Genomic DNA, 217,045 nt, shown 5'->3' with positions numbered 1-217,045 from the left:
CTCTTCAATTAAAAGTTCGATTTGCTTCAACAAGTGAAGCGGTGCTCAGAGATTACTTCGTAATAATTCAACTAAATGAATTACTGCTTGGTCACTCTAAGACTTGATATTTTTTGCCACCGAGGTGGCTGATATCGTCTTGTGAGTGCCCACACAGATTGTCTGATAAATTGTTAAAGAGCATGCCGCGGTTCGCAAGGAATCTTATGCGGCGCGGGAGGCGTATATTACGTTTTCCCGCTGAAGAGTCAAGAGATTATTCATTCGAACATTCTTCTTTTTCTCTTCCCGTCCGGGCGACTTGTCAGTCGTTGTTCCCGGTCAGTGGAGGCGCATTATAGGGAGTTCTCAGAAGGCCGCAACCCCTAATTTCACTTTTTTTTACCAACTGTTCATTAATCCGTCAATTTCGTCCAAAATGGACAAATACCGGTCGTTTTTCGCTAAAAACACACCAGTTTCAAGCCAGAGGCTGGAGTAGACTCTCCGTCATAATTAAGAGAAAGACATTCAGGAATACCTTACATGCTACTTAATGCACATCAACAGGCGGCTCAACGTAACCTTTCTTACCTGCTGGCGGAGAAAATTGCACAACGCGTTTTGTCTGGGGAGTATCCGGAAGGGGCTATTCTTCCTGGCGAGAATGAGTTAGGAGAGATTTTTGGTGTCAGCCGGACGGCCGTACGTGAAGCAGTAAAAACGCTGGCGGCTAAGGGAATGCTTTTACCCCGTCCGCGTATTGGTACCCGGGTAATGCCACAATCAAGCTGGAACTTTCTCGATCAGGAATTACTGACCTGGTGGATGACCCGTGAAAACTTCGATCAGGTGATGGCGCATTTTATTGTTTTACGCAAAGCACTCGAACCTCAGGCTTGTGCGTTAGCCGCACTCGCTGCCAGTAAAGAGCAAAAGCATCAGCTCTCTCTATATATGTATGAAATGCGCCAGTTGCATAACAGCTTTGATCGGGAACACTGGATAACGGTAGATACGCAGTTTCACCAGCTAATCTATGAAGCGGGGAAAAATCCTTTTCTGACCTCTTTTGCGAATTTATTCAGTTCAGTGTATCAGAGCTATTTTCGGGCAATTACAGGCAATGAAGTGATTAAACTGGAACATCACCAGCGGCTGACGGATGCCATTCTGGCCGGTGATGCCAATGCCGCACTTCTGGAATGCCAGAGCCTGTTACTTGCTGATGAATGATCCCACAGACTGACGGACTACCAGCTCTGGGGTGAGCACTAAAATCTGAGGCTCTGAAGCCGGGTCTTGCAACCGATGCAGTAATGCATCAACCGCCAGTTCTCCCAGTGAGTCTTTAGGCTGATGGATTGTTGTCAGCGGCGGCATCATATATTGCGCCAGCTGGATATCATCGTACCCCATCACGGCTACATCATCGGGAACACGCAATCCACGCTGATAAAGTGCCTGATATACGCCAACAGCCATCGCATCGTTACTGGCGAAAACCGCATGCGGCGGTTCGGGCAGCGCCAGCAACTGCTGCATTGCGGCTAATCCGCCTTCAAATTCAAAATCACTACACACCTCATAACCAGGTAAAATCTTCAAACCGGCTTTTTCCATGGCCTGACGATATCCACTCAGCCGTTCCTGTGCGGTGTTTTTATCCAGCGGGCCGGTAATGCAGGCGATGCGATGATATCCCTGACGGATTAAAAACTCCGTCGCCATTTCGCCGCCCAGCAGTGCGTTATCCTGAATAATATCTATAGCGCCATCAAACGGTGACCAGTCCATCATCACAATCGGCAGTGACGGATAACGGCTGATAACGTCTTTCGAGGGTCGGTGGTTTTCGGTGCACATGATCAGCAGTCCGTCGACCCGCTTTTGCAACAGCGTTTCCAGGCTGCGATTCATACGTTCGGCGTCATTATCGGTATTACATAAAATGAGGCTGTAGCCGCGTTCATAACAACTACGCTCCACCCCACGCACCACTTCCGAATAGAAAGGGTTACTGCTGGCGGTCAGTAACATGCCGAGGGTGCGTGTCTGGTTCAGCTTAAGGCTGCGGGCCAAGGCGGAAGGCGCGTAATTGAGTTGTTCAACGGCAGCATTCACTTTCTCAGCGATGGATTCACTGACAAAACGATTCTTGTTGATCACATGGGAAACGGTAGAGGTTGAAACGCCCGCGAGGCGGGCGACATCTTTCATGGTGGCCAATCAGGCCTCCTGTTGTGCGAGGAAATCGTCTATTTCTTTGCGCCACGGGACGGAAGGTTGTGCGCCAGGACGCGTCACGGCAATCGCTGCGGCGGCGTGTGCGAATCGTACTGCGCTGTCCATCGGTTTGCCTTCCAGCAGGGCTGTGACTAACGCGCCGTTAAAGGTATCACCTGCTGCTATCGTATCGACGGCTTTTACACGGAACCCCGCCACTAACTTTCCTTCTCCGTTCTGGCTGAGCCAGACGCCTTTACTGCCCAGCGTAATGATGACAGTCGTGATGCCTTTGTCATGCAAAGCGTTTGCGGCGCGAGCGGCATCTTCATTACTGTCGACTTTAATTCCCGTCAGCTTTTCAGCTTCAGTTTCGTTCGGGGTGATTATATCCACCCGTGCCAGCAATTCATCGGGCAATTCACAGGCCGGAGCCGGATTAAGGATCACCTGCGTACCGTTGTCTTTAGCGATCTTCGATGCCGCGATCACCGTTTCAAGCGGAGATTCAAGTTGCATTAATAAAGCAGAAGCACCAATGACCTGCTGTTTATAGCGATCAAGATATTCAGGTGTAACAGCTTTATTTGCCCCCGCATCTATGCCAATAACATTCTCACCTTCCGCATTCACGAAAATCAGCGCTACGCCAGTGGTGGTGTCTTTAATGGCTTCGATGGGGTGCGTATCAATATGGTCACTGGCCAGCTGTTTGCGAACTCGCTCGCCAATATCGTCATCTCCCACACAGGCAATAAAAGAAATATCAGCGCCACTGCGACCGGCTGCAACAGCCTGATTCGCCCCTTTACCGCCAAAGGCTACGGTGTATTGCTTACCGATAACCGTTTCGCCCGGTTGCGGGAAGTGGTTGATATTCAGAATGTGGTCAGCGTTGATACTGCCGAGTACCACCAGTTTGCCGGTTTTCATGTGGAGATCCCTGAGTCAAATAGCGCCTCCATCAGGAGGCGCAGTTACAGCATCGATAAAAAGAGTATTACGGCTGAGCAACCAGTTTCAAATCAACAGGGATAACAGCCGGCACTTTCTCGCCTTTGAGTACTTTATCTGCAGTCTGAACGCCGATCACACCGATTTGTTCAGGACGCTGTGCCACAGTCGCGCCCATTTTGCCGCTGTTAACGGCTTTGATACCGTCGTCGGTGCCATCAAAGCCAACGACCAGCACATCCGTTTTACCGGCAGTCTGCAGGGCGCGCAATGCACCGAGCGCCATTTCGTCATTCTGAGCGAACACGGCCTGCACGTCCTGATGCGCAGTCAGCAGATTCTGCATGACGTTCAGGCCCTTGGTGCGGTCGAAGTCAGCAGGCTGGCTGGCGAGGATCTGGAAATGGTGTTTTTCAGCGGCCTGAGCGAAACCTTTACCGCGTTCACGGGCAACAGACGTCCCGGCGATACCTTCGAGTTCAATGACTTTAGCGTTTTCGCCCAGTTTTTTGGCGATGTAATCACCGGCCATTTTCCCCCCGAAGGCGTTATCAGACGCGACGTGGCTGGCGACAACACCCTTAGTAGCCTGACGGTCAAGGGTGATCACCGGAATTTTCGCCTGGTTTGCCATCGCAACGGCATTGCCTACCGCATCAGAATCCGTCGGGTTGATCAGCATCAGCTTGGTGCCACGAACCGTCAGGTCCTGTACGTTTGCCAGCTCTTTCGCCGGGTTGTTCTGAGAATCAAGAACCACCAGGTTATAACCCAGTTTGTCCGCTTCTTTTTGCGCGCCGTCTTTCATGGAGACGAAGAACGGATTGTTCAGCGTGGAAACGACCAGCGCAATGGTGTCTTTCGCCAGAACGTTAGCACTGAAAGAAGCGGTGATCGCTGCGGCGGAAACCCAGACAGCCAGTTTTTTCATATTCATGGTCATAAGTCCTGTAGGAGAGTTTATTTGTTGCTTTTGTTATCCACCAGAACCGCCAGCAGGATGACAACTGCTTTTACGATCATCTGGTAGTAGGAAGAAACACCTAATAAGTTCAAACCGTTATTCAGGAAGCCAAGGATCAATGCACCGATCAGCGTTCCAACAATGCGTCCTTTACCCCCGGACAGGCTGGTTCCCCCTAATACCACTGCGGCAATCGCATCCAGCTCATAACCCGTACCTGCGTTGGGCTGCGCAGAAGATAAGCGCGCCACTTCGATGATACTGGCCAGAGCGGCTAACAAACCACACAGGGAGTAGACGATAATTTTGACTTTATCGACGCTGATACCTGACAGACGCGTAGCGGATTCGTTACCGCCCAGCGCGTAGATATAACGCCCCAGCCGGGTGTGATGCAGCATGTACCATGCCGCAATAAACACCACAGCCATCAGCCAGACGGGTGTCGGGATACCCAGCGGGCGACCGATACCAAACCAGCCAAAAACATCAGCGACATCATTAAAGCCGGTACTGATCGGGCTGCCGTTGGTGTACACCATCGTAATACCACGCAGCAGCAACATCATGACCAGCGTAGCGATAAACGCCTGGACTTTCCCTTTGGCCACAATCATTCCGGTGACGCCACCCACAGCCGCACCTAACGCCAGCGCGGCGCCAACGGCAACAAACGCATTCACTTCCAGCCCGACAATCGAGGCGGCAACGGCGCCGGTCAGCGCCAGCAAAGAGCCGACGGATAAATCGATCCCGGACGTCAGGATCACCAGTGTCATGCCGACGGCCATAATGGCGTTAACGGACGTTTGCTGAAGGATGTTAAACAGGTTATTGACCGTAAAGAAATTCGGGCTCATGGAAGAGACCACGGCAATCAACACCAGCAGCGCAATCAGAGACTTTTGCTCCAACAACCACTCTTTACTGATCCAGCGCTTTTTGGCTGGCAATGTCTGAGAACTCATATCTGATTACTCCTGCGTCACGCCGTATTGCTTGCCGACAGCGGCAGCCATCAACACTTCCTGCGTAGCCTGTTCTATCGGGAATTCACCGCTTAAATGGCCTTCATGCATCACCAAAACCCGGTCACTCATACCGATCACTTCCGGCATTTCTGAGGAAACCAAAATGATACTCAGCCCTTCGCGCTTGAACTGGTTTATAAGCTGGTAAATCTCTTTCTTGGCACCAACGTCAACGCCGCGCGTCGGTTCATCGAGGATCAGGACTTTCGGCCGCGTCATTAATCCACGGGCAATTGCCACTTTTTGCTGATTACCGCCGGAAAGCAGGCCGATGGTCTGCATCATCGACGGCGTTTTGATATTGAAGAGGCGGATGAAATCGCCGACAGCCTGCTGTTCTTCCGCATGTTTAAGACGTCCGCCAGCGTGGCTGAAATAACGCAGCGCCGTCAGCGACATGTTTTCTTTCACTGACATGCCCAGAACTAAGCCATCGCGCTTGCGGTCTTCAGAGATATAAACAATGCCGTTTGCCAGCCCGTCCTGCGGTGAGTGTGTCACCACTTCGCGACCATCAAGCGCCACATAACCACTTTTACGCGGTAAGGCTCCGTAGAGAATTTTCATCAGTTCGGTACGGCCTGCGCCCATCAGACCGGAAATCCCCAGAATTTCGCCGCTGTACAGATCAAAGCTGACGTTATCCACGCCCGGCCCGCTGACATCGCGTACCTGCAAACGCAGCGCACCGCGTTCATGATTAATGCGCGGGTATTGCTCTTCGAGGCGACGGCCCACCATCATTTCAATCAGCGTGTCTTCTTCAAGCGAACTGACCGGCCGCTCTGCGATGAACTGCCCGTCACGGAACACCGTCACGTCGTCGCAGATTTCGAAAATTTCTTTCATGCGATGGGAGATATACACCACACCGCAACCGGCGGCTTTCAGTTCCCGGATCACGTTAAATAAAGAAGCGGTTTCGGTATCGGTCAGGGCATCCGTCGGTTCATCCATAATGATGACTTTGGATTCAAAGCTCAGCACTTTGGCAATTTCGACCATCTGCTGGTCGCCGATGGATAAATCGCCTACCAGCCGGTCACTTTTGTAACGCAGATTCAGGCGCGCCAGCAGTTTATCGGCCTCGGCATACATCTTTTTCCAGTTGATGCGGCCAAAACCGTTCACAAACTCACGGCCCAGGAAGATATTTTCAGCAATCGTCAGTTGGGGGATCAGGTTCAATTCCTGATGAATGATACCAATCCCGGCTTCCTGAGAGGCTTTAGGGCCACTGAAAACCGCTTCCTTGCCAAGAAAATGCACTGAGCCGGCATCTTTCTGATAGATGCCGGTCAGCACTTTCATCATGGTGGACTTGCCCGCGCCGTTTTCTCCCACCAGCGCCATTACACGTCCCGGATAAACGCTGAGCGCCGCGCCGGAAAGTGCTTTTACGCCGGGAAAGGCTTTATCAATGCCTGTCAGTTGCAGCAAAGGTTGCATAAAGGCCTCAGAAGGTTACGCCAGCACACAGAATAACGTTCGCATAAGGCGAACATTCCCCGCTGCGGATCACAGCCCGACTTTTTTCGCTTTGTGCTTTGAATGACTCATGACTGACGTAATCCAAAGCAATGGTGTTTCCCTGGTGTTGTTCGAGTTGTGTCAATTGGGCGAGCAACGCTTCATGGAGTTGAGGATTTTTAGTGAGGATTTCCTCGGCGAGGATAGCCCGCTCAACCTGCATCTCATGTGTCACTACCTCTAAGACTTGTAAAAAGGTGGGAACTCCCTGGGTCAGGGCCAGATCGATGCGTTGGCAAGCTGCTGGCACAGGAAGTCCGGCATCGCCAATAACCAGCTGATCGGTGTGACCTAACCGGGCAATAACATGTGAGATTTCGGCATTTAACAGCGGTGACTTCTTCATTGTGAACTCCTACAGCGAAACGTTTCGCTCACCGATGAGTTTATAAAGATCCCCGGCCATCGCAACGGAGTTATGATGGAATTGTGATCAGCGTCGAAACGTTTCGCTGAATAATTAAGAAACCGCAGGGAAATTTGAGTTAGTCGTTTCAGAAAGGAGAACGCGAAAATAAAACAGGGCACCCGAAGGTGCCCTGCGAGCAGTAGAAATGAGGATCAGATTTCTACCTGCGTACCGAGTTCGATTACGCGGTTCGGCGGAATTTCAAACTGATCTGGCGCGCGTAAGGCGTTGCGGCTGAGCGCCATAAAGAGTTTGCCACGGAAGTAGAGATACCAGGGGCGCTTGGTCAGGATCAGTGATTCGTGCGACATAAAGAATGACGTTTCCATCATCCGGCACGGCAATCCTTCCAGACCGCAACGGTGGAACACTTCCTCCACGTTCGGCGTTTCTTTAAATCCGTAGCTGGCGACCACACGCCAGAACGTCGGCGAAAGCTGTTCGATGGTGACGCGCCGGACGTTATGTACATAAGGCGCATCTTCGGTGCGTAACGTCAGCAGTACCACACGCTCATGCAACACTTTGTTGTGTTTGAGATTGTGCAGCAACGCAAACGGAATGACGTTGATGGCGCGCGACATATACACAGCCGTACCCGGAACACGCACCGGCGGGGATTTCTCCAGAGAGGCGATCATCGCTTCCAGGGAATTCCCATGCTCGTTCATGCGGCGCATAAGGCGGAAGCGCTCGCTTTTCCAGGTCGTCATAACGATAAACATGCCCAAACCCAGCGTCAGCGGCAACCAACCGCCGGAGAACAGTTTAGTAGCGTTCGCCGCGAACAGCGGGATATCCATAAACAGCAGACCGATCAGCAAAAGCCCGACCAGGAAAGGTTTCCAGTGCCAGTTTTTGAGTGCCACCGTACAGGAAAGAATACTGGTCAGCACCATCGTACCGGTCACTGCGATACCGTATGCCGCTGCCAGATTGCTCGAATGCTCGAAGCTGGCGATAACGATAACCACCGCAAAGTACAGCAACCAGTTAATGGCCGGGATGTAAATCTGGCCTGCTTCCATTTCTGAAGTGTGGATGATGCGCATTGGCGGTAGATAGCCTAAACGCACAGCCTGACGCGTCAGGGAAAACACGCCGGAAATCACCGCCTGAGAGGCAATAATGGTCGCGAGTGTTGCCAGAACCAGTAACGGGATCAATGCCCAGTCAGGCGCCAGCAGAAAGAACGGGTTTTTAATCGACTCCGGGTCTTTCAGCAGCAATGCGCCCTGACCGAAGTAGTTCAGCACCAGAGAAGGCAGCACCACGGTGAACCAGGCCAGACGGATCGGGAATTTCCCGAAGTGGCCCATATCCGCATACAGCGCTTCCACACCGGTAATCGACAGAACGACCGCGCCAAGTGCCAGGAAGGAAAACGACTTATGCTCGATAAAGAAGTTAACCGCCCACATCGGGTTCATGGCGCGAAGTACTTCAGGGTTCTGCATGATGCTGTTCACGCCGAGAACAGCCAGCGTCAGGAACCACAACAACATCACCGGCGCAAACAGTTTGCCCACGATGCCGGTGCCGTGTTTCTGAATAATGAAAAGCAGCGTCAGGACAGTAATAGATAAGGGGACGATATAAGGATCGAGTGAAGGTGCTGCGATTTCCAAACCTTCCATCGCGGAAAGAACAGAAATAGCCGGAGTGATCACCACTTCACCATAGAAGAAACTTCCGCCGATCAGGCCGAGAATGACCAAAACGGCAGTGGTGCGTGCCGAGGTGTTTCTGCCCGCCAGAGACATCAGCGTCAGAATACCGCCTTCGCCTGCGTTGTCCGCCCGCATCACGTAAGTGAGGTACTTGAGCGAAACAATGAGGATTAACATCCAGAAAATCAGAGAGAGAAAACCAAAAACGACGCTGGGTTCAACGTTGAAACCATAGTGACCAGAAAAACACTCTCTTAAGGTGTAGAGAGGACTGGTACCAATGTCGCCATAGACCACACCAATGGCGGCCAGGGTTACTGCTGGGAGTGACCGTTTATGTTCAGTGCTCATATTTCGTTTCTTTTTTGCTCGAACATCCGTAAGCGATGAGTGCGCTCGATCTTATGATGCCCACTAAAAGGCGCACAGTATGCACGAATAAATTGGATTGCCTACCCTTAAATGTGCAGCTAAACCGGCGTTCATATGAACGGGGTCACATTTCTGATAATAGAAAATTTTTAGTAATCAACAAGCTATAACGACAAAAATAAACGTGGCATATCGCTATTAGCCAGTACACTATTCAACAACTCAATGGAAACCGGAAGAGACAGTATGGCGCAATCTCCCCTTCTGGCAGAACGGATCGCCCGTCTTGCTAACGCATTAGAACATGGCCTGTACGAGCGGCAGGATGCCATAAGACTTTGCCTGCTGGCAGCCCTGTGCGGCGAAAGCGTTTTTCTGCTCGGCCCGCCGGGTATTGCAAAAAGCCTGATTGCCCGGCGTCTGAAATTTGCGTTCCGACATGCGCGCGCTTTTGAATATCTTATGACGCGCTTTTCCACGCCGGAAGAAGTCTTTGGTCCGCTCTCGATTCAGGCCCTGAAAGATGAAGGCCGCTATCTGCGTCTGACCGAAGGTTACTTGCCGGAAGCTGAAATTGTCTTCCTTGATGAAATCTGGAAAGCAGGCCCGGCCATCCTCAATACATTGCTCACCGCCATCAACGAACGCCGCTTCCGTAATGGCGAACGAGAAGAACCTATTCCGATGCGTCTGCTGGTCAGTGCGTCCAACGAATTACCCGAAGCCGATGGTGGCCTCGAAGCGCTGTACGACCGCATGCTGATCCGTCTGTGGTTGGATAAAGTGCAGGATAAGCAAAATTTTCGCTCACTGCTGACCAGCCGGAACAATGAAAACGCCAATCCGGTGGCAGAGTCCCTGAGTATCAGCGATGAAGAATACCAACAATGGCAGCCGGAGATCGACAAAGTCAATCTTTCAGACAGCTGCTTTGAACTGATCTTCCAGCTGCGCCAGCGCCTTGATGCCCTGGATACGGCACCTTATGTCTCTGACCGTCGCTGGAAAAAAGCCCTGCGCCTGTTGCAGGCCTGCGCATTTTTCAGTGGCAGAAAAGCGATCACGCAGGTGGATCTGATCCTGCTGAAAGACTGTTTATGGCATGACCTTAATACTTATAACCTGCTGCAAACCCAGATTGAGCAACTGATCACCGAACAGGCTTATCAGCAGCAGACACTGCTGATGAAAATTCAGCAGCTGAATCAGCAATGGATGCAACATCAGCAGCAACAGAGTTCGCGTCAGTCAATCAAACTGAGTAAGAAGGCCGGCATTTTCAGCCGCAAGCCACAGTACAGCCTGCCTGAATCACTTAACACCACCAACCTGACCCTGTTATTGCAAACGCCTTTACACCTGCATGAAATAAAAGTCACACACCTGTTATTCGAACGCATCATCCTGGAAGAGTGGCTAAATAAAGGAGGCGTACTGAAAGCCAAACTCAACGGGATTGGTTTTGTACAAACCGTGGATCTGGAAATCGATGACAAACAACAACTTCTGGTGCTGGATGTCAGCCGTCAGAGCACGCCGCTGACGCTGCCGGGCCATGAGCATATTGCCGTTCCCGACGAAATGAAAAATACGCTGAGTGACCTGACCGCAAAACTGGCGCAGCAGAGACATGAATTCAGCCAGCAGCAAAACTGTCTGTTTGTTCCGGCAGAATGGATGGCAAAAATAGAAGCCAGCCTGCTTCAGGTGGCTGAACAGTTGCGTCATCAGCAACAGACATTCAGTGGTCACTGATCATGTTCAGTCTCGAGTCACTGGATCTTCTGCTGGCCATCAGCGAAGCCGAACTGATTGAAGAACTGCTCGTCGGCTTGCTGGCTGCGCCAGCGCTGACGGTGTTCTTCGAGAAATTTCCCCGTCTCAAGCGTGCCCTGACCAAAGATCTCCCAGAATGGAAATTGCGCCTTCGCCAGAGGATCCACGAAACGCCGGTTCCCCAAGAGCTGGCGAAAGAATTCTATCTTTATCAGCATTGCCAGCAGATCGACGCCACGGCTTTTCAGTCCGGACTGCCTTCCCTCATCGATGAACTGGAGCAACTCAGCTCTCCCTTTGCCACTGAAGCCCGCACCTTACAGGAGAATAATGAAACCTCACGGACGGCGAAAACCGGCAACAGCTTTCATACCTTGTTCCTCCAGCGCTGGCGCCTGAACCTGACCTTCCAAACGGTGAACGTTCATCATCAGTTACTCGAACAAGAACAGGAGCAGTTGCAGGAAGAATTGCTGCAACGACTGCAGCTCAGCAGCGAGCTCTCTCCTTTATTAGCGGAGAACGATACGGCAGCAGGCCGGTTGTGGGATATGAGTAAAGGGAAGCGTCTGCGGGGTGATATTCAGTCGCTGGCGCGTTTCGGCGCTTTTCTTCAGCAGCAGCCTGAGCTGATGCATCTGGCAGAACAACTGGGCCGCAGCCAGACGGTCAAAACCAGTCCGCATGAAGATGCAAAAATGGAAACTCACCGGCTGATGGTGCGCGAACCTGCAACGGTGCCGGAAGAAGTGAATGGCATTCATCAGAGCGATGATATTTTGCGCCTGATGCCGACGGAGCTGGTGACGCTGGGGCTGCCTGAGCTGGAATACGAATTTTACCGCCGTTTGCTGGAAAAGCGTCTGATGACATATCGCCTGCAAGGGGACGTCTGGCGCGAGAAAGTGGTCAAACGGCCTGTGGTCTATCAGCAACAGGAACCGCAACCGCGTGGACCTTTTGTCGTCTGCGTCGATACATCCGGTTCGATGGGGGGATTTAACGAACAGTGCGCCAAAGCGTTCTGTCTGGCGTTACTGAAAATCGCACTGGCTGATAACCGCCGATGTTACATCATGTTGTTTGCCAGTGAAGTGATCCATTATGAACTGACCTCCAACGGCGGCCTGGATCAGGCGCTGCGCTTTCTGGGGCAGCATTTTCGTGGTGGTACCGATCTGGCCGCCTGTCTGAATGCCACACTGGATAAACTCGCTTCTCCGCAGTGGGAGGATGCTGATGCAGTGGTGATCTCGGACTTTATCGCCCAGCGGTTGCCAGATGAAGTACAAAAGAAGGTCAGGGCGTTGCAACGGGAAAAACATCACCGCTTTCATGCCCTGGCAATGTCGCACTATGGCAAGCCCGGCATCCTGCGCATTTTCGATCATATCTGGCGCTTCGATACCGGTATGAAAAGCCGCGTACAGCGACGCTGGCAGAGAAATTAAGCCTAAAGAGAAAGATAATCATGACTGAAATTTATCAGCTCGACGAGCTGGATCGCGGGATCCTGAACGCCCTGATGGATAATGCCCGTACACCATATGCTGAACTGGCAAAAGTGTTCACCGTCAGCCCGGGGACGATCCACGTCCGCGTAGAAAAAATGAAACAAGCGGGCATCATTACCGGCGCGCATATTACCGTCAATCCTAAACAGCTGGGTTACGACGTATGCTGTTTTATTGGCATCATTTTGAAAAGTGCCAAGGATTATCCGTCGGCACTGAAAAAGCTCGAAAGTATAGAAGAAGTGGTCGAAGCCTATTACACCACCGGGCATTACAGCATTTTCATTAAGATCATGTGCCGCTCGATTGATTCCCTTCAGCACGTACTTATCAACAAGATCCAGACAATTGACGAGATCCAGTCGACCGAGACGCTGATCTCCCTGCAGAACCCCATCACACGTACCATCCAGCCCTGAGCACTGATTTCTATACCCCTATTATCCACAGGTAGATCCCAGCTCATTCACAGCGTACAATAGCCTCCTTTTCCCGGGTGAGAGCATCATGTCTGACATTACCCTGATCAGTGGCAGTACGCTTGGCAGTGCCGAATATGTAGCAGAACACGTGGCTGAGAAACTGGAAGAAGCCGGTTTTTCCACTCAGATGTTCCATGGTCCGGAACTGTACGAAGTTCCGCAGGAAGGTATCTGGCTGATCGTGTGCTCGACACACGGTGCTGGTGAGCTGCCTGATAACCTGCAACCTTTTATGGAGCAGCTGGAAGATCAGCAACCCGATCTGTCAAAAGTACGCTTTGGCGCATTAGGTTTAGGCAGCAGTGAATATGACACCTTCTGTGGCGCGATCAGTTCTCTGGATCAAAAACTGACGTCATTAGGGGCAAAACGGATCGGTGATCGTCTTGAGATCGACGTGACTCAACACGAAATTCCTGAGGATCCGGCCGAGGTTTGGGTGATCAACTGGATTAATTTGATCAAATAAGTGTAAATTTCAGGCGATCAGATGTGGATAACTATGCTTAAAAGCAGGGTAAAACCCGTAGTTATCCCTCTAACAACTCCTGTACGCTTTTCATGCTGTGCATAACTCTCACTTCTGATCCCAGCTTATACTGTCCAGGATCACCGATCATTCACAGCATTCGATCCTTCTTAGCATACTGATCTTCATAAACAAAAAAGACTTATGCACAGAGGATCGCGATCCTAATAGAAGTATTAATAAGAGATCTTTAAATAAAAAAGATCTTCTTTTAATTAGTGAAGATCCCCGGGGACTTGTGGAAGCTCAAAACTTGAGTAGAATCCCTCCTCCCAACGCCATACAAAGAAAGTTCGCTTGAACGCCGAGGTGCAGTCGCATGTTTTATCCGGATCAATTTGACGTCATCATCATAGGTGGTGGTCATGCAGGTACTGAAGCCGCAATGGCTTCTGCACGCATGGGACGTCAGACCTTATTATTAACCCACAATATCGACACGCTGGGACAGATGTCGTGTAACCCGGCAATTGGCGGGATCGGGAAAGGACATCTGGTAAAAGAAGTCGACGCATTGGGCGGACTGATGGCTACGGCTATCGATCATGCGGGTATTCAGTTTAGGATACTAAACGCAAGCAAAGGCCCGGCAGTCAGGGCAACACGTGCTCAAGCTGACCGCGTTCTGTACCGTCAGGCCGTCCGTACCGCCCTGGAAAACCAGCCAAACCTGATGATCTTCCAGCAACCTGTTGAAGACCTGATCGTCGAAAACGATCGTGTGGTCGGTGCTGTGACCAAAATGGGGCTGAAATTCCGCGCTAAAGCGGTTGTACTGACTGTCGGCACCTTCCTGGACGGAAAGATCCACATAGGTCTGGAAAACTACAGCGGTGGCCGTGCAGGGGATCCTCCGGCGATCTCTTTGTCTCAACGTTTGCGTGAATTGCCTTTACGCGTTAACCGTCTTAAAACCGGTACACCTCCGCGTATTGATGCCCGGACCATTGATTTCAGTGTTCTGGCACAACAGCATGGTGATAATCCGGCACCGGTATTCTCGTTCATGGGCAATGTGTCGCAACATCCGCGCCAGATCCCGTGTTACATGACCTATACCAACGAAAAAACCCATGACGTGATCCGCAATAATCTGGATCGCAGCCCGATGTATGCCGGGATCATCGAAGGGATCGGCCCGCGTTACTGCCCGTCGATCGAAGATAAAGTCATGCGTTTTGCCGATCGCAATTCTCATCAGATCTTCCTTGAACCGGAAGGCCTGACCAGCAATGAAGTTTATCCAAACGGAATTTCCACCAGCCTGCCATTCGATGTGCAGATGCAGATCGTCCGGTCTATGCAGGGGATGGAAAATGCCGTTATTGTTCGTCCGGGTTATGCGATTGAATACGATTTCTTCGATCCGCGTGATTTGAAACCGACGCTGGAAAGTAAATTTATCGCCGGTCTGTTCTTTGCCGGACAAATCAACGGTACGACGGGTTACGAAGAAGCCGCTGCACAGGGCTTACTCGCTGGCATGAATGCTGCCCGTAGTGCCAGCGAAGAAGAGGGCTGGGCGCCACGTCGCGATCAAGCTTATCTCGGTGTGCTGGTTGATGACCTGTGTACGCTGGGCACCAAAGAACCGTACCGGATGTTTACATCACGCGCTGAATATCGACTGATGCTGCGCGAAGACAATGCCGATTTACGCCTGACAGAAAAAGGCCGTGAATTAGGTCTGGTTGACGATGCCCGCTGGGCGCGGTTCAACGAAAAACTGGAAATGATCGAACAGGAACGTCAGCGTCTGCGTGGTATCTGGGTGAACCCTCATCACGCGCAGGTTGAAGAGATTAATGCACATCTTTCTGCACCGCTTTCTAAAGAAGCCAGTGCAGAAGAACTGCTGCGTCGTCCTGAAATGACCTATGAGCTGATTACCCGTCTTTCTCCGTTCGCACCTTCTGTCCCGGATGTGCAGGCAGCAGAACAGGTTGAAATTCAGATCAAATATGAAGGCTATATCGCCCGTCAGCAGGAAGAGATCGAAAAACAGCAGCGTAACGAAAACACTGTGTTGCCTGTTGATCTTGATTACCGCCAGGTTAATGGTCTTTCCAATGAAGTGATCGCCAAGCTTAACGATCACAAGCCGACCTCCATTGGTCAGGCATCGCGGATCTCGGGTATTACGCCGGCAGCTATCTCGATCTTGCTGATCTGGCTTAAAAAACAAGGCTTACTGCGCCGTAGCGCATAACTCACCTCTCTTATGACCGCCCTTTGAAAACAAAGCGGCGGTCAGTTCTTACTTTTCCCATCTTTCTGAGTGTTTTATCATTTCTCAACCGGGCTGTTCCCGAATATCGACTCTTTCTGAGGATTCACTGTGCAAAAGAAACTGGACTCGCTGCTTGCTGCGGCAGGAATAGCGTTACCCGATCAGCAAAAACAGCAACTGATTGGCTATGTGGAACTGCTGCATAAGTGGAACAAAGCCTATAACCTGACGTCTGTCCGTGACCCGATGCAGATGCTGGTACGCCATATCATGGACAGCATCGTAGTAAATGAGCATCTGCAGGGCAGCCGTTTCATCGACGTAGGCACAGGCCCTGGTTTACCGGGAATTCCTCTTGCCATCGTTCGCCCTGATTCACACTTTACGCTGCTGGACAGCCTGGGTAAGCGCGTACGCTTCCTGCGTCAGGTTCAGCATGAACTGGGGCTGAAAAATATCGAACCGGTACAAAGTCGTGTGGAAGAGTTTGAGCCAGACCCGTTGTTTGATGGGGTGATCAGCCGTGCTTTTGCGTCCCTGCAGGATATGCTTTCCTGGTGCCATCACCTGCCACAAAAAGGGCAGGGGCGTTTTTACGCCTTAAAAGGGGTGAGCCCTGATGATGAAATGGCGCTATTGCCGGAAGGTATCACTTTGGAATCGGTCATAAAACTGCAGGTACCAGAACTTGACGGGGAACGGCATCTCGTCATTCTTAGCTCAAACTAAAGTTGCGTTTTATCAAAAAATATTTAAAAAGCGCATGTGTTATTGCAGTTAAAATGAGCAGGCTAATTATATAGCGGTGACAAACACTCAATCACCGCTTTTTTACAGACTGATAGCATTTCAGAGATGTTTTTATTTTAATCCGGACTGTAATAGTCACTTTTGAAATTGAACGGTCATCAACCGGCTGATATTGAACTTGTAATGAAAATGTTGTTATTTGTTGGGTTGTTGTGTCAATAAATCGTGGTTATTTTTAAAGAAGATTGTTTAACGAACAGTGTTTTATTAACAAATTGATTTATAAAGATTTTAAAAGGCCTGATTAGCTAAAGACATTCAAACAGTGCAGGGTATATAAAGTGTCATGAGTTAATTATGTGATCCAGTGCACGCTTCTTTGTCGGGTGATGAAATAACCGTATCAAACCAAAAAGGGCAAATTCAGCTATAGTTTGGTTGTCAAAATAGTCGTGAAGGGGAAAATTTAAATAATTGTTCACCTTTTCGCTACTTATCCATTGAATTCGTCCCTGTGCCCCGTATAATTTGCTCGGTTTTTGCTGCTTGACTCAAAACAGTAAAGGCAGTGATATACGGCATTCAGTCTACCTCCAGCTAGGTACTTGATACGGAGAGAACAAACGTCATGTCTGTATCCGGTATTTTACCCAGTACAAATAGTGTGAAGGTTGCCAGAAAGCTGTTGATACTGCAGTTATTGACCTTTGTTCTGCTCAGTGCAGTATTTGGTTTTAAAAGCCTGGAATGGACCACATCGGCTCTTATGGGTGGGTTGGCCGCCTGGGTGCCAAATGTACTGTTCATGCTGTTTGCATGGCGCCATCAGGCGCAAACAACGGTCTCTGGACGGGTTGCCTGGTCCTTTGCAATCGGAGAAGCGCTGAAGGTGCTGGTTACGGTGATCTTAATGGTTATCGCACTTGGCCTGTTTAAGGCGGCTTTTGCTCCGTTGGGGTTGGCCTATTTATCGGTGTTGATGACTCAGATTTTGGCACCGGCCGTCATTAACAGTTACCGTACTTAACTACTAAAGGGTAAGAGGCATCATGTCTGCATCAGGAGAAATCTCTACTCCACAAGAGTATATCGGTCACCATCTGACTCAGCTTCAGATTGGGACGGGATTCTGGTCGATTAACATCGATTCGATGTTTTTCTCCGTGTTCCTCGGAGTACTCTTTCTGGTTATTTTCCATCGCGTAGCCAAAAACGCCACCAGCGGTGTCCCGGGTAAACTGCAAACCGCAGTTGAACTGGTCGTTGGTTTCGTCGACAGCAGCGTACGTGACATGTATCACGGCAAAAGCAAAGTGATTGCACCTCTCGCGCTGACCGTCTTCGTCTGGGTGTTTATGATGAACCTGATGGATTTGCTGCCAATCGATTTGTTGCCGACTATCGGTGAAAAATTGCTTGGTCTGCCAGCGTTGCGTGTGGTTCCTACGGCTGACGTGAACATCACGTTGTCCATGGCACTCGGCGTATTCATTCTGATTCTTTTCTATAGCATTAAGATGAAAGGCTTTGGCGGTTTCATTAAAGAACTGACAATGCAGCCATTCAATCATCCGGTTTTCATTCCGATTAACCTGATTCTTGAAGGTGTCAGCCTGCTGTCTAAACCAGTTTCACTGGGTCTGCGACTGTTTGGCAATATGTATGCGGGTGAGTTGATCTTCATCCTTATTGCTGGCCTGTTGCCGTGGTGGTCACAGTGGATTCTAAATGTGCCTTGGGCCATTTTCCACATCCTGATCATTACGCTGCAAGCCTTTATTTTCATGGTTCTGACGATTGTCTATCTCTCGATGGCATCTGAAAAACACTGATTTTCTTTCAACACTACTGCGTTTTAACTGAAACAAACTGGAGACTGTCATGGAAAACCTGAGTATGGATCTGCTGTACATGGCTGCCGCTGTGATGATGGGCCTGGCGGCAATCGGTGCTGCAATCGGTATCGGCATCTTGGGTGGTAAATTCTTGGAAGGTGCTGCACGTCAGCCTGACCTGATCCCTCTGTTGCGTACACAGTTCTTTATCGTTATGGGTCTGGTCGATGCAATCCCAATGATTGCGGTTGGTCTGGGTCTGTACGTGATGTTTGCTGTCGCCTAACACTGAGCTTGCTCACTGTTAATCGAACTACATCAAATAATTCACTTTGAAAGAGGCATTGTGCTGTGAATCTTAACGCAACAATCCTCGGCCAGGCTATCGCGTTCGTCCTGTTTGTCTGGTTCTGCATGAAGTACGTATGGCCGCCAATTATGGCTGCCATCGAAAAACGTCAGAAAGAAATTTCTGAAGGTTTATCTTCCGCAGAACGTGCCAAAAAAGAGCTGGACTTAGCGCAAGCCGATGCGACCGACCAACTGAAGAAAGCCAAAGCTGAAGCTCAGGTAATCATCGATCAGGCGAACAAGCGTAAAGCTCAAATCGTCGACGAAGCAAAAGCTGAAGCCGAGCAGGAACGTAACAAGATCGTGTCGCAAGCCAAGGCAGAGATCGACGCCGAACGCCAACGCGCCCGTGAAGAGTTGCGTAAGCAAGTCGGAATTTTGGCCATTGCTGGCGCCGAGAAGATTATCGAACGTTCCGTGGATGAAGCTGCTAACAGCGACATCGTTGATAAACTGGTCGCTGAACTGTAAGGAGGGAGGGGCTGATGTCTGAATTTGTAACTGTAGCTCGCCCCTACGCCAAAGCAGCTTTTGACTTTGCCGTTGAGCACCAAAGCTTAGACCGCTGGCAGTCCATGTTAGCGTTCACGGCTGAAGTCACGCGCAATGAACAAATTGAAGAACTGCTTTCCGGTGCTAGCGCGCCTGAAACTTTGTCTAAAACGTTTATTGCCGTATGTGGTGACGAACTCGACGACGCAGGCCAAAACCTGATTAAGGTAATGGCTGAAAATGGACGTTTACGCGTTCTTCCGCAAGTGCTGGAGCAGTTTATTGAACTGCGCGCCTCTCTCGAGGCTGTTGCTGAAGTTGAAGTGACCTCAGCAAATCCGCTTTCGGAAGAACAGCAGGCAAAAATTGCTGCTGCGATGGAAAAACGTCTGTCTCGCAAAGTTAAGCTGAATTGCAAAATTGACAAGTCTGTTCTTGCCGGTGTCGTAATCCGTGCAGGTGATATGGTGATTGATGGCAGCGTTCGCAGTCGTCTAGAACGCCTGGCAGACGTCTTGCAGTCTTAAGGGGACTGGAGCATGCAACTGAATTCCACCGAAATCAGCGAACTGATCAAGCAGCGCATTGCTCAGTTCAATGTGGTGAGCGAAGCTCACAATGAAGGTACTATCGTTTCCGTCAGTGACGGGATCATCCGTGTGCACGGCTTAGCCGATGTCATGCAAGGCGAAATGATTGCGCTGCCGGGTAACCGCTACGCTATCGCCCTGAACCTGGAGCGTGACTCTGTAGGTGCCGTTGTAATGGGCCCTTACGCTGACCTCGCCGAAGGTATGAAAGTAAAATGTACTGGCCGTATCCTGGAAGTTCCAGTTGGCCGTGGCCTGCTGGGCCGCGTGGTTAACACCCTGGGTGCGCCAATTGATGGTAAAGGTCCGGTAGAGCACGACGGCTTCTCAGCTGTTGAAGCAATCGCACCTGGCGTTATCGAACGTCAGTCGGTAGATGAACCTGTGCAGACAGGTTATAAGTCCGTTGATGCCATGATCCCAATTGGTCGTGGTCAACGTGAACTGGTCATCGGCGACCGTCAAACCGGTAAAACAGCTCTGGCGATCGATGCGATCATCAACCAGCGCGATTCCGGCATCAAATGTATCTATGTGGCTATCGGCCAGAAAGCGTCCACCATTTCTAACGTGGTTCGTAAACTGGAAGAGCACGGCGCACTGGCAAACACCATCGTTGTTGTTGCAACTGCATCAGAATCTGCTGCACTGCAATACCTGGCACCGTATTCCGGTTGCGCAATGGGTGAATACTTCCGTGACCGCGGTGAAGACGCACTGATCGTTTATGATGACCTGTCTAAACAGGCTGTTGCTTACCGTCAGATTTCCCTGCTGCTTCGTCGTCCACCTGGTCGTGAAGCTTACCCAGGCGACGTTTTCTATCTTCACTCCCGTCTGCTGGAACGTGCTGCGCGTGTTAACGCCGAGTATGTTGAAGCATTCACCAAAGGTGAAGTGAAAGGCAAAACCGGTTCCCTGACTGCGCTTCCAATTATCGAAACGCAAGCGGGTGACGTTTCCGCGTTCGTTCCGACCAACGTAATCTCGATTACCGATGGTCAGATCTTCCTGGAATCTAACCTGTTCAACGCCGGTATTCGTCCTGCGGTTAACCCGGGTATTTCGGTATCCCGTGTTGGTGGTGCTGCTCAGACTAAGATCATGAAGAAACTGTCCGGTGGTATTCGTACCGCTCTGGCACAGTATCGTGAGCTGGCTGCGTTCTCGCAGTTCGCTTCTGATCTGGATGAGGCAACCCGTAAACAGCTGAACCACGGTCAGAAAGTGACTGAGCTGCTGAAACAGAAACAATACGCTCCGATGTCAATCGTTGCGCAGTCTCTGATCATCTTCGCAGCAGAACGTGGTTATCTGGAAGACGTTGAGTTGTCTAAAGTCGGTAGCTTCGAAGCTGCACTGTTGGCTTACGCTGACCGTGAGCACGGCGAGCTTCTGCAGCAAATCAACCAAACTGGTGCGTATAACGATGAGATCGAGGGTAAATTCAAAAATATCCTCGATACCTTCAAAGCAACCCAGTCCTGGTAACACCTCGCGGCCTTGCTGCCCTGCCTCTGGCAGATAAGCAGCAGGCCGTTTGGTAATGAGGAGAAGCAGAGATGGCCGGCGGAAAAGAGATACGTAGTAAGATCAGCAGCGTGCAAAACACGCAAAAGATCACTAAAGCGATGGAAATGGTCGCCGCCTCCAAAATGCGTAAAACGCAGGATCGCATGGCGGCCAGCCGTCCTTATGCAGAAACCATTCGTGAAGTGATTGGTCACCTTGCGCTTGGTAATCTGGAATACAAGCACCCGTATCTGGATGAGCGTGAAATTAAGCGTGTCGGGTATCTGGTGGTGTCTACCGACCGTGGTCTTTGTGGTGGTCTGAACATTAACCTGTTCAAAAAACTGCTGTCAGAGATGAAAGGCTGGTCCGAAAAAGGTGTTGAAGTTGATCTCGCACTGATCGGTTCCAAAGCAGCCTCTTTCTTCGGCTCCGTTGGGGGCAACGTTGTTGCTCAGGTGACTGGCATGGGGGATAACCCTTCCCTGTCAGAACTGATCGGGCCGGTGAAAGTGATGTTGCAGGCTTTCGACGAAGGTCGTTTAGACAAGTTATGCGTTGTTAGCAATAAATTCGTCAATACCATGTCTCAGGAACCACGTATCGTTCAGTTGTTGCCTCTGCCACCAGCAGAAGACGGCGAACTGGCGAAAAAATCCTGGGATTACCTGTATGAGCCGGACCCTAAAGCACTGTTGGATACTCTCCTGCGTCGCTATGTGGAGTCCCAGGTTTATCAGGGCGTCGTAGAAAACCTGGCCAGCGAACAGGCCGCGCGAATGGTAGCGATGAAAGCCGCAACCGATAACGGCGGCAGCCTGATCAAAGAGCTGCAGTTGGTATACAACAAAGCTCGTCAGGCCAGCATCACTCAGGAACTCACCGAGATCGTCGGGGGAGCCTCCGCGGTTTAAGCTAGGTTTACGAATTACGTAGAGGATTCAAGATGGCTACTGGAAAGATTATCCAGGTAATCGGCGCCGTGGTGGACGTCGAGTTCCCTCAGGATGCAGTACCGAACGTGTACAATGCTCTTGAGGTAGAAAACGGTACCTCCAAACTGGTGCTGGAAGTACAGCAACAGTTAGGCGGCGGCGTTGTTCGTTGTATCGCAATGGGTACCTCAGACGGCCTGCGTCGCGGTCTGAAAGTGAACAACCTGGAACACCCAATTGAAGTACCGGTGGGTAAAGCGACTCTGGGTCGTATCATGAACGTATTGGGTGAACCAATCGACATGAAAGGTGCGATCGGCGAAGAAGAACGTCGTGCGATCCACCGCGCTGCGCCTTCTTATGAAGAGCTGGCAAACTCCCAGGAACTGCTGGAAACCGGTATCAAAGTTATGGACCTGATGTGTCCGTTCGCTAAGGGCGGTAAAGTCGGTCTGTTCGGTGGTGCGGGTGTTGGTAAGACTGTAAACATGATGGAGCTGATCCGTAACATCGCGATCGAGCACTCCGGTTATTCTGTGTTTGCAGGTGTGGGTGAACGTACTCGTGAGGGTAACGACTTCTATCACGAAATGACCGACTCCAACGTTATCGACAAAGTTTCCCTGGTGTATGGTCAGATGAATGAGCCACCAGGTAACCGTCTGCGCGTTGCACTGACCGGTCTGACCATGGCGGAGAAATTCCGTGACGAAGGTCGTGACGTACTGCTGTTCGTTGACAACATTTACCGTTACACCCTGGCCGGTACCGAAGTGTCCGCACTTCTGGGCCGTATGCCATCAGCGGTAGGTTATCAGCCAACGCTGGCGGAAGAGATGGGCGCTCTGCAAGAACGTATCACCTCGACCAAAAGTGGTTCAATCACCTCCGTACAGGCCGTTTACGTTCCTGCGGATGACTTGACTGACCCATCTCCAGCTACCACCTTCGCTCACTTAGATGCGACCGTGGTTCTGAGCCGTCAGATCGCGTCACTGGGTATTTACCCGGCGGTTGACCCACTGGATTCCACCAGCCGTCAGCTGGATCCACTGGTTGTTGGTCAGGAGCACTACGATGTGGCTCGTGGCGTGCAGTCTATTCTGCAACGTTACCAGGAACTGAAAGACATCATCGCGATCCTGGGTATGGACGAGTTGTCAGAAGATGACAAACTGGTTGTATCCCGTGCGCGTAAAATTCAGCGCTTCCTGTCCCAGCCATTCTTCGTGGCCGAAGTCTTCACCGGTTCTCCGGGCAAGTTCGTATCGCTGAAAGATACCATTCGTGGTTTCAAAGGCATTATGGACGGCGACTACGATCACCTGCCGGAACAAGCGTTCTACATGGTTGGCACCATTGATGAAGCAGTGGAAAAAGCCAAGAAACTGTAACGCTAGCTTGTTGTGAGAGAGGATGACATGGCTGAAAAAGCTTACCATCTGGATGTTGTTAGTGCGGAAAAACGTATGTTTACCGGCATGGTACAAAAGATCCAGGTGACGGGTAGCGAAGGCGAACTGGGTATTTTCCCGGGGCATGCTCCGCTGCTCACCGCCATCAAGCCTGGCATGGTGCGCATTGTTAAAGAACACGGTGAAGAAGAGTATATCTATCTTTCCGGTGGCATCCTTGAGGTGCAACCGAATGCAACGACCGTGTTGGCTGATACTGCAATCCGTGGGCAAGACCTCGACGAAGCGCGCGCGCTTGAAGCTAAGCGCAAAGCGGAAGAACACATTAGTGGTTCTCACGGCGACGTTGATTACGCTCAGGCGTCAGCGGAACTGGCTAAGGCGATCGCGAAACTTCGCGTTATCGAACTGACCAGAAAAGCGATGTAACAACATCAGTTAGAAAAGCGACCTTCGGGTCGCTTTTTTTTTGCTTTTAATAAAGTGCATTTTCAGTGTTTTTCCCAAGGCTAATTTTCGCTTTTAATGGAATACTTGGGTGATTAACCGACACTTTACCCTCAGTTTTTTTGGTGTAGTCTATACAGCATACAACCCTTGCAGGCTGCGGCCTGCGGGCGGTTTTTGAAGCGAAATATGTAGTAATCCGCGCACTGAACGGGTTACTTTTGTCACTCAAATTGGATTTGTCAGGTTACCTATGTCGAACAGCGCACTGAGTGTGGTGATCCTTGCCGCGGGCAAGGGGACACGCATGTACTCCAACCTTCCGAAAGTTCTTCACCCATTGGCTGGCAAGCCAATGGTTCAGCACGTCATTGATGCGGCCACGCAAGTGGGTGCCCGGAACGTGCATCTGGTCTATGGCCACGGTGGCGATTTACTGAAGAAAAATCTGGCAGGCAGTGATCTGAACTGGGTATTGCAGGCAGAGCAACTGGGGACCGGTCATGCGATGCAGCAGGCGGCGCCGTTCTTTGCCGATGATGAAGATGTGCTGATGCTGTACGGCGATGTTCCGCTGATTTCCGTCGACACCCTGAACGAATTACTCAAAGCCAAGCCCGATGGCGGCATTGGTTTACTGACCGTCGTGCTGGATGACCCGACCGGTTATGGCCGTATCGTTCGTGAGAATGGCATTGTTACCGGCATTATTGAGCAGAAAGATGCCAGCGAAGAACAGCTGAAAATTCAGGAAATTAACACCGGTATCCTGGTCGCTAACGGCGCGTCATTCAAACGCTGGCTCGGTCAACTGAATAACAACAACGCGCAGGGTGAATACTACATCACCGATATTATTGCGATGGCGCATGCGGAAGGACATCTGATCGCCACCGTTCATCCGGCGCGAAACAGCGAAGTGGATGGTGTGAATAACCGCCTGCAACTTTCCCGTCTTGAGCGCGTATATCAGAGTGAACAGGCAGAGCGTCTGTTGCTCGAAGGCGTGATGCTGATGGACCCAGCGCGGTTTGATCTGCGCGGTGAACTGTCTCACGGCATCGATGTACTGATCGACACCAATGTCATTATCGAAGGTCACGTGAAACTGGGTGACCGCGTCAAAATCGGTGCGGGCTGCGTGCTGAAAAATTGCGTGATTGGCGATGACTGTGAAGTCAGTCCTTACAGCGTGTTCGAAGATGCGGTGCTGGAAAGCGGTTGTACGGTCGGGCCTTTCGCCCGTCTGCGCCCCGGCGCTGAACTGGCTGAAGGCGCGCATGTCGGCAATTTCGTCGAAATCAAAAAAGCGCGTCTCGGCAAAGGCTCTAAAGCTGGTCATCTCTCCTACCTTGGTGATGCTGATATTGGGGATAACGTTAACATCGGCGCGGGTACCATCACCTGCAACTACGACGGCGTAAACAAGCATAAGACCATCATCGGTAACGATGTCTTTGTGGGGTCAGATTCTCAGCTGGTAGCGCCAGTCACTGTGGGTAATAACGTGACGATCGCCGCCGGTACAACGGTCACGCGCGACGTGCCGGACAATGGTTTACTGTTAAGCCGGGTGCCGCAGGTGCATAAACCTGACTGGCAGAAACCGGTGAAGAAAAAATAAGCTGTTCATAATAATCCCCAACTCTCTACAAGGCTCGGGGAACCGCAAGTACACCGGAAAACGGGGCTTGCGGATAAATCAGGTCAGGCATCAAAAAAGGTCCCGAAAAGACCTTCAATAGGAATAAAACTGATGTGTGGAATTGTAGGCGCAGTAGCGCAACGCGATATTGCTGAAATTCTGTTGGAAGGTTTACGCCGTCTCGAATACCGCGGTTATGACTCAGCCGGTCTGGCTGTCATTGATGCTGACGGGAAAATGGGGCGCTTGCGTCGTCTGGGTAAAGTCCAGATGCTGGCTGATGCACTCGATGAACATCCTTTGCATGGTGGCACCGGTATTGCTCACACGCGATGGGCAACCCATGGCGAACCTTCTGAAGCGAATGCTCACCCGCATGTGTCTGATTACATTGCTGTGGTGCATAACGGCATTATCGAAAACCACGAACCTCTGCGTGAATTGTTGATTGAACGCGGCTACCGTTTTGATTCTGAAACAGATACCGAAGTGATCGCGCATCTGGTGCATTGGGAACAACTCCAGGGCGGTACGCTGCTCGAAGTGGTCCAGCGCGTTATCCCGCAACTGCGTGGTGCCTACGGCACGGTGGTGATGGATCGCCGCGATCCGTCTGTTCTGGTCGCCGCCCGTTCCGGCAGCCCGCTGGTGATTGGTCGTGGTGTGGGTGAAAACTTCATTGCCTCCGATCAGCTGGCGCTGTTACCTGTGACCCGCCGCTTCCTGTTCCTGGAAGAAGGCGATGTTGCTGAAGTTAAGCGCCGTTCCGTCAGCGTATATGACAAAAATGGTTATGCCGTTGAGCGTGAAGAAATCGAATCCAAAGTGCAGTACGACGCCGGTGATAAAGGCGTTTACCGCCACTACATGCAAAAAGAAATCTACGAACAGCCGCTGGCCATTAAAAACACCCTGGAAGGCCGTTTCAGCCACGGCGAAGTGAATCTGAGCGAGCTGGGCGAAAAAGCGGACGAAATTCTGTCCCGTGTTCAGCACGTGCAGATTATCGCCTGCGGTACGTCATATAACTCCGGGATGGTGGCGCGTTACTGGTTTGAGTCACTGGCTGGCATGCCTTGTGATGTCGAGATCGCTTCGGAATTCCGCTATCGCAAATCTGCTGTTCGTCCGGGCAGCCTGATCATCACGCTGTCTCAGTCGGGTGAAACGGCTGATACGCTGGCAGCGCTGCGTCTGTCGAAAGAGCTGGGTTATCTTGGTTCGCTGGCAGTATGCAACGTGGCTGGTTCTTCTCTGGTGCGTGAATCCGATCTGGCGCTGATGACCAAAGCGGGCACCGAAATCGGTGTGGCCTCAACCAAAGCTTTCACCACGCAGCTGACCGTTCTGCTGATGCTGGTGGCGCGTATGGGCCGCCTGAAAGGGATGAGTCCGCAAGTTGAGCACGACATTGTTCACGCGCTTCAGGCGTTGCCTGCGCGCATCGAACAAATGCTGTCGCTGGATAAGACTATCGAAACACTGGCTGAAGGTTTCTCTGATAAACATCACGCCCTGTTCCTTGGCCGTGGCGATCAATATCCGATCGCGATGGAAGGTGCGCTGAAGCTGAAAGAGATTTCGTATATCCACGCTGAAGCCTATGCGGCAGGCGAGCTGAAACATGGCCCGCTGGCGCTGATTGATGCGGATATGCCGGTGATTGTGGTTGCGCCCAATAACGAATTGCTGGAAAAACTGAAGTCGAATATCGAAGAAGTGCGTGCACGTGGCGGTTTACTGTATGTCTTCGCCGATCAGGACGCGGGTTTTGTCGACAGTGACGGTATGAAGATTATTCAGCTGCCTCACGTTGAAGAAATCGTCGCTCCGATTTTCTACACCGTACCGCTCCAGTTGCTGTCCTACTACGTTGCGCTGATTAAAGGCACCGATGTTGACCAGCCACGTAATCTGGCGAAGTCTGTGACTGTCGAATAAGACTGTCCGGTTTCAGCCATGTTATCTCTAAGCGCCTCCCGGGGCGCTTTTCTCTTTCCAGAATGTTGTTCTCCGGCTCTCTCTTTGTCAGCAGCCGGTCACGATTCTCTTCTCTCAGGCTTCGTAACCCGCCCCGGATAAGGTATAGTTCGCGTTTTTCTGAAGGTACCCCGCTGAATGCTGACCAACTCCTCCATTCGTCTCAACAAATACATTAGCGAGAGCGGCATCTGCTCGCGCCGCGATGCTGATCGTTACATCGAACAGGGAAATGTTTTTATCAACGGCAGGCGTGCTGCGGTGGGTGCTCAGGTGTTTGCCGGCGATGTGGTGAAAGTGAATGGTCAGATTATTGAGCCGCGTGATGAAGAAGATCTGGTGCTTATTGCGCTGAACAAGCCCGTAGGCATTATCACCACGATGGAAGAGGGGGAGCGGGACAACATCCGCGATTTCGTTAACCACAGCAAACGCGTCTTCCCGATTGGCCGTCTGGACAAAGATTCGCAGGGCCTGATTTTACTGACCAATCACGGTGATCTGGTCAATAAAATCCTGCGTGCCGGTAACGACCACGAAAAAGAATATATCGTGACTGTCAATAAACCGATCACGGACGAGTTTATTGCCGGTATGGGCGCGGGTGTGCCGATGCTCGGCACCGTGACCAAGAAATGCAAAGTGAAGAAAGAAGCACCGATGGTGTTTCGCATTACGCTGGTGCAGGGACTTAACCGACAGATCCGCCGCATGACTAAGCATTTTGGTTTCGACGTCACTAAGCTTGAACGTGTGCGGATTATGAACATCAATCTGAAAGGATTACCGCTGGGCGAATGGCGTGATCTGACCGATGATGAACTGATCGAATTGTTTAAGCTGATTGAAAACTCTTCGTCTGAAGACAAACCGGCGAAAAAAGTGCCATCAAAACCTGCTCAGGCTAAAAAACCGGCTGTCACTAAAACGAAAAACAGTGAAAAACCTGAAGTGAATTCCGCATCCCGCAAGCGTTTTGCCCAGCCTGGCCGTAAGAAGAAGGGGCGTTAATTTACCCGCTTTTCATTATCCGCCGGTGTAATAACCGGCTTTTTCTGCTTAAAACTCCCGCATTTTGCCCGTATGGTTCGAATTGTGACCAGTGTCATAAAACTGTCATATAACGTACATTTTACTGTCACTAAACTGTCCTATTTTCCTCCTGTGCCAAACACTTTAATTAACGTCGACATCAGTCGGGAAGTTTAAAACCACCAGGAGTGGAACATGAAATTGATGCGTAACACCGTCGCCGGTCTTGTAGCAGCGACTTTCTCCCTCACAGCAATGTCTGCTTTCGCTGCCGCTAACCTGACTGGCGCTGGCGGTACCTTCCCAGCCCCTGTCTATGCTAAGTGGGCTGATGCATACCAGAAAGCAACCGGTACTCAGGTTAACTATCAGGGCATCGGTTCTTCCGGCGGCGTGAAACAAATCATCGCTAAAACCGTTGATTTCGGGGCATCTGATGCACCGATGAAAGAAGAAGATCTGAATAAAAACGGTCTGTTCCAGTTTCCTACTGTAATCGGCGGCGTGGTACTGGCTGTTAACATCCCGGGCATCAAATCCGGTCAGTTGACACTGGATGGCGCAACGCTGGGTGATATTTACCTCGGTAAAATCAAAAAGTGGAACGATACGGCGATCACCAAGCTGAACCCGGGCGTGAAACTGCCAGACACTAACATCGCGGTGGTTCGCCGTGCTGACGGTTCCGGTACTTCCTTCGTATTCACCAGCTACCTGGCAAAAGTGAACAGCGAGTGGAAAGACAAAATCGGTGCAGGTTCTACTGTTAACTGGCCAACGGGTCTCGGCGGCAAGGGCAACGACGGCGTGGCCGCATTCGTACAGCGTCTGCCAGGTTCAATCGGTTACGTAGAATATGCTTACGCCAAGCAAAACAACCTGGCTTACACCAAGCTGGTAGATGCAGACGGCAAAGCCATCAGCCCGACAGAAGAATCCTTCAGTGCAGCCGCTAAAGGCGCAGACTGGAGCAAAACCTTCGCTCAGGACCTGACCAATCAGAAAGGTGATAATGCGTGGCCAATCAGCTCCACCACCTTCATCCTGATTTACAAAGACCAGCAAGATGCAGCGAAGGGTACCGAAGTGCTGAAGTTCTTCGACTGGGCTTACAAAAACGGTAACAAACTGACGACTGATTTGGATTACGCCGCACTGCCAGCTTCTGTTGTAGAACAGATCCGCGCAGCCTGGAAAACCAACATCAAAGACAGCAGCGGTAAAGCACTTTACTAGGATCTGACCTCGGGTCTGATATAGAGTACAAGTCTTCTGCTTCATTCCCTCTCCGGCCGGGGAGGGAATTAAATCTGAATTAAAAGAGAGTGGTATGGCTGAATACAAGCCGGCTATCAAGGCACCCAGCAAAAACGGTGACATCATCTTCGGCGCGCTGGTTAAACTGGCAGCGCTGATTGTGCTATTTATGTTGGGCGGCATTATCGTCTCGCTGTTTATTGCTTCCCTGCCGAGCATTGAAAAGTTCGGATTGTCCTTCCTGTGGACGAAAACCTGGGATGCACCGAACCAGCAATTTGGCGCACTGGTGCCGATTTACGGCACGGTCGTGACCTCCATTATTGCCCTGCTGATTGCTGTTCCCGTCAGCTTTGGTATCGCATTATTCCTTACCGAGCTGGCGCCGAACTGGATGAAACGCCCGCTGGGGATTGCTATTGAACTGCTGGCGGCGATCCCCAGTATTGTTTATGGCATGTGGGGGCTGTTCGTTTTCGCCCCGCTGTTTGCGCAGTATTTTCAGACGCCGTTGGGCGATGTACTTTCCGGTATCCCGATTGTTGGTGCCCTGTTCGCCGGTCCGGGTTTTGGTATCGGTATTCTGGCAGCAGGCGTCATCCTCGCCATTATGATCATCCCGTACATAGCTTCCGTCATGCGTGACGTGTTCGAGCAAACGCCGGTGATGATGAAAGAATCTGCTTACGGCATTGGTTGCACTACGTGGGAAGTGATCTGGCGCATCGTGCTGCCGTTCACCAAAAATGGTGTGATCGGCGGCGTGATGTTAGGTCTGGGGCGCGCACTTGGCGAAACCATGGCGGTGACCTTCATTATCGGTAACACCTACCAGCTCGATAGCGCATCGCTGTACGCGCCGGGCAACAGCATTACCTCTGCACTGGCGAACGAATTCGCCGAAGCAGAAGCCGGGCTGCATACGTCTGCACTGATGGAACTGGGTCTGATCCTGTTTGTCATCACCTTTATTGTTTTGGCGCTGTCGAAAATGATGATCCTGCGTCTGGCTAAGAAAGAGGGCCGTTAAGATGACGACACTCGAAATGCAAAGTAATACTGCATTACTGGAATCGCGTCGCAAACGTCAGGCGTGGCGCCGTCAGAAGAACCGTCTGGCGCTGATGGTCTCCATGCTGACCATGGCGTTTGGTCTGTTCTGGCTGGTGTGGATCTTGTTCACCACGATCGTTAAAGGTGTTGACGGGATGTCGCTGGCGCTGTTCACAGAAAATACCCCGCCTCCGAATACGGCAGGCGGCGGTCTGGCTAACGCCATTGCAGGCAGCGGATTATTGATTCTGTGGGCAACGGTCATCGGTACGCCATTGGGCGTGATGGCGGGGATTTATCTGGCCGAATATGGACGTAAATCCTGGCTGGCTGAATTCATTCGTTTCATTAACGACATTCTGCTTTCCGCACCATCCATCGTTGTGGGCTTGTTTGTGTACACCATTATGGTGGCAAAAATGGGACACTTCTCCGGCTGGGCGGGCGTGCTTGCACTGGCATTGTTACAGATCCCGATTGTTATCCGTACCACGGAAAACATGCTGAAACTGGTGCCGGACAGCCTGCGTGAAGCGGCTTACGCACTGGGTACGCCGAAGTGGAAAATGATTTCGGCCATCACACTGAAAGCCTCAGTTTCCGGCATTATCACCGGGATCCTGCTGGCGATTGCCCGTATTGCCGGTGAAACCGCGCCGCTGTTGTTTACGTCGCTCTCCAACCAGTTCTGGAGCACCGACATGATGCAGCCGATTGCTAACCTGCCGGTCACCATCTTTAAGTTTGCGATGAGTCCGTTTGGCGAATGGCAACAACTGGCGTGGGCGGGTGTACTGCTGATTACCGTGTGTGTGCTGCTGCTGAACATTCTGGCGCGTGTGATTTTCGCCCCGAAAAAGCAATAAGCGAATTTATTATCGATGGCAGGTGATAGCGGCTGCCATCACTGTTTACCCGGCGTCGCCATGCGGCGCGCGAATAAGAGAGATGTCTGAGAATGACTGACGCATCCAACAGCAAAATTCAGGTTCGCGATCTGAACTTTTATTACGGCAAATTCCACGCGCTGAAAAATATTTCCCTGGATATTGCTAAGAACGAAGTCACGGCATTCATCGGCCCGTCAGGCTGTGGTAAATCCACGCTGCTGCGTACGTTTAACAAAATGTACCAGCTGTATCCGGAACAGCACGCTGAGGGTGAAATCCTGCTTGATGGCGAAAACATTCTGGTTGATAAGCAGGACATCGCGCTGCTGCGCGCCAAAGTCGGCATGGTCTTCCAGAAACCGACGCCATTCCCGATGTCGATTTACGACAACATCGCGTTTGGTGTCCGTCTGTTTGAAAAGCTGTCCCGCACGGATATGGACGAGCGTGTGCAATGGGCGCTGACCAAAGCTGCATTGTGGAATGAATCTAAAGACAAGTTGCACCAGAGTGGTTACAGCCTGTCCGGCGGCCAGCAACAGCGTTTGTGTATTGCACGTGGTATTGCGATCCGTCCTGACGTTCTGCTGCTCGATGAACCTTGCTCGGCGCTCGATCCGATTTCTACCGGCCGTATCGAAGAGCTGATCACCGAGTTAAAATCTGATTACACCGTGGTGATCGTGACCCACAACATGCAGCAGGCTGCGCGTTGTTCAGATCGCACTGCGTTTATGTATCTGGGCGAACTGATCGAATACAGCGACACTGACTCGCTGTTCACTTCACCAGCGCGCAAACAGACTGAAGATTACATTACTGGCCGCTACGGTTGAGGTACAAAGAATGGACAACCTGAACTTAAACAAACACATTTCTGGCCAGTTCAATGCTGAGCTTGAACATATCCGTACGCAGGTTCTGGCGATGGGCGGCCTGGTTGAGCAACAACTGACTGACGCCATCACGGCGATGCACAATCAGGATGCCGAACTGGCGCAACGCGTCATCAAAGGTGATGACAAAGTTAACCTGATGGAAGTGGCGATCGACGAAGCTTGTGTGCGCATCATTGCCAAGCGCCAGCCAACCGCCAGCGATTTACGTTTGGTGATGGCGATTATCAAAACCATTTCTGAACTCGAGCGTATCGGTGACGTGGCAGATAAAATCTGCCGCACGGCGCTGGAAAAATTCTCACATTTGCATCAGCCGTTGCTGGTCAGCCTGGAATCGCTGGGCCGCCATACCGTAGAGATGCTGCATGATGTGCTGGATGCATTTGCGCGTATGGATCTTGACGAAGCGGTGCGTATTTACCGTGAAGATAAAAAAGTGGATCAGGAATATGAAGGCATTGTGCGCCAGCTGATGACCTACATGATGGAAGATCCACGCACGATTCCAAGCGTGCTGACCGCACTGTTCTGCGCCCGTTCTATCGAACGTATCGGTGACCGTTGCCAGAACATTTGCGAATTCATTTTCTACTTTGTGAAAGGTCAGGATTTCCGTCATGTGGGCGGCGATGCGCTGGATAAATTGCTGACAGACGGTAAAGATGTGCCGAAAGAATAAGGGTTTACTGACATCGCTCCACAAAAAAGGCCTCTGACGAGGCCTTTTTGCTTTCCGATCTTATACCCGCGTCCGGTCAGCGCAATTATTTCATCACATAGCGCAGCGCGACCTGTACGGCCAACTGCCGGTAATGGGCGGTCTGTAAATCCACCTCATCCGGATTTTCAAACAAAGCGCCGAACGTATATTGGTTGGCGACCTGGTGCACACACAGGCTGCTGATGAGGCGGTGAACGTCGCGCGCCTGCGCATCTTCCTTAAACAGATGGCTTTGTTTGCCGCGTTCAAGGATATCTTCCAGCAGCGTTAATGCCGTTTTGTTGATCTCACGGATGCTGGTGGACTGGCGGATAAAGCGGCCGCGCAGCATGTTTTCTGTCGATACAATACGGATAAATTCCGGGTGTGAGACATGGAAATCGAAGCTGGCTTCTACCAGTTTGACGATCGCTTCCGCAGGTGGCAACGAAGATAAGTCCAGCTCCAGCTCGTGCTGGCGAATACCGCGATAAACGTGTTCCAGAACCAACATGTACAGGGCTTCTTTGGTCTTATAGTGGTAGACCACCATACGTTTCGTGGTGCTGGCATTGGAGGCGATATTTTCCATGCGCGCGCCCATCAGACCGGATTCAGCGAATTCAGCCAGAGCGCTGTCGAAAATGCGCTGCCTGAGTCCTATCGGATCATTTTTACGTCCCGGCGCCGGGGAACTTTGGCTGCTCAGCGTCTTATCCTCTTCATTAACCACATTCTCGCCACAGAGATTAACCATTGCTTAGCCCAGTTACAATCTGTGCGTTCATACAACTTCGCCGCACTTGACGAATGTGGCGTGAGGGTCCACTACTGTAAGTATCGAAGCCTGACTAAAAGGACACTATTTTGCCTGCAACCACCCGGTTACATTCTATTGCGACAGTTTCAGTACCAGGAACCTTGCCTGAAAAACTTACCGCCATTGCGGCTGCAGGATTTGATGGTGTGGAAATATTCGAAGACGATTTGCTTAAAAGTCCTGTCAAACCGGCGGCTATCCGTAACCTCGCCGATTCTCTCGGCCTGCGCATTTTCCTGCTGCAACCTTTCCGTGATTTCGAAGGGGTTCCGGCAGAGAAGCGGGTTGAAAAACTCGCCAGTGCACGCCGCCAGTTCGACCTGATGAGCGAGCTTGGCTGCGATCATTTACTGGTGTGCAGCAACACCGATCCGGAAAGTTCACCGGAGCGGGAAGTGCAGATTGCCGATCTCGCTGCGCTGGCGGAAATGGCGGAGCTGTATGACATCCGTATCGGCTATGAAGCGCTGGCATGGGGTAAACACGTCAACCGTTACCGCCAGGCGTGGGATCGCGTACGCGAGGTGAACAGTCCGGCGCTGGGCATTGTGCTCGACAGCTTTCATATTCTCGCCGTGGGCGACAATCTTGACCGTCTGGATGAAGTGCCGCTGGAAAAAATCTGTTTCCTGCAACTGGCCGATGTACCGTTCAAAGACATGAACGTGCAGCAGTGGAGCCGTAGTTACCGCTGTTATCCGGGGCAGGGCGATTTACCGCTGGTGGATTTTGTCAGCACGCTGAACCGTAAAGGTTTCACCGGCCCCTGGTCACTGGAAATCTTCAATGATAAAACCCTGCCGCTGGCTGATGGCCTGCGATCTCTGACGGAGCTGGAAAAGCGGATGCAGGCTTACGAAAAATCACTCAGCGAGTGACCTGATACCCCATCTCCCGCCAGATCCCCGGCAGTTCGCGCATGTCGTGGAAAGTGGTCACCAGCGGGTGATCCAGCGGCGGGTTATGCGGATCGGCGCAGTAGTAAAACACCGGGATGCCTGCGGTGATCCCGGCCTGTGCGCCTGCCACGGAATCTTCTACCAGAATGCAGTTTTCCACCGGCACGTTCATGACGTCGGCTGCTTTGTACAAGACGGCAGGATCGGGTTTCCAGCGCTGTAAATCATAGCCGCTGAATAACTTATCCCCCATAAAAGGCAGCAATCCGGTCAGGCCGAGAGAGTGCTGCATTTTGGTGACCGGTCCGTTTGAGACGACACACATCGGCACGGTGATTTGTTCCAGTAACTCGCGTGCGCCGTCAATAGGTTCAAGTTTGCTGTCGAAAAGACGGGCAACATGCTGGCGAAACACGACTTCCATTTCTTCTTTCGGCACGTCGATACCGTGCTCTTTATTGACGATCGCGACGATTTCGTAAAGTTTGACGCCTTTGTATTTCTTATACATTTCGTCGAATGAAACCGTCACACCAAAATGCGCGAACATTTCGACATAGGCTTCGCAGCACAACAATTCACTGTCCACCAGCGTACCGTCGCAATCAAAAAAGACACATTCAACCTGTGACATACTTTCTCCCTGTGAGCGTTTCATCTATTGGCGTGCATTATGGCACTGTACCCGAACGATAGATTTAATCCCATACATCCAGTGCTGGCGCTTTCGGGCTAAAATCCTTAGGATACCCCCCGATTGTTTTTCCCCCATTTTGGAACTCACCAATGAGCACACCACAGAGCAATGCGACTGCGGGTAAAGGTCTGGCTGAACGTCTGTTTAAACTGACGCAGCACGGCACCACCGTACGCACCGAAACTATCGCCGGTTTAACTACCTTCCTGACCATGGTCTATATCGTTTTCGTGAACCCGCAGATCCTGGGTGTTGCGGGGATGGATAAACAGGCCGTGTTCGTGACTACCTGTCTGATTGCCGCGTTCGGCAGCATCCTGATGGGCGTGATCGCCAACCTGCCGGTCGCTCTGGCACCGGCGATGGGTCTGAATGCGTTCTTTGCGTTTGTGGTCGTGGGCGCGATGGGGGTTTCATGGCAGATCGGGATGGGCGCGATATTCTGGGGTGCTGTGGGTTTGCTGCTGCTGACTATTTTCCGCATCCGTTACTGGATGATTGCCAATATTCCGGTCAGTTTACGTGTGGGCATTACCGCCGGTATCGGGCTGTTTATCGGCATGATGGGGCTGAAAAACGCCGGCATTATTGTCCCGAACCCTGACACCATCGTGACCATCGGTAATCTGACCTCGCACAACGTGCTGCTCGGTGTGCTGGGGTTCTTCATTATTGCCGTGCTGGCGTCGCGCAATTTCCACGCCTCGGTGCTGGTGTCGATTATTGTCACGACAGTCATTGGCCTGATGATTGGTGATGTGCATTACACCGGTTTCTGGTCGATGCCGCCGAGCATCACCACGGTTGTCGGTCAGGTGGATTTGAAAGGCGCGCTGAATATCGGTCTGGCGGGCGTCATTTTCTCCTTCATGCTGGTGAACCTGTTTGACTCCTCCGGCACGCTGATTGGTGTGACCGACAAAGCCGGTCTGGCTGATGCGCAGGGCAAGTTCCCGCAGATGAAACAGGCGCTGTACGTTGACAGCGTGTCTTCCGTGGCGGGGGCATTTATCGGTACGTCTTCTGTGGGCGCTTATATTGAAAGCACCTCCGGCGTATCTGTCGGCGGCCGTACCGGTCTGACGGCGGTGGTGACCGGTTTACTGTTCCTGCTGGTGATCTTCATTTCCCCACTGGCGGGGATGGTGCCGGAATACGCGGCGGCCGGTGCGCTGATTTATGTCGGCGTGCTGATGACGTCCAGCCTCGCGCGCGTTTCATGGGATGACCTGACCGAAGCGGTTCCGGCGTTCGTGACCGCGGTAATGATGCCGTTCAGCTTCTCGATCACCGAAGGTATCGCGCTGGGCTTCATCTCTTACGTGGTGATGAAACTGGGCACCGGCCGCTGGAAAGAAATCAGCCCGTGTGTGGTGGTCGTAGCCCTGCTGTTTGTGCTGAAAATCGCGTTTGTCGACGGGCATTAATCCGCTGAAATCTGCTTAACGCCTGTAAAAAAACAGCCCGCATTGCGGGCTGTTTGCATTTCTGATGACCGGAATTATTGGCTGACGCGGCGCGTATAGTCGGCAAATGCCGTCAGCTGGCCGCGCAGGAAATCGAGCGTCCCCTGGTCGATGACTTCGCCGATTTGCTCATCCACTTTATTCTGGATCACACCCCCCATAAATTCGGGTTTATTCATCACCATCGCATCCAGGAACACCAGAATCTGACGCAGATGATACTGACAACGTGCCCCGCCGACCGGACCCATTGAACTGGTCTGGATCAGCACGGGCTTACCGGCCAGTGGCTGATTCGGCAGGCGGGAAATCCAGTCGATCGCATTTTTCAGGCCGCCCGGAACGGAGTAGTTATACTCCGGCGTGACGATAATGACGCCATCCGCCTGACGGATTTGTTCCGCAATCGCTTCAACATCCGCCGGAAAGCCTTCTTCCTGCTGAATATCTGCATCATAGAGCGGCAGTGTACCGATGGAAGGCAACGCCTCAATGCTGATGCCCTCTGGTGCCACTTTTGGCAATGTGCGGGCGACCATTCCGTTGTAAGACGCTTTACGAAGACTGCCTAACAGTGTGACAAACTTCAGTGGTTGAGCTGACATGGGTAACTCCTGTTATGGATGACTTTGCGAAAGGAACTGCCTGTAACCATAAACGAAAAACGGCACGACGGGCGTAAACAAAAGTGAAGTTTTATTTAGCGGGTGGCAGGCTGATGAATTTCATGAAGTGTGGTGATTCAGATTGCTGGTCTGTGGCCAGGGTTTGTGTGCGGGTGAAGCCGTTTTCAGGTTCGTAACGCCAGCACTGCAAACGGATAATCGAGGGTGACTGCGCACATGACCAGATAATGGAACCTTCAATGTCGCTCATCACCTGCGCCTCGGGCGTTACGGTAGACCGTAAACGACCAGAAGCGGGATTCAGGCTGAGCGTAAGCGGACTCTGATCGTTCAGGCCGGACATTTTCAGCATGCTCTGGCGGATACACCACAGTTGCAGAGAGGATTCCACCGGATCGGATTGCATAGCAATCCAGGTTTTCTCCACCGCAGAAAGCTGTAATTGCTGTTGCTGATTCACCAGCGCACTGCGGGCATGAATGATTTCGAGATCGAGGCCGACTTTCCCTTCGCTGCTGATTAAAACACCGACGGTACTTCCTGCATACGCCAGACTGAAATCAGGCAAATCAGGGGATTCAAAACTCGGACGACCGCTAGGTAACGTGATGACGCTGGGAAGTTCCGCGATTCCATAGAGATAGAAAATCATTTCTGCCAGCAGAACGCGGCCGTTTAAGAAACGCTTGCGCTGTTTTTCGGAAAGGTGTTTTGCAAATAATACGATCTCTTGCGGCAACCGGTGTGTATCCGGTTCTGCATCCGTCATTGCCCATCTTGCAAAATGGCACGCCATTGTTCACTCCATGATTAATGGTTCGACCGCAGTTTCTCAATTGTTCTAAAGAATAACATTAAGAGAAATCATTAAAAACCGCTTAAACCCCGCAGTGCCACACACATTCTTCCCTTTTCATACAGTTTTTCATAAACATAAAGTGAAAGTAATCACAGTCTTAATCTCTTATTGGGAAAGAATCTCACTGGAATGATGTTCTGGATTTTTACTCATAAGATTCTTACACCAGATATATCTACTACAGCCACATAAAGAAACGCCAGAAAATGCCGTTACTAATTAAGCAGCGATCTCGCTGCTTTGCCTGCGAGTACCCAAAAATGTTAAAAACGACGCAATCCCGCTTTATCGCATTGATCAGCTTGTTTTTTATTGTGCTGATCATCGTTACGCTTATCGTGATCCAGGTGTATATCGCTCCCCAGCTGAAACAGACAGAAAGTAATCTGGTTGCTAATCAGGTGGATGATGTCGCGGTGGCAATTAATGACCGCCTGAATAAAGTTGAGTCACAGGTTCGCACCATTACCCAGACTGTTGCACAAATGGACAGCGACAGTATCGATCGTTTACTTCCGGCACTGGTTGATCAGTACGGTGACTCTGCCGTGTTTGGCGGCGGGATCTGGCCTCTGCCGAACCAACGCGATCCGGCCAAAATCAAATTCAGCACCTTCTTTGCCCGTAATAATAATAATCAACTGACGGTCAATACTTTCTGGAACAGCGCCGAATCCCCAAACTATTTCGATCAGTCGTGGTATCTGGCGGCATCAAAAGGTGAAAAGGGTCAGTGTGTCTGGGCGCCTGCTTATTTCGATGACGCCAGCACCCAGCCGCGGACTAACTGTGCGATGCCGATTTACAAAGATGATAAGCAATGGGGCGTCGCCACCATTGACGTCACACTGGGGTTCTTTAACCAGCTGGTGACAGAGATGGAGAAAAAGGTTCACGCCAGGATTTATATCGTGGAAAAAGACGGCACCATCGTCGGTACCAGTCATTCCACGGATGAAAAACTGCCGAAACTGGCCTCACTGGGCGAAACTTCTCCGCTGGCGATGCAGATCCGCAAAAGTCTGGATCAGATCAACGGGCAGGCGAGTCTGGTGGCTGACTACGATAATGACGGCACGTCGCATACCATGTTTATGAGCAACATTCAGGGGCCGTGGTTTATCGCCACCGACATGCCGACCAGTCAGTTACTGGCGCGCAGCCACAGCATTCTGACGAGTCTCGGACTGGTTCAAATCCCGATGGTCTTGCTGTTGCTGATCGTTCTGATCGCCGCGATTAAAATTTTCATGCGCCAGCTGGCGGCACTGAATAAAAATATCGCCCAGCTTTCTGCGGGCGGTGCCGACTTAACCCGGCGCTTACCGGAAAGCCGCAGCCCTGAGTTCAATCAGATCAACCAGAACTTCAACGGTTTCCTGTCTTTCCTGCAATCCATTCTGCGTCAGGTTGGCGACAGCAGTCTGGCTATCACTTCGGCTTCGCGCCAGATTGCCAGCGGTAACCTGGACTTGTCAGCACGAACCGAAGAACAGGCCAGCTCGATTGTCGAAACGGCAGCCTCAATGGAACAGCTGACCAGCACCGTGAAACAGAACGCTGCCAATGCGGAAGGGGCTAACCAGTTGGCCCGTGATGCCTCGGCTGTTGCCGGGAGGGGCTCGGACGTGGTGAAACAGGTGGTTGAGACCATGGGCTCGATCACCCGCTCTTCACATAAAATCGTCGATATCATCAGCGTGATCGACGGCATCGCTTTCCAGACCAACATTCTGGCGCTGAATGCGGCGGTTGAAGCGGCGCGTGCCGGTGAACAGGGACGCGGTTTCGCCGTTGTGGCATCCGAAGTGCGCAGTCTGGCACAGCGCTCAGCCACTTCCGCGCGTGAAATCAAAAAGCTGATCGAGGATTCTGTGGCGGATATCGCCACCGGCAGCGAACTGGTGGCGACCGCCGGAACGACGATGGATGAAGTCATGGGTGGCGTGAACAACGTGGCGACGCTGATGAACGAAATCATGTCTTCCAGTCAGGAGCAAAGTCTGGGCATTGAGCAGGTAAATGTGGCTATCACGCAGCTGGATAACGCCACGCAGCAGAACGCCGCGCTGGTGGAACAGGTTTCTGCCGCTGCGCAGGCGATGCAGGATCAGACCGTTCAGCTGGAAACCGTGGTAGCAGGCTTTAAGCTCTGATTTCGTCTGATTAAAAGTGTTCAAAACTGAGCGGTAAGTGAGCGATCACTTACCGTTTTGTATTTTGCGTAAGGCTCAGTAAAAGGCGTGTTCAGTCATGAAGTTAATCAGGCTGGTCAGTTTGGCGCGCGGCCTGAAATCGGGCAGATAAACCAGATGCACTGCCCGGGGTTTCGGGATAAAAGACTCAAGTACCGGGATCAGTTTTCCGCTGGCGATATCTTCGGCCAGTAACACTTTGGGTTGCAGCAACAAACCGGCGCCTTCCAGTGCGGCAGCGCGCAGCGCATGACCGTCGTTGGATACATAGCGGCTGTTAACCGGCCACGCTGACGTGGTGCGCTCTGCATTCGCCAGATGCCAGCCTTCACTCTGATTCCAGACGGTATGCACCAGGCACGGGTGCGTTTTCAGATCTTCCGGCGTCGCGGGCGTGCCGAAACGCTGTAAATAATCTGCAGAAGCGCAGATCACCATTTCATAAGGGTTCAGCGGCTTGGCGACCAGCCGGTCATCGCCAATTTCGCCAATACGGATCGCCGCGTCAAAACCCTCTGCGATCAAATCTACCCTGGCGTTGCTCAGTATCAGTTCCACGTTTACTTTCGGGTGTTTTTGCAGATAACGGGCCAGCATCGGCGCCACCACGCTGGAGCCGAGTGATACGGGTGCGCTGATCCGCAGCAGTCCGGTCGGCACGCTTTGCAGGCTTTCCATCGCGCTTTCGGTGAATTTCATCTGCTCCAGCACCCGTTTTCCGTTCTCGTAAAACACTTCACCGGCATCCGTCAGGCTTTGCTTGCGTGTGGTGCGTTGCAACAGGCGGGCATTCAAATACTTTTCCAGCTGCTGAATATGCTTGCCGACCATCACTGCTGAAATCCCCAGCTTTTCCGCTGCTGTACTGAAATTCCCGGTTTCTACCACGCTGATAAAGACCTCGATATTCCGCAACTTATCCACATTACAAACCCTGAGTTAGAACAGAATGAATAATACGATTCTATATCTAACCCGTAGTTTGGTGAAAGATGGTCCTGCAAACAACGTTGAGGAATATCTGATGAAAATTTTAGTGATTGGCGGGACAGGTACATTGGGTAAAGCCGTGATTCAGGAGCTTAGCGCAGACCATGAAATTGTCACCGCAGGCAAAACCCGCGGCGATTTTCAGGTCGATATTACCGATGAAAACAGCGTAAAAGCGCTTTTCCAGAGTACGGGAAAAGTTGATGCGATTATTGCTACTACCGGCAGCCTGCACTTTGGCCCGCTGGTGGAGATGACCGCAGCACAGTTCAATATTGGTTTGCAGAATAAACTGCTTGGCCAGGTGCGCCTTGCGCTGATCGGTCAGTCATTCCTTAACGATGGCGGTTCCATCACGCTGACCAGCGGGATCATTGCTGATGAACCTATCCGTCAGGGGGCGAACGCCACCACGGTAAATGCCGCCGTCGAAGGCTTTGTCCGGGGCGCGGCGATTGAACTGTCACGGGGTATTCGCATCAATGTGGTCAGCCCGACCGTAGTAGAAGAGTCGCTGAAAGCTTATGGCCCGTTCTTCCCGGGCTTTGAGGCTGCACCGGCAGCGCGCGTGGCGAAAGCGTATCGTCGCAGCGTGGAAGGGGCGCAGACCGGACGCATTTATAAAGTCTGGTAAGGCGTAATCCTTTGAATAAAATAAAAAACCCACATTCTTCAATGTGGGTTTTGTTTGCTGCGAACAGCGGCTTATTTACCGATACAGAAACTCGAGAAGATACGCCCCAGTAAATCATCCGAGGTAAATTCACCGGTGATTTCGCTCAGCGATTGCTGGGCCAGACGCAATTCTTCCGCCAGCAGTTCACCCGCCCATGCGCCAAGCAGTTGATCTTTACCCTGAACCAGATGCTGTGCGGCCTGTTCCAGCGCCTGCAGGTGACGGCGACGGGCAAGGAATCCGCCTTCCATATTGTGATTGAAGCCCATCACCTGTTTCAGATGATCGCGCAGCAGATCAACGCCATCGCCGGTGCGGGCAGAAAGGCGAATAAGTGAGTGACCATTCACTTCCGTTTGTCCCAGCGCTTCCCCGGTGATATCCGCTTTGTTGCGTACAACGACAATAGGTAAACTCGCGGGCAGGCGGGCCATAAATTCGGGCCAGATGTCCGCAGGCTCGGTTGCTTCCGTTGTTGTACCGTCGACCATAAACAGCACTAAGTCCGCCTGTTCAATCTCATTCCATGCACGTTCGATACCAATGCGCTCAACTTCATCGCTGGCTTCACGTAACCCGGCGGTGTCAATGATGTGCAACGGCATGCCATCAAGGTGGATATGTTCGCGTAAAACGTCTCGCGTGGTGCCCGCGATATCGGTCACGATCGCCGCTTCACGACCGGCCAGCGCGTTCAGCAGGCTGGATTTACCGGCGTTCGGACGCCCGGCAATCACCACTTTCATCCCTTCACGCAGCAGGCTACCCTGACGTGCTTCGGCCCGCACGGCATCGAGATCACCCATCACCGTATTGAGTTTGGCTTCGATTTTACCGTCGGACAGGAAGTCGATTTCCTCATCGGGGAAGTCGATAGCCGCTTCGACAAAGATCCGCAGGTGAGTGAGTGCTTCCACCAGATGATGAATACGGTTCGAGAAAGCGCCCTGTAAGGAGTTAACCGCTGAACGTGCGGCCTGCTCGGAGCTGGCGTCGATAAGATCAGCAATCGCTTCAGCCTGCGCCAGGTCGAGTTTATCGTTGAGGAAAGCCCGTTCAGAGAATTCGCCCGGACGCGCAATTCGCACGTTTTCCAGCGCGATAATGCGTTTAAGCAGCAAATCCAGGATCACCGGCCCGCCGTGGCCTTGCAGCTCAAGCACGTCTTCGCCGGTAAAGGAATTCGGGCCGGGGAACCACAACGCGATGCCCTGATCCAGCGCGCTGCCATCAGCATCCTGAAACGGCAGATAATCGGCATAACGCGGCTTGGGCAGTTTACCTAAGACAGCCTGTGCCACATCACGCGCCGCACGGCCGGAAATGCGCAAAATGCCCACACCACCGCGGCCGGGTGGGGTTGCTTGGGCAATAATGGTATCTGAGGTGCTCATAGCAATGATCTCTGTTGGTCTTTTTACGGATATGCAAAAGGCGATCAAATGATCGCCTTTCTTTTTTATCATCAAGTTTAGCGGTCAGGACGAAAGCCGTCCTGACATTCACTTATGACTTTTTCTTGTCGCGGCTGTGCAGGCCACGTTTTTCCAGCCCGCGATAAATCAGCTGCTGCTGGAGAATGGTGACCAGGTTACTGACGATGTAGTACACCACCAGGCCAGACGGGAACCACAGGAAGAACACGGTGAAGATGACCGGCATGAAGGTCATGATCTTCTGCTGCATCGGGTCAGTGACGGTGGTCGGCGACATCTTCTGGATGAAGAACATCGTGATACCCATCAGAACCGGCAGAATGTAGTACGGGTCTTGTGCTGACAAGTCATGGATCCACAGGATGAATGGCGCGTGGCGCAGTTCAATGGAACCAGACAGCATGTAATACAGTGCCAGGAAGATTGGCATCTGAATAACCAGCGGCAGACAGCCACCCAGCGGGTTCACTTTCTCAGACTTATACAGCGCCATCATTTCCTGACTCATGCGCTGTTTGTCATCACCGATACGTTCACGCATGGCGGCCAGTTTCGGCTGCAACATACGCATTTTCGCCATCGACGTGTACTGTGCGCGGGTCAGTGGATACATGATACCGCGAACAATAAAGGTGATAACGATGATCGAGAAGCCCCAGTTACCGACAAACCCTTGAATGAATTTCAACAGTTTGAACAGTGGCTGAGAGATGAACCATAACCAACCGTAGTCAACCGTCAGGTCAAGGTGTGGCGCGATAGCGGCCATCTTGTCCTGAATTTCCGGACCAACCCACAGGATAGAAGCAACTTGTTGCTGTGCACCTGGTGCAACGGTAAACGGTGTGCCTTTAAAGCCAATCGTTGAAATACCGTTATTGGTGGTGGTGAAGAAGGTATTGGTGTCTTTCGCTGATGGGATCCACGCCGTTGCAAAGTACTGCTGCAACATCGCAACCCAACCACCCTGAGTCGTGACATTCAGTGCTTCGCTCTTATCGAACGCATACTTCTGATATTTGTCATCACTTGAGGAATATGCCGCGCCGCGGAACGTGTGCAGAGCAAAGTTATTGCTGCCGGTATCACGGTGCTTAGGTAATTCGGTGGTTTGTTTCAGCTGACCGAACATGGTCAGTTCAAGCGGGGTAGCCGTGGTGTTGTTGATGTTGTATTCAACGTTTACCGCGTAAGAGCCACGTTTGATCACGAAGGTTTTGGTGTAAATCGCACCGTTCGCCGCCGTGTAAGTCATCGGAATGCGCAGTTCAGACTGGCCTTCAGCCATTGTGAAGGTATCGGAGCTCGCCTTGAACAGAGGGCGTTCACCGTTAGCCGGATTGTCTGGACCGTTTTTACCTGTCAGACCACTTTGTGCCTGATAGAGGAAATTAGGAGTGGTTTCCAGTAACTGGAAAGGCTGGTCAGAGCCCAAAGTCGTTGGGTAAGCCTTCAGCAGAGCCTGCTCAATGTCGCCACCACGGGTGTTGATCGTTAATGACAGCACATCACTGTTAACTGTAATTAATTTGCCCTGTCCGCTATCAGGAACAGCCTGATTAGTAGCATCACCGTTTGCAGTGTTCGCAGTCTGTTGCGTGGTCTGGTTGGCCGGTTGCGGAGCGTGGTCCGTTTGCCATGCCTGCCAGATCATGAAAGACACGAACAGCAGAGCGATGAGGAAAAGATTGCGTTGCGAATCCATCGTTAGTGTTCTCTGTTATTGTCGGTTTTCGGCGGTACGGGGTCATCACCACCTGGGTTCAAAGGATGGCATTTTAATACGCGTTTCAAAGTCAACCAACTGCCTTTTAACATGCCAAAACGACCAATTGCTTCAATACTGTATTGAGAGCAGGTTGGTCGAAAGCGGCAATGCGGCCCGAGCAACGGACTGATGAATAGCTGATAACCACGTATCAGCTTTATCAGGATGCGGGAGCCTGTCGGCAATGTCGACGCCATAATTTCTCCAACGCTTCCGTCAGCGCGCGATTATCTAAATCGGCGACACCCTTTTTGGCTACTACCACAAAATCCATCGACGGCAGCGTATGCTGATTCAACCGGAAACTTTCGCGGGTAAGGCGTTTGATCCGATTGCGTTCATGTGCGCGTTTGACGTGTTTTTTTGCGACGGTGAGACCGATGCGGGGATGCCCCAGCTCGTTCAGGCGGCCGAGTATAGTGATTTGCGGCGTGCCAGCCCGTTGTGGCTGCTGGAAGACGAAAGTGAAATGACGGGGAGTTAACAAACGTAACTCCCTGGGAAAAGCGAGCTTAACCACTAAATAGGTTAGCTTTTATTACTTAGAAGCTGACAGACGGGTACGGCCTTTCGCACGACGGCGAGCCAGAACCTGACGACCATTTTTGGTGGCCATACGAGCACGGAAGCCGTGGCTACGGTTGCGCTTCAATACGGACGGTTGGAAAGTGCGTTTCATGGCGATTTCTACCTAAACTTAAATTATTACTGATCAGTAAACGCGAAGACATTTCGGCGAAAAAACGACCGGTGCCTTTGTCGCAACATATAAAGAAGCGGGATTGTAATAACTGTACAGTCCTGAGTCAATTTACATTGCCAGAAATGGTTCAAGTGTTTACCAGAATTGCCCGTGGTCACACCGCAATATCCATCTGGTTATGACCATCAGGAACACAGGCTTCACACGTAGGGCTGAAGATTATACGGACTCTGCCGCAAATCGCAAGGATCCTCACCTGATCCTTATCCACAGGCGTGCGATCTTTCTCGCAGTATGATGAAATTTAACTCAGCGGACTCCTATTTTTTCACCAGAGTGATGATTACATCGCCTAATTTTAAAAGGATCGGCTAAGCTTACCCACTTGCCGATTGCTGCCTGTGGATAAAAAGGATCTAATCTGTCAGGAAGGGGAGGATCTCTGGGCCGTATTGCGTTATGATCCGCCATTCCGATCGCGATCCCGGCTGGGATGCTGTCGACAAAAACCGCAAAAAGCGGTTCGCACGTGACTTTACGCCACTGACAGGGTGGTGAGAGAAATTTTCCCCCATTAACGGGCGGAACGTGTGCCAAAAATCATGATTTAAAAAATATCCTGATCCTTTTCTTTTTTGATACTTGTTCGAGTGGAGTCCGCCGTGTCACTTTCGCTTTGGCAGCAATGTCTTGCCCGTTTGCAGGATGAACTACCTGCCACAGAATTCAGTATGTGGATACGCCCCCTGCAGGCGGAACTCAACGACAATACGCTGGCGCTGTATGCCCCGAATCGTTTTGTTCTGGATTGGGTTCGTGACAAATACCTAAATAATATTAACGGCTTGCTTAACGATTTCTGTGGCACGGATGCACCGTTGCTGCGTTTTGAAGTCGGCAGCAAGCCGGTGATCCAACGCGTCAGCCAGCCTGTTGCGGCCAGCGTCAGTTCACAGGCTGCGCCTGCCATTCCGCGTCTGGCGCCTTCCCGTCCAAGCTGGGACAGCTCACCGGCTCAGCCTGAGCTGTCTTATCGCTCTAACGTCAACCCGAAACATACCTTTGATAACTTCGTAGAAGGTAAATCTAACCAACTGGCTCGCGCGGCGGCGCGTCAGGTGGCGGATAATCCGGGTGGCGCGTACAACCCGCTTTTCCTCTATGGTGGCACTGGCCTGGGTAAAACCCACTTATTGCACGCCGTCGGTAACGGCATCATGGCGCGTAAAGCCAATGCCAAAGTGGTGTACATGCACTCCGAGCGTTTTGTACAGGACATGGTCAAAGCCCTGCAAAACAACGCCATCGAAGAATTCAAACGTTACTACCGTTCTGTTGATGCGTTGCTCATCGATGACATTCAATTTTTTGCTAATAAAGAACGTTCGCAGGAAGAGTTCTTCCACACCTTTAATGCCCTGCTGGAAGGTAATCAGCAGATCATCCTGACCTCGGATCGTTATCCAAAAGAGATCAACGGTGTTGAAGATCGTCTGAAATCGCGTTTCGGCTGGGGTCTGACGGTGGCTATCGAGCCGCCTGAATTAGAAACCCGCGTGGCGATCCTGATGAAAAAGGCGGACGAAAACGATATTCGTCTGCCGGGCGAAGTTGCCTTCTTTATTGCTAAACGTCTGCGATCGAATGTGCGTGAGCTTGAAGGCGCACTGAACCGTGTGATTGCCAACGCCAACTTTACCGGCCGTGCGATCACTATCGACTTCGTTCGTGAAGCGTTGCGCGATTTGTTAGCGCTTCAGGAGAAGCTGGTCACTATCGATAATATTCAGAAAACAGTGGCCGAATATTATAAAATCAAGGTCGCTGACCTGCTTTCCAAACGGCGCTCCCGTTCGGTAGCCCGCCCACGCCAGATGGCGATGGCGCTGGCGAAAGAGCTGACCAACCACAGCCTGCCAGAAATCGGCGATGCGTTCGGTGGTCGGGACCATACCACGGTGTTGCACGCCTGCCGTAAAATCGAGCAGTTGCGTGAAGAAAGTCACGACATCAAAGAAGATTTCTCCAACTTAATCAGAACATTATCTTCCTAGCGCTATGAAATTTATTGTTGAACGTGAGCATTTGCTGAAACCACTGCAACAGGTCAGTAGTCCGCTGGGTGGACGACCAACGTTGCCTATTCTGGGTAACCTGTTATTACAGGTGACGGATGGCGCGCTGTCGCTGACCGGGACGGATTTGGAAATGGAGATGGTGGCGAAAGTCGCGCTGTCTCAGCCACATGAAGCGGGTGCCACCACGGTGCCGGCGCGTAAATTCTTTGATATCTGCCGTGGATTGCCGGAAGGCGCGGAAATTTCCGTCGCGCTCGACGGCGACCGCATGCTGGTAAAATCAGGCCGCAGCCGTTTCTCGCTGTCGACCTTACCGGCGACAGATTTCCCTAATCTCGACGACTGGCAAAGCGAAGTAGAATTCACCCTGCCGCAGGCCACGTTGAAACGTCTGATCGAAGCCACGCAGTTTTCTATGGCCCATCAGGACGTTCGTTATTATTTAAACGGTATGCTGTTCGAAACCGAAGGTGAAGAACTGCGTACTGTCGCGACCGACGGTCACCGTCTGGCCGTATGTTCTATGCCAATCGGCCAGTCTCTGCCGTCGCATTCGGTGATCGTGCCGCGTAAAGGCGTGATGGAACTGGTGCGTCTGCTTGATGGCGGTGACACCACATTGCAGCTGCAAATCGGCAGCAACAATATCCGTGCTCACGTCGGCGACTTCATCTTTACCTCTAAACTGGTTGACGGTCGTTTCCCTGACTATCGCCGCGTATTGCCGAAAAATCCGGACAAAACGCTGCAGGCAGGCTGCGATTTGCTCAAGCAGGCGTTTGCCCGTGCCGCGATCCTGTCCAATGAAAAATTCCGCGGCGTGCGTTTGTATGTCAGCCATAACCAGCTGAAAATCACCGCGAATAACCCGGAACAGGAAGAAGCAGAAGAAATTCTGGATGTCGGTTACGAAGGCACTGAAATGGAAATCGGTTTCAACGTCAGTTACGTACTGGATGTGCTCAATGCACTCAAGTGCGAAGACGTTAATCTGTTGCTGACGGACTCTGTTTCCAGCGTGCAGATCGAAGACGCAGCCAGTCAGTCGGCGGCGTATGTCGTTATGCCAATGCGGCTGTAATCGGGCTATCTGACTTGTCATTTTGCGAGCGGGCAGTGTTCGCAATGCCCACGCACCTGAGTATGCTCCGCTTACTGTAGCTGCACGCAAACTGACTGCGACGATGATGCCCTGGAATGGATAGTAGATGGCCTTAACGCGCTTACTGATAAAAGATTTCCGCAACATCGAGGCGGCAGATTTAGATCCGTCGCCCGGTTTTAACTTTCTGGTCGGTCCCAATGGCAGCGGTAAAACCAGTGTGCTCGAAGCGGTCTATACGCTGGGGCATGGCCGCGCTTTTCGCAGTTTGCAGGCCGGACGCGTGATTCGTCACGATCAGCCGGAGTTTGTTCTCCATGCGCGTGTGGATGACGGCGGTGAACGTGAATTGTCGATTGGTCTGAGCAAAAGCCGTCAGGGCGACAGTAAAGTACGCATTGATGGCAGTGATGGCCACAAAGTGTCTGAACTGGCACAGATGCTGCCGATGCAACTGATCACACCCGAAGGCTTCACCCTGCTCAACGGCGGGCCGAAGTACCGGCGGGCATTTATTGACTGGGGTTGTTTTCATCACGACCCCGGTTTTTTTATCGCCTGGAGCAACCTGCGACGGTTACTCAAGCAGCGCAACGCCGCGCTGCGACAGGTGAGTCGTTATGCGCAAATTCGTGCCTGGGATCAGGAACTGATCCCGTTAGCCGGGCGTATTAGCGAATGGCGGGCAGCTTACAGCGACGCGATCGCGGCTGATATCAGCGCGACCTGCGCGCAATTCCTGCCCGAATTCGCCCTCAGTTTTTCTTTCCAGCGTGGATGGGATAAGGAGACTGAGTACGGCGAGTTGCTGGAGCGTAATTTTGAACGCGACAGAGCCTTAACCTATACCGCATCAGGCCCGCATAAAGCGGATTTCCGCATTCGTGCCGACGGCACGCCGGTGGAAGATTTACTGTCCCGTGGGCAGTTGAAGTTACTGATGTGTGCGCTGAGACTGGCGCAGGGTGAGTTTCTCACCCGACAGAGCGGGCGGCGTTGCCTGTATCTTCTTGACGATTTTGCCTCTGAGCTGGACGCCGACCGACGTCGGTTGCTGGCTGATCGCCTGAAAGCCACCCAGGCACAGGTTTTTGTCAGTGCGATAAGCGCTGAGCAAGTGACCGATATGATGGGTGAAAAGGGCAAGATGTTCCGCGTGGAACAAGGTAAAATAGCCGTTCTATCACAGGACTAAAAATGAGCGAGAAACGTTGATGTCGAATTCTTATGACTCCTCAAGTATCAAGGTATTAAAAGGGCTGGACGCGGTGCGTAAGCGCCCCGGCATGTATATCGGCGATACCGATGACGGCACTGGTCTGCACCACATGGTATTCGAGGTTGTGGACAACGCTATCGACGAAGCCCTCGCGGGCCACTGTAAAGAGATTCAGGTCACGATCCATGCGGATAACTCTGTTTCCGTACAGGATGATGGCCGTGGTATTCCGACCGGCATTCATGAAGAAGAGGGCGTTTCTGCTGCTCAGGTCATTATGACCGTTCTTCATGCTGGTGGTAAATTCGACGATAACTCGTATAAAGTCTCCGGCGGTCTGCATGGCGTAGGTGTTTCCGTCGTTAATGCCTTGTCGGAAAAACTGGAACTGGTTATCCGCCGTGAAGGCAAAGTGCACACTCAGACTTACGTGCACGGCGAGCCGCAGGATCCGCTGAAAGTGATTGGCGATACTGACGTAACCGGTACCACGGTACGTTTCTGGCCGAGCTTCAACACCTTCACCAATCACACAGAATTCGAGTATGAGATTCTGGCGAAACGCCTGCGTGAACTGTCATTCCTGAACTCCGGCGTGGCAATCCGTCTTCTGGATAAACGTGATGGTAAGAATGATCACTTCCATTATGAAGGCGGTATCAAAGCCTTCGTGGAATACCTGAACAAAAACAAAACCCCAATCCATCCGACCGTATTCTATTTCTCTACGATGAAGGACGATATTGGCGTTGAGGTTGCGTTGCAGTGGAATGATGGTTTCCAGGAAAACATTTACTGCTTCACCAACAATATTCCACAGCGCGATGGCGGGACTCACTTAGCCGGTTTCCGTTCGGCAATGACCCGTACCCTGAACGCTTACATGGATAAAGAAGGTTACAGCAAGAAATCCAAAATCAGCGCCACCGGTGACGATGCCCGTGAAGGTCTGATTGCTGTCGTTTCTGTGAAGGTACCGGATCCTAAGTTCTCTTCACAAACCAAAGACAAACTGGTTTCTTCTGAAGTGAAAACGGCTGTTGAAACGCTGATGAACGAGAAGCTGGTGGATTACCTGATGGAAAATCCGTCAGACGCCAAAATCGTTGTGGGAAAAATCATCGACGCTGCGCGCGCCCGTGAAGCAGCCCGTAAAGCCCGTGAAATGACCCGCCGTAAAGGTGCGCTGGACCTGGCTGGCTTGCCAGGCAAACTGGCGGACTGTCAGGAACGTGACCCGGCGCATTCCGAACTGTACTTAGTGGAAGGGGACTCAGCGGGCGGCTCTGCAAAACAAGGCCGTAACCGTAAGAACCAGGCGATTCTGCCGTTGAAAGGTAAAATCCTCAACGTAGAAAAAGCGCGCTTCGACAAAATGCTTTCTTCTCAGGAAGTGGCAACACTGATTACTGCGCTCGGTTGCGGCATTGGCCGTGACGAGTACAACCCGGACAAACTGCGCTATCACAGCATCATCATCATGACCGATGCCGACGTCGATGGTTCACACATCCGTACCCTGTTGCTGACGTTCTTCTACCGTCAGATGCCTGAAATTGTCGAGCGTGGCCACGTGTTTATCGCACAGCCGCCGTTGTACAAAGTGAAAAAAGGTAAGCAGGAACAGTACATTAAAGATGATGAAGCGATGGATCAGTATCAGATTTCCATTGCGATGGACGGGGCAACGTTACACGCCAACGCCCATGCACCAGCCCTGGCGGGTGAACCGCTGGAGAAACTGGTGGCTGAACATCACAGCGTGCAGAAAATGATTGGCCGCATGGAGCGTCGTTATCCGCGTGCGCTGCTGAATAACCTGATCTATCAGCCGACCCTGCCGGGGTCAGATCTGACCGATCAGGCGAAAGTTCAGACCTGGATAGAATCGCTGGTTGCGCGTCTCAATGAGAAAGAGCAGCACGGCAGTTCTTACAGCGCGATCGTGCGTGAAAACCGTGAACATCAGCTTTTCGAACCGGTTCTGCGTATCCGTACACACGGTGTTGATACGGATTACGATCTCGATGCAGACTTCATTCAGGGTGGCGAATACCGCAAAATCTGTGCGCTGGGCGAACAGCTGCGCGGCCTGATCGAAGAAGATGCCTTCATCGAACGTGGCGAACGCCGTCAGCCAGTGACCAGCTTCGAGCAGGCGCTGGAATGGCTGGTGAAAGAGTCCCGTCGTGGTCTGTCGATTCAGCGATACAAAGGTCTGGGCGAAATGAACCCTGATCAGCTGTGGGAAACCACCATGGATCCTGAACAACGTCGCATGTTACGTGTGACCGTGAAAGATGCCATCGCTGCTGACCAGTTGTTCACTACGCTGATGGGCGATGCGGTTGAACCGCGTCGCGCCTTCATCGAAGAGAATGCCCTGAAAGCGGCCAATATCGATATCTGATAATGGCGTGAGCTGATAAAGAGTCCGAAACGGGAAACCGCTTCGGACTTTTTTTTTCGTCTGACGCGACCCGCATTGCGGCTGGCTTTACAGCGGGTAATCGCGTTAGCATTGCGCAAGATTTCTTAAACTCTGAGGATGCTATGGCTATTGAATTAATTGCAATTGATATGGACGGGACATTGCTCAATCCGCAGCATGAAGTGACCCCTGCCGTTAAAAAAGCGTTGTCAGAAGCACGGGCGAAAGGTGTGCAAATCGTTCTGGCGACCGGCCGTCCGTTCGTCGGTGTGCAGCGTTATCTGATGGAACTGGATTTACAGCAGGACGGTTGTTACTGCATCACCAATAACGGCGCGCTTGTGCACAATGCGAAAGATGGCAGCGTAATTGCCGAAGTAGCCCTCAAAATTGAAGATTATCACTACTTTGAACAGCTGGCGCGTGACCTTGGTGTGCATTTCCATGCACTGACCCAAACCGACCTGTTTACCGCCAACCGCCATATCAGCAAATACAGCGTACATGAATCCTTCACCACCGGCATTCCGTTGCAATTCTGCCCGGCAGAGGAAATGGATCCGGCACTGACCTTCCCGAAAGTCATGATGATTGACGATCCGGACTTGCTGGATCGCGCCATCAGTCAGCTTCCTGCTGAAGCAAAAGAACGCTACACCATCATGAAAAGCTCACCGTATTTCCTCGAGATCCTCGATAAGCGCGTGAATAAAGGTGAAGGCGTGAAAGTACTGGCGGAAAAACTGGGTATCGCGCGGGAGAGCGTGATGACGCTCGGTGATCAGGAGAACGACATTGCGATGCTGGAATACGCCGGAATTGGTGTCGCGATGGGGAATGCGCTGGACAGCGTAAAAGCCGTCAGCCAGTTCGTTACCAAAACAAACACGGAAGACGGCGTGGCGTTTGCGGTCGAGAAATTTGTTCTGAACGTCTGAGCTTGTACCGAAGGAACCTTGCAGCCATGGAAAAACAATTAACTTCTGATGCCCGCGGGCATCAGCTCACCAACATTAATGTCTGGACGCCGGACAGCCAGTGGCTGGTGTATGACGTCCGTCCGCATGGCGGTTCTTTTAGCGGTTCAACCATTGAGCGCGTGAATGTCGAAACCGGTGAGACGGAAGTCCTTTATCAGGCAAAAGACGGCGCGCATGTGGGAGTGGTGACCGTCAGCCCGGATCTTACTGTCCGTTATGCGTTTATTCATGGCCCTGAAAATCCTGATGCCAGCTGGCAGTATGATTTTCATCACCGTCGTGGAGTTATTGTCACTGAGCCCGCGCGCGAAAAGGCCGTCACGCTGGATGCGATGGACATTACCGCCCCCTTTACCGCCGGAGCCCTGCGCGGTGGCACACATGTTCACGTCTTCAGCCCGGATGGTTCGCGTCTGAGCTTTACCTATAACGACCATGTGTTGCATGAACGCGATCCGGCGCTCGATCTGCGCAACGTCGGCGTGGCGATTTCAGGATATCCCGTTATTCCGCCAAAGCATCATCCCCGTGAATACGATGGAAGCCATTTCAGCATGCTGGTCAGCGAAACCACGCCCTGTCCTCACCCCGGCAGCGATGAAATCAACCGGGCTTACGAAGAAGGCTGGATTGGCCGTGAAGGCTATCTGAAACCGGATGGCAGCCGTCAGCGGTGGGCGCTGGCTTTTATCGGCGACACGCTTTCCGCTCGTGGCGAAAAGCACCCGGAAATCTTCGTGGTGGATTTGCCGCGCAATGATGAGGATTACCTTCAGGCGGGTGATAAACCTTTGCAGGGTACGCCGGAAATGCTGCCTGCGCCACCCGCGGGCGTGAAACAGAGACGGATTACTTTTACTGAAAATGGTATTGCCCTGCAACCGCGTCACTGGTTGCGCGTATCGCCGGATGGCGCAAAGATTGCGTTTCTGATGCAAGATGAAACCGGAGTGGTTCAGGTCTGGACGGTGTCACCTAACGGCGGCGCGCCGGCGCAAATCAGCCATTCTGAAAGCGGAATTCAATCAGCCTTCAGCTGGAGCCAGGACGGAAAATCACTGGCGCTGGTATGCGATAACAGCGTGATGCGGCTGGACATGGAAAGCGGAAAGATGCAGCGGTTAACGCAACGATCAGAAAACGCACCCTGTGCCGATGCCGTAGTGTATTCTCCCGATGGCAGCAAAGTGGCGTTTATGCGCCAGTGTAACGGCTATGCGCAGATTTGCGTGGCCGATAGCGATTAGCGAACGATGTAAACCGGTCGGAACAGGCCGGTTTTATTGTGACTACTTCTTATGTGTCGACGATTTTTGCTGACGCGGCGTGGTCGTCATGGGCGGGATGTGATCGATATCCACACCGTTACTCAGCGCAATATTGTGTTCTTCACTGGCTTTGACGCGATCGCGCGTCGTCACTTTTCCGCTGCGAAAATAATCATAAGGCAGCAATACCGTATCCAGCACGGCGCTGAACGGCAAATCAATCAACAGCAGCGGCGTCATCGCCCAACTGGTGTCATCGCTTTTTATCATATTCACATCAGCACGTGCGCCTGAATAATATCCGGTGTCACCACCTGTATGGCTCATTACGCTGGAGCAACCGCTCGTCGCTAAAAAAACACATCCTGTCATCAGCGGCGTTAATGCAAATTTCGTCATGTTAGAACTCATCTTATGCTGTCAGGCTGAGCTTATACGTCAATGTGACTTATACCACTCAGCCCAAAAAATTAACAAAGCAAGCTGTAGCTCTGTGGCTGCGATCCCATTAAGTGTAATTACTATTTGAAATCTTGCAGGAATTCGCCTGCTCTCCCTGGATTTTAGCCCTGTCCCGCCATGTATTTTGGCTGTCATCATATAAACAACAGCCAAATTTTTTGTTTTTTCAGGCTTGAAATATGCCCTTTTGTCTCCATTTTAACTGTACGACGCAGGAGGAGAAACGCCGGAAGGGTTCTTCTGTCATCACTGTGACGCTGGTCTGTCCGCCTGGAAGGCTATTTAAAAAACTCGCTGAATATCAGGAGAAGTAGCAATGCGTAATTTTGATTTATCCCCGCTCTACCGTTCTGCCATTGGTTTTGACCGTTTATTTAATCTTATCGAATCGGGTCAGAATCAGGGCGGCGGCTACCCCCCTTATAATGTCGAGTTGGTTGACGAAAATCATTACCGGATTGCTATCGCGGTCGCAGGTTTTGCCGAATCTGAGCTGGACATCACTGCGCATGACAACATGCTGCTGGTCAAAGGCGCGCATGCACCTGGCGATACTGAGCGAACCTATTTATATCAGGGCATCGCGGAACGTAATTTCGAGCGCAAATTCCAGCTGGCTGAACATATTCAGATAAAAGCGGCCAATTTGTCGAACGGTTTGCTGTATATCGATCTGGAACGCGTCGTTCCTGAGTCGTCCAAACCACGGCGTATCGAGATCCGTTAATTCAGCGACCATCATCGTTGTTGACCGCCACGAAATGAAAAAGTTTAGGCTCGCCGTCAGGGAGCTGTACTGTCACATCCAAAAAGGATGACGACATTAATCATCTCGCTTCAAAGAAGGAGTTACATTATGCGTAATTATGATATTTCCCCATTACTGCGTCAGTGGATTGGTTTCGATAAATTAGCCAGTTCAATGCAAGGCGCCGATCAGGCTTTTCCTCCTTACAATATTGAAAAGTCTGATGACAACCATTACCGCATTTCACTGGCGCTGGCCGGTTTCCAGCAAAGCGAACTGAATATTGAAGTCGAAGGGCCGCGATTAACGGTCAGCGGCACACCGGCTCAGCTGGAAACTAAAGTGGAATATTTGCATCAGGGGCTGGTGATTAAGCCTTTCACCCTGAGCTTCACGCTGGCAGAGCATATGCACGTCTCGGCGGCTGAATTTACGAATGGCCTTCTGCATATCAATCTGGTTCGTGATGTACCGGAAGCATTGCAACCGCAAAAAATTGCGATTGGTACTGAAAAACCGGCGCTGGAAAATCAGTCTGAATAAACGTGATCTGTTTATGTTCCCCCGATGAGGGGGAACATAAAACGGGATGTGATGAGGAATATATTATCTTAATCAGTAAGTAAAACGAGGTGTATTTATTTTGTTCAAGTCTTTCAAAGTGTTTTCCGTAATTGAAGCTCTTAGTGATGAGGTAAGCATGTATTTAGAGTGATGTAACTTAACGATAATATTCGTCTACTGTGATTCGGTTGTAGTTCTTGTAACACCCATCAAATACTATACAAAGTGCTTCCACAAAATGCATGATCTGTTTTGTGTTGTAGTTGTAAGATATTTCACCTATATTTGCATCAAAGAGTTTAATCATGTTCCCATCTGTTCTGATAGCGATGGAATGGCCTCCCTTGCAACCCTTATAAATACCTATTTCATATAAGCTGTCTTGCCTTAACGATTTTACCAGCCCTTCGATTCTTGCAGCGGTAGTACTGGCCTGCGGCAGAGTTGACGTTTTTAAGCAGATCAACCTCCCCTCATTCTTCATTATCAGATGGTATGCGTCTTGAGTACGCATGTAGTTTACGTTGGGGGAATGCCCTTTGCGGTGAAAATTATCAAATAAACTTTTTTGTGCTTTTAATTTAGCTTGTTTATATGCCAACGCAGAGTTCTGTTCCTGAATATTCATTATTCCTAATATCAATCGATGCGATGCGGAGGTATTGATGAAACATTTGAAACTACTCCAATCTCTACCAGTAATTAAATATGCCGCAGAGAGGCCATAACAGGCTCCACGTAATCCGTACTGAATTTGTTTACTTTCTGAGTCTCTATGACTTCCTAACCATGCTCCACCAAGATTTCGGGGGTTGTTAGCTACCCATTTGTTTTGCTGTATGTACGTCACCTGATTAAAAAAACTGTATGTACCGTTTGTTTTATTAATATATTGACGTAATCTGTTAATCATTTTCTCACCTATTTTTTAAATCAAAAAATACATATTGCATAAAAATACGCCAGTGATAATAAAATCCCCATTTAATTGATTATGTAAAATACTAAAACTCTTGACTGGGTTTTTATTTCTTTGATAAATAATGTTATTTTTTTTGTTTAACTGTAAAAAATATAAAGTGATGTATATCTATATATAAAATGAATTGATTTTTTTGAATGAATGTGTATCTGGATGCGTTGAGGGAGATATAAATAACTTTATGATGTCATTGAGAATAAGATTGTTTTCTACTCATGAGTAAGAGTCCTTAGATTGATAAAGTGACCCGAAAGAATATCATTCCTCCTGGTCACTTTATTGTGAAAAATCAGCCTTCAGCGTGGGCTTTTTCTACTTCTTCTGCCAGAATTTTCACGCCGCGCTCGATCTGTTCCGCATCAGGCACGTAATTCATCCGCATGCACTGATGGGTGTGTGGCCACGGATGCTCGAGACCCGGGAAGAAGTAATCGCCCGGTACCATAAGTACCCCACGTTGTTTCAGGCGCTGATACAGCACTTCGGTGGTGATCGGTAAATCCCTGAACCACAGCCACAGGAAAATCGCCCCTTCCGGTTTGTGGATCAGGCAACGTTCTTCCGGCAGATAACGGCGCAGCGTGGCGATAGTTTCCTGCACGCGCTGGAAATAGAACGGTTTGATCACTTCTTCGGAAAGGCGCAGCAAATCGCCACGGACAATCATTTCATGGGCAATCGCAGGGCCGACACTGCCCGGCGACAGACTGATAATCCCGTTCATATTACTGATCGCTTTGATGATTTTTTCATCAGCAATCACGATGCCACAGCGGGAACCCGGCAGGCCGAGTTTCGACAAGCTCATGCACAGGATAATATTCGGATTCCACAGTGGTGTGGCGTCAGTGAATACGATGCCCGGGAACGGCACGCCATAGGCGTTATCGATTAATAACGGAATATCTTTCTGCTGTGCCAGCGCATCGAGTCGGATCAGTTCTTCGTCAGTAATGACGTTGCCGGTCGGGTTGGTCGGGCGTGACACGCAGATCAGGCCGATATCATCGGTGATATTCAGATGATCGAAATCGACGTGATATTTGAACTGGCCTTCCGGCAGTAATTCGATGTTCGGCTTGGCTGAAACAAACAGATTTTCGTCCAGACCGGCATCTGCATAACCGAGATATTCCGGTGCCAGCGGGAACAACACTTTTGACATACTACCGTCGGCACGGCGTCCGGCGAACAGGTTGAACAAATAGAAGAAGGCGCTCTGGCTGCCGTTGGTCAGTGCGATGTTTTGCGCGTCAAGCTGCCAGCCGAGTTCTTTCTGTAACATGTCTGCCAGCGCATGACGCAACACATCTTTGCCCTGCGGCCCGTCGTAATTGCACAGCGCTTCGGTCAGCTTGCCTGCTGCCAGCATTTCCGACAGCAGCGTCTGGAAATAATCCTGCATCTCAGGAATTTGCGCCGGATTTCCACCACCCAGCATGACTGCACCGGGTGTGCGTAAACCGTCATTCATGTCGCCCATCAGGCGTGTGATGCCCGAAAAACGGGTAAATTTGTCACCGAAAGCAGAAAACGTCATAGAAAGCTTTGTATGTTATCGAAATGTGATACCCACCATAACGCCTGCAGCAAGGCAGTGCAATCGGACCAGCGGGTTTTGGCGTGGAGAAGTATTAAAAAAGATGAATACGGAAAATCATTCAATGTATTTTTCGAATATCCCTGAACGGAACCCTTTATGCTTAATGGCAGAGTAATAAAAAACGGCTTATGATATTTTTTCTTTCTTGGCATAATTATGTTTAAGAATATATATATCAGGTTGATAAAATGAAAAGAAGTATACTTATACTGAATATTTTCACGGCAGGCGGAGGAGACCATGCGCTGGGAAAGAAAATAAAAGACATCGCGCGGAGCACCCAGGCTGAGGGGGCATTAATTACGGTGAATGCCAAAACAAGACATATTAATATGCAGGGAAAGGAAGTGTTCAGTCCGGGTAAAAAATTGAATTATGATGATCCGGTAATTATTGTGACGCCCTACAGTCTCCTGTCTCCCGATGTATTATCGACAGTGCTGGCTGATTTTCTCTACCAGCTGGACATAATCACATGCAACACCGTTATTCTCATTGATGAAATGGATGTCACCCGAGGTGCGGCTTCATCTGATCGTGATTATAAAGCTGCCCTGTTGAGTCTGTGCTTCGAAAACATCATTGTCCAGAGCCTTGGATTCGCTAAGAAATCGATGGGTTATTTACCCATGCCTGAGCAGGAAGTTATCAATATACAAAAATCAGCAAAACAGGAAATCATTAAATTACTGGACGGTTATAACTTATCGATGCCGGCAAATTGTAGCTTATATCTTGCCTATTTAAGTTCTGATACCGTGACAACCTGTGCTCAGATTTTTATTATTAATTCATTGATAGAAGACAGTGGCTTGCTGAATAATTCAGCTTATGTCCTGGTGTGCAGGGAAAAAGGGAGTATTGAACGATTACTGAAAAACCTCAAAGGTTCCTTATCAGGGTCAATTTATAATGATTTGTTTTCTGAATGTCACTATTCAACCATGCAAGACGAAAATATATTCCAGTGCCACGGCTTCTCCCGCGGTACGGGAAAGAAAAAAGTACATATCGTTATTACCCAAACCATTCCCGGCACGACGTTTAAAAATCTGACCAGTATCAGCAAGACTGGCATGATGTCGGGCGATCAAAGCCTTTCCGATTATTTGTCACTGAAAAAGCGGTTACCTTATTACGACAAGCAAACCTGGAAAGACCCTCTTATTAAAGGATTGAAGACCCGTGCCCGTGAACTGGGGGGCGAAGAATTGCTCAACAAATTTAAGTCGATGGTCGCCGGAAGAAAAGCCTTTACTGGCAGCCTTTCCTTTAAGCTTCTGGCACCCGACGATGCCCCGACGCTGGCGCTGAAAAGCAGTCTTCATGCGTTTAACAAGGAAATATATGCAAGAAAAGCTGACGGGAAAATCAGAGAGATATTAATGAAATACCTCTGACCCTTCGAAAATAATCGGGAGACCGGCCGCAGGATTGCGCCCGGACCGGTCTCGCCCATTCTTTATCTTACTTCTTCAGAACTTCCGGGTTCACGCAGAACTGTTTCACGTCACCCCTGAGTGCGGCGATCAGGTTATCCACTGCGCAGGCCGCCATATCGTAGCGGGTTTCATGCGTTGCGGAACCGATATGCGGCAGTGCCACCACGTTTGGCAGGCTCAGCAGCGGAGAATCTTTTGGCAGCGGCTCAGTCTCGAACACGTCCATACCAGCACCATAAATCGTACCGGCTTTCAGCGCTTCGATCAGGGCTGGTTCATCGATAACCGGCCCGCGACCTGCGCTGATCAAAATCGCGCTGGATTTCATCTTCGCCAGCTCTTCCTTACCGATCAGATGGAAGGTTTGTTCGGTCATTGGCAGCAAGATACAGACGAAATCAGACTCTTTCAGCAGCTCATCCAGCTCGCATTTACGCGCGCCAAACTTCTCTTCCGCTTCTTTATGCTGGCTGCGTGCATTGTACAAAATCGGCATGTCGAAACCGAAATGCGCACGTTGCGCCAGCGCCAGACCGATACGGCCCATGCCGACGATGCCCATGGTTTTATGGTGAACATCAATGCCGAACCAGTCTTCGCCAATGTTTTCATTCCATTCACCGGCTTTTACGCGCTCGGCCACATTTACCACGCGGCGGGCGGTAGAGAGCACCAGTGCCATCACCGTGTCAGCGACGGTATCGGTCAGCGCCGTCGGAGTATGCATCATCGGGATTTCGCGGCGGGTCAGTTCTGCCACATCGAAATTATCATAACCGACGGAAATGGTAGAAACCGCACGCAGGCGCTGTGCATGGTCGAAAAGTTCTTTATCAATTTTCCCGCCGGAACCCAGTAATCCTTCGGCGTTTTGCAGCGCATCAAACACCTGAGCACGGTTCTTATCCGTAATGCCATCAAATTCAGTGATGGTGAAATGCTCTTCAAGACGCTGATGCAGGTCGGCGGGTAATTTTTTATATAAAACGATAGACGGCTTCATGACTTACTCCCTTGGGTTAAGGAAACTTCTTTCGGCTGAATGTTGGCCTTTCGCGGTCTCACCAGCAGGGTTAAACCTGCGGAAACCAGTAACGACACGGCCATGAAAATAAATGAGGCTGCCGGACTGCCCGTATTGCCGTTGAGATAGCCGACAAACCAGGAGCCAAAGAATGAGCCCAGTGCGCCGAGGCTGTTAATCAAAGCCATCGCGCCACCGGACACATTTTTGGGCAGCATTTCAGGAATAATGGCGAAGAACGGCCCGTACGGGGCATACATTGCCGCAGCCGCAACCACCAGTAAACTGTACGAAAGCCAGAAATTGTTTGTGCCAGCGGCCCATGAACCAAAGAACGCCAGCGCGGCCACCAGCAATAACGGCCAGACAAACAACTTACGGTTTTGCATTTTGTCCGATGCCCAGGACACCAGGATCATGGCGATAGTGGCGGCCAGATAAGGGGCGGAAGATAACCAGCCCGCTTCGACCATGCCCATTGATTTGCCGTCGCGCAAAATCGACGGCAGCCAGAGCACAAAGCCATACACGCCAATGCTCCAGAAGAAATATTGCAGGCAAAGCAGCACCACATTGCGCGAGCGGAAGGCTTCCCGGTAACCGCCCACCGCCTGAATGTCTTTCTGCTCTTTTTCCAGTTGTGCGGCCAGCGCCTGTTTCTCCTGGTCGCTCAGCCAGCTGACTTGTTCAGGTTTATCTTTGACGGTAAACCACCAGATAACCGCCCAGATCACCGCCGGAATGCCTTCGAAGATAAACATCTCGCGCCAGCCAAAGGATTTGATCAGATAGCCGGAAAGCACCGACATCCACAACACTGTCACCGGATTGCCGAGGATCAGAAAGGTGTTAGCACGGGAACGCTCGGATTTGGTGAACCAGTTGCTGATATACACCAGCATGGCGGGCATCACGGCAGCTTCCACCACGCCGAGGGCGAAGCGGATCACTGCCAGCATCGGAATGTTGGTTACCACGCCGGTTAAAGAGGCGAATCCCCCCCAAAGCAATAAACACCAGAAAATCAGTTTCTTAACACTGCGGCGTTCGGCGTAAATCGTGCCGGGGATCTGGAAGAAGAAATAGCCCAAAAAAAACAGTGCACCCAACAGGGACGACATCCCTTTGGTAATGCCCAAATCGTTGTTGATACCGGCCGCTGAGGCAAAACTGAAGTTCGAGCGGTCGACATACGCCAGACTGTAAGTGATGAACACGATCGGCATGATGTACCACCAGCGGCGGGTGGCGATCCTGGACTGGTTCATAACTGTTTCTCCTGATAGTGCATCAGCACGGTCCCGACGGCGCTTACTGACGTAACAGTTCTACGTAATGGCGCGTCACCGCGGTCAGATCATCACCCTCAAGCGGGAATTCGATACCGCGTGGCACATCCTGAGGCAGGCTTTTCAATAAAGGTTCCCAACTGCCATCGCTGTCATCGAGCGCGACGGCATGCCATTTTCCGCTACGTTTTTGTGCAGCTTTGACATGCACATAACCCACATGACGCGCCAGACGCTCAGCGGCCACGGCCGGATCCTGTCCGACCCACAGCCAGTTGGCCATGTCGAACGTCATGCTTAACGGCAGATGCAGCGACTCAGCAGCAAACATAAAAGCGTTAATGCGTGAAAGAATGCCGCAATCCGGCGACTGGTCATTCTCAACCACCAGCTTCACCGGGCTTGACGCCAGCACAACCTTCAGCGGGGTCAGATCCTGGCCCGGCATAAATTCGCCGAGAGAAAACTTAATGGTGCGGGCATTGAGAATGCGCGCCTCTTCAAAATATTGTGATGCATCAGAATTAAGCTTGCCACCGGCTGAAAACAGCGGAAACGGCACGGAATACACCGCAAACAATCCATGACTTTTAATTTTTTCTGCCAGCGCTGGCAACGAATCCAGTTCTCCGGCAGTGAACAATTCGCGACGAATTTCCACACCGTCGGCCTTAGCATCAGCAATCACTGAAAGCAGCTCCGCCTGGCCGCCGCGGGCTTTTACCACGCTGTTGCCGTAGGCTGCGGTAACAATGACGATTTCTCTTTTCATGAATACTTATCCTGTGAAAGCGCCCTGTAATCTGGCGCAGGCAATCATTTCCGAAACCTTATTTTAGTGGAACAAATGACAGGTCGAGCCGTTGTTAACGTTTTGTTTCGTTTTATACAACCTAATTGGAACCGGTTCCAATCGACAGGACAAAAGCGCAAAAATATGATCCCGCTCACGAAGAACGGGCAGGTTCAGGGGGAAGAAGAGGGATCAGCGCGCTGCTGTAGAACCGCGCGCAATGAGTTCGCCGGAAAACTCCAGGTCTTTAACCGGCTCAGTATTGCCCTGAATGCGGGTCACCAGTTGTCTGAGCGCCGCCACGCCCATGTCGTAAGTCGGCTGCTTCAGCGTCGTAATGCCGACGCCCGCCAGTTCTGCCCACACCAGTTCGTCAAAGCCGGATAAACCGATGTCCGGCCCCCAGCGCAGATTCAGCCGCTGCATAGCGCGTGCAACCTGTAGCGTCAGTGCACCGTTCACACACATCACCGCTTTGTGTTTATCCGCGTGCCGTGCCACAAAGTCCTTCAGCAGATTATCCAGCCCTTCGGTATTACTCAGCTCAATTTCACCCTGTTCGGCAATATACTGCGGAGATTGCTGCATGCATTTCAGAAAGGCGTGTAAGCGGTCAAAGCGGGTATTTATATTGGCGGGTTCGCTGATGAAAAGCAGGGCTTCGAACCCCTGCTCCAGAAGATGACCGGTCATCATCTGAGTGGCTTCCACGTTGTTAAGTCCGATCACGTCGCAGGCGAAATTCGCCACTTTACGGTCAATCAGCACCATGGGTAAATTGGCCTGTTGCAGCGTAGAAATCGCCGCCTCGCGCATACCCACGGCATTCACCACAATGCCATCGACGCGATAACTGCTGAGTAATTGCAGGTAATGCTTTTCCTGATCCAGCTCGTTATTGGTGTTACACACCAGCAGCGTCAACCCTTCCTGACGGCAGGCGGCTTCAACGCCACGCATCACATCGACAGAATACGGGTTGGTGATATCAGCGAGGATCAGCCCGATTAGCCGCGTTTGCCCGCTTTTCAGGCTACGTGCCATCTGGCTGGGCTGATAATCGAGCAGGGAGATAGCCCGTCCGATGCGCTCTTTCAGCGAATCGGACAGCAGGTGTTGTTCACCGTTGAGATAACGTGAAACGCTGGTTTTACCGGTTTTGGCGGCACTGGCGACGTCACGTATCGTGGCGCGAACCGCAGCGCCCGGTTCCTGTTTTTTGCTCACAGCCTTTCTCCCTTCTTGCTCATCCCACGGAGACTAGCACAGAGTGCTGAAAGACTGCATCCGCAAGTCAGCGCAAACCTTCTGCCGTTTGCACCCCGGAAACCGCTTCAGGCTTCGGCCTGCTGCTCAGGGTAAACGCGGAAATGATCGTCACGCCAAAGGCAATACCGCCGAGGATCAGATAAGTATCACTGAATCCGATACGGTCATACAAACTGCCCGCGAAGGCCGAAAGGAAAATCGCCGCCAGTTGTTTGGCAAAGTTAAACCCGATCAGATAAATGGTCGCCGAGAACCGGACATCAAAAATCTGCGTGATGTACTTGAACACGCCAACCAGCAGGAACGGTACTTCCAGCGCGTGCAGCATCTTCAGCAAAATCACTTCAACCGCCGTGGTGGCAAATGACGAACCGACAATGCGGATCGACATAATCGTGCCTGCCAGCAGCAAGGTGTTTTTCGCGCCGATGCGGTTAATGATCCACGGAGAACAGAACATAATCAGTGCGTTACACAACTCACCGGCGGTGGTGACGTAGCCGAACATTTCCGTGCCCTGCTGTGGCGACGCGAAGAAAGTTTTGAAGAACGTCGCGAACTGCTGATCGAACACGTCATACACACAGGCCACGCCGATGACATACAAAATCAGCATCCACAGTTTGCGCTCTTTCAGTAATAAAGCCGCCGTTTTCAGCGAGAATTGCGGCTGATTGGCACCGAGTTTATCCAAAACCTGTGCGTTTTTGTTTTCCTGTGGACGGGCAATCAGCAGCAAAATCATCAAAATGATTGCGGCCCCGGAACCCATCCAGAACACGATATCCGGGTTGATATTAAACAGCACACCCGCCGTCGAGGCGCAAATCCCCCAGCCGAAACAGCCGAACATCCGCGCCTTACCGTATTCAAACGAACTGTTGCGGCTCACTCTTTCGATATACGCCTCAGTCGCGCCCGAACCGCCCGCGAAGACGAAACCGATATAGGCGCCGCCGAGAATGGCACCGAGCACAATATTCAGTTTTAACAACGGCGCGAAGACGTAAATGAAGAATGGCGCAAACAGGAACAGCAGCACGGCGATGACCCACAGAAGATGCTTCTTCAGGCCGAGCTTGTCTGAAATGATGCCGAAAATCGGCTGAAACAGAATGGCAAACAACGACATGCTGGAGAACACGATACCGGTTTCCGTCTTACTCAGGCCGATCACGTCAGAAAGCCAGATCGGTAAAAACGGATAACAGGTCGCCATGATGAAGAAATACAGGAAGAAATAGCTGCCAAATATCCAGAAATTAGTATTGTTTTTGTAGAAGCAACGATCGGAGGTTTGTGTAGAGTTCATAGTGATTTCCTTGCCGAAACCATGAAAACCGGCACTGTCGTACCGGCGTTTTTTGTTGTTATCTGATTTCTTCGAAGCCCAGCAGCAGGGCACTTTCCGGATCCAACACCGGCAGTGCCAGCCCGGCATTTGCCAGCCATTCGCCGCTCAATACCGGAGATTCATACAGCCACGCCGGTTGTACGCGCATGGTGTGACCGCTGCCGCCACCCGCCAGCAATGGCGGTTCATCCAGCACCGTCACGCGATAACGCGCATCAGATCTTAGCCCCGGCACCCGCAACACACCGGGTAACGACCAGGTGGGCATCGCCAGTTGGCTGACCAGGAATACCGCGCGATCGGCGCTTTCACTGACCACGCCATTGATCAGCACCGTCTCGTCGTGTGTATCCACGCGGTAAACGTCGCCGCTGTGTAATAACGGGCGAAGTTGTTGATGAAGGCGGGTGTATTTCGCAAAACCGGCGCGTTCGGTATCGCCTTCTTTCACCGGATCCAGCTCAATCCCCATGTGACCGAACAGCGCCGTCAGGCCGCGAAATTCAATGCTGTGCTGGCGTGAGGTGGCATGGCACAGCTTGTTGCCGATGTGCGACCCCATCACTTCCGGCGGGAAGAAATAGCTCATGCCGCGCTGAATTTTCTGCCGCTCCAGCGCGTCGTTATTGTCGGATGTCCAGAAACGGTGGCTGCGTTTGAGCACCTCGAAGTCAATGCGACCCCCGCCGGACGCGCAGGATTCAAACTCAATCTGCGGGAACCGTTCGCCCAGCGCGTCGAGCAGGCGGTAAAACTGCTGCGTTTGTGACGTCAGTGCCGCGCGACCTTCATGGCCGGGCTGGACAATTTCACGGTTCATGTCCCATTTCACATAATCGACGTCGTGCTCGCCAAGCAGCCAGCTCATGCGTTCCAGCAGATAATCAAAGACCTGCGGATTGTTCAGATCGAGCACGAACTGGTGACGTCCGCTCGGTTGCTGATAGCCCGGCAACGCCAGCAGCCAGTCAGGGTGGGCGCGGTATAAATCGGAATCCGGGTTAATCATTTCCGGCTCGACCCAGATGCCAAATTCCATCCCGAGTTTTTTTACATGGTCGATCACCGGTTTCAGGCCGTTCGGGTATTTCTTCTCGTCGAGATACCAGTCACCGAGCGCGGCGCGGTCATGGTCGCGGCCACGGAACCAGCCGTCGTCGATAATGAAGCGTTCCACACCTAACGCGGCGGATTCGGTCGCCATCTGCATGATGTAGTCAGGATCGTGATCGAAATAAATCCCTTCCCAGGTATTGAGATGTACCGGACGCGGTTTCTCAGCCGGGAAGCGCAAAATCTGTTCACGCACAAACTGGTGGAATTGCTGACTCATGCGGTTCAGGCCGCTGGCGGAATAACTGGCATACAACCAGGGCGTTTCCAGAGTTTCGCCTTGCCCGAGTCGTTGCTCACCGGGGAGATACAACGCTTCGGCTTGCACCAGACGGCGGCCGTCGATTTTGATGTCGGCGCGCAGCCTGTGGTTGCCGCTCCACCCCAGATGCATTCCCCAGACTTCGCCCTGTTCTTCGCTGAAACCCGGATGACCGATCATCATCGCCGGAAAATATTCGGAAGAGGTTTTGCCGCGACGGTTTTCCTGAATGATGCCGCCGTGATCCAGCCGTGTGCGGTGCGGCTGGAATTCTTTGATCCAGCGGCCATGAAAGGCCATCACTTCGGCGGCGCGTTCCGGCAGCGGCAGCGTCACGGCCAGTCGCGTCACCTGATACGTGCCGGGTTTGAGGTTGGTCAGGCTGTTACGTGCCTGTAAAACGCCGCTGTCATCGAGGCGTAACTCGCTGCGAAATTGCAGTCCGGCGACCACGTCTTCGGTAGTAATGATGAGCTGGTTTTCATCGTGCTTTACCTGCGTGGTATTGAACACCGGCGACCAGTCCAGCCCGTCGCGATGGCCTTCCATGCCCGGTGTGCCGAAAGAACCGCGTCCGGAATCCGCGCTGACATTCACCGGCGCTTCGACATCAATCCGGCCATTGGGCACCGCGCGGCTCAGCGAAATAATGTCATTCGCTGAAAACTGGCTGAGGCGGTTTCCCCAGTAAAGAATTTCGGCGTAAGGCATGCAACGCACGATCAGGCTGGTATTCCCGCCGGTTAAATGAACAATCTGGTTTTCCATATAGTCGCTGCTCCAAACAAAGATTTGCGCTGATAAGACGCGATCAGGTGGAGTAACTATTGATCCGAAACGTTTCGGATGGGAAATGTAAATCGTCAGATTTGTGATATAGGGTGGAAAAATAACCGAAAGGGGAAGTATCAGCGTGGTGGATGTGCGGTAACGCCCGCCTGCAGTTCAGGCTGCCAGAGAACCTGTAAATCTTTCAGTGGCTCGTTGCGGATCAGCGACATTGTCATGGTGGCGATTTGCAAACCGACCGCTTCGCGGGTGCCCTGGCGGACGGCGGTCACCGCCACATCCGGCACGCTGTCACGGGGTAATCCGTCAAAAATGATGAGTGATATACCGCCACTGAGCAGTAAACCGGCTTCATGTAACGCCAGTGCTGCGCCTTCGCCGTGCATATTGCAGTCGCAGACAATCGCCGTTGGCGGTACCGGTAGCGCCAGCAATGCCTGCGTGGTCTGATAACCGGCGCGACGGCTTGGGCTGATTTTATGCATGTAGTCCGGGTTTTCCGGCAGGGCGTTGACCTGCAACCCGTCGAGATACCCCTGATAACGCTGTCCGATAAACGATTGCTGATTATTTTCGCCAAGAAACGCGATGCGCTGATGGCCGAGTGCGGCGAGATGATCGACCGCCATCTGCATACCGGCGCGGTTATCGAAATCAAACCAGGCGTAGTCCTGCGTCAGGCAACCGCTGCGGCCCAGTGCCAGGAACGGGAAATTGCGTTGCTGCAAATCCAGCAGGCGAGGGTCGTTATCAAGCGTATGCGCCACCAGCATGGCATCGACGCGTTTGCTTTCAATCAGACGCCGCCACGAAAAGGTGCCCAGTTCATCCGGCACCAGTAACAGGTCGATTTCATGTTTGGCCAGTTCACGGGTGATACAACCGACCATTTCGATAAAAGCAGAATTACTTAAAGGGTGGGAAGTGAAGGGAAAAATGAGGCCAACGGCGTCGATCTTGCCCATTTTCAACCGGCGGGCGAGGGTGTTGGGGCGGTAACCGCGCACATTTGCCGCCGCCTGAACACGGGCTTTGGTCTCTGCTGAAACGTCATCGTAACCGTTCAGCGCGCGGCTGACGGTGGTCACGGAAATACCGAGATCTTTCGCGATAGCTTTCAGAGACATACTGACACCCGTAACGCCGTTGAGGAGACACATTGCGGGAGAATATCACATGCCAGACAAAACGGGGCCATAAGGCCCCGTGATGAATAAGGATATTCAGAGTTTACTGCAACGGACTTAGCGTGATTTCTACACGACGGTTTTGCGCTTTCCCGGCTTCGGTGCTGTTGCTGGCAATCGGATTATCCGGGCCGGCGCCGGTGGTGTGTACGCGGCTGCCTTCAACACCTTGTGTAATCAGCGCACTGCCCACGCCGTCAGCACGTTGCTGCGACAGTTTCATGTTGAGCGCGCGGGTGCCGGTGCTGTCGGTGTAACCGATCACGTTGACGGCGGTTTTCGGATACTCTTTCAGTACCATCGCCACGCCGGTCAGCGTGTTAGCGCCTGCCGGTTTCAGCGTACTGCTGTTGGTGTCGAAGGTGACGTTGTTCGGCATATTCAGCACGATGTTATCGCCCTGACGGGTCACGCTGACGCCGGTACCTTTCATTTTGTCGCGCAGTTTAGCTTCCTGCACATCCATGTAATAACCTGCACCGCCGCCCAGTGCGGCACCGGCTGCGGCACCGATCAGCGCGCCTTTGCCGCGGTCGTGTTTAGAAGAAGACAGCATACCGACGCCTGCGCCGAGCGCGGCCCCAAGACCTGCGCCAATGCCGGATTTCCCTGCTTCTGATTCGCCGGTGTAAGGGTTAGTGGTACAGGCCGACAGGCCCAGGGTGGCGCAAAGTACGCCCGCAACCACAACTAATCTTTTGCTCATCTTATTTCCTTCAGGATGTTTATTATTCAGAACTTCATCGCTGCATTATGACTTCGCGCTTTCTGACAAGTTGCACAGAAAAAGGTGTCAAAACATAAACAAATGCAACGGGAGGACATCAGTCCTGCGGCGTTCTGGCGCTCTTTATGCGCAATTTCGGCACGTTAAGCAGTAGGAGAATTCCGGATATCCGTTTTTGTATTTTTACGGATTTTTGGAACTTATTCAGAAAGGGGATGATGCCAGCGCAGAATGTACGTTGGCATATCCGTGCCGGGATGGCGGGTGTTCGCGGTTATCTCAAAATTTTCCTTGCGATAGAACGAGACGGCGCGATCATTTTGTTGGTAAACCTCCAGCAGCAGCACCGGATATTCCTCCTTTGCCGCCGCCATCAGACGCTGCGCGGTGCCATCGCCGTAGTGTGAGGCTTCTACAAACAGCGCACCGATAAACTGCTGATTCATCACGCTGATAAATCCGCAAACCTGATCATCTTCGTCGCAATCGACCCAGGTTCTGGCTTTGGGCAGAAAATCTTCTCTGACCATTTGCAGGCTTTCAATCCAGTAGGATTCGGCGATGAACGCGTGTGAAAGCAAAGAACTGCGCAGCCAGAGCATCAGAATGGCTTCGGTGTCGGCGGGCCGCGCTGCACGGATCATGACGGCTGATTCGCCGGATGGCAGAAGCAATATGACTGATGATCGTTCACCAGCCCGGCCGCCTGCATAAAGGCATAACAAATTGTCGAGCCGGTAAACTTAAAGCCTTTCTTTTTCAGCGCCTTGGACATGGCATCGGATACGGCGGTGGTCGCCGGAACCCCTTCCGGGCCAAGCGGATTATTGATGACCGGTTGGCCGCCAACAAAATTCCAGATGAATTCAGAGAAGTCTTCGCCACCGGCCTGCATCGCCAGATACGCCTGTGCGTTGCCGATAATGGCTTTGATTTTGCCACGATGGCGGATGATCCCGGCGTCGAGCACCAGCCGCTCCACGTCGTCATCGGTCATTTTCGCAATGCGCACCGGGTCGAAGTGATGAAAATTCTGGCGATAGTTTTCGCGTTTTCTCAGCACGGTGATCCACGACAGACCGGCCTGCTGGCCTTCCAGACACAACATTTCAAACAATTCGCGGCCATCTTTAACCGGCACGCCCCATTCTTTATCGTGATACTCGAGGTAAATCGGTTCTTTCGAAACCCAGTTGCATCGGGTAGTCGCCATTCTGTCGTCCTTATAAGAGGCTTAAATGCGTGGTGTCAGTGTGTGGCTTCTCGGATAACTCTGCAACGTCGCAATTTCTAAATCCCCACCTTGACGCTGGTCGGATCTGAACAATATTTAAAGCCAATCATTACGTAATCCTTACGTTTAATCCTTGCGTTGAGCGTCATTATTGAGGGAAATCACCGTTATGGCAGGCAAGAATTCGTCGATTTTACGACTCTCTCAGGGAGCATTTGCCGTGGCACTGTGCCTCGGTTTACAGGCTCCCGCGAAGGCTTTTGACCAGCTTTATGTGTTCGGCGACAGCCTGAGCGACACCGGTAACATTGGTCGCTGGACCTTCGACAGCAGCACGCATCCGCTTTATGACGAGATCCTGGCGAACAACATCGGCACAACCTTAGCTCCTTCTTCAAAAGGCGGCCTGAACTATGCCGAAGGTGGCGGTGTGGCGGTGCCGGGGCTGGATTCTGATTACACCACCCAGGATCAGGTTAAAAGCTATCTGACGTCGACCGGCGGCAAAGCCGATCCGAACGGGCTGTATGTTCACTGGATTGGCGGCAACGATCTGGCCGCTGCGGCGCTGAGCCTGAATCCGGTTACGGCGGTCGAAATTGCCACCAACAGCGCGACGCAGGCGGCCTCACAGGTGAACGATTTACTGAAAGCCGGTGCTGGCACGGTTGTGGTGCCGACGGTGCCGAATATCGGTCTGACACCGGTGCTGATGGAAGGCGTGATCCAGGTCGGATTGCTGCCGGTGCAGCAACAGGCGCTGGCAGCGGCGTATCAGTATTTGAATGCACAAAATACGCCGGATGCCGATGCCCGCACCGAGGCCATTCACAATGCGCTGGCGGCCGCTGCGGCGAAAGGCTCGGGCATTCCGCTGGTACAGGACGTGATCGCCAAAGGGCTGGCGGCCGCGTATGACGCGCTGAAAGACGTGGCGGGCGGCCTGACCGACACCTACAACACCACCGAAGATATCGCGCTGGCGAAAACCGGCGGCAATATTGCACGCGTGGATATCAACGGGCTGTTCAACGAAGTGGTTGCCGATCCGGCGCGGTACGGTTTTGCCAATACTGCCGGTACGGCCTGTCCGGTCGGGACATCCGCCTCGGAATGTACTTCGAATCTGCCGGGTTTCGACAGCAGCAAAGCTTTCCTGTTTTCTGACCATTTCCACCCGACGCCTCAGGCGCACGCGCTGATTGCGCAATATATGCAGTCGGTGCTCGACGGCCCGCTGGAAGCTTCTGCGCTGAGTCAGGGTTCACTGGCGCTGGCGCGAAATACACAAGGCTTGCTCGACAGCCGTTATCAGCAGTTGCGTACGCAGGATAACGATGCGGGAACCTTCGGCATGTTTGGCGGTTATGCCGGGCAAAGTGCGGACAGCAAATTCAGCCCGTCGATGGGGCTGGGTGATGGCGACCTGACGGCTAACTCGCTGAATATCGGCATGGATTATCAGATGACCGATCGCTGGATGATGGGGCTTATGCTTTCCGGCTCCGATGATAAAGACGATCCGACAGATCATTACAGCTACCGTACGCGCGGCTGGATGGCGACCGCCTTCACCGGCATTAAAATCGCCGAAAATGGCTGGATCAACGGCGATGTGCACTACGGCTCGCTCAATTATGACGATATCAAACGCCGCATTACGCTCGGGCCTACCACCCGGACGGAGCGCGGTGAAACGGACGGCAAACAGATCGGCGGACGCGTCACCGCAGGCTGGGACTTCCCGGTTCTGCCGGTGCTGAAAACCGGGCCGGTGGCGCAATACAGCTGGGATTACAGCAGTGTTGAAGGTTACAGCGAGAAGGGCAACAACAGTACCTCGATGCGTTTTGGCGATCAGACTTCTCATTCACAAATCGGTGCGCTCGGCTGGCGGGTGAATGCCGAACTCGGCATCGTCAATCCGTATGCGCAGGTCACCTATGACCGCCAGTTTGGCGATAAAACCTACACCACCACCGGCGCGATCAAATCCACCCGCACGCGGTTCAGCCGCACCACCGGCGAACAGGACGACGACTGGGTGGATATGACCGCAGGCTTAAACGTGCAAATCACCCACAGCATTTCAGCATTTGCGGCTATTTCACAAACCACCGGACTGGATTCCGGCGAACAAACCTCCTACAACGCCGGGCTGAGTGCGCGGTTTTAAGGGATAAAAGGGGCGCTCAGCCCCTTTCACTTTCCGAAAAAATCGCATCCAAAACTAAACACTGCCTCTCTGTGACGCTCAGTCGCCTGATTCTGGCTGATTATCTTCCGTGCAGCGGGTATACTGTCGCACTCTCTTTACACCCACTTTCTCGCGTGCGAATCCAACATGCAAAAGTTTGATACCAAGACATTCCAGGGCCTGATCCTGACACTGCAAGATTATTGGGCGCAGCAGGGCTGCACCATTGTTCAACCGCTGGATATGGAAGTCGGCGCGGGGACCTCGCACCCGATGACCAGTCTGCGCGCACTCGGCCCTGAGCCTTTTGCGGCAGCCTATGTTCAGCCATCACGCCGTCCGACTGACGGCCGCTACGGCGAGAACCCGAACCGCCTGCAGCACTATTATCAGTTTCAGGTGATGATCAAACCTTCACCGGAAAACATTCAGGAGCTGTACCTCGGCTCACTGAAAGAGCTGGGTCTTGATCCGCTGATCCACGATATCCGCTTCGTTGAAGACAACTGGGAAAACCCGACGCTCGGCGCCTGGGGGCTCGGCTGGGAAGTGTGGCTGAACGGCATGGAAGTGACGCAGTTCACTTACTTCCAGCAGGTCGGCGGCCTGGAATGTAAACCGGTAACCGGCGAAATCACTTACGGTCTGGAACGTCTGGCGATGTACATCCAGGGCGTGGACAGCGTTTACGATCTGGTGTGGAGCAACGGTCCGCTGGGTAAAACCACCTACGGCGACGTGTTCCATCAGAACGAAGTGGAACAATCGACGTATAACTTTGAATACGCCGATGTCGATTTCCTGTTCACCTGTTTTGAACAGCACGAGAAAGAAGCGCAAACCCTGCTGGCGCTCGAAAAGCCACTGGCACTGCCTGCTTACGAGCGCATCCTGAAAGCGGCCCATTGCTTCAACCTGCTCGACGCGCGTAAAGCGATTTCTGTGACTGAACGTCAGCGCTACATTCTGCGCATCCGTACCCTGACTAAAGCGGTAGCTGAGGCGTATTACGCTTCCCGCGAAGTGCTGGGCTTCCCGATGTGCAAAAAGAACGAGAAGTGAGAAAAGTCCATGACTGAAAAAACATTTCTGGTGGAAATCGGCACGGAAGAACTGCCACCGAAGGCTCTGCGCAGCCTTGCTGAATCTTTTGCCGCTAACCTGACTGCGGAGCTGGATGCGGCGAATCTGCCACACGGCGACGTAAAATGGTTTGCCGCGCCGCGCCGTCTGGCGCTGAAAGTCTCTGGTCTGCATGAATCCCAGGCTGACCGCGAAGTCGAAAAACGCGGCCCGGCTGTGGCGCAGGCATTCGATGCCGAAGGCAAACCCAGCAAAGCCGCTGAAGGCTGGGCTCGCGGTTGCGGTATCACCGTTGATCAGGCCGATCGTCTGGTCACTGACAAAGGCGAATGGCTGGTTTACCGTGCGCACGTCAAAGGCGAAAGCGCGCAACAACTGCTGCCTGCGATGATCGCCACGTCACTGTCTAAACTGCCAATTCCTAAACTGATGCGCTGGGGCGATTCCGACGTGCAGTTCGTGCGTCCGGTGCATACTGTCACCCTGCTGTTAGGCGATGAGCTGATCCCGGCGAAAATTCTCGGTATCGATTCTGCCCGCACTCTTCGCGGTCACCGCTTCATGGGCGAGCCTGAATTCACGATTGATAATGCCGATCAGTATCCGCAAATTCTGCTGGAACGCGGCAAAGTCATTGCCGATTACGAGCAGCGTAAAGCGCTGATCAAACGTGACGCGGAAAAAGCGGCAAAAGAAATTGGCGGTATCGCTGATCTGAGTGAAAGTCTGCTGGAAGAAGTCGCGTCTCTGGTTGAATGGCCGGTGGTGCTGACCGCGAAATTCGAAGAGAAATTCCTGGCTGTTCCGGCTGAAGCGCTGGTTTACACCATGAAAGGCGACCAGAAGTATTTCCCGGTGTACGACGCCGCAGGCAAACTTCTGCCGAACTTCATCTTTGTCGCCAACATCGAATCGAAAGATCCGCAGCAAATCATTTCCGGTAACGAGAAAGTGGTGCGTCCGCGTCTGGCCGATGCCGAATTCTTCTTCAATACCGACCGCAAGAAACGTCTCGAAGATAACCTGCCGCGTCTGGAAACCGTATTGTTCCAGAAGCAACTGGGTACGCTGCGCGACAAAACCGACCGTATTCAGGCGCTGTCTGGCTGGATCGCTGAGAAAATCGGTGCCAACGTTGAGAACGCAAAACGCGCCGGTCTTCTGTCTAAATGTGACCTGATGACCAACATGGTCTTCGAGTTCACCGACACGCAGGGCGTGATGGGCATGCATTATGCACGTCACGACGGCGAGCAGGAAGAAGTCGCGGTTGCGCTGAACGAGCAATATCAGCCACGCTTTGCGGGCGACGAGTTACCGGCTTCGCTGGTAGCGTGCGCGCTGGCAATCGCTGACAAGATGGACACCCTGGCCGGTATTTTTGGCATCGGTCAACATCCGAAAGGCGACAAAGACCCGTTCGCACTGCGCCGTGCCGCGCTGGGTGTTCTGCGTATTATCGTTGAGAAAAACCTGCCGCTTGATCTGCAAACCCTGACCGAAGAAGCAGTGCGTCTGTACGGCGACAAGCTGACTAACGAGAAGATAGTAGATGATGTGGTTGATTTCATGCTCGGTCGTTTCCGCGCGTGGTATCAGGAAGAAGGTCACGCAGTTGATACCATTCAGGCTGTGCTGGCACGTCGTCCGACCAAACCGGCTGATTTCGATGCGCGCGTGAAAGCGGTGAGCTACTTCCGTACGCTGGATGAAGCGGCCACGCTGGCGGCGGCCAACAAGCGTGTGTCCAACATTCTGGCGAAATCCACGGATGTTCTGCTGGATCACGTCCACGCGTCCGTACTGAAAGAACCTGCTGAGCTGAAACTGGCGACGCATCTGGTGGTTCTGCGCGACAAGCTGGAACCGCTGTTTGCCGCCGGTCAGTACAAAGAAGCGCTGGTGGAACTGGCTGCATTGCGTGAAACCGTCGATACGTTCTTTGATACCGTGATGGTGATGGATGAGAACGAAGCGGTGCGTATCAACCGCCTGACGCTGCTCTCCAAACTGCGGGAGTTGTTCCTGCAGGTGGCGGATATTTCGCTGCTTCAGTAAGTTAAGTTTTTGCTCCCTCCCCCTGCTAAGGGGAGGGTTGGCCTCCCCTTAGCAGGGGGAGGAGCAAGGCAGCTTATCGGATGCCAATTTCTACGCTTTTTTAAAAAGCGTTCTCCCCCCAATTGTTCTATCCTATAACCCGCATGGAATGCACAGCATCGGCAGGGAACTGGCCGGAAGAAGAACATTGAAATCAGGAGTCAGGACTCATGGCTGTAGGGATCAGAAGCGGTGCATTTTCTCGCTGGCTGGCGCCGTTTATCGCACTGCTGGTGGTGTTTCAGCTCACTGCATGCGGCGATAAAGAACCGGAGCAACGCAAAGCCTTTATCGATTATTTGCAAAATACCGTGATGCGTAGCGGGCAAAATCTGCCGTCGCTGAGTGAAGATCAGAAACAACGTTTTGGTAATTACGCGAATGACTACGGCATCATTCTGTCATTCTCCCGCCAGATGAAAGGTGCCGTTGAAGGTAGCCTGGTGCCGGTGGTGAGCGCGATTGGTCAGGTGCGTACACCGCAGGATTACATGACTCAGCGCAGCGCGTTGCAACAGGCGGCCAGCACGCTGAGCTTGCTGAATGCGCAGTTGCGTGACTCAAAAGTGAAAGCCGACACCGCGATGGCGGCATTGAAACAACCGGACGATCTGAAAGCGGTTTATAGCCAGGTATACAACAGCGTGGTGACCCAGCCTGCTAACGTGCTGACACCACTGGTGCCTGCGCTGCAAAGCTTCACGCAGGATATCGCGTCTGTGGGTGATTTCCTGCAACAGCAGGGCACGCAGGTTGCTTTCGCCAACGGCGGCGTGCAGTTCCCGACGCAGCAACAGGCCACGCAGTACAACACCATGATGTCGAATCTGGTGGGTAAACAGCAGACATTGCTTCAGGCGCAAAAAGTCGCACAGGGCGATTTTAGCAACTAAGCCTGACTGATATCAGCAACGAAGCCACGTCATCTTGTACGTGGCTTTTTTATTGACTGAGATCCTGTCCGCCTGTTTATAAAAAATGACAATTTTTTGCCTGCAAATCCGGCTGAGTTCCTCTACTTTTGAAGGTAACTGTCAGTTTTTTCCCGTCTTTCACTTTAAGGATTTTTGATGAAACGTCAGATGATGACTCTGTTGGCTTCTCTGGTGCTGGCGCCGACGCTGGCTTTTGCTGCCGACAGCGCAACCGCAGATTTTACCCCGGCGCAACAGGAAGCCATTGGTAAAATTGCGGCGGATTACATGTTGCAGCACCCGGAAATCCTGGTGCAGGTCAGCCAGAAATTGCAGGCACAGCAGGCTGATCAGCAACAACAGCAAACCCTGAGCGCGGTGTTGGCAAATTCTAAAGCTCTGCTGAACGACCCTGCGACCCCAAGCTACGGCCCGAAAGATGCAAAAGTCGCGTTCGTGGAATTCTTCGATTACCAGTGCCTGTATTGCAGCCACATGGCGCCGGTTGTTGAGCAGACCGTGAAAGCCAATCCGAACGTACGTTTCGTCTTCAAAGAATGGCCAATCTTTGGTGACCGCTGGAAAGCGTCCATCACTGCGGCTGAAACCGGTATGGCTATCTGGAAAGAAAAAGGCGCTCAGGCGTACTTTGATTACCACAACAGCATTTACCGCACCGGTCATGACGAAGGTAAGCTTACGGATGCCGATATCGCCGGTGCAGTGAAAGCCGCGAAAGCGACAGCGCCAACCGATGCACAGCGTAAAGCGACGCACGAAGCCATCGCCGCTAACGATGAGCTGGCCCGTACGCTGGGCTTCAGCGGTACGCCAGGGTTCGTGGTGATGCCAACCAGCGGCGCGACCGCTGAAAACACCAGCGTTCTGCCTGGTGCTGTGTCTGCTGAAGAATTGCAGGCAGCCATTATGAAGGCGCAGGGCGGGAAGTAATTTTTGTTTCAATCCGGCAGCCTGTGCTGTCGGATTTTCTTCTCAGGTATAGTTTGGAAAGCACTTCTCAGTATCGAATGTAACGGCTGAAACTGAGTAAATTTTTACTCACTTCGTGGGTTTTGACGTGGTAACCTTCTTTTCTTCATGGATATTCATCCAATGAAACAATCTCTGATTCTGGGATCTGCCAGCAGAGTTTACTCAATTTTTTACTGATTACATGGATAGCTTATGATTGTTCAATTCGCTGATTATGCTGCGTTGAAAACGGATGAACAGCATTCCGAATTCTCAGCAGTGGAGAGCACGGGATCAGAGCACGTTATTGATCTTTCGGCCCGGCGTCAGTCTGCTGCATATAAAAAGGCCATGGCTCAGGTTTTGGAAGAAGCAGCCAAGCTAGACTGGTAACATTCAGGCTGTCCAGTCATTGGAGTGTCTATGGCTGAACCGGCAAAAAAAATCATTTCATTACCTGCATCAAATCAATCATTCGGCAACAATAACAGCATTGATGATATTCGTGAGCGCCGCTCACAAGAACTGGTCATCGGACTTTGTGGGGCGAGTGGATCAGGGGTTAAAACCCTTAAAGAAAAAATCATCACTAAACTTAAAGCCTGTAATTATCATGTTGTGCATATAAGAATTAGCGATTTAATGGCAGACACCCTGTCAGCTGCTGAAGCGGCAGAGTTAAAGAAACTTGAAGGTTATGAGCATTTTATCCAGTTGCAAAATCTCGGTAATACTCTGCGTGAAAAACATGGCAATATCATTAACTCCGAATTGGTTATCCGGAAAATAAAAGTTATCAGGACGGCAAATTTAAATACGGGAGATTTTAAAGGAGCCTCAGGAAAATCAACCAGTAAAATAGCTTACATTGTCGATCAATTAAAACATCCTGAAGAAGTTGATCTCTTTCGTGAGGTGTATCGTAATAATTTTTATCTGATCGGCTTAGTGAGAACGATTAATGAAAGAGTTATTAATTTGAAAAAGGATTTTCTTAACGATCATCAGATTGCCGAAATAATCAGGCGCGACAGGCGTTCCGAGTACCCTTATGGTCAACATGTCGAGGACACATTGCAGTGTGCCGATTATTTTATCAGGAACATAAATAATGATCAGATTAAAAAATCGATAGCCCGATTTATCGACCTTGTACATGGCGCAAATAATGTGAGTCCCAGCCAGGATGAAACCGGCATGTTCACCGCGAATTCAGCCGCATTACGCTCTGCCTGTTTATCGCGTCAGGTGGGGGCTGCTATTACGGATGATAATTGCAATATCCTCTCCACTGGCTGCAACGATGTACCTGCTGCAGGTGGTGGGCTCTATTCCTGTGAAAGCAAGAGCGATAAACGCTGTTATAACAACGATGGCTGCCATAGTGATATGCACAAGGATTTAGTCAGGCGTGAGGTCGAAGCAGTGATCGCCCGTAGTGATCCGTCACGGGCGAATGAACTTGCAATACAGATTATGAAAACCCCAAAAATAAAGTCCCTGATTGAATACTCGCGTGCTATTCATGCCGAAATGGATGCAATTACTACGATGGCGCGTCTTGCGAATGCAAGTACTTGTGATAAGACACTTTATTGCACAACTTATCCTTGCCACAACTGTGCACGACATATTGTTGCCGCTGGATTGAAGAGGGTGGTTTATATCGAACCTTATGCCAAGAGTCTGGCTGAAGACCTTCACGGTGATTCGATAGCTCATGCCGACAGTACGGATAAAACTAAAAAGGTTATTTTCGAGAATTTTGAGGGAACGGCACCGAGACGGTATACAAAATTTTTCGGTTATAGCCGTCCGAGAAAAGATGACAGAGGCAAGCCAATTTCTTATGAAATCCCTGCTTCCCATCACGTTGATCCACAATATCTGGATAGTTATGGTGATTCTGAATCAAAAGTGATTTTGAATGTTACTAATAAGCTTCGTGATGAACCTGTCCCCGATTAAAGAAGAAGCGGGTATTCCGGATACCCGCTCCCCCTGTAATTTTCTTTCAACATCTCTCCCGTAAACTCAGTTTTCCTTTCCTCAGACACGTCTGAATGCTTTTTAAGCGAAATACACAAGTCCGGCGAAAAATACTTTGTGATCAATATCACGTTTTAATGATAAAGACTCGTTAACAAAAAGTGACTTAAGTCACATATTTGGCAGGGGTGCGCTCAAATAATCGTCAGTGTAGCTCGGTTACAGGCTGTTTTTGTGATGATGATCACCAAAATGCAGGGGGTGATGGCTGTATACGTGTGATCTGCGTCACGGGCTGTCGGGTGGCTACGCGAGGCCTATAATCACGTGGTAGAGTCCGCCTCGCAGACAGCAATTCGACGGACGGATTTTTAAAGCAGTGGCACAAAAACCGAAACAACCGTCACCGATAATTAACTGATATCACGCGCTCTATTGTCAGCGCGTATCAATAGGGGTGCGTTTTATGTTTTCACCAGACGTTAAGATCAAAGTTCAAAACTTTGGTCGCTTCCTGAGTAACATGGTAATGCCCAACATCGGCGCGTTTATCGCCTGGGGTATCATTACTGCTCTGTTCATTCCTACCGGCTGGATCCCTAATGAAACATTAGCGAAACTGGTTGGCCCGATGATCACTTATCTTCTGCCATTGCTCATCGGTTATACCGGTGGTCGTCTGGTCGGTGGTGATCGCGGTGGTGTGGTCGGCGCAATCACCGTAATGGGTGTTATCGTTGGTGCGGATATGCCAATGTTCCTCGGCGCAATGATTGTAGGTCCGCTGGGCGGCTGGTGCATCAAGCGTTTCGACCGCTGGGTTGACGGTAAAATCAAAAGTGGCTTCGAGATGCTGGTCAACAACTTCTCGGCCGGTATTATCGGTATGCTGTTGGCCATTCTGGCCTTCCTGGCAATCGGTCCGCTGGTAGAAGCACTGTCTAAAGTGCTGGCTGCAGGCGTGCACATCATGGTTATTCATAACCTGTTGCCGCTGGCGTCTATCTTTGTTGAACCGGCGAAAATCCTGTTCCTCAACAACGCTATCAACCACGGTATCTTCTCTCCGCTGGGTATCCAGCAGGCGACTGAAACCGGTAAATCTATCTTCTTCCTGATCGAAGCGAACCCGGGTCCGGGTATGGGCGTCCTGATGGCGTACATGTTCTTCGGTCGTGGCAGTGCTAAACAATCAGCTGGCGGTGCGGCAATCATCCACTTCCTGGGTGGTATCCACGAAATTTATTTCCCATATGTTCTGATGAACCCACGTCTGCTGCTGGCAGTCATTCTGGGCGGTATGACTGGCGTGTTCACCCTGACTGTGCTGAACGGCGGTCTGGTGTCTCCGGCTTCTCCGGGTTCCATCCTGGCGGTTCTGGCGATGACACCAAAAGGTGCGTACTTCGCTAACATCGCGGCTATCGTGGCAGCCTTTGCGGTGTCCTTCGTTATCTCTTCTTTCCTGCTGAAAACCACCAAAGCGAAAGACGGCGACGATCTGGACGAAGCAACACGCCGTATGCAGGATATGAAAGCCCAGTCTAAAGGCGGCAAACCTGCTGTTGCAGGCGTGGCGGGCGACCTGTCTACCGTACGTAAAATCATCGTTGCCTGTGACGCCGGTATGGGTTCCAGCGCAATGGGTGCCGGTGTGCTGCGCAAAAAAGTGCAGGATGCCGGGCTGACCAACATCAGCGTCACCAACAGCGCGATCAACAACCTGCCTGATGATGTGGATCTGGTGATTACTCACCGTGACCTGACTGAACGCGCCATGCGCCAGGTGCCACACGCACAGCACATTTCGCTGACCAACTTCCTCGACAGCGGCCTGTACACGGACCTGACTTCACGTCTGGTTGAAGTGAACAAAGCCAGCCAGTACAAAGAGAAAGTGACCACCACGCTGGGCGACAGCATCGTGACTGACAATGAAAACGAAAACCTGTTCCGCATTAGCGAAAGCAACATCTTCCTCGGCCTGAACGCGGCGACCAAAGAAGACGCGATTCGTTTTGCCGGTGAACAACTGGTGAAAGGCGGGTATGTTCAGGCAGAATATGTCGACGCGATGCTGGCTCGTGAGCAGCTGACCTCGACGTATCTGGGCGAATCCATCGCTGTGCCGCACGGTACCATCGAAGCGAAAGATCGCGTGCTGAAAACCGGTATCGTGTTCTGCCAGTATCCGGCGGGTATCCGCTGGGGCGATGATGAAGATGACCGTGCACGCCTGGTCGTCGGTATCGCAGCGCGCAATAATGAGCACATCAACGTGATCACCAAACTGACCACGGCGCTGGACGAAGAAGGTGTTATCGAACGTCTGGCGAACACCACCAGCGTTGAAGAAGTTCTGACTATTCTTCGCGGCTAAGGTTGAGTAATCAGTAGAGCGTTACTAAGCGGGTCTTGATAAAAGACCCGCTTGTTGATTCGGAGCCGGGCGGCTCCCAGCTTTACCCAAAGCTTTTTACCATAAAGTATGGCCCCCGATTTGAAGGAAATATTATGAAAGCATTACATTTTGGTGCAGGTAACATTGGTCGCGGTTTTATCGGTAAATTACTTGCTGATGCCGGGATTGAGCTGACGTTTGCGGATGTCAGCCCTGCCTTACTGGATGCGCTGAACAGCCGTAAAGGTTACGACGTGCACGTGGTCGGTGAACAGGCCACCGTTGAGCCTGTCAGTAATGTGAATGCCGTGAACAGCGCCGGTCAGGAGGCAATCAACCTGATCGCTGAAGTCGATCTGGTGACCACCGCCGTCGGTCCGACCGTGCTGGAAAAAATCGCGCCGAACGTCGCTAAAGGTCTGGTGCTGCGTCATCAGCAAGGCAACGAAAAGCCGCTGAACATTATCGCCTGCGAAAACATGGTGCGCGGTACCAGCCAGTTTAAACAGCACGTATTCAACGCCCTGCCGGAAGATGAAAAAGCCTGGGTTGAAGCGCACGTCGGTTTTGTCGATTCCGCCGTAGACCGCATCGTTCCCCCTGCGGCAGCGGGCACCACCGATCCGCTGGAAGTCACCGTTGAAACCTTCAGCGAATGGATTGTGGATAAAACCCAGTTCAAAGGAGAATTGCCGGAAATCGCAGGCATGGAACTGACGGATAACCTGATGGCGTTTGTTGAACGTAAACTGTTCACCCTCAACACCGGTCATGCCATCACCGCCTATCTCGGCCAGCAGGCAGGCCACGCGACAATTCGTGATGCGATCCTCGACGAGAAAGTGCGTCTGGTGGTTCGCGGTGCCATGGAAGAAAGCGGGGAAGTGCTGATCCGCCGTTACGGTTTTGACCCGGAAAAACATTTCGCTTACATCGAAAAAATCCTGACCCGTTTCGAAAACCCGTACCTGCATGACGATGTTGAGCGCGTTGGCCGTCAGCCACTGCGTAAACTGAGTGCGGGTGATCGTCTGATCAAACCCTTGCTGGGCACGCAGGAATATCGCTTGCCGAACGACAATCTGGTGAGAGGGATTGCGGCCGCGATGCATTATCGCAGCGAGCAAGATCCGCAAGCTAAAGAACTGGTAGAATTGCTGGAGAAAGTCGGGCCAAAAGCCGCCCTTGCCCAGATTTCAGGTCTGCCAGAAGATGGCGAAGTTGTGGCGAAAGCCGTCGCTCTCTACGAATCGATGCACTGATACTGCGTTTATTTTGATTTCGCCAACACCAGGCAAAGAAAGCCCTGTCGGGCGGGATGTTTCTGCCCGACATGCGCGCATCATGGATGACGCCAGGGGCGCTGTCAGCATCGGCTCTTTAATGCAAGTAAGCCCTATGGAAAAAGCTCAGGCGTTTGAAAACCGTGTACTTGAAAAGCTTAATGCGGGTAAAACCGTGCGCAGCTTTTTAATGACCGCTGTGGAGTTACTGGCCGAAGCGCTGGATATTCTGGTGGTGCAGGTTTTCCGTAAAGATGATTATGCGGTGAAATATGCAGTCGAACCGTTACTGACCGGCACCGGACCGCTCGGTGATTTGTCTGTACGTCTCAAACTGATTTATGCGCTGGGCGTGATCAGCCGTCATGAATACGAAGATGCAGAATTACTGATGGCGCTGCGTGAAGAGCTGAATTACGACGGCGAAGAGTATCGTTTTACCGATGATGAAATTCTCGGCCCGTTCGGTGAATTGCATTGCGTGACAGAACTGCCGCCAGCGCCCACTTTCCTGAAACCGGGCGAAGCCGACGAGTCGCTGATCGCCATGCAACGTCAGCGCTATCAACAAATCGTTCGCTCCACCATGGTCCTTTCCGTGACAGGGCTGATCGCCCACATCAGTAATCAGCAGCCTTCCAGGCTTTCTCCGGTGCAAAAATAAATCCCCGTCATACTTCGAGCCACAGATGCGTTGGCTGCGTTCAGTCACCCGAATCACTTACATGAGTAAGCTCATCGGGACTCCATCACTTGCCGCCTTCCTGCAACCCGAACTATTTTGGGGATTTGTTTTAGTTAAGCGCATGGCGCACTTCGCCGACCAGCAACCACAGCGCGGTTAATGCCATCATGCCGCCCATGATTGTGTTAAACATTTTCAGCTTCCATTCCACACGTAGCGCCTGACGTAATCTGTCACCCATCACGACCCACACCAGAATGCAGGGCAGATTGATCAGCGCGAAGCCGACACAAATCAGCAGCGTGTGATGCAGCATGTTGCCATCCGGCGGGGTAAACAGAATCGCCACGTTGGTCGCCATCAGCCACGCTTTCGGGTTCACTGCCTGAAATAACGCGCCATTAATCATGTTCATCGGTTGCTGTTTTGCGCCTTCTTTCGGCGAGCCGGAACGGTAAATTTTCCACGACAGCCAGAACAGATACGCACAGCCCACTGCCGCCATTGGCAGACGCACAACAGTCATCCAGCTCAGCAGAATCGCCAGCATGGAGGTCATCAGCGCACACTGCACCACGCAGCCCAGCGTAATTCCCAGCATCATCGGCACGCTGCGGCGTAGCCCGAAATTCACCCCGGAAGCCGCCAGCAACAGATTGTTCGGGCCGGGTGTAATTGACATCACGGTGACGTAACTGACAAAAGCGGTATCGATCATTTTGTTTTCCTGCATCCCCTGTTTTCCAGATAACCAGAGTAAACACTGCACAGGAAAGGTAACAGAACCAGAAATACGCTATTGTTATGGTTACAGATAGCATAACTAAAAACTGTACCCATGACTTTTCACGGAACTGACACCATGACTGATACAGCGGATTTCAGCGACACGCGATATAACCAACTGGCGGAACAACTGGCGGACGCTATCCGCCGTGGCACACTCGCACCGGGCAGTCGTTTGCCGTCCGTGCGACGCAGCGCACAAACCTGGTCAGTCAGTATCAACACCGTGGTAGCTGCTTACCGGCGGCTGGAAGATCGCGGCTTTATCGAGGCACGTCCGCAGTCCGGTTTTTATGTGCGTGCCGCGTTGCCCGCGCTGGACCATCAGCCGCAGGAACAGCCGCAGACGCCAGCGGCAGAACCGGCAGATGAAGTGCTGGATCTGATCGACAAAGTGTTCGCCTCGCAAATTGACCCCACCTACACCAACTTATCGCTGGCCTGTCCGCAGTCGAACGATTTTTACCCGACCGGAAAACTGGGGCGGATTATGTCGTCACTGCTGCGTCGTCAGCCCAATCTGATCGGGCAATACGCGCTGCCGCCGGGCAGCCCGGCGTTACGCCAGCAAATTGCGCGCCGTGCACTGACGCTCGGCATGATTTTAGAGCCTGCGGATATCACGATTACGCACGGTTGTATGGAGGCGTTACAGCTGGCATTGCGCGTTACCACCAAACCCGGCGACAGTATCGGGCTGGAAACGCCGACCTATTTTTATCTGCTGCCGATGCTGGCGAGTCTCGGACTGAAAGCAGTGGAAATCCCCACCGATCCGCAAACCGGCCTGTCGCTGGATGTGCTGGAAATGCTGCTGACCGAGAAACGGCTGAATGCAGTGATCGCCATGCCGACGGCGCAAAATCCGCTGGGCTTTACCATGCCGCTGGCGGCGAAAAAACGGCTGGCGCGGCTGATGAACGATCACCAGGTCCCCCTGATTGAAGACGGGCTTTACGCAGAAATTCAGTTTGGCGCGACGCTGTCTCCAGCGGTAAAAGCCTTTGACCGGGACGGCTGGATCCTGTTTTGCACCAGCTTTACCAAAACGCTGGCACCTGATTTTCGCATCGGCTGGGTGGACGGCGGACGCTTTGCCGATAAGTTGCATAAACTGAAAGCGGTATCGTCAATGGCAGAGTCCGCCTTGCTTTCCCAAACGCTGACGTTGTTTCTGGAATCGGGCGGTTACGATCATCATCTGCGGGTTTTACGCAAACGCTACGCGTCGCAGGTGGAACAGGCGCGCGCGTTGATCGCCCGTCACTTCCCGCAGGGCACCCGCGCCACGCAACCGGCAGGCGGCTTTGTTATCTGGGTGGATTTCCCGCCGGGCGTCGATTGCGTCACGCTGTTCCGCCAGTTACTGAAAGATAAAATCTGCATGACGCCGGGACAACTGTATTCACCGAGCGGTCGCTACGCCAATGGCCTGCGTTTATCGTGCTGTTATGTTTTCGATACCCGCTATATTTCGGCGATGATCCGCATTGGCGAGCGGGCGTGTGAGATGTGTGGTTTGCCGCCGGGGCTGGCAGAAACGCAGGAGCAAGCTGAAGAATCGCACACTTCCTGATACACTGACGTTTATTATTCCCAATTTACAGTCGTGCCCGCTGCGGCATGAACGGATCTGAAACCATGAAAGAAGTCGAAAAAGCCGAGATTAAACGCCTCAGCGACATGCTGGATGCACTTAATCACAAAGATGCGACCGTGATTCAGGCAGGTAATGCTGAGTTAATCGCTAAGCACGAAGAAGAGAAAGAAAAACTGGCTGCCGAGATCGCGCGTTTAAAAGAAGTGCGTGAGAAAAAACTCAGCACCGAAGCGCAGAAGCTGGAAAAGCTGTTCAGCCGTGAAATCACCAAGAAAGAACAGGCTGATATGGGCACGCTGAAGAAAACCGTTCGCGGTATCGTGGTGGTTCACCCGATGACTGCGCTGGGCCGCGAAATGGGCCTGAAAGCGGTGACCGGTTTCGCTAAGAAAGAATTCTGAACTAACACGCCCTCCCCTGCGAAGGGGAGGGTTGGGGTGGGGTATTAAAGCAGAATCAAAGAGTTGAAGTGTGCTTTGACTCGGGTTTTGTCTTTATAACCCCCTCCCAGCCTCCCCCTTCGCAGGGGGAGGAGCAAAGAAAAACCCCTCCAGCCATACCCGTTCTGTTTCTTACTTCCCAAACAATCTCCGCCCAAAATCCTCGATCTTGCGATTTACCAGCCGCATCTGCATGGTTTTACTCCAGCTCGCTGAAATCCCTGCAGCAGACATCAGACGGCGATACTGTTCCTCATCAAACGGCATGTTGAAGGCGATAGAAATCGCTTCTGCGACGGACACCTCACTGTTGCGCGTCAGCAGTTCCAGCGGCCGGTCGCCACTGACATTCCCCGTACTGACCACCCGATATAACCAGCCGCAGCGGCCGCTTTGTTGTAACAGCGGCGACAGGTTTTTGCAGTCGAGAAAATGGTTCAGTTTGTAGCAGGGCGCACGGGGTTGCGTGACCTGAATCAGCGCGTCGCCCCAGCGGAAAATATCGCCGATATACACGTTATCTTCGGTCATGCCGAGTGTCGAAAGGTTTTCCCCAAACGCAGGCGGATGAAAACGGTCCTCTTCTTCGGGAAACTGTTGGCGCAACCAGGCGTAATGCTCGCGGGGAAAATGACACAGCGCGCGGTCAGCGCCACCGTGATAAGACTTTTCGGCCTGCTGATCGTTCTCCAGCCCGAGAGGCGTCAGAGCGACAGCGCCATCAACCTGACGTTTGGCAATCGCACTGGGTGAAAAGTCGGGATAATGCTCGATGGTACCGATGTACACGTCGGGATAATGCATAAGCTCTCCGCTGCTGAAATGTCACTCGCTCAAGCATAACCTGCATTCGGCAGCGGGAGTAGAAGGAATACCTGCGCACATGCGGGGTGCGCAGGTTCATCAGTCAGAACGTTTCCCAGTTATCCTGACTGGTTTTGCCTTGAACTGGCAGCGGCAGGGCCGGACGGCGCAGCGCGGCGGATGCCGGTGCGGCCAGCATATCGCCGTTATCGGCCAGGCGGAATACCGAGACTGCCTGCGTCAGCGTCGCGGCCTGATCTTCGAGTGAATCGGCGGCAGCGGATGACTGCTCAACCAGCGCGGCGTTCTGCTGTGTCGTGCTGTCCATTTCGACAATCGCCTGCGAAATCTGGCTGATACCACGGCTTTGCTCGTCAGAAGCAGAGGCGATTTCACCCATGATATCGCGCACATGCGAGACGGATTTCACGATATCCTGCATGGTGCGTCCGGTATTTTCCACCAGCTTCGCGCCGGTGTTAACACGTTCAACCGACTCGGCAATCAGCCCTTCGATCTCTTTCGCTGCCTGCGCACTGCGCTGTGCCAGTATGCGGACTTCCGAGGCGACGACTGAGAATCCGCGACCCTGTTCACCGGCACGCGCGGCTTCAACCGCAGCGTTCAGCGCCAGGATATTGGTCTGGAACGCGATGCTGTTGATGACGGACGTAATTTCGGCGATACGTTTTGAGCTGCCGGAAATCTGCTGCATGGTGTCGACCACTTCGCCGACTTGTTTGCCGCCGAGCGTTGCGGTGCCTGAAGCCTCGCTGGCCAGTTTGCTGGCGTGATGGGCGTTATCGGCGTTCTGTTTCACCGTCGCGCTCAGTTCTTCCATGCTGGCGGCGGTTTCTTCAACCGCGGCGGCCTGCTGTTCGGTGCGTGAGGAAAGATCGGTATTCCCGGCGGCGATTTCAGCCGCCGCGTGAGAAACCTGTGAAACGCCGGAGCGGATTTCATAAATCATCGTACTGAGATTCTGGCTCATCGCGGACACCGCGTTCATCAGCATACCCAGCTCATCGCGACGTGTGGTTGGATGCGCGACAGTCAGATCGCCCCGCGCAATCGCCTCCGCCGTTTTCAGCGTATCGCGCAGCGGCTGGGCAATCTGGCGGGTGATTCGCCATGCAATGATAATCCCCACCAGCATTACGATCAGCGTAATCACCATCATGATCATCTGTGCATTACTGATGTCTTTATGCGTGTTATCCAGTTCATTTTTGAATATTTTTGCGACCAGTGTGTTCATCTCAGCGGCTTTTACTGTCAGCAGCTGCGAGTTCTTTTGTTCATCTTCGTAAGCCGGCATGTAGGCCATAACGTGATCTTTATAGGTCGCCAGCGCACTCATCAGCGGGGCGAGTGTGGCCTGCTGATCCGGCAACAGTAATGCGTTCAGCTTTTTAGCATTGGCCTGCGTATCATCAATTGACTTTAACAGCCTGGCTTCCGATTCCTTGTTGATGTTGAGCAACAGGCCGCGCACGTCATAACGCACGTTGATCAGTTTTTGAATGACTTCGGCCAGTGAAAGACGAATGGAAGGATCGGCATCTTCCACACGCAGCTGATCTTGTAAACGTTTCACAACGGCTTCGGTTTCGGAAAGATTCCAGCTGGCGCGTACCGCATCTTTGCGGTCGACGGCTTCTTTAAATGCGGCTTGTGCCTGCTGATATTCATGAATTTTTACCGGCACCTGCTCCAGTTCTGCCTGCCCAGCGGCATCCCATTTCAGCTTGTCTTTCGACTGCTCAATCAGTTGCGACAGCGCGTCAATGTTGTCCTGATTTTGTTTGAGATATGCCGGATTGTAATTGAGCTGATAAAGCGTACGGCTGAGGCGGGCATCATTGAGTAATGCGTTCATCTGATTACTGAAATCGACTTTTTCCGCACGCTGACTGATGTCGTTAAATTTAATCATTCCCGCAGTGGTAATGACGGCCGCGATCAAAAGCACCAGCCCGAAACCCAGACCCAGTTTGGTGCCGACCTTGAGATTGTTCATCCACTGCGAAAGACCCGATCCGTTACTCATAATCATTCTCCGTCAAACATCCCTTTTAAATAGACATGCGTTTTTGTGACGCCTTTGTGAACAATCTATCGGTAGGTTGTTTAATAAACTTTATAGGATCTGTGGCGTATTTTTGATTAATGCGAGCGGGGTCTAATAATGGTGGGAAACGGAAGAATAATTCGCTGTAAAACAGTGATCATGCATACAAATTCAGGACATAAAAAAGGCGGGTCACTGACCCGCCATTGGCGAAAACATCATCATGCCCGCGAAGGGCGGCAGGGCGAAATTACTTCGCTTCAGCCAGACGTTTTGCTGCTTCGTCCCAGTTTACAACAGCCCAGAAGGCTTTGATGTAATCAGGGCGTTTGTTCTGATATTTCAGGTAGTAAGCGTGTTCCCACACGTCCAGGCCCAGCAGCGGGTAACCGGAAGCGCCGGAAATGGCTTCGCCCATCAGCGGGCTGTCCTGGTTAGCAGTAGAAACAACCGCCAGTTTGCCGTCTTTCAGCACCAGCCATGCCCAGCCTGAACCGAAACGAGTGGTCGCTGCTTTCTCAAAAGTTTCTTTGAAAGCGTCAACGCTGCCGAAATCGCGTTCGATCGCAGATTTCAGTTCGCCCTGCAGGGTGGTGCCGGTTTTCAGGCCTTTCCAGAACAGGCTGTGGTTAGCGTGGCCGCCTGCGTTGTTACGCAGTGCAACTTTCTTGTCTGCAGGAACCTGATCCAGTTTGGTGATCAGTTCTTCAACCGGCAATGCAGCCAGTTCCGGCAAGCTTTCCAGCGCAGCGTTAGCGTTGTTCACGTAAGCCTGGTGATGTTTAGTATGATGGATTTCCATCGTTTCTTTGTCGAAATGCGGTTCGAGTGCGTCGTATGCGTAAGGCAGTGATGGCAGTGAATAACTCATGTTCATCGTCTCCATAGTGTAGGGCGGCACCGTCATTGTGAGCACCGCGTAATCAGTCGGATCATTATAGTTAATTAAATGATATTGAAAATGATTATCTATGCTCCATGCTTTGTGCGGGTACTCGTAAGCGCCTGTTATACGGGGCTTAGAACCAGATAACCGCAAACAATCCTAAATTGTCTAAAGGCACGCGGTGCTTAGAGAGAGTTAACGTAACCGCTGCGGATGCGTATACACCGTTGCCCGTCCCGGTTTACTGAAACCGACCAGCGTCAGATTGCATTTTTCGGCAACGTCGACTGCGAGCGTAGTGGCGGCGGAGACGGCAAACAGGATTTCGATGCCGCACATCGCGGCTTTCTGCACCATTTCATAGCTGGCGCGGCTTGATACCAGCGCGGCGCCGGATATCCAGTCGTTTTGTCTGGCACGCATACCGAGCATTTTATCGAGCGCCACATGACGGCCCACATCTTCGCAGCCACCCAGTAATTCACCTTCCGGCGTGATCCACGCGGCGGCGTGGGTACAGCCGGTGAGCTGGCCGATTTCCTGCACGGATTTCAGCTGGTGCAGCGCGTTGTCCAGATTTGCCAGATCAAAGGTTTGACTGAACGGCAGCGGCGCGAGCGGGCGGAATAAATCGCCTAACTGTTCGATGCCGCAGACGCCGCACCCGGTACGGCCCGCCATGGCGCGGCGGCGTTCTTTCAGCCCGGCGAAACGGCGGCTCGATAATTCGATGTTAACCTCAATCCCGTTACAGTTTGGTGTCACCTCCATCCCGTAAATATCACTGACCGATTCAATAATCCCTTCTGACAGCGAAAAGCCCAGCGCAAAGGCGTGCAGATCTTTCGGTGAAGCCATCATGACCACATGCGAAATGCCGTTATAAACCAGCGCAACGGGCACTTCCTGAGCAATCCAGTCATCTTCCGGCTCATTGAGATGTGCGCGCTGCATCACCGTTTTTTGGCTGGCTCCGATGATCTGAGTCACTTTTTTGTCATCTTTTTCGCCCAGTTCGTTTACTTGATGGACATCCATTAGCAATAACCTTATAAACATTCCGGCTACATAAGCCGTACAAAAACTATGGGTACTTGGCTTTAATTTTAACGCTTCCGCATCAGCTGCGGAAAGCGCCAATTTGAAAAGCAATGTGTTAACAGATGATGGGAAGGAGTCTTTCATGCAAGTCAGCAGAAGACAATTATTCAAAATATGTGCGGGTGGTATGGCCGGCACCACGGCGGCATTATTAGGATTTACTCCTACCATGGCGCTGGCGGAAACCCGCCAATACAAACTGCTTCGCTCCCGTGAAACCCGCAACAACTGCACTTACTGTTCCGTAGGTTGCGGAATACTGATTTACAGCCAGGGCGATGGCGCGAAAAACGTCACTGAAAATATCTTCCACGTAGAGGGTGACGCCGATCATCCGGTCAGTCGTGGCTCGTTGTGCCCGAAAGGCGCAGGCGTGCTGGATTACATCCACAGCGAAGGCCGTCTCAGATATCCGGAATACCGCGCTCCCGGTTCCGATAAATGGCAGCGCATCACGTGGGACGAGGCGATTTCCCGTATCGCCCGCCTGATGAAAGATGACCGCGACGCCAACTTCGTCGAGAAAAATGAAAACAACGTGACGGTCAACCGCTGGCTGACCACCGGCATGCTGTGTTCTTCTGCGGCCAGTAATGAAACCGGTCTGCTGGATCAGAAATTCACCCGCGCGCTGGGTATGGTGGCGATCGACTGTCAGGCCCGTCTGTGTCATGGCCCGACCGTGGCGGCATTAGCGCCAACCTTTGGTCGCGGTGCGATGACGAACAACTGGGTCGACATCAAAAACGCCAATGTGATTTTAATTATGGGCGGAAATGCGGCAGAAGCGCATCCGGTCGGATTCAAATGGGTGATTGAGGCCAAAACCAAAAATAACGCCAAAGTCATCGTCGTCGATCCGCGCTTTAACCGCAGTGCTGCGGTGGCCGATATCTACGCGCCGATTCGCGCTGGTTCTGACACGGCCTTCCTGCTCGGCATGATCAATTATCTGATCACCCACAATAAAATTCAGACCGAATACGTCCTGGAATACACCAATGCCAGCCTGCTGGTACGTGAAGATTATGAATTCAACGACGGTCTTTTCAGCGGTTTTAACGCGGCGAAAAAATCCTATAACAAAGAAAGCTGGCACTATCAGCTGGATGAAAAAGGCTTCGCGAAACAGGATAAAACGTTGCAGGACCCGCGCTGTGTCTGGAACTTGCTGAAAGAGCATGTTTCCCGTTACACGCCGGAACTGGTGGAACGTCTGTGCGGTACCTCGAAAGAAGATTTCCTGCTGATCAGCTCCATTCTGGCGGAAACCTGCGCGCGCGATAAAACCTCGACCATTTTGTATGCGCTGGGCTGGACGCACCATACCGGCGGCGCACAAACCATCCGCTGTGCGGCGATGATCCAGTTGCTGCTTGGCAACATTGGTATGCCGGGCGGCGGCGTGAATGCCCTGCGTGGTCACTCCAATATTCAGGGCTATACCGACCTCGGTTTGCTGTCGCTGAATCTGCCGGGTTACATGCCTTTGCCGTCGGAAAAACAGACTAATTTCACTGATTATCTGCATCAGATTACGCCCGCACCGCTGGTGGATGGACAGGTCAATTTCTGGAAAAACACGCCGAACTTTTTCGTCAGTATGATGAAAAGCTTCTGGGGCGATCACGCCACGGCGGAAAATGACTGGGGCTTTGACTGGCTGCCGAAATGGGACAAAAGCTACGACGTGCTGCAACAGGCCGAGCTGATGACCGAAGGCAAGCTGAACGGGTATATCGTGCAGGGCTTCAACCCGCTGGCGGCCTTCCCGGACAAAAACAAATCCTCGCGTGCACTCTCGAAACTCAAATATATGGTGGTGATCGACCCGCTGGTGACTGAGTCCTCAAACTTCTGGCAAAACCACGGTGCAATGAACGACGTGCAGACCGCCGATATTCAGACCGAGGTGTTCCGTCTGCCGTCTTCCTGTTTTGCAGAGGAAAACGGTTCGATTGTGAACTCCGGTCGCTGGCTGCAATGGCACTTCCAGGCCTCTGAGCCACCGGGTGAAGCGCTGCACGACGGCAAAATTATCGCCCGTCTGTTTATGAAACTGCGTGAGCTGTACCAGAAAGAGGGCGGTGCCAATCCGCTGCCGGTAATGAATATGGCGTGGGATTATCAGGATCCGCTCGACCCGCTGCCGGAAGAAATCGCCCGCGAAGCCAACGGCAAAGCGCTGGCTGATATTCATGATGACCAGGGCAATCTGCTGGCGAAAAAAGGCCAGCAACTTTCGACGTTTGCCCATCTGAAAAATGACGGCAGCACCGCCAGTTTCTGCTGGATTTACACGGGAAGCTGGACGGAAGCCGGTAACCAGATGGCGCGCCGCGATAACGCCGATCCTTCCGGTCTGGGCTGTACGTCCGGCTGGGCGTGGTGCTGGCCGCTCAACCGCCGCATTCTGTATAACCGTGCGTCCGCTGATCCGCAGGGCCAGCCGTGGGATCCGAAACGCGAAATCATCCGCTGGGATGGCGCGAAGTGGATTGGTTTTGATGTCCCGGATTACAGCACCGCCGCGCCGGGGTCCGGTGTCGGGCCATTCATCATGCAACAGGAAGGCGTCGGCCGTTTATTCGCCACTGACAAAATGGCCGACGGCCCGTTCCCTGAGCATTACGAACCGATCGAATCACCGATTGGCACCAACCCGTTGCATCCGGCGGTGATTTCCAATCCGGTCGCGCGCATTTTTGCCAGCGATTTGCCGAATATGGGCACCGCCAAAGACTTCCCGTATGTGGCGACCACCTATTCGATCACCGAATTGTTCCGCCACTGGACCAAACACGCGTTGCTGAACGCCATTGCGCAGCCAGAACAGTTTATCGAGATCGGCGAAGGTCTGGCCGCCTCGAAGGGCATTGCGCAGGGCGATGAAGTGAAAGTGTCTTCGAAGCGCGGATTCATCGTGGCGAAAGCCGTGGTGACCAAACGCATCCGGCCACTGACCATCGACGGTAAGCACGTTGATACCATTGGCATCCCTTGCCACTGGGGTTTTGAAGGCGCAACGCGTAAAGGTTATTTAGCCAACACGCTGACGCCGTCAGTCGGTGACGCTAACTCGCAAACGCCGGAGTTTAAGGCGTTCCTGGTTAACGTGGAAAAGGTCTAACGGAGGCGAATTATGGCAATGCAATCACAGGACATACTTCGTAAGTCCGCAACCAACGGGTTCACGCCAGCGCCGCGTGCCCGTGATCATCAGCAGGAAGTGGCGAAACTCATCGATGTCACCACCTGCATCGGCTGTAAAGGCTGTCAGGTCGCCTGTTCCGAATGGAACGACCTGCGCGATGACGTCGGGTTTAATACCGGCGTTTACGATAACCCGATGGATCTCAGTGCGAAATCCTGGACGGTGATGCGTTTCTCCGAAGTGGAACAAAACGGCAAGCTGGAATGGCTGATCCGCAAAGATGGCTGCATGCACTGCGCCGATCCGGGCTGCCTGAAAGCCTGTCCGGCGGAAGGCGCGATTTTGCAGTACGCCAACGGCATCGTCGATTTTCAGTCAGAACATTGCATCGGCTGCGGTTACTGCATCGCCGGTTGCCCGTTCAACATTCCGCGCATCAACAAACAGGATAACCGTGCCTACAAATGCACGCTGTGCGTTGACCGTGTGAGCGTCGGCCAGGAACCGGCCTGTGTGAAAACCTGCCCGACAGGTGCGATTCATTTTGGCACTAAAACCGCGATGCAGGATTTGGCTGCAGAACGCGTCAGCGAGCTGAAAGGCCGCGGGTTTGAACATGCCGGTTTATACGATCCGCAGGGCGTTGGCGGCACGCACGTGATGTACGTGCTGCATCACGCCGACAATCCTGAGCTGTATCACGGCCTGCCAAAAGATCCGGCCATCAGCGCGGCGGTTACCTTGTGGAAAGGTGTCTGGAAACCGCTGGCCGCCGTCGGCTTTGCAGTGACCTTCGCCGCGGCGGCATTCCACTTCCTCGGCGTGGGGCCGAATTACGTGAAAGAGGAAGAGCATACGGAAGGGGAAGATAAACATGACGATGAGGAGAAACGCTCATGAAAAAAGAGAAGTTAATCCAGCGCTATAATCTGGTGGAACGTCTCAATCACTGGATCGTGGCGTTTTGTTTTGTGACGCTCGCGCTCAGCGGCATCGGCTTCTTTTTCCCGTCGTTTAACTGGCTGATGAACGTTTACGGCACCCCGCAACTGGCGCGTATCCTGCATCCGTTTTTCGGCGTGGTGATGTTCGTCTCTTTCCTCGGTATGTTCTTCCGCTACTGGAAGCACAACCTGCCGGAAAAAGATGACATTGTGTGGGCGAAAAATATCGGCAAAGTGCTGACCAATCATGAAGTCGGCGACACAGGCCGCTATAACTTCGGCCAGAAATGCGTGTTCTGGGCGGCGATCAGTTGCCTTGTGCTGCTGATGGTGAGCGGCGTCATGATCTGGCGTCCGTGGTTTGCTGGTTACTTCCCGATACCGCTGATCCGTCTGGCGCTGCTGGTGCATTCACTGGCCGGTATTGGCCTGATTCTGGTGATCATCATGCACGTCTACGCGGCGACCTGGGCGAAAGGGTCGATTTCGGCCATGACCGGCGGCAAAGTGCCCGCGTCATGGGCGAAGTATCACCATCCGCGCTGGTATCGTCAGGTGCGTGCTGAAGAGCTGAAAAAAGAACAAGATAAGAGGAAAGCCGGATGAGCATCCAGATTGTTCAACAGGACGAACTGACAGACGGTAAAACCACGGCGGGGAACATCCCGCCGGTACTGTTCGCCAACCTGAAAACACGGTATCAGCGCCGCGCCGATCGTCTGCGCGCGCTGGCTGAAAACAGCCCGCTCGACGGATATCTGAACTTTGCTGCGGCGATTTGCGACGCCCAGCAGCGCGTGCTGAAAGAGTTTCCGCTCAGTATCGACCTGAGTGGCGAATTAGAAAAAGCGGCCGGTAAACCGCCACTCGACTGCCGTCTGTTTCCGCGCACGCCGCACTGGCTGACCTTGCTGGATGCGCTGATCCTGGTGCTCAAACATGGCGCATCAGAGCCGGTGTCCGGCGTACTTGAGCGCCTCGAACATTCCCCGAGCCTGCAGCGGGAAATGATGGCGACGCAGTTGCTGAATCAGGATTTCAAACACGTTCCGGCCGATGAAGCCCCGTTTATCTGGGCCGCATTGTCGCTGTACTGGGCGCAGATGGCGGCGCAGTTGCGGGGTGTCGGGCGGGCGGATTATGGCGAAAATCGTCAGTTCTGCCCGGTCTGCGGCAGTATTCCTGTGTCTGCGGTGATCAATGCCGGTGGCCTGCGCTATCTGCACTGCAATCTGTGTGAAAGCCAGTGGCATGTGGTGCGCGCCAAATGTAGCAACTGTGATGAAATGGAGCATCTGAACCTTTGGTCTATCGACGATGAGCAGGCGACGGTGAAAGCCGAAGCCTGTGACGATTGCGGCGCGTACCTGAAAGTGATTTATCAGGATAAAGATCCGCAGGCAGACGCCGTGGCGGACGACCTCGCCACGCTGCTGCTCGATGACCGGATGGAAGATAAAGGATTTTCCGGCAGCGGCATCAACCCGTTCCTGTTTCCCGCCGGGTAACCTGTTAATCTGGCAGCCGTGACTGGTAAACCCCGGCATGGCTGCTAGCTTTAAAAGAGGTTCCGGCGAAAACGAGGAGGGTCTGATGAAATTGATCGGCAGTTATACCAGCCCGTATGTACGCAAAATTTCGGTGATGTTGCTGGAAAAAGGCATCCCGTTTGATTTCATTAATGACACCCCCCACGAACCTGGCTGCAAAATCACGCAGTACAATCCTCTCGGAAAAGTCCCCGCGCTGGTCGCCGATGATGGCGAAATTTTCTATGATTCCCCGATCATTGTGCAGTTCATCGAACTGATGAATGTCGCGCCCACGCTGTTGCCGTGGCAGCCGCTGGAAGCGTTACGCGTGAAGCAAATTGAAGCGCTGGCCGACGGCGTCACTGATGCTGCCGTGGCGCTGGTGCTGGAAGGCCGCCGCGATGCGGATAAACGTAACGAAGCCTGGGTTTTGCGCCAGCGGGAAAAACTGTTGCGCGGGCTGGATGCGCTGGAAAAGCATGCGGCAAACCGTACATTGCTCAATTCTGAAAGCCTCAACGTGGCCGATATTGCCGTCGCCTGTTGTCTGGGCTATCTCAACTTCCGGCGTATTGCGCCGGGCTGGTGTGTCGAGCATCCCGAACTGGTAAAACTGGTTGAACGCCTGTTCCAGCGCGAGAGTTTTGCGCGCACCACACCCCCCGGAAGTGGTAACGCCAGCTTTGCAGCGAAAAAGGTGTGAGGCCGCTCGAAGACTTCTCTTTACAATCTGCCAGTGAGATTTTTAAAGCCTAAGCTTTGTGCAGCGCTCTGCTAATCCCTGTTGCATAAAGGAGTTCCATCATGGCCTATGATAAAAATCCTCATGCCGTCAAACCGGAAGAATACGGTTTCCCGCTGAAACTCAAAAAACAATACGACAACTTTATTGGCGGTGAATGGGTCGCGCCGGTAAAAAAAGAGTATTACGACAACCTGACGCCGGTTACCGGCGAAGTGCTGTGTAAAGTGGCCAGTTCCAGCACCGATGACGTCGATCTGGCGCTGGATGCCGCCCATCAAGCCAAAGACGCATGGGGAAAAATGCCGGTGCAGCAGCGTGCAAACTTACTGCTGAAAGTCGCCGATCGCATGGAACAAAATCTTGAACTGCTGGCAAATGCCGAAACCTGGGATAACGGCAAACCGATCCGCGAAACCAGTGGTGCAGACGTGCCGTTAGCCATCGACCATTTCCGTTATTTCGCCTCCTGCGTACGCGCACAGGAAGGCGGGATCAGCGAAATCGACAGCGAAACCGTGGCCTATCATTTCCACGAACCGCTGGGCGTGGTGGCACAAATTATCCCGTGGAATTTCCCGCTGCTGATGGCGTGCTGGAAAATGGCACCGGCGCTGGCGGCTGGTAACTGCATCGTACTCAAACCGGCCAAACTGACGCCGCTGTCGGTTCTGTTGCTGATGGAACTGGTGCAGGACATTCTGCCTGCTGGCGTCATTAACGTGGTCAACGGCGCGGGCGGGGAAATCGGCGAATATCTGGCGACCTCCAAACGTATCGCCAAAGTCGCTTTCACCGGTTCGACGGAAGTCGGCCAGCGGATCGCCGGCTATGCTGCACAAAACCTGATCCCGGCTACGCTGGAACTGGGCGGTAAATCGCCGAATATTTTCTTCGCCGACGTGATGGATAAAGAGGACGAATTCTTCGACAAAGCGCTGGAAGGGTTCGCGCTGTTTGCCTTCAATCAGGGCGAAGTCTGTACCTGTCCGAGCCGTGCGCTGGTGCAGGAGTCCATCTACGAACGCTTTATGGAACGGGCAATCAAACGCGTGGAAGCGATCAAAACCGGTAACCCGCTGGATATGGAAACCCAGATGGGCGCGCAGGTGTCTGCCGGACAGATGAAAACCATTCTGGATTACATCGAAATCGGTAAAAATGAGGGCGCGGAAGTCCTGACCGGCGGTGCGAAGAAGAAACTTGAAGGTTCGCTGAACGAGGGTTATTACCTGCAACCGACCATCTTGCTGGGTAAAAACAACATGCGCGTCTTCCAGGAAGAAATTTTCGGACCGGTGCTGGCGGTAACGACATTCAAAGATATGGATGAGGCGTTACAAATCGCCAACGATACGGCGTACGGGCTGGGGGCGGGTGTCTGGAGCCGTGACGGCAACGTGGCGTATCATATGGGGCGCAACATTCAGGCTGGCCGTGTCTGGACCAACTGCTATCACGCCTATCCGGCACATGCGGCATTCGGCGGTTACAAACAATCCGGTATCGGGCGCGAAACCCATAAGATGATGCTGGATCACTATCAGCAAACGAAATGTTTACTGGTGAGTTATTCGAGTAAACCGATGGGGCTTTTCTGATTCTGAGTTGCCATTAATACCCCACCCCAGCCCTCCCCTTCGCAGGGGAGGGAGCAGGTCGGCGTTTTTACTCCTCCCCCTGCGAAGGGGGAGGCGGGGAGGGGGTTTTGCAGGCGACTCAGATCGAAATCACACCACGCTGTTCGGCGGCAGCACCACCTGACGGCTGCGCAGGAAAACCACCACCAGCGCCAGCCAGGCGAGGCCGCTGATCAGGTTGAACATGTTAAACATCCCCGCACCGCCTTCGACATAAGCCACTTTTGCCAGCTCAATCCCAACCGTGAAAATCATCATGCTGATAACGCCCATGGCGGCGGAGACAGTCCCTTTGCTCATGTCGCTGGAGAACAGCGTCAGGCGGTACAAACCGGCATTCGCCACACCAATTCCGAACGCATACAGGCTCAGACCGGCGGTCATCCACAGATAGGCATGCGCAGAAAACATCGTAGCCACCGCGGCGATCAGCAAACCGACCACCATCGGGCCTGCGCCCAGTTTAATCAGATATTCGACGGTACGTTTGCCCGTCAGGCGCGCCAGCGTAACGTTACCGATAATCAGTGCGCCGAAAATCGGCACCTGTAACAGGCCATAATCGTAAGCGGCTAAGCCTTCGCCGCTGATTAAAATCACCGGCGACTGTGCAATCCACGTCAGCAGCGGCAGGCTGGCAAAACCAATCGCCAGCGCGCCGCATACGAACTGACGGTTCTTCAGCACGTGCTTGTAATCGCGCAGCAGGCTTGGCATCGAGAACGGTTCACCAAGCCGGGAAGCTGTTTCCGGCATCGATTTCCACAGTCCCCATAGCGCGATAGCGGCGAGCACGGCGAAAATTACAAACATCGACTGCCACGGGGCAACGTGGATCAGCGCCGCACCGGCCAGCGGCCCGAGCAGCGGGGCAATCAGCGCGACATTCGCCATCATGGCCGTGATTTTAATACACACCGATTCTTCGAAGGATTCCTGTATCGCGGCATAGCCGACCGCGCCGATAAAGCACAGGCTGATGCCTTGCAGGAAACGCATCACCATAAACTGTTCAATGTTTTGTACGAACAAAATGGCCAGACAGGTGATGATGAAAAAGCTCACGCCCGCCAGCATGACCGGACGACGCCCGCGTCTGTCTGACAGTGGCCCGAGCAGCCATTGCAGGAACATGCCGCCAGCCAGATAAGCGGTCATGGATGTTGGCACCCATTCTTCCCCGGCATTAAAATTAGCCACGACGGCCAGCATGCCCGGTTGGATCATATCGTTACCGATATAAGTCGCGAATTCGAACAGCACCAGGCACAGAGGGAACAAAAGCGCCTGCCGACCCAGAAGGGACGCAGTATTTGGAGAATTATGCATTTTAGTTATTCACAGACGTAAGGCTAATCGGTTGAAAATTAGCAGAAAATAAGAGACTGTCCGGGCGGGTTTCGCAAGCGAGGCAGTAATGCTGGCTATTTTGCCGATTATTTGAGCGCAACGCAATCTTCAGATTCACGTTCAGCACAATCTGAGAACGGCACTTTTGCCTTGTTAGCCCTCCAAAAGCTGGCTACGCTGCCAACAACCATCGGTAAGAAGGAAATTGCAGGGAATGAGCCAAAAAATCAGCTGGATAGATAATCTGCGTGCGCTCGCCTGCATGATGGTGGTGATGATCCACGCCAGCACCTCGCTGGTGGTCAATTTCGCTGCGGTCCATACCGCTGAATGGACAGTGGCAAACCTGCTCAATTCCGCCTCGCGCGTCTGTGTGCCGCTGTTCTTTATGATTTCCGGTGCGCTATTTTTGGGTGAAAAAAGTGCGCAAAAACGGCATTTTTGGCGCGTCACATTATGTTTGCTGTTCTACAGCGCCGTCTCGCTGATGTATATCCTCACCATGACAAAAATAGGATTTTGGCCGTCTTTGCGTCTGATTGTGGAAAAACCGGTGTTTTACCATCTTTGGTTTTTCTACGCCATTATCGTGATTTACCTGATTTCCCCGCTGATTAACGTTAAAGCCGTATCCGGCAGATACCTGCTGATCGCCGGAACATTGCTTGGCGTCCTGGCGAATCCGCAACTGCCTGCCGTGACATGGCAGAAAATCCATCTTTTGCCGCTGGATTTATACATCAGTGGCGATACCTTCTATTACGTGCTTTACGCCCTGATGGGCCGCGCCATCAGCCAGCTCAATACTGAAAAAATGGTAATCACGCTTACCGCCAGCGCCCTGTTTATCCTCAGCACGCTGGCGATTGCCACGGGTACGTACCGGCAGATGCAAATTAACCAGAATTTCGCCGACACTTTTTACGTCTACAGCGGCCCGCTGGTGTTTATCTCCGCCATCGCGCTGTTCGTGGTGTTCAAAAACGCGCTGACACACCGCATGCTGCCGGGATTTGCCCTGATCTCCCGTCATTCCCTGGCCATCTACGGCTTTCATGCACTGATCATCATTGGCCTGCGCAGCCAGCATCTCGACTTTCCGCAATATCCGCTGCTGAACATCGCCTTTTTGTTTATCTGCGGACTGGGTGGCGGATTATTACTGGCGATGGGGTTGGGGAAAATAGACCGGCGGAATTGGGTGAGCTGAATCCCTTTAACGCCACCGCTCCTGCGCACGGCGCAATTGTCTTGCGGACGAAAATCCGGCGGCGAGGGCGGCTTTTTCGATGCCTGATCCCTGCTGAAGGCGCTGTTGCGCCACGGCGATACGCAGTTGCTCGTGGTAGTCACGCACGCTGATACCCAGATGCTGGCGGAACAAACGGGTGAGGTGGCGTGCGCTGATGTGCGCTCTGGCAGCGACCTCTTCCACCTGCCAGGCGGATTCCGGTTCGGCGGCCATCAGATTTTGTGCGCGGTGAACGGCGGGGTGCAGATGATTACGGTAACGCAGCCACGGAGAGAGTTGCGGATCATCACCGCCACGACGAAAATAGACCACCATTTCGCGGGCGACATCCAGCGCCGCCTGTGGCCCCAGATGCGTGGCGATCAGGTGCAGTGCCAGATCGATACCGGCGCTGATGCCCGCGCTGGTCAGCACGGAACGGTCTTCAACAAATATCCGGTTATCTTTTACCTGTGCGGCGGGTACCTGCTGGCGCAACTGCCCGATCACGTCGTGATGTGTCGTGCACTGATAGCCGTCGAGCAGCCCGGCTTTTCCGGCCAGCAGGCTGCCGGAGCAGATACACACCAGCGTTAAATTCCCCGCTTCAATGGCGCTTTTCTGCTGATGCAGCCAGTCGCAGGTCGTCTGCGCCACCATTGAGCTGAAGTTTTCAGCGGATTCCGCCACGCCCGGCATGATCAGAATGCTGCCCTCTGGCAGGCTTTGCGGCAGTGGCTGTAAATGGCTGACCATCAGGCCGGTAGACATCATGACTTCCGGCTGCGGCCCGATGTAGTGCAGCCGGAATTGCCCGCTCAGGCGCAGCGCTTCCGCCGGGCCGGTGAGATCTAACGACATCACGCCGGGGAGCGTCACAAAGTAGACATTTCGCTGCATAGTGCTTCATCCGTCCGCAGGGGAAAACGCTATCTTCACACAACGCGGTCAAGTTCCGCCAGCGCACCGGTCACGTCGGTGAGGGTGGCAAAGCGGTCGTCGAGCACCAGTTCGGTACGCAATTTGATCTCCTGCGCGCTCAGCGTGAGTCCGCTGGCGTGGGTCATCGGGAACGTCAGTGTTGCTTCGGTGACAAAAGTCACTGAATAGCCGAGATCGGACGCCACGCGGGCCGTGGTTTCGCAGCACTGCTCGGTACGCATACCGGCGATAATCAGATGCGTGATGCCTTTATCGCGCAGCCAGCCGTCGAGGCCGGATTCCGTCAGGGCATTGTGGACGTGTTTATGGACGACATGTTGCGGCTGGTGTGTGAGGAACGTCATCGGCGTGACCAGACCGGAAGCCAGCGAAAAGTCGCCATCAGGATTGACGTGAAACACGTCGATAACCGGCACGTTGCGGGCCTGACAACCATCAATCAGGCGGGTTAAGGCTGCGCTGAAAGCCGGTAAATCATCCTGCTGCCAGAAGTCTTTATGTTCGAAGGAACGTTGAACGTCGATATTTAACAGGGCGCTTTGGGTCATTTCCGGACTCCATCTGGTGAGTGTGAAGCCAGTGTGCGCCTGAATTGAAATGAGAAGAATGCCAAAAACGGACATGATGCTGACCAGGGCGGACGACCTTCGCCATCCGCCGTCGGTTCAGAATTTTTTGATCAAAGCTTCTGATCGGCGCGCCAGTGGTGATAGTCGATATGGTCGGCCTGGAAATTGGTCGTTTCAGCATCGCCGGTCAGGCGGTACGCAAGCTGAAACGCAAAATCAAACGCCAGCCCTAATCCTTTGCCGCTGAGTAAGTTGCCGTCTTCTACAAACGACTGATTGAGGTAAACGCCGTCTTTCACGTCTTTGTATAAATCGCCGGAACAGACATAGCGACGACCTTTCAGCAGCCCGTTTCCGCCGAGTACGCGCGCGGCAGCGGAGCACAGCGGGCAAATCAGTTTCCCGGCGTTGTCATGACGGCGGACAAATTCCACCACCTCTTTACTGGCCGCCAGCGCCACTGAACCTTCCGGCCCGCCGGGCATGACGACGGCATCGAATAAACGATCCCCCTGCGCGGACAGCAGTTCGTTGGCCTGCATCTGAATGCCGTGATAGGTGCGCAGCGTCAGGCTTTTCTGGCAGGCTAATGTGGTGACCTGAATCTCCAGCCGCTCGAGAATATCGAGCACAATTACCGCTTCACCTTCTTCAAATCCGTCGGCCAGCAGCAGAGCGACCTGCTTTTTCGCGTTGTCCTTTACCATAATGCAAATGTCCTCTGAGGATAAAAATCAGAGGACATAATAAAATGAAACGGTGTTTTGATATTGTGACTGGTATTGCAGACCCGGTTAGAAAACCAGTTGCACTTTCGAGGCTTTGGATTTATCCAGGGCGTATTCCAGCGCTTCCACCAGGCTTTCCTGCGGGAATTCCGCCGACAGCAGCGGCATCGGATCGACAGTTTTGTTCGCCAGCCATTCGACCGCCGTGTTGAATTCTTCGGTGAAGCGGAAGCTGCCGACCCAGTTAATTTCTTTGGCAATGAGCATCATCAGCGGGAATTCATTCACCACCGGTCCCATGCCGACCTGAACCAGCGTGCCGCGCGCGCGGGTCACTTCCAGACAACGGCGGATGGAAGACGGATGGCCGGAGGCATCAAAGGAGACATCGAAAAAGCCTTTCTCCGCCTGATATTCACTGAAATCACCCTGTGCGGCGTCCAGCGCTTTACCTGCACCCACCGCCAGTGCCAGCGTGCGGCAACGTTCGCTCGGGTCCGTCACCACGATTTGCGCGGCGCCTTTGGCTTTCGCCGCCAGCACGATCAGGCAACCGATCGGACCGACGCCGGAAACAAACACCGTTTTGCCATGAATATCGCCTGCCTGATTGACGGCATGAATGGCGACGGCCAGCGGCTCGGCGAACACCATCAGACGGTCACTGACCTGATTGTCGTAAGGAATGCACTGGTTGCTGTCGACGATCTTATACTGCGTAAACGCGCCATTGATGTGCGGGAAATACATCGCGCTGCCGAAGAATTTCATGGTGGTGCACTGATTTTCGTCGCCGGAAAGACAGTATTTGCAGGCTTTGCACGGCTTACTCGGGTTCAGCGCCACTTTCTGACCAGGCTGCAAACGCGGGGTATCCGATTTCTCCACCACACCCACCACTTCGTGGCCGAGTACCATCGCCTCGCGCACTTTGAAATCACCCACCGCGCCGTGTTCATAATAATGCAGATCCGAGCCGCAGATGCCGCCGCGGGTGATTTTCACCAGCGTACCTGCTCCGGTGTAGTCGAGGGTCTGGTTGATCACCGAAACGTCTTTTTTCCCGGTTACGACGCAGGATTGTGTGGCAATAGTCATGGAATTCTCGCTCTTTAAAGGGCCTGATTGCGCCCAGTAAAGAGGGTTTGCCGGTCATAAAATGTGATCGTCGTCACTTTGCGTCGTGTTACGAAAACCTGTTACCCATAACTTGAACGGACTCAACTTTTCCCGGCAGATTTATCACGATTGCGCGCCGGAATGCTGAGGATCAGATGGGTTATCACACCACCGGCCAGCCCCCAGAATGCCGAACCGACTCCCAGCAGCGTGACGCCGGAAGCAGTGATCAGAAACGTAATGATTGCCGCGTCGCGCTGACGCTCATTTTCCAGCGCGCGGTACAGGCTGCCAGCAATGGTGCCGAGCAAAGCCAGCCCGGCGATGGTGTGGATCAGCGCCTCCGGTAACGCAGTAAAGATCATGCCGATGGAACCGCCAAACACGCCCGCAATCAGATAGAAAACGCCTGCCGAGACGGCCGCCATATAGCGCTTTTTGGGATCAGGATGAATATCCTCACCCATACAAATTGCGGCGGTAATGGCGGCGATACAGATGGTAAAACCGCCGAACGGCGCTAAAACTGACGCAGTCAGCGCCGTCCAGGAAATCAGTGGCGAAACGGGCAGATGATAGCCGTGCGCTTTCAGTGTGGCGATGCCCGGCGCATTCTGTGAGGCCATAGTCACCACAAAAAACGGAATGCCAATGCCGATAATGGTGGAAAGTGTGAAATGCGGCATCACAAACGCCGGTGCGGCGAAGGTCAGCGTCTGACCGTGCAGGGCAATATCCCCCTGTAATGCGGCGACGATCAGCCCGGCAACCAGCGCCATTACCACCGCATAGCGCGGCAGGGCGCGTTTTGCCAGCAGATACACCAGACACATGGTCCCTGCGAGGGCAAAATTGCTTTGCAGTGAGGTAAAGGCGTTCAGCCCGAAACGCAACAGAATACCGCCGAGCATCGCCGCTGACAGCGCCTGAGGAATGTAATGCATCAGTCTGGCGAATAAACCGGTCACGCCACACAGCAGGATCAGCCCGGTGGCAAACACAAATACGCCAGTGGCTTCGTTAAGCGAAGTGCCGGGCAGGCTGGTCACCAGCAGCGCCGCACCGGGCGTTGACCAGGCCGTCACCACCGGCGTGCGGTAATACAACGATAGCCCGATGCTGGTAACGCCCATGCCCAGCCCGAGCATACTCAGCCAGCCGCCAATCTGCGCTACGCTGGCGCCCGCCGCTTCCGCCGCCTGAAAGATAATCGCCGCGGAGCTGGTATACCCGACTAAAACCGCGACAAATCCGGCGATTACCGCCGAAAACGTTAAATTCTGCAAACTGAGACGCGAGGCCATGGGCGAAATTCCTTCTGGTTAGCGGACGCTGGCGGTATGCTGTTGTGCGTTATAGCGCACATCTGCTGCGCTCAAGATATCACTGTGCGTTATAACGCACAATCGCGATCGGTAAAAACGATTGCCAGAGGAGTCAGGATGCAGGAACTCACCCACCATATTGGCAGCCAGCTGAAAGCCGTGCGCAGCGAACGCGGCTGGAGTCTCAGCCAGACGGCAGAACATACCGGCGTCAGTAAGGCGATGCTCGGGCAAATCGAGCGCGGCGAATCCAGCCCGACCGTCGCGACGCTGTGGAAAATCGCCAGCGGCCTGAATGTTTCGTTCTCGGAATTTCTCGAAACGCCGCCCGCGCAGTCAGCGGCGTTGCATCGCCACGGCTTACTGACTACGTTCAACAGTGACACTTCGGGCATGCGCGTGGTGCCGCTGTTTCCGTTCGATACCACGCTGCGTATGGACATGTTTGTTATCGATCTCGAGCCGGGCGGATGCAGCGAATCCACACCACACGAAGCCGGAGTGATTGAGCATGTGATTGTTATCGAAGGTGAACTGACGCTGACGGTTGACGGCGTGACGCGCGTGCTCAGCGCCGGTGAAGCTTTGCGTTTTGTTGCCGATTGTCCGCACGCTTACCGCAATGAAAGCGGTCATTCCGTGCGTTTCCACGACCTGATACATTATCCGCAGTCACGCCCGTAACGTTTTCATTTCCTGAGGAGAATGCCCGATGAGCCAGCCGCACGATGTGATGATCCGTCTGTTAACCCCCGCAGACCGCGAAGGTTGGGAAGCGTTATGGCGTGATTATCTGGATTTTTACCAGTCGGAGCTCGATCCGGCGCAATTTGATTACACTTTCCAGCGTTTATCACAGCCTGATTACGCCAGCATGTTTGGCTATGTGGCGGAGTACGAGGGAAAACTGGCCGGGCTGGTGAACTGTATCAATCACGATCATGGCTGGCACATGCAGCAGGTGGTGTATTTGCAGGATTTGTACGTTGACGACCGCGCCCGCAAACTGGGGATCGGGCAAAAACTGATTGAAGCGGTTTATGCTTACGCCGACGAAAACAATAAAGCCAACGTCTACTGGACTACCCAGACCTCAAATCATACTGCCCGCAAACTGTATGATCGTATTGGTACGCTGACCGAATTTATTAAATATTCCCGTTAAGTGGTTTACGCATATTCATTTTCGTTGTGACGTAACCGAGGCTGGCGTACAGCGCCTGCGCACCGGGATTGCTGGCAAAGACATTCAGTTCAATTGCCACACAACCCTGTTCCTGCAGGCGTTCTTCCATCAATCTGAACGCTGCCGCTGCATGACCCTGACGGCGAAATTGCGGATACACCGTCAGTTCGTACACGAACGCGCTGCGCACGCCATAACGTTCCACATTGGAAAACCATAAATAGCCCGCTGTTTCGCCGTTCTCTTTGGTTTTAATCTCAAAAAGATACTGATCCGGCGTATCAATACCTTGCGGCAGTGCACTTTGCGTAGAACTGCGAGCCCGTTCCAGCGCGGTATCCGCCTGCCAAAGACCGGCTGTTACATTCTCTTCTGCATAATCTTTTGCCAGCTGTTCTGCGAAACCCTGGTAAAACGCAGCACTCATCGGCGCTAAAATAGTCATCCTTTCCCTCTGATTTATTTGTTGTTTTCCGGCTTCTTATAAGGCGTGACGTAGCATTCGCTGATGGTGGTGGAATGACTTTCCATCTGCGTGATGATGTAGCCTTTATCGGTCAGCGCCACTGAACTGTAGGGCGTTTCATTATTTTTATCTGAAATCACGTCTTCAAAAGACTGAATGATTTTGGCTTTTTCACTGGCGCGCGTCGGATCATCCATCCCGTCGACCCGGATCATCGCCTGTTTAAACTGATTACGGAATCCTGTTTTCCCTGCCTTGCTTTCAATCACGGCCTTGATGTTCACCGTGATGTCATTACCGAGCAGAAATAAGGTGTTGCTCTGATAAACCAGCACATTCTTACGCTTCGAAACCACGAAGCCGTTCTCGATAACTTTCATTTTGCTGTTGTTGGCGTAAGTCACATCATCCAGGCAAATGGTTTTATCGCCGACCTTAAACTGGCTGAACCGCGCTTTGATTTCTTTCGGCGTAGATGCCGCCTGCGAGCAGAGCGGTGCAAGCAGCAAAAGAGGTAAGAGCCATGACTTCATAGGAGTTTCCTGAACAGGTGCTGAATCAGCCGACATAACAGCAGTATAGGGAGACGTGCGCAGGATGCGAACGTTTATCTTTGGCGGACCTCATACTTATTCATTGCTACAATGAATAAGTATGAGGTGGGTTGGAGGCGTAAAAATGCCGACTTTATATGTCGTTTTTGGATTTCCCAAGCAGAGATGGAGGCTGTAGTGGGTTGTCGCCGATCTATTAGGCGGTTATGCGTTCATTCCAGGTATCTTTATAAATGATATTCCCGTTTACATACTTCCATGTAATGCTTTCATAGCGTAGCTGGATAGTTTCAAAATGTGTTCCAGTCTGGTTGCCGGGGTATAAATTGGGTGCAATGGATGTAACTTTTACATTTTCCAAAATGATATTGAAGTATTCGGCTTCTATTCCCGCCTCAAGAATATGATACATTTTGATTGTAGCAGACTTCAGCGTTTGTCCTTCACTCAGTGCGCGATACAAAAGCGGCGTTGTCCTATCGAATTCTTTTTGCAAGGTGATCGGAGAATGTATTCGTGTCCCTGTTAGTTTACCCGTGTTTCTGTCGGCTGGGATATGCATATTATGAGTCACTGATTTTAACTCTATCGCCCCCTCTCTGCCTGAAACCAACGAACCACCAACAATGGGCGAACCATCTACTCCGGTTAGAAATAAATATGCTGGATTTGACATGAAATATCCTTATATTTAATGTTTAGTTATCCTGTGGGTAATATTTATCGACTAGTTTACCAATAATCCATATGACAAATACCATAGCTGAAATGGCGAGCAATCTCTCCAGCCAGGTATCAAAATAAAATACAAAGAATAACGAAAACCAGACTGATGCACCGCCAAGGATAGCGCCTATTTGACCTACTGCAGCATTTGCAGCTTTCTTCATAAAGCTGGGTTTCTTATCCACTTATCTACGGGCTCCAACTTTTGAATCTACAATTTTTAGGATCTTATCAAACGCGGGAGAGCCTTGTTGGTGTCGAACATACAGGGCGTCAACAAAAGGTGACAGGGCAGGCTCGAACAGGAAATAAAGCAGGTCATAATCTTTTAACCGCAAAATAGCGTAGAGTTCAGGCACTTCCACGCTCAGCTTTTCTGATGCCCGAATGCAGCGTTCTTTCATTCCTCCGACTAATAATATGTTTCCAATGACCCCGCCTCTTACTTTCACAAAAAAGCTTGTTCCTTGAGCTATCGCGATAGCAACTTTCCCGGCAATAACTGTATTAGTTGCAGTTCTGCCGACAACTGAGAAAACAGATCGGCTGTATGTTTTGTTTTGTTCGCTTTCTGAAACGTATTTATTGAAATCATTAAGTATAGTTTGTATCGCGTCCGTAATCCGATCATGTTCCAGTATTCCACGTTTAATCGCTTCTATTATTCTTATTGTTTCTGTTTCATGAGCGTGGTATGAATCTGTATCGAAAAAACCATATGCAAGATATCCAAGATCAACTGGCACGGAAAGTATTCCATGTACCAAACCAATAGCTGAATCAGGGGAAATAATTATGTCGGCAATGCGCTGTGCTATCTCTTCTGAATTATCCATAATGCGCCCTTTGAAGTCCGTTTGTTTGGCGGTTTTTTAGAGGATATATTGACTTAAGCCAAATGGCAATGGTTAAAAAACGTGCGAAAGTTTGGTGCGGAAAATATCTTGTTTAATCAGTTTCTCAAAATTAGCTTAATGTATAAGATGATGTACGCATTCTTTAGAATGAGAAAATTTGCCCGTATCCCAACAACTCCACTCGGGTTTATCATCTGAATGAGTTTTTAACGACACCTCCCTCTTTCTGCGCTATGTTTTTCTTCCTTTGTTTTATTTCTTTCAGGAGTTTGCCATGAGCCAGCCTTCGCTGATTTTGTATTCCGATGCCAATTTTTTCAGCCCTTATGTGATGTCCGCTTTTGTCGCGCTGACCGAAAAAGGCATTCCCTTTGAACTGGAAAAGGTAGATCTGGCTAACGCGGAAAACCTGAAGGAAAATTATTCGGCGATTTCCGTCACCCGCCGCGTACCGACATTAACCAATGGCACGTTTGTGTTATCCGAGTCTTCTGCGATTGATGAATATGTCGAAGAGTTGTTCCCTGCGCCCACGTTCCCGGCCATTTACCCGGCTGACCCTGAAAACCGCGCCAAGGCCCGTGAAGTACAGGCATGGCTGCGCAGCGATCTGATGCCTATTCGCGAAGAGCGTTCAACGGAAGTGGTGTTTGCCGGTGCGAAACGTCCGGCGCTCAGTGCAAGCGGACAGCAGGCGGCTGAAAAATTGTATGCCGCCGCAGCGTTTTTACTGGGCGACAAAGAATATTTATTTGGCGAATGGTGTATTGCGGACGTGGATCTGGCGCTGATGCTTAATCGTCTGCATCTGAACGGCGATCCGCTGCCGGAGAAACTGGCCGCTTACGCAGAGGCGCAATGGCAGCGGCCATCGGTGAAGGAATGGCTGGCGCTTTCAGCTTAACGTTTTCGTCAGAAAGAACCGCGTATGCGTCGAGGGCGCATCGTCCGGCGCGCGGGAATCAGGGATGTAATCCTCCAGCGCCATTTGCATGCTATAGCCCATACGTTCGTAGAAAGGCCGCGCCTGGAAACTGAACGTATCAACCAGCGAGTAACGGCAACCCCGTGCTTTGGCTTCCTCTTCCGCTTCCCTGATGAGCTGCGTGCCGACATCTTTGCCGCGCAGCGTTTCATCGACCCACAGCATCTTTATGTACATCCAGTAGCCGACGGTTTCAGCCACGATACCGGCCAGTTTCTTGCCATTCTCATCTTCCACGAAAATGCCTAACTCGCGGAAGGTCGGTTTCGGGATAAAGTTTCTGTTGAAATCCCGCAGTGCCGTTTTGATCTCCTCGAGATCGCTTTCGGTCGGGGCATGGGTGAGACGAGTCTTCATGACATTTTTCCTTTTTCCGTTAACGTTTTGTCGTAGCGAGGCGAACTGCAAAAGCGATAAACACGGTGCCGGTGAGCCGGTCCAGCGTTCTGACCACTGCCGGACGGCGCAACCAGCGCGACAGCGGGCGGGTGGCCGAAATCATGGTGACCGACCATAACGTCCCGATCACCGCATGCATGGCGGCGAGGCCGAAAATGTACGGCCCGACCGGATAGCCGGTGGCGACGAACTGCGGCAGGAAAGAGACATAAAACACACCGACTTTCGGGTTAAGCACGTTGCCAAAAAGGCCTTTAACGAACGGCGAGTTCCCGATGCGTAAGGCGGTGCGGCGGCTTTGCGGCGCATCCATGTTCATTTCGTTGCGGGGTTTGAACAACATCTGCAGGCCGAGCCAGGCCAGATACGCGGCACCGATCCATTTCAAGACATTGAAGGCGATTTCAGAGGCAGCGAGCACGGCGCCAAGGCCAAGTGCTACCATCGCGCCCCAGACCAGACAACCGGTGCTGATGCCAAAAGCGGTGGACAGCGCCTTTTTACTGCCCTGACTGGCGGCAGTGCGCAGCACCAGTGCGGTATCGAGACCGGGGGTGAGGGTTAAAATGCCAGCGGCAAGCGCGTAAGAAAGCAGGGATTCGGTAACGGTCATTGGCTTTTCCTGATGAGCGAAAAAACCAGAATAGTGAAGCGGACGGCAGAGATGCAATCGCGAATTTAAATGAAATTCGGCATAAAAATACTGGCAAATAAAAAAGCCTGTGGAAGTCGGGCTTCCACAGGCTTTTCAGAGGGTTTTCTCGCAGACGATTATTTGTAGATTTCAGCGTCAGCGTGCAGTTTGTTGTTCCCGGTCACGGAGATGATGCGGTAAGAAGAGGCACCGGCATCTTTCGCTTGTTGTGAAAGTTTCGCTTCCAGGCCACTGATAGAGGTGGAGTTGGCGGCGGAAATCACCCCAATTTTCTGCATGTCACTTGATGGCTGAGTAATCTGCTGAGCCGCGAAGCTGCCGAAAGAAATCAGGGAAAGGGTTGCAGCTACAGCAAAAATTTTGACGTTTTTCATGATGATTTATCCATTCAGGTTATGAGAGTGAAAGGTGGTTGCCTTTCGATGAATGTATAATAGGCGTGATACCCGGAGATGAAAAACGGATTGATTTGAGTATCTTGTTCAAAATATTTGGTCTACTTTTTACGCGATTTTACGTGCGAATGCGGGTAGCTGACGAAACCGCATTCGTGCTGACACAGCCTGAAACTGCCTTAGGTTTCTCTGCATTTCTTCCCTTCCTGCTGATTTTGGGCGGTTTTGTAGAAAGGGTGCTAGACTTTATCTGCAGTTCAAGAAGAGGGCGTTCGTGCAAAACACACGTTCTGCTCGCAGAGCCTGAAACGTTCTGCTCTTGTTTGGCTAATTTGGCTGAACAATATTCACGGTAACGGAAATTTATTCGGAGGAGTCGAAAATGGGAATTTTATCCTGGATTATCTTTGGTCTGATTGCAGGTATTCTGGCGAAATGGATCATGCCGGGCAAAGATGGCGGCGGATTCATTCTGACCGTAGTCCTGGGTGTTGTAGGTGCCGTTGTGGGTGGTTATATCAGTACTTTCTTCGGTTTTGGTCGCGTAGACGGATTCAACTTCGGCAGCTTCGTGGTCGCCGTGATTGGTGCGATCGTCGTACTGTTTATCTACCGTAAAGTCAGAAGCTAAGGTGTCGACCTTAGGTTGAGATGTGAAAAGCCGCGCAAGTCGCGGCTTTTTTGTGTCTGTTAATCACTCCACCGGCGACGTCGGCAACCGTACGATGTCCTGATTATCATTACCCATCCAGTAAACGCCTTCCTTCGCCCAGAACGGTCCTTCGATAAAGTCGAGCAGGCCGGAATACTCTTCGTAAAATTGTTTGCCGTCGCGGTTGTAGACACGCATATAGCCGGAATAATGCCCGCCGTCGCCCGGCATGGTCATGCGCGGAATAAATTCGAAAGTTTTATACTCGCGCACCACATACTGTTTGTTCGGGCTCCATTGCTCGGAGACGAGTTTCCCTTGTTTCCACCACTGATGGCCTGCGGCGATCACCGCCAACAGCACCGCCAGCATGATCCAGCGCTTGCGCTGACGCATCAGAGCTTCCTGACTTTTGATTTTGGGCATTAACGTAACTCTGTATTTTTACGCGGACGTCCGCCTTTTTTACCATTTTCCCGGCTGGCACTGGCTTTAACGGCGCTGCGCATGGCACCGTTAATTGAGGCAACAATTTTCTGTAAGTCGCTGGCATCAAAAAGAATTTTTGCAAGTAATCCCGGCAGGTAAATATCCACATTACAGGCCGGAATACGCAGTGCTTTGCTGAAACCATCGACTGCTGCGGTGTTCAGTTGTTCCTGCGTCGCGTGCTGAAGTTCTTCAATCAAATCAATGTTAATAAGATACCCGACGCCGTTGCCGTGCATGATCATAAAGGCATGTTGTTCAGGACGGTATTCGACCGAAACAGGGCGGGAAGGGTCATTAGCCGTTTGCTCCCCGCGCTTTAACGCCGCATCAAATCGTGTCATTGGTGCCATGGATCTTCTCCCATTCAGCATTGAGCGTGACGATATTTGCTTCTAAGTAACGAAACAAAGCTTTGATCTCCGCGTCGTAAATGAACATGGCGTGGCAGGTGATCATGGCTGTAAACCATAATCAACCATCCTGAAAAGCGGAGAATTGTGGGCATGAGTTTATCCATAAACCTAGCAGTTAGGTTTATGGTAGACCTGAAGGGATGAATTAGCGAGCGTTACTTGATCAGGGACTAAATCGCCACCAGCCCGCGCACGCCTTCCGCCTCCATTTCTGCCCCGCGCCCGCGTTTCACAATGCTGCCGCGCGACATCACCAGATAGCTGTCGGCCAGTTCGGCGGCGAAATCGTAGAATTGTTCGACCAGCAGGATTGCCATGTCACCGCGGGCGGCGAGCTGTTTGATCACCGCACCGATTTCCTTAATCACCGACGGCTGAATGCCTTCGGTCGGTTCGTCGAGGATCAGGAGATTCGGTTTGCAGGCCAGCGCACGGCCAATCGCCAGTTGTTGCTGCTGGCCGCCGGACAAATCCCCGCCGCGGCGATGCTTCATTTCCAGCAGGATCGGGAACAGATGGTAGATTTCATCCGGCACCTGTTTAGCATTGCTGCCGGAAAAACGCGACAGCCCCATCAGCAGATTTTCTTCCACGGTCAGACGCGGAAAAATTTCGCGTCCCTGCGGGACATAGGCAATGCCCGCCTGTACACGCTGGTGCGGTTTGCGGGAATTGATCACCTGATCCTGCCAGGTGATGGTGCCGGATTTCGCCGGTATCAGCCCCATCAGGCATTTGAGCAGCGTGGTTTTTCCGACGCCATTACGCCCGAGCAGGCACGTCACTTCGCCGATTTTTGCCTCAAAAGACAGGCCGCGCAGAATGTGGCTGCCGCCGTAAAACTGATTCAGTTCATTTACCTGCAACATAATGCGACTCCTCAGCGCCCTAAATACACGTCGATAACCTGCTCGTTGGCCTGCACTTCACGCAGCGAGCCTTCAGCCAGCACCTGACCCTGATGCAGCACGGTGACGTGGTCAGCGATGGTTTCCACAAACCCCATATCGTGCTCGACCACCATCAGCGAATGCCTGCCAGCCAGTTGTTTGAACAGCTCTGCGGTGTATTCGGTTTCGGCATCGGTCATGCCTGCCGCCGGTTCATCGAGCAGTAACAGATGCGGTTCCTGCACCAGCAACATACCGATTTCCAGAAACTGTTTCTGACCGTGCGAAAGCAGGCCCGCCGGTCGATGTCGCTCAGCGGCGAGGCGCAGCGTGCCAAGCATTTCATCGATGCGGTCACGCTGCTCGCTGTTCATTTTTGCGCGCAGACACGCCCATACTGATTTATTGGTTTTCTGCGCGATTTCCAGATTTTCGAATACCGTCAGCGCTTCAAACACCGTCGGTTTCTGGAATTTCCGCCCGATGCCTGACTGCGCAATCTGCACCGGATCCAGTTTCGTCAGATCGGTACGCTGGTCGTAAAAAACACGGCCACTTTGCGGTCGGGTTTTGCCGGTGATCACGTCCATCAGCGTGGTTTTCCCCGCGCCGTTCGGGCCGATCACGCAGCGTAATTCGCCGACGCCGATGTTCAGCGACAAATTGGTCAGCGCCTTAAAGCCGTCAAAGCTGACGTTGATGTTTTCCAGTTGCAAAATCGGGTCAGTTTGTTCGCGGTGCCGGTCCGCCCGCTGCGGTTGGGTAAACAGGTCTTCGGTCATGGTCATCAGGATTTCCTCTTGCGCAGCAGGCCAATCACGCCTTGCGGCAGGAACAGTGTCACCAGAATAAACATGCCGCCGAGCACAAATTGCCAGTATTCGGGAATGGCGACGGTGAACCAGCTTTTCGCGCCGTTGACGATGCCTGCGCCAATAACCGGGCCGATCAGCGTGCCGCGTCCGCCGAGTGCTACCCAGATGGCGGCTTCGATAGAGTTGGTCGGCGACATTTCGCCCGGGTTGATAATGCCGACCTGCGGCACGTACAGCGCACCCGCCAGACCGCACAGCATGGCGGAAATCGTCCAGACGAACAGCTTGAAACCTTTCGGATCGTAACCGCAGAAAATCAGCCGGTTCTCAGCGTCACGCACTGCCGTCAGCACGCGGCCATATTTACTTCTCGCCAGCGCAAAGCCCAGCGCCAGACTGGCGACCAGCACCAGAACCGTGGCTAAAAATAATCCCACGCGGGTGCCGGTGGCGGTGACCGGAAAGCCGAGCAGGGTGGTAAAACCGGTGAAACCGTTATTGCCGCCAAAACCGGTTTCATTGCGGAAAAACAGCAACATACCGGCGTACGTCAGCGCCTGCGTCATGATCGAAAAATAGACGCCTTTGATTTTTGAACGGAAGGCGAAATAGCCGAACACAAACGCCAGCGCGCCGGGCACCAGCACAATCAGGCACAGCGCCCAGGCGAAATGCTGCGTACCTGCCCAGAACCACGGCAGCTCGGTCCACGACAGAAACGACATAAAATCCGGCAATCCGCTGCCTGCGGCCTGCCGCATTAAATACATGCCCATCGCATAACCGCCGAGGGCGAAAAACAGCCCGTGGCCGAGCGACAGCAAACCGGCATAACCCCACACCAGATCGAGCGCGATCGCCACGATCGCATAACAGAGGATCTTGCCGATCAGCGTCAGCGTGTACGTGGAGATCGCCAGCGGATTACTGGCGGGCAACAGCGCCAGAAACGGCATCACAATCAGGAAGATGAGCACCAGCGTGCCCACCGAAATCGCAATCTTAGGCGCTTTTTGTACGCCGGTAATCGTCAGAGGCTGGCTCATCAGTCAATCACCCTGCCTTTGAAGGCGAAGAGTCCCTGAGGACGTTTCTGAATAAACAGGATAATCAGCGCGAGGATCAGGATTTTCCCCAGTACTGCGCCGATTTCCGGCTCAAGAATTTTGTTCACGATGCCCAGACCAAAGGCCGCCACCACGGTGCCCGCCAGTTGTCCGACACCGCCAAGCACCACGACTAAGAAGGAGTCGATGATGTAGCCCTGACCGAGTTCCGGGCCGACGTTACTGAGCTGCGATAATGCCACGCCGCCTAAACCGGCAATGCCGGAACCAAGGCCGAACGCCAGCATATCGACGCGCCCGGTGGGCACCCCACAGCAGGCCGCCATGGCGCGGTTCTGGGTGACGGCGCGTACGTTCATGCCCAGCCGGGTTTTATTGAGCAGCAGCCAGGTCAGGCCGAGCACCAGCAACACGAAGATGATCACCGCGATGCGGTTGTACGGCAGCACCAGATTCGGCAGCAACTGAATACCGCCGGAGAGCCAGCCGGGATTCGCCACTTCGACGTTCTGTGCACCAAACAGCATACGTACGCCCTGAATAAGGATCAGGCTGATGCCCCAGGTCGCCAGCAGCGTTTCCAGCGGACGACCGTATAAATGGCGGATGACCGTGCGCTCCAGTGCCATGCCAATCCCCGCCGTAATGAAAAAGGCCACCGGCAGTGCCACCAGCGGATACAGCGCCAGCAGGCCAGGGGCATAATGCTGAAACAGCGACTGCACCATGTAAGTCGAGTAAGAGCCGAGCATTAACATCTCGCCGTGTGCCATGTTAATCACACCCAGCAAACCGTATGTGATCGCCAGTCCGAGTGCGGCCAGCAGCAGAATCGAGCCGAGCGATAAGCCGGTAAACGCCTGACCCAGTAAATCGCCAATCATCAGGCGATGCTGCACCGCTTTCAGGCTGGCGAGCGCGGCATTACGCACCGTGGCATCAGGCTCGGTTTTCGGATCCGTCAGGCTTTGCAGGCGGCCCTGAGTATCCGGATCGCCCGACGTGCCGAGCAGTTCAACGGCTTTCAGGCGCACCTGCGGACTGGCATCAGCCAGTTGTAAATTTGCCAGCGCGATGGAAAGGGCGTTGTGAACGGTGCTGTCTTTTTCCCGTTCAAGACGACGGGTCAGCAGCGGCAACTGATCGGCCTGCGCTTCGCGCTGTAAGGCTTTGGCAGCCTGTAAACGGACAGCGCTGTCGGTGCTCACCAGACGGTGTGCGGAAAGCGCATTGGCAATCAGAATACGCAGGCGGTTGTTCAGCCAGACTTTTTTGGTGTCACCCTGCGGTTTAACGTCGCCTTCCAGCGGCGTCATCTGATCGCCATTTTGTGCAAATGCATGTTTCGCTTCGTCGATGACGACGTTTTCCTGCTTCAGTGCCTCGAGCAGTGGCAGCCTTTCCGGCTGCGGGTCTGCCGCCCATTGCTGTAATAACGTGGCCTGCTGGCTGCGGCTGGCGGCAGCAAAGTCATTCGCCGCACCCGCCTCTGCCAGCAACGGAAGGCAACAAAGCAGGAAAAGCAGTGATCGGATGAGGATTCTCATAATGTTCTCGCCGCATAAAGTTGATGCTGGTTTGCTCCTCCCCCTGCGAAGGGGGAGGCGGGGAGGGGGTTTTGCAAACAACACAGTTGCCATTAATACCCCACCCCAGCCCTCCCCTTCGCAAGAAGGAGCTAAAACAATCAGTTAGTCGTTTTTACCGGGGTATCTGGCTTTTTATCGTTACCCGCGATGTACGGGCTCCACGGCTGGGCGCGGATTGGTTTGTCGGTCTGCCAGACCACGTTGAACTGACCGTTGGATTCGATTTCGCCGATCATTACCGGTTTGTGCAGGTGATGATTGGTTTTATCCATGGTCAGCGTGAAGCCGGACGGCGCCGCGAAGGTCTGTCCGGCCATCGCGGCGCGGACTTTATCCACATCCGTCGTACCGGCTTTTTCCACCGCCTGCGCCCACATATGGATGCCGACATAGGTCGCCTCCATCGGGTCGTTGGTCACCGCGTTATCGGCGTTTGGCAGTTTGTGCGCCTTCGCGTAAGCCTTCCATTCAGCCACGAATTTCTTGTTGGTCGGGTTATCAACCGACTGGAAGTAGTTCCACGCCGCAAGGTCACCGACCAGCGGTTTGGTGTCGATACCGCGCAGTTCTTCTTCACCGACCGAGAACGCCACCACCGGCACATCCGTCGCTTTCACGCCCTGATTCGCCAGCTCTTTGTAGAACGGCACGTTGGAATCGCCGTTGATGGTGGAGATCACCGCAGTTTTGCCGCCAGCGGAGAATTTCTTAATGTTGGAAACGATGGTCTGATAATCGCTGTAACCGAACGGCGTATAGACTTCTTCGATGTCGCTGTCTTTCACGCCTTTGGAATGCAGGAAGGCGCGCAGAATTTTGTTGGTGGTACGCGGATAGACATAATCGGTGCCGAGCAGGAAGAAGCGTTTGGCCGCACCGCCGTCTTCACTCATCAGGTATTCCACCGCCGGGATCGCCTGTTGGTTAGGCGCGGCACCGGTGTAGAACACGTTTGGCGACATTTCTTCGCCTTCGTACTGCACCGGGTAGAACAGCAGGCCGTTCAGTTCTTCAAACACCGGCAGCACAGATTTACGCGACACCGACGTCCAGCAACCAAACACCACCGCGACTTTATCCTGCGTCAGCAACTGGCGGGCTTTCTCAGCGAACAGCGGCCAGTTGGAGGCCGGATCGACCACCACCGGCTCGAGCTTTTTGCCGAGCACGCCACCTTTGGCGTTGATGTCGTCAATGGTCATCAGCGCGATGTCTTTCAGCGGAGTTTCTGAAATGGCCATGGTGCCGGAAAGCGAATGCATAATACCGACTTTGATGGTCTCGGCTGCCTGCGCGCTCCAGGCTAAGCCCATGCTGACTACGGTAGCGGAAAGAGCAAAGGCTTTAATAAAACGTCGACGTTGCATAGATGTACCCTCTGAAGAAAAGTTAAGAGAACGCTGGTATGTAGAAAGTCGAAAAAACATTTAAAAAAGTCATGACGGGTTGCCCTCGTCACTCTCCGCCCTGGCCCGGTGCAACATGTGCAGAGTAATTTTGCGTACCTCGGCCTTACTGACGGCAATATGATCGTGTAACTGGCGCTGTGCCTCCTCGGTTTGTTGTTGGATGATGGCGAGCAAAATGCTCGCGTGTTCTTTATAGGTGGCGTTAACCCGCTCACCTTTGGTGAAATCCAGCCGCCGGATGATGCGGATTTTCTCCGTCAGCTCGCGGTGGATTCGCGCCATTTCGGCATTACCCGCCGCGGCCACCAGCGTCATGTGAAACTCCTCGTCATAACGCGAGACCACCTGACCATCTTGCAGTTGCGGCTGATCGATCCAGAACGCTTTCAGTTCAGCCAGTTGTAAGGGCTGAGCGGCTGGCGGCAACGCACACAGACGTTTCACCGCTTCCAGTTCCAGCACGATACGCAGATCGTACAACTGCTCGAAAAAGTCGAAATCGAACGGGCGAACCTGCCAGCCACTGCGGAAAAACACTTCGACATAGCCTTCATGTTCCAGCCAGAACAGCGCCTGACGTACCGGTGTGCGGCTGACTTCCATGCGGTCAGCGATGTCGTTTTCGCTGAACCGGTCACCGGGCAGCAGGCGGAAGCTGAAAATGTCGTCTTTCAGCTGCTGATAAATGCGTTCCGCCAGCCCTTCCGGGCGGCTTTTACTGCGTGAAGATTTAGGTCCCGTGAGTTGCATGAAATATTCCCTGTTGTTCCCGATAGTTTTAAACGGCTGTGTCCAGCCACAACAACGCATCACCTGGCCCGACCGGACGGCCTTGCTGGCAACTGATTTTCAGGACGGTACCGGCGCACGGCGCGTTCACCGACAGTTCCATTTTCATGGCTTCGACGACGATCAGCGGCTGGCCTTCTTCGACCTGCTGGCCCGGCTGTACCAGGATTTTCCAGACGTTGCCGTTAAGGTCAGCGCTGACTAAATGGCCGTCCTGATCCGCGTCGTCTTCCTCTAACTGCACGGCATTGGCTGCTGCTTCCACCGCGGCGCTTTCAGCCTCATGCCAGTGCGCCACTTCGCGGGTAAAAGCGTCGGTTTGCCGGGTGCGGAAATCAGCAATGTCGGCGGCGTTGTCGGCGAGAAATTGCGTATAGTGCGCAAAATCAAATTCCGTCTCTTCGATGCGGATTTGCGCCCGTCCTTCGCGGAAGGCTTCGCGCTGAATGTCCAGCTCGGCTTCGGTGACTTCATAGAACCGCACCTGATCGAAGAAGTGCAGCAGCCACGGCTCGCCGTTTTTGAACTGCTCGTTTTTCAGGAACTTGTTCCAGATCGGCAGCGTGCGCCCGACCAGCTGATAGCCGCCCGGCGAATCCATGCCATAAATGCACATGTACATGCCGCCGATACCGACCGTGCCTTCGGCGGTAAACGTGCGCGCCGGGTTGTATTTGGAGCTCAGCAGGCGATGGCGCGGATCGACCGGCACCGCGCACGGTGCGCCGAGATACACATCCCCCAGCCCGAGGATCAGATAGCTGGCGTCGAAAATGATGTTTTTCACGTCTTCACGGCTCGCCAGCCCGTTGGTGCGCTGGATGAAATCGACGTTATTCGGCAGCCACGGTGCTTCTGCGCGCACGGTTTGCTGATAGCGTTCGACCGCGCCGAGCGTGGCGGAATCTTCAAACGCCATCGGCATGTGCACGATACGGGTCGGGATTTTGAGCTGGCTGACATCGGCCAGGCTGTTTTCCAGCGTCAGTAAATGCTGAAGCAGCGCAGACTGATGCAGCACGCGGCTGTCGTAGCGGATTTGCAGCGAACGCACGCCCGGTGACAGTTCCTCAATGCCCTGCTGACCGGCGGCTTTGATGGCGTTCATCAGCAGATAAATACGCATGCGTACCGCCAGATCCAGCACGTTGTCGCCGTACTCAATCAGCACGTAGCCGTCGCCCGCCTGACGGTATTCCACCGAAGGGCGTTCTGCCGTGGCCGGTAATGCCGCAAGAATGGTGGCGGATGCAGTGGTGTCCGGCAGCAGGGATGGCACCGGCAGCGCCACCGCGTTGACTGGCATCAGCGAATCGAGCGTGCCTTGTTGCGCCCGTTCCAGCGCCTGCGCCTGTTCAAAACTGATCGGATGGAAACGGATTTTATCGCCCGGTTTCACCTGTCCGACTTTCCACAGTTCGGCTTTGGCGATGGTTACCGGGCAGACGAAACCGCCGAGGCTTGGCCCGTCGCGGGTCAGAATCACCGGGAAATCGCCGGTGAAATTAATCGCGCCGATGGCGTATTCGCAGTCATGCACGTTCGACGGATGCAGACCGGCTTCGCCGCCGTCCTGCCGCGCCCATTGCGGTTTCGGACCGACCAGCCGCACGCCGAGACGGTTGGAGTTGTAGTGCACCTGCCATTCTGCGGCGAAGAACGTGTCGATGGCGTCTTTGGTGAAGAAATCCGGCGCACCGTGCGGCCCGTAAAGCACGCCGATATTCCAGATGTCGCCGTAAGGCGGCACGATATTTTCGGCTGCCTGCGGTAAACCGACCGGCGCGGGCGTGGTGCAGGCCGCGAGTTCCGGCTGTGAAACAGTCAGCATATCGGCGACGCGTAACGTGCGACCGGCGTGCCCGCCAAACTGCCCGAGTGCAAAGGTCGACCGGCTGCCGAGATACACCGGCACGTCGAAACCGTTACGCACGGCGAGATAGGTGCGGCAACCCTGTGTGGCGCGGCCAAGTGTCAGTGTCTGACCGGCTTTCACATCCACCGGCTGCCAGTAAGAAACAGCTTCGTCATCAAGCGTTGCCGGGCAGCGTGCGCCGGTCAGTGCGATAACGGCGTCGCAATGGAAACGCAGTGTGGGTCCCTGCAACGTGAATTCCAGACCGGCGGCATCCGGATGATTGCCGACAATGCGGTTGGCGAGACGGAAGGCAAAATCGTCCATCGGGCCGGACGGCGGTACGCCGATATCCCAGTAACCGAGACGTCCCGGATAATCCTGCACACTGCTGTAAGTGCCGGGCGCGATCACTTCGATGGCGTTGGGCAAGTAGTCAAAACTGTCGAGCATGCGCGTCCACATTTTGGCGTCGCGAAACACCGGCGTGGCGACGACCTGACGCAGATAATCAATGTTGGTAGCGATACCGTGCAGGCGGGTGGCGGCCAGTGCGACGGACATTTTCGCCAGCGCGTCCTGCCGGTCGGTGCCATGCACAATCAGCTTGGCGATCATCGGGTCGTAAAACGCCGACACTTCACTGCCGGTAGAGACCCAGCCATCGACGCGGACGTCTTCGGGGAAAAACACTTCGGTCAGCACGCCGGGGCTTGGCTGGAAATTCTTCAGCGGATCTTCTGCGTAAATACGCACTTCCATCGATGCGCCCTGCGGGGCTTTTTCCATTGCTGGCCAGTCCGGCGATTCACCGGCGGCGACGTTCAGCATGCATTCGATCAAGTCCAGACCGGTGACCATTTCGGTGACCGGATGCTCAACCTGCAAACGGGTGTTTACTTCGAGAAAATAAAATTCGTCGCGCGCGGCGTCATAGATAAATTCAACCGTACCGGCGCTGCGGTAGTTCACCGATTTGCCGAGCTGCACGGCGGCGCGATGCAATGCTTCGCGGCTGGCCTGCGGCAGATCCGGCGCAGGGGTTTCTTCCACCACTTTCTGATTGCGGCGTTGCAACGAACAGTCACGCTCGCCGAGGGCCACCACGCGGCCTTTGCCGTCGCCGAAAATCTGCACTTCAACGTGGCGGGCGCGATCGACAAAGCGTTCCAGAAACACACCGGCATCACGGAAAAACTGCTCGCCGAGACGTTTCACGCTGTCCCATGCGGCACGCAATGCCTCGTCGTTATCACAGCGCGTCAGGCCAATGCCTCCGCCGCCTGCGGTGCTTTTCAGCATGATGGGATAACCAATTTCGGCGGCAGCTTTCACCGCGTCATCAATGCTGTCGAGCAAACCGGTGCCCGGCGTCATCGGCACATTCGCGGCACCGGCTAATTCGCGGGCGCGGTGCTTGAGGCCAAACTCGCGGATTTGTCCGGCGGTCGGGCCGATAAACGCAATGCCCGCTGCTTCGCAGGCATCGGCGAACTCTGCGCTTTCGGATAAAAAGCCGTACCCCGGATAAATTGCCTGCGCGCCGGTTTCTTTTGCGGCGGCCAGAATTTTGTCGATCATCAGGTAGCTTTCGCTGGCCTTTTCGCCGCCCAGCGCGATGGCGATATCCGCCTGTGTGACGTGTGGGGCATTGCGGTCAGCGTCGGAATATACCGCGACGCTGGTGACGCCCAGACGCTTCAGCGTGCGGATCGCACGGCAGGCGATTTCGCCACGGTTAGCAATTAAAACGGTGGTAAACATGTGCGTTCCTCAGCTTTTTACCGGTGATGAATTCAGACTCTGGATGTAACTTCTCCAGCCGCCAAACGCGGTGATATCCGTGGCTCCGCCAGTCGCCCATGGCTCGCAGATAAAGCCTTTCACGATGCGGCCATCGGCCAGTTCGAGAGAACCGATCCCCAGCGGTGCCGGGATTTCAGCGACGAATTCCCCGAAGCGCGCCAGCGGGATATCCCACAATTCGACGATAATTGCGCTGCCGCTCTCAGCCCGCACCAGCCCCGGCTTCGGCGGTTTAGTGTTGGCGAGGGCGAAGAGTTTGTAGGTGGCAGCAGTGGTGGTTTGTTCGACGCGTACCGCGTGGCGGCTGGTGAGCTGGAAATTCAGCGGCATGCCGGTCAGATGAGCGCCGACCACGGCAACGCGCACGCTGGCGGCACTGACCGGCGCGGATGTCATGAATTCTTCAGGTTTCATCGTAAGCCCGGTCGCGCCAAGCGGCAGGCTCAGGCTGCGCTGCCACTGACGCCCAAAACTGGCCAGTGCGTCGTCATGCCAGGCCGGAGCGATCAGCGTGATCCCGGCGGGCAGGCCGTCGGCGCGCAGGCTACAAGGCAGCGCCAGCGCGGACAAATCCGCCAGATTAGTGAAGTTGGTATAAATACCGAACTGTGAGTTGTAGAGCACCGGTTCCCGAACCAACTCTTCCTGGGTGCGGATGGTCGGCGACGTCGGCACTACCAGTGCGTCAAACCCTTCCAGTGCCAGATTAATTTTGCGTGCCAGCTCCGCCCGTAAGTATTCAGCGCGCCAGGCATCGCAGGCGGTGTAGTTCAGGCCATTGGCGACAATCCCGCGTACGACCGGATCCATTGCTTCCGGGCTTTCTTCAAAAATTTCGCCGACCGCCACGGTGCGTTCTGCCACCCACGCGCCGTAATACAACTGCTCAGCCAGTTCGCGGAACGGCGTGAAATCAATCGTTTCCAGCGTGACGCCATGGTGGCGCAGGCGATCCAGCGCCTCACTGAAAGCGGCCTGTGCCAGATCGTCCCCAAAAAATTCCAGACGGTCAGGCATGGCGATGCGCGGCTGTGCGGAAAAAGCCACCGGCGCGGTATGCGGATTTTTACGCGAATAGGCATCGGCGGCGTCATATCCGCCTGCGGCATGGGCCACGGTTTGGGCATCGGCGACGGTCAGGGCGAAAATCGAGACGGCATCGTTGAGGCGACAGGCCGGAACCACACCGGTATTCGACAGCCAGCCTTTGGTCGGTTTCAGCCCGACAACATTGTTAAAGCCCGCCGGAACGCGACCGGAACCGGCGGTGTCGGTGCCCAGCGAAAACGCCACCAGACCGCGGGCCAGAACGGAAGCCGAACCCGAGCTTGAGCCGCCACTGACGTAATCAGGATTGAACGTATTGCGCACCGCGCCGTACGGCGAGCGGGTGCCGACCAGTCCGGTGGCGAACTGATCGAGATTAGTTTTACCGATCACCACCGCGCCTTTGGCTTTCAGATTGGCGATGACGGTGGCATCCGCTTCTGCGGTATAAGCAAACGCAGGGCAGGCCGCCGTGGTCGGCCAGCCAGCGATATCCATATTGTCTTTGACGGCGAACGGCACGCCAAACAGCGGCAGGGCGCTCAGGGAGCCTTCAGCCTGATCGCGCAGGGTTTCAAGACGGGTGATTTGTGCTTCAAGCTGTTCTGCCGTGGCGAGATAAATCCAGGCATTGTCTGTGTCACTCAGACTCCCCAACACCAGGGAAAGCGTAGTGCGCAGGCTGTCGGGCGCACTGCGGTAATGCTGCTGCCATTCCCGCAGGGTAAAACCGCGAAAAGGTGATGCGACTGTTTCTGAAGCTGAAGCCATATTGTGAATTCCATCTGGTATACAAGATTGAATTCATCTAAGCAAAGCCTGTGCCAAATCATTATCTATTGATTTTGCTGGGTTTATGTTTCGTTGTATGACCGGTCTGTATATTTGTTGCACCACGGACGGAATGCAACTGAACAAAAATGGGGCGAAAATTTGCGCGATGGCTCGCATCAAAAAGATAAATCTGGCTCAGTAGAGGTATCGGTATATAGTTGTATGAACCGATGATTTATTATTATTTGCAGAAAGGCTGGCAGGGATATGTCTAAAGAAACTATCGACCATTCAACATTAATTTGTCTGACAGAAGCTGGCGCGGTCAGCCAGCTCAGCGTGGTCGCACAACAGGGAGGGTGGATAATAATGATCAGATACGGCGAACATCAGCGGACCCTTATCGCACAACGTAGCGGTAAAGTGCGGGTTTTCAAGCGTTTCGACACGCTGGCGGCTTATTTAAAAGACATGGGCATAAACCAGTTCGAAGTGGATATTACCGACTATGATCCTGTAGGGAGCGGTAAAGGAACTCGCCCCGACCGGTCGGCAGCGCTAAAAAGGGCGCATGAAGCTGCCGCGATGGATGAAGCCACCTATGATCTGTGGTTCAGGAAACGGGTTCAGGAATCACTGGATGATCCGCGCCCCGTCATTCCTCACGAACAAGTGAAGGCTGAGTTTGCAGCCCGGAAAGCCGCGTTACTTAAGGAACAGGAAAAGTAACGAATGACCAAAATGCTGGTATGGAAACCACACGCGCAGGATGATCGCGAGCATATATTCAGTTATGTCGCGGGTGAGAATCCTCATGCTGCTATTGAGCTGGATGATGATTTTGATGCCGCAGCAGAGCGCATTTTACTAAGTCCCGACATGTATGCAGCAGGACGCGTTACCGGAACCAGAGAATGTATTATCCGTAAGCATTTCAGGATGGTATATCGCGTGACTGACACCGAAATTCAAATCATCAGGCTGGTGCATAGCGCTCAGCATTGGCCAGAGGAAACCCCTATTTAATGCAACTTCGTCATCTCTCTGAACGCCTGAAAAAGCTGTTACTGGCGCTGGTTCTGGTGATTATCACGCTTTTGGCTGTGCGTACTTATGACGCCTTACAAGGGCCGCCGCTTGAGCCGTGGCACAAACTGGTGCCGGACGAACTGAGTACGGAGCAACTGGATAAGAGCGACTGGCCGGCGTATCTGCGCGCGGAGCAGCAGGCGTTTGTTGAAGTGAAGCAGCAGGTGACGGACAAACTCGACAGAGAAGATCGTATTCCGCTTAACCGCTATTACGATCGCAGCCCGATTTATCCCGAGCATTTTGCACAGGACTGGAACCGCTCTTATGAGCTGATGCCCGACGGTAAGCCAGCCGGTGCAGTGGTGCTGTTACACGGTCTGACCGATTCACCTTACAGCCTGCGGCATATTGCGCAGGATTATCGTCGCCGCGGATTTGTGGTTGTCGGTATCCGCCTGCCCGGTCATGGCACCGTGCCCGGCGGCCTGACGCGGGTGGACTGGGAACAGTGGCTGGCGGCAACGCGGCTGGCGGTACGTGAGGCGCGTCGCGCAGCCGGGACAGATGTACCGCTGCAACTGGTGGGTTTCTCCAACGGCGGGGCGCTGGCGATGAAATACACGCTGGATTCCCTGGATGACCCTGCGCTGGCGAAACCTTCGCGTGTGGTGCTGATTTCCCCGATGATTGGCGTGACCAGTTTTGCGCGCTTTGCCGGATATGCGGGCTGGCCGGCTATTTTCCCGGCCTTTGCCAAAACCGCCTGGCTGAACCTGATGCCGGAATTTAATCCGTTTAAATACAATTCTTTTCCGGTGAAAGCCGCCCGTCAGTCCTATCTGCTCACCCATGTTTTGCAGCAGCAGATCAGCAAGGATGCGCAATCCGGCAAGCTGGCGCAGTTGCCACCGCTGCTGGCGTTTCAGTCGGTTGTTGACTCCACCGTCAGTTCCCGCGCCGTGGTGACGGCGTTGTTTAATCAGCTTCCCGCCAATGGCAGCCAGCTGGTTTTGTTTGATATCAACCGCAGTGCCTATGTCGGCCCGCTGCTGCGTCCTTCCTCTGAAACAGCAGCAGAGCGCCTGTTGCCTGCGCCCCCGCGCGCTTATCAGACGACGGTTATCACCAATGCCTCGCCGGACGATGCCGCCGCTGTCGCGAAAACCACTGCGGCGGGGCAAAACAGCACGTCAGTTACGCCACTCGGCCTGAATTATCCGTCGGAATTCTATTCGCTGTCGCATGTTTCGCTGCCTTTTCCGACGGACGATTCGCTGTACGGGCGCAATCCGCAAGGTCCGGCGCAGTTTGGCATCCGGCTGGGAACACTGGCTGCCCGTGGAGAAAATGGCGCGCTGGTGGTGAGCATGGATCAACTGATGCGGGTTTCATCCAATCCGTTTTATCCGTATATGTTGCAGCGAATTGAAGGTTTCTGATTTCTGCTGATTAAATTCACGGAAATAGCTTGCGATAATATCGCGCACTATATATATTGGCGGCATGAACATGAAAACAGACAGCGACCCAACACAACACCGCATGCTGCATCTGGATCAACAGATGTGTTTCGCGCTTTACTCTGCGAATCTGGCACTGCATAAAGTTTACCGTAAGTTACTCGGGGAACTCGGGCTCACTTATCCGCAATATCTGGTGATGCTGGTGCTGTGGCAACGTGATGAAGTCACGGTGTCTGAAATCGGCGAAAAACTGTTTCTGGATTCGGCGACCTTAACGCCGCTGTTAAAGCGTCTTGAAGCGGCAGGTTTACTGGTGCGTCAGCGCGCCAAAGCAGATGAACGCCAGGTGATTATTTCCCTGACTGATGCGGGTAAGGCGCTACGTGAAAAAGCACAGGACATTCCCGAAGCCATTGTGTGTGCGACGGAATGTGATATCGGCGAACTCGTGGCGCTGAAACAGCAGCTCGAAGTATTACGGGCTAAACTTCAGGATAAAGCGTAGCGCTGATTGTCTTAAGAGTGTTAACCAGACGAGTCCGAAGGTGCTTCTGCGGGTCGTCAGGTAAAGTTAATTAAGTAGTGTGCGATTAAATAGTTTGAAACTAATAAGTATTTATCACAGATAAGGAACGAAATATGTCTATTGAAAAAGTTGTGTATCGTGCTCATGCATCCGCTACCGGTGGCCGTGATGGCCGTGCGACTTCCGATGACGGCGTTCTTGACGTCAAACTGGGCGTACCAAAAGAGATGGGCGGTATGGGTGGCGGTACCAACCCTGAGCAACTGTTTGCCGCCGGTTATTCCGCGTGTTTCCTCGGCGCACTGAAAGCCGTGGCCGCGCAGGAAAAAATTAAGATCCCTGCTGACGCTAAAATCGAAGGTGCGGTAGGCATTGGTGCTATCCCGGGCGGCTATGGCATCGAAGTACAGCTGGATATTACCCTGCCGGGCTTTGAACGCAGCGAAGCCGAAGCGCTGGTGGCAAAAGCGCATCAGGTTTGCCCGTACTCCAACGCGACCCGTGGCAATATCGACGTCACGCTGAACGTTAAATAATGTTCTGATACACAACGCCTTCACCAGGGGAATGTTGTGATGTATAAAAGCAAAAAATCTCAGGAGGCTTCGGCCTCCTTTTTGCATTGCCAGCGCGTATCCACAGACCAACAGAAAATATTCGGAAAGAAAATACGACGTCGCTGCGCATGCGGAATAATCCAGAAAGCTGCATAAAACCGCATTCTCAGCATAATCTGTGAACCAGTCCGCCATAAACATGTCACAATGATTCCAAATCTTTCAAAATACGTTAGGAAAGTCACTTTTCATGAATAGAGTGAAGACTCTATCGCAGCAAAATATCTCTTTATTGTTAGCGATTTACATTGGCATTTTTCTGAATGTCTCTGTGTTCCAGCGCCGCTTTGCTGCATTGGTCAATCATTTCACGTCGGCTGAACTGGTTCAGGCCGTCACCGAAGTCTGTGCCATCGTCTTATTTACCTTCTTTGTTCTGCGCTTGCTCTCGCTGGGCGGGCGGCTGTTCTTCCGCATTATCGCCAGTTTGCTGGTGCTGATTTCCGTTGCCGCCAGTTATTACATGGTGATGTTCAACGTGGTGATCGGCTACGGCATCGTGGTGTCGGTGATGACCACCGATATCGATCTGAGCAAAGAGATCATTGGTTATCATCTGTTTATCTGGATGGCGCTGGTCAGCGCGGTACCGCTGTTCCTCATCTGGAAAAATAATCTGCGTCTGACATTGATCGAACAAATGAAAACGCCGGGGCAGCGTGTGCTGCCTTTAGCGGTGCTGCTGGCGGCGGCATTGCTGGTGTGGTTGCCGCTGCGTTCCCTGGATCACGCGCAGAGTGTGAATGAGAAGAAAACTAACGTCGATTTGCCAAGCTACGGCGGTGTTGTCGCGCACTCCTATCTGCCGTCTAACTGGCTGGCTGCACTGGGTTTGTATGCCTATACGCAGGTGGATGAAAGTCAGGATGCCGGTAATTACTTTGATCCGGCGAAGAACTTCACTTACGTTGCACCTGCTGACATCGACGATACCTACGTGGTGTTTATCATCGGTGAAACCACCCGCTGGGATCATATGGGGATTTTGGGCTACGAGCGGGATACCACACCGCGCCTGTCCAAAGAGAAGAACCTGGTGGCGTTTCGCGGGACATCCTGCGATACGGCCACCAAGTTGTCACTGCGTTGTATGTTCGTGCGTGAAGGCGGTACGGCGGATAATCCGCAGCGTACGCTGAAAGAACAGAATATTTTTGCGGTGATGAAATCACTGGGCTTCACTTCAGAGCTGTTCGCGATGCAAAGCGAGCTGTGGTTCTACAATAATGCTGACACCAATAATTTCTCCTTCCGTGAAATTATCGCCTCGGAAAAACGCAACGATGGCAAGCCGGTCGATGACATGTTGCTGGTCAATGAGTTAGAGCAATCACTGAAAACACATCCGAAAGGCAAGCATCTGGTGATCCTGCATACCAAAGGCTCGCACTATCTGTATTCCCAGCGTTATCCGCGCAGTTACGCCCGCTATACCCCGGAATGTAAGAGCAACACCTGCACCAAAGCGGAACTGATTAATGCCTTCGATAACAGCGTGTTGTACACCGATACCTTTATTGACAGCGTAATTGATCAACTGCGTGATAAGAAAGCGCTGGTGTTTTACGCTTCCGATCACGGCGAATCTATCGATGAGAACTCGCATCTGCACGGTACGCCGCGCGAGATGGCACCACCGGAGCAGTTCCGTGTGCCGATGATGGTGTGGGCTTCTGACAGTTTCCTCGAACAACCGGACCACAAGCTGGCGTTTGAGCAGTTGCAGGCGCAGCAGCGGGTCGGTGCGAAGAAACGTCACGTTGAGTTATTCGATTCGATTTTAGGCTGTCTGGGTTATACGTCGCCGGACGGTGGTATTAATCCGGCGAATAACTGGTGTGCAAAACCGCAGACAGAACAGAAGCTGTAGGTTATTTTGGCGGCGTATCGGATAATTTATGGGCAGTCAGTTCGGATGTTATAAAAAGCCGTTGACGCTCTGAGGGGGTCGCAGTAAGATGCGCCCCATTCGGCGAGTAGCGCAGCTTGGTAGCGCAACTGGTTTGGGACCAGTGGGTCGGAGGTTCGAATCCTCTCTCGCCGACCACATTTGAAAAACCTGCTTTTAAAGCAGGTTTTTTTTCGTCTGTAGTAAAAGAGGATGAGAACCTCCGAAGGAGGTTTGAGCCGAGCGAAGCGAGACCACGTTGCTTTAGCAACGGCCCGCAGGGCAAGCATCGAAGATGCGTGTCATCCTCTCTCGCCGACCACATTTGAAAAACCTGCTTTTTAAAGCAGGTTTTTTTTCGTCTGTAGTAAAAGAGGATGAGAACCTCCGAAGGAGGTTTGAGCCGAGCGAAGCGAGACCACGTTGCTTTAGCAACGGCCCGCAGGGCAAGCATCGAAGATGCGTGTCATCCTCTCTCGCCGACCATATTTGAAAAACCTGCTTTTTAAAGCAGGTTTTTTTTCGTCTGTAAAAAGCCCGCGGCCTTCTGGTTGCGGGCTTTTTGCTTTGTGGCGTGTATGAGGGAGACTAAGGTAATTCTTCCGCCGCTACCTTCCCTGACGCCTCGCAAAGTGCCTGCCAGTTGTCTGGCGGTTCACCGCTTTTCAACATCTTGCGAAACATCCGGTATGCGTCTGTTTTGCTTTCGTAGGCGCGTAATTCTTTATCATCATTCACCCAGGCGTAAATAATGATCCGGCTTTTCAGGTTGTAGCGGAAAAACAAACGGTACTGCTGGAAGAATTTTGCCCTGAACCAGTGTGAGAATTCCCCGCCTAACGTATCGCCCTGACGGAATTCAACACGCGCCGGATCCTGCGGGATAACGTCAAACATCAGCTTATTGATCGCAGCCAGCCGTTTGGTGGCGTTCTTACTTTTATAGCCCGCCGGATCTTTGCGGCGCAGTAAAACAACCTGATCAGTGAGTGCCTGTATTTGTTGCAGGATCAGAGGATGAGCGAGAAGGGTCCATCCGTTAATCTCCATGGCCTGATTGTGCATAATCCTTTACTCGTCATCGTCAGAAAGCGGGCTCTCAAGATCGATAGCCATCCCGGCGGTCAGTACATTGATTTTTTCATGCAGGGATAATGTTACCGGCTGCATATTTTCCGGGTTATTGAGCATATCTTTTGCCACAAAACCGAGAAAGGCACTGATAACAGGGTCTTCCGCTTCTTCGAGTTGCCTCGAAATAACCACCTGCCCGTCTGGCAAAATCTTGTACTGGATCCGATCATTTTCGGTGAGATTTAATGCCTTACGGATAGTGGCCGGAATGGTGGTCTGGAAGCGGCGGGTGACTTTGGATTCGGCTTCGAATTTTATTCCCCATAGTGCCGAGGCTGACATAATGAGACTCCATAATGATGCTTATTTGAGCAATTTTGTCAGCGTAATGCATTTGCATTGCCAATGCAAATGCATTGCTTTTTACTTCATCATCTTCACATCGCCTTTGCGGTGATTTTTATGATCCTGATAGAAATTCTCATGCGAATCCAGGCTGAGCAGATATAGTTCAATTTTTTCTTCACGCCAGCAATAACCCAGCAAAGCCTGCTGCTTTTCCAGCGGAAATTTATGCACCCTCAGGTAACTGAGATCGCCTTTCTTAAGTTCCCCGAGCCGCGAGAATAGGCGTTGTCACATACGTAAGAAAGGGGCATTTTCGCGGGATTTTCATTCCTGCGAGGCATCACGTAAAAATGTCCGGCACGCCGTTTTTCCTGCAATCAACCCTGCGCACCGTCCCGCAAAGATTCACCCAACAACGGGGCTAAAAAACCTAAATCCTCCTGCTCCTCAAGCCGGTTGAGCTGACGAAAAAGGTCGCTGGCGTTGCTCATCGTGGTGCAACAATCAGTGAGTTTTCGCAGTCTGTCGGCGTCACTGAACGGCTCGCTGTTGCTGCCTTTCGCCAGTTTGCGGGCTGCCTGTAACGTGCGGCCATCGCGCAGGGTAAGCGTTACTTCATGTGTCAGGCGATCGCCCGGCGGTGTTTCTGCTTCCTGTTCCGGCGTATAGCAGCGCAGGGATATGCGCGCCAGACGAGCCGGTTCAGTGAGTTCTGCGACCCGCGCTGGCGTGAAATCAGCGACGCTCAGCGAGCCGTTGCGCAGCCAGGTATCGACGCAGTATTGCATCGAAAAGCGCGCCTGCATTTCATTGACCGGCAGCGGATACGCCAGATTGCGCAGATTGGCGATGCCAACCAGCGTATCAACGGTCAGCACGTCATCATCACTGAAATCATGCTGCGCACGCAGGTCGTCCAGGGCGTCGATAATCATGTGCGTCGAGCCGCAGCACGGGTGACGTTTGGGCATCACGCCGGTGGTTTCTATGACGTGAAAATGGGTGCCCAAAATAGCCGGAATATTCCAGCCCGGCGGCGTCAGGCCGCCAAACATTTCCAGAAAGCCCTGCGGCGCGTCCAGAATATCAATGCGTCCCTGCATGTGTTGCCGGGCAAAATTCGCCGCGTCAACTGCATTACGGGCAGCCCATCCTGCGTGCAGCGGTTTGATCGGCGTGCCGAACTGACCTTTGGTGCCGGAGGCAAAACTGACGGCATTGCTTAACGCTCTGGCGATACCTGCCTGATCTAATCCCATCAGCCAGGCGACACCTGCCGCACTGCCGATGCAGCCGACGGTCGAGGTGCCGTGCCAGCCCGCAGTGTAATGCGAAGGCGCGACGCCGGAACCGACAAACGCCTGCGCCTGCAAACCGATCAGATAGGCTTTCACCAGTTGTTCGCCACTGGCATGGATATCATCAGCGACTGCCAGTAATGCAGGTACCAGCACCGCAGACGCATGGCTCATGCCCGGCGCGAAGTTGTCGTCATAATCGATGGCGTGCGCGGCCGTGCCGTTGACCATCGCGGCGATGGCCGCAGGTGCGCGTCCGCCACCGGCTAAACGGCAACGGGCTTGCGGGGTAAAATAGCTTTCGCTGGCGGCACGCACGGCACGACTGGAGAAATCATCCTGTCCGGCGTACAGGCAGGCCAGCGTATCGGTGATCGCTTCCCGGGCTTTGCGGCGCGCGGTGGTGCTGAAATCAGGCTGGCTGCAACACCAGCGGGCAATGGCTTCAATCACATTCATGATGTTTCCTTCAACGGCTTCAGTGGCGGCTGGCAGCAAGAAATTGTTGGGTATACGGCTCGCGGGCCGCGCCGCTGCGGATTTCGGCGGCGGTCAGTTCTTCCAGCAGTTTTCCCTGATGCATGATGGCGACGCGGTCGCACAGGTGCGCGACCACCGCCAGATCGTGCGTCACCATCAGATAGGTCAGGTTGCGTTCGCGGCGCAGTTTTTTCAGCAGATTGAGGATTTCCGCCTGCACTGACACATCCAGTGCGGACGTAGGTTCGTCGAGCAGCAGCACCTGCGGTTCAATGATCAGCGCCCGTGCCAGTGCCACACGCTGGCGCTGACCGCCCGAAAGCTGATGCGGATAGCGGTAACGAAAGGCATCGCTCAGGCCAAGCGCATTCAGCACGTCGCTGATGCGTGCCTCCCGCCGGTCCATGCCGTGGATCACCAGCGGTTCCAGCAGCGTGTGGTAGACCATTTTGCGCGGATGCAGCGAGGCATACGGATCCTGAAACACCATTTGTACCTGCCGGTAATAGTCTTTATTGCGCACCGGATGTTGTTCGCGGTTCTGATACAAAATCGCGCCGCTGTAACGGGTGTTCTGGCCGGTCAGCGTGCGCAGAATGGTCGATTTTCCGCAGCCTGACTCGCCAATCAGCCCGTAACTTTCGCCTCTGGCGATGTGCATTGTGACGCTATCGACCACGGTTTTGCTGTGAGTGCCTTTGCCGAAAGCGATGCTCAGATCGACGGTTTCGAGCATCCGGTCAGCGGTCAGCGGCGGCGTGGGATTCATGAAAGTGGTCATCAGCAGGCTTCTCCGTAACGGTATACCGGGCCGGTCAGCCACGCCGGGTCGCGTGCCGGAATAGCGAGCATGTCCACCGGATGCTGTAAATCCGGCTGACTGGCGAGCAGGGCGCGGGTGTAAGGATGTCTGGCGTTATGCAGCTGATCTGCCGAAATTTCTTCGAGAATACGTCCGGCGTACATCACCAGTGCGCGGTCGCAGAAACTCGACACCAGCCCGAGATCGTGAGTAATAAACAGCAGGCCGGTTTTGCGCCGTGCCAGCAACGCGTCCAGTACGCTCAGCACCTGCTGACGCACCGTGACGTCCAGCGCCGACGTGGGTTCGTCGGCGATAATCAAATCGGGTTCAGGGATCAGCATCATGGCGATCATGATGCGCTGCCCCATGCCGCCGGAAATCTCGTGCGGATACAGGTCAAACACCCGTTCCGGATCGCGGATATTCACCGCTTCCAGCATCGCCAGTGCTTTCACGCGGGCTTCTTTTTCACTGACATGAAAGTGAATGCGATACGCCTCGTTAATCTGATGACCGACGCGCATCAGCGGATTCAGCGAGAATTTCGGGTCCTGCATAATCATGGAAATCCGTTTGCCGCGGATTTTGCGCATCTGGCGCTCGCCGGTACTGAGCAGGTCGATATCGCCAAACTGCATGCGGTCGGCGCTGACGCTGGCACCCTGCGGCGTCAGTTTCAGCAGTGAACGGCCGGTGAGCGATTTACCGGAACCGGATTCGCCGACAATCGCCACTTTTTCACGGCCAACTGAGAAGGAGATACCGCGCACCGCGTGGTTTTCCTGCCGGTGGCCTTTGAACGTAATGTTCAGGTTTTGCACATCAAGCAATGTTTCAGTCATGGCGCAGATCCAGTACGTCGCGCAGGCCGTCACCGAACAGGTTGAACGCCAGGCTGGTGAAAAGAATCGACAGGCCGGGAATGGCGGCAATCGTCCAGTGAGTCATCATGAACTGGCGGCCGGAAGAGAGCATCGCGCCCCATTCCGGACTGGGTGCCTGTGCCCCGAGGCCGAGAAATCCGAGGCCGGAGGCGGTCAGGATAATCCCCGCCATATTCAGCGTCAGGCGCACCACCACCGAAGGCAGACACATCGGAATGATGTGGCGCAGGATGATGCGCATCTGCGATGCACCCTGCAAACGCACGGCGGCGACGTAATCCATTTTGCGGATAGACAAGGCTTCGGCGCGTGCCAGACGGGCAATCGGCGGCCAGGCAGAAAGTGAAATCGCGATAATCGCATTCTCGATACCCGGGCCGAGTGCGGCGACAAAACCCAGCGCCAGAATCAGACTCGGGAACGCCAGAAAGATATCGACGATGCGCATCAGAATGGTGTCCGTCCAGCCGCCGACCGTGCCCGCCAGCGTGCCGACCAGCAAACCGAGGGGACCGACAATCAGCGCCGTCAGGCCGGTGATGTAGAGCGTGATACGCGCGCCATAAATCAGGCGGCTGTAAATATCGCGCCCGAGTTCGTCGGTCCCCAGCCAGTATTCGCGGCTCACCGGTGCCAGACGCAGTTGCAGGTTTTGCGCGTAAATATCGTGTGTCGCCAGCCACGGCGCGAAAATCGCCACTGTGACGATAAACAGGATGACGATCAGCCCGAACAGCGCCGAGGTATTACGGCGAAAGCGTCGCCACTGATTCAGGCTTTGCTGCACACGCGCCTGCCACGGTGTGGCCGGAACCGGCGCGTCGAGCCATGCCCGCAGGGAAAACGCCGGGCGCGCAGTGAGATGAGGTTTAGCGGAGTCGGTCATGATTGCTCCTGACGGGTTCGCGGATCAAAGATGCGGTAAAGCAGGTCGCAGATAAGGTTCAGCGCCACAAAAATCACGCCGATCAGTAACGAGCAACCCACCACGGCGTTCATGTCGCCCGCCAGCATGGCGTTGGTGAGATAGCGGCCAAAACCCGGCCAGGCGAATACCGTTTCGGTCAGCACCGCGCCTTCGAGTAAAAAGGCGTAAGACAGCGCGACGACCGTCACCACCTGGACCGCCACATTACGAAAGGCGTGGATCCACACACTGCGTGCCCATGACAACCCTTTCACCCGGGCGGTGATCACATATTCCTGTCCGAGTTGTTCAATCATAAAGCTGCGGGTCATGCGGCTGATGTACGACAGCCCGCTGAGGCCAAGAATCGATGCCGGTAAAATCAGGTGGCTGAAAACGTTGCGAAACGCCTCCCAGTTTCCGGTCAGCGCGGTGTCGATGAGATAAAATCCGGTGACTTTCTGCACGTCGAATTCATACATAAAGTCGATACGGCCCGGCCCGCCGATCCAGCCGAGTCCGGCGTAAAACAATACCAGCCCCATCAGACCCAGCCAGAAATTCGGCGCGGAATGGCCGAGCAGGCCGATAAAGCGGATGCAGTGATCAAACCAGGTATTGCGGTACATCGCCGATAACACGCCTGCCGGAATGCCCAGACAGGTGGCGATCAGTGCCGCCAGCGTCGCCAGTTCCAGCGTGGCCGGAAACACGCGGGCAATGTCGGTGGTGACCGGATTGCCGGTGGTCAGTGCGTTACCGAAATCCAGCATCGCGACGTTTTTCAGGTAGATCAGAAACTGTTCCCACAGCGGTTTGTCCAGCCCGAGCAGGTGATACATCTTCTGATAGGCTTCCTGACTGGCGTTATCGCCGAGCACTGATACCACCGGGTCAATCGGCAGCAAGCGCCCGATAAAAAAGGTCAGCGCCGCCAGCCCCAGTAACGTGCAGAACACGGAAACCAGCAATTTACTCAGCCGGGCGGCGCTTTCGCGCAGCCGCAGCCAGGGAGATTCAGCATGCGCTATGCCTGCTGTGGTCGGATCGAGGTGCGACATCGGGCGCTCCTTGGTTTTTTATGGAAGGCTTATTTGGATGCCAGTGCGTAATAAACGCGGAAGCCGTTCCACGTCCAGTCTTTGACCTGTCTGGTCAGCCCGGCGGTGTTGTACATCTGGAACATGATCGCCATCGGGCCTTGCTGCATCTGCTCTTCCTGCAAGGTGTGATAGAGGGCAATACGTTTTTGCTCATCGGGTTCGAGCAGCGCTTCGGTGACTTTTTTATTCATCGCCGGATCGAAATACGAAGCACGCCAGCTCGGATACTGGGTTTTCTTGGCTTCTTTGCTGTTGTCCGGGTTGTAGACCAGACGCGAGGCGTTACCGTGCGCATCCGGCACCGAGGTCTGCCATGCCATCATGGCGCTCTGGAATTCACGCCCGCGCACGCGGCTGAATAACTGGGCATTGGCCATGCTTTCGATGGAGAGTTTTACGCCGATTTTCGAGGCATTTTCCTGCGTGCTCTGGGCGATAGGCGCCGAGTGCGGCAGGGTGCCGATGATCAGTTTGGCGGAGAAACCGTCGGGATAACCGGCTTCGGTCAGCAACTGTTTGGCTTTCGCCAGATCCAGTTTGAACGGCTGTCCGGCATCTTTATCCAGCGCACCAAAGGCGCCGAGCTGGGCGAAACTGGCGCGCGGTACACCGAGATACGGCATCACGGTGGAAGCCAGCCCCTGATAATCAATCAGATAACGCATCGCGAGGCGCACTTTCGGGTTTTTGAAAATCGGGTCTTCGCTGTTAAAGGTCCAGAAGAACAATTGCGGCTTGAGGACTTTCTCCACCTTCACCTGACCGCCTTTGTCCAGATCACGTAAATCGTCCGGCGCCAGGTCACGGGCGATATCCACATCACCCTGTGTCAGCAACAGGCGCTGCGTGCCGGTTTCCGCAACGTGGCGGATCAGGATGCGTTGCAGTTTCGGTTTCTCGCCCCAGTAATCTTTATTCGCCTGCAACACCACGCCTTCACCGGCATTCCAGCGCATCAGCTGATAGGCACCGACGCAGGCGGTGTGCGTGGTCAGGTATTTGTTGCCCATGTCGTCGCCAACGGCATTTTTCTCCACCAGCGCCTGATCCAGGGTGGTCGACACGTTATTGGCGGCGATAGCCTGTAAGACCAGATTGGTCGGGTACGGCTGGTCGAATTTCATCACCAGCGTGTCGTCGTCGGGCGCGGTAATGCGTTCTTTGACGTTATCTTTGGTAAAGCCATATTCAGTCAGGGTGGCGGAATTGCCGAAACCGAGCAGCACCACGCGCTGCAACGACCAGGCGACGTCTTTCGCTGTGGCTTTATTGCCGGACGGGAATGTCATGCCGGTATTGAGATGGAAGGTGATTTGTTTGCGATCCGGCGCGATATCCCAGCTTTTTGCCAGGCGCGGAATAACGCGGGATTCGTCTTTCGGATCGAAATCCACCAGCGTGTCGCAGGTGTTTTTGATGATTTCATTAGTGACCACTTCGCCAATCTGCGCCGGGTCAAAGGTGCTGATTGCGTCAATATTCCATGCCATCACCAGCGAATCCGCAGGCGTCGCGGCCTGTGCAGCCGTACTTCCCCATGTGAGACCAATCATTGTGGCGAGGATTTTTGTTCTGGTGTTGAGCATAAATCGGGTTCCTTTGATTAAAAAAAACGAGCGTAAAATAGTGAATCTCTGTCAGCCCCTTTCGCAGAAAGAGAAGGCGTATTCGGTCAACTCCCTCCCCTGCGAAGGGGAGGGTTGGGGTGGGGTATTAATGGCGTCGCCGGAGTTGCCTGCTAAACCCCCTCCCGGCCTCCCCCTTCGCAGGGGGAGGAGCAAAGACTCGATCGGCTCCCTCCCCTGCGAAGGGGAGGGTTGGGGTGGGGTATTAATGGCATCACCGGAGTTGCCTGCTAAACCCCCTCCCGGCCTCCCCCTTCGCAGGGGGAGGAGCAGACCCACTCCCTGTCATCAGAGAGGGTGCTTCAAACTTTTATTCAGGACGTGGCTGAACCGGTGGTTTCACTTCCGGCGGGATCGGGCACACATAAGGGGTTTCAGCGGTCAGTTCCTGATGCGCCTGTTTGGCGGCTGCCATCAGTGCGCTGTCGGTCAGGGTGTCGATGGCGGTGGCGGCCATGATTTTGGCGACGTAAGCCAGCCCTTTATGCGCGGCAGGCATTTTCCCCTGCGCAGTGAGCTGCCACGAGTGACCCGGTGTCCCTATGGCGTAAGTCGGGACATGCGCCTGCACGGTCGGCATTTTCCAGCTGATATCACCGACGTCCGTTGAACCCAGCATCAGTTCGCCGGAGGTTTCCAGCGGGACAATGAATTCACATAACGGTGAGGCGTCCTGCGGTTTTTTGAGGCCGATGCGGCGGTAGGCGCTTTGCAAATCCTGCGGGCTGAGCGTGGCCTGAATCTCAGCGGCAAAGGCCTTGTCAGCCGCGTCGAATTCCAGCGGGCCGAGCAGTTCGAAGTTACGCTGCATGGCTTCTTCCAGCGGGCGGTTGCCCAGCAGGTTGGCCACGGCGCTCATGATGCTGATATCGACGGTGGTTTCGGTCATCAGCGCCGCGCCCTGTGCGACTTTTTTCACGCGCTCGTTGAGTTCAAACATGGCATGTACGTCGCGTGAACGGATGGCATAACGCACGGCGGCACGCGCCTGCACCACGTTCGGCGCGATGCCGCCGGAATCGAGCATCGCATAGTGAATGCGGGAATCCTGCGGTACGTGTTCGCGCAGGTAGTTAACGCCGACGTTCATCAGTTCAACGGCGTCCAGCGCACTGCGTCCAAGATGCGGCGAGGCGGCGGCGTGCGAGGAGCGGCCATGGAAGACGAAATCCATGCGGGTATTGGCCAGCGATTCGGCGCGGGCAACTTCAGTAAAGGCATTCGGGTGCCAGGTGATGGCGACGTCCACGCCGTCAAACGCCCCGGCGCGCGCCATAAAGGATTTGGCGGCGCCCCCTTCTTCCGCCGGACAGCCGTAATAGCGCACGCGCCCCGGCGTGCCGGTTTGTGCCAGCCAGTCTTTCAGCGCCGTAGCTGCCAGCATGGCGGCAGAACCCAGCAGATTGTGCCCGCAGCCATGCCCCTGACCGTTGCCCGGTAAAGGTTCAGGGCGGGCAATTCCTGCTACCTGGCTCAGCCCCGGCAGCGCATCGTATTCGCCCAGAATGGCGATGATCGGGCCGCCTTCACCGGCTTCGCCCATCACGGCCGTCGGAATGTCGGCGACATTTTCAGTGACGCGAAAACCCTGTTCTTTCAGCATCGCCGTGTGTTCGGCAACGGAACGGTATTCGGTATAGCAAATTTCCGGCATGCCCCAGACGCGATCGCTCAGGGCGGTGAACAGGGCTTTTTTGGCGTCGACCAGGCTCCAGACGGTTTCTTTATTCTGCGCAGATGCGTTATTCAACGGAGACTCCTTGTGCCAGTGGCTACGGTTTTATGAGGTCAGTGTGTCGGAGGAACCTGTTCAGAATGTGTGCAGAAAAGGCAAAGATCCAATGAGTCTTTCAGCTGACCCATTCCAAAACCGCATAGATATTTTGAGATATGCGAAAACAGAATAGTCAGCGTGACTCTCTGAATAGAAAGGAGAAATTACAGGTTGCGGGGAGCCTCACGCGGGAGCCTGGCGTGGAAAGGGAACATTTTTACCGCCGGAACCGGTCAGGCGACGGCGCGGGTCTGGTGCAACTGGCTGGCTTTATTCCACAGCCGTTCGGCCTGCGGGGTACGGAATTTTTCCAGCCGGTAAAGACGGATGCTGGCCTGAATATCCCAGCTTCGTTCTCCGGCGCGGATAAGCGATCCGTTCGCCAGTTCCTCGCAGATCAGGCTGGTGGGCAACCACGACACGCCGCAGCCGGAAATGGTCATCGCTTTCAGGCCGCTGCACATCGGATTTTCATACACCGGCTTCAGCGGCAGCGGGCGCGACGCAAACAGGGCACTCAGCGCGTGGGCAAAAAAGGACCGATTGCCGTAACTGAGATAAGGAAGCTGGACGCGGGTGCCGCCAAAGGGGCTTAGCGGGAACAGGGGCTTGCCGTCATCGTCTGGTGCACAGACGGCCAGCGCATTCTCTTTTCCCAGTTCAATATAGGGAAAGCGTTCGAGCTGTTTCATCAGCGGGACGGAATCATGGGCGTAGGTCAGCAGAAAATCCGTTTCGCCATCCAGCAGCAGGGAAATATTGCCGCTGAATGACGGCTGCTGATCGCACAAACGAATGTAGCCGTACTGATGCGACGGGTCGATCTGGTTGATCCAGTCGGGGAAAAAGGTCAGGGAGAGCGTATTGAGCGCGGCAAAATGCACGATGGCGTGCTTCTGCGCATGGCGCTCACGCAGGTCGCTGCGCAGTTGTGTCATGGAAAACACCAGATCTGCCGCAGTATGCAGGAAGTCCTGGCCTTCCGGCGTCAGGCGTATCGGGTAGGTTTTTCGGTCAAAAAGCGGCACGCCAAGCCATTCTTCCAGTTGCTTAATTCGTCGGCTCAGCGCGGACTGGGTGATGTTTCTTTCACTGGCGGCTCGCGTAAAGCTATAGCACTGAGACACACTGAGAAAATCTTCAAACCACTTCAGTTCCATCAGAAAACCTCTGGCGGGTAATAAGCCCGTAATAACAAGCAATAAATGCGCCAGAGTTTAAAAACTGCTTAACATATTGGTTTCAATCCATGTCCGCCCGCAACCCGGCTTGTGCCGGAAAAACAGACAACATCAGTACGCTAAATCACCTGCACCACCAGCGTGCAATTGCGCTATTTTGGGGTATTTTGCGGGTGCCAGCGCAAACGCTTTCGCTGATGAGTCGACGCCGTTTGCTACACTTGTCAGCATTTTCCGCTGGTTTCCACCCCTATCTCAAAAATAACCGTTCATATATTCATCATTTAGCCAGAAATTTTTAGGGATTTAAAATGGGCGAAACCCCCAGGAATATTCTTTTACAAAGGGGATTGTCTGGTTATTCACTGCGCAAACTGAACATTCATCCTGATTTGGTTAACAAAATGTTTTTTTATGTTTGTTTGTTGTAACTCACAGTCTGTGTAAATGCCTGATGGTTATATTGACGTCAAGGAAAGGAGTTGCCAAATTGATAGCCCCAAGGAAGACCAGTGATTATTTCCGGTAAGATTTTGTAAAGACAGCTTTACAGATCGAAGGAAAAAAATGGCAGTTCACCATGCTCTGGTTGGACTTATTGCAGCACACGAGCAAACACAGTCACCCGCAAATAAAAATAAAGGGTGACGTGAGCTGTATACACAACACACACATCCACATCACCATTAATCGATGGAGCAGAAGCGATGACAATCTCTTTAGGTAAGTCGGGGCTACTGAAATTCAGTATGGGCCTGATTGCGCTGACCGTTGCGGCCAGTGTCCAGGCAAAAACGTTAGTGTATTGCTCTGAAGGTTCACCTGAAGGCTTCAACCCTCAGTTGTTCACCTCTGGCACCACGTATGACGCAAGCTCCGTGCCTATCTACAACCGTCTGGTTGAATTCAAGATCGGGACCACTGAAATCCAGCCGGGTCTGGCTGAGAAGTGGGACGTGTCTGCTGATGGCAAAACCTACACTTTCCATCTGCGCAAAGGCGTGAAGTGGCAGGACAACAAGGAATTCAAACCGACCCGTGATTTCAACGCGGACGACGTCGTGTATTCCTTCGAACGTCAGCTGGACAAAAATAACCCTTACCACGGCGTTTCCGGCGGCAGCTACGAATACTTCGAAGGCATGGGTATGGGCGATCTGATTAACAAGATCGTGAAAGTGGACGACAACACCGTACAGTTCGTGCTGAACCGCCCGGAGTCTCCGTTCCTGGCTGACCTCGCGATGGACTTCGCTTCCATCCTGTCTGCGGAATACGCTGACAACATGCTGAAAGCGAAAACCCCTGAGAAAGTCGACCTGGATCCGATCGGTACCGGTCCGTTCCAGCTTCTGCAATACCAGAAAGATTCACGCATTCTCTACAAAGCCTTCCCGGGCTACTGGGGCACCAAGCCGCAGATCGACCGTTTAGTCTTCTCCATCACGCCTGACGCTTCCGTGCGTTACGCGAAACTGCAGAAAAACGAATGCCAGGTGATGCCATACCCGAACCCGGCTGACATCGCGGCAATGAAGAAAGATAAATCCATCAACCTGATGCAACAGCCTGGCCTGAACGTAGGTTATCTGTCCTTCAACGTTGAGAAGAAACCACTGGATGAAGTGAAAGTGCGTCAGGCACTGACCATGGCTGTGAACAAAAAAGCCATCATCGATGCGGTTTATCAGGGTGCTGGCCAGCCGGCTAAAAACCTGATCCCACCAACCATGTGGGGCTACAACAAAGACGTTGTGGATTACGAATACAATCCTGAGAAAGCCAAAGAGCTGCTGAAAGAAGCCGGTCACGCAGACGGTTTCGCTATCGACCTGTGGGCGATGCCGGTACAGCGTCCGTACAACCCGAACGCACGCCGTATGGCTGAAATGATCCAGGCTGACTGGGCAAAAATTGGCGTGAAAGCCAACATCGTGACTTACGAGTGGGGCGAATACCTCAAGCGTGCTAAGAACGGTGAGCACCAGTCTGTGATGATGGGCTGGACCGGCGACAATGGGGATCCGGATAACTTCTTCGCTACCCTGTTCAGCTGTGCAGCGGCGAAAGACGGTTCCAACTACTCCCGCTGGTGCTACAAGCCGTTTGAAGATTTGATCCAGCCAGCCCGTGCTGAATCTGATCACGCCAAACGTGCCGCGCTGTATCAGCAGGCTCAGGTTGTGATGCATGACCAGGCACCTGCGCTGATCATCGCTCACTCCACCGTATACGAACCTGTTCGCAAAGAAGTCAAAGGGTATGTCGTCGATCCGCTCGGCAAACACCACTTCGAAAACGTCTCAATGGAGTGATCGCTTACTGAATAACCCGGGAGCTGCGTTGTGTGGTGCTCGCAATCTTCGCCTGCCTGAAGGTATGTCTTGATTGCTGTGCTCCTCCGCCTTGCTCGCGGGCCATTCAGTACAGCCTTGATTCTCAAGAAAGAAATGTGAGCCACAATAAGCCCGGCGAGCTACGGTTCGCCGGGCATTTTATACAGAGAGTACGGGATATGTTGCAGTTCATACTCCGACGTCTGGGGTTAGTTATCCCAACGTTTATCGGCATTACTTTGCTGACTTTTGCCTTCGTACACATGATACCAGGCGACCCGGTCACCATCATGGCAGGCGAACGCGGTGTTTCCCCCGAACGTCACGCCCAGCTGATGGCAGATATGGGGCTCGACAAGCCTCTTTACCAACAATATTTCCACTACGTGAACGGTGTGCTGCATGGCGACCTGGGCACGTCCTTAAAAAGCCGCACCCCTGTCTGGCAGGAATTCGTACCGCGCTTCAAAGCAACACTGGAACTGGGCATCTGCGCGATGATCTTCGCGATCATTGTCGGTATTCCGGTGGGTGTGCTGGCGGCGGTAAAACGGGGATCGATATTCGACCACACGGCTGTGGGGATCTCGCTGACCGGCTATTCGATGCCGATATTCTGGTGGGGGATCATGCTGGTGATGCTGGTCTCGGTGCAGCTTAATCTGACGCCCGTATCGGGGCGAATAAGCGATACCGTCTTCCTGGATGACAGCCTGCCGCTGACCGGCTTTATGCTGATCGACACGTTGTTTTGGGGCGAACCGGGTGATTTCGTGGATGCCGTGATGCACATGATTTTACCGGCCATCGTACTGGGCACCATTCCGCTGGCGGTGATTGTGCGTATGACCCGTTCTTCCATGCTGGAAGTGCTGGGCGAAGACTACATCCGTACCGCGCGCGCCAAAGGCGTCAGCCGTATGCGGGTGATTGTCATCCACGCGCTGCGCAATGCGCTGTTGCCGGTGGTGACCATCATTGGTTTGCAGGTCGGTACGCTGCTCGGCGGTGCCATCCTGACCGAAACCATCTTCTCCTGGCCGGGACTCGGCCGGTGGCTGATCGACGCACTCCAGCGCCGCGACTATCCGGTCGTGCAGGGCGGGGTGTTGCTGGTCGCTACTCTGATCATCGTGGTTAACCTGCTGGTAGATGTGCTCTACGGCGTGGTCAACCCGCGTATTCGCCACAAGAAATAAGGGGCGCACAATGTCTCAAACCACTGAGCCGGTCGCTAACGAGTTAGTGACGGCTGCGCCAGTGCCGATGCCGCCTTTGCGCGAATTCTGGCATTACTTCAAGCGTAACAAAGGGGCCGTTGTCGGCCTGGCTTACATCATTATCATGCTGGTCATTGCGATTGGTGCGAACGTGATTGCACCACATCTGCCTGCCGAACAGTTCCGTGACGCGCTGTTGCGCCCGCCTGTCTGGATGGAAGGCGGGAGCTGGAAATTCCTGCTGGGCACCGACGACGTCGGCCGCGATATTCTGTCGCGTCTGATGTACGGCGCGCGTTTATCGCTGCTGGTCGGTTGCCTGGTCGTCGTACTGTCGCTGATCCTCGGCGTGGTGTTCGGTCTGTTTGCCGGTTACTACGGCGGTGTGGTTGACGCCATCATCATGCGTGTGGTCGATATCATGCTGGCCCTGCCAAGCCTGTTGCTGGCACTGGTGCTGGTGGCAATTTTTGGCCCATCGATTGTTAACGCCTCGCTGGCGCTGACCTTCGTGGCCTTACCGCACTATGTCCGCTTAACCCGTGCTGCGGTGCTGGTGGAAGTGAACCGCGACTACGTCACTGCGTCGCGCGTGGCCGGTGCCGGTTCTGCCCGTCAGATGTTCATCAATATTTTACCTAACTGCTTAGCGCCGCTGATCGTTCAGGCATCGCTCGGCTTCTCCAACGCCATCCTTGATATGGCAGCGTTGGGCTTCCTCGGTATGGGCGCACAGCCGCCAACGCCGGAGTGGGGCACCATGCTGTCGGACGTCTTACAGTTTGCTCAAAGTGCCTGGTGGGTCGTGACCTTCCCCGGCGTGATCATTCTGCTGACGGTGCTGGCATTTAACCTGATGGGTGATGGCCTGCGTGATGCCCTCGACCCTAAACTTAAGCAGTAAGGGGTTGGAGATGGAAACAACATTAACGAATGATGTTCAGGTCGGCAAAACGTTGCTGACCGTGGATAAACTCTCCGTTCACTTTGGTGACGAAGGGACGCCGTTCCGCGCCGTAGACCGTATCAGTTACAGCGTGAAACAGGGCGAAGTGGTCGGGATTGTCGGTGAATCCGGCTCCGGTAAATCAGTCAGTTCACTGGCGCTGATGGGGCTGATCGACTTCCCCGGTAAAGTGATGGCTGAAAAACTCGAGTTTGGTGGCCGTAATCTGCAGGGCATCAGCGAAAAAGAACGCCGCCAGATTGTCGGTGCCGAAGTCGCGATGATTTTCCAGGATCCGATGACCAGCCTGAACCCGTGTTACACCGTCGGTTTCCAGATTATGGAAGCCATCAAGGTGCATCAGGGCGGCAACAAAAAGACCCGTCGTCAGCGCACCATCGATTTGCTGAATCTGGTGGGTATTCCGGATCCGGCTTCGCGTCTCGATGTCTATCCGCATCAGCTTTCCGGCGGGATGAGTCAGCGCGTGATGATCGCAATGGCGATTGCCTGTCGCCCGAAATTACTGATCGCCGATGAGCCAACCACCGCGCTCGACGTGACCATTCAGGCGCAGATTATTGAACTGCTGCTCGATCTGCAACAACGCGAAAACATGGCGCTGATGCTGATCACCCATGACCTGGCACTGGTGGCCGAAGCCGCGCAGCACATTATTGTGATGTATGCCGGACAGGTAGTGGAATCGGCAAAAGCCACGGAAATCTTCCGTGCGCCACGCCATCCGTATACGCAGGCGCTGCTGCGCTCACTGCCGGAATTCGCCGCAGATAAAGCGCGTCTGCAATCCTTGCCGGGCGTGGTGCCGGGTAAATATGACCGTCCTAACGGCTGTCTGCTGAATCCGCGTTGCCCGTATGCAACCGATCTTTGCCGTAAAGAAGAACCTGCGCTGCGTGACCTCGCGAACGGGCGTCAGTCGAAGTGCCATTATCCGCTGGATGATGCCGGGAGACCTACTTATGAGTCCTGATAACACCCAACCGCAGCCGCTGTTGCACGCGATTGACCTGAAAAAACATTACCCGGTGAAGAAGGGCATCTTCGGCCAGGAACGCACGGTGAAAGCGCTCGACGGCGTGTCGTTTACCCTCGAACGCGGTAAAACGCTGGCGGTGGTCGGGGAGTCCGGTTGTGGTAAATCCACGCTGGGCCGCCTGCTGACCATGATTGAAGTGCCGACCGGCGGTGAGCTGTATTACCGTGGTCAGGATTTGCTGAAACCTGACGCAACCGCTGAAAAGCTGCGCCGTCAGAAGATCCAAATCGTGTTCCAGAATCCTTACGGATCGCTCAACCCGCGTAAGAAAGTCGGGCAGATCCTCGAAGAGCCCTTGCTGATCAACACCAAACTTAGCCGCGAAGAACGTCGCGAAAAAGCCCTGGCGATGATGGCGAAAGTCGGCCTGAAAACCGAGCATTACGACCGCTATCCGCACATGTTCTCCGGCGGCCAGCGTCAGCGTATTGCTATCGCCCGCGGTCTGATGCTGGATCCGGACGTGGTGATCGCCGATGAACCGGTCTCCGCGCTCGACGTTTCCGTGCGTGCGCAGGTACTGAACCTGATGATGGATTTGCAGCAGGATTTAGGGCTGTCGTACGTCTTCATCTCCCACGACTTGTCCGTGGTGGAACACATCGCTGACGAAGTGATGGTGATGTATCTGGGACGCTGCGTGGAGAAGGGGCCGAAAGACGCCATCTTCAGCAATCCGCGCCATCCATACACGCAGGCGCTGTTGTCCGCGACGCCGCGTCTGAACCCGGACGAACGCCGTGAACGCATCAAACTGACCGGCGAGCTGCCAAGCCCGCTGAATCCGCCAGCCGGTTGCGCGTTCAACGCCCGCTGCCGCCGTGCGTTCGGCACCTGCAAACAGTTCCAGCCGCAGTTGAAACAGTACGGCGATCAGCTCGTCGCCTGCTTCGCTGTCGATCAGGATGAAACCGGTACGACGCAGACGGTCGCCGTAAATCAGTAATCCCCCGCCGTTATAACGAAGCCCGCGAAAGCGGGCTTTTTTCTGGGTAATTTTTCAGACACTTTGGCAGATGAGAAATTGATATGATGCCTGAATCCCAAAAATAACAGGACGTTAATTATGGCATCTGTACCCTTATCTGGACCCGGCTCTCAGGTTGTTCAAAACAATATGAGAGAAGCCCGGCAGCATGGGACATCGAGAAATATGGCGACCGCCAGCACATATTATTGGTTTTATCAGAAAGTAAGGAATCACGGTCCCTGGGATTATAAAGCCTATGATCCTTACTGGGCGGCCTTCGGGAATTTTAACTTTGGTGCTGCAGGAACGGCAGCCGGTATTCCGGCGACAACACTTCTTATGGGGGCTGGATTCGCACAAGAACGTGCAGGGACATCGAGACCTGAGTGGGGAAAATGGACTCAGAAGCCACCTTACGGAGATGACCCAACAGATCAACGTAACATAAGAGAAGGGATCGATTATGCCATTCAAAATGGTTATTAGATGGCTGCATCGTTTTGTCACTCTCGCCCTTTTTCTGCTGGTGATGGGGTTCTGGTGGCTTAATCAGAGCGGGGACAATCCAGCCGGAGATAAATTGCTTCGCACACAAAAAATTAATGATCATATGTGGTTATATCTGACTGAAAGCCAAAGTGGGGGGGCGACGGTTCCTTTCCACTACCGTTATTATCTGGCTGGAGATCTGAAAGGCAGTAACAGTGAAATCGTTAAAAATCTGGCTGAGAGTTTTCCATTTATCTCAGGGAGTGGAACAATTGCGGATATCAGCACCAGTGCAGATAACCGGGTGATGGTTACTTATAGCGGAAATGTTTTTTCTTTAAATAATACCGCCAGCTACAAGTATAACGGGCAGAACTATACGGCTAACTTTAGCTATCAGATTAATTAAATCTCTATAGATATTAAAAGGCCAGTCAGCATCCACTGACTGGCCTTACTATTTCAGAGTACGCTTATCCTTTATGACTTGCCCACCAGCTCAGCAGTTGCAGGGTGGAAGAGTAGTAATCGTCTTTCGGTGCCAGGTTCGGGCTGATGGCGCCAGCGTTGGCCATGGTGAAATCGCGCACGGCTAATAATCCCGGTGACATGTTGTAGCCCGCTTTGGTGCCGGTCATGACATCAATCCAGGCGGGTGTGGCGTCGCGTGGGGATTTTTGCCACCACAGAATAAACGGTGCCAGTTGCGGGCTGCCGGGATGCGCCCAGCCGAGATACAGCGGGATACGCACGGCATCGTAACTGAAACGCGTTGGCCAGCGGCTGGCCGGTTTCAGGGTGCCATCGGCCTGCATATCGACCCAGTCGGTCGGCAGACGGAATTCACCAAACGCCATTTTGCTGAGCATCGCGGTGCTGCTTTCATCCAGATCTTTCCAGACTTTCAAATGGCTGTGCGCATAAAATGCCTGCCAGGCCGGGAAGATGAAATAGGACGGATTGACGGTTACGTTGCTGGTCTGATTGAAACCCTTCACGCCCGGCAGCATCACTTTGTAACCGGCGTAATCAATCACATTGTATTTGATCAGCGCCGTCTGCAATTTTTCAGAGGCTTTGGTGTAACGGCTGTCGTTCCACTTATCACCCGCCAGCAACAGCGCCCAGGCCATCAGCGTATCGCCATCAGAGGCGTTGTTGATATCTGCCACATGCGGAGTGCTGTTCGGGTCATACCGCCATGAATACAGGCCGATATCTTTGCGATAGAGCGTCGTGTTTGCCCACTGCCACAGCTTGTCGAACGTCGCCTGATCGTCATTGAACACCGCGAGCAGCATACTGAAACCCTGACCTTCGGTGTGACTGACGTTTTTATTGGCGGTATCAATGATTCGTCCATCTGGCATCAGAAAGCGACTTTTATACGCAGACCAGCCAGCATCCTGAGCCATTACAGCGGAACTGAAAAACGCGAAAATAAGGCCGAACCACAGCACCAGGCTGTAGCGCCGAAATAACGACATAGAGATTCCTTACAAACCATTTTGATAACGAAAAACGAATGCGCCTTCCGGTGTGCTTTCCTGCCAGCGCAGCGGAACATAGGGTTGCCCGCCTTGTGATAACAACCACTCAGCATACAGTCCTTCAAACAGGGCGATGAGCGCAATAGGCCACAACGCATCATCCTGCCCTTGCGGTGATGCCGGCCAGGCAATGTGCACCAGCGCCAGTTGTTGCGAAGTCGCTTCCAGCTTCACGACACCCCAGTCAAAACGGCTGAGAATATGATTGATATTGTCTTCCAGTTCGCCAAGGGTCGCAGAGGCGGGAAGCGGATGCTGGCGTGCCAGGTTATTGCCCATCAGGGTCAGAAAGCGGCGGCCATCTTCGTCATCGGCGGACGCCAGAATACCTGAAAATAGCACCTGCACCAGGCTTTGCCAGCCGGGTGTGGTGTGGCGCTGGCGGTAATATTCCTGCGCGACCTGAGTATAGTTATGTTCTTGCATGGTTTTATTTCACCGCGATTAATTTTGGCCCATCAGATAACGGAAGTAGACCTGCGCTTTGCTTTCGTTGTAATCGCCGAAAGTATCGTAGCCAACCTGTCCGCCAATCTGCATGCTTTTGTTCAGATGATAGTTGCCGCCGACGCCCGCATTCCAGCCGATGCCATTTTGCGTTTTACCGCTGTAATAAGCTTCTGTGCCGTAGCCCTCAGCCACCAGATCTTCCAGTTGTTTCTGCAGGTCCGGGTTATTCGGGAAGTAGGCGCTCTTATCCTGCGAATAAGACTGATAGCCCACCGCGCCGGACAGTTTCAGATCCCAGTCGTCATATTTCTGGGTGTATTCCACCGGGAAGGAGACGCTGACATAGTTTTGCGGGCTGAAGTAACCGCCCTGACCGAAGCTGTAATAGCTGAGGTTTTTGTCGAAATCCATGTAACCGACGTTGATGCCGGTTTTCAGTTCACGATCGTCATAACGGAACGGACGTACATACAGACCGGCATTGGCGTTCACCGATTTGTTGCTCTTCACGTTGTTACCCAGATAGCTGTAATAACCCGCTTCGGCGTAAAAACCAGCATCGCCATCGTCGTACGACAGATTGACGCTGCCGCCGTTTTTAGTGACCTGACCCCATTCCTTGCCGCTGTAATTATCTTTGGTGCCGACGTAGGACAGAATACTGTCAGTGACGGCACGACGCTCAGCCGTCACGCGCAGGGTGGTGAAGTCAGTCAGTTTCGGTGCCCATTGCACGCCACCGACCAGCGAGTTCAGATCCTGCCCGAGCGGCGTACTGCCGATATCGGCTTTATAGCTGTCACCGGTCAGCGCAGCGTTCACTTCTACGCCGGTTGCGCTTTGATTGCCTGCTTCTGTTGCACTGTAAGTGGTTGGATCAATACTATTTATTGTGCTGTAAGCCGAGCATTTCGCAGCATCACCTGTGGCGGCACATGCAGTGCTGAGGTCGTTAGACGTTATGCTTTTCCTCAATTCAGCCAGGCTTAATGTTGGATCCAGACCCGCCGCTGCTGCGGCTGCGGCGACATCTTTCTGCGCCGACTGTGCTGCAGCCAGTGCGCCCTGACCGAAGCGGGAATTGCCGGTACCGGACGGGTTGCCTGCGCTGAGAGAAACCGGCGTGACGCCAATACTCAGACGGGACGTATCAAACGGCACGAAGGCAAAGGTCATCGGTGCTTTAGCTTCGGTCAGCTGGCTGAGACCGCTTTCGCCGTCACGGCCACGGATCGACATATCACCCTGCGCCCAGGTCGCGGTCTTGCCCTGCAACTCGTCGAGCATGTCGTCGATCTGTTTTTCCGTGGCATTACGCTGTGTGACCGCTGTCGGTTCGGTCGTTGCCGCCGGAATATTTCCCGGCGTGGAAACCTGATCTGATACCTGCCACGGCAATACGGCGCCGTAAGAAGATTGTGTCGCCGGTCGTGAGGCGGAGGTGCGTGTTGAGCGGTTGATGAACGGGTTGTCGCTGATCTGCAATCCGGCCACCTGCGCCTGACTGTCTGTGCCTTCCAGCCCGATCATCTTGCCCTTCGCAGAACGCAGTAACGCCAGCGCCTGCTGATGATCGCCCTGTGCTTCGGCGACGCGCGCTTCGAGTAACAGACGGTCCGGTGTACGCGGTCCGCGCAGGCCTTCCATCAGCGTTTTGGCGCGCTGGTTATCGCCTTCGCCCAGCGCCACGTTAATCGCACCGACGCGTGCATCCTGTGTCGGTGTGTCGTTGCTCATCAGGTAGTTATAGACCTGACCGGCTTGCTTATTGAGTTTTCCGGACTGATACAGGCGCGCCATCGCCAGCATCAGGTCGCGGTTTTGCGGATCAGCCTGCAACGCGACGACCAGTTTGTCGTAGGCCGCTGCGTACTGACCCTGTTCGCGCAACTGATCAGCCTGGGTGATCACGAAACCGTTACGCAGGCTCGCCAGCGCTGTCGGTGACGTGCCGGACTGGATTTGTGGATTTTGCAGGAAGGCTTGCGCCTCATTGCTCAGACCGGCCTGATTCAGCACGCTGACCTGATCGGCGTAATCCCCGGCATTGCCGGTGACGCCCTGACGCATATTCTGGCGAACCAGTTGCACCGCCAGCGGAAGCTGACCGGCCGCCGCCAGGTTTTTCGCCAGCGCGCCGACATCCGCAGGCGCGGCTGGTGGATTCTGTGCCAGCGCACGCAAGGTGTTAGACGCAGCGGCGGCATTGCCCTGTTGCAGATAGCTTTCGGCATCGGCCATTTGCGCATTGAAGTTGGCGCGCTGCGCCAGTTCACGCATCCCCTGATTCTGACTGCTGCGCGGAATACGCGAGAGCAGGGCGTTGGCGGTTGACCAGTTTTTGGTTTCTGACGCGAACAGGGCCGCGGCGTACAGATCGGCAGAAGAGGCACCCGGACGCGCAGACGGCGCCATGATTGACTGTGCCTGCGCGGTTTGCCCCTGCGATTGCAGGATGCGCGCCATATCCAGTTTCACCCAGACATTTGACGGCTGACGTTCCCGTGCCTGCTGAAGAATATTCAGTGCGCGCTGCGGATCGTTGTTCGCTACGGCCTGGGCGGCCTGACGGCGCATTGGCTCGATAACATCCGCCACGGTCGGCGGGTTCATTTTGGCCTGAATCCCGGCTGGCAGCGTTTTCAGCACCTGACTGGCTTCGGCGGTTTTGTTCTGCTGACGCAGCACGTAATACAACCCGGCGCGGGCATCGGCATTATCGCCCAGCGCGCTGTATTGTTGCTCAGCCCCGGCCAGATCGCCTTTGCGGCGCAGAATATCCGCACGCAACAGGCTGGCTGACTGACCTTTCTCACCACCGACCTGCGTCAGCGGAGTGACGGCAGCCAGTGCGGCGTCGTAACTGCCGGAGCCGGCGGCGTCTTTGGCTTTCGCCAGTTGGGCGTAAAACGCGGAATCCTGTGCCTGATTGCTCAACTGGGCGCTGTTCGGGCCGCCCTGTGCGGCAGCTTTGCTCAGATACTGTGACGCCTGCTCAAAGTTACCGCTGCGCTGCGCGATATAACCGAGACCGGCCAGTGCATCGGCGTCATTCGGGTTATCGGCCAGTACGCTTTCAAACTTAGCTTTCGCGCTGTTGACGTCGCCGCTGTTCAGTGCCGTGAAGCCCTGACCTTTCGCCGCGCCGCCGATGTTTTTCTGGAAGTAAGTCATCACGCCGGTGTCGTTCGGGTGACGCGCCTGATAGCCCTGATAAAAATCACGGTCAGCTTCCTGCGGCGTCATCCACAATAATGCCTGACGTAATGAGCGGTCGGCTTCGGTGCTGGAACCGGCCATCGTGCTCAGTAATTTTATACCGTCGCGGCGGGTGGATTCCTGATACGTCAGCACCTTACCCAGACCAAGGCGCGCCTGTGTGTCGTCAGGACGCGAGGCGACACGCTGTTGTAACCCGGCAATGACCTGCGGCTGGAGCGACTTGTCGCCCGCCATCGTCAGATAGTATTCGGTCGCCAGGCTGTCGAGTGGCTGGTTGCCGTTAAAGATCGTGCGGTACGCCGAAAGCGCACCGCTGACGTTGCCCTGCGCGGCCATCTGGCGGGCAGAAGCCAGCTGAGCCGGCGGGATTGACTGCATAGCTTTGGCGCTGTTGAGCGATGTCAGACGCGGATCGTCCGGCGAGGCAGCGGCCAGTTTTTCGCGCCACTGACTGGCTGCGGTTTTATCGCCACTTTGCATGGAATACAGCGACATCAGGTACAGCGCCTGCGCATTGTCTGGCTCAACCAGCAGCACTTTCTGTAAGGCGTCTTTCGCCAGGTCGTCATGGGCGCGTTCATGCCAGTAAGCGGCCTGATCAAACAACGCCTTCATGGCAGGATTGGTGGTATCCGCTGCAAAGGTGGTGGCACTAAAACTCGCTACTCCGGCGATCCCTACCAGATAAATAGCCCTGATCACCGCCAGGGACAGTTTATGTTTCTTCATTTTCCAGCTCCGGTAATCGCCAGAGAGTCGCCGCCCGAAATCGGGGCGATCTTCATTGTTTTTGTTTTAAAGCCGATGCTTTTCATTTCTGACCCAGACGTTTGGCCGCGTGACGACGCAGGACAACGAACAGGCTCAGGCCAACCACCAGCGAAAGCAGGGTCGCAATCAACGACAGGATCACGATGTGTTTGCTGGCATACCAGAGCACCATCATGTACCACGGCATTTGCCCGGTCGGGAATTGCTGACCCACTGAGAAGCTGCGGATGCCATTTTCATCGGTAATAATCGCCAGATCGCCGCGCACGTTGGCGTTGATTTTGGGTGATTTCAAATCGTTATGGATTTTCAGCAACTGTTGATCGTCTGTACCGGTTGCCAGCACGACCACATGGTCGGCAGACCAGCGCGAACGGTAGCTGACGAAGCCACGCCATGCGCCGGTTGAGGACAGATAACGGTCTGCATCGACCGGCTGGCGGTACCAGTCACCGGTCAGCCAGGCGACAACGCGCTGCATTTCGGTCGGCGTTTTTACGCCCATTGAGCCACCGTTGATGCTGAAAGGAGAGTCCGCAAGTAACTGCTGGTTGAATGGCGTGTCGCCCAGCGTGGTGACGGCCAGAATATCGCGGTCAAACAGCGGGTTATTTTGTTCATCACCGTTCAGGCCGAAGGCCACCTGCACATGATTCACCGGCATGCCTGTGGCTTTACCGGCGCGTGAGGCCAGGTTCAGCAGGGTGTGGATTTCATCCGCCGTCGGCGTTTGCGGCAACAGCATCAGGGTGTCGGAGAAATCAGCCAGTTTGGAGTACGGATAAGACGCGCCGACGAAATACGACAGGTTCGGCAACTGGGCGAAGTGGTAGCTTCCGCTCAGATCGATGAAAGATTTTGGATCGATACGGCTCTTAATATTGTCGCTGGTCAGAATGCTGCACGGCGCATCTTTTTTCGGCTTGATGTCGAAATAGAATTGCAACTGGTTGTCGCCGTAAATCAGGTAGGGCGCGAGTTGCAGCGTGTAGCGTTCCTGACGGCTGTCACCGCCCAGGCGACGCCAGATATTTTCCACCAGACCCACTTTGTTGACGGTCAGGCTGCGCAGGAAGTTGCTGTTGATGGAGACGTTGAGTCTTGAACTGTCTTCATCAATCCAGTTTTCGGTGGGGAAACGGTAATCAATGCGCACCGGAATATTGTGTCCGTCCCACATGAACAGATCTGGCGCAGCGCGGAAGGCGACCTGAATGCCGTCGTGATAAATGCCGTTTGAAATCAGCGAATCTTGATCTTTACCCGCCAGTTCACCCAGCGTCACCGGCCGTGAGGTGTCAATCCAGCGCGGCGCGTCATACGGTTTGCTGGACGGAATGGTTTGCTGGGCCACATCCAGATGGTCGGTGTTGTTCGGCATCCCGCCACTGATCAGGCGATACGCAGCCTGACGCAGTTGGTTATCGTCATTACCGAGTACCAGCAGCAGCTTGTAAACCGGATTGATCGGGTTATCGATAATCTGAATCGATGCGCCGTTGCTCGCCGGCAACGTCAGTGAACCGATTTTATCCCCCGGCTTGCCGAACAGAATGCCATTCTGATCCGGCAAATCATTCAGGATGACCGGGAAATCGACGCTGCGATAATCGGACAACATGCCGAGATAAGAAGAGACCATCGCCGCAGCGCTGATATCGCCCGGTTTCATGGCAGCAGAGAAGCCCATGGTGATTTTGGACTCCTGCATCTGCAGGCCATCAAAGAACGGACGCGGGAAGTTACCCAGATTACGGCCAATATTCAGTTGCTGACCTTCCAGCCCGATGCTGGTGGTGGGCAAAATAGTGACCCAATATTTATCCGACTGATCTTTCTCGCAGGTCATGGTGTTGCTGTCATGCACGCGGAAGCTCAGGTTGTTGTTGGATACTACCATGGCTGCCGGAATATCGAGATCGTAAACATCGCCGCCGTTGCTGCTCTGATTCAGCGGCAGGTTACCCAGCGGCTGGCCGTTGAGCATCAGTTCGAGTGTGGTATCGCGGGCAATCAGCGCCGGAGAAATTTTCAGTGCCAGCGACAGGTGCGCGTTGGTCACTACTTCATCGGCAGGCAGGGTGAAAATGATACCGGACTGCAACTGGCCGCCGCTGAGCGTCAGCCCGTTTGGCTGGCCCATTTCGGCAACGGTGACGTTGCTGGTCACCGGCTGAACCAGCGGCATTACCGGCGCAGGGGCAGCGGAAGGATCGGCAGTTACATCAGGCATCGCCGGGCTGTTATTCACCGGCGTGGTATCCGTCTGTGGTGCATCTGCGGCCGGGGCTGGCGTTGTGTCACCGGCTGGCGCCGTTTCACCCGGCATCGGCATGACCGGCGGTAGCCATGACGGCGCGGCTGGCAGGCTGGTTGCCGGATCAACGGCTGGTGCCGGCGCGTCTTCCGCCTGTGACAACGGCAGACTGCTGAACGTCAGCAACAAACCGGTGGTGATTTTTCTGAACAGGGATGCGCCCCGTGCAGCCAATAAACGGCGCTTACTCATGAGGTTATAAGGTCGGTTCATGCTGCTTCACTCTTGCTGGTGGCGTCAGCGGGTTTATTTTTAGCACGGCGTTCCTTCCACGTGTTATAGAATAACTCGAACACGCAACGGATGATGCTTACCAGCGATCTGAACGGGTTATCCGGCGGGTATTCTTCGCCAATCCAGGCATCAGCACGGCATAAGACCACGCGAACCAGCTCGCGGCGTTTCGATAACGGCAGGTTTTCAAATTGCAGACGCAACCGCTCTTTGTCTCCGCTGATTTGCGTCACCGGGAAACTTTCCGCGCCGGAAGACAACTGAATTTCTACTTCTTCAATTTCTTCATCCAGATAGCGCACGTCCGGCGTCACCAGTTGCACACCGCCCATCGACATATCGATAGTGGTGGTGCGCAGTGAAATACCATTGGCGTAATGAATAATCGCCGGGATGGCCACATCGATACGGATAGTTTTACGTACCTGACGGGTTTCTTTCGCTACTGCAATCGCTGCCAGCAAAATCAGCACGCTGAAACTGCCCCACGCGATATTCAGCGCAATAACATTTGGGTCGATGGCAAAGTAATTGTGGAAGATGGCGCGCACGATGCCGTAACCGATGCCGATAATCATCAGGATGGCGACAATCAGGTGAGGTTTGACGATGTTGAAGTCGAAGAACCCGACGTCCAGCAAACCGCCTTTATCCGTCACGTTAAACTTGCCGCGTTTGGGTGCGAACATCGTCACCAGCGTGGGCAGGATCAGGTGGAAGGCCATCACGGTCTCGTAAATCTCACCCCAGAAGGTGTAGCGGAAACGCCCGTTCATGCGGGAGTTGATGTACAGCGACATCACCAGGTGCGGCAGCGCGTAAGCAAAAATCAGGCTGGCGGACGAGGAAATAATGTTCAGGTTGAACAGCAGGAACGCCAGCGGTGCGGTCAGGAACACCACACGCGGCAGACCAAACTGGAAGTGCAGCATGGCGTTCAGGTAACACAGGCGTTGCTGCCATTTCAGACCGCGGCCGAGCAGCGGATTATCCACCCGGAAAATCTGCGTCATACCGCGCGCCCAGCGGGTACGCTGAATGACGTGCAGACCCAGACGTTCGGTCGCCAGACCGGCGGCCAGCGGGATATCCAGAAACGCGGTATTCCAGCCACGACGCTGCATTTTCAGCGCGGAGTGTGCATCTTCGGTAACCGTTTCAACCGCAAAACCCCCCACTTCTTCCAGAGCCACACGGCGGATAACCGCACAGGAGCCGCAGAAGAACGTCGCATTCCAGTTGTCGTTACCTTGCTGAACCGGGCCGTAGAACAGGGCACCTTCGTTGGGCATGGTGCGGCCCGCAGACAAGTTACGTTCAAACGGGTCAGGTGAATAGAAGTAGTGCGGTGTCTGGATCAGCGCCAGACGCGGGTCTTTCAGGAAGCTGCCGACCGTCGCCTGCAGGAACGCGCGGGTGGCCACGTGGTCACAGTCGAATACGCAAATCAGCTCGCCTTTGGTGAGTTTCATTGCATGGTTCAGGTTGCCGGCTTTGGCATGGGAGTTGTCGTTACGGGTGATATATCCCACGCCGGCGTCAGCGGAGAACACCGCAAATTCGTCCCGTTTACCGTCATCCAGAACATAAATTTTGATTTTATCTTTCGGATAATCGATGCACTGCGCCGCCAGCACGGTGTCACGTACTACGTCGAGACTTTCGTTATAAGACGGAATATACACATCGACGGTTGGCCACAGCGTGGTGTCATCCGGCAAAGGTTCGATGGTGCGTTTTAATGGCCAGGTGGTTTGCAGATAACCCAGCAACAAAATTAGCCAGACATACAGTTCGGCAAGGAATAAGCCGATCCCTAAAATAGCTTCTATTGTTGAATTAAAATGCAGCGTTTCCGTCGCGCGCCAGTAAATATAACGCGTCGACATCATGACGGACATGATGACCATCACCACGCTAATCCGTCGGCTTTTACTGATGCCAAGCAGGAATAACAGACCGATGCTGATCAGGCCAAAAATGTACTGCTTCTGGCTGTCCATCGGGGTAATGATGATGACTGCTGCCACCGGCAGCAGCAGAAGTACAAGAAGAGAAAACAGGAATTTATTCATCGCTTTTGGGGTCGCTGTTAACAGTGATAGCTAATAACTGCCAGATTTAGGCGCGGCGTGTAATTCACCATCACCGACTTTAATCCCTAAAATGGCGGCGACTTTTTTGCTGATCAGTTCAATATCAAATGCCGAAGCCGATACCGGACTGAAATCAATAATAGAGCGCTGCGAGGCATTGGCCTCTGGCACACATTCATCCCTGTGGATTGTGCCTAATAATCTTTCATTTAAACGCTGTTCGAAAAATTGGGTGACGTCGCGGCTTAATGTCCGGCGGGTGTCACTTTGGTTAACAACATAATATTCACCCAACTTGTTATTCAAAGGGGTGCCAATTAATTTGTTTTTTTCCATTAAGGGTAATAAAGATAATGATGCGGTGTCGGCCAGCATTACCACCACATGTAAATCAGCAATGGCCTGAACGGCTTTTAATGCCGGACTCGGGCCGGGAGGGAAATCCGCGATAATAATTAATCCCGGATAATTCAGGACGGTATTTAATCCGCGCTGTAAAAAATGCGGATCGCTGGCAAGCTGATGTTCGAATTCCAGCCGCTGATCTTCCGTCACTTCGCCGTAAGGTAAGACAAACGTATTGGAACCTGCTTTCAGGATGAACTGGCTCCAGTCGGATTCATTACCCGAACCGGCGACAAAACCGCGGGTATCGGCAATAGGTACACCGAAATGAAGGCGAAGGGCGTTCTGCACATCAAAATCGATGACCAGCACTTTACTGCCACTGCGGGCAAGCGAATAGGCCAGGTTGGAGGCCACCGTGGTTTTTCCTACCCCACCTTTCGGTGAACAAACGCAAACTAACGGCATGAGGCAATCATCTCTAACAGGGGTTGAAGCGGTGTGTCGCGATGTAAATAAGCGCTGGCAGGCTGCGGCGCTCGCTGTTTAAACATTTGTTTAAAGCGCTGGTTAACCTCAGCAGACGCCGGGGATGCGGGCACCACTGGCGCTGGATTTTGTACCGGCGGCTGGTGGTAAACCGGCGCGGCGGGGTGTTGTTCTGGCTGAGGCGTCTGAACCGGCGCAGGTGCAGGCTTTGAAGGCGCTTCGGGCATTGCTTTACGCAATGAATCGAGTAAACCTGAGCCGCTGTCAGGAATGACTGACTGGGCGTGCAATGTCGGTGCTGTGTGAACAGGCTGATGTTGCGCGGGCTGCACGGACACGGGGGCTGGCTGAACGGGTGCGGACGGCAGCGTTTCGCGCAGGGCATCAAGCAGACCAAAACCGGCTGGCGGAGGAGTAACCTCCGAAGACATCGGCGTGGCTGGTGTGTGCATAACAGGCTGTGCGGCAGAAGCATGCGGTTTCTGCTGCTCATTGACAGACTGAGAAGCAGAAAGCGAAAACTCGTCCGCAGAAATGGATTGTGGCGTTGGCTGCGTGGTACGGCCGTTATCAAGTGGACCGGCAGGCTCTTCGCTGGCTGAGACTTGTTTAATCAACGTCCACTGATTCATTGAACCTGTTATGGATTCTCCCGTTGATTTTTCATTAAGCTCTTTATAATCAAGATTTTCCAACTTCGTCTTATCCATAAAACGTTTAATGTCATCATATTTATTCATAAATCCCGCCCGATAGGATTATATATTTCGGTGTTTTCTGGACGTCAAAACGACTGTGATTGGCCGTTAACAAAGAGTGTAAAAAGATGAATATTTTTAAAGTTTTATGTGGGAATAGGACTCGTCTTAATATATCAGTTCTTTTACAGCATAGAGCAGTTTTTACAAAAAATAGGATTAACCCGCATAAAAAACAACACGGGCATAACTGGCTGGCGCAAAAGGTTTTTGATGTTGTTTTGCGATGCGTTTTTGTTAAATTAGTATAATGTTTGGTTTTTTATGTGATGAATAGCACATAATATTCATCAGGTGCGCCGGGCTCAGGATGTTCTTATGCTGTGAATTATTCGATTAACCTGAGTAATGTATGTTTTCTCTAAGTTGAACAACATAAAGAATATTCATTGTAGGTGTGTACCGGCAAACATGTTGTTTTTTATAGCCAAAACTTCGTCTTTAACCTCGAAATAACACGTTATAAGGTATACTGCGCACAAGTACCGTTTATGCCCGGATGGGCGCGGAAAATCATGTCGGTGGTTGATGGAGAATTAAGTTGCGGGTCAGGCGTTCATTAACGATTAAACAGATGGCGGCCGTGTCGAGCATTGCGGCCATCACCATTTGTATTTTTATCGTCATCCAGCTGTTCCACTTTGTACAGCAACGGAGGGACGATTACGCCCAGCAACTTGAGAATATTGCGCATTCTGTTCGGGTTCCGCTCTCGCAAGCCGTGCTGGATGTTGATCTGGAAGAAACGCAGGACATTCTGAATACGCTGCAACCGGTGGGCATTCTGAGCCGTGCCGACGTCGTGTTACCCAATCAGATCGCCGCACTGCATACGCATTTCCCACCTGGCCGCCCGGTGCCGCAATGGGTGACCCGCGGTTTCAATCTGCCGGTGACGATCTCCGTACCTCTCTATTCTGCGGCTGCCAGCCCTAAAGCCCCCAAACCCCTGGCTTATCTGGTCCTTCAGGCTGATTCCTACCGCATGTATCAGTTCATCATCAGCGCGCTCTCGACCATGCTGACGACATATCTGTTGCTGGCGCTGATCCTGACCATTTCCGTGAGCTGGGTTATCAACCGTTTGATCGTGAAACCGCTTCGCGCGATTGCCAGCGATCTGGAATCCCTGCCGGAAAGCGAGGTGCCAGGCCATCAGTTGACCCTGCCGCAACGCCACGAAGACGATGAGATCGGCATGCTGGTGCGCAGCTACAACCGCAATCAGCAACAGCGGGAGAAGCCGCAATGCACTGCCCGTGAAGCACTGCTGCCTTCTCAAACCATGCTAAATAATGAAGAACAGTTTATGCAGCATCTGGAACACCGCCTGCATTGCGCTGAACCGCAAAAAAGTTTCCACCTGCTGTTAATCGGCATTGAAAGCCTGCGCGATGATGGCCATGTGGATTGCCCGCTGATCTCTTCCATCATGAATGTGTTGCCTGAGAACTGCCTGCTGGCGCGCCTGAGTTATAACGAATTTGCTCTGCTGGCGGCGGATATTCCGCGGCCCTTTATGGCGATGCGTCTGGCGCGGCAAATCATGGAGCGCATCAATGCGCCGCAGGAAAGTCATGCTGGCAATATGTCTCTGCATCCGACCGGCAGCATCGGCATCGTGCAATACACCGGCGAATTCCCGGTGAGTGCGCAGCAACTGATGGTGAATGGTCGTGCGGCCAGAGTCTCGGCCTATCAGCAGGGGAAAAACCAAATCCTGTTCTTCGAGCCGGAACTGACCGAAAAAATTCAGAAACGCTTACTGCAGGAAAACGAAATCCTGCATGCGATGGAACAGAATGATTTCACGCTGTTTATCCAGCCGCAGGTGAATATGGCAACCGACACGGTGGTCGGGGCGGAAGCCCTGCTGCGTCGTAAAATGGCCGATGGAAGTTACGGCCTGGAAAGCGATTTTATTGTGCTGGCCGAAGAAATCGGCGTCATGAGTCAGCTGGGTTACAAAATTCTTGAGCTGGGCTGTCAGATCCTGGCGGACTGGCAGCAACGAGGCATTCCCCTGCCGCTGTCAGTCAATCTCTCCGGCGCGCAGGTACAGCAGCGTAACTTCCTGCCGGAACTGCGCAGCCTGCTGAGCCGTTACAAAATTAATCCGGGACAACTGGTGCTGGAAATCACGGAAACGGCCCGCATTGATGATCTCGATCGCGCGCTGCTGTTGCTCAGCGAACTTCGCGCCGTGGGTGTTTCCATCGAGCTTGATGATTTTGGTCTGGGTTACTCCGGGCTGGAATACCTCAACCGGCTGCGCACATTGCCTATTGATGTCATCAAAATTGACCGCAGCTTCGTCAGCGTGCTGCCGCAGGATGAAGTGATGGTGAATATTGTGGCCTCGATTGGTCGCGCCATGAATATTCAGCTGGTAGCCGAAGGCGTAGAAACTGAGGAACAACGTCAGTGGCTGCTTAAGGAAAATATTCAGCTCGGACAAGGCTATTTATTTTCCGCGCCGCTTTCCAAAACTGACTTCGAACGGAAATTCTGCCAGCCTTCCTGACCTGTACCACGGACAGGAAAACCTCTTCTTGTCCGGCATTTCCCCCTCCTGACGCTTTTTTTACTTACATTACTTCCTGCTGAATCCTTTCCGCTCCGGTTTTTCATGACTCGTGATTGCGGAGGGAAACGAAATATTTCCATCATGTTGTGCTTGTGTTATTTACCTGCTGCCACTCATTACCTTTGACCTTACAAAAAATAGAAGTCGGCGCAATCACTTCAGGATGGGTATTCATGAAAAAATCACTCTTCAGAAGCCTGTATTTTCAGGTGCTTTTGGCTATTACCGTCGGTGTTCTTCTGGGGCATTTCTACCCTGAGATTGGCGCTCAAATGAAACCACTTGGTGATGGTTTTGTTAAATTAATCAAGATGATCATCGCGCCGGTGATCTTCTGTACTGTCGTCACCGGTATTGCGGGTATGGAAAGCATGAAAGCGGTCGGCCGCACCGGTGCGATTGCGCTGCTGTACTTTGAAATTGTCAGTACACTGGCGCTGATCATCGGGCTGGTGATCGTCAATATTGTACAGCCGGGAGCCGGGATGAACGTGGATCCTGCCGCGCTGGATGCCAAAGCGGTAGCGGTTTACGCCGAGCAGGCGCAAAGCCAGGGCATCATTCCGTTCCTTCTGGACGTGATCCCCTCCAGCGTGATTGGGGCATTCGCCAGCGGGAACATTCTTCAGGTGCTGCTATTTGCTGTGTTGTTTGGCTTTGCGTTGCACCGTCTGGGCCACAAAGGCCAGCTGATTTTCAATGTGATCGAAAGCTTCTCTCAGGTCATTTTCGGCATCATCAATATGATCATGCGCCTCGCACCGATTGGCGCATTTGGGGCCATGGCGTTTACCATCGGCAAATACGGCGTCGGTTCGCTGGTGCAACTGGGACAACTGATCCTGTGCTTCTACCTGACCTGTATTTTGTTCGTGGTGGTGGTGCTCGGGCTTATCGCGCGCTTCACCGGTTTCAGCATCTTCAAGTTTGTGAATTACATTAAAGAAGAGCTGCTGATCGTGCTGGGCACGTCATCTTCTGAATCAGCGCTGCCGCGCATGCTGGATAAAATGGAGCGTCTGGGTTGTAAGAAATCGGTGGTCGGGCTGGTCATTCCGACCGGCTATTCCTTCAATCTGGACGGCACCTCGATTTATCTGACGATGGCAGCAGTCTTCATCGCGCAGGCGACCAATACCCATATGGATATCTGGCATCAGATCACCCTGATTGTGGTGCTGCTGTTGTCTTCAAAAGGGGCGGCAGGCGTAACGGGCAGCGGATTCATCGTGCTGGCGGCAACGTTGTCTGCTGTGGGCCATTTACCGGTTGCAGGACTGGCACTGATTCTGGGCATTGACCGTTTCATGTCCGAAGCGCGTGCGCTGACCAATCTGGTGGGTAACGGCGTCGCCACCATCGTGGTCGCAAAATGGTGTGATCAGCTGGACGAAGGGCAGTTAAAAGCGACCTTAAACGGCCAGAAAGGTCTGACCGAAGCCGAAAAGTCCGCCTGAAATTTCTGAAATATGGTGGCTGAATGGATGAAAATATTGAGAAAGGTTTCTAAAAACGCATTTATTTAGCCCCAAACCCACCTAATATCCACCGGTTACTTGATGCAACCGGTGGATTATCTTCATAATATGTCCCTCAAATGCCTCATCTGGCGTTCGTTCCCATAATATTTTTGCGGGCTGCGTGACATTGCGAAAAATGCGCGGTCTAACGAAGGGCTGTATTTTCCGTCCTTAAACTTACGCATTCAATTCCTGTGGGCCAGTCGACCGACACCGGCAGGACAGCATATTGAAAATTGGATTGTCATTACGTAGGGGTTCACATGCAGGGCACCAAAATCCGTTTACTCATTGGTGGATTGCTGCTGGCAGCAGCCGCAAGTCATGTGCAAGCTGAAGCATTACAACCAGATCCGGCCTGGCAGCAGGGGAAACTGGACAATGGATTTACCTGGCAGTTGCTGACCACGCCGCAACGCCCGAGCGATCGCATTGAATTACGCCTGGTGGTTCGCACCGGCTCGCTGGCGGAATCAGCCCAGCAAACGGGCTATGCCCATTTCCTTCCCCGCCTTGCGCTGATGCACAGCGAAGGCTTCAGCACGGCTCAGCTCCAGTCTCTGTGGCAGCAAAGTATCAATCCGCAGCGGCCCTTGCCGCCAGCGGTCAGTTCTTATGATTTCACGATGTACAACCTGAGCCTGCCCAATAACCGTCCTGAGCTTCTGAAAGATGCTCTGAACTGGCTGGCAAATACGGCGGGCAAAGTGTCTGTCACCCCGGCGCTGGTGAGTGCAGCCCGTCAGGAATCTCAGGATCCGGTAGGTTCTCTGCCTCAAAATACGCAGGATGCCTGGTGGCGTGCGCGGATGGCCGGTTCGACGCTGGTTGGTCACAATCCAAACCATTTACCGACCAAACCTGTCAATATCGAGGCATTAATCAAATTTTATCATCAGTGGTATACGCCTGATGCGATGACGTTATTTGTCGTCGGTAATGTCGACAGTCGTGGCCTGAGTGAACAAATCAATCGCACGTTCTCGTCACTCAAAGGCAGCCGCCAGACGCCGCAGACGTTGCCCACGCTGTCTGAAGTGACGACAAAATCCATGACCGTCATGGATGAAAATCTGACTCAGGATCGTGTCTCATTAATGTGGGATAACGCCTGGCAGCCCATTCAGGATTCACAGGCACTTGCCGCATACTGGCGCAGTGATCTAGCCCGCGAAGCGTTGTTCTGGCATTTGCAGCAACAACTGAAAAGTGCGTTTGAAACCAAAAAAGACACCCCGGCACCTGGCCCGGGGCTGGGTTTCGACTGTAATGTGCAATATCAGCGCGCGCAGTGTGCAATCCGCATTGAAGCACCGCAGGCTAAGCTGACGGAGTTGTTTAAACGTTTGTCAGAAGAACTCCTGGCTGTTCGCGATAAAGGCATTTCTCAGGCTGAATTTGACGCACTGATTGCGCAGAAAAACGATCAGCTGAGCAAACTGTTCGCGACTTACGCCCGCACCGATACCGATGTGCTGATGAGCCAGCGTTTGCGTTCCCAGCAAAACGGTGTGGTAGATATCGCCCCAGAACAGTATCAGCAATTGCGTCAGCAGTTCCTTTCCACGCTGACCCTGCCGGTGCTGAATCAGGAACTGAAGCAACAGCTTTCCCGCGCTCCTGCGTTATTAGTGGCGCAGCCAAAAGGGGAACCTGAGGTGAATGCCGCAGAGCTGCGGGCGGTTTATGACAAGATAATGGCACCGGTGGAAACCGCGCCTGCGGTTGATGCCCCTGCGGGGGATGTGCCAGCGGCATCGGCGACGACTGCGCAATAAGTAGATCGTTGAGTAAGAATTCGGTCGGCTCCCTCCCCTGCGAAGGGGAGGGTTGGGGTGGGGTATTAAGGTCTAAATCAAAAAGTTTAAGTGTGCTTTAGCAAAGAGTTAGTCATTAAAACCCCCTCCCAGCCTCCCCCTTCGCAGGGGGAGGAGTAAAGAAAAACTCCCCTTATACCCGCCCCGGCATAAACTCCATCGGAATGATCGCACCGCGATGCTGGATAACCGTACTCGCTGTTTCATGTCCACGCACTGCGGCTTCCACCGCGCTGCCACCGGTGAGCCTCACCGCCAGATAACCGGCGCTGAAGGAATCTCCTGCTGCCGTCGTATCAATGACTTTCTCTTTCGGCAATTTCACCGCAGGGACATCATGCAACTCGCCTTCAGCGCTGGAGACGATGCAACTGTCGGCTCCGCGTTTGACGACCACTTCGCTGACGCCCAGCGCATGGGTGCGCGCAATCACGTCGTCGTACGGCTTCTGGCCCCACAACATATCTTCGTCATCGAGGGTCAGAAAGGCGATGTCGGTGCAGGAAAGGATGGCGTTATACGCGGCCTGCGTCTGTTCTTTGCTGGCCCACAGACGCGGACGGTAATTGTTATCGAAAATCACTTTGCCACCGCGTGAACGGCAGGCTTTCAGCAAGGTCATCAGACGGTCACGGCTTGCGTCGCTGAGGATCGCCAGACTGATACCGCTCAGATACAGATAATCAAATTCTGCCAGTTTCTGGCAAATCTCTTCGGATTGCGGACTGTCGAGCCAGTAGCGCGCGGCAGCATCATTGCGCCAGTAATAGAAGGTGCGCTCGCCGGTGCTGTCCGTTTCAATCACATACAAACCGGGTAACTTGTTTTCAAGGCGCTGGGTCAGATCCGTGTGAACCCCTTCCTGCTGCCAGGCCTGCAACATTTCATTGCTGAAACTGTCATTGCCGAGCGCGGTGACGTAATGCACGTTCAGCGCATCAGGGGAAACCTGGCGGGAGATATAAACAGACGTGTTCAGCGTGTCGCCACCAAAACCGCGGTGGAGCGCATCGCCTTTCTGAGATAATTCGATCATGCATTCGCCGATAACGGCAATGTTTTTGCTGGTCATGGTACCTGGCCTATGTCTGAAGCATTAAAACGAAAGGAAAGAAAAGACCGTCATTATTGCGCTCTAGTCTCTTCATAAGAATGCGGTCAGTCAAATAAATTAAAACAAGGTTTTATTTTTGTAGGCAGCAGGCAAAAAAACGAAGAAAAAACGAGGGGAAAAGTGGAAGCGTCAGCACTTCCACCTGAGGCAGTTACTTATTTTCCTGACGCAGTTCGGTCACCGGACGGCCACCCACTCCCCAGTTATCGGTGTCGACCTCGTCAATGACGACCACGGTCGTCGCCGGATTTTTGCCCAGCGTGTCCACCAGTAATTGTGTCACCCCGGCGATCAGCGCTTTCTTCTGTTCAGCTGTCGCGCCTTCGCGGGTGATTTTGATATTAACGTAAGGCATTTTTTTCTCCGGCTTGTGAATGAGGCGTCAATAAAATATTCAGTGCTTCCACTGTAGAGCCTGTGTAAAAGAACTTCCAGCCCGGATTTTTGGCTGATTTAGGCGCACAGATTGTAAGGTTATATCGAGTGATTAAAGTTTCCCCGCGCAGCGCCGATAGATAACTCTACTAAAGAAAGCCAGGAAACCGGGCTACTTTGCCTCCATGAAACACAGTGTTCTGCGAACACACGCTGTTGACATGAATCACATTGTAGTCACGCGACACATGTTGCCGCATGTCCCCCTGATTATCTGATTCTTATTCATGACGGCAGAAAAATATGATAACTAAGATGATGTTAGGGCTGATTACGCCTTCTTTTACCGCCATAGAGCGCGTAAAAGCACAGTCTTACTGGCGTCAGTGTCAGAGAGTGTACCGTTTTCAGCCTATTTATCGCACCACAGGAAAGCTGTTGGGAATTGAATTGCTGACAGGGATTTTTCACCCTGCGAGCCCGCACAAATTCATTTCGCCGGAAGAATATTTTGTCGCGATCGCTGTGGGCAAACGTTTGCAAATCGTGCAGGAGCAGCTCGACCTGTTGCAGCGCTGGCAGCATCTGTTCATTGAAAACGAATTACTGGCGTCGATTAACGTAGATGGTCAGGTACTGGAAATGCTGCAATCTGATTCGGCGCTGCGCGCGCAAATCAGCGCGATGCCGTATGTCCGTTTTGAACTGGTTGAAAGCGCCGAAAATGCGCTGAGTATCCCGCTGTCGCAAATCGAGCAATCTGACCGGTTGTGGCTCGATGACTTTGGTCAGGGTATCGCTAACTTCTCTTCCTTCACCACCTGGCATTACGAATACATCAAAATCGCCCGCGATCTGTTTATTTTGCTTGGCCAGAGTGAAGAGGGGTCGCGGCTGTTTTACACGCTGGTGACGCTGATGAACCGCTATAGCAAAGGCGTGATTATTGAAGGCGTTGAAACGGCCTCTGAATGGGCGATGGTCTGCAATTCTGATGCGCTGGCGGCACAAGGCTATTATCTGGCGCGTCCCACCATTTTCGACAATCTGGATAATCTGCCCATACATTTCAAAGGATAATGGATCACGCCTGACCTGCTGAGGCAAACTCTCAAAGTTGCTGGTGACTCGTTGTGGTGTGATGCATTTTCATTTCACTGATTTAAAAAGCATTACCTTCCGACTTCCTGCCTGATATGCCCCCTTCACGAATGCCCCTTCCTGCAAGCTGTTGAGAATTCTACTATGGTTAAAACTTGGGATTGGTTAACTGTCTGAAAGGAACAGATTTATGACACGCACAGGTAAAGTGATTTCCTGGGTTGTGGGTGTGATTATCATTGTGTTGATTGCTGTCGTGATTTTCATTGCGACATTCGACTGGAACCGCCTCAAACCGACCATCAATCAAAAAGTCAGCACCGAACTGAACCGCGCATTCGCGATCCGCGGTGATTTAGGCGTGGACTGGTCGCGTCAGAAAGACGAAGCGGGGTGGCGCGCGTGGGTGCCGTGGCCGCACATTCATGCTGAAGATATCGTGCTCGGTAACCCTTCCGATGTGCAAACCGGCGAAAAAGACGCGCAGATGGTGAAACTCGCCCGCGTTGACGCCAGCATTGCGCCACTCGCCTTACTGCATAAAGAAGTGCTGATCCCGCGCATCTGGCTGAAACAGCCTGATGCTTCATTGCTGCGTCTGGATAATGGCAAAAATAACTGGACGTTCAATCTCGCCAACAGCGATACGCAGGATCCGGCGCAGCCGCCGTCTGCCTGGTCATTCACGCTCAATGATATCGTGTTTGATCGCGGGCAAATTGACTATAAAGACGCGAAACTGAAAGCTGATTTCCGCGCCGTGATTGATCCGCTGGGCAAACCGCTGCCGTTCACGGAAGTGGTCGGTGATAAGAAAGATGCACCGAAAACCAAAACCCCGCCTTATGTGTTTGGCTGGAAAGTTGACGGCAAATACAACGGTGAATCGCTTTCCGGCAGCGGCAAAATCGGTGGCATGCTGGCGCTGAAAGACCCGGATGTGCTGTTCCCGTTACAGGCAGATGTCCGTTCCGGGAATACGCGGGTGGCCGTCGCGGGGACATTGCAGGATCCGATGAATCTCGGGGGGCTGGATTTACGTCTGAAATTCTCCGGCCAGACGCTGTCTGACTTGTATGGCCTGACCGGCGTGCTGCTGCCGCAAACGCCACCGTATTCCACCGACGGGCATTTATCGGCGACGTTGCATGATAAAGACGGCGCAATTTACCGTTATCAGAACTTTAACGGTGAAATCGGCGACAGCGATATTCACGGCTCACTGACTTATCAGGCCGTTAAACCGCGACCTAAACTGACCGGTGAGGTAGTTTCAAAACAGCTGCGCTTTGCTGATCTGGCTCCGCTGATTGGTGCCGATTCTAACCAGGACAAAGCCAAACGTGGTGAAACTACCCGGCAGCCTGCCGACAAAGTATTGCCGGTGGAGAAATTCGATACCAAAAGCTGGCGGGTAATGGACGCTGATGTGAAATTCAGCGCCAAACGTATCGAGCATGGTAAATCCCTGCCGCTGAGCGATTTGAGTACTCACCTGAAACTGACCGACGGCGAGATCCTGCTCGACCCGCTGCGTTTCGGTCTGGCTGGCGGTAATCTGAATTCCACCATCCGCCTCGAAGGTGACAAATCGCCGATGCAGGCGCGCGCCGATATCCATGCCCGCAAACTGAAGCTCAAGCAATTGCTGCCAAACGTACAGTCAATGGAGCGCAGTCTGGGCGACCTGAACGGTGACGCCACGCTGACCGGCACCGGGAATTCGGTCGCAGCGCTGCTCGGTACCAGCAACGGTGATATGAAAATCCTTATTAACGATGGCGTGATCAGCCGTGGCCTGATGGAACTGGCAGGGCTGAATGTCGGTAATTACGTGGTGAGTAAACTGTTCGGCGATGATGAAGTGGCGATCAACTGCGCGGCCGCCAACGTCAATGTGAAGAACGGACTGGTCACGCCACGGCTGTTTGTGTTCGATACTGAGAATGCGGTGATTAACATTACCGGCAACACCAATATGGCAACCGAACGGCTGGATCTGTCGATCAACCCTGAAAGCAAGGGCGTGCGTATCCTGACCTTACGTTCACCGCTGTATGTTCGCGGCACCTATAAAAATCCGGATGCCGGCGTGAAACCAGGGCCGCTGATTGCCCGCGGTGCCGCAGCCGTCGCGCTTGGCGCTGTCGTTGCCCCGGCTGCCGCGCTGCTGGCGTTGATCTCTCCAAGTGATAATGAAGAAAACCAGTGCGGCCCGATCTTGCAGCAGATGAAACAGAAGTAATCGTGTTGGATTAACGCCTCCCCCTGCGAAGGGGAAGGCCGGAAGGGGGCTTTAAGGCTGAGGCACCGGATCCAGTACCGCACATTTGTGGTCCTGGATTTCTTCGGTGGAGGCGTTATTGAGTTTGAGTAGGTCACGCTCGCTGGCGAGCAGCAGGAAATCGCCGCCCGGCAGGCTGACCATCGCCATGCCGAAATGTCCCATCTTTTTATCGGCTTCAGGCACACCTTCGGCCAGAAGCCGGAAAGCGCCTTTCTCATTCAGCTCAGCCTGCGTCACTTTACGCGCCAGATAGGTGTGTCCGAGCAGCTTATCCGGCAGTTCCTGCCAGTTATATCCCATCTGCCCGCCATCTTTGCTCAACGTGGTTTTTACCTGTGGCAAAAGACAGGAGATGTGGATGTGCAGCTGATTCTGCGACCGTCCGTATTGCGAGTTAATCGCCAGCGAGACATTGCTGTCATCAATCGGTTTACCGTATTTATCCGCCATAAAATGCCGCGCATTCCATGCCTGGCTGAAAAAGTTTGGCGTTGACGGTTCCAGCAACGCAGGGCTTTCCATACCGGTGATCCGCGCGGTCGGCATCAGCAAATATTGCAGCGGGCCGTTCAGATCTTTCAGCACCACAAAACCCTGTTGTTCATCGACCTGCGCGCAGGGCTCAGGTTTGCCCGTGCTTTGCTGATTCGGCACGCATTTCTTGCTGATGATGTTCCACAGAGCGTTGGGATTGGAGGTGTGTGGCCAGAAATACCAAAAGGCCGCAGTAATAAGGATAAGCAGGATCAGAACAGGCAGGATAAATCGACGCAAGCGCATAAGAGACCTTCGCAGAAGGCACCGTGCCGGGCGCAAACCGGGCACGGTATCCGGGTCAGTTACAATGACTGATGGGCGGTTTCTTTGGACAGCAGCAGCGCGATCAGCGTCAGCGTTGCCATTGAGGCCAGATAAACGCCCACATAGAACAACCCGTAATGGGTTGCCAGCCAGGTGGCGATGTACGGCGCGACAGATGCGCCCAGTATCGAAGACACATTATAGGAGAAGGACGCGCCGGTATAGCGAACTTCTGTCGGGAACAGCTCCGGCAGCAGCGCACCCATCGGACCGAAAGTCAGCCCCATCACCATGAAACCACACAGCAGGAATACCATCACCAGCGCCTGTGAACCGGCACCCAGAATGGTCGGGAAACACAGGGCGAAGACGATCATCAGCAGCGTAATACAAATCATGGTTTGCGACGGCCAAACTTATCCGCCAGCTGACCGGCAACCGGCACCATCACGCCGAAACCGACCACGCCGATCATCAGCATCAACAGGAATTCATTGCGCGGAATGCCCAGCCCGACCGGCTTTGCGGCAGTGCCGTAACCCAGTGAATACACGGTCATGATGTAGAACAGCGTGTAAGTCGCAACCATGATAAAGGTGCCGAGAATCGTCGCCTTTTTATATTTAGTGAACAGCGTGCCGATTGGCACTTTCACCTGTTTACCGGCTTTGGCAATTTTGGCAAATACCGGTGTTTCGTGCAGGGAAACGCGCACATACAGACCGACGATCACCAGTACCGCAGAAAGCAGGAACGGCACACGCCAGCCCCAGGAAATAAACTGTTCGTCGGTCAGCAGCCACGACAGCAGCAGGAACATGCCGTTCGCGAAGAAGAAGCCAATCGGTGCGCCAAGCTGCGGGAAAGAACCGTACAGGGCGCGTTTCTTCGCCGGTGCGTTCTCGGTGGCGAGCAGCGCCGCGCCGCCCCATTCACCGCCAAGGCCCAGACCCTGACCAAAACGCGCCAGCGCCAGCAGCATCGGTGCGAAAACGCCAATGGTTGCGTAGGTCGGCAGCAGGCCGATCACCACGGTAGACACGCCCATCGTCAGCAAAGAGGCCACCAGCGTGACTTTACGTCCGACGCGGTCGCCGAAGTGGCCGAACAGCGCGGAACCGATCGGCCTGGCGACAAAGGCGATGGCAAAGGTCGCGAGAGACTGTAGCGTGGCCGCCGTCGGGTCACCCTGCGGGAAGAAAATGTGCGGGAAAACAATCACCGCAGCAGTGGCATAGATATAAAAGTCGAAGAATTCAATGGCCGTACCGATAAGCGATGCCACGATGACTTTGCTGCGGGAGTTCTGACTCACCAATTGCGCGTCAGCTTCTAATTCTGGAGTGATAGTGGCTTGCATAAGTGTTTCTTATTTGTAATGAGTGGGAGGGATCTAATGTAAATAAATGTATATCGAAAAGGCATCTTATGCAGAGCGCGGCGGTATTTCAACGCAGCGGAAGCCGCGAAAAAAGGCGTTTAAAGCCGGATCGGGGGATTATTTTATCAGGGCAGGATTTCGCCAGTCATAAGTTTGGCGAATGGGTAAAAGGCAGAGCAACTGACTGCAAAACCGCAAAATAAAAGTACGGCTCTCAGTCAGTTATTCTGGTTTTCACGGCGGCGCCATGCCTGACTTAGCATTATTCACTGCTTTTTAACTTCATCTTCAGCATTAACTGTGGATATATGCATTTCGTCTGGCACGATGAGGTTGTCCGGCGTGTATTCACTGTCGTTTTCCGTGGCATTTTTCGCGTGTTTGGCGGCTTTTTGCTTCGGATCCGGCATCGGCGGGTCATCTTTGTATTTCGCCGTCGCTATCCACGCGGCGACAAACAACGTCAGGCGGGCGAAGAAATAGAAGAAAGCCATCAGGCCGATCACTGAACCAAAGGCTGCGCCGGAAGGTGAGGTCGCCAGCTTCGGCAGTGTCATGGTCATCACGAATTTAATCACCTCAAAACCCATCGCCGCCAGCAACGTCCCGCGCAGCAGCGCTTTTTTGCGTGGTTTGTGGCGCGGCAACATCCAGAAAATCCACAGGAACAGCAAATAGTTAGCGGCAATGGAAATCACCAGCGTGATACTGGTCATCACCGGGCGGAGCCAGTCAATGCCACCCAGACCCAGCGCATCGACAATGGTTTTTTGCGCGGCACCGGCAATCGACGTCAGCGACAGCGTGATAATCAGCGCCAGCACCAGCCCGGTCAGGGAAATAAAATCGCGAATATAGCGGCGGTAAATTTTCTCCTGATCCTGCGGATTACGCTCCCAGACATCGCGCGACTGGGCACGGATCGCCTCGCGCAAATTCCCCATCCAGCTCACGCCGGAGTAAAGCGCAATCAGCAAACCGGATAACCCCACGGCAGTACGCTGCTGGATGGCAGTATTTACCGTGCTTTTCAGCGTATTCGCCAGATTCGGGTCGCTGATGCTGTTGACGATTCGGTTGATCAGTTCTGCCAGCAAATCAGGATTTGAGGCCAGCACAAAACCGACCGCAGCGAAGGACACCATCAGAATCGGGATCAGCGACAGAAAGGAGAAATAGGTGATGGCCGCGCCAAACTGGCTGCCAAGGCGATCGTTAAAGCGTTCCGTGGCACGCAGCAAATGTGCCACCCAGCCCCAGGACTGCACGTATTCCACGAGTCGTGAAAATCTGCCGATGTTTTTATCCACCGTCTGATTGCCGGTTTTGATGTTGATCAGCGGGGTCGGTTTTTCCTGTGTGGCCGGTTCTTGTTTTGAAATGATGGGCATTGATCCATGTTGTCCTTAAAAATTCATCCGGCCTTAAGTATAGACGCCTGAGCGGTGAGGGCTAAGCCAGAGGCGTCTGAAAGCTCAGGCAATGAACGTTTGGGTGATATCGGTCAGCCAGTCCATAAACACTTTAACGCGGCGTGACAGATTCAGACGATGGGGATAAACCAGCGTCACCGGCATTGGCGGTGCACGGAACTGCGGCAAAATACTGACCAGCTGACCACCCGCCAGCGCGTCGCGTACACCAATCAGCGGAACCTGAATGATGCCCAGGCCGTTGATACAGGCGCTGACGTAGGTTTCGGTGCTGTTAACCGTCACCGCGCCGCCGCTTTTGACCGTTTTCACCTGTTTGCCGTCGAGATATTCAAAGGCCGACGTATGGCTGCCGAGGATTTGTTCATAATGCACCATGGCGTGTTGTGCCAGCTGGTCAGGGTGATCCGGCGTGCCGTAGCGGCGCAGATAACCGGGGCTGGCGCAGTTAACCATGCTGAGATGCCCCAGCGGACGCGCAATCAGCCCGGAATCTTTAAGGGTGCCGGAGCGGATCACACAGTCAAACCCTTCCCGCACCACATCCACGCGGTGATCAGTGCAGCTCAGTTCAATTTCCAGCGCCGGATAACGGTTAAGAAACTCCGCCAGACGCGGTAACACCAGATGCGTCGCCATACCGGTGGTCATATCAACCCGCAAACGTCCGCTGACACTGGCCGGATTCGACTGAAACATCGATTCCAGTTCATCCATGCTGGCCAGCAACTCTTTGCAGCGCTGATAAAACACCTGTCCGTCCTGTGTCAGTTGTACGCGGCGCGTTGAACGGTGCAGCAAACGTGCCGACATCCGCGTTTCCAGTTGCTGCACCAGCCGCGACACACTGCCTTTGGGCAATCCCAGGCTTTCAGCCGCGCGGGTAAAATTACTCAGTTCAGCGACGCGCACAAACACCTGCATTGATTGAATTTTATCCACAATTTGCCTGATTGTTGTTGAGAATGAGACAGTGAAAATCATTATGGCTCATTTATCACTCTGCGGTAATCCAATAGGCTGTGTTTCATCCGATGCAGAAGGTACAAAAAGCCAATGAGGTCAGATATGAACCGTAAAATCGCAATAGTGACCGGCGGAAGCCGTGGTTTAGGTAAGAATGCCATTGAAAAGCTGGCAAAAAAGGGCGTTGACGTGATTCTGACTTACCACAATCAGGCCGCTGCGGCACAGGAAGTGGTGATTTCTGTCGAAGCACAGGGTGGAAAGGCCGTTGCGTTGCAGCTCAATACCGGTGAGTCCGGCAGTTTTGATGGCTTTGTTGTGCAGGTAAAAGCGCAACTGCAACAGGTCTGGCAGCGCGATACTTTTGATTTTCTGATCAACAATGCCGGGGTAGGTTTACATCAGTCTTTTGCCGATACTACCGAAGAACAGTTTGATCTGATGATGAATGTCCATCTGAAAGGGCCGTTCTTCCTGACGCAAAAACTGTTGCCGCTGATGGCCGACGGTGGCCGCATCCTGAATATCTCCAGCGGGCTGGCGCGTTTTGCTCTGCCGGGCTCATCGGCTTACGCCATGATGAAAGGGGGCATCGAAGTGCTGACCCGCTATCAGGCGAAAGAACTCGGCGCACGCGGGATTACCGCCAATGTGCTGGCTCCTGGCGCAATTGAAACGGATTTCAGTGGGGGTATGGTGCGCGATAATCCGGATGTGAACAGACTGGTTGCCAGCAATACTGCGCTGGGCCGCGCCGGTTTGCCGGATGATATCGGTGATATGGTGGCGCTGATGCTCAGTGATGAAGCGGGCTGGATGACCGCCCAGCGCGTTGAGGCCTCAGGCGGTATGTTTATCTAAACGTTAATCGTGCTGGAAACGCTTCGCTTTCATATGCTGCTGTTTTTCCAGCTCAAAAATCGCCCGTTGCAGGTCGCGTTCCTGCGCGGGTGATAAATTCGGAAACTTAAAACTCAGCCGCTGCGACGTCACGGTTTCGCCTTTATTGCTCACCGATTTACGCACCATCGCGCCGAGATACTGCAGATCTAATGTAAAGGTTCCCAGCTCCGCTAGCTGAATCAGCGAATCTTTCAGCATTGACCCGCTGGTGATTTCCGGCGGTGTAGCCCCTTCAATCTCCAGCCCCAGCCCGCCAAGTGAGATATCACGCACGCGATAAGCAAACTCAGAGGAATCAGGCAATATTCCGCTGCAACGGAAATCCGACATCCGCGGTACACTCACGCGGAAATACTCACGGCGCTGAATGAAATACAACACGGGCGGAAGATCGCAGGTAAATGTCGGCAAACCTTCATAGCTGACCTGGCGGACTCTGCTGCAGGAAAACTCAACCTTGGCACCGGCCGGTTCCGCAACAAACGTCAGTGTGCCGGCTTCAGCGGCCAGAGTGTTCTCGTAATCTGAACTGCCCAGATCGAACAGGAACTGATGGTTGTCAGCATCAACGTCCAGAATTTTACTGATAAATTGTCCGCGGGAATGGCTGACCATGACCAGGGTCTGGTTCTTCTTTAAGTCTCGCAGAACGGACAAAATTGCCAGCGTGTTCCGCTTCGCAAACGACTCTTTCGATACTTCGCTCACCTGCCACACCTCATAAGAAATAAATGCAAAATTATGGCGCAGCCGTTGACGTATAAGGCGCCCAATACGGATTATCGGCCACTCAGAGCAAAACTTTATCGCGCAATAACGTCTATTTTGACCCGCAAAAAGGGACATTCCGGGCGCGCAGGGCGCTGTTTGCGCGTCTCTGATTTATATATAGGCTATCTTTTCGCGTTCTGATGCCTATTTTCTCCTCAATTTTTTTCATTTAAAACCTCACCGGAGAAAATTATTTCCCTTCACGGCGAATAAAAATCGCTGCTCAGGTGTTTACCTTTATATCGAACACTGACGGGCACGGTTTTATATGCAAACTTCATCTTCTGTTCTTCGCAGCCGTTACGACGGCCTGACTATTTTGCTGCACTGGCTGACGGCCCTGGCCGTCATCTTCCTGTTTGCCAGCGCGCATATCTGGGAAGTGCTGGAGCGCGGCACGCCGCTGCGCAAAGGGCTGCAATCGGTGCATATCTCAGTGGGGATACTGCTGGCGGCGATTATTATCGGGCGTCTTTTATGGCGTTTGTTTACCGTCAGCACCGGTCGCAGTAAACAGCAACCGGTCGCCATGCCGACGCTGATGAAAGCCGCCGCGCACCTGACCCATCTGGCGCTCTATCTATTGCTGGTCGCGCAAATCATTCTGGGCTTTTTATTCCGCTGGTCGCAGGCCGAACCGTTCTACTTCTTCGGTTTATTCCCCATTCCTGACGTGTTCAATTTCGACAGTGTGATGACCAGAACTTTCGGTTCGTTGCACAACAACGTTGCCTGGGCGCTGATCATTATTGCGGGTATACATGCGCTGGCGGCACTGTTCCACCATTACGTTCTCCGCGACGGCATTTTGCGCCGCATGTTACCGGGCAGCACAAGCCGCCCGTAAGTCATCAGTTAATTCCCTACAGGACATCATTATGAAGACAAAAACGGTAATACAGGCGCTGTCGGTTGTGTGTCTGGCGGGCAATCTGCTGTTTTTCAGCGCCGCCGCTAACGCGATGGGTGATGATTCCGACGCTAAAAAAACGCCGGACTGCCCGAAGGGGCAAATCTACGACAGCAAAACTAAGAGCTGCATGGTGGATAAAGGCAGCATGATTTCCGATCAGGATAAAACGCAGTACGCTTATCATCTGGCGAAAACCGGTCGTTATCAGGAAGCGCTGACGGTGCTGGATACGCTGAAAGATCAGAACACCAAAGAAGCCTGGAACTATCGCGGCTATGCCACCCGTAAACTCGGGCGCACCGACGAAGGTATCAGCTATTATCAGAAGTCGATTGCGATTGACGCGAAGTATGCCAAAGTCCGGGAATATCTCGGCGAGGCTTATATGATTAAAGGGCGTCCTGATCTCGCCAAAGCCCAGTTAGCGACCATCAAAGGCTTGTGCGGCACCGGCTGCGAAGAATACCGCGACCTGAGCGCCGCCATCGACGGTCATCCGGAATCCTGATCACGGAGAATCGATAAATCTCACCGGCAGACTTACGTTCTGAACTGAGCCAGTGCCTGTCACGTCTGTGGCGCTACGCGATGGTACTGTCGCGCAAGCATGATGTGGCGGACGATCTGGTGCAATCCACCTGCGTGCGGGCGCTGGAACGCTGCGCGCAGATTAAGGACAGCACCGGTGTGGACCGCTGGCTCTTTTCTATCCTGCACTCCATATGGGTTAACGAACTCAGGGCGCAGTACGTCCGTCAGGGGCAGGGTTTTGCTGATGTTGATGAAACGCAGGCGCCCGCCGATACGCTGTCTTTCGAGGAACGTCACTGGCATACGCAGGTTATGCAGCGGGTGAACCGGCTGCCGGAAGCCCAGCGCAACGCAGTGTTTCTGGTGTATGTCGAAGGTTTCACCTATCAGGAGGCGGCGAAGACGCTTTCCGTCCCCATCGGTACCATCATGAGCCGTCTGGCGACCGCCCGGCTGACGCTGGCAAAAGACGCCGGTACCGCCACCCAACCGCAGCAGGGAGAGAAAAAATGACCCGTGAAATCCCGGCTGCGCCTTACGCCGATGAAGTTCTGGTGGCATACCTCGATAACCAGCTAAGCGAATCTCAGCGTGCAAAATTTGATGCACAACTGGCGCAGGACGACGTGCTGGCGCAGCGGCTGGCGCAGATGTCACGCAGCAATTTACCGTTCCACGACGCCTTTGGCGCGCTGTTGCAGAAAGCGCCGGTCGGGAAATTACAGGCTGCGCTCGACGCTATCCCTGATGCACGGATTGCCGGTTCGTCCGGATTCAGCCGTCGCGCACTGCTCGCCGCGTCGTTAAGTTTTCTGGCCGTCGGGCTGCTGGGTGGACGTTATTCCACGCTTTTTGCTTCTGACGATAACTGGCGTGCGCGCGTGGCGGATTACATGTCGCTGTATACCGCGCAGACGCTGGCGGATGTGGATGATTCTGCCGGACAACAAAAAATCCAGCTCGCGCGGGTGCAAAACACCTTAGGCATTGCACTGAGCCCGGCGGCGCTGGCGGTGCAGGGCGCGGATCTGAAAGATGCCCGTATGTTGCATTATGACGAATATGACATCGCGCAAATTACCTATCTTGACGCGCGCTACGGCCCGATGGCGCTGTGTATTACGCGCAGCGAGCACCGCGACAATACGGCATTGCAGCGAGAAATCCGCCGGGGAATGAACGTGGTTTACTGGCGCAATGCCGGTTACAACTTCATGCTGATCGGCCACAGTCCGGCACCGGCTCTGGCCGCGCATGCTGCGGCTTTACAGGCGAATCTGGCCTGAATGATTTCGTCACGTCACTAACTTATGTAATTATTTAAAGTATTAAACTATTTTTAATGCACGTAACGATAATGTTAAATTGTTTACGAAATCTCGATAATATGAGTATTCGGTAACATTTGTGTGGTTGATTTGTCGTTCTTCGCCGCGGTTTTCGTTGCTCCCCATTATTGTCCTTTCATACTCTGTGGAAATAATCGCTTATTTCCCACCGCACCGCCGGGTTGTTGATTTCGTTTATCCAGAGGAAATCTGGATAGCTTTCACCTGCAAAACTAAAACTAAACATTCAGAGAAACAGACGTCATGAGAAAGATACTCGCCATGATCCTCTGCCTTAACGTGGTTGCTTTCAGCCAGTCAGCGTTGGCAGAAGATGAAAAGCCCGTTGATGTGTTACTGATCGGCGGCGGCATTATGAGCGCGACGCTGGGGACATACCTTCAGGAATTAGAGCCAGACTGGTCAATCGACATGGTTGAGCGTCTGGACGGCGTAGCGCTGGAAAGCTCCAACGGCTGGAACAACGCCGGTACCGGCCACTCTGCGCTGGCAGAAATGAACTACACACCGGAAAAAGCCGACGGCAGTATCGATATCTCCAAAGCGGTTGAAATCAACGAATCCTTCCAGATTTCCCGTCAGTTCTGGACCTATCAGGTTGAGAACGGCGTGCTGCACAACCCGCGTTCCTTCATCAACAGCACGCCGCACATGAGTTTTGTGTGGGGTGATGACAACATCAATTTCCTGCGTAAACGTTTTGCGGCATTGCAGCAAAGCACGCTGTTCCGTGGCATGGAATATTCAGAAGACCCGGCGCAAATCAAACAGTGGATCCCGCTGGTGATGGAAGGGCGTGATCCGGCGCAGAAAATCGCCGCGACCCGCATTCCGATTGGTACCGACGTAAACTTCGGCGAAATCACCCGTCAGCTGGTGGCCTCGTTGCAGAAGAAGCCTAACTTCTCCCTGAGCCTCGGTCATGAAGTGCGCGACATTAAACGTAACCCGGATAACACCTGGGACGTGACCGTTGCCGACCTGAAAAACGACGGCAAAGAAAGCGTTATCAAAGCGAAATTCGTGTTTATCGGTGCGGGCGGCGCGTCCCTGACGCTGCTGCAAAAATCCGGCATTCCGGAAGCGGACAACTACGGTGGCTTCCCGGTGGGTGGCGAGTTCCTGGTGACTGAGAACCCGGACGTGGTGAAACGTCATCTGGCGAAAGTGTACGGGAAAGCGTCTGTCGGCTCACCGCCGATGTCCGTTCCGCACCTCGATACCCGTATTCTGGATGGCAAACAGGTTCTGCTGTTCGGGCCGTTCGCCACCTTCTCCAGCAAGTTCCTGAAAAACGGTTCCCTGTGGGATCTGTTCGGCAGCGTGAATTTCTCCAACATCATGCCGATGACCCACGTGGGTATCGACAACTTTGATCTGGTGAAATATCTGGTCAGCCAGGTGATGCTCTCCGATGACGACCGTTTCGATGCATTACGTGAATACTTCCCGGATGCGAAGAAAGAAGACTGGCGTCTGTGGGAAGCCGGTCAGCGCGTGCAGATCATCAAAAAAGATGAGAAAGAAGGCGGCGTTCTGCGTCTCGGCACCGAAGTGGTCAGCTCGAAAGACGGCAGCATTACCGCGCTGCTGGGCGCTTCTCCGGGCGCATCCACTGCGGCTCCGATCATGCTGCACCTGATGGAAAAAGTGTTTAAAGACAAGGTCGCCACACCGGAGTGGCAGGCCAAACTGAAGGAAATCATCCCTTCTTACGGTACAGAACTGAACGGCAACGTGGCGGCAACCGAGAAAGAACTGGGCGACACCAGCCGCGTTCTGATGCTCGACAACCCGCAACCGAAAGCGGCGGAACCGGCTCCGGCGGCGGACAATTCTTCAGCTCCTAAAAAGGGCGAAGAGCAGAAACAAGTGGCAGACGTCGCGTTGTAATCTGATTCCGTAAAAAGTGATCGTAAAGGCGCGGGCAACTGCGCCTTTTTAACATCTCGCTTTCACCACAAAACCCGATTTAGCACGAATAGCTCGTTCTTTGACCGCCCCCAGGCCCTCTAAAACGCCTTTGCAAAACCCTTCAAATCCAGCGGTGACGCGGCCTGAAGCGCTGTCCGGTATCCCGTTTGCCTGTTTTTTTGAAACGTTAAATCCTTTTTTAATTTTTGTAGTGATAATGTTATATTCGTAGCCATCATTTGAAAAAATGAAGTTTCAGTAACGATCCCGCGTGTTTTTTTGCTAATTTCTTGTTCGATAGTCACAACAACGATTCATAACAGAACAGAACTGAACATTTAGAGAAACAGACGTCATGAGAAAGATACTTGGTATGCTTCTCAACCGTGACTCACTGGGTGCCAGCGAGCCTGCGGCCGCAGAAGACGAAAAATCCGTTGATGTATTGCTGGTCGGCGGCGGAATTATGAGTGCTACCCTGGGGACCTATTTCCAGGAACTCGAGCCGGACTGGTCAGTCCATATGATTGAACGCATGGACGGCGTGGCGCAGGAAAGTTCCAACGGCTGGAATAACGCCGGTACCGGCCATTCCGCGCTGGCAGAAATGAACTATACCCCGCTGATGCCCGACGGTTCTGTCGATATCACCAAGGCCGTGGCGATCAACGAAGCCTTCCAGGTTTCCCGTCAGTTTATGGCGTATCAGGTGCAGAAAGGCGTGCTGAATAACCCGCGCTCGTTCATCAACAGCGTGCCGCACATGAGCTTTGTCTGGGGCGATGAGAATATCGATTTCCTGCGCAAACGTTTTGCTGCGTTGCAGGAAAGCACGTTGTTCCGCGGGATGGAATATTCGGAAGACCCGGAACAAATCAGACAATGGATCCCGGCAGTCATGGATGGCCGTGATCCGAAGCAAAAAGTTGCCGCGACCCGCACCACCGCAGGTACGGACGTGAACTTCGGCGAAGTGACCCGACAGCTTGTCGAGGCGTTGCAGAAAAAATCCAATTTCACGCTGGCAAACGGTCAGGAAGTGCGCGATATCCAGCGCAATCCGGATAAAAGCTGGCGCGTGACGATTACCGATCTCAAACACAGCCACAAACATCGCGTGGTGAATGCGAAATTCGTGTTCATCGGTGCGGGCGGTGCGTCCCTGACGCTGCTGCAAAAATCCGGCATTCCTGAAGCGCGTGAATACGGCGGTTTCCCGGTCGGCGGTGAATTCCTGGTGACAGAAAATCAGGATGTGGTGAAACGCCATCTGGCGAAGGTTTACGGCAAAGCGGCCGTGGGCGCGCCACCGATGTCCGTTCCGCATCTCGACACCCGCATTATTGATGGCAAACAGGTTCTGCTGTTCGGGCCGTTCGCCACTTTCTCCAGTAAGTTCCTGAAAAACGGTTCCCTGTGGGATTTGTTTGGCAGTGTGAACAGTTCCAACCTGTTGCCGATGACACATGTCGGCATGGGTAACTTCGATCTGGTGAAATATCTGGTCGGGCAGGTGATGCTCAGCGATGAAGACCGTCACGCCGCGCTGAAGGAATTTTTCCCCGAAGCCGAGCAAAAAGACTGGAAACGCTGGGTGGCCGGACAACGTGTGCAGGTCATCAAAAAAGATGGCAAACACGGCGGCGTATTGCGTCTGGGCACTGAAGTGGTGAGCGCAAAAGATGGCAGTATTGCGGCGTTGCTTGGTGCATCACCGGGTGCGTCAACCGCAGCGCCGATCATGATGAAACTGCTGGAAACGGTCTTCAAAGAGAAAGCCGCGAGCCCGGAATGGCAGGCCAAATTCCGTGAAATCATCCCGTCTTACGGCACCAAACTGAATGGCAATATCGAAGCGACCGAGAAAGAGCTGCTGGAAACCAGCCGTATTCTGCAACTGGAAACGCCGTCGATGATCACCACGCCGGTCGCCGACGTGGTTCAGCTACGACCGCTGGATGTTCAGGCCAAACAAGAGCCAAAACAGCCTGCGGATATCGCTTTGTAAGTTCTGCGCTGTAAGTTCTGGTGCAGAAAAATAAAAACCGCCTCTTCAGGCGGTTTTTTTATGTCCTTATTTTCGCTTTGCAGGGCGCAGTCTTACGCCCCGGAAAGTGACTTTGCCATATTCTCTTTCTTCACCCGCGCTGTTTCATTCTGCGATTCCAGCACAATTCTCGCCAGCGGCGTGTCTTCGTGATAACGGGTTTTATCGTCCAGTCCTTTGGAATATTTATTGTATTTCCACCAGGCATAGCCGAGGAACAACACCAGTCCGCCGACGTTATAGAACACAATCGTGATAATACTGGCACCGGTCGGGAAGGTTGAGGCGATGAACCCGACGGTGAAAATCACAATCAGTGTACCGACGATAGTGATCCCCTGCATTCTGGAGCCCATCTTAAAATCGCGCTCGACGCTGTCGTATTTCAGACGCAGATTCAGGTACGCCAGCATAATAAACAGCGGCGGCAGCATCGACGCGGCAGCGGTCATGTTAATCAGCGTATTCATTAAATCTTGCACGCTGTCTGAGCCTAATGTCGGAATTAACATCAGCGGGATAACGATAAGGAACTGGATCCACGCCGCGCGGGTCGGAACACCGTGTTTATTCAGACGAATAGTTTTCTCGCCAAAAATCCCCTTAGGAATCTCAGTAAAGAAGATTTTTACCGGCGCTGCCGTCCACATCAGTAATGAGCCAAACATGGCGGTGAAGGAAACCACGCCGACAAAGCGGTTCATCAGCACCGCCGGTAATCCAAAGTGTGCGGATAACCCTTCAAATACCTGCACCGTGCCGCCGGTAAAATGCAGCGCGGATTTGGCCACAAACACGTTAATCAGCAGCGAGGCGATGGAATACAGCACGCCGATCACCAGCCCGGAAATAATGATGACTTTCACGAACGCGCGGCTGCCGCCTTTGACGTCATTCACGTATACCGCGACCGATTCTGCGCCGCCTGCTGCCTGGAATATCCACGCAATAATGCCTAAGAATGCCCAGTTAAAATGCGGCGTCATCGCCTGAACATTAATCGGATCCGCCGGTTCTGCGCCGCCCATCAGCGCAGCGCCCGCCAGCACGATATAAGAGAACGTCAGCAGCAGCATTAATGTCGAGGTGACGGAGGTCATCGGCCCGAGTAGTTTCGCACCGCTGTTGGAAATCATCGTGGAAAAGGCAAACAGACAGATGCTGATAATCGCAGTCGTGAAGGGCGTGAAAATATAATCGTGCCCTAAAAAGGCGTAAGACGCATAAGCGATAACGCGGGGAAGCAGCGCCGTGAAGAAAAACAAATTCACGAACCAGTAAGTATAGGCGGTCATAAACGCCCAGCGGCCGCCGAGGGCACTTTTCACCCAGGCATACACACCGGCTTCCGAACTCTTATTCAATGAGACAAATTCGGCGATGATCAGACAAAACGGAATAAAGTAGATGATGGTCGCCACCAGAAATACCGGTGCCGAGGCGATGCCTAACTGGATGTTATTGTTGATGACGTTATTGAAGCTAAAAACGGCGGCAAATGTCATGGATAACAATCCAAATTTGCCTATGGTATTTCGACTGGACCCGGCCATAAATACTCTCCAACTGCGATGTTTATAGGGTAAGTGGTTCTTGTTTTTTTATTATTTATTAACGAAATAACTCTCTTCGACGGTCACTTTTAAAATGACTTTTCTGACGTCTTTTTCCGGTCTGAACCGGTACGCTTCGTGGTTTTCAAAAATGATCACGCGGCCTTTAGGTACCTTTATCGTTTCACCCTGACCGGTAAAAAATTCGCGATCCGTTTCATCGTCATAAGGCGACACGCGGTGCAGGGCAGATTTCGCAGAAAACTCGATTTCCTCCGTGCCTTCAAGGTAGTAATGCACATCGAAATAACGGCGGTGACCCTCGAATTCCGCCCGCTGTTTTTCGCTGCCGCTGGCGAGCCGGTAAACCAGCGAATCGCCGACGGAATGGAAAACGCCGGGACGAATATTGTCCAGGTTATTAATGGCTTCCATGCAGCGCTGCCATTTTTTTCCGCTACGGTAGAGCCGCTGAAATTCGGTTAAACAGTCGAGAATAATCATCAGTTTTCCTCCGCGGGATGAAAGGTGAATTCCGCAAGCTGCTGGCTGTTGGTGTCATGCTGGCTGAACGGCACCATCGTGAAGCCGTAGCGGAATGCCGAGAAATAGACGCGATAAGAATCGAGCACTTCGGAACCCCAGGAATTGGAGCCCAGACCGGAAATTTTGTGATCGAGATTGAGGGTCAGGCAGCCGTCCGGCGTCAGTTCATCAATATGCTGCGCCTGTTGCAGCATCTGCGCACTGTATGGCCACAGGCTGAAATTGAGCGGCTGGCGCGGCTGAATGAAAATCCCTTTTCCAGCGTCATCGCACAGACTCAGCCAGCGCATATCCTGCCGGTTACCGTTGTCCTGCGGCATCGGGTAATTTTCAAATAAACGGCTCACCGGCTGCTGATAATGGCCGATGAGATTGGCCTGACAGCTGTCCTGATAGTTTTCATCCGGCCCGCGCCCGTAATATTCCACCTGCGTGAAACGACGGCTGACGCCAAAATCGAGGCCGATCTTCGGGATAATTGAATCGAAATTACCGTAAGGCGAGCCGGATAAATCGAGGGTGACGACGCCCTGAGGCGATATCTGCCAGCGATAAGTGCAGCGCATACCGAAATCGAAAACAGGCGGCGCAATGATGCTTTGCACTTCAATGACGACGTCGTCCTGCTGGCGCGCCCAGTGTATCTGCCGGAAATGCTGTTGCATGATATGCAGATGATGGGGCTGCCAGAGGCCTTCGAACTTCTGTTTATGGTTGTCGATGACCGGCTTAAAGAAATTGAGTTTCGGCGCACGGCCTGTGATCTCTTCGTCATCCACTTGCCAGCTTTTCAGTTCGCCGTCCAGACGGGAAAATGCCAGCCGGAAGCCCTCGCCGCTGACGATAAGCTGATGTTTTTGCTCATCACATAACAGCGTTGCGGCCTTTTGCGGCGCAGGTTTCATGGCTGACGGGCGGGCTGCCTGCAACAGCATCTGATACTGTCCGAGCGGATGTTGCGCTTCGCTGTACACCGTCGGGCTGTTTTTGCGAATGCCAACATTCAGGAAAACTTCCTGACCGCTGGCGGAAAATTCTGGCAGCGCCAGCGTTTCGCCTTCGCCGGGTTGCAGGTGCGGCAGGGAAATTTCGCGGGTTTCGAGGCCGCGTCCGGCGACCTGAACGGTCAGCGACAGCGTGATGTCTTCCAGTGAGCTGAACCAGTAACGATTTTTGATGTGCAGCGCGCCGCCGCGGAGACTGACGCCGACCGGGCACAGCACCTGTTTATATTCGCGCAGGCCGGGGCCGGGCGTCTGGTCGGGGTAAATCAGCCCGTCCATGCAGAAGTTGTAATTGTTTGGATAATCGCCGTAATCGCCGCCGTAGGTATAACGCATCTGGCCGTTTTCACCGGTTTCCAGCAATCCGTGATCGCACCATTCCCAGATGTAATGCCCCTGGAGGCTGTCATGGCGATTCAGAACGGCCTGATATTCGGCTAATCCGCCGGGACCGTTGCCCATTGCATGCGCGTATTCGCAGATGATGCGCGGTTTGGCGTGCGGGTATTCGCCGAACGCATTCATCATCTGTACGCGGGAATACATGGTGCTGATGACGTCGGTCACTTCGGCGTCGCGATCTTCTTCGTAGTGAACAAGACGCGTCGGATCGAGGGCTTTACAGTGTTTCGCCATGGCGCGGATATTGCAGCCATAACCGGATTCGTTGCCAAGCGACCACATAATGATCGACGGGTGGTTTTTTTGCGCCATGACGTGACGCCCGATACGCTCCACATAGGCGTGTTCCCAGTGCGGATCGTCGGAGATGCGGCTCAGATCGCCGACGTTCGCGAAACCGTGACTTTCCAGATCCGTTTCGGCCATCACGAATAATCCGTAGATATCGCACAACTCGTAAAAGCGAGGATCATTCGGGTAATGCGCGGTGCGCACCGAGTTAATATTGTGCTGTTTCATCAGGATGATATCGCGTTCCACCCGCGCCATATCGACCGCGCGCCCTTTGCGGTGATCGTGATCGTGACGGTTTACGCCGTGCAGCTTGAGATAACGTCCGTTGACGTAAAACAGCCCGTCACGCACGCCGATATCACGAAAGCCAACGCGCTGAGGTACCACCGAAATCATCTGTCCCGTGTCGTCATACAGCGTCAGCAACAGCTGATATAACTCAGGATGTTCCGCGTTCCACTGGCGCGGATGACTGACCGGAATGTCCAGGCGACAGCGCGTTTCATCGCCGATATTCAGGTTATCTGCTGATAACTGTGCCACGCAGACGCCATCGTCGAATAACTGCGCGTGCAGACGATAACCGCTGACGGGTTGGAGTAAATTACGCAGCACGGCATCAATGTTGAGCACGGCGTCGCAGTAGTTTTCATCGAATGTGGTGACTACGGTGAAATCGTTAAGATGAACCGGATCCTGACCGATGAGATACACATCGCGGAAAATTCCCGCCATCCACCACATATCCTGATCTTCGATATATGTTGAATCCGCCCACTGTAAAACACGCACCGACAGCAGGTTTTCACCCGGTTTCACGCTGGCGCTGATATCGAACTCTGCGCACAGGCGGCTGCCTTTGCTGAATCCGACGTAGTGCCCGTTCACATACACCTCGAAATAGGTTTCCACGCCGTCAAATTTGATCAGCGTTTGTTTGCCTGTCCAGGCTGCATCGAGGGTAAAACGCTGCTGATACGCGCCGGTCGGGCTATTAGTGGGAACGTAAGGAACGTCGATCGGGAAGGGGAAACCTTCATCGGTATATTGCAGCTGGCCGTGGCCTTCCATCTGCCACATGCCAGGGACGGTGATGTGACCCCATGCAGTCATCGGCTGATTGTAGAATTCATCCGGGACTAACGCCGGGTGCTCGAAAAAGCGGAACTGCCAGCGGCCGCTGAGCAACTGAAAGCAGTGACTGGCTGCGCGATCGAAACGCAGCGCCGCCTGTGGATTTTCATAGCTGAAAAAGGAGGCGCGTGGCGGTAAACGGTTCTCCGACTGCTTCTCGATATTTTCCCAATTATTCACGTGATCTCTCCTGAGACGTGTTTCTATGGGAGAGAAGATAGTAAATATTTAGTAAAAATAACTAAAAAGTTTTACTGGTTGTCAGGGCGATCACAAAAAATAAAAAATCGGTTTGAGGATCATGCAGTTAAATTTTACCGGCGGGTAGTGTCCCGGAGTTGCAGCGATCCTGGCACAAATACCGACAGCGGCACGGTGCGTTCATCGCGCAGACGCTCGGTCAGCAGGTTGACCGCCTGTGCGCCCATGGTTTCGGAATGGATGCGAACGGTCGATAAAGAAGGGAACACAAAGCGGGCTGTCGGAATGTCATTAACGCTGATCAGCGCGATTTGCTCGGGGATTTTAACGCCGTGTTCCAGTAGCGCACGGGTCACGCCCAGCGCAATGGTATCGGTGGCAATCAGCAACGCCGGGGGATAAGGCGCATTTTGCTGCAACATTTTCCTGGCGCACTGATAGCCGGACTGGCTGGTGAAATTGCCGTACCAGATATCGTCCGGCTGGACGACGTTTTTCAGACGGCCATATTCCACAAAGGCCTGCTCGCGCTGATCCGGGAATTCAGGGTGATCGCGGCCGCCGATAAAGCCGATGCGCGAATAGCCCTGACCGATAAAGAAGTCGATGACCTTCTGGCTGATCTTAAATAAATCCACATTAACGCAGTCAGATTGCGGGTCTTCCATTACGCCATCAATGAAAACGACCGGCGTGGATTGTTGCGCGAGCTGCGTATGCAGTGCGGCCTGAGGTTGTCCGATAACCAGAAAACCGTCCGCCGGAGGCAGCGCTTTTTCGCCGGTAAAGTCATAGCCGGAAATCAGGGTGATACCCAGTTTTTCGCATTGTGTTTCAATGCCATAGCGCATGGAAAGATAATAAGGATCGTCTATTTCCAGCCCCTGCCGGTAAGTAAACAATGCGGCAAACGTCATGCGTTGCGTGGCATTGCGGCGGGAAGGCGAGACTTTGTATTCCAGGCGTTCCGCCGTTTCTAAAATCTTCTGGCGGGTCTGCGCTTTTACGCTCAGGCTCGGATCGTCATTGAGCACACGTGAAACCGTCGCAACGGATACGTTCGCGGCCTCAGCGATTTCCTTCAAAGTAGCCATCAGCGTCTCATCATCAGGTAAACCAAAGCCGTAGCTTAATGTGATCAGTGCCTTATGTACACCGCTCACCGGCCTTCCGGCCCGCAAAATCTCACTGTGACAGAGTTAACGCTTTACCTAATTTTAAGTATATTTTAGTAAAATATTTACTAGTATGCGTTTTACTTCTGCTTTCCTGTTCATAATAACCAAACAAAGAAGCGCATACCGATGAAGAACACATCATTAAATAAAATATTAGTACTTTTATTATTTTCCTTATCAATGAATTTGCGGGCGCAGGAACCGGTTGTCCCCGCCGAACATAATGAATCAGCACCACCGGAAATAACGCCGGTCAGCCGCGACGCCACTGCTTATCGCTTTTATGGCGAAATGGGCGGCGGCGGCAGCGTGTATTTAAATGGCAAAGATCAGCACAAATACAGCGACGGAACCTATATCGAAGGTGGTCTGGAAATAAAACACGGTAACTGGTTCGGGCTTATTTACGGCGAAGGCTGGACGGTACAGGCCGATCATCACGGAAACGCCTGGGTGCCTGATCACCGCTGGGGCGGATTCGAAGGCGGCTTAAACCGTTTTTACGGTGGTTATCGTACTGATCGGGGCACCGAATTTATCCTCAGTATGCGCAACGATTCCTCGCTGGATGACCTGCAATGGTGGGGCGATTTCACGCCGGAATACGGCTACGTGATTCCTAATACCCGCGATTTAACGCAGGCAGTGAAGGTGCAAAACCTGACCGGCAAGTTTCGTTACAGCCTGACCGCCGCACCGCAAAGCCGTGTTAATGAAAGTACTGCATTGCTCCATTTCGGAAAATACGACCGTTATTCAGATAAATACACCTATCAGGCGATGGTCAACGGCTACACGCAATATGATCTGATGGAAGGGCTGACGCTGCTCAACGGTCTGGAACTGACCGATGGCACCGGGCAGCTATTCCTCGCGGGTTTGCAGGGTAAAAATCTGGCAGGGCGCGTCTGGCATCACACCGGCAAAGGCGACAGCAGCCATTCCGGCCACGAATCAGGAATGATGGTCAGCGCCATGGTTGAAGCGGTCACCGGACTGTATTTATCCACCGCGTACAGTTATGCCGAACATTCGCGGGATACTACTTTCGATACCACCACGTCTTACGCACAGGCCGGTATCTGGTACGAATATTACGGCGGCCGGTTCGCGACCGCATTAGACAGCAAATTCTATATGAGCAATGACAATACCGGCGCCAGCAACTCGGTATTTCTTATGCAATATTTCTACTGGGGAAAATCATAATGAAAAAAATTAATCCGCACCGGCCGCTCAGTTTAATTATCTGTGCTGCTTTATTTATTTCTGCACACACACAGGCAGAAAACGCCGAGACTTTGCGGGCTGATTCGTTTAAAAACGTTATTAACCGTACCGGCGCGCCGCAATATATGCTCGATTATGATTTCGACGAGCATCAGCGTTTTAATCCTTTATTTGATGAGGGTGCCTGGCACGGGCATTTACTGCCGTCTGGCCCGCAAGGTATGGGCGGATTCCCTGGACCGGCGCTGCTGACCGAAGAATATATCAACTTTATGGCCGATAACTTTGACCGGCTGACGGTGTATAAAGCCGGACAAAAAGTCGCGCTGAGCATGACCGCTTACAGCATTCCCGGGGCGCTTATCCAGACGCTGACCGCGCCCGGCATCCGCATCGACATGACCCTGCGTTTCGCGACGTCCCGCACTTCTTTGCTGGAAACTAAAATCACCACGGATTCCCCGCTGGAACTGGTCTGGGACGGCGAACTGCTGGAAAAGCTCCGCGCTCAGGAAGGAAAACCGCCATCGGATAAAACCATCGGGCAGGAATATCCGGGGTATACGCGCCAGATCCTGCCGGTTGCTGACGGCCTGCGTGTGATTTTCGGCAAAGTGCGCGAGGCCTCAAGCCTGATGACCTCCGGCGAGTCCGAATATCAGATCCACAAATCCCTGCCGATGCAGATGACGGTTACAGGCCATCAGTTTACCGGCAAAGCCAAAATCGCCGGTTCCACCACGTTTTACACCACTTATTCGCATCTGCTGACGGCCGCTGAGGTTCAGAAAGAGCAGCCGAAAATCCAGGATATTCTGGCGCATCCCCAGCCTTATCTGGATGCCTCGCAAAAACGCTGGGAAGGCTACCTGAATGCCGGTCTGACAAACCCGAAAGCAACCAAAGATCAGGAACGTGTGGCGGTGAAAGCCATCGAAACATTAACCGCTAACTGGCGCGGGGCGGCAGGTGCGATGAAGTTTGATTCGGTGACGCCATCGGTGACTGGCCGCTGGTTCTCCGGCAATCAGACCTGGCCGTGGGACACCTGGAAACAGGCGTATGCGATGGCGCATTTCAATCCCGAGGTGGCGAAAAACAATATCCGCGCCGTGTTTGCCTTTCAGATCCCGCCCGGTGATCCGGTTCGTCCGTGGGATGCCGGTTTTGTACCTGATCTGATTGCCTATAACCCGGGTCCGGAACGTGGCGGCGATGGCACCAACTGGAATGAGCGCAACACGAAACCGAGTCTGGCGGCGTGGTCGGTGATGGAAATCTACAAAACGACCGGTGATAAACAATGGCTGGCGGAGATGTACCCTAAACTGGTCGCTTATCACGACTGGTGGCTGCGTAACCGTGACCACAACCATAACGGCGTGCCGGAATATGGCGCCACGCGCGATAAAGCGCATAACACCGCTGACGGCAAAATGTTGTTTACCGTCAGGGAAGGGCAGAAAGAACAGACCGAATCCGGGCTGAAAAACTACGACCGCGTGGTGAAATCCGGTCAGTACGACAGCATCGAAATCCCGGCGCAGGTGGCGGCTTCGTGGGAATCGGGGCGGGATGATGCGGCGGCCTTCGGTTTTATCGATGCCGATCAGCTGGCGAAATACATCAAAAATGGCGGTAAAAAACAGGACTGGCAGGTCAAATTCGCCGAAAACCGTTCGGATGACGGAACGTTGCTGGGGTATTCGCTGTTACAGGAATCCGTCGATGAAGCCAGCTATATGTACAGCGACAACAAATACATGGCCGAAATCGCCGACATTTTGGGCAAGAAAACAGCCGCCGCAGATTTTCGCGCGAAAGCCGTCAAACTGGCCGGATACATCAACACCTGCATGTTCGACAGCCGCAGCGGCTTCTTCTATGACATCCGCATTGAAGACAAACCGCTGGCCAACGGCTGCGCGGGCAAACCAATCGTCGAACGCGGCAAAGGCCCGGAAGGCTGGTCACCGTTGTTTAACGGTGCAGCGACGCAGGCGCATGCCGACGCCGTGGTGAAAGTGATGAAAGATGTGCGCGAATTTAACACCTATGTGCCGCTGGGCACCGCCGCACTGACCAATCCGGCGTTCGGTGCAGACATTTACTGGCGCGGCAGGGTCTGGGTCGATCAGTTATATTTCGGCCTGAAAGGCATGGAGCAATACGGTTACCGCGAAGATGCTGTGAAAATGGCACAGGCCTTCTTTGATCACGCCGATGGTCTGATTTCGGATGCACCTATCCGGGAAAACTACAATCCGCTCAACGGCCAGCAGCAGGGCGCACCAAACTTCTCATGGAGTGCGGCGCATCTTTACATGCTGTACAACGACTTTTTCGGCCAGGGGAAATGAGACGGTAAGGGCTGAATTTCAGGCACAAAAAAACCGCTTCAGAGAGCGGTTTTTTTGTTGGGTGATTCAGTTAGCGCTAAATCAACCCAGTTTCACGCTTTAATAATAAGCGGGATCAGGCAACCCAAACGCCACTAACTTACACCAGGGGTGGGAAGGCAGCAAGTTTAAATTCTATACACATATCCTTATTGTTTTTATGGTCTTGGTGGTAGCATCTGCGCGGGGCTAGTTTGCCCGTTTAGCGACGGGTCACCGGGCTTGAAATTAGCACTTGAGTACCGCGCGGACAGGCAACCCAAACACTGCTTGTCCTTCTCCAGTCGGTCCCGGTGCTTATTGGTGAAACGCGGTTGTAAAAGGCCGCATCAATGAATAAGTGTATTTATGCACTGATCGTTGTACTGGGTTCTTTGATGACAACTGCTGGTGATGGATGGAACGTTAATGTTTCTCATATCAACATCAATGTCAGCACGGGCCCGGGTTTGTAGCAGTAGAGAAACCGCCCTTCGGGGCGGTTTTTTTATCTCAGGCTTTACGCCCTAATCCCCAGCACACCAGCCCCGCCACCAGCAGCGACGGAATTGTCGCGCCGATATCCGGCAGCAGATTTGCCATCAGATGATAAACCACAATGCCGGTAATCCAGGCTGCGAGGGAACGTATATTCAGGTCTTTTTGTGTCTGCCTGCGCAGAACAAAATGATGCGTCAGCACCACACCAAACAGCGGCGCAAACACGGAGCCAATCAGCAGCAGGAAGTTTTCGTATTGCGTCAGCGGAACGGCCCAGGCGATCAGCGTACACAGCAGGCCGATACCCAGCGTCAGTTTACCCACGCTGACCGGCAGGGAAGTCCCCGCCGACACCGCCGCTGAGTGAATATCCGCAAAGGCATTTTCATGCTCATCCACCAGAATCAGTAACAGCGGAATACCCAGTGCGATCCCGGAAAGCGCCAGCAGCAGCGCATTGGCATCGGTCGAGGTGCTGACAAACGCCAGCGTATACGCCACGCCGAGCGCCATCATCCACACGCTGCCGAGGAAATATCCGCAGGCCGTTCCCCAGAAGTTTTGCCGCGCAGATTTGCCGAAACGGGTGTAATCCGACACCAGTGGCAGCCACGAAAATGCCATCGACACCACAATATCGCAGGCCAGCGCGAACGGCATCGAACCGTCCCCGGCTTTATGCCACAGTGTGGATAAATCGGCGTGCAGGAACAGATAACCGGTCAGCCACGCACAGCTCGCCAGCAACAGCCAGATCCCCCAGCGGCGCAGTACCAGGCGGATAAACGCCAGCGGCCCGCTGGCCGCCAGCAAGGTGGCAACGACGCCGAAAATAAACGTCCAGAGGGTCGGATTCGCCCAAAAACTGCCGTCGCCCCAGGCGCGTTTTGCCAGCAGACTGGCCGCATCGCGCATCACCACAATTTCGAACGCGCCCCAGCCGATCAACTGGATCAGATTGAACAGCACCGGCAGTGCCACGCCGCGTTTGCCGAGGCTGAGCCTCAGCGACGCCATCGACGACATGCCCGTCTGCCCGCCGATCACCCCGACCAGTGCCAGCAGCGCAACGCCGACGGCAGACCCCAACACAATGGCTGCCAGCGAGCCCGCCAGCCCGAGGCCCGGAGCCAGAATGGCACCGGCCTGCAATACCATCAGACCCATACCGAGCGAGAACCACAGCGAGAATAAATCAGACCAGCCCAGCACCCGTGATTTTTCCGGCACAGACGCCTGAGGCGAATAAATACTATTATCTTTCATGAGGTTAATTTCGTGGCTAAAGCGAAGGTCTGTTATAGCATATTGCGGTGAGATTCTGATGAAGGGCGGAGGGGAAGCGCACTTTCCGGCGGGCAGCCTGGGGATTTCAGGCACAAAAAAGCCGCTTCAGAGAGCGGTTTTTTATATCGTATCCTCTCACTTCGAATGGATCACAATCATCCCCAATTTTTCCAGCAAATGACTCTGCTGCCAGTCGTCGATTTTCACGCCATCGAGATCGACTTTACGGATATTCAGCTCACCCAGATCGGAGTTCGTCAGGTCGCAATGGGTAATGTTGACGTTATTCCAGTCGAACTCGGTGAATTCGCCGCCGGAAAGGTCGGAGCCGCTGAAGTTTGCGCCCTGCACGTTCGCGCCGGTCCAGCGGTTTTCCCATAACTCGCATTTCTCCAGAATGACTTTGCTGAAGTTCGCGTAGCTGAAGTTATTTTTGGTCATGAAGGCGCTGCAAAACCAGGTGCGCGAGGTGATCATATTCATAAAACTCGCGCCGCTGAAATCTGCGCCAGTGGCTTTGCATTCACGGATTTCACAACCCAGTGCCTGAATGTTTTTGAAATCAGCCATCGTCAGATCACAGCGTTTAAAGCTGGCATCCTGCAATTTTGCATGCTGGAAAGAGCAGCCTTTTTGTTCCCCATCATCGTAAAACAGACAATCGACGAACGCCGTTTCTGACAGATCGGTGCTGTCAAAACGGCAGCGGTAAAAGCGGCAGTTCTCCAGTGTCTCGCCGGTAAACTGCTTCACGCTAAAACGCTGGTCACTGAACGTCTGGTCTTTGATCATCGGAACCTCTGTCATCTTTTATGCCCTGCTAAGGCCGGTATCCTGACAGAAAAGTTTTATCGAAAATATGGAATCCGCCTCGTAATAACACGATTTACCTACGTTTGCCTTTTGCCGGATCGCTGAGTGAGGTCTATTCTCAATGACTTAACGGAGCACTTCTCTCACTCAGATAAGGAAGACTGGAATGCGTTTGTCATCTCTCTTTTTGGCAACCAGCCTGGCTGTCAGCCAGTTTGCAGGGGCTGCGGAAACCGCACAGCCCGCCACTCAGGAGCACGTCATGAATCACGCTATTAATGCCGATAACCCATTTCTGAAACCCAGCCCGCTGGAATATCAGGCGCCGCAATTTAATCTCTATAAAGACAGCGATTATGAACCGGCGATCCTCGAAGGCATCCGCCAGAAACTGGCTGAAGTCGATAAAATCGCCAGCGACAGCGCGCCGCCAACCTTTGAAAATACTTATGCGGCCCTGGAAAAATCCGGCGTCATGCTGCAACGCGTGCAAAACGTTTTTGGCGCGATGACCGGCGCGAATACCAACGATACGCTGCAAAAAATTGACGAAGATACCTCGCCAAAACTGGCGGCGATGGATGACAGCATTCATCTCAACAGCAAGCTGTTTGCGCGGCTGAAAGCGGTCTATGACCAGCGCAGCAGCCTGAAAATTTCCCCCGAATCACAGCGCCTGATTGAGGTGACTTTTAAGGATTTCGAGCTGTCAGGTGCCAATCTTTCGGATGCGGATAAAGACAAACTCAAAGCGCTGAATCAACAGGCGGCAACGCTCAGCACGCAGTTCACTAATAAATTGCTGGCCGCCACCAAAGCGGGCGGGCTGACGGTGAAAGATAAAGCGCAGCTTGCCGGGCTGAGTGACGCCGAATTATCGGCAGCCGCGCAGGCCGCCAAAGACCGCAAGCTGGATAATGCCTGGCTTCTGGTTTTGCAAAACACCACGCAGCAGCCGTTGTTACAGTCACTGGATGACCGCGACACGCGCCAGGCACTGTATGAGGCCTCAATCAATCGCGCTGAAAAAGGCGATGCCAACGACACCCGTGAGCTGATTGCGAAGCTGGCAAAAGTTCGCGCACAGCAGGCTCAGGTGCTGGGTTTCCCGAGTTATGCCGCGTGGAAACTGGAAGATCAGATGGCGAAAACGCCGCAGGCTGCACTGGATTTCATGCACAAAATTGTGCCAGCCGCGACCGCCCGCGCGCAGCGTGAAGCGCAGGATATTCAGGCAGAAATCGATAAACAGAAGGGCGGCTTCAAAGTGACTGCCTGGGACTGGCAGCACTACGCCCAGCAGGTTCGCAAAGAGAAATATGATCTGGACGACGCGCAGATCAAACCCTATTTCGAGCTGAATAATGTGCTGGAAAACGGCGTGTTTTATGCCGCTAACTTGCTGTATGGCATCACCTTTAAAGAACGCAAAGACCTGCCGGTTTACAATCCTGATGTGCGGGTTTTTGAGGTGTTCGATAAAGACGGTAAATCGATGGCGTTGTTCTACGCCGATTATTATCAGCGCGATAATAAAGGCGGCGGCGCATGGATGAGCAACTACGTCGATCAGTCGAAATTGCTGGGCACGAAACCGGTGATTTACAACGTGGCGAATTTCCAGAAACCGGCGGCGGGGCAACCGGCGCTGCTGTCGTGGGACGACGTTATCACTATGTTCCACGAATTTGGTCACACGCTGCATGGCCTGTTTGCCGATCAGGAATATCCGGGTCTTTCCGGTACCGCGACGCCGCGTGATTTTGTCGAATTCCCGTCGCAGTTTAACGAGCACTGGGCGAGTGATCCGAAAGTGTTTACTCACTTCGCCAAACATTATCAGACCGGTGAAGTGATGCCGCAGGCTTTGCAGGACAAAATAGAGAAGGCCAGCAAGTTCAACAAAGGCTATGACATGACCGAACTGCTGGCGGCTGCGTTACTGGATATGCACTGGCACAGCCTGAGCGCGGACGCACCGCAGCAGGATGTTGATAAGTTTGAAGCGGAGTCGCTGGCGAAAGATAAAGTGAATCTGGCGTATGTGCCGCCGCGCTACCGTTCCAGTTATTTCCAGCACATCTGGGGTAACGGCTATGCCGCCGGATACTATGCCTATCTGTGGACCGAAATGCTGGCTGATGATGCCTTTGCCGGTATCACTGAGCAGGGCGGGCTGACGCGGGAGAACGGTCAGAAATTCCGTGATCAGATCCTCTCACGCGGTAACAGCGAAGATCTGGAAAAACTCTACGAAACCTGGCGTGGCAAGGCTCCGTCAATTGAGCCGATGCTGAAAAACCGCGGACTGGAGGAGTAAAAATAGCCGTGCCCGGTATCACGCCGGGCACGGACACTCTTGCTGTGAATATTTAAAATCAACGCCCGAAAAACGTCGCTTCTCCCGCTGAAATTCCCCTATGCTTTTCCCCATGTTTCCGGTCTGCGAGTGAAATCATGCTGTTCGATTTACCTGACGATGATGTGCTTTATGCTGCGCTGATTGCCCGTGATCCGGCCTATGACGGCTTTGCTTTTGTCGGCGTCAAAAGCACCGGTATTTTTTGCCGCCTGACCTGCCCGGCACGAAAACCTAAGCGCGAGAACTCGGTATTTTATCCGTCGATGGTCAGCGCGATGGAAGCCGGATTCCGGCCCTGTAAACGCTGCCGGCCGCTGATGCAGGGCGGAGAAAAAGACCCGCTGGTGCTGAAATTGCTGGCTGCGCTGGAAAACGAGCCAGACAAAAAGTGGAGCGAGGGCGATGTGCAGGCGATGAACGTTGATCCTTCCACCGTCCGCCGCGCCTTTAAACGACAGTTTGGCATCACTTTTCTGGAAATGGCGCGCTTACGCAGAATCGGCAAGGGTGTCGATGCGCTGGCCGGGGGAGAGCCGGTAATTGATGCCCAACTGGATGCGAGTTTTGAATCCGGCAGCGGATTTCGAGCGGCGATCACCCGTCAAATCGGGCTGAACCCGAGCCAGGCCAGAAAGCATCAGTTTCTGAAGGCTGACTGGCTGGATACGCCGATCGGTTCCATGCTGTCGATCGCCAGCCACGACGCACTGTATCTGCTGGAGTTTATTGATCGTCCGGCATTACCTAATGAAATTGAGCGGCTGAAACAACTGACGTCCTCTGAAATTATTTTTGGACGAACGCCGCTGATTGATCAGCTCGAACTGGAACTGGCGGCGTATTTCGCGGGTGAAAAGCACACATTTATCACGCCACTGGCGGAATTCGGTTCATTGTTTACCCGTAAAGTCTGGGATGCGCTCAGGGCTATTCCGGCGGGTGAACTGCGCAGTTACTCCGCGCTGGCGGCGGATATCGGGCAGGCCACGGCTTCCCGCGCAGTCGCCCGTGCCAACGGGGCTAACCAGATTTCAATCCTGATCCCTTGTCATCGCGTCATTGGTGCTGATGGTTCGCTGACCGGTTACGGCGGCGGATTATGGCGCAAGCGGTGGCTGATTGAACACGAACGAAGAATGGCGTTGAGCCGCTAAACGAGGAGCAGGGTATGAATCAGCAAAGTCGGGCACTGGCATTTTCACAACTTCACCAGAAGCACAATCCGGTCATTTTATACAACATCTGGGATGCGGGCAGCGCGCTGGCGGTGGCGCAGTCGGGGGCAAAAGCCATCGCTACCGGAAGCTGGTCGTGTGCGGCGGCGCAGGGGTATCAGGATGGCGAAGCCATGCCTTTTTCCAGCCTGTTACGGACGGTGCAACGCATTGCCTCTGTGATCAGTCTGCCGCTCACGGTGGATTTCGAGACCGGTTATGGTGCGGATCGCCGCGACAACCTGAGCGCACTTTTGCAGGCGGGTGTCGTGGGTATTAATGTTGAGGATCAGCAAATGGGATTATCCGCGCTGAACGGCGTCCGTGAACAATGCGAGATTCTGAACTCGCTTCGTCAGGTGGCGGAAAATCAGGGAATGGCGTTATTTATCAATGCGCGCACCGATGTTTTTTTACAGGAACCCGACGCCACGCGGCATCCGGTGCTGATGGCGGAAGCTAAAAAGCGGCTGACTGCCTATAAGGATGCGGGAGCCAGCGGTTTTTTTGCCCCCGGTTTGAGTGACCTGACACTGATTGCCGAACTCTGTGAGGTATCAGCGCTGCCGGTGAACATTATGGCCAGCAATCTGACACCACCGCTGGCTGATCTCACGGCGGCGGGTGTCAGCCGGATAAGCTATGGCCCGCATCCTTATATCGGGCTGATGGAAACCCTTAAACAGCACGCGGCTGTGCTGTATTAGCCGCCAGACGGTGCCCCATCCAGAAGAACAGCAGACCGCCAACCGAGGCGGCAATCAGCGCGATAAACATCACCGGCGGGGCGGTGTAACTGAGCAGAAAACCACACATGACCGGGTTTATCGCGCCACCCAGATTGCTCAGGTTCTGCATGCCGTAATAGCTGCCCTTCATATTTTCCGGCGCGATAAAGTCGATAAACATGTATTCCACCGGGATAACAATCATTTCGCCAAAGCTGAAAATCGCCATCGCGATCACCCAAAGCAACACCGATTGTCCGGCGGTCATAAAGCCGATCAGGCCGATGATGAAGAAAATCGTGCCGAGAAGCAGCCATTTCAGCAGGCTGTTTTGTTTCATCCGGCTGCTTAATACGTACTGGAAGGTAATAACAATCACGGCGTTGGTGATCATCACCGCGCCGATGATTTTGTACGCAAAAGCGGCGTTTGAGACCAGAATCAGGTACTGCGAGAGATAACCGGCGAATTGCCCGAACACCACCGAACCCAGCGTGCTGCCCAGTGTGAAGTAAATCAGACGACGGTCATGGGCCAGAATGCTCAGTGTCTGGCGAAGGTTCGGTTTTGGCAGGGGTTTCTGTTCCTGTTCTGTTTGCGGCGGTTTATGCGGGATATTGCGCAATCCCCAGGTCAGGGAAATCACGGTACCGAGCGCCAGTACGCCGGAAATCACGAACGGCAGCAGCGGGCTGAAACCCGCCAGCCACACGCCCAGCGACGAGCCCACTGCCCAGCCGACATTCACCAGCGTGTAATTCATCGAAAATGCCTTCACCCTTTTTTCTACCGGCAACCAGCTGGCGATACAGGCTTTGAGCGTGATGCTGAGCAGGGCGTAAGCGGCATTGAGCAGCGCCAGTACCAGCAGCACGCCGGTCACATTCGGCAGAAACGGCAACAGTAAAAAGCTCAGCCCGAACAGGCTGATGGAGACGGTAATCAGCGTCCGGTGATTGAATTTATCCACCAGATAGCCGCCGTACAGACTACTGAGAATCCCGATTGCCAGGCTGGCACCGAGAATGATCCCGACGCTTTTGGGCAGCAGATGATAGTGCTCAGTCAGATAAATAGTGATAAACGGCAGTGTGACGCCACGTCCGATAGTGAGTACTAACGAACTGGCTAACAGCGCGAGAATTAATGGCGGCATTCCCTTCATGTTGAATGGCATTCCCTGATTAACAGCAACATTTTCGTTACATCATAAAGGAGTCTGCACAGTATTTTTCATTACAAAAAAGAGGGATTTAAGAGAGTTGCACGGGATAACCCGCGCAGGTCGTGGCCCGGCTTATAACTTCTGCGGCGCAACGCCGTGGAACAGCAAAAGGGCGACGTGTTTACGCAACATATCGGGGGAAATGGGTGACGCGCCTTCCCGTCTCATTTTCATTGAGGCCATCGGGAACAGCGTCAGACCGAACAGGGAAATGAACAGCAATGCCGGATTGAGATCCGGATTCAGTTTTCCTTCGGCCTGCCAGCGGGTAATGCATTCCTGTACGATTTTGCGGTTTTTGTCGCCGTTACGTTCTTCCATGCGTTTTTTCAGCATACCGCTTTCGCTGATGACTTCCCGCACCCACAACGGTGCCACCCACGGGTATTTTTCTGCCGCATCAATCATGCACTGCGCCATATTGGTGATCGCCAGAAGTGGATCGTCGGCATGTGTTTGGAAAATGTCAGTAAATCCGGCACGGACTGGCTGAAAACGTTCGTCGATCATCACGTCCAGCAGTTGTTCGCGGGTCTTGAAATAGTAATGCAGCATGGCAGTAGTGACGCCTGCTTCTTTGGCGATCATGCTCAGCGGCGTTTCGGCGATGCCGTATTGGGCAAACAGTTTCAGGGCGGCGTCCAGCAGCAGTTCACGCTTATCCGCTCCGGATTTTGCACTGCGCGGACGACCCGGACGACGCACGGGCGTGTTGGCTTCGTTTTGATCCTTTTGTGCGGATCCTGGCGTTTCTGAGATTTTTCTGTCTGCCATAAGGAGGGCGATCCATTGACCAGATGAATTTGATGCTTCAATATTAATTATACAGTTAATTAATTACAAGTCAGGATGTCATTCATGACGACAATAAATTCGGCACAGAGCGAGGTGGCGGAACAGAAGCCTTCGATAAAGCTGCTGTTCTCCGCGCTGATGCTGGTGATGCTGCTGGCCGCACTCGACCAGACGATTGTGTCCACCGCGCTGCCGACTATCGTCAGCGAGCTCGGTGGCCTGGATCAGCTTTCGTGGGTGGTGACCTCTTATCTGCTGGCCTCCACCATCGTGGTGCCGCTGTACGGTAAGTTTGGTGATCTGCTCGGTCGCAAAATCGTGCTGCAAACGGCGATTATCGTGTTCCTGCTCGGTTCGGTATTGTGCGGACTGGCGCAGAACATGACTCAGCTGATTCTGATGCGCGCCCTGCAGGGGCTGGGCGGCGGCGGGCTGATGGTGGTCAGTATGGCGGCGGTCGGCGATGTCATTCCGCCGTCCGAGCGTGGGAAATATCAGGGGCTGTTCGGCGGGGTATTTGGTCTGGCGACGGTTATCGGGCCGCTGATCGGTGGTTTTCTGGTTGAGCATATTTCCTGGCGCTGGATTTTCTACATCAATCTGCCGCTGGGGATTTTCGCCCTGCTGGTGATTGGCGTGGCGCTGAAATCGCAGACTGCACGCATCCGCCATGAAATCGATTTTCTCGGCGCGGGGTATCTCGCGGCGGCGCTGACCTGCATCATCTTGTTCACCAGCGAAGGTGGCACGGTGTATCAGTGGTCGGATCCGCAACTGTGGTGCATTCTGGCGTTCGGGCTGGTGACCCTTGGTGGCTTTATTTATGAAGAAACGCTGGCGGCCGAGCCGATCATTCCGCTGGGTCTGTTCCGCGACCGCACCTTCCTGCTCAGTTGCGCAATCAGTTTTATTATCGGCATGTCACTGATGGGGTCGATGACCTTCCTGCCGCTGTATTTGCAGGTGGTGAAAGGCTCGTCGCCGTCAGAAGCGGGGATGCAACTGCTGCCGCTGATGGGCGCATTGCTGTTCAGTTCGATCGTCAGCGGGCGTCTGATCAGCCGTATTGGCCGTTATCGTATTTTTCCGATTATCGGCACCTTACTGAGTTTCGCCGGTATGGTGCTGCTGGGTTTTCTGAAAGTCAGTACGCCGGTACATATGCTGTATCTCTACATCGGCGTGCTCGGTTTCGGCCTGGGGATGGTGATGCAGGTGCTGGTGCTGGCGGTACAAAACTCGGTATCGATGAAACAAATGGGCGTGGCGACCTCCGGTGTGACACTGTTCCGCTCGATTGGGGGTTCCATCGGCGTGGCAATGTTTGGGGCGATTTTCACCCACGTTCTGCGTGATCAACTGGTGGCGCTGATCCCCGAAGGCACGGTGCTTCCCCGCTCACTCAGCGCGCAGGCGGTGCAGGAATTACCGGACGCCATCCGCGCTGATTATTTGCAGGCATTTGGTTCGGCGCTGCACTCGGTGTATCTGATTGCCGCGTGCGTGATGGTGCTGGCGTTTGTCCTGTCGCTGCTGCAAAAAGATGCGGTGCTGAAGAAATAACCGGCCGCAATCCCGGCGATTTGCACTAAGCTTTCCCCTTTACGGCGTTGAAATGGCATGGAAACCAGCAACGCCGGCAGGGATATCATAAAGGGGATCGCTATGCTGTTTCGCCGTTTCGAGCGAATGATCGACATCTTCCGTGAGGCACCGGCTGCTGAACCGCCGGATCAGGTTCTGCCTTTCTATCTTTATTATCTGCGTCAGGTCTGGCCGAGTTTCGCCGTTTTACTGGTGGTGGGGCTGATCGGTGCGCTGATTGAGGTTTCGCTGTTCAGCTATCTCAGCCAGATTATCGACCTGACCAAAGACACACCGCCGGGCAGTTTTTTCACCGACCATATGGGCGAGCTTTTATGGATGGCGGCGGTGGCGATGATCCTGCGGCCGGTGTTTATCGGGTTGCATGATTTGCTGGTTCACCAGGCTATCAGCCCCGGCATGACCAGCATGATCCGCTGGCAGAATCATAAGTATGTCCTCAAACAGAGCCTGAACTTTTTCCAGAGCGATTTCGCCGGGCGCATTGCCCAGCGCATTATGCAGACCGGTAACTCGTTGCGCGATTCGGCGGTGCAGGCGGTGGACGCCATCTGGCATGTGGTGATTTACGCCGCCAGTGCGCTGTTCCTGTTTGCCGAGGCGGACTGGCGGCTGATGATCCCGCTGATTATCTGGATCTTCGGTTACGGCGTTTGCCTGCGTTATTTCGTGCCGCGTGTGAAACAACGCTCGGTGCAGTCGTCGGAAGCGCGCTCAAAACTGATGGGCTGCATCGTCGACGGTTACACCAACATCACGACGCTGAAACTGTTTGCGCATACCGATCTCGAGCAAAAATACGCGCGCGAAGCGATTAGCGAACAGACCGAGAAAACCCAACTGGCAGGGCGTCTGGTCACCGGCATGGACGTGTCGGTCACCACGCTGAACGGGTTGCTGATTGTCAGCACCACCGGTCTTGCCTTGTGGTTGTGGACCCAGTCGCTGATAAGCGTCGGGGCTATCGCGCTGGCGACGGGTCTGGTTATTCGTATTGTGAATATGTCCGGCTGGATCATGTGGGTGGTGAACGGTATTTTCGAAAATATCGGCATGGTGCAGGACGGCCTGCACACCATTGCGCGGCCATTGACGGTAACGGATATCCCGCAGGCGAAAGCGCTGAAAGTCGATCAGGGGGCGATCCACTTTGATCACATTCAGTTTAATTACGGCAAAGAGAATTCCGGAGAAGGCGGCAGGGTGATCCCCAATCTGGATCTGGCAATCCGTCCCGGCGAGAAGATCGGCCTGATCGGGCCTTCCGGCGCGGGGAAATCCACGCTGGTGAATCTGCTGCTGCGTCTGTATGACATCGACAGCGGTCGCATTCTGATTGATCAGCAAAATATTGCCGACGTCACGCAGGAAAGCCTGCGCGCGCAAATCGGTATGATTACCCAGGACACCTCGCTGCTGCATCGTTCCATCCGCGACAACCTGCTGTACGGCAGGCCGGGCGCGACGGAAGAGGAGTTGCAACTGGCAATTCGTCAGGCGCGTGCCGATGAATTCATTCCGCAACTTTATGATTCGCTGGGCCGTACCGGGCTGGATGCGCATGTCGGTGAGCGCGGCGTCAAACTTTCCGGCGGCCAGCGTCAGCGTATTGCGATTGCCCGCGTATTACTGAAAAACGCACCGATCCTGATCATGGATGAAGCCACGTCGGCGCTGGATTCCGAAGTGGAAGCGGCTATTCAGGAAAGTCTGGAGACGCTGATGGGCGGTAAAACGGTGATTGCCATTGCGCACCGCTTATCGACGATTGCCAAAATGGACCGCCTGGTGGTGCTGGAAAAAGGGCAGATTGTTGAGACGGGCAATCACGCCGAGCTGCTGGCGCACGGCGGGCTTTATGCGCGCTTGTGGCAACACCAGACCGGTGGATTTGTCGGCATGGATTAGGGCCCGAACTTAACAGCCGTCGTGCCGGTAGGGCAGCACTTCGCGGGCTTCGTCCGCCCAGCGCTGCACGGCGGCACGCTCTTCCACTAAAAAATCTTCCACGGCGTCACGCAAACCCGGATGACGTAAATAGTGCCATGAGTCGGTGATCACCGGCTCAAAGCCGCGCAGCAGTTTGTGTTCGCCCTGTGCGCCCGCATCAAACCGTTTGAGGCCGCTGGCAATCGCGTATTCCATTCCCTGATAAAAACAGGTTTCAAAATGCAGCCGGTCGAATTCCGCCACGCATCCCCAGTAGCGGCCATAAAACGTATCACCGCTGATTAAACTGAACGCCATGGCGACATCACGGCCGTTTTGCTGCGCGAATACCACGCGGATCGCCTCCGGCATTCTTTCCGCCAGCAGGCTGAAAAATGCGCGGGTCAGATACGGTGACTGGCCGCGTACCGCATAGGTATTGCTGTAGCAGGCATAAACGAAATCCCATTGTGCTTCAGTCACCTGCGCGCCTTTCAGCCAGACAAAATCAATGCCCTGCGCGGCCACCTGTTCGCGCTCTTTGCGAAACTGTTTGCGCTTGCGTGAGGTGAGTGCGTCGAGGTAATCCTGAAAATCGCGATAACCGCGGTTCTGCCAGTGATATTGCAGGCCCTGCCGGTGCTGCCAGACCGCTTCACCGCCGATCAGCCGGTTAGCGCGCTCATCGGTAAAATTGATGTGTGCGCCGGTCAGGCCATTTTCTTGCAGAAAATCCGGCAGTGCCTGCAACAGACTGATCGCAGCAGATTCATCGCCCAGCAGCCGTGCGCCGGTCACCGGGCTGAACGGCACCGCACCCAGCCATTTCGGGTAATAGGCAATACCTGAACGCTGGCAGGCATCCGCCCAGCCCTGATCAAACACGTATTCGCCGTAAGAATGGCGTTTGCGATAGCCGGGAATGGCGGCGCGGATTTCCCCGTTTTCCTGCCAGAGAAGATGCTGCGGATGCCAGCCGGAATGCGGCCCGAGGCTGCCGCTGTCTTCCAGCGCGGATAAAAATGCATAGCTGAGGAAAGGCTGCTGCGCAGGCACCAGCGCATCCCACTGTGCGGCTGGCAAATCAGCCAGACGGTTTAACGTGATAACAGGCATCAATTATTCTCGCTGTAGCGTAAAAGAGAAATCAGTTAACTGTCGTGCAGGCAGGGGGATATTACGGCAGAGGTTAAGATAACAATATAATAAGTCTTAAGTCGCTGATTTATCATCCGGAACATTATTTAAAAATGTTCCGGATGTTTTATTTAACGGGTAATTAACTGGCGCGTACTTCCGGGTTATCGGACAGCGAAATAAAGGCTCCGCTTTTCGCATCAAAGGCTTCGATGCAACCCGATTCAATATCATACACCCAGCCGTGCAAGGTAATTTCCCCTTTCGCCAGGGCGACCGCTACGCAAGGATGCGTGCGCAGGTTACTCAGCTGGGCCACGACGTTCTGGTGCACCATACCGTTGACGCGTGCCTCAGGGTTTTCGTGTTCGACGGATTCATTGATGGCTTTTGCGGCATCGGAATAACGCAGCCAGTGTGCGACCGCTGGCATGTGATCCAGACAGGTGCAGTTGGCAATCGCGCTCATTGCACCGCAGTTGGAGTGCCCGCAGATGACGATATCTTTTACGCCCAGCGCCATGACGGCGTACTCCACCGTGGCGGAAACGCCGCCCGGTTCCGGCCCGAATGGCGGCACAATATTACCGGCATTACGGATAACAAACAGTTCGCCCGGTTCACGCTGCGTGACTAATTCCGGCACTAACCGGCTGTCAGAACAGGATATAAACAAGGTCTTAGGATTTTGGTTTAACGCCAGTTCTTTGAATAACTTAGAACGCTGTGGAAACGCCTCTTTCTGGAATCTGAGGAAACCTTCAATGACATCTTTCATAGGGGAATTCCATGTATTTCAATGCCAGTGAGTCTGCCACGAAAAAAAAGTCAGATCAATCAGACACAATATCAACACTATTTACAGGGAAATAAGCAGGCACAAAATAATATCATTTACCGGCGATAAGAATTTCACATTCTGTTTTTTTAATGCCATACCTTTATCTCAGCATTATTCGTCCCCATATTTCCTCTACCCCCTCAGTGAAGGAGTCTGTATGACAATCGAATACGCTATTTTCGGTGGCGGCTGTTTCTGGTGTACAGAAGCGGTGTTCAAAGACGTCATTGGCGTGGAGTCGGTGGAAAGTGTCTACACCGGCGGGCGTCGCCCGAACCCAAATTATGAGCAGGTCTGTACCGGCACGACCGGTCATGCGGAAGCCATCCGCGTGGGGTTTGACCCGGAAAAACTGACTTACGGCGATTTGCTGGATATTCACTTTGTGACGCACGATCCGACCCAGCTTAACCGCCAGGGAAATGACGTCGGCACGCAATACCGTTCGGCGATTTTCCCGGCCAATGAACAGCAAAAAGCAGAGGCGGAAGCGGCGATACTGCGCGCGCAGCACGATCACAGTGATCCGATTGTGACCAGCATCGAACCACTCGGCGAAGTGTATGTGGCCGAAGGCTATCACCAGAACTACTGGGATGGTGCGGGGCAGCAGAACCGTTATTGCATGGCGGTGATCCCGCCGAAACTGCAAAAGTTGCGCAAGAGTTTTGCGCAGCGGACGAAATCGTTACAGCAGTAAAAACATCCTTATCCGTTGCTCAGCCAGCACATTAATGCGTGCTGGCTGACGACGATTCATCTCCGCCTGTTATTCTTCCGGCAACACTCCCCCTTTTGCCCAATGTGATTTCGGTATTTCAGTGATCACCACATCCACACTTTCAGGTTTACATTTCAGGGTTTCTGCTGCCAGGCGGGTCACTTCGCGGACAAAGTCACGTTTTTGTTCGGGGGTACGGCCAGGAAACATTTCCAGACGGATCATCGGCATAGTAAATCCTTAGTGATTAGGCCCTCACGGCGGGGGCAGCCTCTATTCTACGTAAGGATTGGGAAGAATAAAGACGTGCAAAACAAAAGCCAGAACCTCTGTTCTGGCTTTTAATTGCTTCAGAATCCGTAGCGGATTGCATCCTTACTTTGCTGCATCAGTGCATCGATTTTTTCGGAAAATCGCTCCAGCCCTTTGCCGTCACCGGCTTCAGAGCACTGCCGCCGTCGCGCATTGTAGGCTTTCATCAGCTGTGCCTGTGCAAAACCCGGCTTGCCGTAACAGGCCATGCTTTGCTCCCAGCAGGCAATGGCCGCGTCCAGATCCTGCTGTTCCTGATACTGTTTTCCCAGCTCATTCAGCGCTTTCGCCGACTCCTGCGGCGGCAGTTGCTGCGCCAGAATTTGCTCAATGCGTGTGTCCATAACCATGACCTCCGGCTTGCTTAGTGGAAGAAGTTGAGAATATGGCCGAATACCAGCCCGACGCTGATCACGTCTGAGTCACTGAACGTCACGTTCGAGAAGCCGAACTTGCCCAGCAGCGGCAGCAACAGCGCAGGCAGCAGGGTGATAAACAGGCCGTGGAAGATACCGCCGATAATCGCGCCGCGTCGTCCGCCGACTGCATTGCCGAAGATTCCCGCCGTGCCGCCCGCGAAGAAGTTGGTCAGCATGCCCGGTAAAATCATCGCCAGCCCGAGACTCGGGAACAGGAACATACCGATGATGGAGCCAATGGTGGTAGAGATGAAACCGATAATGACGGCGTTCGGTGCGTACGGGAAAAGCACCGGACAATCGAGTGCCGGAATGGCATTCGGGACGATGCGCAGGGCGATGCCGCGAAATGCCGGTACGATTTCCGCCAGCAACAGGCGCACACCCGACAGCAGAACGTAAACACCGACCACAAACTGAATGGATTGCAGGAACGAATAGACCAGATAATTAACGCTGTTGGCGTAAGGCGCGACGACTTCCGGGCCTGCGGCAATCGCCGGGATCAGGTAAATCGGGATCATCACCACCATCATCGACAGGTAGGTGTCCTGCAGGAACGAGAAAGATTGCGGCAGTTCGAAATCTTCGGTGCTTTTACTGACATCGCCGGTGATTTTCGCCACGCCTGCCTGCACGATATAGCCGATGGTGCAAAAATGGCCGAGTGCAATATCATCGGACCCGGTGATTTTACGCACAATCGGCTGAGCCAGCACCGGCATCCCGACGGCCATGACGCCCGCAATAATGCCGCCAGTCAGGATCAGTTCCGTGCCGCGCAAGCCGCCCATATAACCGATAACGGAACACACCGTGGCCATCCACAGCGATGCTTGTCCGGTGAGAAAGATATATTTGAAACGGGTCAGGCGGGCAATCAGGATATTAACGATAAACGCCAGAACCATAATTAATGCGGTTTCACGGCCGAGAGTTTGTTGTGCGATACCGGCAATAGAACCGACGTCGGTAACAATCCCGCGCATGTGAAACCCTTTCTGGAATATTTCACCCAGAAAGGTCAGGGCATTAACAATAATGCTGGCCCCGGAAAGCAGAACCAGAAAACCCAGCAGCGTTTTTAATGTACCGGTAATGATCTGGCCGGTGCTTTTCTTTAATGCGATCAGACCAATCATGGCGATCAGTGAGATTAAAATTGATGCCTGGCCTAATACATCATTGACAATAAAGTGAAGGAAAGACATAAGCGTCCCCTGTAGAGTTCACGGTAATTGTTTTATCGATTTATAAGTATTGTGAATTGAGTGGGTCTGTTATTAAGTGGCCAGGTGACCCATCTCCTGAAGAATAGGCGTCAGCTTGCTCTTTATTTCATTTTTATCGACCAGTCTTTTCAGGTAAATAATATTGGCGTTGATGGTGTAATGCTGGAATTGCGATCTGAAATTTTCGCCGGTCATAATAATGTCGGCTCTTGAAGACGTGGCGCTTGAAATATCACAATGTGATAAATCGGCTTCCACACCCAGATCCTTCAGTGCCGCTTCGATACTCATTTCACAGGCAAAACTGCTGCCCAGACCCGCACCGCATACCGCCAGGATTGATAGCTTTTTCATCATTTTTCCTTACGTTCTTTGTAGGTGTTCATAAAGGGTTATGTTTATCTTTTTTCACTTCACGTCTAAAACTGTCGGATAATCTCTAATGCTTCCTGCTTGTTTTTACTGCGTTTTAATCGTTCCGCTGCCTCGTCATCGCAGAACAGATGGGAAAGGCTGGCAATCATTTCGATGTGTGAATGGCTGTCCACCGCGGCCAGCGCGAAGATAACGTAAACCGGATCATTATCTTCACTGCCAAACTCAACGCCTTCTGAAACAATGACCAAAGACAGTGCCGTTCGGTTAACCCCTTCTTCCGGCCGGGCGTGCGGCATCGCAATACCTTCGCCCAAAACATAATAAGGCCCGATTTCCCGGTGCATATCATATATAGCCTGAAGATAACGACTTTCCGCTGCGCCCGAATCAATTAATGGTTGCACGGCAAATGCCACGGCACTTTTCCAGTCATCTATTTTGCTAATGATTTGCGTGTTATTTTCATTAATCCAGTCGCTTAACATAATACCTCTTCATATGAATAGGGTCTTTTCTCAGTATGATATTTAATTAAAATAAAAACTGTGATCTATCCAATCCTATTAGCCATCAATGAAAGATAATAATTTCAAAAGACCTGAAAGAATGAATGATAGTAGAGGTTTAACAAGGTCCTGATATCAGAAT

188 protein-coding genes, 1 tRNA gene, 2 other RNA genes and 4 pseudogenes are annotated in these 217,045 nt (G+C 53.3%); 96 read left to right on the top strand and 99 right to left on the bottom strand.

The window, feature by feature from the left end:
- Positions 1-525: 525 nt before the first annotated feature.
- Positions 526-1,215: a FadR/GntR family transcriptional regulator gene (locus tag GW591_RS20240; protein WP_013577664.1), complete on the top strand. Its 690-nt coding sequence runs from the start codon at positions 526-528 to the stop codon at positions 1,213-1,215.
- Here GW591_RS20240 and rbsR read toward each other — a convergent pair.
- The 7 genes from rbsR to kup form a co-directional block, all read right to left on the bottom strand.
- Positions 1,198-2,208, bottom strand: coding sequence for a ribose operon transcriptional repressor RbsR (gene rbsR, locus GW591_RS20235; protein ID WP_119262210.1), 1,011 nt, complete (start codon positions 2,206-2,208; stop codon positions 1,198-1,200). The genes GW591_RS20240 and rbsR overlap by 18 nt on opposite strands.
- Positions 2,209-3,138: a ribokinase gene (rbsK, locus tag GW591_RS20230; RefSeq protein ID WP_013577666.1), complete on the bottom strand. Its 930-nt coding sequence runs from the start codon at positions 3,136-3,138 to the stop codon at positions 2,209-2,211.
- A gap of 67 nt (positions 3,139-3,205) precedes the next feature.
- Complete coding sequence (rbsB, locus tag GW591_RS20225) at positions 3,206-4,096, bottom strand: ribose ABC transporter substrate-binding protein RbsB (RefSeq protein WP_013577667.1); 891 nt, start codon at positions 4,094-4,096, stop codon at positions 3,206-3,208.
- 23 nt (positions 4,097-4,119) lie between these two features.
- Complete coding sequence (gene rbsC / locus GW591_RS20220; protein WP_013577668.1) at positions 4,120-5,091, bottom strand: ribose ABC transporter permease; 972 nt, start codon at positions 5,089-5,091, stop codon at positions 4,120-4,122.
- Between the two features lie 6 nt (positions 5,092-5,097).
- Complete coding sequence (gene rbsA / locus GW591_RS20215; RefSeq protein ID WP_013577669.1) at positions 5,098-6,603, bottom strand: ribose ABC transporter ATP-binding protein RbsA; 1,506 nt, start codon at positions 6,601-6,603, stop codon at positions 5,098-5,100.
- A 7-nt stretch (positions 6,604-6,610) separates the two neighbouring features.
- On the bottom strand, positions 6,611-7,030 hold the full coding sequence (gene rbsD, locus GW591_RS20210; protein ID WP_013577670.1) for a D-ribose pyranase: 420 nt from the start codon (positions 7,028-7,030) through the stop codon (positions 6,611-6,613).
- Positions 7,031-7,245: 215 nt separating this feature from the next.
- On the bottom strand, positions 7,246-9,114 hold the full coding sequence (kup, locus tag GW591_RS20205; RefSeq protein WP_013577671.1) for a low affinity potassium transporter Kup: 1,869 nt from the start codon (positions 9,112-9,114) through the stop codon (positions 7,246-7,248).
- Between the two features lie 267 nt (positions 9,115-9,381).
- Here kup and ravA point away from each other — a divergent pair, with 267 nt between their 5' ends.
- From ravA to phoU, 23 genes are all read left to right on the top strand, one after another.
- Entirely contained in the window at positions 9,382-10,890 is a 1,509-nt protein-coding gene (gene ravA, locus GW591_RS20200) for an ATPase RavA (protein WP_037033892.1), read from the top strand.
- 2 nt (positions 10,891-10,892) lie between these two features.
- A complete protein-coding gene (viaA, locus tag GW591_RS20195) occupies positions 10,893-12,362 on the top strand; it encodes an ATPase RavA stimulator ViaA (RefSeq protein WP_112197581.1) in 1,470 nt (489 codons plus the stop codon).
- A 20-nt stretch (positions 12,363-12,382) separates the two neighbouring features.
- Positions 12,383-12,844: a transcriptional regulator AsnC gene (gene asnC, locus GW591_RS20190; protein ID WP_013577674.1), complete on the top strand. Its 462-nt coding sequence runs from the start codon at positions 12,383-12,385 to the stop codon at positions 12,842-12,844.
- Positions 12,845-12,932: 88 nt separating this feature from the next.
- Entirely contained in the window at positions 12,933-13,376 is a 444-nt protein-coding gene (mioC, locus tag GW591_RS20185) for an FMN-binding protein MioC (protein WP_013577675.1), read from the top strand.
- A 379-nt stretch (positions 13,377-13,755) separates the two neighbouring features.
- Positions 13,756-15,645, top strand: coding sequence for a tRNA uridine-5-carboxymethylaminomethyl(34) synthesis enzyme MnmG (gene mnmG / locus GW591_RS20180; RefSeq protein ID WP_112152011.1), 1,890 nt, complete (start codon positions 13,756-13,758; stop codon positions 15,643-15,645).
- 129 nt (positions 15,646-15,774) lie between these two features.
- Positions 15,775-16,395 (top strand): 16S rRNA (guanine(527)-N(7))-methyltransferase RsmG, encoded by a 621-nt coding sequence (gene rsmG / locus GW591_RS20175; RefSeq protein WP_013577677.1) that lies wholly within the window; start codon positions 15,775-15,777, stop codon positions 16,393-16,395.
- Between the two features lie 649 nt (positions 16,396-17,044).
- Complete coding sequence (gene atpI / locus GW591_RS20170; RefSeq protein ID WP_166861306.1) at positions 17,045-17,443, top strand: F0F1 ATP synthase subunit I; 399 nt, start codon at positions 17,045-17,047, stop codon at positions 17,441-17,443.
- A 22-nt stretch (positions 17,444-17,465) separates the two neighbouring features.
- Positions 17,466-18,248, top strand: coding sequence for a F0F1 ATP synthase subunit A (gene atpB, locus GW591_RS20165; RefSeq protein ID WP_013577679.1), 783 nt, complete (start codon positions 17,466-17,468; stop codon positions 18,246-18,248).
- Positions 18,249-18,297: 49 nt separating this feature from the next.
- Positions 18,298-18,537 (top strand): F0F1 ATP synthase subunit C, encoded by a 240-nt coding sequence (atpE, locus tag GW591_RS20160; protein ID WP_004093904.1) that lies wholly within the window; start codon positions 18,298-18,300, stop codon positions 18,535-18,537.
- A 65-nt stretch (positions 18,538-18,602) separates the two neighbouring features.
- Positions 18,603-19,073, top strand: a complete 471-nt coding sequence (gene atpF, locus GW591_RS20155) for a F0F1 ATP synthase subunit B (protein ID WP_013577680.1) — start codon at positions 18,603-18,605, stop codon at positions 19,071-19,073.
- A 14-nt stretch (positions 19,074-19,087) separates the two neighbouring features.
- Positions 19,088-19,621 carry a F0F1 ATP synthase subunit delta gene (atpH, locus tag GW591_RS20150; RefSeq protein WP_013577681.1) on the top strand — a complete coding sequence of 178 codons (534 nt, stop codon included), beginning with the start codon at positions 19,088-19,090 and terminating at the stop codon, positions 19,619-19,621.
- A gap of 12 nt (positions 19,622-19,633) precedes the next feature.
- Positions 19,634-21,175: a F0F1 ATP synthase subunit alpha gene (gene atpA, locus GW591_RS20145; RefSeq protein WP_013577682.1), complete on the top strand. Its 1,542-nt coding sequence runs from the start codon at positions 19,634-19,636 to the stop codon at positions 21,173-21,175.
- 71 nt (positions 21,176-21,246) lie between these two features.
- Positions 21,247-22,110: a F0F1 ATP synthase subunit gamma gene (gene atpG, locus GW591_RS20140; RefSeq protein ID WP_013577683.1), complete on the top strand. Its 864-nt coding sequence runs from the start codon at positions 21,247-21,249 to the stop codon at positions 22,108-22,110.
- 32 nt (positions 22,111-22,142) lie between these two features.
- Positions 22,143-23,525, top strand: a complete 1,383-nt coding sequence (gene atpD, locus GW591_RS20135) for a F0F1 ATP synthase subunit beta (protein WP_013577684.1) — start codon at positions 22,143-22,145, stop codon at positions 23,523-23,525.
- 27 nt (positions 23,526-23,552) lie between these two features.
- Positions 23,553-23,975, top strand: coding sequence for a F0F1 ATP synthase subunit epsilon (locus GW591_RS20130; protein ID WP_013577685.1), 423 nt, complete (start codon positions 23,553-23,555; stop codon positions 23,973-23,975).
- A gap of 271 nt (positions 23,976-24,246) precedes the next feature.
- Positions 24,247-25,617 (top strand): bifunctional UDP-N-acetylglucosamine diphosphorylase/glucosamine-1-phosphate N-acetyltransferase GlmU, encoded by a 1,371-nt coding sequence (gene glmU / locus GW591_RS20125; RefSeq protein ID WP_013577686.1) that lies wholly within the window; start codon positions 24,247-24,249, stop codon positions 25,615-25,617.
- A gap of 132 nt (positions 25,618-25,749) precedes the next feature.
- Positions 25,750-27,579, top strand: coding sequence for a glutamine--fructose-6-phosphate transaminase (isomerizing) (gene glmS / locus GW591_RS20120; protein WP_166861303.1), 1,830 nt, complete (start codon positions 25,750-25,752; stop codon positions 27,577-27,579).
- Between the two features lie 177 nt (positions 27,580-27,756).
- Positions 27,757-28,629 carry a 23S rRNA pseudouridine(2604) synthase RluF gene (rluF, locus tag GW591_RS20115; protein WP_112197579.1) on the top strand — a complete coding sequence of 291 codons (873 nt, stop codon included), beginning with the start codon at positions 27,757-27,759 and terminating at the stop codon, positions 28,627-28,629.
- Positions 28,630-28,845: 216 nt separating this feature from the next.
- A complete protein-coding gene (gene pstS, locus GW591_RS20110) occupies positions 28,846-29,886 on the top strand; it encodes a phosphate ABC transporter substrate-binding protein PstS (RefSeq protein ID WP_013577689.1) in 1,041 nt (346 codons plus the stop codon).
- A gap of 94 nt (positions 29,887-29,980) precedes the next feature.
- Positions 29,981-30,937: a phosphate ABC transporter permease PstC gene (gene pstC / locus GW591_RS20105; RefSeq protein WP_013577690.1), complete on the top strand. Its 957-nt coding sequence runs from the start codon at positions 29,981-29,983 to the stop codon at positions 30,935-30,937.
- Between the two features lies 1 nt (position 30,938).
- Entirely contained in the window at positions 30,939-31,826 is an 888-nt protein-coding gene (gene pstA / locus GW591_RS20100) for a phosphate ABC transporter permease PstA (RefSeq protein WP_013577691.1), read from the top strand.
- 92 nt (positions 31,827-31,918) lie between these two features.
- Positions 31,919-32,686, top strand: coding sequence for a phosphate ABC transporter ATP-binding protein PstB (gene pstB, locus GW591_RS20095; RefSeq protein WP_013577692.1), 768 nt, complete (start codon positions 31,919-31,921; stop codon positions 32,684-32,686).
- A 10-nt stretch (positions 32,687-32,696) separates the two neighbouring features.
- Positions 32,697-33,428 (top strand): phosphate signaling complex protein PhoU, encoded by a 732-nt coding sequence (gene phoU, locus GW591_RS20090; protein WP_013577693.1) that lies wholly within the window; start codon positions 32,697-32,699, stop codon positions 33,426-33,428.
- An 85-nt stretch (positions 33,429-33,513) separates the two neighbouring features.
- Here the strand turns inward: phoU and GW591_RS20085 are convergent, their stop codons facing one another.
- Positions 33,514-34,206: a TetR family transcriptional regulator gene (locus GW591_RS20085; RefSeq protein WP_013577694.1), complete on the bottom strand. Its 693-nt coding sequence runs from the start codon at positions 34,204-34,206 to the stop codon at positions 33,514-33,516.
- Between the two features lie 110 nt (positions 34,207-34,316).
- Between GW591_RS20085 and GW591_RS20080 the strand changes: the two are divergent.
- Positions 34,317-35,120, top strand: a pseudogene (locus GW591_RS20080) (sugar phosphate isomerase/epimerase family protein); the annotation flags it as partial.
- A 16-nt stretch (positions 35,121-35,136) separates the two neighbouring features.
- Here GW591_RS20080 and yieH read toward each other — a convergent pair.
- Complete coding sequence (gene yieH, locus GW591_RS20075) at positions 35,137-35,802, bottom strand: 6-phosphogluconate phosphatase (RefSeq protein ID WP_166861300.1); 666 nt, start codon at positions 35,800-35,802, stop codon at positions 35,137-35,139.
- A gap of 152 nt (positions 35,803-35,954) precedes the next feature.
- Between yieH and GW591_RS20070 the strand changes: the two genes are divergently transcribed.
- Positions 35,955-37,292, top strand: coding sequence for an NCS2 family permease (locus tag GW591_RS20070; RefSeq protein WP_095924037.1), 1,338 nt, complete (start codon positions 35,955-35,957; stop codon positions 37,290-37,292).
- 74 nt (positions 37,293-37,366) lie between these two features.
- Here the strand turns inward: GW591_RS20070 and GW591_RS20065 are convergent, their stop codons facing one another.
- Entirely contained in the window at positions 37,367-37,936 is a 570-nt protein-coding gene (locus GW591_RS20065; protein WP_013577698.1) for an NADPH-dependent FMN reductase, read from the bottom strand.
- 91 nt (positions 37,937-38,027) lie between these two features.
- On the bottom strand, positions 38,028-38,726 hold the full coding sequence (locus GW591_RS20060; protein WP_015690616.1) for a 4'-phosphopantetheinyl transferase family protein: 699 nt from the start codon (positions 38,724-38,726) through the stop codon (positions 38,028-38,030).
- Positions 38,727-39,076: 350 nt separating this feature from the next.
- Here GW591_RS20060 and GW591_RS20055 point away from each other — a divergent pair, with 350 nt between their 5' ends.
- Positions 39,077-40,972, top strand: a complete 1,896-nt coding sequence (locus GW591_RS20055; protein ID WP_013577700.1) for a methyl-accepting chemotaxis protein — start codon at positions 39,077-39,079, stop codon at positions 40,970-40,972.
- A gap of 75 nt (positions 40,973-41,047) precedes the next feature.
- Here the strand turns inward: GW591_RS20055 and GW591_RS20050 are convergent, their stop codons facing one another.
- The gene (locus GW591_RS20050) at positions 41,048-41,935 is read right to left on the bottom strand and encodes a LysR substrate-binding domain-containing protein (protein WP_166861298.1); all 888 of its coding nucleotides are present in this window, start codon (positions 41,933-41,935) and stop codon (positions 41,048-41,050) included.
- Between the two features lie 100 nt (positions 41,936-42,035).
- Between GW591_RS20050 and GW591_RS20045 the strand changes: the two genes are divergently transcribed.
- Positions 42,036-42,635, top strand: a complete 600-nt coding sequence (locus GW591_RS20045; RefSeq protein WP_015690617.1) for a short chain dehydrogenase — start codon at positions 42,036-42,038, stop codon at positions 42,633-42,635.
- A 71-nt stretch (positions 42,636-42,706) separates the two neighbouring features.
- Here the strand turns inward: GW591_RS20045 and mnmE are convergent, their stop codons facing one another.
- The 5 genes from mnmE to rpmH form a co-directional block, all read right to left on the bottom strand.
- The gene (gene mnmE, locus GW591_RS20040) at positions 42,707-44,071 is read right to left on the bottom strand and encodes a tRNA uridine-5-carboxymethylaminomethyl(34) synthesis GTPase MnmE (RefSeq protein ID WP_166861296.1); all 1,365 of its coding nucleotides are present in this window, start codon (positions 44,069-44,071) and stop codon (positions 42,707-42,709) included.
- 112 nt (positions 44,072-44,183) lie between these two features.
- Entirely contained in the window at positions 44,184-45,818 is a 1,635-nt protein-coding gene (gene yidC / locus GW591_RS20035; RefSeq protein ID WP_166861293.1) for a membrane protein insertase YidC, read from the bottom strand.
- Positions 45,819-45,820: 2 nt separating this feature from the next.
- Positions 45,821-46,078 (bottom strand): membrane protein insertion efficiency factor YidD, encoded by a 258-nt coding sequence (gene yidD / locus GW591_RS20030; protein ID WP_013577705.1) that lies wholly within the window; start codon positions 46,076-46,078, stop codon positions 45,821-45,823.
- On the bottom strand, positions 46,042-46,401 hold the full coding sequence (gene rnpA, locus GW591_RS20025; RefSeq protein WP_071823635.1) for a ribonuclease P protein component: 360 nt from the start codon (positions 46,399-46,401) through the stop codon (positions 46,042-46,044). The genes yidD and rnpA overlap by 37 nt, the downstream gene beginning before the upstream one ends.
- Before the next feature lie 18 nt (positions 46,402-46,419).
- On the bottom strand, positions 46,420-46,560 hold the full coding sequence (gene rpmH, locus GW591_RS20020; RefSeq protein WP_009637487.1) for a 50S ribosomal protein L34: 141 nt from the start codon (positions 46,558-46,560) through the stop codon (positions 46,420-46,422).
- Positions 46,561-47,246: 686 nt separating this feature from the next.
- On the opposite strand from rpmH, the gene dnaA reads away from it, so the two are divergent.
- The 6 genes from dnaA (at position 47,247) to GW591_RS19990 (ending at position 55,641) form a co-directional block, all read left to right on the top strand.
- Positions 47,247-48,638 carry a chromosomal replication initiator protein DnaA gene (gene dnaA / locus GW591_RS20015; RefSeq protein WP_014333276.1) on the top strand — a complete coding sequence of 464 codons (1,392 nt, stop codon included), beginning with the start codon at positions 47,247-47,249 and terminating at the stop codon, positions 48,636-48,638.
- 4 nt (positions 48,639-48,642) lie between these two features.
- Entirely contained in the window at positions 48,643-49,743 is a 1,101-nt protein-coding gene (gene dnaN, locus GW591_RS20010) for a DNA polymerase III subunit beta (protein WP_013573353.1), read from the top strand.
- Between the two features lie 127 nt (positions 49,744-49,870).
- Positions 49,871-50,959 carry a DNA replication/repair protein RecF gene (gene recF / locus GW591_RS20005; RefSeq protein ID WP_121020036.1) on the top strand — a complete coding sequence of 363 codons (1,089 nt, stop codon included), beginning with the start codon at positions 49,871-49,873 and terminating at the stop codon, positions 50,957-50,959.
- Between the two features lie 19 nt (positions 50,960-50,978).
- Positions 50,979-53,393 carry a DNA topoisomerase (ATP-hydrolyzing) subunit B gene (gene gyrB, locus GW591_RS20000; RefSeq protein WP_013573355.1) on the top strand — a complete coding sequence of 805 codons (2,415 nt, stop codon included), beginning with the start codon at positions 50,979-50,981 and terminating at the stop codon, positions 53,391-53,393.
- A gap of 143 nt (positions 53,394-53,536) precedes the next feature.
- Positions 53,537-54,352: a sugar-phosphatase gene (yidA, locus tag GW591_RS19995; protein ID WP_119261053.1), complete on the top strand. Its 816-nt coding sequence runs from the start codon at positions 53,537-53,539 to the stop codon at positions 54,350-54,352.
- A 26-nt stretch (positions 54,353-54,378) separates the two neighbouring features.
- Complete coding sequence (locus GW591_RS19990) at positions 54,379-55,641, top strand: DUF3748 domain-containing protein (RefSeq protein WP_166861291.1); 1,263 nt, start codon at positions 54,379-54,381, stop codon at positions 55,639-55,641.
- Positions 55,642-55,683: 42 nt separating this feature from the next.
- On the opposite strand, the gene GW591_RS19985 is transcribed toward GW591_RS19990, so the two are convergent.
- Positions 55,684-56,061 carry a YceK/YidQ family lipoprotein gene (locus GW591_RS19985; protein ID WP_013573358.1) on the bottom strand — a complete coding sequence of 126 codons (378 nt, stop codon included), beginning with the start codon at positions 56,059-56,061 and terminating at the stop codon, positions 55,684-55,686.
- 379 nt (positions 56,062-56,440) lie between these two features.
- On the opposite strand from GW591_RS19985, the gene ibpA reads away from it, so the two are divergent.
- Together ibpA and ibpB are read left to right on the top strand one after the other, a co-directional pair.
- Positions 56,441-56,851 (top strand): small heat shock chaperone IbpA, encoded by a 411-nt coding sequence (gene ibpA, locus GW591_RS19980; protein ID WP_013573359.1) that lies wholly within the window; start codon positions 56,441-56,443, stop codon positions 56,849-56,851.
- Between the two features lie 129 nt (positions 56,852-56,980).
- Positions 56,981-57,415, top strand: coding sequence for a small heat shock chaperone IbpB (gene ibpB, locus GW591_RS19975; protein WP_013573361.1), 435 nt, complete (start codon positions 56,981-56,983; stop codon positions 57,413-57,415).
- Between the two features lie 178 nt (positions 57,416-57,593).
- On the opposite strand, the gene GW591_RS19970 is transcribed toward ibpB, so the two are convergent.
- Together GW591_RS19970 and GW591_RS19965 are read right to left on the bottom strand one after the other, a co-directional pair.
- Entirely contained in the window at positions 57,594-58,349 is a 756-nt protein-coding gene (locus GW591_RS19970) for a YopT-type cysteine protease domain-containing protein (protein ID WP_013573362.1), read from the bottom strand.
- A gap of 358 nt (positions 58,350-58,707) precedes the next feature.
- Entirely contained in the window at positions 58,708-59,958 is a 1,251-nt protein-coding gene (locus GW591_RS19965) for a valine--pyruvate transaminase (RefSeq protein ID WP_166861288.1), read from the bottom strand.
- Between the two features lie 251 nt (positions 59,959-60,209).
- Between GW591_RS19965 and GW591_RS19960 the strand changes: the two genes are divergently transcribed.
- Positions 60,210-61,421, top strand: coding sequence for a hypothetical protein (locus tag GW591_RS19960; protein ID WP_166861286.1), 1,212 nt, complete (start codon positions 60,210-60,212; stop codon positions 61,419-61,421).
- Between the two features lie 67 nt (positions 61,422-61,488).
- On the opposite strand, the gene ghrB is transcribed toward GW591_RS19960, so the two are convergent.
- The 10 genes from ghrB to GW591_RS19910 all read right to left on the bottom strand — a co-directional run bounded on the left by ghrB (position 61,489) and on the right by GW591_RS19910 (position 72,483).
- A complete protein-coding gene (gene ghrB / locus GW591_RS19955) occupies positions 61,489-62,466 on the bottom strand; it encodes a glyoxylate/hydroxypyruvate reductase GhrB (protein ID WP_153376198.1) in 978 nt (325 codons plus the stop codon).
- Entirely contained in the window at positions 62,463-63,755 is a 1,293-nt protein-coding gene (locus tag GW591_RS19950) for an MFS transporter (protein WP_112152000.1), read from the bottom strand. The genes ghrB and GW591_RS19950 overlap by 4 nt, the downstream gene beginning before the upstream one ends.
- A gap of 43 nt (positions 63,756-63,798) precedes the next feature.
- Positions 63,799-64,548 (bottom strand): sugar phosphate isomerase/epimerase family protein, encoded by a 750-nt coding sequence (locus GW591_RS19945; protein WP_037033869.1) that lies wholly within the window; start codon positions 64,546-64,548, stop codon positions 63,799-63,801.
- A gap of 213 nt (positions 64,549-64,761) precedes the next feature.
- A complete protein-coding gene (locus GW591_RS19940; protein WP_037033868.1) occupies positions 64,762-65,796 on the bottom strand; it encodes a LacI family DNA-binding transcriptional regulator in 1,035 nt (344 codons plus the stop codon).
- A gap of 67 nt (positions 65,797-65,863) precedes the next feature.
- Positions 65,864-67,150 carry an MFS transporter gene (locus tag GW591_RS19935; RefSeq protein ID WP_013573369.1) on the bottom strand — a complete coding sequence of 429 codons (1,287 nt, stop codon included), beginning with the start codon at positions 67,148-67,150 and terminating at the stop codon, positions 65,864-65,866.
- A gap of 58 nt (positions 67,151-67,208) precedes the next feature.
- Entirely contained in the window at positions 67,209-69,335 is a 2,127-nt protein-coding gene (locus GW591_RS19930; RefSeq protein ID WP_166861284.1) for an alpha-galactosidase, read from the bottom strand.
- 140 nt (positions 69,336-69,475) lie between these two features.
- Positions 69,476-70,483, bottom strand: coding sequence for a LacI family DNA-binding transcriptional regulator (locus tag GW591_RS19925; protein WP_014411432.1), 1,008 nt, complete (start codon positions 70,481-70,483; stop codon positions 69,476-69,478).
- A 103-nt stretch (positions 70,484-70,586) separates the two neighbouring features.
- Positions 70,587-71,249: an OmpA family lipoprotein gene (locus GW591_RS19920; RefSeq protein ID WP_037033864.1), complete on the bottom strand. Its 663-nt coding sequence runs from the start codon at positions 71,247-71,249 to the stop codon at positions 70,587-70,589.
- 221 nt (positions 71,250-71,470) lie between these two features.
- Entirely contained in the window at positions 71,471-71,914 is a 444-nt protein-coding gene (locus GW591_RS19915) for an N-acetyltransferase (protein WP_013573373.1), read from the bottom strand.
- Positions 71,911-72,483 carry a DNA-3-methyladenine glycosylase I gene (locus GW591_RS19910; protein WP_037033862.1) on the bottom strand — a complete coding sequence of 191 codons (573 nt, stop codon included), beginning with the start codon at positions 72,481-72,483 and terminating at the stop codon, positions 71,911-71,913. The genes GW591_RS19915 and GW591_RS19910 overlap by 4 nt, the downstream gene beginning before the upstream one ends.
- Before the next feature lie 190 nt (positions 72,484-72,673).
- Between GW591_RS19910 and GW591_RS19905 the strand changes: the two genes are divergently transcribed.
- The 10 genes from GW591_RS19905 (at position 72,674) to GW591_RS19860 (ending at position 86,104) form a co-directional block, all read left to right on the top strand.
- Complete coding sequence (locus tag GW591_RS19905) at positions 72,674-74,680, top strand: autotransporter outer membrane beta-barrel domain-containing protein (RefSeq protein WP_119261062.1); 2,007 nt, start codon at positions 72,674-72,676, stop codon at positions 74,678-74,680.
- Positions 74,681-74,848: 168 nt separating this feature from the next.
- Complete coding sequence (glyQ, locus tag GW591_RS19900; RefSeq protein WP_014333298.1) at positions 74,849-75,763, top strand: glycine--tRNA ligase subunit alpha; 915 nt, start codon at positions 74,849-74,851, stop codon at positions 75,761-75,763.
- A gap of 9 nt (positions 75,764-75,772) precedes the next feature.
- Positions 75,773-77,842, top strand: coding sequence for a glycine--tRNA ligase subunit beta (gene glyS, locus GW591_RS19895; protein WP_166861282.1), 2,070 nt, complete (start codon positions 75,773-75,775; stop codon positions 77,840-77,842).
- A gap of 209 nt (positions 77,843-78,051) precedes the next feature.
- Entirely contained in the window at positions 78,052-78,774 is a 723-nt protein-coding gene (locus GW591_RS19890; RefSeq protein ID WP_013573380.1) for a DUF3053 domain-containing protein, read from the top strand.
- A gap of 177 nt (positions 78,775-78,951) precedes the next feature.
- Positions 78,952-79,746, top strand: a complete 795-nt coding sequence (locus tag GW591_RS19885; RefSeq protein WP_121020031.1) for a DsbA family protein — start codon at positions 78,952-78,954, stop codon at positions 79,744-79,746.
- A 234-nt stretch (positions 79,747-79,980) separates the two neighbouring features.
- Positions 79,981-80,160 carry a hypothetical protein gene (locus GW591_RS19880; RefSeq protein WP_013573382.1) on the top strand — a complete coding sequence of 60 codons (180 nt, stop codon included), beginning with the start codon at positions 79,981-79,983 and terminating at the stop codon, positions 80,158-80,160.
- A 30-nt stretch (positions 80,161-80,190) separates the two neighbouring features.
- Positions 80,191-81,735: an anti-phage dCTP deaminase gene (locus tag GW591_RS19875; protein ID WP_166861280.1), complete on the top strand. Its 1,545-nt coding sequence runs from the start codon at positions 80,191-80,193 to the stop codon at positions 81,733-81,735.
- A 487-nt stretch (positions 81,736-82,222) separates the two neighbouring features.
- A complete protein-coding gene (locus GW591_RS19870) occupies positions 82,223-84,136 on the top strand; it encodes a PTS mannitol transporter subunit IICBA (protein ID WP_013573384.1) in 1,914 nt (637 codons plus the stop codon).
- Between the two features lie 134 nt (positions 84,137-84,270).
- Positions 84,271-85,419, top strand: a complete 1,149-nt coding sequence (locus GW591_RS19865) for a mannitol-1-phosphate 5-dehydrogenase (RefSeq protein ID WP_013573385.1) — start codon at positions 84,271-84,273, stop codon at positions 85,417-85,419.
- Positions 85,420-85,555: 136 nt separating this feature from the next.
- On the top strand, positions 85,556-86,104 hold the full coding sequence (locus GW591_RS19860; protein ID WP_014411435.1) for an MltR family transcriptional regulator: 549 nt from the start codon (positions 85,556-85,558) through the stop codon (positions 86,102-86,104).
- 130 nt (positions 86,105-86,234) lie between these two features.
- On the opposite strand, the gene GW591_RS19855 is transcribed toward GW591_RS19860, so the two are convergent.
- Positions 86,235-86,843 (bottom strand): LysE family translocator, encoded by a 609-nt coding sequence (locus tag GW591_RS19855; RefSeq protein ID WP_013573388.1) that lies wholly within the window; start codon positions 86,841-86,843, stop codon positions 86,235-86,237.
- 144 nt (positions 86,844-86,987) lie between these two features.
- Here GW591_RS19855 and GW591_RS19850 point away from each other — a divergent pair, with 144 nt between their 5' ends.
- Both GW591_RS19850 and GW591_RS19845 read left to right on the top strand, forming a co-directional pair.
- Complete coding sequence (locus GW591_RS19850) at positions 86,988-88,487, top strand: aminotransferase-like domain-containing protein (RefSeq protein WP_013573389.1); 1,500 nt, start codon at positions 86,988-86,990, stop codon at positions 88,485-88,487.
- Positions 88,488-88,552: 65 nt separating this feature from the next.
- Positions 88,553-88,912 carry a YibL family ribosome-associated protein gene (locus GW591_RS19845; protein WP_013573390.1) on the top strand — a complete coding sequence of 120 codons (360 nt, stop codon included), beginning with the start codon at positions 88,553-88,555 and terminating at the stop codon, positions 88,910-88,912.
- A gap of 171 nt (positions 88,913-89,083) precedes the next feature.
- On the opposite strand, the gene yiiM is transcribed toward GW591_RS19845, so the two are convergent.
- From yiiM to fdhD, 4 genes are all read right to left on the bottom strand, one after another.
- Positions 89,084-89,755: a 6-hydroxyaminopurine reductase gene (gene yiiM / locus GW591_RS19840; protein WP_013573391.1), complete on the bottom strand. Its 672-nt coding sequence runs from the start codon at positions 89,753-89,755 to the stop codon at positions 89,084-89,086.
- Positions 89,756-89,858: 103 nt separating this feature from the next.
- A complete protein-coding gene (locus GW591_RS19835; protein ID WP_013573392.1) occupies positions 89,859-91,805 on the bottom strand; it encodes a methyl-accepting chemotaxis protein in 1,947 nt (648 codons plus the stop codon).
- A 271-nt stretch (positions 91,806-92,076) separates the two neighbouring features.
- A complete protein-coding gene (sodA, locus tag GW591_RS19830; protein WP_013573393.1) occupies positions 92,077-92,697 on the bottom strand; it encodes a superoxide dismutase [Mn] in 621 nt (206 codons plus the stop codon).
- Positions 92,698-92,907: 210 nt separating this feature from the next.
- Positions 92,908-93,750 (bottom strand): formate dehydrogenase accessory sulfurtransferase FdhD, encoded by an 843-nt coding sequence (gene fdhD, locus GW591_RS19825; protein WP_013573394.1) that lies wholly within the window; start codon positions 93,748-93,750, stop codon positions 92,908-92,910.
- 145 nt (positions 93,751-93,895) lie between these two features.
- On the opposite strand from fdhD, the gene fdnG reads away from it, so the two are divergent.
- The 6 genes from fdnG to exaC all read left to right on the top strand — a co-directional run bounded on the left by fdnG (position 93,896) and on the right by exaC (position 101,786).
- The gene (gene fdnG / locus GW591_RS19820; protein WP_112197180.1) at positions 93,896-96,943 is read left to right on the top strand and encodes a formate dehydrogenase-N subunit alpha; all 3,048 of its coding nucleotides are present in this window, start codon (positions 93,896-93,898) and stop codon (positions 96,941-96,943) included.
- A gap of 12 nt (positions 96,944-96,955) precedes the next feature.
- Complete coding sequence (gene fdxH, locus GW591_RS19815) at positions 96,956-97,867, top strand: formate dehydrogenase subunit beta (RefSeq protein WP_131638504.1); 912 nt, start codon at positions 96,956-96,958, stop codon at positions 97,865-97,867.
- Positions 97,864-98,517, top strand: a complete 654-nt coding sequence (fdoI, locus tag GW591_RS19810) for a formate dehydrogenase cytochrome b556 subunit (RefSeq protein WP_112197178.1) — start codon at positions 97,864-97,866, stop codon at positions 98,515-98,517. The genes fdxH and fdoI overlap by 4 nt, the downstream gene beginning before the upstream one ends.
- On the top strand, positions 98,514-99,419 hold the full coding sequence (gene fdhE, locus GW591_RS19805) for a formate dehydrogenase accessory protein FdhE (protein ID WP_112151989.1): 906 nt from the start codon (positions 98,514-98,516) through the stop codon (positions 99,417-99,419). Before fdoI ends, fdhE begins: the two co-directional genes overlap by 4 nt.
- 85 nt (positions 99,420-99,504) lie before the next feature.
- The gene (locus GW591_RS19800) at positions 99,505-100,146 is read left to right on the top strand and encodes a glutathione S-transferase (protein WP_013573399.1); all 642 of its coding nucleotides are present in this window, start codon (positions 99,505-99,507) and stop codon (positions 100,144-100,146) included.
- 101 nt (positions 100,147-100,247) lie between these two features.
- Positions 100,248-101,786 carry an acetaldehyde dehydrogenase ExaC gene (gene exaC, locus GW591_RS19795; RefSeq protein WP_013573400.1) on the top strand — a complete coding sequence of 513 codons (1,539 nt, stop codon included), beginning with the start codon at positions 100,248-100,250 and terminating at the stop codon, positions 101,784-101,786.
- Between the two features lie 129 nt (positions 101,787-101,915).
- Here exaC and GW591_RS19790 read toward each other — a convergent pair whose 3' ends face one another.
- Positions 101,916-103,154: an MFS transporter gene (locus GW591_RS19790; RefSeq protein WP_112151988.1), complete on the bottom strand. Its 1,239-nt coding sequence runs from the start codon at positions 103,152-103,154 to the stop codon at positions 101,916-101,918.
- A gap of 235 nt (positions 103,155-103,389) precedes the next feature.
- Here GW591_RS19790 and GW591_RS19785 point away from each other — a divergent pair, with 235 nt between their 5' ends.
- Positions 103,390-104,385 carry an acyltransferase gene (locus GW591_RS19785; RefSeq protein WP_013573402.1) on the top strand — a complete coding sequence of 332 codons (996 nt, stop codon included), beginning with the start codon at positions 103,390-103,392 and terminating at the stop codon, positions 104,383-104,385.
- Positions 104,386-104,391: 6 nt separating this feature from the next.
- On the opposite strand, the gene GW591_RS19780 is transcribed toward GW591_RS19785, so the two are convergent.
- The 5 genes and pseudogenes from GW591_RS19780 to GW591_RS19760 all read right to left on the bottom strand — a co-directional run bounded on the left by GW591_RS19780 (position 104,392) and on the right by GW591_RS19760 (position 109,068).
- A complete protein-coding gene (locus GW591_RS19780; protein ID WP_013573404.1) occupies positions 104,392-105,306 on the bottom strand; it encodes a GlxA family transcriptional regulator in 915 nt (304 codons plus the stop codon).
- A gap of 47 nt (positions 105,307-105,353) precedes the next feature.
- Positions 105,354-105,896 (bottom strand): annotated as a pseudogene (locus GW591_RS19775) (isochorismatase family protein); the annotation flags it as partial.
- Positions 105,897-106,027: 131 nt separating this feature from the next.
- On the bottom strand, positions 106,028-106,624 hold the full coding sequence (locus GW591_RS19770) for a DJ-1/PfpI family protein (protein ID WP_112197276.1): 597 nt from the start codon (positions 106,622-106,624) through the stop codon (positions 106,028-106,030).
- An 87-nt stretch (positions 106,625-106,711) separates the two neighbouring features.
- Entirely contained in the window at positions 106,712-107,743 is a 1,032-nt protein-coding gene (gene idnD, locus GW591_RS19765; RefSeq protein ID WP_014411439.1) for an L-idonate 5-dehydrogenase, read from the bottom strand.
- Between the two features lie 122 nt (positions 107,744-107,865).
- Complete coding sequence (locus GW591_RS19760; RefSeq protein WP_166861278.1) at positions 107,866-109,068, bottom strand: benzoate/H(+) symporter BenE family transporter; 1,203 nt, start codon at positions 109,066-109,068, stop codon at positions 107,866-107,868.
- 138 nt (positions 109,069-109,206) lie between these two features.
- Here GW591_RS19760 and GW591_RS19755 point away from each other — a divergent pair, with 138 nt between their 5' ends.
- Together GW591_RS19755 and GW591_RS19750 are read left to right on the top strand one after the other, a co-directional pair.
- Positions 109,207-109,773: a helix-turn-helix domain-containing protein gene (locus GW591_RS19755; RefSeq protein WP_013573409.1), complete on the top strand. Its 567-nt coding sequence runs from the start codon at positions 109,207-109,209 to the stop codon at positions 109,771-109,773.
- 28 nt (positions 109,774-109,801) lie between these two features.
- The gene (locus tag GW591_RS19750; RefSeq protein WP_112197277.1) at positions 109,802-110,254 is read left to right on the top strand and encodes a GNAT family N-acetyltransferase; all 453 of its coding nucleotides are present in this window, start codon (positions 109,802-109,804) and stop codon (positions 110,252-110,254) included.
- On the opposite strand, the gene GW591_RS19745 is transcribed toward GW591_RS19750, so the two are convergent.
- From GW591_RS19745 to GW591_RS19725, 5 genes are all read right to left on the bottom strand, one after another.
- Positions 110,238-110,720 (bottom strand): GNAT family N-acetyltransferase, encoded by a 483-nt coding sequence (locus GW591_RS19745; protein ID WP_013573411.1) that lies wholly within the window; start codon positions 110,718-110,720, stop codon positions 110,238-110,240. The two genes, GW591_RS19750 and GW591_RS19745, sit on opposite strands and share 17 nt — an antisense overlap.
- Positions 110,721-110,734: 14 nt before the next feature.
- Positions 110,735-111,274 (bottom strand): hypothetical protein, encoded by a 540-nt coding sequence (locus tag GW591_RS19740; RefSeq protein WP_013573412.1) that lies wholly within the window; start codon positions 111,272-111,274, stop codon positions 110,735-110,737.
- Between the two features lie 217 nt (positions 111,275-111,491).
- The gene (locus GW591_RS19735; protein WP_112197278.1) at positions 111,492-111,971 is read right to left on the bottom strand and encodes an Hcp family type VI secretion system effector; all 480 of its coding nucleotides are present in this window, start codon (positions 111,969-111,971) and stop codon (positions 111,492-111,494) included.
- 22 nt (positions 111,972-111,993) lie between these two features.
- The gene (locus GW591_RS19730) at positions 111,994-112,185 is read right to left on the bottom strand and encodes a hypothetical protein (protein WP_037033839.1); all 192 of its coding nucleotides are present in this window, start codon (positions 112,183-112,185) and stop codon (positions 111,994-111,996) included.
- Positions 112,186-112,206: 21 nt separating this feature from the next.
- Positions 112,207-112,857, bottom strand: a complete 651-nt coding sequence (locus tag GW591_RS19725; protein ID WP_112197279.1) for a hypothetical protein — start codon at positions 112,855-112,857, stop codon at positions 112,207-112,209.
- 295 nt (positions 112,858-113,152) lie between these two features.
- Here GW591_RS19725 and yfcF point away from each other — a divergent pair, with 295 nt between their 5' ends.
- Positions 113,153-113,782, top strand: a complete 630-nt coding sequence (yfcF, locus tag GW591_RS19720; protein ID WP_013573413.1) for a glutathione transferase — start codon at positions 113,153-113,155, stop codon at positions 113,780-113,782.
- On the opposite strand, the gene GW591_RS19715 is transcribed toward yfcF, so the two are convergent.
- The 3 genes from GW591_RS19715 to bhsA form a co-directional block, all read right to left on the bottom strand.
- The gene (locus GW591_RS19715; RefSeq protein WP_014411441.1) at positions 113,774-114,220 is read right to left on the bottom strand and encodes a GNAT family N-acetyltransferase; all 447 of its coding nucleotides are present in this window, start codon (positions 114,218-114,220) and stop codon (positions 113,774-113,776) included. The two genes, yfcF and GW591_RS19715, sit on opposite strands and share 9 nt — an antisense overlap.
- 19 nt (positions 114,221-114,239) lie before the next feature.
- On the bottom strand, positions 114,240-114,875 hold the full coding sequence (locus tag GW591_RS19710; protein WP_013573415.1) for a LysE family translocator: 636 nt from the start codon (positions 114,873-114,875) through the stop codon (positions 114,240-114,242).
- Between the two features lie 158 nt (positions 114,876-115,033).
- A complete protein-coding gene (gene bhsA, locus GW591_RS19705) occupies positions 115,034-115,291 on the bottom strand; it encodes a multiple stress resistance protein BhsA (protein WP_013573416.1) in 258 nt (85 codons plus the stop codon).
- Positions 115,292-115,694: 403 nt separating this feature from the next.
- On the opposite strand from bhsA, the gene GW591_RS19700 reads away from it, so the two are divergent.
- Positions 115,695-115,943, top strand: a complete 249-nt coding sequence (locus tag GW591_RS19700) for a GlsB/YeaQ/YmgE family stress response membrane protein (RefSeq protein ID WP_013573417.1) — start codon at positions 115,695-115,697, stop codon at positions 115,941-115,943.
- A 63-nt stretch (positions 115,944-116,006) separates the two neighbouring features.
- Here the strand turns inward: GW591_RS19700 and GW591_RS19695 are convergent, their stop codons facing one another.
- The 10 genes from GW591_RS19695 to atzF form a co-directional block, all read right to left on the bottom strand.
- Positions 116,007-116,360: a hypothetical protein gene (locus GW591_RS19695; RefSeq protein ID WP_225444971.1), complete on the bottom strand. Its 354-nt coding sequence runs from the start codon at positions 116,358-116,360 to the stop codon at positions 116,007-116,009.
- A gap of 29 nt (positions 116,361-116,389) precedes the next feature.
- Positions 116,390-116,806: a DUF2442 domain-containing protein gene (locus tag GW591_RS19690; protein ID WP_013573419.1), complete on the bottom strand. Its 417-nt coding sequence runs from the start codon at positions 116,804-116,806 to the stop codon at positions 116,390-116,392.
- A gap of 233 nt (positions 116,807-117,039) precedes the next feature.
- The gene (gene urtE, locus GW591_RS19685) at positions 117,040-117,738 is read right to left on the bottom strand and encodes an urea ABC transporter ATP-binding subunit UrtE (protein WP_112197281.1); all 699 of its coding nucleotides are present in this window, start codon (positions 117,736-117,738) and stop codon (positions 117,040-117,042) included.
- Positions 117,739-117,749: 11 nt separating this feature from the next.
- Positions 117,750-118,547 (bottom strand): urea ABC transporter ATP-binding protein UrtD, encoded by a 798-nt coding sequence (gene urtD / locus GW591_RS19680; protein WP_013573421.1) that lies wholly within the window; start codon positions 118,545-118,547, stop codon positions 117,750-117,752.
- Positions 118,547-119,620 (bottom strand): urea ABC transporter permease subunit UrtC, encoded by a 1,074-nt coding sequence (urtC, locus tag GW591_RS19675; RefSeq protein ID WP_013573422.1) that lies wholly within the window; start codon positions 119,618-119,620, stop codon positions 118,547-118,549. Before urtC ends, urtD begins: the two co-directional genes overlap by 1 nt.
- On the bottom strand, positions 119,620-121,188 hold the full coding sequence (gene urtB / locus GW591_RS19670) for an urea ABC transporter permease subunit UrtB (protein WP_166861276.1): 1,569 nt from the start codon (positions 121,186-121,188) through the stop codon (positions 119,620-119,622). The genes urtC and urtB overlap by 1 nt, the downstream gene beginning before the upstream one ends.
- 140 nt (positions 121,189-121,328) lie before the next feature.
- Complete coding sequence (urtA, locus tag GW591_RS19665; RefSeq protein WP_013573424.1) at positions 121,329-122,597, bottom strand: urea ABC transporter substrate-binding protein; 1,269 nt, start codon at positions 122,595-122,597, stop codon at positions 121,329-121,331.
- Between the two features lie 69 nt (positions 122,598-122,666).
- The gene (locus tag GW591_RS19660) at positions 122,667-123,389 is read right to left on the bottom strand and encodes a GntR family transcriptional regulator (protein WP_013573425.1); all 723 of its coding nucleotides are present in this window, start codon (positions 123,387-123,389) and stop codon (positions 122,667-122,669) included.
- Between the two features lie 28 nt (positions 123,390-123,417).
- Entirely contained in the window at positions 123,418-127,047 is a 3,630-nt protein-coding gene (gene uca, locus GW591_RS19655; RefSeq protein ID WP_166861274.1) for an urea carboxylase, read from the bottom strand.
- A gap of 9 nt (positions 127,048-127,056) precedes the next feature.
- On the bottom strand, positions 127,057-128,907 hold the full coding sequence (gene atzF, locus GW591_RS19650; RefSeq protein WP_013573427.1) for an allophanate hydrolase: 1,851 nt from the start codon (positions 128,905-128,907) through the stop codon (positions 127,057-127,059).
- 270 nt (positions 128,908-129,177) lie between these two features.
- Between atzF and relB the strand changes: the two genes are divergently transcribed.
- From relB to GW591_RS19605, 9 genes are all read left to right on the top strand, one after another.
- Complete coding sequence (gene relB, locus GW591_RS19645; protein ID WP_013573428.1) at positions 129,178-129,639, top strand: type II toxin-antitoxin system RelB family antitoxin; 462 nt, start codon at positions 129,178-129,180, stop codon at positions 129,637-129,639.
- Positions 129,640-129,642: 3 nt separating this feature from the next.
- Complete coding sequence (locus GW591_RS19640; RefSeq protein WP_013573429.1) at positions 129,643-129,936, top strand: type II toxin-antitoxin system RelE/ParE family toxin; 294 nt, start codon at positions 129,643-129,645, stop codon at positions 129,934-129,936.
- Positions 129,936-131,381 (top strand): alpha/beta hydrolase, encoded by a 1,446-nt coding sequence (locus tag GW591_RS19635; protein ID WP_112151980.1) that lies wholly within the window; start codon positions 129,936-129,938, stop codon positions 131,379-131,381. Before GW591_RS19640 ends, GW591_RS19635 begins: the two co-directional genes overlap by 1 nt.
- A 70-nt stretch (positions 131,382-131,451) precedes the next feature.
- Positions 131,452-131,910 carry a MarR family winged helix-turn-helix transcriptional regulator gene (locus GW591_RS19630; protein ID WP_013573431.1) on the top strand — a complete coding sequence of 153 codons (459 nt, stop codon included), beginning with the start codon at positions 131,452-131,454 and terminating at the stop codon, positions 131,908-131,910.
- Between the two features lie 134 nt (positions 131,911-132,044).
- The gene (locus GW591_RS19625) at positions 132,045-132,467 is read left to right on the top strand and encodes an organic hydroperoxide resistance protein (RefSeq protein ID WP_013573432.1); all 423 of its coding nucleotides are present in this window, start codon (positions 132,045-132,047) and stop codon (positions 132,465-132,467) included.
- Positions 132,468-132,738: 271 nt separating this feature from the next.
- Positions 132,739-134,418: a kdo(2)-lipid A phosphoethanolamine 7''-transferase gene (eptB, locus tag GW591_RS19620; RefSeq protein ID WP_131638498.1), complete on the top strand. Its 1,680-nt coding sequence runs from the start codon at positions 132,739-132,741 to the stop codon at positions 134,416-134,418.
- Positions 134,419-134,518: 100 nt separating this feature from the next.
- Positions 134,519-134,595 (top strand) — tRNA-Pro (locus GW591_RS19615).
- A gap of 33 nt (positions 134,596-134,628) precedes the next feature.
- A non-coding RNA gene (locus tag GW591_RS19610) (RtT sRNA) lies at positions 134,629-134,758 on the top strand.
- Positions 134,759-134,792: 34 nt separating this feature from the next.
- A non-coding RNA gene (locus tag GW591_RS19605) (RtT sRNA) lies at positions 134,793-134,922 on the top strand.
- 102 nt (positions 134,923-135,024) lie between these two features.
- Here GW591_RS19605 and GW591_RS19600 read toward each other — a convergent pair.
- The 11 genes and pseudogenes from GW591_RS19600 to GW591_RS19550 form a co-directional block, all read right to left on the bottom strand.
- Complete coding sequence (locus tag GW591_RS19600) at positions 135,025-135,501, bottom strand: type II toxin-antitoxin system YhaV family toxin (protein WP_014411451.1); 477 nt, start codon at positions 135,499-135,501, stop codon at positions 135,025-135,027.
- 6 nt (positions 135,502-135,507) lie between these two features.
- Positions 135,508-135,852, bottom strand: a complete 345-nt coding sequence (locus GW591_RS19595) for a type II toxin-antitoxin system PrlF family antitoxin (protein WP_013573435.1) — start codon at positions 135,850-135,852, stop codon at positions 135,508-135,510.
- An 81-nt stretch (positions 135,853-135,933) separates the two neighbouring features.
- A pseudogene (locus GW591_RS19590) lies at positions 135,934-136,116 on the bottom strand (type II toxin-antitoxin system RelE/ParE family toxin); the annotation flags it as partial.
- Between the two features lie 119 nt (positions 136,117-136,235).
- On the bottom strand, positions 136,236-137,615 hold the full coding sequence (locus tag GW591_RS19585; RefSeq protein WP_166861272.1) for an MmgE/PrpD family protein: 1,380 nt from the start codon (positions 137,613-137,615) through the stop codon (positions 136,236-136,238).
- A gap of 19 nt (positions 137,616-137,634) precedes the next feature.
- Complete coding sequence (locus GW591_RS19580) at positions 137,635-138,417, bottom strand: ABC transporter ATP-binding protein (protein WP_014411455.1); 783 nt, start codon at positions 138,415-138,417, stop codon at positions 137,635-137,637.
- Positions 138,417-139,283: an ABC transporter ATP-binding protein gene (locus GW591_RS19575; protein WP_014411456.1), complete on the bottom strand. Its 867-nt coding sequence runs from the start codon at positions 139,281-139,283 to the stop codon at positions 138,417-138,419. Before GW591_RS19575 ends, GW591_RS19580 begins: the two co-directional genes overlap by 1 nt.
- Positions 139,276-140,211 (bottom strand): ABC transporter permease, encoded by a 936-nt coding sequence (locus GW591_RS19570; protein WP_112197519.1) that lies wholly within the window; start codon positions 140,209-140,211, stop codon positions 139,276-139,278. Before GW591_RS19570 ends, GW591_RS19575 begins: the two co-directional genes overlap by 8 nt.
- Positions 140,208-141,293, bottom strand: coding sequence for an ABC transporter permease (locus tag GW591_RS19565; protein ID WP_166861270.1), 1,086 nt, complete (start codon positions 141,291-141,293; stop codon positions 140,208-140,210). The genes GW591_RS19570 and GW591_RS19565 overlap by 4 nt, the downstream gene beginning before the upstream one ends.
- 29 nt (positions 141,294-141,322) lie before the next feature.
- A complete protein-coding gene (locus tag GW591_RS19560; RefSeq protein ID WP_013573441.1) occupies positions 141,323-142,921 on the bottom strand; it encodes an ABC transporter substrate-binding protein in 1,599 nt (532 codons plus the stop codon).
- 349 nt (positions 142,922-143,270) lie between these two features.
- Positions 143,271-144,710 (bottom strand): M20 family metallopeptidase, encoded by a 1,440-nt coding sequence (locus GW591_RS19555; RefSeq protein ID WP_037033813.1) that lies wholly within the window; start codon positions 144,708-144,710, stop codon positions 143,271-143,273.
- A 257-nt stretch (positions 144,711-144,967) separates the two neighbouring features.
- Positions 144,968-145,894 carry a LysR family transcriptional regulator gene (locus tag GW591_RS19550; RefSeq protein WP_013573443.1) on the bottom strand — a complete coding sequence of 309 codons (927 nt, stop codon included), beginning with the start codon at positions 145,892-145,894 and terminating at the stop codon, positions 144,968-144,970.
- Positions 145,895-146,622: 728 nt separating this feature from the next.
- On the opposite strand from GW591_RS19550, the gene dppA reads away from it, so the two are divergent.
- From dppA to GW591_RS19515, 7 genes are all read left to right on the top strand, one after another.
- The gene (gene dppA / locus GW591_RS19545) at positions 146,623-148,230 is read left to right on the top strand and encodes a dipeptide ABC transporter periplasmic-binding protein DppA (protein WP_037033811.1); all 1,608 of its coding nucleotides are present in this window, start codon (positions 146,623-146,625) and stop codon (positions 148,228-148,230) included.
- Positions 148,231-148,430: 200 nt separating this feature from the next.
- Positions 148,431-149,450, top strand: coding sequence for a dipeptide ABC transporter permease DppB (gene dppB / locus GW591_RS19540; RefSeq protein WP_013573445.1), 1,020 nt, complete (start codon positions 148,431-148,433; stop codon positions 149,448-149,450).
- 10 nt (positions 149,451-149,460) lie between these two features.
- Entirely contained in the window at positions 149,461-150,375 is a 915-nt protein-coding gene (gene dppC, locus GW591_RS19535) for a dipeptide ABC transporter permease DppC (protein ID WP_013573446.1), read from the top strand.
- Between the two features lie 10 nt (positions 150,376-150,385).
- On the top strand, positions 150,386-151,411 hold the full coding sequence (gene dppD, locus GW591_RS19530) for a dipeptide ABC transporter ATP-binding protein (protein WP_013573447.1): 1,026 nt from the start codon (positions 150,386-150,388) through the stop codon (positions 151,409-151,411).
- Positions 151,401-152,423 (top strand): dipeptide ABC transporter ATP-binding subunit DppF, encoded by a 1,023-nt coding sequence (gene dppF / locus GW591_RS19525; RefSeq protein WP_013573448.1) that lies wholly within the window; start codon positions 151,401-151,403, stop codon positions 152,421-152,423. Before dppD ends, dppF begins: the two co-directional genes overlap by 11 nt.
- Positions 152,424-152,543: 120 nt before the next feature.
- The gene (locus tag GW591_RS19520; protein WP_165497389.1) at positions 152,544-152,933 is read left to right on the top strand and encodes a polymorphic toxin type 44 domain-containing protein; all 390 of its coding nucleotides are present in this window, start codon (positions 152,544-152,546) and stop codon (positions 152,931-152,933) included.
- The gene (locus GW591_RS19515; protein WP_131638494.1) at positions 152,911-153,345 is read left to right on the top strand and encodes a hypothetical protein; all 435 of its coding nucleotides are present in this window, start codon (positions 152,911-152,913) and stop codon (positions 153,343-153,345) included. Before GW591_RS19520 ends, GW591_RS19515 begins: the two co-directional genes overlap by 23 nt.
- 64 nt (positions 153,346-153,409) lie before the next feature.
- Here GW591_RS19515 and GW591_RS19510 read toward each other — a convergent pair whose 3' ends face one another.
- The 7 genes from GW591_RS19510 to GW591_RS19480 form a co-directional block, all read right to left on the bottom strand.
- Complete coding sequence (locus GW591_RS19510) at positions 153,410-154,423, bottom strand: glycosyl hydrolase family 8 (protein ID WP_037033808.1); 1,014 nt, start codon at positions 154,421-154,423, stop codon at positions 153,410-153,412.
- A 9-nt stretch (positions 154,424-154,432) separates the two neighbouring features.
- Positions 154,433-154,912 (bottom strand): cellulose biosynthesis protein BcsD, encoded by a 480-nt coding sequence (gene bcsD / locus GW591_RS19505; RefSeq protein WP_013573453.1) that lies wholly within the window; start codon positions 154,910-154,912, stop codon positions 154,433-154,435.
- A gap of 18 nt (positions 154,913-154,930) precedes the next feature.
- Positions 154,931-158,887, bottom strand: a complete 3,957-nt coding sequence (locus GW591_RS19500) for a cellulose biosynthesis protein BcsC (RefSeq protein WP_166861268.1) — start codon at positions 158,885-158,887, stop codon at positions 154,931-154,933.
- Positions 158,888-158,969: 82 nt separating this feature from the next.
- The gene (gene bcsB, locus GW591_RS19495) at positions 158,970-161,459 is read right to left on the bottom strand and encodes a cellulose biosynthesis cyclic di-GMP-binding regulatory protein BcsB (RefSeq protein ID WP_112151975.1); all 2,490 of its coding nucleotides are present in this window, start codon (positions 161,457-161,459) and stop codon (positions 158,970-158,972) included.
- Positions 161,456-163,555: a UDP-forming cellulose synthase catalytic subunit gene (gene bcsA, locus GW591_RS19490; RefSeq protein ID WP_013573456.1), complete on the bottom strand. Its 2,100-nt coding sequence runs from the start codon at positions 163,553-163,555 to the stop codon at positions 161,456-161,458. Before bcsA ends, bcsB begins: the two co-directional genes overlap by 4 nt.
- A gap of 30 nt (positions 163,556-163,585) precedes the next feature.
- Positions 163,586-164,389 (bottom strand): cellulose biosynthesis protein BcsQ, encoded by an 804-nt coding sequence (gene bcsQ, locus GW591_RS19485; protein WP_013573457.1) that lies wholly within the window; start codon positions 164,387-164,389, stop codon positions 163,586-163,588.
- Positions 164,380-165,150 (bottom strand): hypothetical protein, encoded by a 771-nt coding sequence (locus GW591_RS19480; protein ID WP_013573458.1) that lies wholly within the window; start codon positions 165,148-165,150, stop codon positions 164,380-164,382. Before GW591_RS19480 ends, bcsQ begins: the two co-directional genes overlap by 10 nt.
- 559 nt (positions 165,151-165,709) lie before the next feature.
- Between GW591_RS19480 and hmsP the strand changes: the two genes are divergently transcribed.
- From hmsP to GW591_RS19465, 3 genes are all read left to right on the top strand, one after another.
- Entirely contained in the window at positions 165,710-167,692 is a 1,983-nt protein-coding gene (hmsP, locus tag GW591_RS19475) for a biofilm formation regulator HmsP (protein WP_126124568.1), read from the top strand.
- Positions 167,693-167,928: 236 nt separating this feature from the next.
- On the top strand, positions 167,929-169,212 hold the full coding sequence (locus tag GW591_RS19470; protein ID WP_013573460.1) for a dicarboxylate/amino acid:cation symporter: 1,284 nt from the start codon (positions 167,929-167,931) through the stop codon (positions 169,210-169,212).
- Positions 169,213-169,538: 326 nt separating this feature from the next.
- On the top strand, positions 169,539-171,053 hold the full coding sequence (locus tag GW591_RS19465) for a M16 family metallopeptidase (RefSeq protein WP_013573461.1): 1,515 nt from the start codon (positions 169,539-169,541) through the stop codon (positions 171,051-171,053).
- Between the two features lie 172 nt (positions 171,054-171,225).
- Here GW591_RS19465 and kdgK read toward each other — a convergent pair whose 3' ends face one another.
- Together kdgK and GW591_RS19455 are read right to left on the bottom strand one after the other, a co-directional pair.
- Positions 171,226-172,164, bottom strand: a complete 939-nt coding sequence (kdgK, locus tag GW591_RS19460) for a 2-dehydro-3-deoxygluconokinase (RefSeq protein WP_166861266.1) — start codon at positions 172,162-172,164, stop codon at positions 171,226-171,228.
- 193 nt (positions 172,165-172,357) lie between these two features.
- Positions 172,358-172,561, bottom strand: a complete 204-nt coding sequence (locus tag GW591_RS19455; RefSeq protein ID WP_013573463.1) for a 2-hydroxymuconate tautomerase family protein — start codon at positions 172,559-172,561, stop codon at positions 172,358-172,360.
- Between the two features lie 323 nt (positions 172,562-172,884).
- Between GW591_RS19455 and pdeH the strand changes: the two genes are divergently transcribed.
- Both pdeH and GW591_RS19445 read left to right on the top strand, forming a co-directional pair.
- Positions 172,885-173,661, top strand: a complete 777-nt coding sequence (gene pdeH, locus GW591_RS19450) for a cyclic-guanylate-specific phosphodiesterase (RefSeq protein ID WP_013573464.1) — start codon at positions 172,885-172,887, stop codon at positions 173,659-173,661.
- 211 nt (positions 173,662-173,872) lie between these two features.
- Positions 173,873-175,927 (top strand): AsmA family protein, encoded by a 2,055-nt coding sequence (locus GW591_RS19445; protein ID WP_166861264.1) that lies wholly within the window; start codon positions 173,873-173,875, stop codon positions 175,925-175,927.
- Positions 175,928-175,978: 51 nt separating this feature from the next.
- Here GW591_RS19445 and GW591_RS19440 read toward each other — a convergent pair whose 3' ends face one another.
- The 4 genes and pseudogenes from GW591_RS19440 to GW591_RS19425 all read right to left on the bottom strand — a co-directional run bounded on the left by GW591_RS19440 (position 175,979) and on the right by GW591_RS19425 (position 180,526).
- Positions 175,979-176,749 carry a CDP-diacylglycerol diphosphatase gene (locus tag GW591_RS19440; RefSeq protein ID WP_013573466.1) on the bottom strand — a complete coding sequence of 257 codons (771 nt, stop codon included), beginning with the start codon at positions 176,747-176,749 and terminating at the stop codon, positions 175,979-175,981.
- Positions 176,750-176,808: 59 nt separating this feature from the next.
- Positions 176,809-178,130, bottom strand: a pseudogene (locus GW591_RS19435) (MFS transporter).
- Positions 178,131-178,417: 287 nt separating this feature from the next.
- A complete protein-coding gene (gene yhjD, locus GW591_RS19430) occupies positions 178,418-179,542 on the bottom strand; it encodes an inner membrane protein YhjD (protein ID WP_013573468.1) in 1,125 nt (374 codons plus the stop codon).
- An 84-nt stretch (positions 179,543-179,626) separates the two neighbouring features.
- Positions 179,627-180,526 carry a LysR family transcriptional regulator gene (locus GW591_RS19425; protein ID WP_014411462.1) on the bottom strand — a complete coding sequence of 300 codons (900 nt, stop codon included), beginning with the start codon at positions 180,524-180,526 and terminating at the stop codon, positions 179,627-179,629.
- A 126-nt stretch (positions 180,527-180,652) separates the two neighbouring features.
- Here GW591_RS19425 and GW591_RS19420 point away from each other — a divergent pair, with 126 nt between their 5' ends.
- Positions 180,653-181,411: an SDR family NAD(P)-dependent oxidoreductase gene (locus GW591_RS19420; RefSeq protein ID WP_013573470.1), complete on the top strand. Its 759-nt coding sequence runs from the start codon at positions 180,653-180,655 to the stop codon at positions 181,409-181,411.
- A 3-nt stretch (positions 181,412-181,414) separates the two neighbouring features.
- Here the strand turns inward: GW591_RS19420 and GW591_RS19415 are convergent, their stop codons facing one another.
- Positions 181,415-182,161 carry a flagellar brake protein gene (locus GW591_RS19415; protein WP_013573471.1) on the bottom strand — a complete coding sequence of 249 codons (747 nt, stop codon included), beginning with the start codon at positions 182,159-182,161 and terminating at the stop codon, positions 181,415-181,417.
- Positions 182,162-182,492: 331 nt separating this feature from the next.
- On the opposite strand from GW591_RS19415, the gene GW591_RS19410 reads away from it, so the two are divergent.
- The 6 genes from GW591_RS19410 (at position 182,493) to mqo (ending at position 188,939) form a co-directional block, all read left to right on the top strand.
- A complete protein-coding gene (locus tag GW591_RS19410) occupies positions 182,493-183,071 on the top strand; it encodes a cytochrome b (protein ID WP_013573472.1) in 579 nt (192 codons plus the stop codon).
- Between the two features lie 31 nt (positions 183,072-183,102).
- A complete protein-coding gene (locus tag GW591_RS19405) occupies positions 183,103-183,645 on the top strand; it encodes a tetratricopeptide repeat protein (protein ID WP_013573473.1) in 543 nt (180 codons plus the stop codon).
- A gap of 80 nt (positions 183,646-183,725) precedes the next feature.
- On the top strand, positions 183,726-184,181 hold the full coding sequence (locus tag GW591_RS19400) for a sigma-70 family RNA polymerase sigma factor (protein WP_013573474.1): 456 nt from the start codon (positions 183,726-183,728) through the stop codon (positions 184,179-184,181).
- Positions 184,178-184,954, top strand: a complete 777-nt coding sequence (locus GW591_RS19395) for an anti-sigma factor family protein (protein ID WP_166861261.1) — start codon at positions 184,178-184,180, stop codon at positions 184,952-184,954. Before GW591_RS19400 ends, GW591_RS19395 begins: the two co-directional genes overlap by 4 nt.
- 306 nt (positions 184,955-185,260) lie before the next feature.
- Positions 185,261-186,910 carry a malate:quinone oxidoreductase gene (locus GW591_RS19390; RefSeq protein ID WP_013573476.1) on the top strand — a complete coding sequence of 550 codons (1,650 nt, stop codon included), beginning with the start codon at positions 185,261-185,263 and terminating at the stop codon, positions 186,908-186,910.
- Positions 186,911-187,286: 376 nt separating this feature from the next.
- Positions 187,287-188,939, top strand: a complete 1,653-nt coding sequence (gene mqo, locus GW591_RS19385; RefSeq protein ID WP_013573481.1) for a malate dehydrogenase (quinone) — start codon at positions 187,287-187,289, stop codon at positions 188,937-188,939.
- Between the two features lie 92 nt (positions 188,940-189,031).
- Here mqo and GW591_RS19380 read toward each other — a convergent pair whose 3' ends face one another.
- The 4 genes from GW591_RS19380 to ebgR form a co-directional block, all read right to left on the bottom strand.
- Positions 189,032-190,531: an amino acid permease gene (locus GW591_RS19380; protein ID WP_013573482.1), complete on the bottom strand. Its 1,500-nt coding sequence runs from the start codon at positions 190,529-190,531 to the stop codon at positions 189,032-189,034.
- A gap of 51 nt (positions 190,532-190,582) precedes the next feature.
- On the bottom strand, positions 190,583-191,035 hold the full coding sequence (locus GW591_RS19375) for a beta-galactosidase subunit beta (RefSeq protein ID WP_112197942.1): 453 nt from the start codon (positions 191,033-191,035) through the stop codon (positions 190,583-190,585).
- Positions 191,035-194,091 (bottom strand): beta-galactosidase subunit alpha, encoded by a 3,057-nt coding sequence (gene ebgA / locus GW591_RS19370; RefSeq protein WP_166861259.1) that lies wholly within the window; start codon positions 194,089-194,091, stop codon positions 191,035-191,037. Before ebgA ends, GW591_RS19375 begins: the two co-directional genes overlap by 1 nt.
- A gap of 134 nt (positions 194,092-194,225) precedes the next feature.
- The gene (ebgR, locus tag GW591_RS19365) at positions 194,226-195,206 is read right to left on the bottom strand and encodes a transcriptional regulator EbgR (protein ID WP_037033902.1); all 981 of its coding nucleotides are present in this window, start codon (positions 195,204-195,206) and stop codon (positions 194,226-194,228) included.
- A 210-nt stretch (positions 195,207-195,416) separates the two neighbouring features.
- Between ebgR and ygjJ the strand changes: the two genes are divergently transcribed.
- Both ygjJ and ygjK read left to right on the top strand, forming a co-directional pair.
- A complete protein-coding gene (ygjJ, locus tag GW591_RS19360; RefSeq protein ID WP_014411472.1) occupies positions 195,417-196,499 on the top strand; it encodes a protein YgjJ in 1,083 nt (360 codons plus the stop codon).
- Positions 196,499-198,880, top strand: a complete 2,382-nt coding sequence (ygjK, locus tag GW591_RS19355; RefSeq protein WP_166861258.1) for an alpha-glucosidase — start codon at positions 196,499-196,501, stop codon at positions 198,878-198,880. The genes ygjJ and ygjK overlap by 1 nt, the downstream gene beginning before the upstream one ends.
- Before the next feature lie 531 nt (positions 198,881-199,411).
- Here the strand turns inward: ygjK and cytX are convergent.
- Together cytX and GW591_RS19345 are read right to left on the bottom strand one after the other, a co-directional pair.
- On the bottom strand, positions 199,412-200,665 hold the full coding sequence (gene cytX, locus GW591_RS19350) for a putative hydroxymethylpyrimidine transporter CytX (protein WP_013573488.1): 1,254 nt from the start codon (positions 200,663-200,665) through the stop codon (positions 199,412-199,414).
- A 156-nt stretch (positions 200,666-200,821) separates the two neighbouring features.
- A complete protein-coding gene (locus GW591_RS19345; protein WP_013573489.1) occupies positions 200,822-201,478 on the bottom strand; it encodes a Qnr family pentapeptide repeat protein in 657 nt (218 codons plus the stop codon).
- 187 nt (positions 201,479-201,665) lie between these two features.
- Here GW591_RS19345 and dcp point away from each other — a divergent pair, with 187 nt between their 5' ends.
- The 3 genes from dcp to GW591_RS19330 all read left to right on the top strand — a co-directional run bounded on the left by dcp (position 201,666) and on the right by GW591_RS19330 (position 205,782).
- Entirely contained in the window at positions 201,666-203,819 is a 2,154-nt protein-coding gene (gene dcp / locus GW591_RS19340) for a peptidyl-dipeptidase Dcp (RefSeq protein WP_013573490.1), read from the top strand.
- Positions 203,820-203,956: 137 nt separating this feature from the next.
- Positions 203,957-205,015, top strand: a complete 1,059-nt coding sequence (locus GW591_RS19335) for a bifunctional transcriptional activator/DNA repair enzyme AdaA (protein WP_013573491.1) — start codon at positions 203,957-203,959, stop codon at positions 205,013-205,015.
- A gap of 14 nt (positions 205,016-205,029) precedes the next feature.
- Complete coding sequence (locus GW591_RS19330) at positions 205,030-205,782, top strand: isocitrate lyase/PEP mutase family protein (RefSeq protein ID WP_013573492.1); 753 nt, start codon at positions 205,030-205,032, stop codon at positions 205,780-205,782.
- On the opposite strand, the gene GW591_RS19325 is transcribed toward GW591_RS19330, so the two are convergent.
- Complete coding sequence (locus tag GW591_RS19325) at positions 205,754-206,968, bottom strand: MFS transporter (protein WP_166861256.1); 1,215 nt, start codon at positions 206,966-206,968, stop codon at positions 205,754-205,756. The two genes, GW591_RS19330 and GW591_RS19325, sit on opposite strands and share 29 nt — an antisense overlap.
- Before the next feature lie 132 nt (positions 206,969-207,100).
- Positions 207,101-207,802 (bottom strand): TetR/AcrR family transcriptional regulator, encoded by a 702-nt coding sequence (locus GW591_RS19320; RefSeq protein ID WP_126124577.1) that lies wholly within the window; start codon positions 207,800-207,802, stop codon positions 207,101-207,103.
- Positions 207,803-207,886: 84 nt separating this feature from the next.
- On the opposite strand from GW591_RS19320, the gene GW591_RS19315 reads away from it, so the two are divergent.
- Positions 207,887-209,386 carry an MDR family MFS transporter gene (locus tag GW591_RS19315; protein ID WP_166861254.1) on the top strand — a complete coding sequence of 500 codons (1,500 nt, stop codon included), beginning with the start codon at positions 207,887-207,889 and terminating at the stop codon, positions 209,384-209,386.
- Between the two features lie 102 nt (positions 209,387-209,488).
- Positions 209,489-211,336: an ABC transporter ATP-binding protein gene (locus tag GW591_RS19310; RefSeq protein ID WP_013573498.1), complete on the top strand. Its 1,848-nt coding sequence runs from the start codon at positions 209,489-209,491 to the stop codon at positions 211,334-211,336.
- A gap of 9 nt (positions 211,337-211,345) precedes the next feature.
- Here the strand turns inward: GW591_RS19310 and GW591_RS19305 are convergent, their stop codons facing one another.
- Both GW591_RS19305 and GW591_RS19300 read right to left on the bottom strand, forming a co-directional pair.
- The gene (locus GW591_RS19305) at positions 211,346-212,473 is read right to left on the bottom strand and encodes a GNAT family N-acetyltransferase (RefSeq protein ID WP_119261087.1); all 1,128 of its coding nucleotides are present in this window, start codon (positions 212,471-212,473) and stop codon (positions 211,346-211,348) included.
- Positions 212,474-212,636: 163 nt separating this feature from the next.
- Positions 212,637-213,272 (bottom strand): carbonic anhydrase, encoded by a 636-nt coding sequence (locus GW591_RS19300; RefSeq protein WP_013573500.1) that lies wholly within the window; start codon positions 213,270-213,272, stop codon positions 212,637-212,639.
- A 220-nt stretch (positions 213,273-213,492) separates the two neighbouring features.
- Here GW591_RS19300 and msrA point away from each other — a divergent pair, with 220 nt between their 5' ends.
- Positions 213,493-214,035, top strand: a complete 543-nt coding sequence (gene msrA, locus GW591_RS19295; protein ID WP_013573501.1) for a peptide-methionine (S)-S-oxide reductase MsrA — start codon at positions 213,493-213,495, stop codon at positions 214,033-214,035.
- 69 nt (positions 214,036-214,104) lie between these two features.
- Here msrA and GW591_RS19290 read toward each other — a convergent pair whose 3' ends face one another.
- The 5 genes from GW591_RS19290 to GW591_RS19270 form a co-directional block, all read right to left on the bottom strand.
- Positions 214,105-214,287: a 4-oxalocrotonate tautomerase gene (locus tag GW591_RS19290; protein WP_013573502.1), complete on the bottom strand. Its 183-nt coding sequence runs from the start codon at positions 214,285-214,287 to the stop codon at positions 214,105-214,107.
- Positions 214,288-214,406: 119 nt separating this feature from the next.
- A complete protein-coding gene (locus tag GW591_RS19285; RefSeq protein ID WP_013573503.1) occupies positions 214,407-214,712 on the bottom strand; it encodes a hypothetical protein in 306 nt (101 codons plus the stop codon).
- 20 nt (positions 214,713-214,732) lie between these two features.
- On the bottom strand, positions 214,733-215,998 hold the full coding sequence (locus tag GW591_RS19280) for a PTS sugar transporter subunit IIC (RefSeq protein WP_013573504.1): 1,266 nt from the start codon (positions 215,996-215,998) through the stop codon (positions 214,733-214,735).
- 72 nt (positions 215,999-216,070) lie between these two features.
- A complete protein-coding gene (locus GW591_RS19275) occupies positions 216,071-216,373 on the bottom strand; it encodes a PTS sugar transporter subunit IIB (RefSeq protein ID WP_013573505.1) in 303 nt (100 codons plus the stop codon).
- 65 nt (positions 216,374-216,438) lie between these two features.
- Positions 216,439-216,882: a PTS sugar transporter subunit IIA gene (locus GW591_RS19270; RefSeq protein WP_013573506.1), complete on the bottom strand. Its 444-nt coding sequence runs from the start codon at positions 216,880-216,882 to the stop codon at positions 216,439-216,441.
- Between the last annotated feature and the right edge of the window lie 163 nt (positions 216,883-217,045).

Source organism: Rahnella aceris (assembly GCF_011684115.1).
Lineage (GTDB): Bacteria > Pseudomonadota > Gammaproteobacteria > Enterobacterales > Enterobacteriaceae > Rahnella > Rahnella aceris.
Note: the sequence above shows the minus strand (reverse complement) of the source record. Positions and strands in the feature narration are given on the sequence as shown.

Excerpts from the sequence above, each read along its gene's own strand:
- pstS (WP_013577689.1), top strand. The coding sequence starts at position 28,846 with ATGAAATTGATGCGTAACACCGTCGCCGGTCTTGTAGCAGCGACTTTC.
- cytX (WP_013573488.1), bottom strand. The coding sequence starts at position 200,665 with ATGAAAGATAATAGTATTTATTCGCCTCAGGCGTCTGTGCCGGAAAAA.
- fdxH (WP_131638504.1), top strand. The coding sequence starts at position 96,956 with ATGGCAATGCAATCACAGGACATACTTCGTAAGTCCGCAACCAACGGG.
- urtE (WP_112197281.1), bottom strand. The coding sequence starts at position 117,738 with ATGTTGCAGGTAAATGAACTGAATCAGTTTTACGGCGGCAGCCACATT.
- atpD (WP_013577684.1), top strand. The coding sequence starts at position 22,143 with ATGGCTACTGGAAAGATTATCCAGGTAATCGGCGCCGTGGTGGACGTC.
- fdnG (WP_112197180.1), top strand. The coding sequence starts at position 93,896 with ATGCAAGTCAGCAGAAGACAATTATTCAAAATATGTGCGGGTGGTATG.
- yidD (WP_013577705.1), bottom strand. The coding sequence starts at position 46,078 with ATGGCGTCGACATTGCCGACAGGCTCCCGCATCCTGATAAAGCTGATA.
- dppD (WP_013573447.1), top strand. The coding sequence starts at position 150,386 with ATGGAAACAACATTAACGAATGATGTTCAGGTCGGCAAAACGTTGCTG.
- exaC (WP_013573400.1), top strand. The coding sequence starts at position 100,248 with ATGGCCTATGATAAAAATCCTCATGCCGTCAAACCGGAAGAATACGGT.
- asnC (WP_013577674.1), top strand. The coding sequence starts at position 12,383 with ATGACTGAAATTTATCAGCTCGACGAGCTGGATCGCGGGATCCTGAAC.
- GW591_RS19905 (WP_119261062.1), top strand. The coding sequence starts at position 72,674 with ATGGCAGGCAAGAATTCGTCGATTTTACGACTCTCTCAGGGAGCATTT.
- GW591_RS19990 (WP_166861291.1), top strand. The coding sequence starts at position 54,379 with ATGGAAAAACAATTAACTTCTGATGCCCGCGGGCATCAGCTCACCAAC.
- GW591_RS19855 (WP_013573388.1), bottom strand. The coding sequence starts at position 86,843 with ATGATCGATACCGCTTTTGTCAGTTACGTCACCGTGATGTCAATTACA.
- GW591_RS19410 (WP_013573472.1), top strand. The coding sequence starts at position 182,493 with ATGCAAACTTCATCTTCTGTTCTTCGCAGCCGTTACGACGGCCTGACT.
- GW591_RS19920 (WP_037033864.1), bottom strand. The coding sequence starts at position 71,249 with ATGAGCAAAAGATTAGTTGTGGTTGCGGGCGTACTTTGCGCCACCCTG.
- phoU (WP_013577693.1), top strand. The coding sequence starts at position 32,697 with ATGGACAACCTGAACTTAAACAAACACATTTCTGGCCAGTTCAATGCT.
- atpI (WP_166861306.1), top strand. The coding sequence starts at position 17,045 with ATGTCTGTATCCGGTATTTTACCCAGTACAAATAGTGTGAAGGTTGCC.
- GW591_RS19275 (WP_013573505.1), bottom strand. The coding sequence starts at position 216,373 with ATGAAAAAGCTATCAATCCTGGCGGTATGCGGTGCGGGTCTGGGCAGC.
- ygjJ (WP_014411472.1), top strand. The coding sequence starts at position 195,417 with ATGAAGAACACATCATTAAATAAAATATTAGTACTTTTATTATTTTCC.
- GW591_RS19285 (WP_013573503.1), bottom strand. The coding sequence starts at position 214,712 with ATGGACACACGCATTGAGCAAATTCTGGCGCAGCAACTGCCGCCGCAG.
- GW591_RS19280 (WP_013573504.1), bottom strand. The coding sequence starts at position 215,998 with ATGTCTTTCCTTCACTTTATTGTCAATGATGTATTAGGCCAGGCATCA.
- GW591_RS19465 (WP_013573461.1), top strand. The coding sequence starts at position 169,539 with ATGCAGGGCACCAAAATCCGTTTACTCATTGGTGGATTGCTGCTGGCA.
- uca (WP_166861274.1), bottom strand. The coding sequence starts at position 127,047 with ATGTTTACCACCGTTTTAATTGCTAACCGTGGCGAAATCGCCTGCCGT.
- fdhD (WP_013573394.1), bottom strand. The coding sequence starts at position 93,750 with ATGGATGTCCATCAAGTAAACGAACTGGGCGAAAAAGATGACAAAAAA.
- glyS (WP_166861282.1), top strand. The coding sequence starts at position 75,773 with ATGACTGAAAAAACATTTCTGGTGGAAATCGGCACGGAAGAACTGCCA.
- GW591_RS19750 (WP_112197277.1), top strand. The coding sequence starts at position 109,802 with ATGAGCCAGCCGCACGATGTGATGATCCGTCTGTTAACCCCCGCAGAC.
- GW591_RS19745 (WP_013573411.1), bottom strand. The coding sequence starts at position 110,720 with ATGACTATTTTAGCGCCGATGAGTGCTGCGTTTTACCAGGGTTTCGCA.
- GW591_RS19600 (WP_014411451.1), bottom strand. The coding sequence starts at position 135,501 with ATGCACAATCAGGCCATGGAGATTAACGGATGGACCCTTCTCGCTCAT.
- GW591_RS19455 (WP_013573463.1), bottom strand. The coding sequence starts at position 172,561 with ATGCCTTACGTTAATATCAAAATCACCCGCGAAGGCGCGACAGCTGAA.
- bhsA (WP_013573416.1), bottom strand. The coding sequence starts at position 115,291 with ATGAAAAACGTCAAAATTTTTGCTGTAGCTGCAACCCTTTCCCTGATT.
- mqo (WP_013573481.1), top strand. The coding sequence starts at position 187,287 with ATGAGAAAGATACTTGGTATGCTTCTCAACCGTGACTCACTGGGTGCC.
- bcsB (WP_112151975.1), bottom strand. The coding sequence starts at position 161,459 with ATGAACCGACCTTATAACCTCATGAGTAAGCGCCGTTTATTGGCTGCA.
- rbsD (WP_013577670.1), bottom strand. The coding sequence starts at position 7,030 with ATGAAGAAGTCACCGCTGTTAAATGCCGAAATCTCACATGTTATTGCC.
- GW591_RS19320 (WP_126124577.1), bottom strand. The coding sequence starts at position 207,802 with ATGGCAGACAGAAAAATCTCAGAAACGCCAGGATCCGCACAAAAGGAT.
- GW591_RS19850 (WP_013573389.1), top strand. The coding sequence starts at position 86,988 with ATGACTGATACAGCGGATTTCAGCGACACGCGATATAACCAACTGGCG.
- GW591_RS19660 (WP_013573425.1), bottom strand. The coding sequence starts at position 123,389 with ATGCAACTCACGGGACCTAAATCTTCACGCAGTAAAAGCCGCCCGGAA.
- GW591_RS19575 (WP_014411456.1), bottom strand. The coding sequence starts at position 139,283 with ATGACTGAAACATTGCTTGATGTGCAAAACCTGAACATTACGTTCAAA.
- GW591_RS19345 (WP_013573489.1), bottom strand. The coding sequence starts at position 201,478 with ATGATCAAAGACCAGACGTTCAGTGACCAGCGTTTTAGCGTGAAGCAG.
- ghrB (WP_153376198.1), bottom strand. The coding sequence starts at position 62,466 with ATGAAGCCGTCTATCGTTTTATATAAAAAATTACCCGCCGACCTGCAT.
- GW591_RS19845 (WP_013573390.1), top strand. The coding sequence starts at position 88,553 with ATGAAAGAAGTCGAAAAAGCCGAGATTAAACGCCTCAGCGACATGCTG.
- GW591_RS19390 (WP_013573476.1), top strand. The coding sequence starts at position 185,261 with ATGAGAAAGATACTCGCCATGATCCTCTGCCTTAACGTGGTTGCTTTC.
- GW591_RS19910 (WP_037033862.1), bottom strand. The coding sequence starts at position 72,483 with ATGGCGACTACCCGATGCAACTGGGTTTCGAAAGAACCGATTTACCTC.
- GW591_RS20065 (WP_013577698.1), bottom strand. The coding sequence starts at position 37,936 with ATGTCAGCTCAACCACTGAAGTTTGTCACACTGTTAGGCAGTCTTCGT.
- dppB (WP_013573445.1), top strand. The coding sequence starts at position 148,431 with ATGTTGCAGTTCATACTCCGACGTCTGGGGTTAGTTATCCCAACGTTT.
- GW591_RS19700 (WP_013573417.1), top strand. The coding sequence starts at position 115,695 with ATGGGAATTTTATCCTGGATTATCTTTGGTCTGATTGCAGGTATTCTG.
- atpG (WP_013577683.1), top strand. The coding sequence starts at position 21,247 with ATGGCCGGCGGAAAAGAGATACGTAGTAAGATCAGCAGCGTGCAAAAC.
- GW591_RS19760 (WP_166861278.1), bottom strand. The coding sequence starts at position 109,068 with ATGGCCTCGCGTCTCAGTTTGCAGAATTTAACGTTTTCGGCGGTAATC.
- rpmH (WP_009637487.1), bottom strand. The coding sequence starts at position 46,560 with ATGAAACGCACTTTCCAACCGTCCGTATTGAAGCGCAACCGTAGCCAC.
- GW591_RS19755 (WP_013573409.1), top strand. The coding sequence starts at position 109,207 with ATGCAGGAACTCACCCACCATATTGGCAGCCAGCTGAAAGCCGTGCGC.
- GW591_RS19935 (WP_013573369.1), bottom strand. The coding sequence starts at position 67,150 with ATGAACTCTACACAAACCTCCGATCGTTGCTTCTACAAAAACAATACT.
- idnD (WP_014411439.1), bottom strand. The coding sequence starts at position 107,743 with ATGACTATTGCCACACAATCCTGCGTCGTAACCGGGAAAAAAGACGTT.
- GW591_RS19420 (WP_013573470.1), top strand. The coding sequence starts at position 180,653 with ATGAACCGTAAAATCGCAATAGTGACCGGCGGAAGCCGTGGTTTAGGT.
- ebgR (WP_037033902.1), bottom strand. The coding sequence starts at position 195,206 with ATGGCTACTTTGAAGGAAATCGCTGAGGCCGCGAACGTATCCGTTGCG.
- rbsB (WP_013577667.1), bottom strand. The coding sequence starts at position 4,096 with ATGAATATGAAAAAACTGGCTGTCTGGGTTTCCGCCGCAGCGATCACC.
- recF (WP_121020036.1), top strand. The coding sequence starts at position 49,871 with ATGGCCTTAACGCGCTTACTGATAAAAGATTTCCGCAACATCGAGGCG.
- GW591_RS19550 (WP_013573443.1), bottom strand. The coding sequence starts at position 145,894 with ATGGAACTGAAGTGGTTTGAAGATTTTCTCAGTGTGTCTCAGTGCTAT.
- GW591_RS19690 (WP_013573419.1), bottom strand. The coding sequence starts at position 116,806 with ATGGCACCAATGACACGATTTGATGCGGCGTTAAAGCGCGGGGAGCAA.
- GW591_RS19290 (WP_013573502.1), bottom strand. The coding sequence starts at position 214,287 with ATGCCGATGATCCGTCTGGAAATGTTTCCTGGCCGTACCCCCGAACAA.
- GW591_RS19835 (WP_013573392.1), bottom strand. The coding sequence starts at position 91,805 with ATGAGTAACGGATCGGGTCTTTCGCAGTGGATGAACAATCTCAAGGTC.
- yieH (WP_166861300.1), bottom strand. The coding sequence starts at position 35,802 with ATGTCACAGGTTGAATGTGTCTTTTTTGATTGCGACGGTACGCTGGTG.
- eptB (WP_131638498.1), top strand. The coding sequence starts at position 132,739 with ATGAATAGAGTGAAGACTCTATCGCAGCAAAATATCTCTTTATTGTTA.
- GW591_RS19800 (WP_013573399.1), top strand. The coding sequence starts at position 99,505 with ATGAAATTGATCGGCAGTTATACCAGCCCGTATGTACGCAAAATTTCG.
- GW591_RS19865 (WP_013573385.1), top strand. The coding sequence starts at position 84,271 with ATGAAAGCATTACATTTTGGTGCAGGTAACATTGGTCGCGGTTTTATC.
- yfcF (WP_013573413.1), top strand. The coding sequence starts at position 113,153 with ATGAGCCAGCCTTCGCTGATTTTGTATTCCGATGCCAATTTTTTCAGC.
- GW591_RS19780 (WP_013573404.1), bottom strand. The coding sequence starts at position 105,306 with ATGCAGCGAAATGTCTACTTTGTGACGCTCCCCGGCGTGATGTCGTTA.
- GW591_RS20070 (WP_095924037.1), top strand. The coding sequence starts at position 35,955 with ATGAGCACACCACAGAGCAATGCGACTGCGGGTAAAGGTCTGGCTGAA.
- bcsA (WP_013573456.1), bottom strand. The coding sequence starts at position 163,555 with ATGAATAAATTCCTGTTTTCTCTTCTTGTACTTCTGCTGCTGCCGGTG.
- GW591_RS19625 (WP_013573432.1), top strand. The coding sequence starts at position 132,045 with ATGTCTATTGAAAAAGTTGTGTATCGTGCTCATGCATCCGCTACCGGT.
- GW591_RS19570 (WP_112197519.1), bottom strand. The coding sequence starts at position 140,211 with ATGACCGACTCCGCTAAACCTCATCTCACTGCGCGCCCGGCGTTTTCC.
- GW591_RS19585 (WP_166861272.1), bottom strand. The coding sequence starts at position 137,615 with ATGAATGTGATTGAAGCCATTGCCCGCTGGTGTTGCAGCCAGCCTGAT.
- GW591_RS19305 (WP_119261087.1), bottom strand. The coding sequence starts at position 212,473 with ATGCCTGTTATCACGTTAAACCGTCTGGCTGATTTGCCAGCCGCACAG.
- bcsQ (WP_013573457.1), bottom strand. The coding sequence starts at position 164,389 with ATGCCGTTAGTTTGCGTTTGTTCACCGAAAGGTGGGGTAGGAAAAACC.
- dppC (WP_013573446.1), top strand. The coding sequence starts at position 149,461 with ATGTCTCAAACCACTGAGCCGGTCGCTAACGAGTTAGTGACGGCTGCG.
- GW591_RS19635 (WP_112151980.1), top strand. The coding sequence starts at position 129,936 with ATGCAACTTCGTCATCTCTCTGAACGCCTGAAAAAGCTGTTACTGGCG.
- GW591_RS19300 (WP_013573500.1), bottom strand. The coding sequence starts at position 213,272 with ATGAAAGATGTCATTGAAGGTTTCCTCAGATTCCAGAAAGAGGCGTTT.
- GW591_RS19870 (WP_013573384.1), top strand. The coding sequence starts at position 82,223 with ATGTTTTCACCAGACGTTAAGATCAAAGTTCAAAACTTTGGTCGCTTC.
- GW591_RS19270 (WP_013573506.1), bottom strand. The coding sequence starts at position 216,882 with ATGTTAAGCGACTGGATTAATGAAAATAACACGCAAATCATTAGCAAA.
- urtD (WP_013573421.1), bottom strand. The coding sequence starts at position 118,547 with ATGACCATGACCGAAGACCTGTTTACCCAACCGCAGCGGGCGGACCGG.
- GW591_RS19630 (WP_013573431.1), top strand. The coding sequence starts at position 131,452 with ATGAAAACAGACAGCGACCCAACACAACACCGCATGCTGCATCTGGAT.
- dcp (WP_013573490.1), top strand. The coding sequence starts at position 201,666 with ATGCGTTTGTCATCTCTCTTTTTGGCAACCAGCCTGGCTGTCAGCCAG.
- rluF (WP_112197579.1), top strand. The coding sequence starts at position 27,757 with ATGCTGACCAACTCCTCCATTCGTCTCAACAAATACATTAGCGAGAGC.
- GW591_RS19330 (WP_013573492.1), top strand. The coding sequence starts at position 205,030 with ATGAATCAGCAAAGTCGGGCACTGGCATTTTCACAACTTCACCAGAAG.
- GW591_RS19735 (WP_112197278.1), bottom strand. The coding sequence starts at position 111,971 with ATGTCAAATCCAGCATATTTATTTCTAACCGGAGTAGATGGTTCGCCC.
- ibpA (WP_013573359.1), top strand. The coding sequence starts at position 56,441 with ATGCGTAATTTTGATTTATCCCCGCTCTACCGTTCTGCCATTGGTTTT.
- mioC (WP_013577675.1), top strand. The coding sequence starts at position 12,933 with ATGTCTGACATTACCCTGATCAGTGGCAGTACGCTTGGCAGTGCCGAA.
- GW591_RS19965 (WP_166861288.1), bottom strand. The coding sequence starts at position 59,958 with ATGACGTTTTCTGCTTTCGGTGACAAATTTACCCGTTTTTCGGGCATC.
- GW591_RS19335 (WP_013573491.1), top strand. The coding sequence starts at position 203,957 with ATGCTGTTCGATTTACCTGACGATGATGTGCTTTATGCTGCGCTGATT.
- GW591_RS20055 (WP_013577700.1), top strand. The coding sequence starts at position 39,077 with ATGTTAAAAACGACGCAATCCCGCTTTATCGCATTGATCAGCTTGTTT.
- GW591_RS19445 (WP_166861264.1), top strand. The coding sequence starts at position 173,873 with ATGACACGCACAGGTAAAGTGATTTCCTGGGTTGTGGGTGTGATTATC.
- GW591_RS19970 (WP_013573362.1), bottom strand. The coding sequence starts at position 58,349 with ATGATTAACAGATTACGTCAATATATTAATAAAACAAACGGTACATAC.
- dppF (WP_013573448.1), top strand. The coding sequence starts at position 151,401 with ATGAGTCCTGATAACACCCAACCGCAGCCGCTGTTGCACGCGATTGAC.
- yiiM (WP_013573391.1), bottom strand. The coding sequence starts at position 89,755 with ATGCATTATCCCGACGTGTACATCGGTACCATCGAGCATTATCCCGAC.
- GW591_RS19880 (WP_013573382.1), top strand. The coding sequence starts at position 79,981 with ATGATTGTTCAATTCGCTGATTATGCTGCGTTGAAAACGGATGAACAG.
- glyQ (WP_014333298.1), top strand. The coding sequence starts at position 74,849 with ATGCAAAAGTTTGATACCAAGACATTCCAGGGCCTGATCCTGACACTG.
- GW591_RS19520 (WP_165497389.1), top strand. The coding sequence starts at position 152,544 with ATGGCATCTGTACCCTTATCTGGACCCGGCTCTCAGGTTGTTCAAAAC.
- atpE (WP_004093904.1), top strand. The coding sequence starts at position 18,298 with ATGGAAAACCTGAGTATGGATCTGCTGTACATGGCTGCCGCTGTGATG.
- GW591_RS20085 (WP_013577694.1), bottom strand. The coding sequence starts at position 34,206 with ATGGTTAATCTCTGTGGCGAGAATGTGGTTAATGAAGAGGATAAGACG.
- atzF (WP_013573427.1), bottom strand. The coding sequence starts at position 128,907 with ATGGCTTCAGCTTCAGAAACAGTCGCATCACCTTTTCGCGGTTTTACC.
- GW591_RS19500 (WP_166861268.1), bottom strand. The coding sequence starts at position 158,887 with ATGAAGAAACATAAACTGTCCCTGGCGGTGATCAGGGCTATTTATCTG.
- GW591_RS19950 (WP_112152000.1), bottom strand. The coding sequence starts at position 63,755 with ATGAACCAGTCCAGGATCGCCACCCGCCGCTGGTGGTACATCATGCCG.
- GW591_RS19695 (WP_225444971.1), bottom strand. The coding sequence starts at position 116,360 with ATGCGTCAGCGCAAGCGCTGGATCATGCTGGCGGTGCTGTTGGCGGTG.
- GW591_RS19915 (WP_013573373.1), bottom strand. The coding sequence starts at position 71,914 with ATGATCCGTGCAGCGCGGCCCGCCGACACCGAAGCCATTCTGATGCTC.
- GW591_RS19400 (WP_013573474.1), top strand. The coding sequence starts at position 183,726 with ATGGTACTGTCGCGCAAGCATGATGTGGCGGACGATCTGGTGCAATCC.
- GW591_RS19580 (WP_014411455.1), bottom strand. The coding sequence starts at position 138,417 with ATGACCACTTTCATGAATCCCACGCCGCCGCTGACCGCTGACCGGATG.
- GW591_RS19960 (WP_166861286.1), top strand. The coding sequence starts at position 60,210 with ATGAAAAGAAGTATACTTATACTGAATATTTTCACGGCAGGCGGAGGA.
- GW591_RS19715 (WP_014411441.1), bottom strand. The coding sequence starts at position 114,220 with ATGAAGACTCGTCTCACCCATGCCCCGACCGAAAGCGATCTCGAGGAG.
- GW591_RS19510 (WP_037033808.1), bottom strand. The coding sequence starts at position 154,423 with ATGTCGTTATTTCGGCGCTACAGCCTGGTGCTGTGGTTCGGCCTTATT.
- GW591_RS20045 (WP_015690617.1), top strand. The coding sequence starts at position 42,036 with ATGAAAATTTTAGTGATTGGCGGGACAGGTACATTGGGTAAAGCCGTG.
- GW591_RS19515 (WP_131638494.1), top strand. The coding sequence starts at position 152,911 with ATGCCATTCAAAATGGTTATTAGATGGCTGCATCGTTTTGTCACTCTC.
- GW591_RS19325 (WP_166861256.1), bottom strand. The coding sequence starts at position 206,968 with ATGAAGGGAATGCCGCCATTAATTCTCGCGCTGTTAGCCAGTTCGTTA.
- GW591_RS20060 (WP_015690616.1), bottom strand. The coding sequence starts at position 38,726 with ATGACGGATGCAGAACCGGATACACACCGGTTGCCGCAAGAGATCGTA.
- mnmE (WP_166861296.1), bottom strand. The coding sequence starts at position 44,071 with ATGAGCACCTCAGATACCATTATTGCCCAAGCAACCCCACCCGGCCGC.
- sodA (WP_013573393.1), bottom strand. The coding sequence starts at position 92,697 with ATGAGTTATTCACTGCCATCACTGCCTTACGCATACGACGCACTCGAA.
- GW591_RS19875 (WP_166861280.1), top strand. The coding sequence starts at position 80,191 with ATGGCTGAACCGGCAAAAAAAATCATTTCATTACCTGCATCAAATCAA.
- relB (WP_013573428.1), top strand. The coding sequence starts at position 129,178 with ATGTCTAAAGAAACTATCGACCATTCAACATTAATTTGTCTGACAGAA.
- pdeH (WP_013573464.1), top strand. The coding sequence starts at position 172,885 with ATGATAACTAAGATGATGTTAGGGCTGATTACGCCTTCTTTTACCGCC.
- atpB (WP_013577679.1), top strand. The coding sequence starts at position 17,466 with ATGTCTGCATCAGGAGAAATCTCTACTCCACAAGAGTATATCGGTCAC.
- ygjK (WP_166861258.1), top strand. The coding sequence starts at position 196,499 with ATGAAAAAAATTAATCCGCACCGGCCGCTCAGTTTAATTATCTGTGCT.
- GW591_RS19770 (WP_112197276.1), bottom strand. The coding sequence starts at position 106,624 with ATGGTAAAGGACAACGCGAAAAAGCAGGTCGCTCTGCTGCTGGCCGAC.
- GW591_RS19785 (WP_013573402.1), top strand. The coding sequence starts at position 103,390 with ATGAGCCAAAAAATCAGCTGGATAGATAATCTGCGTGCGCTCGCCTGC.
- pstB (WP_013577692.1), top strand. The coding sequence starts at position 31,919 with ATGACTGACGCATCCAACAGCAAAATTCAGGTTCGCGATCTGAACTTT.
- bcsD (WP_013573453.1), bottom strand. The coding sequence starts at position 154,912 with ATGCAAGAACATAACTATACTCAGGTCGCGCAGGAATATTACCGCCAG.
- GW591_RS19395 (WP_166861261.1), top strand. The coding sequence starts at position 184,178 with ATGACCCGTGAAATCCCGGCTGCGCCTTACGCCGATGAAGTTCTGGTG.
- GW591_RS19740 (WP_013573412.1), bottom strand. The coding sequence starts at position 111,274 with ATGAAGTCATGGCTCTTACCTCTTTTGCTGCTTGCACCGCTCTGCTCG.
- rbsK (WP_013577666.1), bottom strand. The coding sequence starts at position 3,138 with ATGAAAACCGGCAAACTGGTGGTACTCGGCAGTATCAACGCTGACCAC.
- GW591_RS19725 (WP_112197279.1), bottom strand. The coding sequence starts at position 112,857 with ATGGATAATTCAGAAGAGATAGCACAGCGCATTGCCGACATAATTATT.
- dppA (WP_037033811.1), top strand. The coding sequence starts at position 146,623 with ATGACAATCTCTTTAGGTAAGTCGGGGCTACTGAAATTCAGTATGGGC.
- glmU (WP_013577686.1), top strand. The coding sequence starts at position 24,247 with ATGTCGAACAGCGCACTGAGTGTGGTGATCCTTGCCGCGGGCAAGGGG.
- pstA (WP_013577691.1), top strand. The coding sequence starts at position 30,939 with ATGACGACACTCGAAATGCAAAGTAATACTGCATTACTGGAATCGCGT.
- kup (WP_013577671.1), bottom strand. The coding sequence starts at position 9,114 with ATGAGCACTGAACATAAACGGTCACTCCCAGCAGTAACCCTGGCCGCC.
- GW591_RS19595 (WP_013573435.1), bottom strand. The coding sequence starts at position 135,852 with ATGTCAGCCTCGGCACTATGGGGAATAAAATTCGAAGCCGAATCCAAA.
- GW591_RS19930 (WP_166861284.1), bottom strand. The coding sequence starts at position 69,335 with ATGGAAAACCAGATTGTTCATTTAACCGGCGGGAATACCAGCCTGATC.
- GW591_RS19885 (WP_121020031.1), top strand. The coding sequence starts at position 78,952 with ATGAAACGTCAGATGATGACTCTGTTGGCTTCTCTGGTGCTGGCGCCG.
- dnaN (WP_013573353.1), top strand. The coding sequence starts at position 48,643 with ATGAAATTTATTGTTGAACGTGAGCATTTGCTGAAACCACTGCAACAG.
- urtA (WP_013573424.1), bottom strand. The coding sequence starts at position 122,597 with ATGCAACGTCGACGTTTTATTAAAGCCTTTGCTCTTTCCGCTACCGTA.
- fdhE (WP_112151989.1), top strand. The coding sequence starts at position 98,514 with ATGAGCATCCAGATTGTTCAACAGGACGAACTGACAGACGGTAAAACC.
- GW591_RS19710 (WP_013573415.1), bottom strand. The coding sequence starts at position 114,875 with ATGACCGTTACCGAATCCCTGCTTTCTTACGCGCTTGCCGCTGGCATT.
- GW591_RS19310 (WP_013573498.1), top strand. The coding sequence starts at position 209,489 with ATGCTGTTTCGCCGTTTCGAGCGAATGATCGACATCTTCCGTGAGGCA.
- GW591_RS19925 (WP_014411432.1), bottom strand. The coding sequence starts at position 70,483 with ATGTCTCTGAAAGCTATCGCGAAAGATCTCGGTATTTCCGTGACCACC.
- GW591_RS19470 (WP_013573460.1), top strand. The coding sequence starts at position 167,929 with ATGAAAAAATCACTCTTCAGAAGCCTGTATTTTCAGGTGCTTTTGGCT.
- yhjD (WP_013573468.1), bottom strand. The coding sequence starts at position 179,542 with ATGCCCATCATTTCAAAACAAGAACCGGCCACACAGGAAAAACCGACC.
- GW591_RS19890 (WP_013573380.1), top strand. The coding sequence starts at position 78,052 with ATGGCTGTAGGGATCAGAAGCGGTGCATTTTCTCGCTGGCTGGCGCCG.
- pstC (WP_013577690.1), top strand. The coding sequence starts at position 29,981 with ATGGCTGAATACAAGCCGGCTATCAAGGCACCCAGCAAAAACGGTGAC.
- GW591_RS19440 (WP_013573466.1), bottom strand. The coding sequence starts at position 176,749 with ATGCGCTTGCGTCGATTTATCCTGCCTGTTCTGATCCTGCTTATCCTT.
- mnmG (WP_112152011.1), top strand. The coding sequence starts at position 13,756 with ATGTTTTATCCGGATCAATTTGACGTCATCATCATAGGTGGTGGTCAT.
- atpA (WP_013577682.1), top strand. The coding sequence starts at position 19,634 with ATGCAACTGAATTCCACCGAAATCAGCGAACTGATCAAGCAGCGCATT.
- rbsA (WP_013577669.1), bottom strand. The coding sequence starts at position 6,603 with ATGCAACCTTTGCTGCAACTGACAGGCATTGATAAAGCCTTTCCCGGC.
- urtB (WP_166861276.1), bottom strand. The coding sequence starts at position 121,188 with ATGAGAATCCTCATCCGATCACTGCTTTTCCTGCTTTGTTGCCTTCCG.
- GW591_RS19315 (WP_166861254.1), top strand. The coding sequence starts at position 207,887 with ATGACGACAATAAATTCGGCACAGAGCGAGGTGGCGGAACAGAAGCCT.
- GW591_RS20240 (WP_013577664.1), top strand. The coding sequence starts at position 526 with ATGCTACTTAATGCACATCAACAGGCGGCTCAACGTAACCTTTCTTAC.
- GW591_RS19375 (WP_112197942.1), bottom strand. The coding sequence starts at position 191,035 with ATGATTATTCTCGACTGTTTAACCGAATTTCAGCGGCTCTACCGTAGC.
- GW591_RS19985 (WP_013573358.1), bottom strand. The coding sequence starts at position 56,061 with ATGACGAAATTTGCATTAACGCCGCTGATGACAGGATGTGTTTTTTTA.
- GW591_RS19560 (WP_013573441.1), bottom strand. The coding sequence starts at position 142,921 with ATGCTCAACACCAGAACAAAAATCCTCGCCACAATGATTGGTCTCACA.
- GW591_RS19640 (WP_013573429.1), top strand. The coding sequence starts at position 129,643 with ATGACCAAAATGCTGGTATGGAAACCACACGCGCAGGATGATCGCGAG.
- msrA (WP_013573501.1), top strand. The coding sequence starts at position 213,493 with ATGACAATCGAATACGCTATTTTCGGTGGCGGCTGTTTCTGGTGTACA.
- urtC (WP_013573422.1), bottom strand. The coding sequence starts at position 119,620 with ATGAGCCAGCCTCTGACGATTACCGGCGTACAAAAAGCGCCTAAGATT.
- glmS (WP_166861303.1), top strand. The coding sequence starts at position 25,750 with ATGTGTGGAATTGTAGGCGCAGTAGCGCAACGCGATATTGCTGAAATT.
- yidC (WP_166861293.1), bottom strand. The coding sequence starts at position 45,818 with ATGGATTCGCAACGCAATCTTTTCCTCATCGCTCTGCTGTTCGTGTCT.
- ibpB (WP_013573361.1), top strand. The coding sequence starts at position 56,981 with ATGCGTAATTATGATATTTCCCCATTACTGCGTCAGTGGATTGGTTTC.
- rbsC (WP_013577668.1), bottom strand. The coding sequence starts at position 5,091 with ATGAGTTCTCAGACATTGCCAGCCAAAAAGCGCTGGATCAGTAAAGAG.
- GW591_RS20130 (WP_013577685.1), top strand. The coding sequence starts at position 23,553 with ATGGCTGAAAAAGCTTACCATCTGGATGTTGTTAGTGCGGAAAAACGT.
- atpH (WP_013577681.1), top strand. The coding sequence starts at position 19,088 with ATGTCTGAATTTGTAACTGTAGCTCGCCCCTACGCCAAAGCAGCTTTT.
- gyrB (WP_013573355.1), top strand. The coding sequence starts at position 50,979 with ATGTCGAATTCTTATGACTCCTCAAGTATCAAGGTATTAAAAGGGCTG.
- ravA (WP_037033892.1), top strand. The coding sequence starts at position 9,382 with ATGGCGCAATCTCCCCTTCTGGCAGAACGGATCGCCCGTCTTGCTAAC.
- GW591_RS19405 (WP_013573473.1), top strand. The coding sequence starts at position 183,103 with ATGAAGACAAAAACGGTAATACAGGCGCTGTCGGTTGTGTGTCTGGCG.
- yidA (WP_119261053.1), top strand. The coding sequence starts at position 53,537 with ATGGCTATTGAATTAATTGCAATTGATATGGACGGGACATTGCTCAAT.
- viaA (WP_112197581.1), top strand. The coding sequence starts at position 10,893 with ATGTTCAGTCTCGAGTCACTGGATCTTCTGCTGGCCATCAGCGAAGCC.
- GW591_RS19860 (WP_014411435.1), top strand. The coding sequence starts at position 85,556 with ATGGAAAAAGCTCAGGCGTTTGAAAACCGTGTACTTGAAAAGCTTAAT.
- GW591_RS19565 (WP_166861270.1), bottom strand. The coding sequence starts at position 141,293 with ATGTCGCACCTCGATCCGACCACAGCAGGCATAGCGCATGCTGAATCT.
- GW591_RS19945 (WP_037033869.1), bottom strand. The coding sequence starts at position 64,548 with ATGAAAAGAGAAATCGTCATTGTTACCGCAGCCTACGGCAACAGCGTG.
- GW591_RS19790 (WP_112151988.1), bottom strand. The coding sequence starts at position 103,154 with ATGCATAATTCTCCAAATACTGCGTCCCTTCTGGGTCGGCAGGCGCTT.
- GW591_RS19480 (WP_013573458.1), bottom strand. The coding sequence starts at position 165,150 with ATGAATAAATATGATGACATTAAACGTTTTATGGATAAGACGAAGTTG.
- GW591_RS19730 (WP_037033839.1), bottom strand. The coding sequence starts at position 112,185 with ATGAAGAAAGCTGCAAATGCTGCAGTAGGTCAAATAGGCGCTATCCTT.
- fdoI (WP_112197178.1), top strand. The coding sequence starts at position 97,864 with ATGAAAAAAGAGAAGTTAATCCAGCGCTATAATCTGGTGGAACGTCTC.
- kdgK (WP_166861266.1), bottom strand. The coding sequence starts at position 172,164 with ATGACCAGCAAAAACATTGCCGTTATCGGCGAATGCATGATCGAATTA.
- GW591_RS19380 (WP_013573482.1), bottom strand. The coding sequence starts at position 190,531 with ATGGCCGGGTCCAGTCGAAATACCATAGGCAAATTTGGATTGTTATCC.